190 protein-coding genes, 5 tRNA genes and 3 pseudogenes (2 of these 198 cut by a window edge) are annotated in these 228329 nt (G+C 65.8%); 108 read left to right on the forward strand and 90 right to left on the reverse strand.

Annotated elements, in window-relative coordinates; translation table 11 throughout:
• Window positions 1-864 carry the 5' portion of an IS1182-like element ISCfr1 family transposase gene (locus ACM0M4_RS16690; protein ID WP_065285146.1) on the reverse strand. It extends 507 nt beyond the left edge of the window, so 864 of the gene's 1371 nt are visible here — the first part of the coding sequence; its start codon is at window positions 862-864; the stop codon falls past the left edge of the window.
• A 452-nt stretch (window positions 865-1316) separates the two neighbouring features.
• Between ACM0M4_RS16690 and ACM0M4_RS16695 the strand changes: the two genes are divergently transcribed.
• The 7 genes from ACM0M4_RS16695 (at window position 1317) to ACM0M4_RS16725 (ending at window position 8970) form a co-directional block, all read left to right on the forward strand.
• On the forward strand, window positions 1317-2369 hold the full coding sequence (locus ACM0M4_RS16695; RefSeq protein WP_025921246.1) for a nucleoid-associated protein: 1053 nt from the start codon (window positions 1317-1319) through the stop codon (window positions 2367-2369).
• A complete protein-coding gene (locus tag ACM0M4_RS16700) occupies window positions 2353-3816 on the forward strand; it encodes a hypothetical protein (protein ID WP_123794464.1) in 1464 nt (487 codons plus the stop codon). The genes ACM0M4_RS16695 and ACM0M4_RS16700 overlap by 17 nt, the downstream gene beginning before the upstream one ends.
• A gap of 254 nt (window positions 3817-4070) precedes the next feature.
• On the forward strand, window positions 4071-4475 hold the full coding sequence (locus ACM0M4_RS16705) for a hypothetical protein (RefSeq protein WP_124138684.1): 405 nt from the start codon (window positions 4071-4073) through the stop codon (window positions 4473-4475).
• A 128-nt stretch (window positions 4476-4603) separates the two neighbouring features.
• Window positions 4604-4918, forward strand: coding sequence for a hypothetical protein (locus ACM0M4_RS16710; protein ID WP_123794466.1), 315 nt, complete (start codon window positions 4604-4606; stop codon window positions 4916-4918).
• Between the two features lie 279 nt (window positions 4919-5197).
• Window positions 5198-6139, forward strand: a complete 942-nt coding sequence (locus tag ACM0M4_RS16715; RefSeq protein WP_115288811.1) for an RES domain-containing protein — start codon at window positions 5198-5200, stop codon at window positions 6137-6139.
• A 323-nt stretch (window positions 6140-6462) separates the two neighbouring features.
• Window positions 6463-7422 carry a hypothetical protein gene (locus ACM0M4_RS16720; protein ID WP_124164449.1) on the forward strand — a complete coding sequence of 320 codons (960 nt, stop codon included), beginning with the start codon at window positions 6463-6465 and terminating at the stop codon, window positions 7420-7422.
• Between the two features lie 177 nt (window positions 7423-7599).
• The gene (locus ACM0M4_RS16725; RefSeq protein WP_065285146.1) at window positions 7600-8970 is read left to right on the forward strand and encodes an IS1182-like element ISCfr1 family transposase; all 1371 of its coding nucleotides are present in this window, start codon (window positions 7600-7602) and stop codon (window positions 8968-8970) included.
• Window positions 8971-9575: 605 nt separating this feature from the next.
• Here ACM0M4_RS16725 and ACM0M4_RS16730 read toward each other — a convergent pair.
• From ACM0M4_RS16730 to ACM0M4_RS16755, 6 genes and pseudogenes are all read right to left on the reverse strand, one after another.
• Window positions 9576-9956 carry a DUF4354 family protein gene (locus tag ACM0M4_RS16730; protein ID WP_003111130.1) on the reverse strand — a complete coding sequence of 127 codons (381 nt, stop codon included), beginning with the start codon at window positions 9954-9956 and terminating at the stop codon, window positions 9576-9578.
• Between the two features lie 494 nt (window positions 9957-10450).
• Window positions 10451-12641 (reverse strand): annotated as a pseudogene (locus ACM0M4_RS16735) (xanthine dehydrogenase family protein molybdopterin-binding subunit).
• Entirely contained in the window at window positions 12638-13627 is a 990-nt protein-coding gene (locus tag ACM0M4_RS16740; protein WP_003102358.1) for an FAD binding domain-containing protein, read from the reverse strand. The pseudogene ACM0M4_RS16735 and the gene ACM0M4_RS16740 overlap by 4 nt, the downstream one beginning before the upstream one ends.
• A complete protein-coding gene (locus ACM0M4_RS16745) occupies window positions 13624-14136 on the reverse strand; it encodes a (2Fe-2S)-binding protein (protein ID WP_003088271.1) in 513 nt (170 codons plus the stop codon). Before ACM0M4_RS16745 ends, ACM0M4_RS16740 begins: the two co-directional genes overlap by 4 nt.
• Before the next feature lie 169 nt (window positions 14137-14305).
• Window positions 14306-14683, reverse strand: a pseudogene (locus ACM0M4_RS16750) (methyl-accepting chemotaxis protein); the annotation flags it as partial.
• A gap of 198 nt (window positions 14684-14881) precedes the next feature.
• Window positions 14882-15601 (reverse strand): annotated as a pseudogene (locus tag ACM0M4_RS16755) (PAS domain-containing protein); the annotation flags it as partial.
• Window positions 15602-15972: 371 nt separating this feature from the next.
• On the opposite strand from ACM0M4_RS16755, the gene ACM0M4_RS16760 reads away from it, so the two are divergent.
• Window positions 15973-16269, forward strand: coding sequence for a DUF7660 family protein (locus ACM0M4_RS16760; RefSeq protein ID WP_003088248.1), 297 nt, complete (start codon window positions 15973-15975; stop codon window positions 16267-16269).
• 46 nt (window positions 16270-16315) lie between these two features.
• Entirely contained in the window at window positions 16316-16885 is a 570-nt protein-coding gene (locus tag ACM0M4_RS16765; protein WP_004343221.1) for a GNAT family N-acetyltransferase, read from the forward strand.
• A gap of 61 nt (window positions 16886-16946) precedes the next feature.
• Here ACM0M4_RS16765 and metE read toward each other — a convergent pair whose 3' ends face one another.
• From metE to ACM0M4_RS16795, 6 genes are all read right to left on the reverse strand, one after another.
• Window positions 16947-19247 (reverse strand): 5-methyltetrahydropteroyltriglutamate--homocysteine S-methyltransferase, encoded by a 2301-nt coding sequence (metE, locus tag ACM0M4_RS16770; RefSeq protein WP_023109186.1) that lies wholly within the window; start codon window positions 19245-19247, stop codon window positions 16947-16949.
• A 132-nt stretch (window positions 19248-19379) separates the two neighbouring features.
• Window positions 19380-21650 (reverse strand): OsmC domain/YcaO domain-containing protein, encoded by a 2271-nt coding sequence (locus tag ACM0M4_RS16775; RefSeq protein ID WP_031638148.1) that lies wholly within the window; start codon window positions 21648-21650, stop codon window positions 19380-19382.
• 80 nt (window positions 21651-21730) lie between these two features.
• Window positions 21731-22057 carry a DUF2149 domain-containing protein gene (locus ACM0M4_RS16780; RefSeq protein WP_003088238.1) on the reverse strand — a complete coding sequence of 109 codons (327 nt, stop codon included), beginning with the start codon at window positions 22055-22057 and terminating at the stop codon, window positions 21731-21733.
• Window positions 22057-22533 (reverse strand): MotA/TolQ/ExbB proton channel family protein, encoded by a 477-nt coding sequence (locus ACM0M4_RS16785; protein WP_003088234.1) that lies wholly within the window; start codon window positions 22531-22533, stop codon window positions 22057-22059. The genes ACM0M4_RS16780 and ACM0M4_RS16785 overlap by 1 nt, the downstream gene beginning before the upstream one ends.
• The gene (gene cobN, locus ACM0M4_RS16790; RefSeq protein ID WP_033988635.1) at window positions 22530-26375 is read right to left on the reverse strand and encodes a cobaltochelatase subunit CobN; all 3846 of its coding nucleotides are present in this window, start codon (window positions 26373-26375) and stop codon (window positions 22530-22532) included. The genes ACM0M4_RS16785 and cobN overlap by 4 nt, the downstream gene beginning before the upstream one ends.
• Complete coding sequence (locus ACM0M4_RS16795) at window positions 26375-28336, reverse strand: TonB-dependent receptor domain-containing protein (protein ID WP_003144445.1); 1962 nt, start codon at window positions 28334-28336, stop codon at window positions 26375-26377. Before ACM0M4_RS16795 ends, cobN begins: the two co-directional genes overlap by 1 nt.
• A 167-nt stretch (window positions 28337-28503) precedes the next feature.
• On the opposite strand from ACM0M4_RS16795, the gene ACM0M4_RS16800 reads away from it, so the two are divergent.
• The 18 genes from ACM0M4_RS16800 (at window position 28504) to ACM0M4_RS16885 (ending at window position 48779) form a co-directional block, all read left to right on the forward strand.
• Window positions 28504-29313 (forward strand): class I SAM-dependent methyltransferase, encoded by an 810-nt coding sequence (locus ACM0M4_RS16800; protein WP_003088221.1) that lies wholly within the window; start codon window positions 28504-28506, stop codon window positions 29311-29313.
• Between the two features lie 157 nt (window positions 29314-29470).
• Complete coding sequence (locus tag ACM0M4_RS16805; RefSeq protein ID WP_003111559.1) at window positions 29471-31498, forward strand: ribonucleoside triphosphate reductase; 2028 nt, start codon at window positions 29471-29473, stop codon at window positions 31496-31498.
• Between the two features lie 43 nt (window positions 31499-31541).
• Window positions 31542-31688: an anaerobic ribonucleoside-triphosphate reductase gene (gene nrdD, locus ACM0M4_RS16810; RefSeq protein WP_003088212.1), complete on the forward strand. Its 147-nt coding sequence runs from the start codon at window positions 31542-31544 to the stop codon at window positions 31686-31688.
• Window positions 31685-32383, forward strand: coding sequence for an anaerobic ribonucleoside-triphosphate reductase activating protein (locus ACM0M4_RS16815; RefSeq protein WP_016253532.1), 699 nt, complete (start codon window positions 31685-31687; stop codon window positions 32381-32383). Before nrdD ends, ACM0M4_RS16815 begins: the two co-directional genes overlap by 4 nt.
• A 193-nt stretch (window positions 32384-32576) precedes the next feature.
• The gene (locus tag ACM0M4_RS16820) at window positions 32577-33977 is read left to right on the forward strand and encodes an NAD(P)/FAD-dependent oxidoreductase (RefSeq protein ID WP_023116177.1); all 1401 of its coding nucleotides are present in this window, start codon (window positions 32577-32579) and stop codon (window positions 33975-33977) included.
• A 12-nt stretch (window positions 33978-33989) separates the two neighbouring features.
• Complete coding sequence (locus tag ACM0M4_RS16825; RefSeq protein WP_003088200.1) at window positions 33990-34337, forward strand: cupin domain-containing protein; 348 nt, start codon at window positions 33990-33992, stop codon at window positions 34335-34337.
• Window positions 34338-34381: 44 nt separating this feature from the next.
• Window positions 34382-35614 (forward strand): aromatic amino acid transport family protein, encoded by a 1233-nt coding sequence (locus tag ACM0M4_RS16830; protein ID WP_003088197.1) that lies wholly within the window; start codon window positions 34382-34384, stop codon window positions 35612-35614.
• A 63-nt stretch (window positions 35615-35677) separates the two neighbouring features.
• Window positions 35678-37225 carry a PucR family transcriptional regulator gene (locus tag ACM0M4_RS16835; RefSeq protein WP_003122004.1) on the forward strand — a complete coding sequence of 516 codons (1548 nt, stop codon included), beginning with the start codon at window positions 35678-35680 and terminating at the stop codon, window positions 37223-37225.
• Between the two features lie 567 nt (window positions 37226-37792).
• Window positions 37793-39019: a DUF2599 domain-containing protein gene (locus ACM0M4_RS16840; RefSeq protein WP_003112111.1), complete on the forward strand. Its 1227-nt coding sequence runs from the start codon at window positions 37793-37795 to the stop codon at window positions 39017-39019.
• 106 nt (window positions 39020-39125) lie between these two features.
• The gene (locus ACM0M4_RS16845) at window positions 39126-39806 is read left to right on the forward strand and encodes a hypothetical protein (RefSeq protein ID WP_009315577.1); all 681 of its coding nucleotides are present in this window, start codon (window positions 39126-39128) and stop codon (window positions 39804-39806) included.
• 91 nt (window positions 39807-39897) lie between these two features.
• The gene (locus tag ACM0M4_RS16850) at window positions 39898-40404 is read left to right on the forward strand and encodes a sigma-70 family RNA polymerase sigma factor (protein ID WP_003088185.1); all 507 of its coding nucleotides are present in this window, start codon (window positions 39898-39900) and stop codon (window positions 40402-40404) included.
• Complete coding sequence (locus ACM0M4_RS16855; protein WP_003114934.1) at window positions 40401-41351, forward strand: FecR domain-containing protein; 951 nt, start codon at window positions 40401-40403, stop codon at window positions 41349-41351. The genes ACM0M4_RS16850 and ACM0M4_RS16855 overlap by 4 nt, the downstream gene beginning before the upstream one ends.
• A gap of 208 nt (window positions 41352-41559) precedes the next feature.
• Window positions 41560-43974 (forward strand): TonB-dependent receptor, encoded by a 2415-nt coding sequence (locus tag ACM0M4_RS16860; protein ID WP_003144451.1) that lies wholly within the window; start codon window positions 41560-41562, stop codon window positions 43972-43974.
• 40 nt (window positions 43975-44014) lie between these two features.
• Window positions 44015-45166, forward strand: coding sequence for a PepSY-associated TM helix domain-containing protein (locus ACM0M4_RS16865; protein ID WP_031805114.1), 1152 nt, complete (start codon window positions 44015-44017; stop codon window positions 45164-45166).
• The gene (locus ACM0M4_RS16870; protein ID WP_003088166.1) at window positions 45163-45351 is read left to right on the forward strand and encodes a hypothetical protein; all 189 of its coding nucleotides are present in this window, start codon (window positions 45163-45165) and stop codon (window positions 45349-45351) included. The genes ACM0M4_RS16865 and ACM0M4_RS16870 overlap by 4 nt, the downstream gene beginning before the upstream one ends.
• A gap of 1 nt (window position 45352) precedes the next feature.
• Window positions 45353-46564 carry an MFS transporter gene (locus ACM0M4_RS16875; protein ID WP_023128953.1) on the forward strand — a complete coding sequence of 404 codons (1212 nt, stop codon included), beginning with the start codon at window positions 45353-45355 and terminating at the stop codon, window positions 46562-46564.
• Window positions 46561-48201, forward strand: a complete 1641-nt coding sequence (locus tag ACM0M4_RS16880) for a hypothetical protein (protein ID WP_010794068.1) — start codon at window positions 46561-46563, stop codon at window positions 48199-48201. The genes ACM0M4_RS16875 and ACM0M4_RS16880 overlap by 4 nt, the downstream gene beginning before the upstream one ends.
• Before the next feature lie 41 nt (window positions 48202-48242).
• Window positions 48243-48779, forward strand: a complete 537-nt coding sequence (locus ACM0M4_RS16885) for an HIT family protein (RefSeq protein ID WP_003117651.1) — start codon at window positions 48243-48245, stop codon at window positions 48777-48779.
• 232 nt (window positions 48780-49011) lie between these two features.
• On the opposite strand, the gene phzG is transcribed toward ACM0M4_RS16885, so the two are convergent.
• The 8 genes from phzG to qscR all read right to left on the reverse strand — a co-directional run bounded on the left by phzG (window position 49012) and on the right by qscR (window position 56480).
• The gene (gene phzG, locus ACM0M4_RS16890) at window positions 49012-49656 is read right to left on the reverse strand and encodes a phenazine biosynthesis FMN-dependent oxidase PhzG (protein WP_003112073.1); all 645 of its coding nucleotides are present in this window, start codon (window positions 49654-49656) and stop codon (window positions 49012-49014) included.
• Between the two features lie 25 nt (window positions 49657-49681).
• Window positions 49682-50518, reverse strand: a complete 837-nt coding sequence (gene phzF, locus ACM0M4_RS16895) for a phenazine biosynthesis protein PhzF (RefSeq protein WP_003093628.1) — start codon at window positions 50516-50518, stop codon at window positions 49682-49684.
• Window positions 50519-50531: 13 nt separating this feature from the next.
• Window positions 50532-52415 carry a phenazine biosynthesis protein PhzE gene (gene phzE, locus ACM0M4_RS16900; RefSeq protein WP_003118954.1) on the reverse strand — a complete coding sequence of 628 codons (1884 nt, stop codon included), beginning with the start codon at window positions 52413-52415 and terminating at the stop codon, window positions 50532-50534.
• Window positions 52412-53035 (reverse strand): phenazine biosynthesis protein PhzD, encoded by a 624-nt coding sequence (phzD, locus tag ACM0M4_RS16905; RefSeq protein ID WP_031670797.1) that lies wholly within the window; start codon window positions 53033-53035, stop codon window positions 52412-52414. The genes phzE and phzD overlap by 4 nt, the downstream gene beginning before the upstream one ends.
• Window positions 53032-54249 (reverse strand): phenazine biosynthesis protein PhzC, encoded by a 1218-nt coding sequence (phzC, locus tag ACM0M4_RS16910; RefSeq protein ID WP_003093621.1) that lies wholly within the window; start codon window positions 54247-54249, stop codon window positions 53032-53034. Before phzC ends, phzD begins: the two co-directional genes overlap by 4 nt.
• 23 nt (window positions 54250-54272) lie before the next feature.
• Window positions 54273-54761, reverse strand: coding sequence for a phenazine biosynthesis protein PhzB (phzB, locus tag ACM0M4_RS16915; RefSeq protein WP_023086354.1), 489 nt, complete (start codon window positions 54759-54761; stop codon window positions 54273-54275).
• 35 nt (window positions 54762-54796) lie between these two features.
• Window positions 54797-55285 carry a phenazine biosynthesis protein PhzA gene (gene phzA / locus ACM0M4_RS16920; protein ID WP_003450170.1) on the reverse strand — a complete coding sequence of 163 codons (489 nt, stop codon included), beginning with the start codon at window positions 55283-55285 and terminating at the stop codon, window positions 54797-54799.
• 481 nt (window positions 55286-55766) lie between these two features.
• Window positions 55767-56480, reverse strand: a complete 714-nt coding sequence (gene qscR, locus ACM0M4_RS16925; protein WP_003118960.1) for a quorum-sensing transcriptional repressor QscR — start codon at window positions 56478-56480, stop codon at window positions 55767-55769.
• A gap of 761 nt (window positions 56481-57241) precedes the next feature.
• On the opposite strand from qscR, the gene ACM0M4_RS16930 reads away from it, so the two are divergent.
• The 8 genes from ACM0M4_RS16930 to ACM0M4_RS16965 all read left to right on the forward strand — a co-directional run bounded on the left by ACM0M4_RS16930 (window position 57242) and on the right by ACM0M4_RS16965 (window position 65404).
• Window positions 57242-58009 (forward strand): sterol desaturase family protein, encoded by a 768-nt coding sequence (locus ACM0M4_RS16930; protein WP_003102692.1) that lies wholly within the window; start codon window positions 57242-57244, stop codon window positions 58007-58009.
• Between the two features lie 5 nt (window positions 58010-58014).
• Window positions 58015-59184: a hypothetical protein gene (locus tag ACM0M4_RS16935; protein WP_003088150.1), complete on the forward strand. Its 1170-nt coding sequence runs from the start codon at window positions 58015-58017 to the stop codon at window positions 59182-59184.
• Window positions 59185-59202: 18 nt separating this feature from the next.
• Window positions 59203-60477: a fatty acid desaturase gene (locus ACM0M4_RS16940; protein ID WP_003102695.1), complete on the forward strand. Its 1275-nt coding sequence runs from the start codon at window positions 59203-59205 to the stop codon at window positions 60475-60477.
• A gap of 16 nt (window positions 60478-60493) precedes the next feature.
• Window positions 60494-61117: a 2OG-Fe(II) oxygenase gene (locus tag ACM0M4_RS16945; protein ID WP_003102697.1), complete on the forward strand. Its 624-nt coding sequence runs from the start codon at window positions 60494-60496 to the stop codon at window positions 61115-61117.
• 25 nt (window positions 61118-61142) lie between these two features.
• A complete protein-coding gene (locus ACM0M4_RS16950) occupies window positions 61143-63572 on the forward strand; it encodes a penicillin acylase family protein (protein ID WP_023096804.1) in 2430 nt (809 codons plus the stop codon).
• Complete coding sequence (locus tag ACM0M4_RS16955; protein ID WP_033952769.1) at window positions 63569-64306, forward strand: hypothetical protein; 738 nt, start codon at window positions 63569-63571, stop codon at window positions 64304-64306. The genes ACM0M4_RS16950 and ACM0M4_RS16955 overlap by 4 nt, the downstream gene beginning before the upstream one ends.
• Window positions 64303-64692: a hypothetical protein gene (locus tag ACM0M4_RS16960; protein ID WP_003118963.1), complete on the forward strand. Its 390-nt coding sequence runs from the start codon at window positions 64303-64305 to the stop codon at window positions 64690-64692. The genes ACM0M4_RS16955 and ACM0M4_RS16960 overlap by 4 nt, the downstream gene beginning before the upstream one ends.
• An 88-nt stretch (window positions 64693-64780) precedes the next feature.
• Window positions 64781-65404: a glutathione S-transferase family protein gene (locus ACM0M4_RS16965; RefSeq protein ID WP_003088140.1), complete on the forward strand. Its 624-nt coding sequence runs from the start codon at window positions 64781-64783 to the stop codon at window positions 65402-65404.
• Window positions 65405-65417: 13 nt separating this feature from the next.
• Here the strand turns inward: ACM0M4_RS16965 and ACM0M4_RS16970 are convergent, their stop codons facing one another.
• Window positions 65418-65804, reverse strand: coding sequence for a hypothetical protein (locus ACM0M4_RS16970; RefSeq protein ID WP_003115740.1), 387 nt, complete (start codon window positions 65802-65804; stop codon window positions 65418-65420).
• 165 nt (window positions 65805-65969) lie between these two features.
• On the opposite strand from ACM0M4_RS16970, the gene ACM0M4_RS16975 reads away from it, so the two are divergent.
• The 3 genes from ACM0M4_RS16975 (at window position 65970) to ACM0M4_RS16985 (ending at window position 68692) form a co-directional block, all read left to right on the forward strand.
• A complete protein-coding gene (locus ACM0M4_RS16975; RefSeq protein WP_003088136.1) occupies window positions 65970-66257 on the forward strand; it encodes a hypothetical protein in 288 nt (95 codons plus the stop codon).
• Between the two features lie 373 nt (window positions 66258-66630).
• Window positions 66631-68040 (forward strand): alpha/beta fold hydrolase, encoded by a 1410-nt coding sequence (locus ACM0M4_RS16980; RefSeq protein ID WP_003102709.1) that lies wholly within the window; start codon window positions 66631-66633, stop codon window positions 68038-68040.
• Complete coding sequence (locus ACM0M4_RS16985; protein WP_003102715.1) at window positions 68024-68692, forward strand: hypothetical protein; 669 nt, start codon at window positions 68024-68026, stop codon at window positions 68690-68692. Before ACM0M4_RS16980 ends, ACM0M4_RS16985 begins: the two co-directional genes overlap by 17 nt.
• 3 nt (window positions 68693-68695) lie before the next feature.
• Here ACM0M4_RS16985 and ACM0M4_RS16990 read toward each other — a convergent pair whose 3' ends face one another.
• Window positions 68696-71059, reverse strand: a complete 2364-nt coding sequence (locus tag ACM0M4_RS16990; RefSeq protein WP_221345569.1) for a DNA polymerase II — start codon at window positions 71057-71059, stop codon at window positions 68696-68698.
• A 68-nt stretch (window positions 71060-71127) separates the two neighbouring features.
• Complete coding sequence (locus ACM0M4_RS16995) at window positions 71128-71661, reverse strand: GNAT family N-acetyltransferase (protein ID WP_003160093.1); 534 nt, start codon at window positions 71659-71661, stop codon at window positions 71128-71130.
• Between the two features lie 85 nt (window positions 71662-71746).
• Between ACM0M4_RS16995 and ACM0M4_RS17000 the strand changes: the two genes are divergently transcribed.
• On the forward strand, window positions 71747-72298 hold the full coding sequence (locus ACM0M4_RS17000; RefSeq protein WP_003102727.1) for a helix-turn-helix domain-containing protein: 552 nt from the start codon (window positions 71747-71749) through the stop codon (window positions 72296-72298).
• Here ACM0M4_RS17000 and ndhC read toward each other — a convergent pair.
• The gene (ndhC, locus tag ACM0M4_RS17005; RefSeq protein ID WP_003088123.1) at window positions 72295-72693 is read right to left on the reverse strand and encodes an NADH-quinone oxidoreductase subunit A; all 399 of its coding nucleotides are present in this window, start codon (window positions 72691-72693) and stop codon (window positions 72295-72297) included. The two genes, ACM0M4_RS17000 and ndhC, sit on opposite strands and share 4 nt — an antisense overlap.
• A gap of 12 nt (window positions 72694-72705) precedes the next feature.
• Entirely contained in the window at window positions 72706-73029 is a 324-nt protein-coding gene (locus tag ACM0M4_RS17010; protein ID WP_003102734.1) for a DMT family transporter, read from the reverse strand.
• Between the two features lie 330 nt (window positions 73030-73359).
• On the opposite strand from ACM0M4_RS17010, the gene ACM0M4_RS17015 reads away from it, so the two are divergent.
• The 4 genes from ACM0M4_RS17015 to ACM0M4_RS17030 all read left to right on the forward strand — a co-directional run bounded on the left by ACM0M4_RS17015 (window position 73360) and on the right by ACM0M4_RS17030 (window position 77400).
• Window positions 73360-73821, forward strand: coding sequence for a (2Fe-2S)-binding protein (locus ACM0M4_RS17015; RefSeq protein WP_003102736.1), 462 nt, complete (start codon window positions 73360-73362; stop codon window positions 73819-73821).
• A gap of 4 nt (window positions 73822-73825) precedes the next feature.
• On the forward strand, window positions 73826-76021 hold the full coding sequence (locus tag ACM0M4_RS17020; protein ID WP_004349295.1) for a xanthine dehydrogenase family protein molybdopterin-binding subunit: 2196 nt from the start codon (window positions 73826-73828) through the stop codon (window positions 76019-76021).
• Between the two features lie 157 nt (window positions 76022-76178).
• Window positions 76179-76733: a helix-turn-helix domain-containing protein gene (locus tag ACM0M4_RS17025; RefSeq protein WP_003088112.1), complete on the forward strand. Its 555-nt coding sequence runs from the start codon at window positions 76179-76181 to the stop codon at window positions 76731-76733.
• Between the two features lie 88 nt (window positions 76734-76821).
• Window positions 76822-77400, forward strand: a complete 579-nt coding sequence (locus ACM0M4_RS17030) for an HD domain-containing protein (protein WP_003102740.1) — start codon at window positions 76822-76824, stop codon at window positions 77398-77400.
• Window positions 77401-77508: 108 nt separating this feature from the next.
• Here ACM0M4_RS17030 and ACM0M4_RS17035 read toward each other — a convergent pair whose 3' ends face one another.
• Genes ACM0M4_RS17035 through ACM0M4_RS17050 form a run of 4 tightly spaced genes read right to left on the reverse strand, consistent with a single transcriptional unit; the run spans window position 77509 to window position 88792 of the window.
• On the reverse strand, window positions 77509-78696 hold the full coding sequence (locus tag ACM0M4_RS17035) for an HlyD family efflux transporter periplasmic adaptor subunit (protein ID WP_003102741.1): 1188 nt from the start codon (window positions 78694-78696) through the stop codon (window positions 77509-77511).
• Window positions 78686-80857, reverse strand: a complete 2172-nt coding sequence (locus ACM0M4_RS17040) for a type I secretion system permease/ATPase (protein WP_009876279.1) — start codon at window positions 80855-80857, stop codon at window positions 78686-78688. The genes ACM0M4_RS17035 and ACM0M4_RS17040 overlap by 11 nt, the downstream gene beginning before the upstream one ends.
• Window positions 80847-82124 (reverse strand): TolC family protein, encoded by a 1278-nt coding sequence (locus ACM0M4_RS17045; protein WP_003102743.1) that lies wholly within the window; start codon window positions 82122-82124, stop codon window positions 80847-80849. The genes ACM0M4_RS17040 and ACM0M4_RS17045 overlap by 11 nt, the downstream gene beginning before the upstream one ends.
• Window positions 82124-88792, reverse strand: a complete 6669-nt coding sequence (locus ACM0M4_RS17050) for an Ig-like domain-containing protein (protein ID WP_115288814.1) — start codon at window positions 88790-88792, stop codon at window positions 82124-82126. The genes ACM0M4_RS17045 and ACM0M4_RS17050 overlap by 1 nt, the downstream gene beginning before the upstream one ends.
• A gap of 500 nt (window positions 88793-89292) precedes the next feature.
• Here ACM0M4_RS17050 and ACM0M4_RS17055 point away from each other — a divergent pair, with 500 nt between their 5' ends.
• The gene (locus tag ACM0M4_RS17055; RefSeq protein WP_031684718.1) at window positions 89293-90315 is read left to right on the forward strand and encodes a transporter; all 1023 of its coding nucleotides are present in this window, start codon (window positions 89293-89295) and stop codon (window positions 90313-90315) included.
• A gap of 60 nt (window positions 90316-90375) precedes the next feature.
• A complete protein-coding gene (locus ACM0M4_RS17060; protein WP_044265163.1) occupies window positions 90376-91167 on the forward strand; it encodes an EcsC family protein in 792 nt (263 codons plus the stop codon).
• Between the two features lie 114 nt (window positions 91168-91281).
• On the opposite strand, the gene lasA is transcribed toward ACM0M4_RS17060, so the two are convergent.
• From lasA to fan1, 8 genes are all read right to left on the reverse strand, one after another.
• Window positions 91282-92538, reverse strand: a complete 1257-nt coding sequence (gene lasA / locus ACM0M4_RS17065; protein ID WP_003120216.1) for an elastinolytic metalloprotease LasA — start codon at window positions 92536-92538, stop codon at window positions 91282-91284.
• Between the two features lie 281 nt (window positions 92539-92819).
• On the reverse strand, window positions 92820-93254 hold the full coding sequence (locus tag ACM0M4_RS17070; protein ID WP_031762583.1) for a hypothetical protein: 435 nt from the start codon (window positions 93252-93254) through the stop codon (window positions 92820-92822).
• Window positions 93255-93536: 282 nt separating this feature from the next.
• On the reverse strand, window positions 93537-93776 hold the full coding sequence (acpP, locus tag ACM0M4_RS17075) for an acyl carrier protein (protein ID WP_003106681.1): 240 nt from the start codon (window positions 93774-93776) through the stop codon (window positions 93537-93539).
• Window positions 93777-93943: 167 nt separating this feature from the next.
• Window positions 93944-96274 carry a type II secretion system secretin GspD gene (gene gspD / locus ACM0M4_RS17080; RefSeq protein WP_044265168.1) on the reverse strand — a complete coding sequence of 777 codons (2331 nt, stop codon included), beginning with the start codon at window positions 96272-96274 and terminating at the stop codon, window positions 93944-93946.
• Window positions 96261-96788 carry a type II secretion system protein N gene (locus ACM0M4_RS17085; RefSeq protein WP_054375951.1) on the reverse strand — a complete coding sequence of 176 codons (528 nt, stop codon included), beginning with the start codon at window positions 96786-96788 and terminating at the stop codon, window positions 96261-96263. The genes gspD and ACM0M4_RS17085 overlap by 14 nt, the downstream gene beginning before the upstream one ends.
• A 141-nt stretch (window positions 96789-96929) precedes the next feature.
• Window positions 96930-97139: a hypothetical protein gene (locus tag ACM0M4_RS17090; protein WP_003088087.1), complete on the reverse strand. Its 210-nt coding sequence runs from the start codon at window positions 97137-97139 to the stop codon at window positions 96930-96932.
• A gap of 89 nt (window positions 97140-97228) precedes the next feature.
• A complete protein-coding gene (locus tag ACM0M4_RS17095; RefSeq protein ID WP_033981623.1) occupies window positions 97229-99505 on the reverse strand; it encodes an ATP-dependent DNA helicase in 2277 nt (758 codons plus the stop codon).
• A complete protein-coding gene (gene fan1 / locus ACM0M4_RS17100; RefSeq protein WP_003144681.1) occupies window positions 99498-101177 on the reverse strand; it encodes a nuclease Fan1 in 1680 nt (559 codons plus the stop codon). Before fan1 ends, ACM0M4_RS17095 begins: the two co-directional genes overlap by 8 nt.
• A gap of 133 nt (window positions 101178-101310) precedes the next feature.
• On the opposite strand from fan1, the gene ACM0M4_RS17105 reads away from it, so the two are divergent.
• The 4 genes from ACM0M4_RS17105 to modC all read left to right on the forward strand — a co-directional run bounded on the left by ACM0M4_RS17105 (window position 101311) and on the right by modC (window position 104617).
• The gene (locus ACM0M4_RS17105; protein WP_003117673.1) at window positions 101311-101961 is read left to right on the forward strand and encodes a TetR/AcrR family transcriptional regulator; all 651 of its coding nucleotides are present in this window, start codon (window positions 101311-101313) and stop codon (window positions 101959-101961) included.
• A gap of 114 nt (window positions 101962-102075) precedes the next feature.
• Window positions 102076-102831, forward strand: coding sequence for a molybdate ABC transporter substrate-binding protein (gene modA / locus ACM0M4_RS17110; protein WP_003117674.1), 756 nt, complete (start codon window positions 102076-102078; stop codon window positions 102829-102831).
• A gap of 12 nt (window positions 102832-102843) precedes the next feature.
• On the forward strand, window positions 102844-103530 hold the full coding sequence (gene modB / locus ACM0M4_RS17115; protein ID WP_003088068.1) for a molybdate ABC transporter permease subunit: 687 nt from the start codon (window positions 102844-102846) through the stop codon (window positions 103528-103530).
• Window position 103531: 1 nt separating this feature from the next.
• Window positions 103532-104617 (forward strand): molybdenum ABC transporter ATP-binding protein, encoded by a 1086-nt coding sequence (gene modC / locus ACM0M4_RS17120; protein ID WP_054375950.1) that lies wholly within the window; start codon window positions 103532-103534, stop codon window positions 104615-104617.
• A gap of 21 nt (window positions 104618-104638) precedes the next feature.
• Here the strand turns inward: modC and ACM0M4_RS17125 are convergent, their stop codons facing one another.
• Window positions 104639-105466, reverse strand: coding sequence for a class I SAM-dependent methyltransferase (locus tag ACM0M4_RS17125; RefSeq protein ID WP_034020301.1), 828 nt, complete (start codon window positions 105464-105466; stop codon window positions 104639-104641).
• A gap of 85 nt (window positions 105467-105551) precedes the next feature.
• On the opposite strand from ACM0M4_RS17125, the gene ACM0M4_RS17130 reads away from it, so the two are divergent.
• The 6 genes from ACM0M4_RS17130 to ACM0M4_RS17155 all read left to right on the forward strand — a co-directional run bounded on the left by ACM0M4_RS17130 (window position 105552) and on the right by ACM0M4_RS17155 (window position 111564).
• Window positions 105552-106439 (forward strand): LysR family transcriptional regulator, encoded by an 888-nt coding sequence (locus ACM0M4_RS17130; RefSeq protein ID WP_003098210.1) that lies wholly within the window; start codon window positions 105552-105554, stop codon window positions 106437-106439.
• An 8-nt stretch (window positions 106440-106447) separates the two neighbouring features.
• Window positions 106448-107275, forward strand: coding sequence for an aminoglycoside phosphotransferase family protein (locus ACM0M4_RS17135; protein ID WP_003098209.1), 828 nt, complete (start codon window positions 106448-106450; stop codon window positions 107273-107275).
• A 115-nt stretch (window positions 107276-107390) separates the two neighbouring features.
• Window positions 107391-108314, forward strand: a complete 924-nt coding sequence (locus ACM0M4_RS17140; protein ID WP_003098208.1) for a DUF808 domain-containing protein — start codon at window positions 107391-107393, stop codon at window positions 108312-108314.
• A gap of 346 nt (window positions 108315-108660) precedes the next feature.
• Window positions 108661-110103, forward strand: coding sequence for a cytochrome-c oxidase, cbb3-type subunit I (gene ccoN, locus ACM0M4_RS17145; RefSeq protein WP_023084377.1), 1443 nt, complete (start codon window positions 108661-108663; stop codon window positions 110101-110103).
• 2 nt (window positions 110104-110105) lie between these two features.
• Window positions 110106-110315 carry a hypothetical protein gene (locus ACM0M4_RS17150; protein WP_054375949.1) on the forward strand — a complete coding sequence of 70 codons (210 nt, stop codon included), beginning with the start codon at window positions 110106-110108 and terminating at the stop codon, window positions 110313-110315.
• A gap of 91 nt (window positions 110316-110406) precedes the next feature.
• On the forward strand, window positions 110407-111564 hold the full coding sequence (locus ACM0M4_RS17155) for a CBS domain-containing protein (protein ID WP_054375948.1): 1158 nt from the start codon (window positions 110407-110409) through the stop codon (window positions 111562-111564).
• Here ACM0M4_RS17155 and ACM0M4_RS17160 read toward each other — a convergent pair.
• Window positions 111552-112415 carry a LysR family transcriptional regulator gene (locus ACM0M4_RS17160; RefSeq protein ID WP_023131152.1) on the reverse strand — a complete coding sequence of 288 codons (864 nt, stop codon included), beginning with the start codon at window positions 112413-112415 and terminating at the stop codon, window positions 111552-111554. The two genes, ACM0M4_RS17155 and ACM0M4_RS17160, sit on opposite strands and share 13 nt — an antisense overlap.
• A 284-nt stretch (window positions 112416-112699) precedes the next feature.
• Here ACM0M4_RS17160 and ACM0M4_RS17165 point away from each other — a divergent pair, with 284 nt between their 5' ends.
• The gene (locus ACM0M4_RS17165) at window positions 112700-112975 is read left to right on the forward strand and encodes a hypothetical protein (RefSeq protein WP_003098204.1); all 276 of its coding nucleotides are present in this window, start codon (window positions 112700-112702) and stop codon (window positions 112973-112975) included.
• Window positions 112976-113023: 48 nt separating this feature from the next.
• Here the strand turns inward: ACM0M4_RS17165 and ACM0M4_RS17170 are convergent, their stop codons facing one another.
• A complete protein-coding gene (locus ACM0M4_RS17170; RefSeq protein WP_003098203.1) occupies window positions 113024-114229 on the reverse strand; it encodes a GGDEF domain-containing protein in 1206 nt (401 codons plus the stop codon).
• Window positions 114230-114477: 248 nt separating this feature from the next.
• Between ACM0M4_RS17170 and ACM0M4_RS17175 the strand changes: the two genes are divergently transcribed.
• The 3 genes from ACM0M4_RS17175 to ACM0M4_RS17185 are packed head-to-tail and all read left to right on the forward strand — an operon-like array spanning window position 114478 to window position 116921.
• On the forward strand, window positions 114478-115482 hold the full coding sequence (locus ACM0M4_RS17175) for a GlxA family transcriptional regulator (protein ID WP_003113607.1): 1005 nt from the start codon (window positions 114478-114480) through the stop codon (window positions 115480-115482).
• 22 nt (window positions 115483-115504) lie between these two features.
• Window positions 115505-115747, forward strand: coding sequence for a DUF1272 domain-containing protein (locus ACM0M4_RS17180; protein ID WP_003088038.1), 243 nt, complete (start codon window positions 115505-115507; stop codon window positions 115745-115747).
• A 4-nt stretch (window positions 115748-115751) separates the two neighbouring features.
• Complete coding sequence (locus ACM0M4_RS17185; RefSeq protein ID WP_054375947.1) at window positions 115752-116921, forward strand: MFS transporter; 1170 nt, start codon at window positions 115752-115754, stop codon at window positions 116919-116921.
• Between the two features lie 58 nt (window positions 116922-116979).
• Here the strand turns inward: ACM0M4_RS17185 and nfuA are convergent, their stop codons facing one another.
• Window positions 116980-117564, reverse strand: a complete 585-nt coding sequence (gene nfuA / locus ACM0M4_RS17190) for a Fe-S biogenesis protein NfuA (RefSeq protein ID WP_003088034.1) — start codon at window positions 117562-117564, stop codon at window positions 116980-116982.
• Between the two features lie 122 nt (window positions 117565-117686).
• Entirely contained in the window at window positions 117687-119975 is a 2289-nt protein-coding gene (locus ACM0M4_RS17195) for a fatty acid cis/trans isomerase (RefSeq protein ID WP_003120231.1), read from the reverse strand.
• A 361-nt stretch (window positions 119976-120336) separates the two neighbouring features.
• Between ACM0M4_RS17195 and tsi1 the strand changes: the two genes are divergently transcribed.
• The 4 genes from tsi1 (at window position 120337) to ACM0M4_RS17215 (ending at window position 125717) form a co-directional block, all read left to right on the forward strand.
• Complete coding sequence (gene tsi1, locus ACM0M4_RS17200) at window positions 120337-120855, forward strand: type IV secretion system immunity protein Tsi1 (RefSeq protein ID WP_003161609.1); 519 nt, start codon at window positions 120337-120339, stop codon at window positions 120853-120855.
• A gap of 41 nt (window positions 120856-120896) precedes the next feature.
• Entirely contained in the window at window positions 120897-121361 is a 465-nt protein-coding gene (gene tse1 / locus ACM0M4_RS17205) for a type VI secretion system effector peptidoglycanhydrolase Tse1 (RefSeq protein ID WP_003088027.1), read from the forward strand.
• Between the two features lie 274 nt (window positions 121362-121635).
• Window positions 121636-125340 carry a methionine synthase gene (gene metH, locus ACM0M4_RS17210; RefSeq protein ID WP_003113602.1) on the forward strand — a complete coding sequence of 1235 codons (3705 nt, stop codon included), beginning with the start codon at window positions 121636-121638 and terminating at the stop codon, window positions 125338-125340.
• 14 nt (window positions 125341-125354) lie between these two features.
• Window positions 125355-125717 (forward strand): YggL family protein, encoded by a 363-nt coding sequence (locus ACM0M4_RS17215; RefSeq protein ID WP_003098191.1) that lies wholly within the window; start codon window positions 125355-125357, stop codon window positions 125715-125717.
• A 51-nt stretch (window positions 125718-125768) separates the two neighbouring features.
• Here ACM0M4_RS17215 and ACM0M4_RS17220 read toward each other — a convergent pair whose 3' ends face one another.
• Together ACM0M4_RS17220 and ACM0M4_RS17225 are read right to left on the reverse strand one after the other, a co-directional pair.
• Window positions 125769-126266: a prolyl-tRNA synthetase associated domain-containing protein gene (locus tag ACM0M4_RS17220; RefSeq protein ID WP_003122823.1), complete on the reverse strand. Its 498-nt coding sequence runs from the start codon at window positions 126264-126266 to the stop codon at window positions 125769-125771.
• Between the two features lie 13 nt (window positions 126267-126279).
• Window positions 126280-126642, reverse strand: coding sequence for a DUF1883 domain-containing protein (locus ACM0M4_RS17225; RefSeq protein ID WP_003122824.1), 363 nt, complete (start codon window positions 126640-126642; stop codon window positions 126280-126282).
• 37 nt (window positions 126643-126679) lie between these two features.
• On the opposite strand from ACM0M4_RS17225, the gene ACM0M4_RS17230 reads away from it, so the two are divergent.
• From ACM0M4_RS17230 to ACM0M4_RS17245, 4 genes are all read left to right on the forward strand, one after another.
• On the forward strand, window positions 126680-127720 hold the full coding sequence (locus tag ACM0M4_RS17230; protein ID WP_003122825.1) for an RNA methyltransferase: 1041 nt from the start codon (window positions 126680-126682) through the stop codon (window positions 127718-127720).
• 64 nt (window positions 127721-127784) lie between these two features.
• The gene (locus ACM0M4_RS17235; protein ID WP_003098182.1) at window positions 127785-128012 is read left to right on the forward strand and encodes a DUF2970 domain-containing protein; all 228 of its coding nucleotides are present in this window, start codon (window positions 127785-127787) and stop codon (window positions 128010-128012) included.
• A gap of 410 nt (window positions 128013-128422) precedes the next feature.
• Complete coding sequence (locus tag ACM0M4_RS17240) at window positions 128423-130081, forward strand: nitrite/sulfite reductase (RefSeq protein WP_003098180.1); 1659 nt, start codon at window positions 128423-128425, stop codon at window positions 130079-130081.
• Entirely contained in the window at window positions 130065-130562 is a 498-nt protein-coding gene (locus ACM0M4_RS17245) for a DUF934 domain-containing protein (protein WP_003088003.1), read from the forward strand. Before ACM0M4_RS17240 ends, ACM0M4_RS17245 begins: the two co-directional genes overlap by 17 nt.
• A gap of 64 nt (window positions 130563-130626) precedes the next feature.
• Here ACM0M4_RS17245 and ACM0M4_RS17250 read toward each other — a convergent pair whose 3' ends face one another.
• The gene (locus tag ACM0M4_RS17250) at window positions 130627-131208 is read right to left on the reverse strand and encodes a TetR/AcrR family transcriptional regulator (RefSeq protein ID WP_003098179.1); all 582 of its coding nucleotides are present in this window, start codon (window positions 131206-131208) and stop codon (window positions 130627-130629) included.
• Window positions 131209-131330: 122 nt separating this feature from the next.
• On the opposite strand from ACM0M4_RS17250, the gene ACM0M4_RS17255 reads away from it, so the two are divergent.
• Window positions 131331-131768 (forward strand): hotdog fold domain-containing protein, encoded by a 438-nt coding sequence (locus tag ACM0M4_RS17255; RefSeq protein ID WP_054375945.1) that lies wholly within the window; start codon window positions 131331-131333, stop codon window positions 131766-131768.
• Window positions 131769-131862: 94 nt separating this feature from the next.
• Window positions 131863-132738, forward strand: coding sequence for an alpha/beta hydrolase family protein (locus ACM0M4_RS17260; RefSeq protein ID WP_003087999.1), 876 nt, complete (start codon window positions 131863-131865; stop codon window positions 132736-132738).
• Here the strand turns inward: ACM0M4_RS17260 and ACM0M4_RS17265 are convergent.
• A complete protein-coding gene (locus ACM0M4_RS17265; RefSeq protein ID WP_003087998.1) occupies window positions 132725-133717 on the reverse strand; it encodes a YhdH/YhfP family quinone oxidoreductase in 993 nt (330 codons plus the stop codon). The genes ACM0M4_RS17260 and ACM0M4_RS17265 overlap by 14 nt on opposite strands.
• 58 nt (window positions 133718-133775) lie before the next feature.
• On the reverse strand, window positions 133776-134801 hold the full coding sequence (sohB, locus tag ACM0M4_RS17270) for a protease SohB (RefSeq protein WP_003087997.1): 1026 nt from the start codon (window positions 134799-134801) through the stop codon (window positions 133776-133778).
• Between the two features lie 233 nt (window positions 134802-135034).
• On the opposite strand from sohB, the gene ACM0M4_RS17275 reads away from it, so the two are divergent.
• The 4 genes from ACM0M4_RS17275 (at window position 135035) to ACM0M4_RS17290 (ending at window position 138240) form a co-directional block, all read left to right on the forward strand.
• The gene (locus tag ACM0M4_RS17275; RefSeq protein ID WP_003087996.1) at window positions 135035-135745 is read left to right on the forward strand and encodes a histidine phosphatase family protein; all 711 of its coding nucleotides are present in this window, start codon (window positions 135035-135037) and stop codon (window positions 135743-135745) included.
• 60 nt (window positions 135746-135805) lie between these two features.
• Complete coding sequence (locus tag ACM0M4_RS17280; RefSeq protein WP_003087993.1) at window positions 135806-136120, forward strand: SCP2 sterol-binding domain-containing protein; 315 nt, start codon at window positions 135806-135808, stop codon at window positions 136118-136120.
• A 257-nt stretch (window positions 136121-136377) separates the two neighbouring features.
• Window positions 136378-137448: a phosphotransferase family protein gene (locus ACM0M4_RS17285; protein ID WP_003098170.1), complete on the forward strand. Its 1071-nt coding sequence runs from the start codon at window positions 136378-136380 to the stop codon at window positions 137446-137448.
• A gap of 24 nt (window positions 137449-137472) precedes the next feature.
• Complete coding sequence (locus ACM0M4_RS17290) at window positions 137473-138240, forward strand: SDR family oxidoreductase (RefSeq protein ID WP_003087987.1); 768 nt, start codon at window positions 137473-137475, stop codon at window positions 138238-138240.
• 160 nt (window positions 138241-138400) lie between these two features.
• Here the strand turns inward: ACM0M4_RS17290 and ACM0M4_RS17295 are convergent, their stop codons facing one another.
• Window positions 138401-139162, reverse strand: coding sequence for an SDR family NAD(P)-dependent oxidoreductase (locus ACM0M4_RS17295; protein ID WP_023081788.1), 762 nt, complete (start codon window positions 139160-139162; stop codon window positions 138401-138403).
• A 131-nt stretch (window positions 139163-139293) separates the two neighbouring features.
• Here ACM0M4_RS17295 and ACM0M4_RS17300 point away from each other — a divergent pair, with 131 nt between their 5' ends.
• Window positions 139294-140199 carry a LysR family transcriptional regulator gene (locus tag ACM0M4_RS17300; RefSeq protein ID WP_003117685.1) on the forward strand — a complete coding sequence of 302 codons (906 nt, stop codon included), beginning with the start codon at window positions 139294-139296 and terminating at the stop codon, window positions 140197-140199.
• Here ACM0M4_RS17300 and ACM0M4_RS17305 read toward each other — a convergent pair.
• On the reverse strand, window positions 140196-140840 hold the full coding sequence (locus tag ACM0M4_RS17305; RefSeq protein ID WP_003087981.1) for a hypothetical protein: 645 nt from the start codon (window positions 140838-140840) through the stop codon (window positions 140196-140198). The two genes, ACM0M4_RS17300 and ACM0M4_RS17305, sit on opposite strands and share 4 nt — an antisense overlap.
• 100 nt (window positions 140841-140940) lie before the next feature.
• Here ACM0M4_RS17305 and ACM0M4_RS17310 point away from each other — a divergent pair, with 100 nt between their 5' ends.
• Window positions 140941-141720 carry a TSUP family transporter gene (locus ACM0M4_RS17310; protein ID WP_003113596.1) on the forward strand — a complete coding sequence of 260 codons (780 nt, stop codon included), beginning with the start codon at window positions 140941-140943 and terminating at the stop codon, window positions 141718-141720.
• On the opposite strand, the gene nudC is transcribed toward ACM0M4_RS17310, so the two are convergent.
• The 3 genes from nudC to ACM0M4_RS17325 are packed head-to-tail and all read right to left on the reverse strand — an operon-like array spanning window position 141688 to window position 145064.
• On the reverse strand, window positions 141688-142524 hold the full coding sequence (gene nudC, locus ACM0M4_RS17315) for an NAD(+) diphosphatase (protein WP_003113595.1): 837 nt from the start codon (window positions 142522-142524) through the stop codon (window positions 141688-141690). The genes ACM0M4_RS17310 and nudC overlap by 33 nt on opposite strands.
• Window positions 142524-144212, reverse strand: a complete 1689-nt coding sequence (gene fimL, locus ACM0M4_RS17320; protein ID WP_003098159.1) for a type IV pilus/biofilm regulator FimL — start codon at window positions 144210-144212, stop codon at window positions 142524-142526. Before fimL ends, nudC begins: the two co-directional genes overlap by 1 nt.
• A 39-nt stretch (window positions 144213-144251) precedes the next feature.
• Window positions 144252-145064 (reverse strand): crotonase/enoyl-CoA hydratase family protein, encoded by an 813-nt coding sequence (locus ACM0M4_RS17325; protein WP_221345404.1) that lies wholly within the window; start codon window positions 145062-145064, stop codon window positions 144252-144254.
• Between the two features lie 223 nt (window positions 145065-145287).
• Between ACM0M4_RS17325 and nhaB the strand changes: the two genes are divergently transcribed.
• On the forward strand, window positions 145288-146790 hold the full coding sequence (gene nhaB, locus ACM0M4_RS17330) for a sodium/proton antiporter NhaB (RefSeq protein WP_054375957.1): 1503 nt from the start codon (window positions 145288-145290) through the stop codon (window positions 146788-146790).
• On the opposite strand, the gene ACM0M4_RS17335 is transcribed toward nhaB, so the two are convergent.
• Both ACM0M4_RS17335 and ldcA read right to left on the reverse strand, forming a co-directional pair.
• On the reverse strand, window positions 146774-148129 hold the full coding sequence (locus tag ACM0M4_RS17335; RefSeq protein ID WP_003117687.1) for an amino acid permease: 1356 nt from the start codon (window positions 148127-148129) through the stop codon (window positions 146774-146776). The genes nhaB and ACM0M4_RS17335 overlap by 17 nt on opposite strands.
• Window positions 148130-148152: 23 nt before the next feature.
• A complete protein-coding gene (gene ldcA, locus ACM0M4_RS17340; protein ID WP_003087961.1) occupies window positions 148153-150408 on the reverse strand; it encodes a lysine-specific pyridoxal 5'-phosphate-dependent carboxylase LdcA in 2256 nt (751 codons plus the stop codon).
• Window positions 150409-150601: 193 nt separating this feature from the next.
• On the opposite strand from ldcA, the gene ACM0M4_RS17345 reads away from it, so the two are divergent.
• Entirely contained in the window at window positions 150602-150991 is a 390-nt protein-coding gene (locus tag ACM0M4_RS17345; RefSeq protein WP_003098144.1) for a nuclear transport factor 2 family protein, read from the forward strand.
• 27 nt (window positions 150992-151018) lie between these two features.
• Here the strand turns inward: ACM0M4_RS17345 and dnaQ are convergent, their stop codons facing one another.
• The 3 genes from dnaQ to ACM0M4_RS17360 form a co-directional block, all read right to left on the reverse strand.
• A complete protein-coding gene (gene dnaQ / locus ACM0M4_RS17350; protein ID WP_003087958.1) occupies window positions 151019-151759 on the reverse strand; it encodes a DNA polymerase III subunit epsilon in 741 nt (246 codons plus the stop codon).
• Window positions 151760-151823: 64 nt separating this feature from the next.
• A complete protein-coding gene (gene rnhA / locus ACM0M4_RS17355) occupies window positions 151824-152270 on the reverse strand; it encodes a ribonuclease HI (protein ID WP_003087954.1) in 447 nt (148 codons plus the stop codon).
• A 2-nt stretch (window positions 152271-152272) separates the two neighbouring features.
• Window positions 152273-153034: a methyltransferase domain-containing protein gene (locus ACM0M4_RS17360; protein WP_003087952.1), complete on the reverse strand. Its 762-nt coding sequence runs from the start codon at window positions 153032-153034 to the stop codon at window positions 152273-152275.
• A gap of 101 nt (window positions 153035-153135) precedes the next feature.
• Here ACM0M4_RS17360 and gloB point away from each other — a divergent pair, with 101 nt between their 5' ends.
• From gloB to fabI, 8 genes are all read left to right on the forward strand, one after another.
• Entirely contained in the window at window positions 153136-153912 is a 777-nt protein-coding gene (gloB, locus tag ACM0M4_RS17365) for a hydroxyacylglutathione hydrolase (RefSeq protein ID WP_004343011.1), read from the forward strand.
• A gap of 77 nt (window positions 153913-153989) precedes the next feature.
• Window positions 153990-155594 carry a lytic transglycosylase domain-containing protein gene (locus ACM0M4_RS17370; RefSeq protein WP_003122831.1) on the forward strand — a complete coding sequence of 535 codons (1605 nt, stop codon included), beginning with the start codon at window positions 153990-153992 and terminating at the stop codon, window positions 155592-155594.
• A gap of 190 nt (window positions 155595-155784) precedes the next feature.
• Entirely contained in the window at window positions 155785-157614 is a 1830-nt protein-coding gene (locus ACM0M4_RS17375; protein WP_054375942.1) for an extracellular solute-binding protein, read from the forward strand.
• Entirely contained in the window at window positions 157611-159458 is a 1848-nt protein-coding gene (locus ACM0M4_RS17380; protein ID WP_023115405.1) for an extracellular solute-binding protein, read from the forward strand. Before ACM0M4_RS17375 ends, ACM0M4_RS17380 begins: the two co-directional genes overlap by 4 nt.
• Window positions 159459-159464: 6 nt before the next feature.
• Window positions 159465-160547, forward strand: coding sequence for a microcin C ABC transporter permease YejB (locus ACM0M4_RS17385; RefSeq protein WP_003098134.1), 1083 nt, complete (start codon window positions 159465-159467; stop codon window positions 160545-160547).
• A 4-nt stretch (window positions 160548-160551) separates the two neighbouring features.
• Window positions 160552-161571 carry an ABC transporter permease gene (locus ACM0M4_RS17390; RefSeq protein ID WP_003087942.1) on the forward strand — a complete coding sequence of 340 codons (1020 nt, stop codon included), beginning with the start codon at window positions 160552-160554 and terminating at the stop codon, window positions 161569-161571.
• Between the two features lies 1 nt (window position 161572).
• Window positions 161573-163183, forward strand: coding sequence for an ABC transporter ATP-binding protein (locus ACM0M4_RS17395; protein ID WP_003087940.1), 1611 nt, complete (start codon window positions 161573-161575; stop codon window positions 163181-163183).
• A 21-nt stretch (window positions 163184-163204) separates the two neighbouring features.
• Window positions 163205-164002, forward strand: coding sequence for an enoyl-ACP reductase FabI (gene fabI, locus ACM0M4_RS17400; protein WP_054379881.1), 798 nt, complete (start codon window positions 163205-163207; stop codon window positions 164000-164002).
• A 98-nt stretch (window positions 164003-164100) separates the two neighbouring features.
• Here fabI and ACM0M4_RS17405 read toward each other — a convergent pair whose 3' ends face one another.
• The 7 genes from ACM0M4_RS17405 to tig all read right to left on the reverse strand — a co-directional run bounded on the left by ACM0M4_RS17405 (window position 164101) and on the right by tig (window position 172564).
• On the reverse strand, window positions 164101-165966 hold the full coding sequence (locus tag ACM0M4_RS17405) for a SurA N-terminal domain-containing protein (RefSeq protein WP_003117690.1): 1866 nt from the start codon (window positions 165964-165966) through the stop codon (window positions 164101-164103).
• Between the two features lie 103 nt (window positions 165967-166069).
• Window positions 166070-166146: transfer RNA gene (locus ACM0M4_RS17410), tRNA-Asp, on the reverse strand.
• 51 nt (window positions 166147-166197) lie between these two features.
• The gene (hupB, locus tag ACM0M4_RS17415) at window positions 166198-166470 is read right to left on the reverse strand and encodes a nucleoid-associated protein HU-beta (RefSeq protein ID WP_003087931.1); all 273 of its coding nucleotides are present in this window, start codon (window positions 166468-166470) and stop codon (window positions 166198-166200) included.
• 135 nt (window positions 166471-166605) lie between these two features.
• Window positions 166606-169002 (reverse strand): endopeptidase La, encoded by a 2397-nt coding sequence (lon, locus tag ACM0M4_RS17420; RefSeq protein ID WP_003087926.1) that lies wholly within the window; start codon window positions 169000-169002, stop codon window positions 166606-166608.
• Window positions 169003-169133: 131 nt separating this feature from the next.
• Entirely contained in the window at window positions 169134-170414 is a 1281-nt protein-coding gene (clpX, locus tag ACM0M4_RS17425) for an ATP-dependent Clp protease ATP-binding subunit ClpX (RefSeq protein ID WP_003087924.1), read from the reverse strand.
• A gap of 104 nt (window positions 170415-170518) precedes the next feature.
• Window positions 170519-171160 (reverse strand): ATP-dependent Clp endopeptidase proteolytic subunit ClpP, encoded by a 642-nt coding sequence (clpP, locus tag ACM0M4_RS17430; protein ID WP_003098129.1) that lies wholly within the window; start codon window positions 171158-171160, stop codon window positions 170519-170521.
• A gap of 93 nt (window positions 171161-171253) precedes the next feature.
• Window positions 171254-172564, reverse strand: coding sequence for a trigger factor (tig, locus tag ACM0M4_RS17435; protein ID WP_003087920.1), 1311 nt, complete (start codon window positions 172562-172564; stop codon window positions 171254-171256).
• Window positions 172565-172795: 231 nt separating this feature from the next.
• On the opposite strand from tig, the gene parR reads away from it, so the two are divergent.
• The 3 genes from parR (at window position 172796) to ACM0M4_RS17450 (ending at window position 176727) form a co-directional block, all read left to right on the forward strand.
• The gene (gene parR / locus ACM0M4_RS17440; protein WP_003098126.1) at window positions 172796-173503 is read left to right on the forward strand and encodes a response regulator transcription factor ParR; all 708 of its coding nucleotides are present in this window, start codon (window positions 172796-172798) and stop codon (window positions 173501-173503) included.
• On the forward strand, window positions 173504-174790 hold the full coding sequence (gene parS, locus ACM0M4_RS17445; RefSeq protein WP_034069288.1) for a sensor histidine kinase ParS: 1287 nt from the start codon (window positions 173504-173506) through the stop codon (window positions 174788-174790). It abuts the gene before it with no gap.
• Between the two features lie 104 nt (window positions 174791-174894).
• Window positions 174895-176727 (forward strand): serine hydrolase domain-containing protein, encoded by a 1833-nt coding sequence (locus tag ACM0M4_RS17450; protein ID WP_115288815.1) that lies wholly within the window; start codon window positions 174895-174897, stop codon window positions 176725-176727.
• Window positions 176728-177013: 286 nt separating this feature from the next.
• On the opposite strand, the gene ACM0M4_RS17455 is transcribed toward ACM0M4_RS17450, so the two are convergent.
• The 5 genes from ACM0M4_RS17455 to ACM0M4_RS17475 form a co-directional block, all read right to left on the reverse strand.
• Window positions 177014-177235 carry a hypothetical protein gene (locus tag ACM0M4_RS17455; protein ID WP_003087901.1) on the reverse strand — a complete coding sequence of 74 codons (222 nt, stop codon included), beginning with the start codon at window positions 177233-177235 and terminating at the stop codon, window positions 177014-177016.
• 189 nt (window positions 177236-177424) lie between these two features.
• A tRNA-His gene (locus ACM0M4_RS17460) sits at window positions 177425-177500 on the reverse strand.
• A 66-nt stretch (window positions 177501-177566) separates the two neighbouring features.
• Window positions 177567-177651, reverse strand: a tRNA-Leu gene (locus tag ACM0M4_RS17465).
• Window positions 177652-177705: 54 nt separating this feature from the next.
• Window positions 177706-177781: transfer RNA gene (locus ACM0M4_RS17470), tRNA-His, on the reverse strand.
• Between the two features lie 51 nt (window positions 177782-177832).
• Window positions 177833-177909, reverse strand: a tRNA-Arg gene (locus ACM0M4_RS17475).
• 278 nt (window positions 177910-178187) lie between these two features.
• Here ACM0M4_RS17475 and folD point away from each other — a divergent pair.
• Window positions 178188-179042 carry a bifunctional methylenetetrahydrofolate dehydrogenase/methenyltetrahydrofolate cyclohydrolase FolD gene (gene folD / locus ACM0M4_RS17480; RefSeq protein ID WP_221345405.1) on the forward strand — a complete coding sequence of 285 codons (855 nt, stop codon included), beginning with the start codon at window positions 178188-178190 and terminating at the stop codon, window positions 179040-179042.
• Window positions 179043-179099: 57 nt separating this feature from the next.
• Here the strand turns inward: folD and cysS are convergent, their stop codons facing one another.
• The gene (gene cysS, locus ACM0M4_RS17485; protein WP_003120296.1) at window positions 179100-180482 is read right to left on the reverse strand and encodes a cysteine--tRNA ligase; all 1383 of its coding nucleotides are present in this window, start codon (window positions 180480-180482) and stop codon (window positions 179100-179102) included.
• A 9-nt stretch (window positions 180483-180491) separates the two neighbouring features.
• Window positions 180492-182162: a glutamine--tRNA ligase/YqeY domain fusion protein gene (locus ACM0M4_RS17490; RefSeq protein WP_003098032.1), complete on the reverse strand. Its 1671-nt coding sequence runs from the start codon at window positions 182160-182162 to the stop codon at window positions 180492-180494.
• A 122-nt stretch (window positions 182163-182284) separates the two neighbouring features.
• Between ACM0M4_RS17490 and ACM0M4_RS17495 the strand changes: the two genes are divergently transcribed.
• From ACM0M4_RS17495 to ACM0M4_RS17505, 3 genes are all read left to right on the forward strand, one after another.
• Window positions 182285-182782 carry a peptidylprolyl isomerase gene (locus tag ACM0M4_RS17495; RefSeq protein ID WP_003087890.1) on the forward strand — a complete coding sequence of 166 codons (498 nt, stop codon included), beginning with the start codon at window positions 182285-182287 and terminating at the stop codon, window positions 182780-182782.
• A 4-nt stretch (window positions 182783-182786) separates the two neighbouring features.
• Window positions 182787-183509: a UDP-2,3-diacylglucosamine diphosphatase gene (gene lpxH / locus ACM0M4_RS17500; RefSeq protein WP_003113585.1), complete on the forward strand. Its 723-nt coding sequence runs from the start codon at window positions 182787-182789 to the stop codon at window positions 183507-183509.
• A 133-nt stretch (window positions 183510-183642) separates the two neighbouring features.
• Window positions 183643-184974, forward strand: a complete 1332-nt coding sequence (locus tag ACM0M4_RS17505) for an SPFH domain-containing protein (RefSeq protein WP_003087885.1) — start codon at window positions 183643-183645, stop codon at window positions 184972-184974.
• 48 nt (window positions 184975-185022) lie between these two features.
• Here ACM0M4_RS17505 and ACM0M4_RS17510 read toward each other — a convergent pair whose 3' ends face one another.
• Complete coding sequence (locus ACM0M4_RS17510) at window positions 185023-185646, reverse strand: tRNA isopentenyl-2-thiomethyl-A-37 hydroxylase MiaE (protein WP_004342965.1); 624 nt, start codon at window positions 185644-185646, stop codon at window positions 185023-185025.
• A 170-nt stretch (window positions 185647-185816) separates the two neighbouring features.
• Between ACM0M4_RS17510 and ACM0M4_RS17515 the strand changes: the two genes are divergently transcribed.
• Window positions 185817-186680: a universal stress protein gene (locus ACM0M4_RS17515; RefSeq protein ID WP_003087881.1), complete on the forward strand. Its 864-nt coding sequence runs from the start codon at window positions 185817-185819 to the stop codon at window positions 186678-186680.
• Between the two features lie 55 nt (window positions 186681-186735).
• On the opposite strand, the gene ACM0M4_RS17520 is transcribed toward ACM0M4_RS17515, so the two are convergent.
• Window positions 186736-187203: a DUF1289 domain-containing protein gene (locus tag ACM0M4_RS17520; RefSeq protein WP_003098041.1), complete on the reverse strand. Its 468-nt coding sequence runs from the start codon at window positions 187201-187203 to the stop codon at window positions 186736-186738.
• A 381-nt stretch (window positions 187204-187584) separates the two neighbouring features.
• Between ACM0M4_RS17520 and acnB the strand changes: the two genes are divergently transcribed.
• The 10 genes from acnB (at window position 187585) to cobA (ending at window position 202933) form a co-directional block, all read left to right on the forward strand.
• Window positions 187585-190194, forward strand: a complete 2610-nt coding sequence (gene acnB, locus ACM0M4_RS17525) for a bifunctional aconitate hydratase 2/2-methylisocitrate dehydratase (RefSeq protein ID WP_003087875.1) — start codon at window positions 187585-187587, stop codon at window positions 190192-190194.
• Window positions 190195-190371: 177 nt separating this feature from the next.
• Window positions 190372-191580: a CmpA/NrtA family ABC transporter substrate-binding protein gene (locus ACM0M4_RS17530; RefSeq protein WP_023087579.1), complete on the forward strand. Its 1209-nt coding sequence runs from the start codon at window positions 190372-190374 to the stop codon at window positions 191578-191580.
• Between the two features lie 16 nt (window positions 191581-191596).
• The gene (locus ACM0M4_RS17535) at window positions 191597-192175 is read left to right on the forward strand and encodes an ANTAR domain-containing response regulator (protein WP_003087868.1); all 579 of its coding nucleotides are present in this window, start codon (window positions 191597-191599) and stop codon (window positions 192173-192175) included.
• Between the two features lie 229 nt (window positions 192176-192404).
• The gene (locus tag ACM0M4_RS17540) at window positions 192405-193100 is read left to right on the forward strand and encodes a polysaccharide lyase family 7 protein (RefSeq protein WP_003087865.1); all 696 of its coding nucleotides are present in this window, start codon (window positions 192405-192407) and stop codon (window positions 193098-193100) included.
• Window positions 193101-193452: 352 nt separating this feature from the next.
• On the forward strand, window positions 193453-194664 hold the full coding sequence (locus ACM0M4_RS17545) for an MFS transporter (protein ID WP_003450070.1): 1212 nt from the start codon (window positions 193453-193455) through the stop codon (window positions 194662-194664).
• Between the two features lie 74 nt (window positions 194665-194738).
• Window positions 194739-196334: a bifunctional protein-serine/threonine kinase/phosphatase gene (locus ACM0M4_RS17550; RefSeq protein ID WP_012614286.1), complete on the forward strand. Its 1596-nt coding sequence runs from the start codon at window positions 194739-194741 to the stop codon at window positions 196332-196334.
• 267 nt (window positions 196335-196601) lie between these two features.
• Window positions 196602-199052 carry a nitrite reductase large subunit NirB gene (gene nirB / locus ACM0M4_RS17555; RefSeq protein ID WP_003098052.1) on the forward strand — a complete coding sequence of 817 codons (2451 nt, stop codon included), beginning with the start codon at window positions 196602-196604 and terminating at the stop codon, window positions 199050-199052.
• Between the two features lie 52 nt (window positions 199053-199104).
• A complete protein-coding gene (gene nirD / locus ACM0M4_RS17560) occupies window positions 199105-199431 on the forward strand; it encodes a nitrite reductase small subunit NirD (RefSeq protein ID WP_003098054.1) in 327 nt (108 codons plus the stop codon).
• A 26-nt stretch (window positions 199432-199457) separates the two neighbouring features.
• Window positions 199458-202184, forward strand: coding sequence for a nitrate reductase (locus ACM0M4_RS17565; protein ID WP_004349141.1), 2727 nt, complete (start codon window positions 199458-199460; stop codon window positions 202182-202184).
• 11 nt (window positions 202185-202195) lie between these two features.
• Window positions 202196-202933 carry a uroporphyrinogen-III C-methyltransferase gene (cobA, locus tag ACM0M4_RS17570; protein WP_003087845.1) on the forward strand — a complete coding sequence of 246 codons (738 nt, stop codon included), beginning with the start codon at window positions 202196-202198 and terminating at the stop codon, window positions 202931-202933.
• Window positions 202934-203001: 68 nt separating this feature from the next.
• Here cobA and oprF read toward each other — a convergent pair whose 3' ends face one another.
• The 8 genes from oprF to ppsA all read right to left on the reverse strand — a co-directional run bounded on the left by oprF (window position 203002) and on the right by ppsA (window position 211191).
• Entirely contained in the window at window positions 203002-204054 is a 1053-nt protein-coding gene (gene oprF / locus ACM0M4_RS17575) for an outer membrane porin OprF (RefSeq protein WP_003087843.1), read from the reverse strand.
• 108 nt (window positions 204055-204162) lie between these two features.
• On the reverse strand, window positions 204163-204753 hold the full coding sequence (sigX, locus tag ACM0M4_RS17580; protein ID WP_003098059.1) for an RNA polymerase sigma factor SigX: 591 nt from the start codon (window positions 204751-204753) through the stop codon (window positions 204163-204165).
• A 71-nt stretch (window positions 204754-204824) separates the two neighbouring features.
• On the reverse strand, window positions 204825-205649 hold the full coding sequence (locus ACM0M4_RS17585) for a mechanosensitive ion channel family protein (RefSeq protein ID WP_003087830.1): 825 nt from the start codon (window positions 205647-205649) through the stop codon (window positions 204825-204827).
• A 2-nt stretch (window positions 205650-205651) separates the two neighbouring features.
• A complete protein-coding gene (locus ACM0M4_RS17590) occupies window positions 205652-205906 on the reverse strand; it encodes a hypothetical protein (RefSeq protein WP_003122844.1) in 255 nt (84 codons plus the stop codon).
• A gap of 48 nt (window positions 205907-205954) precedes the next feature.
• Window positions 205955-206953, reverse strand: a complete 999-nt coding sequence (locus ACM0M4_RS17595; RefSeq protein WP_003098062.1) for a zinc transporter ZntB — start codon at window positions 206951-206953, stop codon at window positions 205955-205957.
• A gap of 187 nt (window positions 206954-207140) precedes the next feature.
• On the reverse strand, window positions 207141-207629 hold the full coding sequence (rraA, locus tag ACM0M4_RS17600) for a ribonuclease E activity regulator RraA (protein WP_009876241.1): 489 nt from the start codon (window positions 207627-207629) through the stop codon (window positions 207141-207143).
• Window positions 207630-207735: 106 nt separating this feature from the next.
• Complete coding sequence (locus ACM0M4_RS17605) at window positions 207736-208746, reverse strand: alpha/beta fold hydrolase (protein WP_003087820.1); 1011 nt, start codon at window positions 208744-208746, stop codon at window positions 207736-207738.
• 69 nt (window positions 208747-208815) lie between these two features.
• Entirely contained in the window at window positions 208816-211191 is a 2376-nt protein-coding gene (gene ppsA / locus ACM0M4_RS17610) for a phosphoenolpyruvate synthase (protein ID WP_003098065.1), read from the reverse strand.
• A gap of 171 nt (window positions 211192-211362) precedes the next feature.
• Here ppsA and ppsR point away from each other — a divergent pair, with 171 nt between their 5' ends.
• The 4 genes from ppsR to ACM0M4_RS17630 all read left to right on the forward strand — a co-directional run bounded on the left by ppsR (window position 211363) and on the right by ACM0M4_RS17630 (window position 215530).
• Window positions 211363-212181 carry a posphoenolpyruvate synthetase regulatory kinase/phosphorylase PpsR gene (gene ppsR / locus ACM0M4_RS17615; RefSeq protein ID WP_003087813.1) on the forward strand — a complete coding sequence of 273 codons (819 nt, stop codon included), beginning with the start codon at window positions 211363-211365 and terminating at the stop codon, window positions 212179-212181.
• Window positions 212182-212471: 290 nt separating this feature from the next.
• The gene (locus ACM0M4_RS17620; protein WP_003087811.1) at window positions 212472-213011 is read left to right on the forward strand and encodes an ATP-dependent zinc protease; all 540 of its coding nucleotides are present in this window, start codon (window positions 212472-212474) and stop codon (window positions 213009-213011) included.
• Between the two features lie 5 nt (window positions 213012-213016).
• Window positions 213017-214543, forward strand: coding sequence for an inactive transglutaminase family protein (locus tag ACM0M4_RS17625; RefSeq protein WP_003087809.1), 1527 nt, complete (start codon window positions 213017-213019; stop codon window positions 214541-214543).
• 3 nt (window positions 214544-214546) lie between these two features.
• Window positions 214547-215530 (forward strand): alpha-L-glutamate ligase-like protein, encoded by a 984-nt coding sequence (locus tag ACM0M4_RS17630; RefSeq protein ID WP_003120311.1) that lies wholly within the window; start codon window positions 214547-214549, stop codon window positions 215528-215530.
• Between the two features lie 56 nt (window positions 215531-215586).
• Here the strand turns inward: ACM0M4_RS17630 and ACM0M4_RS17635 are convergent, their stop codons facing one another.
• From ACM0M4_RS17635 to ACM0M4_RS17665, 7 genes are all read right to left on the reverse strand, one after another.
• Window positions 215587-216774 carry a MalM family protein gene (locus tag ACM0M4_RS17635; RefSeq protein ID WP_003122846.1) on the reverse strand — a complete coding sequence of 396 codons (1188 nt, stop codon included), beginning with the start codon at window positions 216772-216774 and terminating at the stop codon, window positions 215587-215589.
• A 13-nt stretch (window positions 216775-216787) separates the two neighbouring features.
• Window positions 216788-218386, reverse strand: coding sequence for an outer membrane protein transport protein (locus ACM0M4_RS17640; protein ID WP_003117704.1), 1599 nt, complete (start codon window positions 218384-218386; stop codon window positions 216788-216790).
• Between the two features lie 19 nt (window positions 218387-218405).
• On the reverse strand, window positions 218406-219431 hold the full coding sequence (locus ACM0M4_RS17645) for a transporter (RefSeq protein ID WP_003120313.1): 1026 nt from the start codon (window positions 219429-219431) through the stop codon (window positions 218406-218408).
• Window positions 219432-219471: 40 nt separating this feature from the next.
• On the reverse strand, window positions 219472-220233 hold the full coding sequence (locus ACM0M4_RS17650; protein ID WP_003098072.1) for a C39 family peptidase: 762 nt from the start codon (window positions 220231-220233) through the stop codon (window positions 219472-219474).
• Between the two features lie 78 nt (window positions 220234-220311).
• The gene (locus ACM0M4_RS17655) at window positions 220312-220749 is read right to left on the reverse strand and encodes a DUF6160 family protein (protein WP_003098074.1); all 438 of its coding nucleotides are present in this window, start codon (window positions 220747-220749) and stop codon (window positions 220312-220314) included.
• A 231-nt stretch (window positions 220750-220980) separates the two neighbouring features.
• Window positions 220981-223704, reverse strand: coding sequence for a LuxR C-terminal-related transcriptional regulator (locus ACM0M4_RS17660; RefSeq protein ID WP_003087788.1), 2724 nt, complete (start codon window positions 223702-223704; stop codon window positions 220981-220983).
• A gap of 2 nt (window positions 223705-223706) precedes the next feature.
• Complete coding sequence (locus tag ACM0M4_RS17665) at window positions 223707-226412, reverse strand: LuxR C-terminal-related transcriptional regulator (protein WP_003120314.1); 2706 nt, start codon at window positions 226410-226412, stop codon at window positions 223707-223709.
• Window positions 226413-226576: 164 nt separating this feature from the next.
• Between ACM0M4_RS17665 and pabB the strand changes: the two genes are divergently transcribed.
• Window positions 226577-227938: an aminodeoxychorismate synthase component I gene (gene pabB / locus ACM0M4_RS17670; RefSeq protein ID WP_115288817.1), complete on the forward strand. Its 1362-nt coding sequence runs from the start codon at window positions 226577-226579 to the stop codon at window positions 227936-227938.
• A gap of 42 nt (window positions 227939-227980) precedes the next feature.
• On the opposite strand, the gene thrH is transcribed toward pabB, so the two are convergent.
• Window positions 227981-228329 carry the 3' portion of a bifunctional phosphoserine phosphatase/homoserine phosphotransferase ThrH gene (thrH, locus tag ACM0M4_RS17675; protein WP_003098078.1) on the reverse strand. 269 nt of this gene lie beyond the right edge of the window, so 349 of the gene's 618 nt are visible here — the last part of the coding sequence; its start codon lies beyond the right edge, outside the window; the stop codon is at window positions 227981-227983.

Below are 228329 nucleotides of genomic sequence, written 5' to 3' on the forward strand. Positions count from 1 at the left end.
CTCGATGTCCTTTTCTTCGACCATCCAGGCCAGCATCGGGGCGGTGCCATAAGCGGTATCGCCGATAAGGCGTTCCGGTGTGAGATCGAACTGAGCTTTGACACGCTCAACCATCGTCCTAGTCGAATCGACTTCGGCGGTACGGTGCGCCGGGGTAGCTTCCACGTCCATGATCACACCGTGCTCAGTGTCGATCAGGTAATTCGTGGAGTAGGCAAAAAAGGCCGGCCCACCTGGCGCTGCTGTCCAACGGGACTGAGGATCTGTGAGCGAAATTTTCTTGGGAAGAGCCTCAGCCAGCGCCTCTTCATCAAGGGCTTCGAGGTACTCGCGCACTGCGCGGCTGCTGAGCTTTGGATCGTTCCAATCGACCTCATCTCCCGCTACCCCACGTTGCCGGCTGGCATCCGCCTTGATGATGCTAGCGTCGACGGCAAAACCTTCGCCCTTGACTAGGCCGGCTGCCATGCAACGCCGCAGCACCTCATTGAACAACCAGCGGAACAGATCGCTGTCACGAAAACGCCCATGGCGATTCTTCGAGAAGGTCGAGTGATTGGGGACTTCGTCTTCCAGACCCAGCCGGCAGAACCAGCGATAGGCCAGGTTCAGGTGCACCTCTTCGCACAATCGCCGCTCGGAACGAATGCCATAGCAGTAGCCGACGACCAGCATGCGCACCATCAATTCCGGGTCAATCGAGGGGCGTCCGATGGGACTATAGAAGTCCGCCAGGTAGGCGCGCAGATCACTAAGATCCAGGCACTGGTCGATGCTGCGCAGGAGGTGTTGAGCCGGGACGTGATCTTCTAGGTTGAACGAGTAGAACAGGCGCTGCTGTCCTCCCGGTAACTGCCCCATCATGCTGTTCGCCCCCACGCTCGCTGACAGAGCAATTTTGCCAACGGTATGGAGAGGCCGCTACTTTTTCAACAGAATCGGCCAGAAGCAGACACTCCTAATCTTGAGCAGGCCAGCATTGGCAGGCTACCCTCCCTAAAATACGAGCGGAACGCATTGGCTGTGCCAGTACTAGCGATCCACTGCGTGGAAAAGTGGAGGAGATATCCCTTCTTGCCTCCTGAGAGCGTCCCAGCTATGACTGGAGTGTCGATCGTTTGGCGGCGTGATGGCCCCTTGCTGCATTCTCTGCTGGCGCCTTATTTTCCACTTTGTGAAATACACAGTGAGATCTTGCCATTGTGTCGGCAATGGGTCTTAGTCCAAGCAATGTCAATGAACCATGGTGGCGGCGTACTGCTTGCTATCGAATGTCGTGCTGGCGAACAGCATAGCCAGAGATCTTTGGAGATCTAATGAGCTTTTTTACGGATGAAGAGCAGGCCTCGCTGACCATTAAACGAATGATCCTTCACGTGGTTGGCAACAAGGATTTCCTGGCCATGCCCGAGCGAGCGCTGGAGGAGGAGAGCTTCTTCAAAGAGAAAATCCTCGATACGGCTGCCGCGCCAGTATTCATGTTTAAGAATCATTCAAGCACTAAGCAGCAGCTGGAAACCATAGCTAACGGCGAGGCAACGTTTGAGCGAGGAGCCCAGGCTCTAGCATTGAACTTCAACAACAAACATGTTGGGGGGAGTGCTGATGGGGTATTGTGCATGTTCGAACTCGCTGTCGACGATCCCGATGTCACCATCTTCAGCTTGATCAAGTATGACTATAAGCTAGCGCTTGAGCAGGATGATGCTCAGCCAGCGAATGCATTGCGACGTATCCTGACTGCCCTCGTCGACGACAAGAAGGCTATTCAGAAGACAGCCTTGATTCGCATAGTGAATGGTATTGCCAGCCAGGACGTATCCGCCACTGACAGGACAAAGCAGGGCCCGGATATTGCCGATTACTTCGCTGACTTTCTTGCTGTCACGCGAAGCATTTCGGACACCGAGCTCAGCGAAATAACTAGGAAGCTGCTGAGGAGTACCCTGCAAGCCTGTAAGAAAGACCTGCCGAGCGAGGACGTACCTAAGGCTATCAAAGTGGCCCAGGGTGTTTTAGGCAGACGAATGAAGATCGATGAAGATGCAATCGTCGAAGCTGTGCTCGTTGCTGCTAACTCTCCTGTGGATGAGAAGGTAGCAACCCGTTTGGAGAGGGAAACACGCAGGCGGGTTAAGAGCAGCAAGCTTCATGAACTCAGCTTCAAACCCGACCGAAAGATTCTTCGACAACCCTACATGCGCAAAATCATGACGGTTGAAGGTGTGACAATTCTCTTCCCTGACAAGGAGGACAATCCCAATGTGACGGTGATTGACCTTGAGGGTGATAAGAAGACGATCATTGTCGAGACCAACAAGGTCACGGAGAATAGCGTTGTCGCACCTAAACTTGGCAACCCTGCTTAACGCGCTAGCACGCAACCGGCAGACTCTGGTCTCTGAGGGGGAGTTGACGCTCTCTGCTTCGAGCCTATCAGCGAACGTTGCGATTGAACTGGCAGAAGCTACAGTGGCTGCTGGTTGGCCGCTCAGCATTTTTGACCAGCAGGGAAATGAGTACGAGCTCAACGAAGTCGAAGATGACTTCGCCCCATTTCGATTGGAGCTTCAAAAGTCTGTGTCGTCAGCTAATGGTGATCTGTTCCTAGTCACTGAGGCTGGCTTCAAGAAATATCTCGAGAAAGGGCACGCCTCAACGACATGGCGCCTGCTAGGCCTGAGCCATCCGTTCTGCTGTCGATCGAGAGCGTTCTTGAGATGGGAGGATGAACTGAGTTTTGAGGTTGGACTTCCGTCAAAGCCTCCCAGACTGCTGGTAAAGGAGTCTTCTTCAGTCCGAACCGTTCCTGAAGATGTACTGCCTTGGCTTCTGCTAGACGGTCAGATGCTTGATGCCGCCAATCCTTTCCATGCGTTATGGATGGTGCACGCTTTCGATGCGCTTAGTCGTTGTATTGCGAACGAGATCGATCCATCGGGCTCGACCTTGCTTTTCAAGGGGCCACCAAAGCTGAAGCTTGCGTTTGATCCTAGTCTCAAAATAGATGCTTCACCTATAACACTGGAGCGCCTCTTGATTCTCCAAGAGGCTGCCGGATGGGTGTATGACAATCCTAGAGAGGCAGAAACCAAGCACATCCTACTCTCAGCTGAAATTGCTCGCTCAGGGCGTGCTGATGGGGAGGTGGTTTCATACTTTGGCGAGCATCTGGAGGCCGCCCTAGAATCTGCGAAGATTGCCTATCAGATGGCAATTTCCGATATCGCAAAGGACACCCTGAAGTCCTTGGGAGACCTTCGTAAGGCCGTAACTGACGAGACCTCGAAAGCTACCGACGCAACGCGGCAGGCGGTCACTGCTATTGCGACTGCCCTTACTGTGGGTTTGGGTATTGTAGCTGCACGCTTAAGCGTGCAGATCAACCCGTATCTCATTACTGCCGCTGTGCTCGTGGCGTTCACCTATACGCTGATCAGTGTGTTCTCTGGATGGAAATTCATTCGTATTCAACATGCACTACGGGAGGAATGGCAGCCAAAGCTTTACAGATTTCTGGCAGCTGCAGAGTTCGACAAGATGGTCAGGCGGCCCATTGCTCGTGCAGAGCGCGTCTTCAATGGGGTTGCAGTTGTGGGTCTGGCGGTGTTGCTCTCAATGGTAATTGCAGTGAGCCATTTCGCCTTCACCCGAGTGGATCCGCCGCTTAGCGGAAAGGACGATGGTGCCACGCCGTTGCAGAGTCCTTCTTCCTCTCCAGCATCGTCCGCCCCAAAGCAACAAGAATCTGAGGGCAATCGCTCTCGAGAAGAGCAACCAGACGGTTGGCCATCTCTGATTACAGCTTCCCTATGATTATGTGATCGTGCAGCGCAGGATACGGAATGAATCGTCCCTAGTTTCATAGATATCTTCCAGCTTCAAGGATGGTCTGCTTAGCCTCTGTGAGACCGGCCGCTTTTGGCCGAAAGCGGGGGCTACGGCTGCAACATCTGGCGGAGGAGTGGGCGTTCAGATAGGAGCTTTGAATGGATCGCCGTCGCCATTGCGCATTTGAATGCGAGGGCTAACCTCAGCTAAAAGCTTGGTGGCTGAATATGGGGGTTGAAATGGACCTATTCCTCGCGGGGCTGAAGGAGATCGCCGCCGCTTCGTCGCAGCTCACCACATGGGCGCTGGCCATGCTCGGTGGCTCGGTAGCTGTCGTTATTGGATCGTCACATTACAGCCCTGTCGGCCGGGGATGGCGTAGCTTCTACTTTCTCCTAACCCTAACCTGGATCTTCTTGCTGGTATCCGTGCAGGCGGGCAATGAACTCTCGCGTAGTTACCTGGCTGCGCTGTTTACCAAGGGCGCGGTCCAAGATAAGGCGTTCAATCAGATTAACGCCGACTTCCAGGCTCAACTGGATTACCTATTCTACGGGGTCATCGCGTTTGCACTTTGGCTCACAGCTTATCTTTTTTGGTGGGTGCTGTTTCGCGACGTTGACCGCGGTGAGGGTGATGCATGAAATCGAGTTGGGTTGTCGGAATGCTTTTCTGGATGGTTGCGATGAGCGCTTTTGCGGACGTCACATGCAAGTGTGAGTCCTTCCCATTTTTGCCTTCGCCTCCCTGTCCAAAGGTATGCAGGACCCTTTTGTTCGAGAAAGCAGACATTGGTACGCTGACGACAAACTTGGAATTATCTAACGACGAAGTCCAAGCAGTTGAGCGATATCGCCTACGCTTTGGGTTCACCGATACACCGGTTGATTGGGATGTGGAGCTTACACCTGAAGAAATTGCCGATGTCACGAAGGTAAAGCAGAAGGTTGTCAACCTCGATAGACAGCAGATCAAGCCTTTGATCAAGACAATCAAACCAGCCGATCGGATAGTCCCCTACTCTGAGTGGATAGAGCATAGACAAGAACTTAAGGTCCCGATTGAGATTAAGGATGGCGTGAAATAGCCCTGTATTCTTGACTGGCCGCCTCTGGCCGGATTGCAGCCAGTGACGACAGACAGCTATTGGCTGTGGATTCAACCGGTCGTTATAGGCTGGGGTCGACTCAAACCGGCCAGGCGCCAATGCCCTCAATCGAGATGTATTTTGCCTAGCCGAAGGCTATTTAAAGTGCTAAGTTCGTCATACTACAACCTTGTGCCTAGAAGGAAAGAGGCCAGTTTTTGGCCTAACAAGATTTTTGGGGGACTACAATGCAGGCTGTAAGAAAAGTAGAGGCTTTAAATGTCGACTTTGGATATATATAGCAAGCGCGCACCGAATGAAGGCTTAGCTCGCATCGACTTATTGCTGCGTAATATCAGCAGCAAAGAGCTCAAGAAAAGAGTCAAAGAGTTTAACGATGACTATAGAAATTTAGCCATCAAAGACATCTATGAGAGAATTAAAGATGTCGTCATGATCTCGATAGGGCCTATGCGAGCGGGTGCATTCTCCGCGCAAGAAAAAGAATATTTTCCCGGTGGAATTTTTTACCGTGCGCGAATTTGGAGTTCGGAATTCAAAGACCTTTCGGAATCAGAGTTCTGGGCGCCCCCCGACGATCGCGTAAAATACTACGGTCGTGTCAATCGGCCATCTCAAGGGTTACTATATACCTCTGAGGGTCAAATACCTACAACATTTGCCGAGGTTCGAGTCAAGCCCGAATCCAATGTGCTTCTGATGGCTTATCAATCTAAAGAAGCGCTCACTGTGGCAACGGTGGGCAATAAATTTTATACCGGCCTGGCGTCAGATACTAAGAAAAAACTCTCCATCATTCGGAAGTTTATCAACCAAAACTTATTAGCTGCTGGCGAAGGCGCCTACCTTTTCAGCAGCGAATTTACCAACTCAATGTTAAATTTCAGTCCTGATGGTTGGGCATACCCATCTACGGTTTACCAAGGCGGTGAGAATGTGTGTTTCCGCCCCGAATCTCAACACAAGCTTGAGTTACTCGAGATTTTTGCATTCAAGGCTAAAGAGAGTGGGCTAAGGGTGCCTGTAGGGTATTTCCTACGGCAGGAAGATGGATCCTATAAATATCACGCAGAGGCCCAAGCGGCAGCTGCACGTTTCACTAAATTTATGATAAGGCACCGGAGAGTTTGCGCATCGAATGACCGTTCTACCTTGGAGCAGAGGACTACTATAAACACGCCGATCAGGTTAATCCCCTAGCCAGTGCTTCGCGCGCCCCTACGAACAAGTTCCGCCTGCGGACAGCAGATCATTCAACTACCCCGCAGTCGTTACCTGTAGGCCAGAGCGGGCCGGGTTGTCGTCTCTGGCGCGATTTAGTCCAGGTTGCTGGTTTTCGCAGGCACATAGACCGGGGATGTCTACCGGGTCAGAGAGAATCTGGCCGTCACCAGCTGCAGTCGGCCGATTCTAACTCTTGACGCAATGGGCTCAAGAGGCTCCGGAAAGTAAAATTACGCGACACAAATGGCTGATAACATTACGCCTTTTTCACTCGCAGATTGTTAGAGCGTTTTTGGTTAATGGATATTATTGCGACCCTTCGAGGAAAGATCGATCAAGCTGGTGCTGGTGATCACACGCCTGGACTGATGGCGATGCTCGCGCACGTAGAAATTGCTTATAAACATTTAAGGAGGGGACAAAGGGACGCCGATGATTCGGCATTCACTGATGCAGTGTATAGAACAAATCAAGCATTCGAAGGTGGCCTCAAAGAGGCTTACGGTGTTCTAGCCAAGAAAAGCCTTGATAAAACGCGAGTATTTGATATTGAGCAGTTCTTTAGCAAATCTAATGTCTTCAGGAAGAGAGTGCTGGATCAATTTACGAACTACAGACAGGAGTGGAGAAACCCATCTACTCATGATCACAAATTGGACTTCAGCGAGAGTGAAGCTTTCCTCGCTATCGTGTCAGTAACAGCGTTCTCTTGCCTTCTTGTTGACGAGATGGCCTTACAGCTTGCACGCGACCGTGAACAGGAGTCCGCAAAACTATTGGCGCGGACGATAAAAAGCAAGTTAAATTTTGTGGAGGGGGATCTTTGGGGGCGTGTTACTGAGGCCCTTAAATCGTATTTTACTCTCCGTCCCGTGGATGAGTTGGAAAGTAACTCGTATCCTCAGTGGCTAGGGTCAGTAGCGGGTTTTTTGTCCGCTATCTTTCCTAATGCAGAAGTGCTGTCTGAAGCTCCAATTGGCGGGGGAAAACGGAAGATTTTTGCAGACGTCCTAGTGAAGAGTGGTGGTCAGTCAGTAGTTGTGGAGATCAAGAATAGATTAAATATACGCACATACGAATCGATGCTAATTCAGCTTGAGAGCGTGATCGCCAGTTCCGGACATCGAGACGGTATCGTTTTCTATCTCCCAACCATGGTTACTTCTGGGCACGTATTTGAACAAGATAGACTTTTCAACGGCGGAGAAGGCCGTCTCAAAGTGCTCAGCGCGGTACCCCTAAAAACGCGTTTGGAGTGACATGCATTTTGCGTCAGAACGTCGCCGTCACATGCCACCAATCGATAAAATTCATCTAAGCGTACATCGAAAACGGCTTTACGGAGCGGCTGCTATTGGCCGATTCTGTTGAAAAAGTAGCGGCCTCTCCATACCGTTGGCAAAATTGCTCTGTCAGCGAGCGTGGGGGCGAACAGCATGATGGGGCAGTTACCGGGAGGACAGCAGCGCCTGTTCTACTCGTTCAACCTAGAAGATCACGTCCCGGCTCAACACCTCCTGCGCAGCATCGACCAGTGCCTGGATCTTAGTGATCTGCGCGCCTACCTGGCGGACTTCTATAGTCCCATCGGACGCCCCTCGATTGACCCGGAATTGATGGTGCGCATGCTGGTCGTCGGCTACTGCTATGGCATTCGTTCCGAGCGGCGATTGTGCGAAGAGGTGCACCTGAACCTGGCCTATCGCTGGTTCTGCCGGCTGGGTCTGGAAGACGAAGTCCCCAATCACTCGACCTTCTCGAAGAATCGCCATGGGCGTTTTCGTGACAGCGATCTGTTCCGCTGGTTGTTCAATGAGGTGCTGCGGCGTTGCATGGCAGCCGGCCTAGTCAAGGGCGAAGGTTTTGCCGTCGACGCTAGCATCATCAAGGCGGATGCCAGCCGGCAACGTGGGGTAGCGGGAGATGAGGTCGATTGGAACGATCCAAAGCTCAGCAGCCGCGCAGTGCGCGAGTACCTCGAAGCCCTTGATGAAGAGGCGCTGGCTGAGGCTCTTCCCAAGAAAATTTCGCTCACAGATCCTCAGTCCCGTTGGACAGCAGCGCCAGGTGGGCCGGCCTTTTTTGCCTACTCCACGAATTACCTGATCGACACTGAGCACGGTGTGATCATGGACGTGGAAGCTACCCCGGCGCACCGTACCGCCGAAGTCGATTCGACTAGGACGATGGTTGAGCGTGTCAAAGCTCAGTTCGATCTCACACCGGAACGCCTTATCGGCGATACCGCTTATGGCACCGCCCCGATGCTGGCCTGGATGGTCGAAGAAAAGGACATCGAGCCGCATGTGCCGGTGTGGGACAAGACTGAGCGCAAGGACGACAGCCTCTCCAGTAACGACTTCCACTGGAACCAGGAGGCCAATGAATACCGCTGCCCAGCCGGCAAACCACTACGCAGTGAGTGGCGCGCCTTCACCCAGAAAAGATCGCGGGTGACCAAGGCCCACACCATCATTTATCGCTCCAGCCAAACCGACTGCACTACCTGTCCGCTGAAAGCGAAATGCTGCCCCAACACGCCGAATCGGAAGATCGTCCGCAGTATCCATGAGGCTGCCCGCGATGTGGCCAGGCGCATCGCCAAGACACCGGAATACCTCGTCTCTCGCTGCGAACGAAAGAAGGTGGAGATGCTGTTCGCCCACCTCAAACGGATCATGAAACTCGATCGTTTACGACTGCGCGGCCTGACAGGTGCCACTGACGAATTCACTTTGGCGGCGGCGGTGCAGAACCTGCGACGCATGGCCAAGCTTTTGCCTCAAGGGCCACCGCTCACGGGATAGGTACGCCTGCTGAGAGCAGAAACCTTCAAATTAACCCTCAGGCCTGAGCAAGGACGCTCAGCGAAACGCCGAAAGGCAACCTGAAGTGGCTTGCAGTCACTTCGACAGCAGGCACACCTGATCGGCAGGCCGCCGCTAAACCTACTTTTTCAACAGAATCGGCCGTATACAGCCCTTCCCTCCCTAAGCCATAGCCTCTCCCATACCTGGTGGGCACCTCTATTGCCACCCGCAGAACCACAACCTCCCTCACTGCTAACCGCAATAGTCGCGGCTTGAGTGGTGCTGATTTGGTTTTTGAAATGTGGTGTTGGCGGTCCTCACCCCAACCCTCTCCCGCGCACGGGAGAGAGGGCCGGGCGTGCCTTGTGGATCGAGCGCCTCGCTCAGGCGCAGCCTGGAACGATGTCTACCCTCCCCTCGCCCGGGGCATTTGGCATTTGGCATCTGGTATCTGGAATTCGGCCCCAGCCCAGGCAACCAGAAGCACCGGAAACGCGCCCTGAATGATTTCAGATTCGCGCCGAAACCTTCGAAAGCCGTTTCCTCGCACCCGAAAGCCGCCGAGGCTGCCCTGCGGCTTTCGCTGCGCAACGGCTACCCGCCTACTTGCACCGGTCGCTCAGCCTGACCAGCGATGCGCCGTACACCGCGTCGTCCTCAGAGGCGAAGATCGCCTCGCCTTCGACGGTGGCCCCCGGCTTGAGGGTCTCGGCGGTGAGTTCCTCGTCCACGGTATCCAGCCTGAAGGACTGGCCGGCGGCGGACTGCGCCACCAGGCAGCTGTTCTTCAGGCTGATCTCGCTCTTCGCCGCATTCACCAGGCGGACCTTGAAGGCCTGGGTGCGGAAGTGCTTGTCGCCGACGGACACGCTGCCCTTGTCGCCCTGGCGGGCGAAGACCATCACTGCGTCCGGCGCGGCGGCGAAGCCGAGGGAAGGAGCGGCCAGCAGGCCGGCCAGGGTCAGGGCCATTGCGTTCTTCATACTGATTTCCTTTGGCAAAGACTGAACGACCCGGTGATTTTCCGTGGGTCTTTTCGCCGCGATCAAGCGCAGTGCCAAGGAATGCGGGGCGCCTCGTGTTCTGCAAGTCGGAGGGTTTCCAGCGGAACTTTTCCCGCAACCGTGCTTCCAGGCGAAAACCGCTCGCTACGCGGAACGCCGGTCTTCGAACCCGCACGATCCTCGCGCCCGCCAGGCTGCCCTCGAACGCTTGCAACCACAGGCCGGACGCTCGGCCCAGGCGATGGCCCAATGGGCGACGGGCAGGTTCGCTTCGGCGTGGCCGCGATGCAACAAGTGCGCCTGGACCGGCATCGCGGTAGCGCTCGGCGAGGGCGTCACCGAGGCTGTCGGCGGCATGTCGTGTTCGACTCCGTTGCGGGTGGCGAGCGGGGCCTGCGATCTTCCCCTTGGGGGAGAGTCAAGCCCGGCGACCCGGCGGGTGGCCGCCAAGCCGCTTGCGCAGGCTGCCGGGCTCAGCCGAGCAACTTGTCGACGGTCAGCGGGAAGTCGCGCAGGCGGCGGCCGGTGGCGTGGTACACGGCATTCGCCACTGCGGCGGCGACGCCGACGATGCCTATTTCGCCGACGCCCTTGGAGCCCAGTTCGTTAACGATATCGTCGGGTTCGTCGACGAAGATCACCTCGATATCGCCAATATCGGCGTTAACCGGGATGTGGTACTCGGCGAGGTTGTGGTTCATGCAGCGGCCCAGCGCATGGTCGACCTGGGTTTCCTCCTGCAAGGCCATGCCCAGGCCCCAGACCACCCCGCCGAGTATCTGGCTGCGAGCGGTCTTCGGGTTGATCACCCGCCCCGCCGCGACCGCGCTGACCACCCGGCTCACACGCAGGGTACCGAGGGCTTCATCGATCCGCACCTCGACGAATACCGCCGAATGGGTCGCGGTGGCGTACCCTTTGCGCCGCGCCGAGGGTTCAGCTTCCACCTCCACCTGCAACGCGTCTTCCGGCAGCCCTTGCAGCAGGTCGGCCAGGGCGTATCGCGTATCGCCCGCTTCCAGATGGCCACGGCATATGCGGAAGCGTTCTTCGGCGGTGCCGGCCAGCTCCGGATGGCGGGCCCTGGCATGGGCGACCAGGGCCTGGCGCAGGCGCAGGCAGGCCAGGCGGACGGCGGAACCGACCGACGAGACGGTGAACGAGCCGCCCTGCAATGGAGCCTTGGGCAACGCACTGTCGCCAAGCTGGAAGCGCACCTCTTCCGGCGCCATGCCAGCGGCGTCGGCGGCGATCTGGGTCATCACCGTGTAGGTGCCGGTGCCGATATCCGTGGTCGCGCTGGCCACCCGCAGCAGGCCGTCCGCCTCCAGCCGCGCCCTCGCGCTGGCCTTGCTCTGCATGGCCTCCCAGACGCCGCCGGCCATGCCCCAGCCGAGCAACTGGCGCCCTTCGCTCATGCTCCGTGGCCGTGGGTCGCGGGCCTGCCAACCGAAGCGCCGGGCGCCCTCCTCGTAGCAGGCCAGCAGCGCCTTGCTGGAGTACGGCTTGTCCTCGTTGCCGTTGCGCTCGGCGAAGTTGAACCGGCGCAGCGCGATGGGGTCCATGCCGAGCCGCACCGCCAGTTCGTCCATCGCGCATTCCAGCCCGATCAGCCCCAGCGCCGCGCCGGGGGCGCGCATGTCCAGCGGGGTATAGACGTCCAGCGGCACCAGACGGTAGGCCAGGGAAAGGTTCTCGCAGCGATAGAGCATGCCGCTCCACTCCACCACGTGCTCGGTGAAGTCTTCGAAGCGCGAGGTCTGCGCTGTCGCCTGGTGGCCCAGCGCAAGGAGGCGCCCCTCGGCATCGGCGCCCAGTTGCAGGCGCTGCAGGGTGCGCGGCGAACATCTGCTGGCGGGTCAGCACTACGCGCACCGACCGCCGCAGTTGCAGCGCCGCCATCACCGCCAGGGCCAACTGGTATTGCGGACGCAGGCCGGAGCCGAAGGCGCCGCCGACGTAGGCGGCACAGACCCTTACCTTGTCGGCGGGCAGGCCGAAGACCTTTTGCAGGTAGGCCTGGCTGTTCTGCGTCCCCTGGGTCTTGTCGTGCACCAGCAGGCTGCCGTCGGGCTGGACGATGACCGTGGACGCGTGCGGTTCCATGGGATTGTGGTGCTCGATCGGCGTGCTGTAGCTGGCCTCGACCCGAATCGGCGCGGCGCCGTAGGCGGTGTAGAAATCGCCGCGCTCGGCGGGCAGTTGGGCGGGAGCCTCATGGGCCTGGTCGAGGGCGGCCAGCAGGTCGGTCTGGTGCGGCTCGGGCTCGATATCGATGCGCAGCAGCGAGCCCGCGTAGCGGGCCAGTTCCAGGCTCCGTGCCAGGACCAGGGCAAGGGGCTGGCCGCTGTACAGGACGCGGTCGTCGAACAGTGGGCGGAAGGGTTCGCCTTCGGCGGCATCGGCGTCCTTGTAGGGCTCGTCGTCGCCCGCCATCGGCGGCCGGTTCAGGTGATGCAGTACCGCGACCACCCCGGGTACCGCCAGGGCCGCCGCACAGTCGATGCCGCGCACCCGGCCGCGGGCGACGTCGCTGCTGACCACGCTGCCGTGGAGCAGGTCGGCGGCAGGATATTCGGCGGCGTAGCGAGCCTGGCCGGTGACCTTGGCTGGCCCGTCGACGCGATCCAGGGCTTGCCCGGTGCTGTGTGGCAGGCTGCTCATTGGCCGATCCCTCCCGAGTGGGCTTCTTCCAGTGCGCGAACGATGGCGTTGCGCGCCAATCCGATCTTGAAGGCGTTGTGGGCCAGCGGCCTGGCGTCACGCAGCAGCGCTTCGGCGAAGCGGACATAGCTGTCCCGGTTCGCCGGGTGGCCCCTGAAACGTTCCTCCAGCTCTGCGACGCGCCATGGCTTGTGGGCCACGCCGCCGAGCGCCAGGCGCAGTTCGCCAATGCGCTCGCCGTCCGGTTCCAGGGCCGCCGCCACCGAGACCAGGGCGAAGGCGTAGGAGGCCCGGTCGCGCACCTTCAGGTAGTGGCAATGCCGGGCGAAGCGCGGCGCTGGCAGCTCGATGGCGGTGACCAGTTCGTCGACGGCCAGGCAGTTGTCGCGCTCGGGCGTGTCCGCCGGCAGGCGATGGAAGTCGGCGAAAGCGACCCGCCGCTCGCCAGCGCGGCCGCGCACCAGTACCTGAGCCTCCAGCGCCGCCAGCGCCACGCACAGGTCGGATGGATGTACCGCCACGCAGTGTTCGCTGGCGCCGAGGATCGCATGGTTGCGGTTCAGCCCGCTGCGCGCGGGGCATCCACTGCCCGGCTCGCGCTTGTTGCATGGCGTGCCGGTGTCGTAGAAATACTGGCAGCGGGTACGCTGCAACAGGTTGCCGCCGGTGCTGGCCATGTTGCGCAACTGCGGCGAGGCGCCGGCGAGGATCGCCTGGGCTAGCAAGGGATAGTCCGCCTCCACGGCGGGATTCCAGGCCAGTTCGGCGTTGCTGACCAGGGCTCCGACCAGCAGGCCGCCGGTGGGCGTCCGGCGGATGTCGCGCAGCGGGAGGCCGGTGATGTCGATGAGTCGCCGGGGCCTGGCAACGTTTTCCTTCATCAGGTCGAGCAGGTTGGTGCCACCGGCGATGTAGCGCGACTCCGGGCCGGCGAGGCCCAGCGCCTGCTCGATGTCGGCCGGCTTGGCATAGGCGAAGGGCGTCATGCGCGCTGCCCTCCCTGTCCGTCGCGATCGAGCAGCGGCAAGGCGTCTTCCACGGCGTCGAGGATATTGCCGTAGGCGCCGCAGCGGCACAGGTTGCCGCTCATGCCCTCGCGGATCTCCGCCCGCGAGCGCGCCCGCCCCTCGCTCGCCAGGCCAAGGGCCGAACAGATCTGTCCGGGCGTGCAGTAGCCGCACTGGAAGGCATCATGGCGGATGAACGCCTGTTGCAGGGGATGCAGGCGATCACCCTCGGCCAGACCTTCGATGGTAGTCAGTGCATCGCCGTCGCACATCACCGCCAGCGTCAGGCAGGCGTTGATCCGGCGACCGTTGCGCAACACCGTGCAAGCGCCGCATTGGCCGTGGTCGCAGCCCTTCTTGCTGCCCACCAGGTCGAGCCGCTCGCGCAGCAGGTCGAGCAGCGTCAGCCACGGGGGTACTCTCAACTCTCGGCGCTGGCCATTGATCAGCAGGCTGATCGGCAGGTCCGCCGGCTCCGGATTGGTCATGGTACAAGCCTCACGGTCGGTGCATCGGCGCGGCGGATGCCGCTTTTTCAGGTCCGACCGAACGGCTCGAAGATACGTTCAAAGTAAATGACGGCCATGGCCATGCCACAAAGGCGGGCGGATGCTCGACGCCTGCGCCGCTATCGGCCGCCGGAGCCCTGCGCCGAGGTCACTTGAACAGGCTCGACACCACCCGCGCCACGTGCTCGGCGCCCTTGCTGATCTCCTGCATGATGCCGGCCACGGTGGTGATCTGGTTGTTGTTCTCCTGGGCGCTGGACTCGATGGTCTGCATGTTGTGGTTGATCTGCTGGGTCAGCTTGACGTTCTCGGTGACCACGTTCTTGATCTCCACCGTGGCGCCGCTGGTGCGCGCCGCCAGTTGCCGCACCTCGTCGGCGACCACCGCGAAGCCGCGCCCCATGTCGCCGGCGCGAGCCGCCTCGATGGCGGCGTTGAGGGCCAGCAGGTTGGTCTGTTCGGCGACGCTCTGGATGGTGGTGACGATGTTCTCGATGTCCTTGGTCTGGTGGGTGAGCTGGGAAATCAGGCCGACGGCGGTGTTGACCATCGACAGGGTCTTGGCCGACAGGGCGACGGACTGGTCGAGGGAGTCGATGCCGCGGGTGGAAATCTGCGCGGTCTCTTCCGCGGTGGAGAACGACAGCTCGGCGGCGCGCCGTACCTCCTCGTTGCGATTGACCTGCTCGGTAACGTCGATGGCGAACTTGATGACCTTGATTATCCGCCCCGAACTGTCCTTGACCGGGTTGTAGGTGGCTTCGATATGTACCCGCTCGCCGGCGGCGCTGCGGCGCTCGAAATGCCCGCGGGAGAATTCGCCGTGCCGCAGCCGAGCCCAGAAATCCGGGTTCTCCCGATAGAACTCGTCGAAGCAGAGCATGCGGTGGTGCTGGCCCTTGAGCGACTTGAGGCTGTAGCCGAAGAGACGCAGGAAGTTCTCGTTGGCATCGAGTATCTCGCCGTCCGGGGTGAACTCGATGACCGCCATGGACTGGCGTATGGCGTCGTTGATCGCGTTGAGCAGGAGCAGTTCGGAATGGTTGCGGGTCACGTCGGCGGCGATCTTCAGCACCTCGACGACCGCCCCTTCGGCATTCTTCACCGGGAAATAGGTGGCCTCCAGCCAGACCGGCGTACCATCGCGCCGCAGGCGCTTGAACACGCCGCGCTGGGGCGTGCCGCTGGCCAGCTCCTTCCAGAAGCGCACGTAGGCGGCGGAGGCCTGGAAGTCCTCTTCGCAGAAGATCCGATGGTGCTTGCCGACCAGCTCGTCCGCCGAGTAGCCGACCACCGCGAGAAACAGCGGGTTGGCGGACAGTATCTGGCCATCGGGAGTGAAACGGATGGTGGCGACGTTCTGCCCGATGGCATCGAGTCGCCACGCCAGGTCTTCATCCTTGGCGGCGCTTTCCACCGCCCTGCTTTTTCTGCCGAAGAGCATCGCGCACGACTCCTTGATGGCGCCTGTCCATCGCGAGGGAGTGGAGAACCGGAGATAGCCGTCCTACCGCTAAACGCCAGTGTAGATCGGGCTCCGGCAACTTTCCTCGGCGCCCGCATCGCCGTCCGTCCCCTAGCGGGCGGGACCCAGCGGGGCGCGCGATGCCAGGATCGCCAGGCCGGCCAGCCCGACTACCGAGACGCTCTGGTTGAGGCAGGCATTGGTACGCCCAGACAATCGCCCCGCGCCCGCGCATCAGCCAGGCTGCGAGCCATGCCAGCGCCGGTCCGCGCTATGATCGCTGCGCCCGGACTGACCGAGCTCCGACCTCGCGCCGTCGTATCCCGAAACCCACTTCCAGGAGGAAGCACATGGCAACCGATCTCTACGCGCTGGCCGAACAGGTCGAGGACGAAGCGGGCTACCTGCGCTTCCTCGCCGCGCTAGCGGCGGACTGGGAGGAAGACCGCCGCCTTGCCGCCGCTAACCCGCCGAAGCCGTTCGGCCCCAGCCCGCTGGGTTGGGAGAACGGCAGCATCGGTGGCTTCCTCGATGCCGCCGCGACCTGGGGCGAGGACTCCCGCGACGGCCTGCCGGGCTATTCCAGGCCGGAGAATGCCTGGCGGCGCGCGGCGCAGCTGATGCTGGCGGGCAAGTTCTATGAATGACTTCAAGTCCGCCCTGGCGCCCTTCCCGCCCGACTACCCGAGGGGCTTGCCGGGCAACCGACGGCAGGTGCCGATACTGCATCGCGACGCGGACTTCCTCCTGCGCGCGCTGCAACCCGACGATTTCGTCCGGACCAGCCGCTACGAGAACGCCAACCGCGAGCACCTGGCGCCATGGGAGCCGCTGCGCGACCCGGGGTATTTTTCCGTGGACAACGCCCGCGCCCGCACCCTGCTACAGGTGGCGAGCATGGACGACGGCGAGGCGCTTCTCCTGCTGTTGCTCGATCCCGACGACGGCGAGGTGCTGGGGCGCTGCAGCTACACCAATATCGTCCGCGGGGTATTCCAGGCCTGCCACCTGGGCTTTTCCCTGGCCGCTGCGGCGCAGGGCCGCGGCCTGATGGCACGAGCCCTGCGGGTAGCCAACCGGTATTGCTTCGAGCAGCTCGGCCTGCACCGGATCATGGCCAGCCACCTGCCGCGCAACGCACGCAGCGAGCGCCTGCTGGAAAGCCTCGGCTTCGAGAAGGAAGGCTACGCCCGCGCCTACCTGAAGATCGCCGGGGTCTGGGAAGACCATGTGCTACGGGCGCTGGTGGACGCTCCGCGCTGAACCGACGTGCAAATGCAGAACGGGACGCCTGGCGTCCCGTTCTGCTCACCAGGCCTGCCGGTCAGCCGCGGGCGAGATCGCCACGCAGTTCGCGGGCGGCGGCGACCATGTTCACCAGCGCTGCCTCGGTTTCCGGCCAGGCGCGGGTCTTCAGGCCGCAGTCCGGGTTGACCCAGAGCCGCTCGGCGGGTATCCGCCGGGCTGCCTTGCGCAGCAGCGCGACGATCTCTTCCCGGCTCGGCACGCGTGGCGAGTGGATGTCGTAGACGCCCGGACCGATCTCGTTCGGGTAGTCGAACTGCTCGAAAGCCTCCAGCAGCTCCATGTCCGAACGCGAGGTCTCGATGGTGATCACGTCGGCGTCCATGGCGGCGATGGACTCGATCACATCGTTGAACTCGCTGTAGCACATGTGCGTATGGATCTGGGTTTCGTCGCGGACTCCGGAGGCGCACAGGCGGAAGGCCTCGGTGGCCCACTCCAGATAGTGCGGCCAGGCGTTGCGGCGCAGCGGCAGGCCTTCGCGGAAAGCCGCCTCGTCGATCTGCACGATCCTGATGCCGGCGGCCTCCAGGTCGACCACTTCGTCGCGGATCGCCAGGGCCAACTGGCGCGCCTGCACCTCGCGAGACACGTCCTCGCGCGGGAAGGACCACATCAGCATGGTCACCGGGCCGGTCAGCATGCCCTTCATCACCTTGTCGGTAAGGCTCTGGGCGTACCTGATCCACTCCACGGTCATGGCCCGCGGACGGCTCAGGTCGCCATAGATCACCGCCGGCTTCACGCAGCGCGAGCCGTAGCTCTGCACCCAGCCGAAGCGGGTGAAGACGTAGCCGTCCAGTTGCTCGGCGAAGTACTCGACCATGTCGTTGCGCTCGGCTTCGCCGTGCACCAGCACATCCAGCCCCAGTTGTTCCTGGATCTGCACCGCATGGCGGATCTCGCTGTGCATCGCCTCGATGTACTCGGCCTCGCTCAGCTTGCCCTGCTTGAACGACTGGCGGGCCAGGCGGATCGACGAGGTCTGCGGGAAGGAGCCGATGGTGGTGGTCGGGAACGCCGGCAGGTCGAGTCCGGCGCGCTGCCTGGCGATGCGTTCGGCGAACGGCGAGCGGCGCTGGGCGTCGCAGGCCTTGATCGCGGCCAGGCGCGCCTGCACGGCCGGCTTGTGGATTCGCGGCGAAGAAGCGCGGCTGGCCTGGACCGCACGGCTCTCTTCCAGGGCGGCAAGCACCTCGGCGGCTTCCGGCTCAATGGCGGCACGGGCCAGCACCGCGACTTCGCGGCACTTCTGCACGGCGAAGGCCAGCCAGCTCTTCAGCTCGGCGTCCAGCCCGTCTTCGCGCTCCAGGTCCACCGGGCTGTGCAGCAGCGAGCAGGACGGCGCGACCCACAGCCGCTCGCCCAGGCGCTCCCGGGCATGGCGCACCACCTCCAGGGCTTTCTCCAGGTCGCAGCGCCAGACGTTGCGCCCGTTGACCAGGCCCAGCGAGACGACCTTGTAGGCCGGCAGGCGGTCGAGGATGCTCGGATACTGTTCCGGCGCTCGCACCAGGTCGATGTGCAGGCCGTCCACCGGGAGGTTGGCGGCCAGGCCCAGGTTGTCTTCCAGGCCGCCGAAGTAGGTGGCGACCAGCTTCTTCAGCGGCTCGCCCTGTAGCAGGTTGTAGGCGCGCTCGAAGGCGTTCTTCCATGCCTGCGGCAGGTCGAGGACCAGGATCGGCTCGTCGATCTGCACCCACTCCACGCCCTGGCCGGCGAGACGGCGCAAGATCTGGCCGTAGAGCGGCAGCAGGCGGTCCAGCAGGTCGAGCCTGTCGAACTCGGCGCCCTTGGCCTTGCCCAGCCACAGGTAGGTCAGCGGACCGATCAGCACCGGCTTCACCTGGTGGCCGAGGGCCCTGGCCTCGTCGACCTCCTCGAACAGTTGTTCCCAGCTCAGCTGGAACTGCTGATCGGCGCTGAACTCGGGGACCAGGTAGTGATAGTTGGTGTCGAACCACTTGGTCATTTCCTGGGCATGGGCACCGCCGCAACAACTGTCGTCGCTGACGCCACGGGCCATGCCGAACAGGGTATGCAGGGTCGGCCCGGCCTCGCCGTGCGCCCGGAAGCGCTCGGGGATCACGCCGAAGGTCAGCGAATGGGTCAGCACCTGGTCATACCAGGCGAAATCGCCGACCGGCAGCAACTGGATGCCGGCATCCTTCTGTACCTGCCAGTGGGCAGCGCGCAGCTGCCGACCGACGGCCCGCAGGCCGGCCTCGTCCAGCTCGCCCTTCCAGAACGCTTCCTGGGCTTTTTTCAGTTCGCGATCGCGTCCGATGCGTGGGAAGCCGAGAGTGTGGGCCAGGGCCATGGGTGTTCCTCCAGTCGAAAGGTCGATGGAGGGATTCTCGTGAGGCTCATGCCATGAGACAAACTCAATTTCTTCGTGATGAAATCAAGTTTCCCTCATGATCATCCTCGCGCCCTGACCTCGGCGCCCTCCTCACTTGCGCTTGCGGATCGCCATGCGCCGAGGCTTGAGACCGCCAGCCGCGGCAGCGCCGGCCTCGCCGTCGACCACGGGCTGCATCCTGGCTCGCGCCGCGTGCAGCTTCTTGTAGCTGTCGATCAGCCGCAGGTGCCGGTCGAGCCCTTCCAGCTTCATGCTGGTCGGCGTCAGGCCGAAGAAGCGCACGCTGCCGTCCACCGAGCCCAGCGCGGCGTCCATCCGCGCGTCGCCGAACATGCGGCGGAAATTGGCCTCGTAGTCGGCGATCTCCAGCTCGTCGTCGAGGACGACCTCCAGCACCACGTTCAGCGCCTGGTAGAACAGGCCGCGCTCGACGCTGTTGTCGTTGTACTGGAGGAACGCCTCCACGCCTTCCTTGGCGTCTTCGAAGCGCTTCAGGGCGAGGCCGATGAGCACTTTCAGCTCGAGGATGGTCAGTTGGCCCCAGACCGTGTTGTCGTCGAACTCGACGCCGATCAGCGTGGTGATGTCGGTGTAGTCGTCCACCTCGCAGTCTTCCAGGCGCTCCAGCAACGCCCCGAGCGCGGCGTCGTCGAGGCGGTGCAGGTTGAGGATGTCCTCGCGGAACGCCAGGGCCTTGTTGGTGTTGTCCCAGATCAGGTCTTCCACCGGATAGATTTCCGAGTAGCCCGGCACCAGGATCCGGCAGGCCGTAGCGCCGAGGTGCTCGTACACCGCCATGTAGACCTGCTTGCCCATGGCTTCGAGGATGCCGAACAGGGTCGCGGCTTCCTCGGCGTTGGCAGCCTCGCCCTGCCGGGTGAAGTCCCACTCGACGAACGGGAAATCGGCCTTGGCGCTGAAGAAGCGCCAGGACACCACGCCGCTGGAATCGATGAAATGCTCGACGAAGTTGTACGGCTCGGTCAGCGCATGGCTTTCGAAGGTCGGCTGGGGCAGGTCGTTCAGGCCTTCGAAGCTGCGCCCCTGGAGCAGTTCGGTCAGGCTGCGCTCCAGGGCCACCTCGAAGCTCGGGTGGGCGCCGAAGGAAGCGAACACGCCGCCGGTGCGCGGATTCATCAGGGTCACGCACATCACCGGGAATTCGCCGCCCAGCGAGGCGTCCTTGACCAGTACCGGGAAGCCCTGCTCTTCCAGGCCGCGGATCCCGGCGAGGATGCCCGGGTACTTGGCCAGCACCTCCGGCGGCACGTCCGGCAGCGCCAGCTCGCCTTCGAGGATTTGCCGCTTGACCGCGCGCTCGAAGATCTCCGACAGGCACTGCACCTGCGCCTCGGCCAGGGTATTGCCGGCGCTCATGCCGTTGCTGAGGTAGAGGTTCTCGATCAGGTTGGAGGGGAAATACACCACCTGGCCGTCGGACTGGCGCACGAAGGGCAAGGCGCAGATACCGCGCTGCACGTTGCCCGAGTTGGTGTCGTACAGGTGCGAGCCGCGCAGCTCGCCGTCGGGGTCGTAGATCGCCAGGCAATGGCCGTCGAGCAGTCCCAGCGGCAGCGCATCGTCGCGGCCGGGCTTGAACCAGCGTTCGTCCGGGTAATGGACGAACGCCGCATTGGCGATCTCTTCTCCCCAGTACTGGTCGTTGTAGAAGAAGTTGCAGTTCAGCCGCTCGATGAATTCGCCCAGCGCCGAGGCCAGCGCGCTTTCCTTGCTCGCGCCCTTGCCGTTGGTGAAGCACATCGGCGACTGCGCATCGCGGATGTGCAGCGACCAGACGTTGGGCACGATGTTGCGCCAGGAGGCGATCTCGATCTTCATGCCGAGGCCGGCGAGGATGGCCGACAGGTTGGCGATGGTCTGCTCCAGCGGCAGGTCCTTGCCCGGGATGCGCGTGCAGCCGGCGGCATCGGTGCCGGGCATCAGCAGCGCCTGGGCGTCGGCATCGAGGTTGTCGACCTCCTCGATGACGAACTCGGGTCCGGTCTGCACCACCTTCTTCACCGTGCAACGGTCGATGGAGCGGAGGATGCCCTGGCGGTCCTTCTCCGAGATGTCGGCCGGCAGTTCCACCTGGATCTTGAAGATCTGCCGGTAGCGGTTCTCCGGGTCGACGATGTTGTTCTGCGACAGGCGTATGTTGTCGGTGGGGATGTTGCGCGTCTGGCAGTACAGCTTGACGAAGTAGGCGGCACACAGCGCCGACGACGCCAGGAAGTAGTCGAACGGCCCCGGCGCGGAGCCGTCGCCCTTGTAGCGGATCGGCTGGTCGGCGATCACCGTGAAATCATCGAACCTGGCTTCCAGTCGAAGGTTATCGAGAAAATTGACCTTTACTTCCACGGCGAGCACCAAGAGAAACGGAAACCGGCCATTATCCGGGAACTCCGGGCAAAAGTCCCAGCTCTCCGCCGTACGCGTCGCTACTTGCCGGCCTCCCCGCCGCTCTCCGGCACGTAGATCATCCGTCCGTCGGCCAGGCGGTAGGTCACTCCGGCGCGGCTGCCCTGCCCTTCGCCGATCTCGCCGCTGGCCTGGTAGCGCTTCAGCTCCTTGCCGTCCTTGACCAGCATGCGCATGTCCGCCTCGCCGGGATTCTCGACCACCACCACCTTGTCCTGGCTGAACGGGTTGAGCGGGTTCTGCACGATGACGATCAGGAGGATGCCGATCACCACCAGGAACAGGTCGATCAGGTTGACCATCGAGAGGATCGGGTCGTCCGCCTCGTCGTGTTCGAGGAAGCGCATCAGCCGGCCTCCCGCGCACGTTCGACGGCGCGCAGTTCCTGGAGCAGCCAGCGGCGACGCACGGTGAGTATGAAGAAGGTGATGCTGGCGGCGACCAGGGCCAGGATCACCGCGGAAAACGCCACCACCAGGTTCTCGCCGATCCCCTGGGCGTCGTTGCGGGTCAGCGCCAGCAGCGCCGGCCCCATGGGGATCATGGTCGCCACCAGGCCGAGCATCGGCGCGCTGCGCGAGGTGATCCGCAGCCATTCCAGGCGCTGCATGATCCACAGTTCGAGGTCGTCGCTGTTGCCGCCATGCAGCGCCTGCCAGGCCGCCAGGCGCGAGCGGTAGCGCCCGCGACGGCGCTGCCAGGCTTCCATGGCGAAGCCGCCGAGGGCGACGAAGGCGTAGGCCAGCGCGGCGAGGATCAACAGCAGCACCGGCAGCAGGAACAGGCGGGTGAGTTCGTAGAGGCTGGTTTCCAGACCATTCATGAGCGATTTTCCATCGGACGACGATTGACTACGGATTGCCGGACGGCGCCGGCGGCGAACAGCGCGAGCAGCACGGCGGCGGCCAGCCGGAGCCAGGGCTGCGGCTCGCCGGACGGCGGCGGCGCGACTTCTTCGAGGACGCGGCCGCTGACCGTTTCGCCGGCACCGGACGCGGCCGCGCCCTCTGCCTGCGCCGCGGCCTCGCCGAAACCGCCGGCCATCCGTTCGATGAATTCACGGGTGGTCGCCGCGCCGACCTCGCCGGCGCCGGCGGCCGCCAGTTGCCGCCAGCGCTCGGCCAGTTCGCGGCGGGTCTGCTCGCTGGCGTCCCAGTAGCCCTTGCGGATGGCCTCGGCCATGCGCGCGATGATCTGCGCCTGGGCGGTCGGATTGTGCGTTTCGAACCACTCGGCGAGACCCAGCTCGCGGCGGTCCATGACGAAGGTGTCGTGCAACGCCTGCCACTGGTCGGCGCGGACCATGGTGCGATCCGCCGCCTGCCAGCCCCACAGGTTGTTGGCCAGGTCGAGCATTTCCAGGCTGCCGGCGTAGCCCTCGCGCTGCATCGCGGCGATCCACTGCGGGCTGAGGTAGCGCCCGCGCAGCTCGCTGGCGAGGAACTGCGCGGCGGCCGTGGTGCGCGGCTGGCGCTGGCGCAGGTCGGCGATGTACAGCGCCGGGCTGGCGCCGTCGAGGTGGCGTACCGCCAGCGACAGGCCGCCGAGGTACTCGAACGGGTGGTCGGTGGAGAGCACGCCGTTGAGCGTCGAGGAGCGCGAGAGGATCGCCGCCTGTACACCCTTCAACTGTTCGGCGAACAGGTTGCCGCCATCCAGCTTCACGCCCCAGTCGCGACTGCCGTAGGCGTACTGCAAGCGCCCGAGGAACTGCTCGGCGAGCGCCGAGTCGTCGTCCCAGCGGGTGGAATCGAGGGTCAGTTGCGTTACCCCGGTGCCGTAGTCGCCCGGCGCATTGCCGAACAGCCGCAGGCGCGACAGGCGCTGCGCCAGTGGCGCTTCGACGCCGCGTTCGCGCAGGCGCCGCTCCAGCGCCTGGCTGTTGCGCGCCAGCGGGTTGCCCGGCTCGTCCAGCGCGGCGAGGCGCTCGATGGCCTCGGCGAGCAGGCGCATGAAGCCGTCGAACTGGTCGCGGTAGACACTGGTCACCTGTAGCACCACGTCCACCCGTGGACGCCCCAGTTCCGCCGCCGGCACGATGTCCAGCGCCAGCAGGCGGCCACCGGCGTCCCAGCGCGGGCGCAGGCCGAGGGCGTGCAGCGCCTGGCTTTCGACGATGCCCAGGTGGCGCATGGTTTCCGACGACCAGAGGCTGAAGGCGAGCTTTTCCGGCGCCCTGCCCTGGTGCTCGGCGCGGTAGCTTTCCAGCAGTTGGCCGAAGGCCTCGGCGCCGGCTTCGTAGGCGGCGCGGGTCGGTACCTTGTCGGCCTCGAAGGCGAACAGGTTGCGCCCGCTGGGTACCTGCGGATTGCGGATCGGATCGCCGCCCGGCCCGGGCGCGACGAAGCGCCCGGCGAGGCCGGCGAGCAGCGCCTCCAGTTCGCCGGTGTCGGCGAGCTGGCGGTCCAGTTCGCGGGCGCGCAGCAACTGCTCGCGCAGGCGCGGATCGGCCACCTTGGCGATCTCGCCACCGTCGCGCAGGTAGCGTTGCAGCGTGCGGTAGGCACGACCTTCCCGCAGCGCCCTGAAATCGGCGGCGAACAGTTCGTCGGGGTCGAGACCGAGCGCGCGGTAGTAGGGCTCGCCGAGCTGCTGCATGACGGTGCCCAGGCGCAGCTCCGGCGAGGCGGCGACACCGAAGGTGTGCAGCCCCAGCGGCATCGCCGAGCCGGCCAGTCGGTGCAGGTGGTCGTGGAGCACGCCGAGGAACGCCGGGAAATCCTCGCGCATCGCTGCCTCGCTCCAGCCCAGGTCGTCGTTCATGTGCGCCGCCCGCACCGCCGCGCGGATCTGCTCGGCGCTGCGTTCGCGCACCGCGCCCTCGTCCAGTTGCTGGTATTCGTGGATCAACTGGTGCAGGTCGCGCAGTTCGTCGTACAGCCCGGCCGGGGCGAACGACGGCGTCTGGTGGCTGACGGTGACCGCGCGCCCGCGCCGGCGCGCCTGGATCGCCTCGCCAACGTTGTCCTGGATGTACGGGTAGAACACCGGCAGGTCGCCGAGCGCCCGCAGCGGGTAGTCGCCCACCGCCAGCCCGCGGTCCTTGCCGGGTAGCCATTCCTGGGTGCCATGGGTGCCGAAATGGATCAGCGCGTCGGCGCCGAAACCCTCGCGGACGAACTGGTAGACCGCCAGGTAGAGATGGTCCGGCGGCACCGCGCTGTCGTGGTAGGCCTCGCCCGGACGGCCGGCACGCGGCGGCTGCGGCAACAGCAGCAGATTACCCAGGCGCGCCGCCGGGAACACGAAGCGTCGCTGGCCGTCGATATCGCGCAAGGCCCAATGTCGACGCGGGTCGCCCCAGCGCGCGCGCATCTCCTCGCGCAGATCCGCCGGCAGCGCCTCGAACCAGTGCAGGTAGGCGTCCAGCGGCAGGCTCGCGGCGAGGCCGTCGCGATGCAGCGCGTCCAGGGTCTGCGGCCGGTAGTAGCCGCCGAGCAGGCGCTGGGCGGTATCGATCAGCGCGCTTTCGTCGCTCGTCGCAACCCGGTAGCCGGCCGCCCGCAGCGCTTCGCCGAGACGGGCCAGGCTGGCCGGTACATTGAGATGCGAGGCGGCGACGTTCTTCTCGCCCTCCGGGTGGTTCCAGAACATCAGCGCCAGGTGCTTGTCCGCCGCCGGCAGGCGACGCAGGCGCAGCAGCCGGTCGAGCTTGTCCAGCAGGGCCTCGGCCTGCCCGGCCATCAGCTTCGGCTCGCCGTTCTCCAGGGCGCTGATCACCAGCGGATCGCTCATTCCCCAGGTTTCCGGCATGCCGAGGAAGGCCGCCACGGTACGCGGCGCCACCCCGCTGGCGGCGGCCAGCCAGTCGGCCTCGTTGCCGTCGCGGTAGCCGAGGGTCTGCAATACCGGCACGTCCAGCGCGAGGAACTCGGCACGGCGCGCCGGGCCGTTCTGCAGGTGCTGCAGGTTGACCAGCGCCTGGACATCGGCGCCAGCGAAGGACTTCCTCAACGCCTCCGGATCGCTGTCGTCGAACCACACCGCCAGCGGCGCCTGGCCGTGCCGCTCGCTACGCCGCAACAGTTCGTCGATGGCGCCGGTCTGGGCGTCGGCGATGGCGCCGCGCGGGATCAGGAAGGCGATGCGCGGGGCATCGCTGGCCCAGCGCGAGGCGCCCCAGGCCAGGTAGTCGGCGAGGCCGGCGAACGGCGCCGGTGCGTCGGGATGATAGAAGCCAGCCTGCGCCAGGGGCTGCGGCGCCGGCAACGCGTCGACGGGCAGGCCGGCATGCCAGCGTCGGACCGCCTCGAACAGCCGGCGCAGGTTGGCTTCGCCGCCGTTCGCGTAGTAGCCGACCAGGCGCCCGCCCAGCGCCGCCGGCAGGTTGCCGAAGCCCGGAGGACCGCCGCCGACGCGGATCCAGGGTTGCGTCCCGCCTTGCAAGCGCTCGCCCAGCGCCTCCTCGACCTGGGCGCGATCGGTCGGCCGCGGCGTGTCGAGGATCAGCAGGTTGCCGCCGTCCAGCCACTCGCCGGGCGGCGCCTCGCCGATGCCGAGGCGCAGGCCGCGCAACTCGACACCGGCCTCGCGCGCCCAACCGGCTAGGCGCTGGTGCTTGCCCGGGAGGACGAAATCGCTGCTGAGCAGACGCACCTGGGCCGACTCCGCCCAGGCACAGAGACTGGCCAGCAGCGAGCCGCAGAAGAGTAGCGAACGGCGCATCAGAAGCTCGCCACCAGGCCGAGATGGAAGGTCCGCCCAGGTTCGGCATAGGTGAAGTGCGTGTCGTCGTCGGCCAGGCGCTGGTCGCCGAGGTTCTCGATGCCGCCGCGCAGCGTCAGGTTCTCGCTGAGTTTCTGGCTCAGCTCCAGGTGCCACAGGCTGTAGGCCGGCAAGGCGTAGCCGACGTTGCTGCTGTAGGCCACCTGGCTGCCGACGTATTCGGTGCGCAACTGGGCGCTGAAGCGGGCATTGGGGCTCCAGCGCAATTGGCTGTTGGCGAGGTGCCGGGAGCGATCGCCGAGGCGCTGGCCGGCGGTGCGGTTGCGCGCGTCGAGGTAGGTGTAGTTGAGTTCCCAGCGCAGGTCCGCCGGCAGGTCCACGCCGCCGCCCAGCTCGAGGCCGCGGATCCGTGCCCTGTCGACGTTCTCGTAGTTGCGTATCTCGCCGCCGCGCACCCCGCAGCGCGCTACGCAGACGGTCTGGATCAGGTCGCGGACATCGTTCTCGAACACCGTGCCCTTCAGCGACCAGCCATCGCCCTGGTAGTCGGCGCCCAGTTCGTAGGACGTATTGGTCTCCGGCTTCAGGTCGGGATTGCCGTAGATGGTGAAGCGCCCGCCGCCACCGACCGCCGCATACTCCGGCGATAGCTGCTTCAGGCTCGGCGCCTTGTAGCCGCGGCCGACGCCGGCGCGCAGGGTCAGCGCATCGGAAAGGTGGTGCAGCAGGTACAGGCGCGGACTGCTTTCCCAGCCGAACGCCTCGTGCTTGTCGAAGCGGCTGCCGAGGGTCAGCGACCAGTCCGGGCCGAAGGCGATCTCGTCCTGCAGGAACAGCGCCTTGTGTCGCGCGCTGGCGTCGCCGGCGGTATTCACCGAGCGATCCTCCAGTTCTTCCTTGCGCCATTCGCCGCCGAGGGTGAAGAGATGTCGCTCGAAGGCCGGCACGCTGAGGTGGCCGTCGACCACGCTGTCGGTAAGGCGCTGCGGGTTGCTCGGCGGTTGTCCGTCGGAACGCGCGTTGTGCCGCTCCAGGCGGTTGCGGTAGGTGCGCAGCTGGCTGCTGCCCCAGTCCCACTGGCCATTGTGGGCGAGCGACCAGCGCTCGCGTTCGATCACGTCGCGCGACTCGTAGTAGCGCGAGCGCGGCCCTCCGGTCTCGCTGTTGCGCCAGCGTCGTTCGCGCCCGCGCTGGTGGCCGAGGTCGATGCGCTGGGCGTCGTCCGGGGTCCAGCTGAGGTTCAGCCCACCGCTGTCGGCGTTGCCGCCTTCCAGCTCGGAGAGCCGGCGCTCGTCGGCGTCCGGGGTTTCCTGCTGGCGGCGGCTCTCGCCGTTCAGGGCGAGGCCCAGCTTGCCGGGCACCAGCGGCCCGGCGAGATAGGCGCCGAGCTGGTGGCTCTGCCCGCCGAGGCCGTCCTCGCGCACGCCGCCATCGAGCAGACCGCTGCCCGTCCAGGTATCGGTGGCGCGCCGGGTGATCACGTTCACCACCCCGCCGAGGGCTTCCGAACCGTAGAGCGAGGACATCGGTCCGCGTACCACCTCGATACGCTCGATGCTCTCCACTGGCACCCAGCCGAGGTCGAAGTCGGAATGGGCGATGGCCCCGGACGAGGTGGAGATCCGCTGGCCGTCCACCAGCACCAGGGTGTGCTCGCTGGACATGCCGCGAACGCTGATGCCCCGCCGGGACATGCCGACGCCGTTGAACTGCAGGCTTTCCGAACCGCGCAGGGCTTCCTGCAGGTCGCGCACCGGGCGCCGCCGCAGGTCCTCGGCGGCGATCAGCGAAACGCTGGCCGGGGCGTCGCGCAGCTTGCGCTCGGTAGTGGTGGCGCTGACCACGGTCGGCTCCAGGTCGACCGGCGCGGCCAGCGCCAGGCAGGGAAGCAGGTAGAGGAACGGCACGGCGCGGGCCAGCCGCAGCGGAGGAAGACGGTGCGGGGAGGAATGGGGGGTCATGGTCGGCAGGTATGAATTATGAATACTTATAAGTTATAACATAACATTTCTTCGAATGAAGAATGCCCGCCGTTTCTTCTTCATCGAGGCGAGGGAACGTCTCGCTCGCCGTATCCCTCGAAGCACAGGACCCCACTCTCAACCGGGCATGCCCCCCAGGAGGAAAGATGACCGCAACCGAGCAGATCATGGCGCTCCTCGAACGCTGGGACCGCCAGCAGGAGGGCTACATCCGCCAGCGCGAGGAGCGCTACGAGGCGATGTTCCAGTTGCTCGAAGACCTCTTCGGCCGCGACGGGCGCTTCACCGCCATCGACGCCGCCTGCGGCCCGGGCTCCCTCGGCCGGCGCCTGCTCGAACGCTTCCCGGCGGCGCGGGTGGTGGCGCTGGACGCCGACGTCATGCTGCTGGAGATCGCGCGTACGGCGCTGGCCGGTTTCGCCGAACGGGTCCGCGTGGTGGAGTGCGACCTCACCGATCCAGGCTGGACCGAACGGGTCGCCGAAGCGCGCGAGTCCCTCGCCGGCGAACGGCCCGCGGCGCTGCTCTCTTCCACCGCGTTGCACTGGCTGTCGCCCGCCGAACTCGCCGGGTTCTACGCCCAGGCCGGCGAGCTGCTCGCCCCCGGCGGCGTGCTGCTGAACGCCGACCACATGCGCTACGACCGACGCTGGCCGGGACTCGCGGAATTGTCCCGGAAGCACCGCGAGCGGGTCCTCCAGGCGTCCGTGGCCAGCGGCGCGGACAGTTGGGAAGACTGGTGGCAACGCGCCGCGCAGATCCCCCGGCTGGCCCCGCTGAAGGCGCAGCGCGACGCCCATTTCGCGCGGCGCCCGCTCAGGCGCGCCAGCGAAGACGAAGACTGCTCGCTCGATTTCCATCTCGCCGCCCTGCGCCAGGCGGGTTTCGCCGAGGCCGCCACGGTCTGGCAGCAGTTGGACAACTACGTCGTCTTCGCCCGCCTCGCCCAGGCCTGATACGCCGTCACCCGAGCACGGGGAATACCTCCAATGGAACCCGGCCAATCCGCCGGACGTTGACGCAGATCAACGCCGGCTCGGCATCGCTCGCCAGAATCCACAACATATTGTTGTTTTGCAAAATCAAAACACATCATGTTGTGGAGAAGTTGAAATGACCCAGCCCCGGAAGGCTACCTGGCCGGCCACCCTGCTCAAGCGCAACGGACGTGAAGTCCCTTTCGATCCCGGCAAGATCGAACGCGCCATCGCCGCCGCCGGCCAAGCCACCGGCGAGTTCGACCCGCAGCAGGCGCAGGCGCTCGCCGAACGCGTGGTGGAACGCCTGCCGGAACGCGCCTGCCTGGATATCGAACGGGTCCAGGACCTGGTCGAACGGGTGCTGATGGAGGCCGGCCACTACCCTACGGCGCGCGCCTACGTGGTCTACCGCGAACGCCACGGCCGGCTGCGCCGCGAGCGCAAGACCCTGGTGGACGTCGCCGCGTCGATGAACGAATACCTGTCCCGCGAGGATTGGCGGGTGCGCGCCAACGCCAACCAGGGCTATTCCCTCGGCGGGCTGATCCTCAACGTATCCGGCAAGGTCACCGCGAACTACTGGCTGGATGAGGTCTACGATGCCGACATCGCCGCCGCCCACCGCGACGCCGACCTGCATATCCACGACCTCGACATGCTCGCCGGCTATTGCGCCGGCTGGTCGCTGCGCACCTTGCTGAACGAAGGCCTGAACGGCGTGCCGGGGCGGGTCGAGGCCGGTCCGCCGAAGCACCTGGGCAGCGCCCTGGGGCAGATGGTCAACTTCCTCGGCACCCTGCAGAACGAGTGGGCCGGGGCCCAGGCCTTCAGCTCCTTCGATACCTACCTGGCGCCCTACGTGCGCAAGGACCGCCTCGACTACGCCAGCGTGCGCCAGGCCCTCCAGGAGTTCATCTACAACCTCAACGTGCCGTCGCGCTGGGGCACCCAGACGCCCTTCACCAACCTGACCTTCGACTGGGTCTGCCCGGACGACCTGCGCGACCAGGTGCCGCGCATCGGCGGCGAGGAGATGCCCTTCGCCTACGGCGAGCTGCAGGCCGAGATGGACCTGATCAACCGCGCCTACATCGAGGTGATGCAGGCCGGCGATGCCCACGGCCGGGTATTCACCTTCCCGATCCCGACCTACAACATCACCCACGACTTCCCCTGGGACAGCGACAACGCCACGCGCCTGTTCGAGATGACCGCGCGCTACGGCCTGCCCTACTTCCAGAACTTCCTCAACTCGGACATGCAGCCCAACCAGGTGCGCTCGATGTGCTGCCGCCTGCAACTGGACGTGCGCGAACTGCTCAAGCGTGGCAACGGCCTGTTCGGCTCGGCGGAGCAGACCGGCTCGCTGGGCGTGGTGACGATCAACTGCGCGCGCCTGGGCTATCGCCACCGTGGCGACGCCGCCGGCCTCTACCGCCAGCTCGACCACCTGCTCGAACTCGCCTTCGCCAGCCTGGAGCTGAAGCGCAAGGTGATCCAGCAGCACATGGATGCCGGCCTCTATCCCTACACCCGACGCTACCTGGGCACCCTGCGCAACCATTTCTCCACCATCGGCGTGAACGGCCTGCACGAGATGGTGCGCAACTTCAGCGACGACCGCGAGGGACTGCACAGCGAAGCCGGGCGCGAGATGGCCCTGGCCCTGCTCGATCACGTGCGCGCGCGGCTGGTGGGTTTCCAGGAGGACAGCGGGCACCTCTACAACCTGGAAGCCACGCCCGCCGAGGGCACCACCTATCGCTTCGCCCGCGAGGACCGCAAGCGCTATCCGCGCATCCTCCAGGCCGGCACGCCGGAGGCGCCCTACTACACCAACTCCTCGCAACTGCCGGTGGGCTTCACCGACGACCCGTTCGAGGCGCTGGAGCTGCAGGACGCCCTGCAATGCAAGTACACCGGCGGCACCGTGCTGCATCTCTACATGGCCGAGCGGATTTCCTCCGCCGAAGCCTGCAAGACCCTGGTGCGCACCGCCCTCGGTCGCTTCCGCCTGCCGTACCTGACCGTCACCCCCACCTTCTCGATCTGCCCGCGGCACGGCTACCTGGCCGGCGAGCACGAGTTCTGCCCGAAGTGCGACGAGGAGCTGCTGCAACGCTCCACGCCCAAGAGCTGTTGCGGCGGCTGCGGCGGTTGAGTCGCCTGTCGTTCCTTTCATCCACCAGCAAGGAGTACCACCGATGAACCCCAACCAGTTGCCCGAAGGCCAGCGCCAGCGCTGCGAAGTCTGGACCCGCGTGATGGGCTACCACCGTCCCGTGGCAGCGTTCAATGCCGGCAAGCAGTCCGAGCATCGCGAACGCCGCCATTTCCGCGAGACGCGATGAGCGCCACGCTCAGGGTCGGGGGCCTGGTGCCCCTGACCACCCTCGACTACCCCGGCCTGCTCGCCTGCGTGCTGTTCTGCCAGGGCTGCGCCTGGCGCTGCCGCTACTGCCACAACCCGGAACTGATCGCGCCGCGCGGCGCGGAGGAAATCCCCTGGTCACGCCTGCTCGACTTCCTCCGCCGACGCCAGGGCCTGTTGCAGGCGGTGGTCTTCAGCGGCGGCGAGGCGACCCTGCAGGCGGCCCTCGGCGACGCCATGCGCACGGTCCGCGAACTGGGCTTCCGCGTCGGCCTGCACAGCGCCGGCATCAACCCCCGCGCCTTCGCCCGGGTGCTGGCGCAGAGCGACTGGGTGGGCTTCGACGTCAAGGCGCCGGCCGAGGACGTCGCCGCCATTACCGGCGTGGACGGCAGCGGCGCGGCCAACTGGCGCAGCCTGGAATGCCTGCTGGACAGCGGCGTGGCCTACGAATGCCGGACCACGGTGCACTGGCGCTTGTTCGATAGCGAACGCCTCTGGCGCCTGGCGACGCGCCTGCGCGAGATGGGCGTGGAGCGCTTCGCCGTACAACTGGCGCGCCCGGCCCGCCAGCTCGATCCGCAGCTTCTCGCGAAGCCCGCGCCGCAGGGCGCTGCGCAGCTATGGCGAGAACTGGAAGAGCTGTTTCCCGCCTTCGAACTGCGCGACGCCTGAGCCTCCGGTTCAGCGGCGCCGCTCGGGCCTGCCAGCTCGCTCGGACAGGGCGGGCAGTCCCGACCAGGCCTGCCCTTCACAAGACTCATACGATCGTACGAGAGCACCTTCTCGATTCCTAGTTGCGTCCAATTGTCGCGGCCGGCGCCGCTCGCCACCCTTGCTCCAGATTCAGCGACCCCGGACCCGCGCCATGAAACTCACGCTCACCCCTCCCCTGACCCCCAGCCACTGGATGCGCTCGACCGACCTGGCCGACGCCGCCAGCGCCCCCCTCGTCGGCACCCACTCGGCGGACGTGGCGATAGTCGGCGGCGGTTTCGTCGGGCTCTGGACCGCCATCACCCTCAAGCAACTGGAGCCGGACGCACGGGTCCTGCTGCTGGAGCAGGACGTCTGCGGCGGCGGCGCTTCCGGCAGGAACGGTGGTTTCGTGATGTCCTGGTGGCCGAAGATCGGCACCTTGCTGGGCTTCTGCAGCGAGGCGCAGGCGCGCTTCCTTGGCGAAAGCGCGGAGCGGGCGATCCAGGAACTCGGGGAGTTCTGCGCGCGGCATGACATCGATGCGCACTTCCAGCAGAAGGGCTGGCTGTGGACCGCCACCACGGCGCACCACCTCGACGCCTGGAACGATACCCTCGCCGCCTGCGAACGGCTCGGCGTCAGTCCCTTCGAACGCCTCGACGCCAGCGAAGTGGCACGCCGGACCGGTTCGCCGGTGCATCTCGCCGGGGTCTTCGAGCGCAGCAATGCCACCGTGCAACCAGCCTTGCTGGTGCAAGGCATGCGCCGCGTGGCGCTGGCCCTCGGCGTGGAAATCCACGAGCGTTGTGGCGTCAGCCAGATCGTTCCCGGCCAGCCGGCACAGCTGCTGAGCGCCGGGGCCCGGGTTCAGGCCAAGGCGGTGGTTCTCGCGACCAACGCCTGGTCGGCCGCCCTGCCCAGGCTCTCCAGGCTAATCGTGCCGGTGAACAGTTCCATCGCGGTTACCGAGGCGATACCGCAACGGCTAGAGCGAATCGGCTGGACCGGCGGGGAAGCCATCACCGATTCCCAACTGATGGTGGACTACTACCGCACCACCCGCGACGGGCGCATCGCCTTCGGCAAGGGCACCGGCGCCATCAGCTACGGTTCGCGCATCGACCGGGTATTCGACGTCGACCGGGAGAGCCTGGCCCTGACCGAGGCCGACTTCCGCCGCACCTATCCCTCGCTAGGCGACATCCCGCTGGTCGACGGCTGGTCCGGCCCCATCGACCGTACCTACGACAGCCTGCCGGTCTTCGGCCGCCTGCACGAGAACATCCACTACGGCATCGGCTGGAGCGGCAACGGCGTGGGACCGAGCCGCCTGGGCGGGCGGATCCTCGCCAGCCTCGCCCTCGGCCGCGACGACCCGTGGAGCCGTTGTCCGCTGGTAGAACGCCGCTGCCGGAGCTTCCCCCCCGAGCCGCTGCGCTACCTGGGTGGCTCCCTGGTGCGCAACGCCGTCCTGCGCAAGGAACGCGCGGAACTCGCCGGTACCGCGCCCTCGGCCACCGACCGCTTTCTCGCACGCTTCGCCCCCGCCGGCCTTGAAGACAAATCCTGAGGAGCCCATGGCATGAACCCTTCGCTCATCCGTCTCGACGACGAAAGTCCTTTCACCTCGCCCACGCCCGTCGGCCAGCCGCTGGGCGAACCGGTAGCCCTGACCCGTACCGCGGCCCACCGCCCGCTCGCCGACGGCAACGGCGTGACCGGCATCTGGGAATGCACCCCGGGGCGCTTCCGCCGACAGGTCGAGCAGGCCGAGTACAGCTACATCGTCAGCGGTGAAGGTCGCTTCACCCCCGACGAAGGCCAGGCCGTGGAGTTTCGCGCCGGCGACGCGCTCTATTTCGCCGCTGCCACCCAGGGCACCTGGGACATCCGCCAGACCGTGCGCAAGACCTACCTGATCTTCGACTGACCCCGAAGAACCGAACTCCACCGCCCTGACAGAGGAAACAAGAAATGGGTATGCGAGAAGCGAACGACAACGCATCGGGCCTCAAGGCCCATCCCCTGGGCTCGCTCGAGACGATCGCGATCATCATCGGCACCAACATCGGCGCCGGCGTGCTGAGCATGGCCTACGCCGCCCGCAAGGTCGGCTACGTGCCGTTGCTGGTATGCCTGGCCCTGACCTGCCTCTTCTGCATCGTCACCATGCTCTACGTGACCGAAGCCTGCCTGAGAACCCGCGGCAACAACCAGCTCAGCGGCCTCTCCCGGCGTTACCTGGGCCCGCTCGGCGGCTGGCTGATCTTCATCGCGGTGGCGGCCAACAGCTACGGGGCCCTGGTCGCCTACATGACCGGCAGCGGCAACATCATGCTCGAGTTCTTCGGCCAGTACGGCCTCACGCGCGAGGTCGGCAGCCTGATCTTCTTCGTCCCCTCGGCGCTGGTGCTCTACCTGGGCCTGAAGGCGCTCGGCGTGGGCGAGAAGCTGATCAGCGCCGGCATGGTGGCCATCGTCTGCATCCTCATCGGCGCTACCCTGATGCACGACGACGCCCGTCTCGCCCACCTTTGGCAGAGCCAGTGGCAATACGTGGTTCCAGTGTTCAACCTGGCGGTCTTCGTGTTCGGCGCGCAGTTCCTGGTTCCGGAGCTGGTGCGCGGCAACCTGGCAACCCCCGGGCGCGTGCCGCGCCTGATCGTGGTCGGCATGCTGCTGACCTTCCTGCTGGTGGCGGCCATTCCTGCCTCGGTCATCGCCCTGGTCGGCCCCGACAACCTCAGCGAGGTGGCGACCTTGAGCTGGGGACGCTCCCTCGGCCAATGGGCCTACTACGTGGCGAACACCTTCGCCTTGCTGGCGATGCTGACCTCCTACTGGGGACTCGGCGGGTGCCTGTTCACCAATATCTTCGACCACTTCCGCCTGGGCAGCGAAACCAACCGGCGCAAACGCCTGGCGGTGCTCGCCGCGGTCTCGGTCCCGCCGTTCCTGCTGGCCTATGCGGGGCTCGGCGGCTTCGTGAACGCGCTGTACTTCGCCGGTACCTTCGGCGGCGTACTGATGGGCATCATCCCCATCCTCCTGCTCAACGCGGCGCGGCGCCACGGCGACCAACTGCCGGCATTCAGCTGCGGCTGGTATGCCCATCCGCTGATACAGGGGCTGATCGTCCTGGTGTTCGCCTCCAGCGGGGTCTACGCGATCGCCTCGGCACTGGGGATGCTGCCCGCCAGTTGGTGACAGGGCGCGCTGCCTGCGCCCGGGGCGATTACACTGAAGGCCCATGCCTGGAGTTTCCTGGACATGCCGCAGAGCATCCGCCACCTGATCGCCCTCCCCGAACTCCGTTCGCGCCTGCTGAGCGGAGCCGGCGGCCTCGACCGCCCGGTTCGCTGGGCGCATGTCTGCGAACTCGACGACCCCACCGAATGGCTCGGCGAGGGTGACCTGCTGATGACCACCGGGCTGGGCATACCGAGCGACGCCGAGCGGCAACGGCGTTACGTCCGAAGACTGGCCGAGGCCGGCCTGGCAGGCATGATGATCGGCGAGAACATGGAAGCCCCGAGCGACCTCGATGCCCTGCGCGAGACGGCCGAGGCCCTGGGCTTTCCGTTGATTCTCACCCACTACGGCGTCCCTTTCGCCGCCGTGACCCGGGCCATCGTCGATGCGGGACAGAAAGACGAATACGAGCGCCGCAACGCCCTGGCCCGGATATACGAAAGCGCCCGGTTGAGCATGCAGGGACTGGGCCTGCCGGCGCTGCTGCAACGCCTCGGCAAGGACGTGCGGAGCAGCCTCTACCTCATCGTTCCCGACACCCTGGCGGCCTGGCAGCCAGGCCTGCCAGGGCTGCCCGCGGAGTTGGCCGACGCGCTGCGCAACCGCCGTCGCGAGCAGGCGGAGCCGCAGCCGATGGTCCTTCGCCATCCGCTCGCGGAAGGCGAAGCGCTCAGCATCGGCATTCCTTCCGACCGGAACTGCCTGCTGATAGCCCTGGGCGAGCGGCTGCCGGACTACAGTCTCCTGCACCACCTGACGGCAGTGCTCGGCATAGAGATCGAACGGCTGCGCGTCGAAAGCGAACGCCACCTGCGCCTGGGTTCGGAATTGCTCGACGACCTGCTGCAACGACGGCTATACCGGGAACAAGCCGAGGAGCGGCTGGAGGAACTGCTGCCCGGGCTCGATCTCGACGATGCAGTCGTTTCCGTGGCAAGTTCCGAGGGGCTCGCGACCGACCCTATCGGTCTTTTCCGGGGCCACGACTCACGCCTGCTGGTTCGCGCGCAGGGCCAGGAAATCATTCTGCTGCACCAGGCCGGCCTCGCCTCGACACTGCAGGAAGCCCTGGACAGCTCGCTGGGCGTGAGCGCCCCGCTCCGTCGTGCCGAACGTTGCGCCGAGGCCTTGCGCGAAGCGCGCCTGGCCCTGGCCCACAGCCATTCCCGGCGGCCATTGTGTCGCTACGCGGAACTGGACGACGAGGCGCCCTGGCTACCCAGAAGCCTCGCCGAGGCCGAGCGGGCGTTCCGCCTGGTCCTCGGCGCCCTCCACGACTATGACGCGGCCAATGGCTCCGCACTGCTACACACGCTGCAGGTCTTTCTCGAGGAAAACAGGTCCTGGTTGAACGCCGCGCAGCGGCTACACATACACAAGCAGAGCCTGGTCTACCGGATACGCCGCATCGAGGAAATCAGCGGTCGCTCGCTGGACAGCACCGCCGATGTGGCGACCCTCTGGTTCGCCTTGCAGGCAACCCGGCTGTCGCCGGAAGCGAGGGGCAGGACGGCGAAGAGCAGCCTCCTGGAGCAGTCCGCGCACCATGGCGGCGACATGGACTGACGGCGGAGCCCGATACCTGGCGCTTGCAGGGCGACGCCGCCGCCAACAGGCGCGGCCAGGAACGGTTGCCCGGCAGCGGCGTGGCCTGTGGATGCCGGACCACGGTGCATCGCAGCGAGCGCCGTTGCGAATGCATTAATCCCCCTTGCTAGCTAGCCACCCCGCCGCTGGAGCGGCGCGGCCCGCGCTTCTAGGCTCGAACGGTAAGACGGAAGCCCATCGGCGCGGCGCAAAGGAGGCCTGCGATGCGTAACGGAATCGACGCTGTATCCGCCCCGCTACCCACCCTGTTCGTATCTCCGCCGGCGGTCTTCACCGCCTCCCTCGAGCGACTTCCCCCACGCGCTCGGCAGGCCCCCGCCGCCCAGCGCCCGCCGGGGTCGCCCGGCATTCCCGGCAGCGCCCGGTTGCAGACTGGGGCCACCACGTCCCACTGACGTCCCAACGCCGACGGCCATGCCGTCGCAAGCGCTTCATCCCCCGCGATCCGCCCGTCGCGCTCGTCCCCATCGGGACCAACCGGGCCGCCCCCGGCCCGCTCCTTCGAACCTGCGTGGAGTCCATCCCATGAACGGAAGCAGATCCACCTTTCTCTACCTTCTCGCCGCCGCCGGCCTGGCGCTGACACCCGCGGCCCAGGCCGACCGGGGCAACGACGTGGTCGCCCGGCTCAACCAGTTGTACAACGACACCCGCCAGGATTGCGGCGGACCGTCGAAGCCGGCATTCCTCTGTTCCGGCGTGCTGTTCCGCGCCACCTGGCCTTCGACCGACTACATGTTCTACAGCATCAGTCCGAAGAGCCAGAAAAGCGGCGGCGTCTCCGCCTCCTACCTGCGCAAGGACGCCAAGTACCGCAAGCTCGCCTATGGCCTGAAGAGTGGCTTCATCTTCGACACCATCTTCGGTAATCCGAAGGACCACCAGGACTATGCGGTGCTCTGTTCCTTCCCCATCGACGCCGCCACCGACGACCGCGCCCAGCAGGGTTGCACCGATTCGCGGCGCACGCCGAACAGCGTCGAGAAGTCCTGCCAGGACATCAACGTCAGCACCGCCGAGCAGTGGGCGGCGAACTACCGGCAGAACCGCGGCGACCATTCGCGGCAGTGCTCCTTCGACGTCCGCGACGAGCGCAATACCGCCGCCGGCCCGGCCTTCTACCAGAGCATCCGGGCGATGGCGCAGATCGCCGACGAATCCTTCACCACCCAGAACGAACTGCGCCTGGCCAAGTGGGAGGAAAACCCGCCGAAGTCGCCGTCGATCCTCGCCGCGTTCTACACCGAGGACGCCGGCCTGGAGGGCGCTCGGCTCAACCAGATCCAGTGGTATCAGTCGGTCCAGGCATTCCTCCCGATCATCAACATGCGACTGCCGCAGACCCGCCAGCAGGACGCGCAGTTCGCCTACGACGGGCGTAAGCAGGCGATCTACCCGACCAGCGAGAAGAATGCCTGCGAGCGCTATGTGGAAAGCGCCACCTGGGTGGAGCGCGACGATCCGGGCTTCAGGAAGAAGATCATGACCCTGGAAGTGGTACCGACTGATTGCGGGCGCAAGATCCAGGACAACCAGACCAACAATTTCTTCAACGAGCTGGTGGTCGACCACTACCTGGACAGCGAATGGAAGGACAACCCGGACAACCGCGACAGCAATATCGGCAGCATGCGCCGACAACTGGTCTGCCACTTCAACGTCGCCCGCAACAAGCCCGAGTGGAACCTGGAACCCTCGCGGCCGTACACCTCCAACGAGGACTCCATCGCCAAGGGCTGCAATAACACCTGAGGCCGCTCCGCGGGGGCGCTAAGGCGTCCCCTGCGAACAGCGATATGGCCTTTTGATATCACACGCTCTACCATGCCGTCTTTCCAAGCCGCCAGGGAACGAACGCATGGCTTTCGATGCCGCCCGCTATGTCCACCGCTACTACGCCAGCCTGGCGCCCGCCCCGGGCAACGAATACCCGCGCCTGAGGGCCTGGGAGTACCTCTGGGAGTATGTCTGGGACCCCAGTCGCAGCTGGGACGACCTGACCGCCCCCGAACAGCTCGACACCACCGCCCTGCACCTGGGTTTCTACCTGGCCAACTGGGGCATGTTCCGTGGCTCCTCGGGACTGCTGCAGAACAGCAACCTGGACCTGATGAAAGCGCTGGCCCGGCAGCTCTTCAGCGGTGCCGGAGCGGAACTCTTCGAGCTGTCCCTGGTGGATTTCGCCGGCAACGGCGCGCGCCTGGCGCACAACCGCAAGCTGCTGGAAACGGTACTCGGGTCGATGGACGCCCTCAGCAGCCGGGTGAGCTGGACCGACACCCTGAAGAGCAAGATCCTGCTCGGCGTCTGGGGCGAGTTTCCCGCCCTCGACCGCCACTACGTGGCCGCCTGTCGCGCGCTGTATCCACGCCGGGGCCTGACGAGCGTCAACGGCGGGACCCTCACCGCGCTGCACCGCCTGATCGGCGAAGAAAGGCTGTCGTTCCCGCGCCTGGAGACCGCCCGCAAGGGGCTCCTCTACCCCACCGGGCGCCTGGCCGACATGGCTTTCTTCCAGTACGGCCTGGAAAACGCCTGAGGCGCTGCGCCGCCGATCCGGGGGACTTGTAGGCATGCCCTCGCTGTAAGTAGTATGAGACTCATTCTCAATTACAACAGCGATCCCCTCCATGCCGCCGGCCGACGCCTCCCTGCACGACGCTGTGAGCCATCTCTACCAGGACCACCATGGCTGGCTGCAAGGCTGGTTGCGGCGACGCCTGGGCTGCGCGGAAAACGCCGCCGACCTGGCCCAGGACACCTTCGCCCGCCTGCTCGCCTCGCGCCGGGTACTGGATGCGCGCGAACCGCGCGCCTACCTGACCACCGTCGCCAAGGGGCTGATGATCAACTGGTTCCAGCGCCAGTCGCTGGAGCGCGCCTACCTCGATGCCCTGGCCAACCTCCCGGAAGACCTCGCGCCGCCGCCGGAACAGCGGTTGATGGTGCTGGAAACCCTGCATGAAGTAGACGCCCTGCTCGGCAGCCTGCCGGACAGGGTCCGCCAGGCGTTTCTCCTGGCGCAGATCGAAGGCCTGAAGTACGAAGCCATCGCCGAGCGCCTGGGCGTGTCCCTGGGTTCGGTCAAGCGCTACATGCAGCAGGCCTTCCGCCAGTGCCTGGAGCTGATGGAATGAACGCCGCGGACGAAGGCCGGATTCCCTCGCCGATCCTCGACGAGGCCGCCGAGTGGCTGGTGCGCCTGCAGGACAGCGGCTGCACCGACGACACGCGCCAGGCCTGCGCCCAGTGGCGGCAGCGCAGCCCGCAGCACGCCCATGCCTGGGAGCGCGCCGAGCGCCTGCTGCAATGCCTCGGCCGACTGCCGCCGGCGCTGGCCCTGCCGACCCTCGGCCGCGAGCGCGGGCTGGACCGGCGGCGCGCGATCAAGCACCTCGCCCTGGTCCTCGGCGGCGCCTCGCTGGGGCTCGCCACCTGGCAGGCCGAACCGTTGCGCGACTGGCTGGCCGACCAGCGCACCGGCGTCGGCGAACAGCGCCGCCTGACCCTGCCCGACGGCAGCCTGCTGACCCTGAACACCGACAGCGCCGTGGACCTGGCCTTCGACGCCAGCCAGCGGCTGGTACGCCTGCTGCGCGGCGAGATCTTCGTCGATAGCCGCGCCGACCCGCGTCCGTTCCGCGTCGCCACCGCCGAAGCGCGGCTGCATGCCGGTGCCGCCCGCTTCAACGTACGCCAGGAGATGGCCGCGACCCGGGTCGCGGTACTCGCCGGGCGGGTCGAACTGAGCCCGCTCCACGGACGCGGGCGCTGGCTGGAAAGCGGCGAATCGGTGCGCCTGGGCGCCGACGGCGAAGCGCGCCGGCTGGCCTTCGACGGCCTGCCGGACGCCTGGACCCGCGGCATGCTGATGGCCGACCGGATGCCGCTGGCCGAGGTGCTCGCCGAACTCGCCCGCTACCGTCGCGGCGTACTGCGCTGCGACCCGCAACTGGCCAGGCTGGCGGTGTCGGGCGCCTATCCGCTGCTGGACCTGCGGCGCACGCTGGGCATGCTGCAGGCCACCTATCCGCTGAAGGTGCGCGGGGTGACCGACTACTGGATCAGCCTGGTGCCGGCGTGACGGCGCGGCCGCCATCCCCGTGGCAACCGCCCCCTCGCGTCCACCCCGGCAGGCCGTCCGCGGTTGCGCCGGAACAGACGTTGCCATCGACATACCGTGCTCCGCAGAAAAATAACCGCCTCGACCTGAGACCTTTTTCCTTCTCGGCTGGCAAGTAGAGGAATCCGCCCCGACCCAAGGTCCGCAGAGACCACGAGGAACCCTGTACATGCCCGTACGCACGCTTCGCCCCCGTTCGCTGTCCCTGGCCATCCACGCCGCCGCCATGACCCTCGCCCTCGCCGGCGCGGCCCCCGCCCTGCTTGCCGCCGAGGCGCCCGCCGCCAGCTCGGCGCGCAGCTATGACATCGCCCCCGGCCCGCTCGGCCGTACCCTGTCGGCCTTCGCCAGCGACAACGGGGTATCCCTGGCGTTCGACCCGGCGCTCACCGAGGGTCGCCGCAGCGCCGCCCTGCGCGGCCGCTACGCGCCGGTCGAGGCGCTGCACCGCCTGCTGCTGGGCAGCGGCCTGGAGTTGCAGCAGCGCAGCGATGGCAGCTACACCCTGGTGCCGGCAGCCACCGATGGCGCGCTGGAACTGCAATCCTCGCTGATCACCGCCCAGGCCGCCGGTGCCGAGACCCTGCCCGCCGAGTACGCCGGCGGCCAGGTGGCCCGTGGCGCGCGCCTGGGCATGCTGGGCAACGCCGACGTGATGGATGCGCCATTCAGCATCACCAGCTACACCGCCAGGACCATCGAGCAGCAGCAGGCGCGCAGCGTCGCCGACCTGCTACAGGCCAACGATCCGTCGGTGCGGGTCGTCGGCGGGCGCGGCGACCTGGTGGACAGCTACACGATTCGCGGCTTCAGCGTGCAGAACGCCGACGTCGCCTTCAACGGCCTCTATGGCCTGCTGCCGTTCTGGCGGGTACCGATCGAATTCGCCGAGCGCGTGGAAGTGCTCAAGGGACCGAACGCCCTGCTCGGCGGGATTTCCCCCGGCGGCAGCGTCGGCGGCACCATCAACCTGGTGCCCAAGCGCGCCGACGACCAGCCGCTGACCCGCGTCAGCGTCGACTGGACCCAGCGCGGCCAGCTCGGCACTCACCTCGACATCGGCCGGCGCTTCGGCGAGAACAACGCCTTCGGCGTGCGCTTCAACGGCGTCTACCGCAACGGCGATACCGCCGTCGACCATCAGAGCCGCGAGTTTCCCATGCTCTCCCTGGGCCTGGACTTCCGTGGCGAGCGCCTGCGCCTGTCCAGCGACCTGCTGTACCAGAAGGAAAGCCTGGAAGGCGTGGTGCGCCCGCTGCTGACCGGCCCGGGAACCACCCACATCCCCCACGCCCCGGACTCGAAGACACGCTTCGGCCTGCGCGATTCCTACCTGGACCAGGAGGATTACTCCATGGTCAACCGCGGCGAGTACGACCTCGCCGACAACCTGACGGCGTTCGCCAGCATCGGCGGCCGCCAGAGCAACTACGAAACCATCGCCGCCAACAGCATCCTCGTCGGCAACCAGGGCGATATCGTCAACAGCCTGGCACGCCAGCGCGGCGACCGCCGCACCTATTCCGCCGAGGTCGGCCTGCGCGGCAACTTCGACACCGGCCCGCTCCGCCACGACTGGACGCTCAGCGCCAACCGCCTGCACGAACGGCTGGGCATGGTCTATGCCTTCACCGGGATGCAGCCGGGCAACCTCTACCAGACCTCGCCGCATACGCCGCTGCCGGACTTCTCCAGCCTCGACGGGAGCATTCCGAAGACCAATGAAACCGACCTCGGCGGCGTGGCGCTGGCCGACAGGCTGTCGTTCCTCGAGGATCGCGTGCAGGTCACCCTGGGCGTGCGCCGCCAGCAGATCGAGTCGCGCAACTACGACCAGACCAGCGGCGCGCGCACCAGCCACGACAAGCGGCACGTGTGGACGCCGATGGCCAGCGTGCTGGTCAAGCCGCTGCAGGACCTGTCGCTGTACGCCAACTACATCCAGGGCCTCAGCCAGGGCGAGGCGGCGCCGATGACCGCGGCCAACGCCGGCCAGGTGCTGGCACCGTACAAGGCCGAGCAATACGAGATCGGCGCCAAGTACGACCTGGGCGGCTTCACCACCACCCTGGCGCTGTTCGAGATCAGGAAACCGAACGCCTATACCGACGCCAGCAACGTCTTCCGCGCCGACGGCGAGCAACGCAACCGCGGCGTGGAGCTGAGCCTCTATGGCGAACCGCTGGACGGCGTGCGGGTGATGGCCGGCGCCACCTACATCAAGCCCGAGCAGAACAAGACCGGCGACCCTGCCAGCGAAGGCAAGGACGCGCCCGGCGTGGCCCGCCGCCAGGCCAACCTGGGGGTCAGCTGGGACACCCCGTTCGTCGACGGACTGACCCTCGACAGCCGCTGGATCTACACCGGCTCGGCCTATGTGGACAGCGCCAACGCCCTCGCCGTGCCGCACTGGAACCGCGTCGACCTCGGCGCCGCCTACGCCTTCCAGGTCGCCGGCAAGCCGCTGGTGGCGCGCGCCAACCTGGAGAACGCACTGGGCAAGGACTACTGGACCGCAGCCAACGGCTACCTGTCGATCAGCTCGCCGCGCACCCTTTCCCTTTCCCTCACGGCGGACTTCTGAGTCCGCCCCACCATAACCAGAAACCGCCGATGACCAGCCAATGACCGCGAAAACCCTGCGCACCTGGTACCTGGTGCACAAATGGACCAGCCTGATCTCCACGATCTTCCTGCTGATGCTTTGCCTCACCGGGTTGCCGCTGATCTTCCACGAGGAGATCGAGCACTACTTCGAGCCGCATCCGCAGCTCGAGCCGCTCACCGCCGAGTCGCCGCGCATCGACTACGACGACGTGATCGTCCGCGCCCTGGCCGCCCGGCCGGGCGAAGTGGTGCGCTTCCTGGTATTAGAAAAGGACGACCCGCTGGGCCTGGTGATCAGCGCGCCGAGCCTGGTACCGCCGCCGGAGAACGGCCACATGCAGCCGTTCGACGCGCGCACCGGGGAATTCTTCGACGCACTGCCGCCGCCGGGCGGCTTCATGTACCTGATGCTGAAGCTGCACACCGACCTGTTCCTCGGCCTGCCCGGCTACCTGTTCCTCGGCCTGATGGGCCTGCTGCTGGTGGCCTCGCTGGTGTCCGGGGTGGTGGTATACACGCCGTTCATGCGCAAGCTGGACTTCGCCACGGTACGCGCCGAACGCAGCCGTCGCCTGAAGTGGCTGGACCTGCACAACCTGCTGGGCATCGTCACCCTGTCCTGGGTACTGGTGGTCGGCGTGACCGGAGTGATCAACACCCTGGCCCTGCCGATCCTGATGCTCTGGCAAGGCGGGCAGTTGGCGGAAATGACCGCGCCCTACAAGGACGCGCCGCCGCTACAGCGCCTCGGCTCGCTCGACGCGGCCCTGGCCACGGCACGCCGGGCGGCGCCGGACATGGAGGTCAGCTTCGTCGGCTTCCCCGGCACCCAGTTCAGCAGCCAGCATCACTATGCGGTGTTCATGCGCGGCAACACGCCGCTCACCGAGCGCCTGCTGAAGCCGGCACTGATCGACGCGCAGAGCGGCGAACTCACCGACATGCGCGAGATGCCGCTGTACGTGAAGACGCTCCTGCTGTCGCAGCCGCTGCACTTCGGCGACTACGGCGGCATGCCGCTGAAGATCGTCTGGGCGCTGCTCGACCTCGTCAGCATCGTCATCCTCGCCAGCGGTCTCTACCTCTGGCTCGGCCGACGCAAGACGCCATTGGAGAAGCGCCTGGCGGAACTGCCGGACGGCAGCCTGGCGACGGAGGGCAAGGCATGAGGCGCGGTCTCTGGATGATCTTCCGCTGGCCCCTGCTACTGGCCCTGCTCGGCCTCTTCGGGCTGCTCTCGGCGCTGCTCGGCGACGGCCTCTACGACCTGCTCTCCTGGCTCGCCCTGGGCACTCCGCTGGTGCTGGTCGGCTGGGTCTGGCTGCGCCTGCCGCGAACCCGAAGGAACCCCTGAGATGACCACCCCGCCGCCCTCCGCCAACACCCTGGACCTGCGTCCGCTGATGTTCGAGACCTTCGTCTGCACCCTCGCGGTGATGTCCTTCGTCGCCCTGGTCGGCCCGCTCGCCCGCAAGCTCGGCCTGGCGCCCTGGCAGGCCGGCGCCGCGGTGACCGTCGGCGGCATCGCCTGGATGCTCGCGGCGCGGCCCTGGGGCATCGCCAGCGACCGGCATGGGCGACGGCGGATACTGCTCGGCGGGCTGGCCGGCTTCGCCCTCTCCTACGGCTCGCTCTGCCTGTTCATCGTGCTCGCCCTGCACTGGACGTTGCCGACCCTGCTCGCCTTCGCCGGTATCGTTCTCCTGCGCGGCCTCGCCGGCGGTTTCTACGCCGCGGTGCCGGCCTGCACGGCGGCACTGGTGGCCGATCACGTCGAGGCGCAACGACGCGCCGCGGCGCTGGCCGGACTCGGCGCGGCCAGCGCGATAGGCATGGTGATCGGGCCGGGGCTGGCCGGACTCCTGGCGACTCACGGGCTGGTCCTGCCGTTGCTGGTCACCGGCGCGCTGCCCCTGGTCGCCCTGCTGGCGCTCTGGCGCTGGCTGCCGCGCGAGGAGCGTCGCCAGCCGAACCGCGGCGCCGCCCTGGCGATCGGCGACCGCCGCCTGCGGCGGCCGCTGGCGGTGGGCTTCGTGGCGATGTTCAGCGTCACCGTGGCGCAGATCACCGTGGGCTTCTTCGCCCTCGACCGGCTGCGCCTGGATTCCGCCGACGCCGCGCGGGTGGCCGGCATCGCCCTGACCGCAGTGGGCGTCGCGCTGATCCTGGCCCAGCTCCTGGTGCGCCGCCTGGACTGGCCACCGCCGCGACTGATCCGGGTCGGCGGGCTGGTCGCCGCCATCGGCTTCGCCGCCGTGTGCTTCGCCGACTCGCCGCCGCTGCTCTGGCTGGCCTTCTTCGTCGCCGCGGCGGGCATGGGTTGGGTGTTCCCGGCAGTCTCGGCGCTCAACGCCAATGCCGTGCGCGCCGAGGAACAGGGTGCCGCCGCCGGCACCCTGGTGGCCGTACATGGCTTCGGCCTGATCAGCGGGCCGCTGCTCGGCACGCTGCTCCACCAATTGGACAGCCGCGCCCCCTACGCGCTGGTCGGTCTGCTGCTGGCGCTGGCGGCGTTCTGGCCGAGCCAACCGACGCGCCCCGTGGAAACGAGGAGCGAAGCACCATGACCGCTGTCGACCTGCTGCTGGTCGCGACCCTGCTGGCGGCCCTGCTCGCCTGGTGGATACCCGCCCTGCCCGGCCGCCGTGGCCTGCTGGCGCTCGCCTCGACGCTGGCGCTCGGCGCCGGCCTGTACGCTGCATGGGACGACCGCTGGCAAGCCGGCGTCGGCGCCTTCGCCGGTTTCTCCCTGCTGCTCGGCGCCTGCCTGCGCCGGAAGCCCGTGCGCGGCCTGCCGTTCCGGACCGGTTCGCTATACGGCCTGCTGGTGCTGCTGGCAATCGCCGCGCTGTACCTGTTCCCGGTCGCGCCGCTGCCGGCGCCGAGCGGCCCCTATGCGGTCGGCGTGCGCGATTTCGAACTGGATGACCCCAGCCGGCCCGGCCTGCTCGGCGCCCCGGCCGGGCAGCCGCGGCGCCTGCTGGTACGTGCCTGGTACCCGGCGCGCCCGATCGCCGGCGCCGCACCACGCCACTACTTCGACCCGGACGAGGCACGCAGCACCGCGCGGGGCTTCGGTGAAATACTCGGCTTTCCGCCGTTGCTCGCCTACCTCAAGCACCTGCGCACCAATTCCTATCCGGACGCCCCGCTACGCGACGACTCCGCTCGCCTGCCGGTGGTGTTCTACAGCCACGGCTACAGCGCCTTCGCCGGCGGCAACTGGACCCTGATGGAAGAACTGGCCAGCCACGGCTACGCGGTCTACGCCATCCAGCACAGCGGCGACGCGTCGCCGACCCGCCTGCCCGACGGCACGCTGCTGCCCATGGACCCCGGGCTGGTCGAACACCTGCGCCGGGCCGCCCACGACGGCTTGCCGCAGGCCATGCGCCAGGGCTATGTCAGCGACGATCTCGACCAGCGCCTCGACGGCCAGTTGCACACCGCCCTCGACCTGCCCGCCCCGGCCAACCGCGCCGTCAACCTCAGCGCGCCGGTATGGCTGGCCGACCGCCTGTTCGTCCATGACCGCCTGCAGGCCGGCGAGGTCCCGGACAGGGTCGCCGACCTGGTGGCCGCCAGCGACTTCGCGCACACCGGCGAGATGGGCATGTCCTTCGGCGGCTCGACCACCGGCGCGGTCTGCATGGTCGACCGACGCTGCGCGGCGGCCGTCAACCTCGACGGCGGCGACTTCGACTTCGCGCCCTTCGACAGCGATTTCCCGGCACCGCTGCTGATGCTGCACGCCGACCTTGGCAACTTCTACCGGCTGTTCGGCATCGAACCGCCGGCCCGCCCGAGAAGCTTCAACGACTTTTCCTACGAACGCTTCGAGCACGCCGGCCAGCGCCAGGACATTCATCGCCTGGTACTGCGCGATTCGGCCCATGCCGGGCTTACCGACAATCCGCTGTTCATCCGCCGGCCGCTGCGCGACGGGCTGCTCGGCTCGGCACCGACGGAAGTCCTCATCCAGGCTCCCAACGCCCTGGTGCTGGGTTTCTTCGATCACTACCTGCGCGGCCGCGCCAACGACTTTCCGCAAGCGCAGATGGCGCGCTTCCCCGCCTGGCTGACGCGCTACGACAACTCGGCGGTGCGCGACTGGTGGCTGGCCAAGCCGGAAGCCCAGCGCCTGGCGCTGCGACAACGCATCGACGAAATGAAACGGCGCAAGACCGGGCTGGATCTTCCCTGACGACGGGTTACAGTGGGCGTCCCATCTGCGGAGCGCCGTCCATGCATATCCCGCCCGAGCTGATCATCCACCAGACCCGCCACTGGACGCTGAACCAGCGGATCGACTCGGCCCTGCCCGGCTACTGCATGCTCGGCTCGCGGCAACCGGCGACGGCCTTCCACCAACTGCCGGAACAGGCCCTCGCCGAATTCGGGCCGCTGCTGGCCAGGGTCGAACGCGAAATGGACGCGCTGCTGCGGCCGCGACGCATCTATGTCGGCCGCTACGGCCACATGCCCGGTCTGCCGGTGCATTTCCACCTGATTCCACTGTACGACTGGGTCGAGGAACTGTTCTGGGAGGACACGCGCTACCGGACGCTCCAGCAGTTCGGCGTGCCGACCGCCGACCCCCTTACCGATGGCGCCGAGCTGACCCTGTTCGTCTGGCGCGAATTCTGCGAACGCGCCGATCCGCCGGCCGTGCGCGGCATGGATCGGCAACAGGCGATCGCCGGATTGCGCCGGGCATTCGGCTACGGCGTCCAACCCCGAACATCGTCTGGGCCGGACTCCGAGTCCGCGCAGGACGCATGACCGCGTGCGGTTGGGTGGGCTTCGAGGCCGCGTAGGGCGGATAACCGCTTGCGGTTATCCGCCATGAAACCTCGGCGCAGCGGCGGATAACGCCGGTGGCGTCATTCGCCCTACGACCCGGCTCCGAGGCCGCGGTACGCATGACCGCGTGCGGTTGGATGGGCTCCAAGGCCGCGTAGGGCGAATAACCGCTTGCGGTTATTCGCCATGAAACGCCGGCGCAGCGGTGTCGTCACGGTTGCAGGTAGCGGTGCTTCCAGCCTCCTTCGTCGCGGTCGTAGCGCAGGCGCTCGTGCAGCCGCTCGGTGCCGTTGCCCCAGAACTCCACCGACTCCAGGCACAGTTCGAACAGGCAGTAGCCCGGCGGGCGCGGCAGCGGGCCGTCGGTTTCCGCCAGGCGCCGGGCTTCGGCGCGCAGGGCGTGGATGTCGGCGAGGGTTTCGCTCTGCCGCGAGGCGATCGACATCGGGTGGGTCTGGTACGGGCGGCTCAGCCACTGGGCGTCGGCGCGCTCGTCGGGCAGGCGTTCGGCGCGGCCGTTGAGGATGATCTGCTGGCTGCTCTCGCGCCAGTACAGCACCCCCGAGGCCCAGGGGTTCTGCGCCAGTTCGCGGCCCTTCTGGCTATCGGCGTGGGTGGCGAACACCACCCCGCGCTCGCCCAACTCGGCGATCACCACGATCCGCGTCGACGGCCGGCCCTGCCCGTCGACCGTGGCCAGGGCCAGTGCCCGCGGCTCGCGCACGCCATAGCGGCGGGCGCGTTCCAGCCAGTTGCGCAGCACCTCCATGGGGTTCGCCGGCGGCGCCTCGAACTCCGGGAAAGGGGCTTCGATGGTCCCGGTGAGGGACTCGGAAATGTTCGCGTTGACGCCCATCACGGCGTTCCTCCGTTCTGCCCGTTCACAGGTAGGCGCGGCCTTCGGCGAAGGCCGCGCCGTTGCCCGACACTTCCACCGCCGAGACCCGCTCGCCGGCGCCCTCGGCGCGGGCGTACATGCGCGACGGCCGGCCGATCTCGACGCCCTGGAGGATCTCGATCTGCTGCCCGTAGGGAATCTGCCGGTGGCGCGCCAGGTGGATCGCCAGCGGCCCGGCGGCGGAACCGGTGGCGGCGTCCTCGACCACGCCGTAGGCCGGCGAGAACATGCGGCTGCGCCAGTGCCGCCCGGCGCCGGCGAAGCAGTTCACCGCCAGGTCCGGGAAGTCGCACAGCGCGCGGTGGTCGGGGTGCAGCGCGGACAGCGCGGCGACGCTCTCCAGGCCGACGAACACGTGGCGCGGGCCGTTGCGGTAGACCTCGATGGGAAAGGTCGAGCCCTTCAGGCCGAGGGCGGCGAGAAGCTCGGCCGGGCGGCTGAAGTGCTCCCAGGTGGGGATCGGCTGCTGCATGCTGCAGGCCACCACCTTGCCGTCCTGGCGCTCCAGGGCGAAGGGCACGGTGCCCATCCTGGTCTCCAGGAACAGCCTGTCCTTGTCGGTCTCGGCGCCCAGGGCGATGGCGGTGCCCAGCAGCGGGTGGCCGGCGAACGGCAGTTCGTTGACCGGGGTGAAGATGCGGATGCGCGCGTCGCCGTCCTGTTGCGGGCGGAGCACGAAGGTGCTCTCCGACAGGTTCATCTCCCGCGCCATGCGCTGCATGCGCTCGCCGCTGAGGTCGTCGCAGTCGAAGAACACCGCCACCGGGTTGCCTTGCAGCGGTTCGCTGGCGAAGGCGTCTATCACGACATATCTGTGCATGGGTTCTCCTGGCTCAGGGCCGCCGCTCGACCAGCGCGTGGCGCAGCAGGTCGGCGATGATGCGCGGACCCTCGCGGGTCAGCACCGATTCGGGGTGGAATTGCATGGAGGCGAAGCGCGGCCCGCGCAGGGCATGGACCTCGCCGGTCTCGCGGTCGCGGCTGATCTCGATCGGGCCGACCTCGGGAATCTCGATGCGGTCCTGCAGGGCGCGCGCGGCGAAGGTGTTGTAGAAGCCGACGCGCTCGGCGGCGCCGAACAGGTCGATCTGTTTCTGCACGCCCTGGTTGGGCTCCTGCCGGCGTTGCAGGTCCAGGCCCAGGCACAGGCTCAGCACCTGGTGGCTCAGGCACACGGCGAGGAACGGCCGGCGCTCGCTGAGCAGCGAACGGATGGCCAGGTGCAGGTGGCCGATCTTCGGCTGGCCGATCTCGGTGGGGTTGCCCGGGCCGGGGCCCATGATCACCAGGTCGTAGCCGTCGAACGAGTACGGCTCCTGGAAGCCGCGCACGGTCACCGTCAGGCCCAGCGACTTGAGCTGCTTGGCGATCATCGAGGTGAAGGTGTCCTCGGCATCGACGATCAGCACCTCGCGTCCGGACAGGTCGGCCTGCAACTGCTGGCGCTCGCTGGCGCCGCGCAGCCAGAAGTCGGCGATCGGCGCGTTGCGGCTGGCCAGCGCCGCCACCACGTGCGGGTGCGAGCCCAGGCGCTGCGGCGCCTGGCTCTTCAGCGCGGCGATCAGCCCGGAAGCCTTGGCCCGGCTTTCCGCCGCCTCGCCCAGGGGATCGGAGTGACGCACGATGGTCGAGCCGACGCCGATGCGCAGGCGGCCGTCGCCCTCGATCTCGGCGGTGCGGATCAGGATCGCCGAGTCCAGCGTGCGCCCGCCCTGGCCGTCACCGCCGATCAGCGCCGCCACCCCGCTGTAGTAGCCGCGACCCTGCGGCTCGTAGCGGCGGATCACCCGGCAGGCGCTTTCCAGCGGGCTGCCGGTGACGGTCGGGGCGAACAGCGTCTCGCGCAGCACCTCGCGCACGTCGCGGCTGGTCTGGCCCTCGATGAAGTACTCGGTGTGCGCCAGGTGCGCCATCTCCTTGAGGTAGGGACCGAGCACCCGGCCGCCGTCCTCGCAGATCCGCGCCATCATCTTCAGCTCCTCGTCCACCACCATGTACAGCTCGTCGGCTTCCTTGCGGTTGTCGAGGAATTCCATGACCTCGGCCAGGTTCGGCCCGGCCGGCGGGTAGCGGTAGGTGCCGCTGATCGGGTTCATCACCGCCAGGCCGTCGCGCACGCTGATGTGTCGCTCGGGCGAGGCGCCGACCAGGGTGCGTTCGCCGGTGTGGACGATGAAGGTCCAGTAGGCGCCCTTCTCGCGCAGCAGCAACTGGCGGAAGAAGCTCAGCGCGCTGGCCGTGGCGTAGCCGTCGATGCGCGCCTGGAAGCGCCGCTTGATCACGAAGTTGGCGCCTTCGCCGCGACCGATCTCGTCGGCGATGACCCGCCCGACCACTTCGGCGTAGGCCTCGTCGTCGAGGTCGAAACCTTCCTCGCTCAGTTCCAGCGCCTGGTTCGGCAGCAGCGCCAGGGCCTGCTCCAGCGGCAGCAGCTCCTGCTCCAGGACCTTCAGCGCCAGCAGCGGCGTGCCGTCGTCGAGCGCCTCGAAGCCGCGCTCGGCGATCTGCCGGTAGGGAATCAGCGCCAGCAGGTCATGGCGCGGCAGGCCCGGGCCGGGCTCGTCCAGCGGCAGGTCGGCCAGGCCGTGCAGTTCGAGCGCCTCGCCGCGGATCACGTCGAGCAGGCCCGGGCCATTGCTTTCCGGGCGGTAGAGCAAGGCGAACGGCGCCGGCCGTTCGAGCAGGCGCTGCAACAGCGATGTGGGCAGGGCGTTCATTCCAGCACCTCGTCGGTGGTGACCACCATCGCGCAGCGGCTGGCGGCGTATTCCAGGGCCATGCGGTGGTGCGCCTCGCTGAAGTCGGCGATGGCGTCGGCCACCAGGAACGGCTGGATGTCGTTGGAGTAGGCGTCGACCGTGGAGATCAGCACCCCGACGTGGGCGTATACGCCGCACAGCACCAACTGGTCGCGGCCGGCGGCGCGCATCCGCTGGAGCAGGTCGGAGTGGAAGAAGGCGCTGTAGCGCCACTTGGTCAGCAGCCAGTCGTCCGGCCCCGGCGCCAGCTCCTCGACCACCTCGCGGTCGGCCGGACTGGCGCGCATGCCCGGCCCCCAGAAGTCCTTGAGCAGGCCGCGCTGCTCCTCGGTCATGCTGCCCGGCTGGGCGGTGTAGGCGATCTGCACGCCCTGCTCGAGGCACCAGCGGCGCAGCCGCGCGGCGTTGGCCACCAGTCCGGCGCGCAGGCTCTCGGGCAGCGGGCGCAGGAAGTAGCGCTGCATGTCGTGCACCAGCAGCACCGCGCGCCGCGGCTCCAGGCTCCAGCGCGCCAGGTTGGCCGGCAACTGCTGAGCAGTCGGCAAGGGATAGGCGGTGATTTCGGGAATGCCGCTCATGCCACGGTCTCCAGGGGGAAGGTTGCGCTCGGGATCGCTTCTGCGCCGGACCAGGCCATCACCGCGCTGAGCGCCTGCCAGGGGTTCAGCCGCGGATCGCAGAGGCTGGTGTAGTGCCGGCTGACCTGGTGCAGGCCGCTGGAATCGGCGACGCACTCGGTGACGTCGTCCGGGGTGGTTTCCAGGTGCAGCCCGGCGGCCACGCCGCCGGAGCCGGACACCGCCAGGCGGAACGCCGCCACCTCCTCGGCGATGCTGCGCACCAGGCGGGTCTTGTTGCCGCAGGGCGCGACGATGGTGTTGCCGTGCATCGGGTCGCTCAGCCAGATCACCGGGTGCCCGGCCGCGCGCACCGCCTCCACCAGCGGCGGCAGGCGCTCGCCGACCTTCTGCGCGCCCATCCGCGCGATCAGCGTCAGGCGCCCCGGCTCGCGGCGCGGGTCGAGGCGCTCGCAGAGCGCCAGCAACTGGTCGCGGCCGATCTCCGGGCCGACCTTGCAGGCCACCGGGTTGAGCACCTCGGCCAGCAGCGCCACATGGGCGCCGTCGACCTGGCGGGTGCGCTCGCCGATCCACGGCCAGTGGGTCGAACCGAGGTAGACCCGGCGCTGCTCGTCCTCGCGCAGCATCGACAGCTCGTAGTCGAGCAGCAGCATCTCGTGGCTGGTCCAGACCGGCGAGGCATTCGCCTCCTGCCCGGACGCGGCGTCCCAGCCCAGGTGGCGCATGATGTTGCGCGCCGCCGCATAGCCCTTGAGGATCCGCTGCGGATCGGCCCGGCGCTGCTCGGCATGGGCCTCGCGGCCGTTGACCATGTCGCCGCGATAGACCGGCAGGGTCTGCTCGCCGACCTGCTCGTGCGGCTTGGAACGCGGCTTGGCGTACTGCCCGGCGATGCGCCCGACGCGGATCACCGGCCGCCGGCCGGCCAGGCGCAGGGCGCCGGCCAGCAGTTCCAGCACGGCGGCCTTGCGCGCCACGTTCTCGGCATGGTGGTCGTCCATGTCCTCGGCGCAGTCGCCGCACTGCACCACCAGCGCCTCGCCGCGGGCGACCCGCGCCAGGGTCGCGCGCAGGGCCAGGATGTCGCCGGCGCGGATCAGCGCCGGACTGCCGCGCAGGTACGCCTGCACGTCGCGCAGGCGCGACGGATCGCCCCATTCGGGTTGCTGCAGCGCTTCGCAGCGCCGTACGCGTTGCAATAGATCGTCCATAGTTCACCCCTTCCAGGATGGCCTCAGGTGGGAATGCCTTCGCGTTTGATCTGCGGGACCGGAATGCTCAGGGCGCGCAATTGCTGGAAGACGTTCATGAATTCGCGGTTGCGCTTGATCTTGCCGTCTTCAAGTTCGAAGGAATGCAGGAAGTGGTTCTCGTAGTAACCCTCGGGATACCCGGGGAAGAGGATCTTGCCGTGGCCGTCGCACTCGACCCAGAAGTGGTTGGGATCGTCGGTCTCGAAGACCTTGATGTTGTACCACTCCCAATCCGGGAAGCATTTCAGCGACCACACCGCGTGCTCGGCCAGCTTGTCCTTGCCACGAATGACGATGGGCGAACCGGTATCGGTGGTCCATAAACCGCCACAGCCGTCCTCGACGAAAAGTTCATGGCGGCGCAGGCGATCCTGGCCTTTGGTGTTCATATACTTGACCACCGTCTCGCGATTCTTCCTGCGCAACTCCACGGCGTCTTCGAAACCTTGGGGAATGGCATTATCGAGCATCGTCATATCTCCTCTTGAATTGGAATAAACATTAATCAGGTGGGAATACCGTCACGTTTTATTTGTGGAACGGCTATTCCCAATGCACGCAGTTTCTGCATCGGGTTCATGAACTCGCGATTGCGTTTTATCCGGCCGTTCTCGAGTTCGAAGGAATGGATGTAGTGGTTCTCGCAATAGCCCTCCGGATACCCCGGGACCAGCGCCTTGCCGCGCCCGTCGCACTCGACCCAGAAGTGGTTCGGATCCTCGGTCTCGAAGATCCGCACGTTGTGCCACTCCCAGTCGGGGAAGCAGCGCTCGAGCCACTCGGCGAGCCGCCTGAGGCTCTCATGGCCCCGGAAAACCAGGGGTTCGCCGCTTTCCGTGGTCCAGTTGCCGGCGCAGCCGTCCTCGACGAACAGGCTGTGCCGCTGCAACCGTTCGGCCCCCTTCATGCGCATGTAGTGCTCGACCGTGGCACGGTTGCGCCGACGCAATTCCAGGTTGTCGGTAAACCCTTTCAACCGTTGGTACTCTCGCATGGTGCGAATCTCCGCCAGTTCGAATCGACTGGCATCCATACCGGAAAGAAGACATCGGGATGACAGGCCGGAGAAATTGCCGTGAAGCTTTTTCCGGGCAAAAGTTGCCCGCTTCGGAGCGTCTCCAAAGTTTCAACTAATGCCGAATTGCCATGACCGAATGTTTCGCCTGAAACCCAGTTGTAACCAGATTTGACAGGGGACAAACTTATAAACGCTTTTTTGCAATAGCCATAACCCCTTAAAAATTACAGGTGTGGGGCATCGATTCCGTTCTATTCTTTGGCCGGTTTGCCAAGCGCCCGGAAAGTTGCACTAGCGTGCCGGACAACAGGAGGACGGGCGCAATGGCGAAGGGGGCAGCGGGGAAACGCTGCCGGTGGGAAGGCTGCGCTCAGGCGACCGGCGCAAACGCTATCCGGCCATTCGGTGAATGGCCGGACGCTTGCGCGGCGGCCTCGCTAGGCGACGAGGCGTCGATTCAGTTGAGCAGGCCGATGGCGTAAGCCTTCATGGTGGCCTCCGCCTTGTTGCTGGAGTTGAGCTTGCGCATCGCATTGACGATATGGAACTTCACCGTGCGCTGGTCGATCGACAGGATCAGGCCGATCTCGCCGTAGGTCTTGCCCACCGCGGTCCACTTGAGCATCTCGGTTTCCCTGGCGGTCAGGCGCACATTGCTTTCCGGGACGATGCGCGGCGCCAGCAGGTCGCCGAAGGTAGCCTGCAGCATGCTGGTGATCCAGAGCAGGAAGGATTCCTTCTCCAGGATTTCCGTGGCGGCGATGCTCTCGCTGGAACGCACCAGGGACAGCATGCTGATCAGCCCGTACTTGCCGCGGACCGGGATCGACCAGCCGTGACGGATGCCGTGATGCAGCGCTTCCTCCCAGAAGAAACGGTTCTCCTGGAAGTCTTCGCCATTCCAGATCAGCGGGGTGTATTCCAGGAGACCATGGCGCACGATCGGGTCGATGGATGTGTAGTCTTCGGAGATATATCTGCTTTTCCATTCCCCTGGGTAATTGGACAAGAAATGATATTTAGGTGCGGTCAGCGGGAAAGGCGCCCGCGCACCGAATGAAAAGAATTCGAATCCATAATTACCGCATATCTCGAGAACCAGGGAGAAGAACTCTTCCTCGGTTGTTATTCTTGACAAAATCTCGAGATATCCCTCTCTCTCATCATGCATGCCAGCTTCACCAGTCAACAATCGATCCCGGCAGGATTCGGTTCTTCAGCGTTTTTATTCTTTTTTGTTTCCGTCTTATCCACTCATGACAATTCCCTTTATCAAGCCGGACCTGGAAGTACATATCGCCACCAGCCCTGTGCGGGTGTTCCGGACGAGGTCTAGCCCATTCGCCGCCCGCCGGGCGACGACGAAACGAGGCTGAAGAGAACTTCTCGATGAGCACGGACACGAGGCGCCGCGTAGGAACTGCGCTGGGCTGGAGGGGACGGCGCCCCGGATCTTTGCGGAAACCGTAAAACGGCTCTCCGATGGGCCTCACGGCGGTCTTTCTCATTGTTCTTCTCGCACGCTCCATCGTCGTCGGGAGAGCCTCCCGACAACAAACCTTGGCCCATGGCGGGCCTCGTCGACGAGGCTCCCCGGGGACCAGAAATGGCAACTACATACTTCCCCCCCTAACTCTCCGCAGATACCTGCCCGGAAGGGCAGGTTGTCCCTGCCGGGCTGTGACAATTTAATTCGACCAGGCATTTCATTGTCCGTGCCGATTTTCACGAAGCGCATTCTGAGGCAATTAAAAAGAGCGCTCCATTCGACCATGGACAAGCTATCCACGCCTGACCGAGATCGCCTTCCGAATATAGCGAAGCGATAACCGCAGCCTGCCGAGAAGTGCTTCAGACAATAAACAGGACGCTGGCCTTTCGTATCGATGAAAGTTCCGCATGGCGTCCGCCCCTAAGGAAGAGGAGATAAATATGATTTATTACTTGATCGGAGTGGCGCTATTCATCTTCATGCTGGAACAGTTGGTTCCCGGCTGGAAATTGCCCAAGGTGAGCACCTGGGTGGCCCGGGTGATCTTCCTCAACATCGTCCAGGTGTCGATCGCCCTGCTCGCCGGCATCACCTGGAACAAATGGATGATGGGGCACAGCCTGCTGCACACCTCGGATGCCCTGCCACCACTGCTGGCCGGCTTCGCCGCCTACTTCGTCAACACCTTCGTCACCTACTGGTGGCATCGCGCGCGCCACGCCAACGACACGCTCTGGCGGCTGTTCCACCAGTTGCACCACGCGCCGCAACGCATCGAGGTATTCACCTCCTTCTACAAGCATCCGACCGAGATGGTCTTCAACTCGCTGCTGGGCAGCTTCGTCGCCTACGTGGTGATGGGCATCAGCATCGAGGCCGGCGCCTACTACATCATGTTCGCCGCGCTCGGCGAGATGTTCTACCACTCGAACCTGCGCACCCCGCACGTCCTCGGCTACCTGTTCCAGCGCCCGGAGATGCACCGCATCCACCACCAGCGCGACCGCCACGAGTGCAACTACAGCGACTTCCCGATCTGGGACATGTTGTTCGGCACCTACGAGAACCCCCGCCGCATCGACGAGCCGCAGGGCTTCGCCGGCGACAAGGAGCAGCAGTTCGTCGACATGCTGCTGTTCCGCGACGTGCACAGCCTCCCCGGAAAAACCCAGCCCGCTCCCGTCCTGGTCAAGCCCGACGTCAGGTGAACGCCATGATTCCAGACATCGATTCCCGTCTCAGCCGGAACATATTGAAATCCATCTCGTATGGCCTCCCCCTCGCCGAAGTGGTCCCCGACCATACCTATGCGCAACTGGAAACGCGCCTCGGCGAACTGAAACGCAGGTATCTGGAGCTGCGCATCTCCCACGGCGCGCGCGAGCTGCCGTTCAGCAACTACCTGTTCTACCTGATCCTCCAGTCGCGCCACCAGGAATTCGACTTCAAGCTGCGCCAGGGCAACTCGGTGGTCACCAACATCCACCGTTTCAAGAGCAAGGGACGCATCCCGTCCCTGACCACCCTGCTCCTGGCCGATGCGGTCAACGCCAAGAGCGAGCTGGAGCTCAAGCATCCGGACATCCCGCAGCTCGACCGCCACGCTCGCGACATCGAGCGCTGGCTGGCCGCCGGCAACGTCATGCCGCCCAGCGAGCGGGCCCTGCGCGGCCTGGTTGAGGCGCTGGAGCGCGCCGCTGGCGAAGGCCGTCCGTTGCACCTGGTGAGCGCGGTATGCCCGGACTACTCGCACTCCAGCGATGCCGAGGGCAAGCCGCGCTACACCTTCGAGCGAGTCGGCGACCAGCCCGGCCTGGCCGGCGCCAAGCTGGTCAGCGCCGGCCAGGCGGTGGCGGAGCTGGCCAGGGCGCGCCAGGTGGAAATCCGCCACGCGATCCTCGGCGGCGAGTTCGAGTACCTATCGTTCAACCGCAACCCCGCCACCGGCGAGACCCGCGAGGGTTTCCTCGGCAAGGTCGAGCGCCAGCTCGAGCGGATCGCCGGGGCCCTGCCCTGCCCGGCCGCGACCTGCTCGTTCTTCGAGATGTGCGGCGGCGAGGACGGCTGGCACCGGGCCCACGGCGAGATCGTCCAGCGCCTGGAACAGGGCGACTACGGCCAGACCGGGCTGGACTACCCGGCCCTGGAATCGATCTTCCTGTCGCGCCTGCCGCTCTACGAGAAATGGTTCGCCAGCCAGTCGCGCGAGCAGATCTGGGCCAGCTTCGTCTCCCAGGCCGCCGAGTACGCATTGATGGGAAAACTCTTCGGCGAGCGCTTCGACAACTTCGTCGTGCTGGCCGTCGATCACTACCGGATGGAGCCGTTCTACTCGTTCTTCGCGACCGTCCCGACGCTCTACATCCGAACCGACTACCTGTAACGAGGGAGCGCCTGCGCCATGCAAGATGAACTGTTCAAGACCCGATACTCCAAGTACGGATACGGCATCGACGTGCGCCGTACCTACAAGGACCTGCCCTGCCAGCCGTTCTGGACCTGGGTCACCGGCAAGTCGCTGAACGACCGCCCGCCGCGACGGCCGAAAGACACCCTGCTCAAGCCCTGGCAGCTCTACCTGCACATCAGTTGGGGCTACGCGGTGTTCTTCCTCGCGGTGATCTACGGCCAGCAACTGCTCGCCTCGCAGCAGCCACTGTGGCTGAAGTGCCTGTTGGGCGCGCTGATCATGTGCCTGGTGGTCAACCGCCAGCGTGGCTTCCTCCATACCTTCCACTACACCACCCATGGCGCCAGCCTGGAGAACAAGGCGCTGGCCCGCTTCACCTGCAAGTGGATCCTGTCGATCCCGATCCTGCACACCCCGCGCGACGAGTACGTGAAGCTGCACGTGAACGAACACCACAGCGTGCGCACCTTCAATACCGAGCACGACGTCGACCTGGTCTTCATGAAACAGCACGGCTTCTACAAGGGCATGTCCGAGAGCGCCTTCTGGACCCGCCTGGTGCTCGCGCCCTTCCATCCGGCGCGGATCCTCGAGCACCTGAAGTTCCGTTTCGACGTCAGCTTCGTCTCCGCCCCGCGCCACGAGCGCGTCAGCCGGGCGCTCTACTGGGCTGCGCTGCTCGGCCTGGTGTACGCCAGCGGCTACCTGGAGGCGTTCGCGCTGTTCTACCTGTTCCCGATCTTCATCCTCACCCAGTACTCGTCGTGGATCCAGCACGTCTCCGAGCACCTCTGGTTCGCCCGCAACGAGCACGGCCTGCCGCGCTTCCTGCACTACGGCTCGCTGAGCTGGGGACGCTTCCTCGGCCGCCCCTACCCGGCCGACAAGCAGGGCCTGGCCTTCGCCCTGGCGTTCGTTCGCTGGAGCCTGGGCGTGCTGCTGATCGACATCCCGCTGCGGGTGTTCTCCTTCATGCAGGACCTGCCCAGCCACGACTTCCACCATCGCAAGCCGGGAGTGAACTTCTGGCGCATCGCGCCGGAGCGCGCGGCCAACGAGGCGCGCCCCTCGAAGTTCGGCCCGATGACCGAGACCTGGGGCATGTGGGAGAACTTCCTGATCCTGCGCGACCACCTCTGCCGCGGCCAGTCGGACCCGTTCGGAATCGTCGACTGGTACCGCGAGAACCATGCCCGGCTCGCTCCGGAGACCGATGCCGCCAACCAGCCCCACACCAACCAACCCGCATCCCAGGCTACCGCCTGATCACACAGGAAACCCCATGAATACTCAGATTGCCCAGATCACCCAGAGCCTGGCAGCCAACGGCTGCGCCTATATCACCCCCAGCGACGCGCTCTACGACGAGCAGGACTGGGAACTGATGAACCAGGTCCTGGCCAACTCGACCCTGCCGTGGGAGAAGATCCTGATCGGCGACGCCGACGAGGAGAACGACCTCTACGTGGCCCGTTTCATGACCGACCGCGACCGTCCCACGGTGGTCAACCATGCGCTGTCGGAGCTGATCATCCCGCGCGTCTGCAACGACAACGTGATGAGCCTGTTCCGCAAGCTGATGGGCGACGACGCCTTCTACGTCCGGCGCATGCAGGTGAACCGGATGAAGGCCGGCTCGTTCATCGGCCGGCACCTGGATACCGACAGCAACCCGGACTACCAGTACTCCATCGTCCTGCAGCTCGGCACCTACTTCTCCGGCGGCCAGTTCGTGGTCTACGACCGCGACGGCAACCTGCGTAACGACATCAAGCCGGAGCCGCGCTCGGTGATCATCAGCGACTGCAGCTATCCCCACGAGGTCCAGCAGGTGACCGCCGGCGAGCGCGTCTCGCTGGTGTTCTTCGTCAGTCGCCATGCGGACCGGAACCGGCGGGTCTATTGACCCGTCGGCGTGGAGACTCGAAGCGATGTCGAAGAACGCACGTTACGCCTGGCGCCTGTCCCTCGGCGGTCTGCTGCTGGGGCTACTGGCCTGCGCGCTCTACCTGCTGGCCGTCCCGCTGGGCTTCAAGTACGGCGAGATCCAGGTCGGCCATGGCCTGGAACACGAGGGGCGGATCGCCTGGGACGCCGCCGGCGTCCCGCATATCCGCGCGCAGAGCCTGGAGGACGGCTATTTCCTGCTCGGCTACAGCCACGCCAGGGATCGCCTGTGGCAGATGGAGTTCGCCCGCCGCTATGCCGGCGGGACGCTCTCCGAAGTGTTCGGCGCCAAGACCCTGCCGATGGACAGGTTCGCCCGCACTCTGGGCTTCCGACGCACTGCCGAGGGCATCTACGCCAACCTGGACGCGCCCACGCGCGTCCTGCTGCAACGCTACAGCGACGGGATCAACGCCTACCTGGAGCTGGCCCCGGCGGCGCTGCCGCTGGAATTCAGCCTGGTGCGCCACGAACGGCCGGGGCCCTGGGGGCCGGTGGACAGCCTGTCCCTGCACCTGCTCTATTCCTGGACCCTGAGCGCCAACCTGGGCATGCAGTTGCAGCGCCTGGCGCTGGCCGAGCACCTGGACCTGGCGCGGATCAACGAGGTGTTCGCCCCCTATCCGGGCGAGCGGCCGCCGGCCACCCGCGACTACGCCAGCCTGTACCGCTCCCTGCACGGCACGCCGGACGCCGGCAAGCTGCTGGGGCAACTGCCCGGTTCCAACGTCGAAGGCATCGGTTCGAACAACTGGGTGGTCTCCGCCAGCCGCAGCGCCACCGGCAAGCCGCTGCTGGCCAACGATCCGCACCTGCGCCTGACCAACCCGGCGGCCTTCTACCTGGCCAGCCTGAAGATCCCCGGCCTGAGCCTCACCGGCGCCAACTTCGCCGGCGCCCCGCTGTTCGTCATCGGCCATAACCAGCGCATCGCCTGGGGCTACACCAATACCGGCTCGCACATCCAGGACGCCTACCTGGAGCGCGTCGATCCCCAGGACCCGCGGCGCTACCTGACCCCGGACGGCTACCGGCCCTTCGAGACGCGCCTGGAACGCATCGCCGTGCGCGACGGCGAGACGGTCTCGCTGGAGGTCCGCAGCACCCGCCACGGCCCGGTGATCAGCGACATCTACGAACCGGCGCGGCTGCCGCAGGCGCAGCGCGACCGGCTGGTGATCGCCCTCGCCTGGACCGGCCTCGACCGTCACGACAAGACCTTCCCGAGCCTGCTGGCGATCAACCGGGCCGAAGGCTGGGAACAGTTCCTCGACGCCGCCGCCGACTTCGGCGTACCGCCGCAGAACATGGTCTATGCCGACGTCGAGGGCAACATCGGCTACGTCTCCGCCGGTCGCGTACCGCTCCGCGGCGCCGACGACGACCTCCATGGCCTGGCCCCCTCGCCCGGCTGGGAGAGCCGCTACGACTGGGTCGGCTACGTTCCGGAAAGCGCCAAGCCACGCAGCCTCAACCCCCGCGAAGGGTTCATCGCCACGGCGAACCAGCGCATCGTGCCGCCCGACAATGCCTTCGACTTCGGCCACGACTGGGTCCTACCCTACCGCTACGAACGCATCCGCGAGTGGCTCGGCGGCCCCGGCCAGCGCACCCTGGAAGACAGCCTGGAGTTGCAGAACGACGAGTTCTCCAGCGTGATGGCGAGCCTGTTGCCGAAGATGCTGGAGCAGGTCAGCGACCCCGAACTGCGCGCCAGCGAGGCCTTCGCCCTGCTCCAGGGCTGGAACCACCAGGCCGCCGCCGACCTGGCCGCGCCACTGATCGCCGGCTACTGGGTACGCGCCTTCACCCGCGAGCTGCTGCAACCGAGGATCGGCACGCAGTTGCTGGCCAGCGGCTGGAACCAGCGCAACTACGACGGATTCCTCCGGCTGATCCTCGACGGCCAGGCCGACCTGCGCTTCTGGTGCGGCCAGGAACAAGGCTGCGACCTCAAGCTGAACCAGTCGCTGCGCCGCGCCCTCGACGAACTGCGAGCCGCCCACGGAAGCGCGCCGAGCGGCTGGAAGTGGGGCGAGGCGCACGCCGCCCTCGCCGAGCACGTGCCCTTCCACAAGACCCCGTTGCGCGCGCTGTTCGACCTGAAGAACAACAAGGGCGGCGACAACTTCAGCGTCAACGTCGGGCGCTTCGACTACAGCGACCCGGCCAACCCGTTCAACACACGGATCGCCGCGACCCTGCGGATGGTCATCGACCTGGCGGACTTCGACAACTCGCGCTACGCGCTGTCCACCCGCAATTCCGGCCTGCCGTTCGACGGCGCCACCGACCTCAACGAACTCTGGGCCCGCGGCGCGTACATCCGTATCGCCGACGACGCCCCCGACGCGACGGACCGCCAGTTGGTCCTGCGCCCTTCAGCCTCTTCCTCCGGCGAGCCACGACCATGACCAGCGATCCGCATAAAAACGCCTTCGACCTCGACTACTCCAGCCGCGAACGGCAGTTCCCCGAGGGCTTCAAGCGCAAGATAGTCGCCGACCTGCAAGAGGGAATGCCGCAGTTCGACGTGCTGCAATACTTCGGCAACCAGCCGGATATCTTCGAGACCTACGACCACCTGGTACTGGCGACCGATCCGGAGGGCGAACGGATCATCGGCATCCTGGGCGCGAAGGACTTCGTCCGCGGCGCGACGCGTTTCCTCTACCTGTGGACAGCGATGGTGGTCGACCGCTACCACCGCACCAGCCTGTTCAAGCGGATCAACCAGTTCTTCCTGCGCCAAGTCAGCGAGCGCAACGGCGGGCTGCCGCCACTGATCGTGGCGAAGACCTACAACCCTGTGGTCTACAACATGTTCCGCGCCCTCAGCGCGCGGATCCCGGGAGCGACGCTGTACCCGGACCTGGAAGCGCCACGCCAGAACCCGGACATGGTCGACCTGGCCCTCGACGTGGTCGGCACGCTGTCCGCCAACCTGCGTCTGGATGCGGAAACCGGCCTGATACCCGGCGGGCAACGCAGCGTCGCCCCGGATTTCTTCCCGCGCATGGCGATGTCCAGCCACGCCAGGACCAACGACCACTTCGTCGCCCACGTCGGCAGCAGCGACCAGATCCTCTGCATGGTCCGCCTCGCGCCCGGTGCCGAACCCTACGTGCAGCAGAGGATCATCCGGTGAGCGGACTCGCGCAGCGCTCCGACGACCCGTGGCTGGCGGCGCTGCCGGCCGCGGTGCTCTACGGCGCCTGGGCGGCCTATGCCAACCAGGACGGCGGCCTGGCCGGGATGGGCGTCGCCGCCCTGCTCCAGGGCGCCGCGAGTCTCCTGGCGACGCGCTTCGGCCTGTACCTGTTGCAATGTCTCGGCCGCCGCCACGGCCTTGCGCAACGCCAGGCGCCCCTGCTGGTGGTGCTCCTGCTGACCGCGCCGATGGCCGCGCTGCACTGGCTCTCGGGCACGCCGCATCCATTGGCGAGCGTGGCGCCATCGTTCGTCATCGGCTGGCTCTACTTCGCCCTCTGGGCGCGCCACCGCCCGGGCCGCCGGCAAACCAGCCGCGCCTAGCCGGCGCCCCCGCTCGAGCCGCTCCCCGTCGGCGGGATCGGCCCGTATACTCGGAGCCTTCCTATCCGCCCAAGGACGCGCCATCGCCATGCTGGAGATTCTCGGAAAGGCCTCTTCGATCAACGTGCGCAAGGTGCTCTGGACCTGCGCCGAACTGGACCTGCCCTACCGCCGCGAAGACTGGGGCAGCGGCTTCCGCGACACCCACGCGGCGGAATTCCTCGCCCTCAACCCGAACGCCATGGTGCCGGTGCTGCGCGACGGCGAACTGGTGCTCTGGGAATCCAACAGCATCATCCGCTACCTGGCCAACCGCTATGCCGGCGAACGCCTCTATCCGCAGCAGGCGGCGCCGCGCGCGCGGGTCGACCAGTGGCTGGACTGGCAGGCCTCCGACCTCAACCGCTCGTGGAGCTATGCCTTCATGAGCCTGGTCCGGCAGTCGCCGGCGCACCGCGACGCGGCCCAGGTGGAGGCCTCGTTGCGCGGCTGGACGGGCTTCATGGAAATCCTCGAGGGACAACTGCTACGCACCGGCGCCTATGTCGCCGGCGAGACCTTCAGCCTGGCCGACATCGCCATCGGCCTGTCGGTCAACCGCTGGTACGAGACGCCGTTCGAGCATCCGTCGCTGCCAGCGGTGCGCGCCTATTACGAGCGCCTCGGCGCCCGTCCCGGCTTCCTCGCCCACGGCCGCAACGGCGTACCCTGAGCGAGGCGCGCGATTACTGGCCGAGCGCCTTGTTCAGGCGCTGCGCCAGGGCGGTGGTGTTGGCGCCGGCGGTATCCAGCAGCAGGTAGTCGTAGTCGGACTTGGCCACCGGGGCGATGCGGTATTGCAGGACGCCCTCGACCACCTGCTGGCCGGCCGGCACGCTGAGGGTGCCGACGCAGGACAGCACGCCGCTGTCGGGATCCTTCTCGAGGATCGCCACGTCGCGCAACGCGCTGTCCTTGAACTCCGGCGAGCGCTCGGTGATCGCGCCCTGGAGGAAGATCCGCATCAGTTGGTCTTTCACGTCCGGCGAGGCACAGGCCTCGGCCTCCTTCTTCGCGCAGGCGCTCAACAGCAGCGCGGCGCCCAATACAGCGAGCACGGGTAGCTTCATCATCCCCTCGGGGGTCGGTTGGTGATGCGCAGTTGGACTGCGCCGCCGGCGAATGATTCCCAGGCCCCGCGCGGCGCCTACCGCAGCCAGCACTGGCCAGCCGGCGCGTCTGCCAGTAGTCTGTCCGCCGCGCTGGCGACGCCGGCCCCACGCCAACTGGAGCAAGACATGTACCGAGACACCGTGACCCTCACCGTCAGCGCCGAGCAACGCGGCCGCGAAAGCGAGGCCGTGGACAACCCGAACGTCGCCATCGGCCTGGAAAGCGTCGAGCCGGGCGTGCTCAAGCTGCACTTCGAAGGCCAGCTGGACGCCCCGGAGAACGCTACCCACATCTGCTTCAGCCTGACCATCGGCCTCACCTACTACGGCCCGATCCTCGACGGCGCGGCCAGCGAGAACGGCGGCTGGATGACCTTCGAAAGCGACATGCTCGACCCGGCGCAACTGGCCTGATCGACTCTCCTTCGCAGCCATCCACCATGCGGAAGGCTGCGAAGTGGCACTTTGACACCCACCCCCCGGCGGTCTATAGACAGTTGCAGAACAGACACGGAAGTGGTGGTTCAGCATGTCAACGTCTTCGACAGTTCGCCCCACGACGAGCCTTTCTGGGATATCCCAGGCCCGCTTCCAGGGGACCCTGACACACGCCTCCCCAGCCTTTCGCGGGACGACTTCTCCGCCTGCGCTCTCCCATCCCCCATGACAGCACCCGGCCGGCGACACGGGCACCGACAGCGCCAGAGCGTACCGACCGGCCTGCGTAACGGGTAGCGACCGGTCGAGTTCTGGCGCGCCGGAAAAGAATCTCCACGCGGGAATCGTCATGAAAATACTCGCCCTTCTCGCAGCCTGCCTGCTGGCAGGCTGCGCCGCCAACGCCCCGCTGCGCGATGACAGCGAATCGACCTGCGCCGACATGCGGCCTTGCAGCGACAGCTACTACGAACGCCATCCGAACTACGAGATCGGCTTCGTCGAATACAGCGAGCGCGGCAACGACTTCGCGCCTGCCAGAACGCAACGCCTGATCGACCAGCTAAAGCGCTACTCCGCCCGGGGGGACATCGCCATGGTGGTGTTTATTCACGGTTGGAAGCACAACGCGGGACGGGACGACGGCAACGTCGCCAGCTTCAACAAGGCACTCGCCAATCTCGCCTCCTCCGGGGTGCTGGGCAAACGCAGGCTGGTCGGCCTCTATGTTGGCTGGCGGGGCAAGTCGATGCATGGCCTGTATAGCGAGAACCTGACCTACTGGGACAGGAAGGCCGTCGCCGAGGAAGTCGGCCGGGGTGGCGTCGCCGAGTTGCTCGCCCAGTTGGAACGGATCGATCGCAAGGACAGGAACTATCTGGTGATCGTCGGCCACAGCTTCGGCGGCGCAATCACCCTCGGCGCACTTCACGACCCGTTGCTCGAACGCCTGCTGGCTCTCCAGGACGGTCAGCGGATACGCGCCTTCGGCGACGCGGTAATCATGCTGAATCCGGCGATAGAGGCCAATCAGGGCCTGTTGCTCAAGGAGAATAGCCTCAAGGTCGGCGCCCTGGGAGCCCGGCCGCCGCCGCTGCTGTACGTCATCAGTTCCCACGGCGACAGCGCCACCCACTTCGCCTTCCCGCTCGGCCAATGGGTCGGCGTCAACCTCACCTGGAGCCAGGTGGACCTGGACAGGACCTACAACGGAACCCGCTATCGCCTCCGGGAAGAAGACCTGGATACCACCGCCCTCGGCAACTACAGCCTGTATCGGACCGCCCTGCTGATCGACCGCGAGTGCCCGCTGCCGGATGGCAGCGACAACTGCGCGCCAAGACCGCCCGAACCACGGGTGATCGACGACACCGATATCGGCAAATGGCGCTTCAGGAGCTTCTGCAGCGCGGACGGCGGCAACGCCGATCCGGCGCTGCCGCGCATGCCCTGCTACAGCAACGAGCCGGTCAACTTCATCTACACCTCGCAGTCCTTCATCGCCGACCACAACGATATCTTCAACGACCAGGTGATCGCCTTCATGGCCACCGCCGTCAGCAAGGCCATCTACGAACGTACGGCTGGCGCCTCCTACTACCGGGAGTGCCACGACCCGGTGCGGAAGAACTTCTCGTTCGGCAAGTGCTTCGACTTCCACTACCTCAAAGCCACGGCCATGCACCGGCGGCTGCAACGGCAACTCTCGGAACCCGGCACCCGCAGCGAACAGGACGTCCTCTATGAAAACCCTCTCTAGCCTGCTCCTGATCGGCTTCGCCGTCGTTCTGCTCGCCCCGCGGATGGCGCCCGCCGCCAGCGCCGCCGAAGACAAGGCCACCTATTGCGGCTCCGGCTTCACCCAGTATCTGGTTCCGGACGACGTCGCGGGCTGCTCGCTCAGCGAGGCCTGCCGCCTGCACGATATCTGCTACGGCCGCTGCGACAAGGACGGCGACCTCTACGGCAGCGCCTACTGCGCGCAAAGCGAAAAGTCCGAAGCCCGCAACATGAGCAAGCAGCAGTGCGACGCCAGGCTGCAGGCCGACATCGCCGCACAGAACGGCAACAGCCGCCTGTGCCGCGCGGTGGGAGGCGTCTACCGGGTATTCGTGAAGCACCTGGGGCAAGGTCCGTTCAATGGCCGGGAGGCACTGGACATCTACCTGAAGGTCATGCAATCGGCGCCCAGCGCAGCCGACGCCGACGCCCGCCTCGAAGCCATCCATCAGCTACAGAAGCAGGGCCTGACCGACGCCAAGGAAATCCGTTACGACGCCGAGCGTATCGTCATCCCACTCAACAGGCCCGTGGAATCGCCGTTGACCAACGGCTCGGACACTCTCGTCCTGCCGCGCAACCTCGACCGGGAACGGCTGCGCCAGCTGGACCAGCGGCTCATCCGCCAATGAGCCTCAGAATAGTGCCATCTGCCGGTCGACCAAAGTGGCGAAATCGTCGCCGACGAACGGCAGGATGGCGTCGGCCACCGGCTGCAACTGCTTGCCCACGTAGTGCTCGTAGTCGATGGCCGAACGCCGCGCCTCGAGCGGCTCGGGACCGGCGACGCTGATCACGTAGCTGATCCAGCCGCCGCTCTGATACTGCCGCGGGCGCCCGCGCTCGAGGTTGTAGTCGTCGGCGATGCGCGCCGCGCGCACATGCGGCGGCACGTTGCGCTGGTAATCGTCGAGGCGCCGGCGCAGGCGCTTGCGGTAGACCAGCAGGTCGTCTAGCTCGCCGGCCAGGGTCCGTCGTACGTAATCGCGCACGTAGTCCTGGTAGGGCTGGCGATTGAAGATGCGCAGGTAGAGTTCCTGCTGGAAGCGCTGGGCCAGCGGCGACCAGTCGGTGCGCACGGTCTCCAGGCCCTTGAAGACCATCTCCTCGCCACCGTCGGCGCGGCGCACCAGGCCGGCGTAGCGTTTCTTGCTGCCCTCCTCGGCGCCGCGCACGGTGGGCATGAGAAAACGCCGGTAATGGGTCTCGAATTGCAGCTCGAGGGCGCTGTCGAGGCCGAATTCTTCTTTCAGGTGCTCGCGCCACCAGTCGTTGACCCGCGCCACCAGCGCCCGGCCGATGGCCGCGGCCTCCTCCTCGGCGCGGGGGCTGCCGAGCCAGACGAAGGTGGAGTCGGTATCGCCATAGATCACCGTATAGCCCTCGGCCTCGATCAGCTCGCGGGTACGGCGCATGATCCGATGCCCGCGCAGGGTGATGGACGAGGCCAGGCGCGGGTCGAAGAAGCGGCAGCCGCTGGAACCCAGCACCCCGTAGAAGGCGTTCATGATGATCTTCAACGCCTGCGAGAGCGGCTGGTTGCGTTCGCGCTTGGCCGCCTCGCGGCCCTCCCAGACCCGTGCGACGATGGCCGGCAGGCAATGCCGGGTACGCGAGAAGCGGGCGCCGCGAAAGCCTTCCACCGAGTGCTCGTCGTCCGGCTGGCGCAGGCCTTCCACCAGGCCGACCGGATCGATCAGGAAGGTACGGATGATCGACGGATACAGGCTCTTGTAGTCGAGCACCAGCACCGATTCGTAGAGGCCCGGCCGCGAGTCCATGACGAAGCCGCCGGGACTGGCTTCCGGACGCTTCTCGCCGAGGTTCGGGGCGACGAAGCCGGCGCGGTGCATCAACGGCATGTACAGGTGGGTGAAGGCCGCCACCGAGCCGCCGCTGCGGTCCGCCGGCAGGCCGGTGACGGTGGCCCGTTCGAGGAGGAAGTCGAGCAGTTCGGTACGGGCGAAGATCCGCGTCACCAATTCGCAGTCCTTCAGGTTGTAGTGCGCGAGGGCCGGCTTGTCCTCGGCGAACATGCGATCGATCTCGTCCATCCGCTGGTACGGATTGTCGATCGCCTTGCCTTCGCCGAGCAGGGTCCGGGCGACGTTCTCCAGGCTGAACGAGGGAAAACTCCAGGTCGCCGAGCGCAGCGCCTCGATGCCATCGATGATCAGGCGGCCGGCCGCCGCGGCGAAAAAGTGGTTGTTGCGGCTGCCGTGCTCGCGCCAGCCCATTTCGTCGCCGCCACGCCCCAGGCGCAGCGGCACCTTCAGGCGCTGGGCATGCTCATGCAGGACGCGCAGGTCGAACTGCACCAGGTTCCAGCCGATGATGGCGTCGGGATCGTGCTCGGCCAGCCACTGGTTGAGGCGTTCAAGCAGCCCGGCACGGCTGTCGCAATAGTCGAGGCGGAAATCCACGGCCGCGGCATCGCCGTTGGCCGGGCCGAGCATGTATACCTGGCGCTGGCCGCGGCCTTCCAGGGCGATGGAGTAGAGATCGCCGCGGGCGTTGGTCTCGATGTCCAGCGACACCAGGCGCAGGCGCGGGCGATAGTCCGGAGCCGGCTTCAGGCGCCGGGCGAGCAGGCTGCCGTCAGCCTCGACACTCGCCTCCAGGCTGACCGGCGCGGTGATGAAGCGCTCCATCAGGTAGCGCTCCGGCGGCCGGATATCGGCCTCGAACACCTCGACGCCGGCCTGGCGCAAGCGTTTCTCCAGATTCATCAGTTGGCGATGCTGCTGGCAGTACAGGCCGAGCACCGGCCGCTGCTGGAAGTCGCGCAGCGCCAGCGGCCGCAGCTCGGCGCCAGTCTCCCCGGCGAGCAGGGACTCGACGCGCCCGCGCTGCTCGGCGAGGACGAACGCCACCGACGGCTGCGGCGGCAGCCGCACCTGCCGCGGGCCCTGCTCGGTCGCCAGCCAGAACGCGACTTCCGTGCCGGCCGGCGTATCGCGCCAGTGCCGGGTCAGGACGAACCCTTGCAGTAACTCCACCATCGACCCCGAATCTCTCGCATCCGCCGATTCTACCCGGCCTGCCTTGGGAACGCTGGCATCTTCGGTCAGCCGGCAACAGCCAGGCGCTTGTAGAAATAGGTGGTGGGACAGGGCGTGCCGTCCGGCATCAGGGCGTAGTCCGGGATTTCCCCGACCCGTGTCCAGCCGGTCTTCAGGTACAGCCGTTCGGCGGCGCTGCCGCTGACCGTATCCAGCACCAGCAGGGACTTGCCGCAGGCCCGGGCGAGCCGGTCCAGCTCGCCCATCAGCGCCTCGCCGATGCCGCGCCGACGCGCACGCCGGTGCACCAGCATCTTCGCCACGTCGGCGCGGTGCGACTGGTTCGGCGGTTGGTCGAGGAGCAGTTGCACGGTACCGACGATCCGCCCCTCCGCTTCCGCCACCAGCAGCAGGCGTTCGTCGCCCGCCACGCTCTCGCCGACGCCGCGCCAGAAGGCCAGCGCCCGCTCCCGCGGCAACGGCCACATGAAGCTGACCGAAGCCCCGCCTTCCACGCAGTCCAGCAGTACCTCGGCCAGTTCGTCCAGGCGCGCCAGGATCTCCTCGCCAGCCAGGCGGCGAATCGTCGGTTCGGTCATCGCGGGCAAGCTCCAATGCAAGGGCGAATTTCCAATATATTGGACAGTGACTATCATGGACGAGAAAAATCCGCCAGGGCCACTCATGGATATCGACGAACTGATTGCCCGACGCCTAGCCGCCCTGCGCAAGGAGCGCGAGCTGACCCTCGCCCAACTGGCCGAACGCTGCGCGGTGAGCAAGGCGATGATCTCGCGCATCGAGCGCAACCAAAGCAGCCCCACCGCCAGCGTCCTCGGCCGTCTCGCCGGCGGCCTGGGGGTCGCCCTCTCCGAGCTGCTCGGCGACGCGCAGGCACCGGCCGAACCGCTCTGCCGGCGCGCGCAGCAGGAAGTGTGGGAAGACCCGGCCAGCGGCTACCGCCGCCGCCAGGTCGGCGCTCGCGATCCGCGCAGCGGCTGCGAGATGGTGGAAGTGGAGATCCCGGCGAACGCCCGCCTCGACTATCCCCGCTGGGGCGGCCGGCCCTACCGACAGCGCCTGTGGCTGGTCGAGGGTGCGCTGCGGGTGGATTACGGCGAGCAGTCGTTCCACCTGCAACGCGGCGACCGCCTGGACTTCGGCGTCGACCGCGCGGTGACCTTCGCCACCGCCGGGCAAGCCTGCCGCTACCTGCTGGTGATCCTCCACGACTAGTCGTGCGGCTTTTTCCGCCGGCGCTCCGGCGACCAGTCGAGGGCGCCGACCCGGTGCAGGTAGAACAGTCCGACCAGCAGCAGGGAGACGAACAGCGTCGCCTCGACGAAACCCGCCCAGCCATTCTCCCGCAGCGACACCGCCCAGAGGTAGAGGAACGGCATCTCGATGCCGAAGATCACGAACAGCATGGCGACCAACGCGTACTTGACCGAGAAGCGCAAGCGCGACGAGCCGGTGGAATCCACCCCCGACTCGAACGGCAGGTTCTTCGCCCGGCCATGCGATCGGCCGCCCAGCACCCGGCCCAACCCCAGCATGAGCAGGCAAAGGGCGAGCGCGCCGAAGAGGTAGGCGAGCAAGGCCCAGGTCGCGGGAGCGAAGGATGCGTACATGATGGTCGCCCCTCAGCCCTGACGGGTCGCCAGCTTGAGAATGACGATGCCGGCCACGATCAGCCCCACCGCCAGCAGCCGCAACGGGCTCGGGCTTTCGCCGAAGAGCAGGATGCCCAGGGCGAAGGCGCCGACCGCACCGATGCCGACCCAGATGGTGTAGGCCGTGCCGAGGGGCAGGGTTTTCATGGAAACGGCCAGCAGGCCGAAGCTGAGGATCATGAACAGCAGGGTGACCAGGCTTGGCCACAGGCGGGTGAAGCCGGCCGACTCCTTCATGGCCGTGGCCCAGACGATTTCGAAGACACCGGCGAGCAAGAGATAGATCCACGCCATTTTCAGCCTCTCTGCAGGGTCGTCCCCGCGCAATGAAAGAGGGAAAACGGGTCGTCCCGCTTCCGGCTGAAAGTGCGTGCCGCCCGGGCGGGCGTCAGTCACCGACGGCAGCGATCCTAGCGCGTTGCCGATGCCGGGTGAACGCCTGCGCCGACGGAGTTGTTTCGCCGCGTTTCCGCGCCGCGCCCGCCGGGACGCTCGGCAGGATTGATCTAGACTTTCGCAGGATCGTGCAAGGCGTCCGTTTCGTCCTTCGCGCACACTTCGCCCGATGCATCCCTGCCTGATAAGAGATAACGCCCTGCCCGGGCCTTTCCGTGGAGAATCAGCATGCCCACCTCGCTCGTCCTGAACGGCAAGAACGTCACCCTCGACGTCGATCCCAACATGCCCCTGCTCTGGGCCATCCGGGAAAGCGCCGGCCTGCACGGCACCAAGTTCGGCTGCGGCATGGCCCAGTGCGGCGCCTGCACCGTGCAGCTGGACGGCACCGCGGTACGTTCCTGCGTGCTGCCGGTCTCCGCGGTCGCCGGCAAGCGCGTCACCACCATCGAGGGTATCCAGAGCAAGCCCGGCAAGGCCGTGCAGGACGCCTGGGTCAAGCTCCAGGTACCGCAGTGCGGCTACTGCCAGTCCGGCCAGATCATGTCCGCCACCGCGCTGCTGGAGCAGAACGCCAGCCCCAGCGACGCCGACATCGATGCCGCGATGAACGGCAACATCTGCCGCTGCGCCGCCTATGTGCGGATCCGCGCCGCCATCCACGAAGCCGCCGACACCCTGAAGGCCTGACGCCATGAACAGCAAGATCGATCTGAGCAACGCCCTGCCCGGCTCGCGCCGCGGCTTCCTCAAAGGCGCCGCGGTGGTCGGCCTGACCATCGGCTTCCAGTGGAGCGGAGCCCGGCGTGCCCTCGCCGCGGCCCTGCCGGACGCCGGCTTCGCGCCCAACGCCTTCCTGCGGATCGCTCCGGACGACAGTGTCACGGTGATCGCCAAGCACGTGGAGATGGGCCAGGGTGCCTATACCGGTATCGCCACCATCGTCGCCGAGGAACTCGACGCGGACTGGAGCAAGGTCCGCGTGGAAAGCGCGCCCGCCGACGCCAAGCGCTACGCCAACCTGGCCTTCGGCACCATGCAGGGCACCGGCGGCAGTTCGGCGATGGCCAACTCCTGGATGCAATTGCGCGAGGCCGGGGCCAAGGCGCGCGCGATGCTGGTCGAGGCCGCCGCCCGCCAGTGGCGAGTGCCGGCCACCGAACTGCGCACCCGCGACGGCTTCGTCGAACATCCGGCCAGCCAGCGCAAGGCCAGCTACGGTTCGCTGGCCGCTGCGGCGGCGGAACTGCCGGTGCCGGAAAAAGTGCAATTGAAGGATCCCAAGGACTTCCGCCTGATCGGTCACCAGGCGCCGCGCGTCGACGTTCCCGGCAAGACCGACGGCAGTGCGCAATTCACCCTCGACGTCAGCCTGCCCGGCATGCTGGTCGCCCTGCTCCAGCGCCCGCCGCTGTTCGGCGCCACGGTGAAATCGTTCGACGCCACGGCGACCAGGGCGATTCCGGGGGTGGTCGAGGTGGTCCAGGTGCCGCACGGCGTGGCGGTGGTCGCCAAGGGCTTCTGGGCGGCGAAGCAAGGCCGCGACGCGCTCAAGGTCGAGTGGGACGAGAGCAAGGCCGAGAAGCGTGGTTCCGAGGCGCTGATGGCGGAGTACCGCAAGCTCGCCGAGCAACCCGGCAAGCCCGCGCGCAGGGACGGCGACGCCGCCAAGGCGGTGGCCGGGGCGACCCGCAGGATCGCCGCCAGCTACGAGTTCCCGTTCCTCGCCCATGCGCCGATGGAGCCGCTGGACGCGGTGGTCAGGCTGACCGCCGACAGCTGCGAGATCTGGGCCGGCGACCAGTTCCAGACCGTCGACCAGGGCAACGCAGCGCGCACCGCCGGGCTGAAGCCGGAGCAGGTGAAGATCAATACGCTCTACGCCGGCGGCAGCTTCGGCCGGCGCGCCAACGCCTGGTCGGACTATATCGTCGAGGCGGTATCGATCGCCAAGGCGCTGGGCGCCAACGGCGTGCCGGTGAAGCTGCAATGGACCCGCGAGGACGACATCCACGGCGGTTTCTACCGGCCGATGTACTACCACCGGCTCGAAGCCGGGCTCGACGCCGACGGCAAGCTGGTCGGCTGGCAACATCGCATCGTCGGCCAGTCGATCCTGGAAGGCACGCCGTTCGCCGCGGTGATGGTCAAGGACGGCATCGACGCCACCTCGGTGGAAGGCGCCGCCAACCTGCCCTATGCGGTGCCCAATGTCTCGGTCGAGCTGAGCACCACCCAGGTCGGCGTGCCGGTCCTGTGGTGGCGGGTGGTCGGCAGCTCGCACACGGTCTACGCGGTGGAGGCGTTCATCGACGAGGCGGCGCAGGCCGCCGGCAAGGACCCCTACCTGTTCCGCCGCGACCTGCTGGCAGAGCAGCCGCGCCTGCGCGGCGTGCTCGAACTGGCTGCGGAAAAGGCCGGCTGGGACCCGTCCAGGCCGCTGCCCGCCGGGCGCGGGCGCGGGATCGCGGTGACCGAGGCATTCAAGACCTTCGTCGCCCAGGTGGTCGAGGTCTCGGTGGACAAGGACGGCAAGCTGAAGGTCGAGCGGGTGGTCTGTGCGGTGGACTGTGGCATCCCGATCAACCCGGACGTGATCGCCGCGCAGATGGAGGGCGGCATCGGCTTCGGCCTCGGCGCGATCCTGCACAGCGCGATCACCCTGAAGGACGGCAAGGTCGAGCAGAACAACTTCGACGGCTACCAGGTGCTGCGGATCGCCGAGATGCCCAAGGTCGAAGTGCACATCGTGCCCTCCGGCGAAGCGCCCACCGGGGTCGGCGAACCCGGTGTGGCGCCCATCGGCCCGGCGCTGGCCAATGCGATCTTCGCCGCCACCGGGCAACGCCTGTACAACCTGCCCTTCCCCACCTCCTTCGCCAAGGCCTGAGCGAGACGCCCGCCGGCAGCTCCACGGCTGCCGGCGCGGCGCGGGCGGCCCTCCGAGGTTCGCCGCCGACCATACGGGTCCCCCCGGTGTCGCGCCGATTTGCCTCCGCCCGGCGTCGGGCGCAGACTTCAGCGTCCATTCGCCCGCGTAGCCAAGCATGACCGAGCCTCTCCCTTCTTCGTCCCTGGGCCCCGCCCTGCGTCGCTGGCGCCTGCTGCACCGGGTCAAGCAAACGCATGCCGCCGAATTGCTCGGCGTGGCGCAATCGACCATCTCGCGCTGGGAGTCCGGTACCCAGGCGCTGCTGGTGGAGGAACGGGCACGCCTGGAGCGTCTGCTCGGCGCCCGCCTGGAAGCCGCCGCCGACCAGGCACTGGCCCGCCTGGTCGAGGCCAACCCGCAACCCGTGCACCTGATCTGCGACCTCACCCATCGCCTGTTGGCCTGTTCGCCGGCACGCGCCGCGCAATTCGGCGTGCCTCTCGGCGAACTGCTCGACCGTTCGCTGTGGCCCTATTGCAGCGAGGAAATCCTCCGCCAGGAAGCCACCCTCGAGGAACTCGGCTGGCGCGAACTGCTGGCACCGCCGGCGCTGGAGTTCGCCAGCGGAGCGAACGCCTCGGCCATCGTGCCGATCCGGCGCAGCCGTTGCCGCTGGACCCGCATGACCCTCTCGGACGGACGCGCGGTGCGCCTGGTGGAAACCCTCTGAACGTCGCCGCGGATATTTTATCCATGGACCTTCAGCACCGCCGCGCCTAGGCTTGCAGGCTCGTTTCACCGGTAGCGGAGCCCGCGCCATGTCCCTCGAACTGCTGAGCAACCGCCTCGAATTCCTCCGCGAAGCCGAACGCCTGAAAGACGTCCTGCGCTCCGCGCACACCTCCTCCGGCCGCCCGGAAAGCACCGCCGAACATAGCTGGCGGCTGTGCCTGATGGCACTGGCCTTCGAGGACCAACTGGCCGGCCTGGACCTCGGCAAGGTCCTGCGCATGTGCGTGGTCCACGACCTCGGCGAAGCGATCCACGGCGACATCCCCGCCGTCGAGCAGGCCGCGCACCCGGACAAAGGCGAACAGGAACGCGCCGACCTGTTGCAGCTGACCCGTCACCTCGACGCGCCGCTGCGCGACCGCCTGCTCGCCCTGTGGGACGAATACGAGCGCGGCGAGTCCGCCGAAGCCCTGGCAGTGAAGGCCCTGGACAAGCTGGAAACCCTGCTCCAGCACACCCAGGGCGACAATCCGGCGGACTTCGACTATGCCTTCAACCTCGACTACGGCCGTCGCTATACCGACCGCGCACCGCTGTTCAAGACCCTGCGCGAGCTACTCGACGCCAGGACCCGACAGCGCCTCGCAGCTCGGCGCGACGCCTAGCGTGCGCCCGCCCGGGCAGCGTTACCAGCGCCACCGCCTACGTAGCTCGCCATGGCTACAGGGAAGCGGCTGGCACGTTTCCACCGACCGGGGCCTGTCCTGCACGCCTCAGTAAAGGCGCGCCTTGATCAGCGGTCGCAGCAGGTAGTTGAGCACGCTGCGCTTGCCGCTGAGGATGTCCACCTCGGCGACCATCCCCGGAATGATCGGCAATACCTCCTCGCCGCGCTTCAACTGGCTGCCATCGGTCTTGATCAGCACCTGGTAGTAGGACTCCTTGCCATGCGGGGTGTCCTCCTCGATGGTGTCGGCACTGATCTGCTCCAGGGTGCCCTTGAGGTCGCCGTAGATGGTGTAGTCGTAGGCGGTGATCTTCACCTTGGCCGGCATGCCGGGAACCAGGAAGGCCACGTCGCGCGGCTTGATCTTCGCCTCCACCAGCAGACGCTCCTCTACCGGGATCACTTCCATGATCGGCTCGCCGGGCTGGATCACCCCGCCGCGGGTGTTGATCAGCACGGTGTTCACCCGCCCGCGCACTGGCGACAGGATCTCGGTGCGGCGCAACTGGTCCTGGCGCTGCTGGACGATCGGTTCCAGGGCGCTGAGATCGGCCTTGCGCTGTGCGCGCTCGGTATAGGCATCCTGGAAATAGGTGCTTTTCAGCTCGGTCAGCTTGCCGCTGAGGGTGGCGATGTCCTGGCTCAGCTTGAGCGCCTCCATCTGGCTCACCGCACGCTTGGCCACCAGCGGGCGAACCAGGTCGAGCTGGCTCTGCGCCAGGTGGATCTGCCGCTGGATCGCCTGGGTGCCCTCCACCAGTTTGTCGCGGCGCGACTTGAACAGCTCGCGTTCGGAACGCGCCAGCGGCCCCTCGGGATCGACGTCCGGCGGGAACTCGATGCTCTTCTTGCCTAGCACCTCGGCGTCGAGCCGGGCAATGGCCGCGCGCAGCACGCTGGCCTGGTTCGCCGACTCCTGGAAGTTGGTGAGGAAGCGCGTCTCGTCGAGGCGCACCAGCGGCTGGCCGACTTCCACCAGGTCGCCCTCCTTCACCAGCAGGCGGTCGAGGATGCCGCCCTCCAGGCTTTGGATCTTCTGGATGCGGCTGAACGGCACGACCCGACCGTCGCCGCGGGTCACCTCGTCCAGTTGCGCCCAGGCCGCCCAGCCGATGAACAGCAGCACGCAACCGAGCAGGGTCCAGAGCAGCGGCCGGTAGACCGGGTGGGTAGCCGCCAGCAACGGGTCGGCCAGTTGCCGGCGCAGGGCGGCGGCGTCGCGGTCAGAGTCCATGGTTGCCTCCTTCGGCGGCCTGCGGTGCCTGTACCTGGTTGCCCTGCACCACCTGCTCCAGCGGGCCGTCCATGATCACCCTGCCCTGGCGCAGGACCACCGCACGCTCGACCAGGGCGAGCATGCTTTTCTTGTGGGTGGTGATGACCAGGGTGCGCTTGCCCAACCATTGCTGCAGGTAGTCGATGACCTGTTTCTCGCTGCCCTGGTCGAAGGCCGCGGTCGGCTCGTCGAGCAGCAGGATCGGAGGGTCCTGTAGCAGCACCCGGGCCAGCCCGACGGCCTGGCGCTGGCCGCCGGACAGGCTGGCGTTGCCCTGGATCGGCATGTCCAGCCCCAGCGGGTGGCCGCGGACGAAAGCGCCCAGGCCGACCCCGTCGAGGGTCTCCAGCAGTTCCTCGTCGCCCAGCGCGGCGTTCTCCAGGTTGAGGTTGTCGCGCAGGCTGCCATGGAACAGCGCCACGTCCTGCGGCAGGTAGCCGATACCGCGCTGGCGGTCGGCCGGATCGATCTGGGTCAGGCTGACGTCGTCCAGCAGCAGGCGTCCCGCCTGCGCGTCGAGCAGGCCGCTGAGCAGGCGCAGCAGGGTCGACTTGCCGGCGCCGTTGCCGCCGAGCAGCGCCACCCGCTCGCCGGCGCGGATGTTCAGGGCCTGCACGTCGACCACCGGCGGGCTGTCGCCGTGGGCCAGGCGCACGCCCTCCAGGCGGTAATGTCCCTGCAGGCGCTCCTTGTGCACGAAGCGCTTGCCCTGGGGTCGCTCCTGCTCGGCGCTCATCAGTTGGTCGAGGCCTTCCATCGCCACCTTGGTGTGCTGCCAGCGACCGAGGATGCCGGCCGCCTGCGACAGCGGTGCGATGGCCCGCGAGGCGAGGATCGAGCAGGCCACCAGGCCGCCGACGGTCATCGCGCCCTCGCTGATCCGATAGACGCCGAAGACCACCACGCCGACGTAGCAGAGCTGCTGGACGATGCTCGCCGAGTAGCTCAGGGTCGAGGCCAGGGTATGGGTCTTCATCGCCGTACCGGCCAGTTCGCCGGTCAGGGTTTCCCACTGGTGCAGGCAGCGGCCTTCGGCGCGGGTCGCCTTGACCGTCTCCAGGTGCTCGAAGGCTTCCAGCAGCACGCCGTTCTTCATCGCCCCTTCGCGCAGGTTCTGCCGCGACAGGTGGCCGAGCAGGCGCTGGGTCAGCAGCCCCGGCAGGATCATCAGCACGCAGGCCACCAGCGGCACCCAGACCACATGGCCGCCGATCACGGCGATGATCAGCAGGAAGATCGCCACGAACGGCAGGTCGCTGATCAGCGCCGCGCTGGACGAGGTAAAGAACTCGCGCACCGACTCGAACTCCCGCACCTGGGTACTGAAGGCGCCCATCGACGCCGGCTTGGCGGCGACCCGGGTGCTCAGCACGCGGGAGAACAGCAGGGTCGAGAGTTGCAGGTCGAGGCGCTTGCCGAGCACGTTGAGCAGGTGGCCGCGCATGATCCGCAGGACACCGTCGAGGACGATCGCCAGGGCCACGCCGCTGGCGAGGATCCACAGGGTGTCGAAGGCCGCGTTGGGCACCACGCGGTCGTAGACCTGCATGGCGAACAGTGCCGAGGCGACCGCCAGGACGTTGGCCACCAACGCTGCGGCGGCGACCTCGGCGTAGGAACGCCAGAGCCGCTTGAGCGGGCCGAAGAACCAGTGTTCGGGCAAGGCGCTGGCGTAGTCGCCGACCCGCCCGTCCGGGCGGTAGCGGCACTTGGCGAAGATCGCCGTGCCGCTGTACAGCGCTTCCAGCTCGGCCAGCGGCATCCTCTGGCTTCCGCCGTCGCTCTGCGGTACCAGCACCTCGGCATGCTCGCCGTCGTTGCCCACCAGCACCAGGGCGCGGCCGTCGTCGAGCAGCAGCAGGGCCGGCAGCAGGTAGCGATCGATCCGGCGCAACGGCTGGCGGGTGACCTGGGCAGTGATGTCGGCGCGGCGCAACGCGCGGGCCACCAGGTGCAACGGCAGGCGACCGTGCTCCAGCGGCATGCCGTCCACCAGTTCAGCGTCGCCGAGCGGTCGGCCAAGCTGCCGGCAGAGCAGCAACAAGCCCTGGCGCAACGGGTCGACGATGGGGTCGTGGTTGAGGATCACGACGTTATCCGGGGTTTTCTCAGCTTCCATGATTCAGCCGGTTCTCCAATAGCGGACCCAACAGGCCGACTTGCGCGGCCGCCCGATACTCGATGCGCTTGCGTTCGATCCGCAGGTTGATCAGTTGCCGCTCTGCCTCGAACCGCTCGCGCTGCACGTTGAGCAGGTCGATCACGTCGCGCCGGCCAACCTCGAACTGTTCGCGATACAACTCGCCGACCTGCTCCGACTCGGTCACCTGCTGGGTCAGCGACTGTTCTCGCCAGCGCAGCGTGTCGCCGTTGTCGAAGAGGTTCTGCAGTTGCCGGCGGATGTCGCGCTGCATCGCGTCGGCGCTCCATTTCGCCGACTCCAGGCGCTGCTGCGCGGCGGTCGGCCGGCGGAAGTTGGAAAGCCCCTGGAAGGTGTCCATGCGGAAGCGCAGGGATACCACCGAGTCGCTTTCCGGATGCCCGCCGATCTCCCGGCGCAGCGCGCTGGCCTCCAGGTTCAGTTGCGGCAGCAGCGACGCCTTGGCCTCGCGGACCTCGGCCTCGGCGACATTGGCGTCCTCCAGGGCCTTGCGCTGCAAAGGCGATTCGCGGATCACCCGCGCCATATCGCTGGCCGCCAGGTAGCGTTGCAGCGACATCGGCTCGGGCTCCACCAGGTCGGCGGGCTCCTGGCCGACCAGGATCGCGTACTGGTTGCGCGCGTCCTGCAGGTTGCCCTTCTCCAGCGACAACTGCTCCTGGGCCCGCGACAGTTCCAGATTGGCGCGATCCAGCTCGCTGCGGTCGGCGTAGCCGTCGCCGCCGCGCGCCTGGGTCATCTCGCGGATGCCGTCGAGGCGCTGGATGTGTTCGCGCACCGCCTCCACCCGGCGCTCCGAGGCAAGCACGTCGAGGTAGGTCTCGACGATATCCAGCGCCGCATCGTCGCGCGCCACCAGCACCGCCTCGGACAGCTTGCGCTGGGTCGCGCTGGCGCTGTCGACCTTGCTCGTCACCCGACCCCAGTCGTACAGCATCTGCGACGCGGTGAGATCGTAGACGATCTCGCCGAAGTCGAACTCCTGCGGCCCCCCGGACATCGTCACGGAGGGGTAGTACCCCCCTTTGGCCATCTCCACCTCGGTGCCTGCACGGTCCGCTTCGGCCATCGCGGATCGTACTTCCGGGTGGATCGCCAGCCCTGCCCTGACCGCCTGGTCGAGGGGCATGGCCGACGCGAACATCGGCAGCCCCAGGGAAAGGAGCCAGATGGCTCCCTTCCCATGCCGCCGTCCCTTGCGCGCGTACTGCCTGCGCCCGCGCATCAGACCACGACCTGTACCGTGTTGTCCTCGATCAGCAGGGTGGTACTGCCGAAGGTGTAGACGTCGTAGGTAATGCCGTTGATCAGTTGCGTGGTACCGGTATTCACCGCGCCCACCACGTTCAGGGTGTCGTTGTTCTCGCCGGTGATCTGCAACGTGTTGTTGGCATCGGTGATGGCATCCACCTCCGCCGCGGTCAGGGTCAGCACGCTACCCGAATCGCCCTTGCCGAGGTCGATGCGCTCGAGGTTGCTGAGCGTGCCGACGCCGACGGCGTTGTAGTCGAGGTCGATGCCGTTGGCCAGGACCAGGGTGTCGAACCCGGCGCCGCCATCGATGCTGACGAAATCGGTCGCGGTGATCTGGATGGTGTCGTTGCCGTTGCCGGCCACCACGTGATCGCCGGTGCCCACGTTGAAGATCAGGTCGCTGCCGTCGCCACCGTTGATGTGCTCCGAACTGCCGTTGGCGCCGGACAGCACGTCGTCGCCGGAAGTACCGTTGACATCGATCTGGCCGATATTGAGCGACAGTCCGTTGGGGGTCAGGGTGATCCCGTAGGCGGCGCTGTCGTTGCCATTGGAGTCGGTGGACACCAGGTTGAACGAGATCTGCGAGCCGAGGTTGAGGATGTCGGTGATGTTCAGCCCCAACTGGGTGAGGATGGTCGGGCTCAGCAGGTTCAGCGAGAAGTTTCCGGACGAATCCGCCTGGATCGGCAGCAATTCGACGTTCAACGCCGGGGTGATGACCCGGATCACCACGCTGGAGTCAGGCTCGGTGGTTCCGCTGAAACCGAAACGCGGGTTCAGCGGGTTGAGGCTGACGTCGAGGCCGAAGTTGCCGATGGTCACCGGTTGCTCGATGCTGGTGCCGACGCCGATGCTCGCCGTGTTGCTCGGGTTGCCGGCCGGGTCGCGTCCGACCACCGACACCTGGGCATTGAGCAACTGGTCCCAACTGAAGTCGATGTCCAGGTCGGTGAGCAGGTTCAGCGACGCCAGCCCGCTGTTGTCGGCGGTCACCGTGGCGGTGGCGGTCACCCCGCCGACGTCGACGGTCACCGTCAACTCGGTCCCTGGCTCCGCCGAGATGGTCAGGATGTTGCCGACCAGGGACAGCACCGGGGTCGCCGGCGGAATGGTGTCGATGGTGAACGGCACCGGGGTCGACGCGGTGCCGCCGTTGATGTCGGCGGTGACGGTCGAGGCGCCCTCCGGGAACGGGCCCATGCCGCCGGGAGGCGTCAGGGTCAGGGTCAGGTTGCCGGCGGCGATGTCGCCGGCGGTGAGGGTATGGCTGACCTCGGCCTCGTAGCCGTTCTGCCCGGCGAACTTGACCGTGACCACCTGGCCGACCTGCATGGTCGGACGGACCGTCACATCGACCTGGATGCCGTCGCCGATCTCCGCGGCGTTGATCCAGGTATCGGCGGCTTCCGGCACGCTGATGGTCGGCGGCGCCAGGTCCGGCGCGTTGATGGTGGCCGGCCCGCTGACGTTGCCGGCGGCGTCCACGGCAACCCCGGCGATCAGTTCGCCGGTGATCAGCGGCGGCGCGAACGGCAGGCTGAAGTTGCCGGCGCCGTCGACGGTGACCGTGATCGGGTTGGCGGTGTCGCCGTTGACCACGATACGCACCTGACTGTTCGGCTCGGCGGTGCCGGTCAGCAGCGCGCCGTCGGCGCTGATGCTCAGCAGCGGAGCGGACGGCGCCACCGAGTCCACCGTGGTGCTGGCCGGACCGCTGGCGTTGCCCGCGGCGTCTTCGGCGACGGCGTTGATCACCGTACCGTTGGCCAGCGGCGTGCCGGGGGTGAAGGTCCAGTTGCCACTGCCGTCGGCGGTGGTCTCGCCGATCGGGTTGCCGTTGCCGTCGGTGAGGATCACTTTGGCGCCGACCTCCGCGGTGCCGGTGATCACGCTGCCGTTGCTGGCATTGATCACCGGCGTGGCCGGCGCCACCGTATCCACCGTGGTGCTGGCCGGACCGCTGGTATTGCCGGCCGGGTCCTGGGCCACGGCGTTGACCACCGTGCCGTTGGCCAGCGGCGTGCCCGGTGTGAAGCTCCAGTTGCCGCTACCGTCGGCGAGGGTCTGGCCGATCGGGTTGCCATTGCCATCGGTGAGGATCACCCGGACGCCGGGTTCGGCGGTGCCGCTGAGTTCGACACCATTGCTCGGGTCGATCACCGGGGTGGCCGGGGCCACCGCGTCCACCGTGGTGCTGACCGGACCGCTGGTGTTGCCGGCGGCGTCCTGGGCCACCGCATTGATCACCGTGCCGTTGGTCAGCGGTGTGCCCGGAGTGAAGCTCCAGTTGCCGCTGCCATCGGCGGTGGCCTGCCCTATCGGGTTGCCGCCGCCGTCGGTGAGGATCACCGTGGCCCCGGCTTCGGCGGTACCGCTGATCACCGTACCGTTGCTCGGATCGAGCACCGGGGTGGCCGGGGCTACCGAGTCCACCGTGGTGCTGGCCGGGCCGCTGGTGTTGCCGGCGGCGTCCTGGGCCAGCGCATTGATCACCGAGCCGTTGGCCAGCGGCGTGCCCGGCGTGAAGCTCCAGTTGCCGCTGCCGTCGGCGGTGACCTGGCCGATCGGGTTGCCGTTGCCGTCGGTGAGGATCACCGTGGCCCCGGCTTCCGCCGTACCGCTGATGACGACTCCATTGCTCGGATTGATCACCGGCGCCGGCGGGGCGATGGCATCGACGGTGACGCTGGCCGGACCGCTGGTATTGCCGGCCGGGTCCTGGGCCACGGCGTTGATCACGGTGCCGTTGGCCAGCGGGGTGCTCGGGGTGAACGTCCAGTTGCCGCTGCCGTCGGCGGTGGCCTGGCCGATCGGGTTGCCGCCGCCATCGGTGAGGATCACCGTCGCACCGGCTTCCGCGGTACCGGCGATCACGCTGCCGTTGCTCGGGTCGATCACCGGCGCCGCCGGGGCCACGCCATCCACCGTGATCACCGCCGGCGCACTGTCGACATTGCTTGGGCTGCGCGCCACCACGTTGACCACCGTGCCATCCGGCAGCGGGATGCCTGGAGTGAAGGACCAGTTGCCGCTGCCGTCGGCGGTGACCTGCCCTATCGGGTTGCCGTTGCCATCGGTGATGATGATGGTGTTGCCGGCGTCGGCGGTGCCGCTGATCACCGAGCCGTTGCTCGGATCCACCTGCGGGATCGACGGCAGCGAGGAATCCACCGTCGTGGTAGCGGGAGGGCTGGTATTGCCGGCGGCGTCGCTCGCGGTCACGTTGACCACGGTGCCGTTGGGCAGTTGCGAGCCGGGCGTGAAGCTCCAGTTGCCGCTGCCATCGGCGGTGGTCTGGCCGATCGGGTTGCCGTTGCCGTCGGTCAAGGTCACGGTGCTGCCCGGCTCGGCGGTACCGTTGAGCAGGTTGCCGTTGCTCGGATTGACCACAGGCGTGTTCGGCGCCACCGCGTCCACGGTAGTGCTGCCCTGCGGGCCGGTATTGCCCGCAGGGTCCTGGGCCACGGCGTTGACCACCGTGCCGTTGGCCAGCGGCGTGGCGGGCGTGAAGGTCCAGTTGCCGCTGCCGTCGGCGGTGGTTTCGCCGATCGGGTTGCCGCTGCCATCGGTGAGAATCACCTTGGCCCCGGCCTCTGCGGTGCCGCTGATCTCCGCGCCGTTGCTCGGATCGATCACCGGCGCCGGCGGCGCCACCGCGTCCACCGTGGTGGCGGCCTGCGGGCTGGGATTGCCGGTCGGGTCGGTGGCCGTGGCGACGATCACCGTGCCGTTGGCCAGCGGCGTGCCCGGCGTGAAGCTCCAGTTGCCGCTGCCGTCGGCGGTGACCTGCCCTATCGGGTTGCCGCTGGCATCGGTGAGGGTCACGGTGGCACCGGCCTCGGCGGTGCCGCTGATGACGACGCCGTTGCTCGGGTTGATCACCGGCGCCGGCGGCGCGCTGGAATCGACGGTCACCGTCGCCGGCGGGCTGCTGTTACCGGCGGCGTCCTCGGCCACCACGTTGACCACAGTACCGTTGGCGATCGGCGTGGACGGGGTGTAGGTCCAGTTGCCGCTGCCGTCGGCGGTGACCTCGGCGATCGGATTGCCGTTGCCGTCGGTGAGAATCACCGTGCTGCCCGGTTCCGCAGTGCCGCTGAGGCTGCTGCCATTGCTCAGGTTGACGGTCGGCGTGGCCGGCGCGATGGCGTCCACGGTGGTGCTGCCCTGGCCGCCGGTATTGCCGGCCGGGTCGGTAGCGGTGGCGTTGACCACGGTTCCATCCGCCAGCGGCGTGGACGGGGTGAAGCTCCAGTTGCCGCTGCCGTCGGCGGTGACCTGCCCGATCGGGTTGCCGTTGCCATCGGTCAGAGTCACGCTGCTGCCCGGCTCGGCGGTGCCGCTGAGCGTGGTGCCGTTGCTGGGGTTGACCACTGGCGTGGCCGGGGCTACCGAGTCCACGGTGACACTGCTGCCCGCACTGGTATTGCCGGAGGCGTCGGTGGCCGTGGCGTTGACCACGGTGCCGTTGGGCAACGGCGTGGTCGGAGTGAAGCTCCAGTTGCCGCTGCCGTCGGCGGTGACCTGGCCTATCGGGTTGCCGTTGCCGTCGGTCAGGGTCACGGTAGCGCCTGGCTCGGCGGTACCGCTGAGCGTGCTGCCGTTGCTCGGGTTGACCACTGGCGTGGCTGGCGCCACGGCATCCACGGTGACGCTGGCCGGCGAGCTGGCGTTGCCGGACGGGTCGGTAGCCGTGGCGTTGACCACCGTACCGTTGGGCAACGGCGTGCTCGGGGTGAAGGTCCAGTTGCCGCTGCCGTCGGCGGTGACCTGCCCTATCGGGTTACCGTTGCCGTCGGTCAGGGTCACGCTACTGCCCGGCTCGGCGGTGCCGCTGAGGGTCGTACCGTTGCTCGGATCGACGGTGGGCGTGGCCGGCGCGACGGCATCCACGGTAACGCTGGCCGGCGGACTGCTGTTGCCGGCGGCATCCCTGGCCACCACGTTGACCACGGTACCGTCCGGCAGCGGGGTGGACGGCGTGAAAGACCAGTTGCCGTTGGCATCGGCGGTGGTCTGGCCGATCGGATTGCCATTGCCGTCGGTCAGGGTCACGCTGCTGCCCGGTTCGGCAGTCCCGCTGAGTTCGCTGCCGTTGCTCGGCTCGACCACCGGCGCGCTCGGCGCCACGCCGTCGACGGTGATGGAGGTCGCCGGGCTGCTGTTGCCGGCGGCGTCCCTGGCCACCACATTGACCACGGTGCCATCCGGCAGTTGGCTACCGGGGGTGAAGCTCCAGTTGCCGTTGGCATCGGCGCTGGTCTGGCCGATCGGATTGCCGTTGCCGTCGGTGATCACGATGGTCACGCCCGCTTCCGCCGTACCACTGAGGACGCTGCCGTTGCTGGCATTGACCTGGGGCGCGTCGGGGAAGTCGGGGGCTTCGGCGGTGACCGGGGTGCTGCTGTTGCCGGCCGGGTCGGTAACGATCACCGTCACCGTCTCGCCATTGGTCAGCGGCGGGTTCAGCGGAACCTCGAAGCTGCCGCCGGGACCGACCACCACGGTGGTGTCCGGCTGGCCGTCGCCGTCAGTGTCGACACCGACGGTGGCGCCCGGCTCTGCGTTGCCGGTGACGCTGCTGCCGTCCGGCGCCACCTGCACGTCGGTGGCCGGCGCCGGGGCGGTGGTGTCCGGCGCCTCGACGGTCACCGGGGTGCTGTTGTTGCCGGCCGGGTCGGTAACGATCACCGTCACCGTCTCGCCATTGGTCAGCGGCGGGTTCAGCGGAACCTCGAAGCTGCCGCCGGGGCCGACCACCACGGTGGTGTCCGGCTGGCCGTCGCCGTCGGTATCGACGCCCACCGTCGAGCCGGGTTCGGCCTTGCCGGTGACGCTGCTGCCGTCCGGCGCCACCTGCACGTCGGTAGCCGGCGCCGGGGCGGTAGTGTCCGGAGCGGTGACCTGGGCCGGCGGGCTGGCGTTGCCAGCCGGGTCGGTGACCACCACGGTGACCGTCTGGCCATTGGTCAGCGGCGGGTTCAGCGGAGCGGTGAAATTGCCGTTGGCATCGGCGATCACGGTGAGGTCCGGCTTGCCGTCGCCATTGGTATCGATGCCGACGCTCGCGCCGGCCTCGGCCTGGCCGCTGATGCTGCTGCCGTCAGGCGCTATCTTCAGGCCGCTGGCCGCCTTCGGCGGAGTGGTGTCCGGGGGCACCGAAGAACCGCCGCCGCCACCGCCGCCGCTGCTGTTGGAAATCGCCACCCCGGCGCCGATGGCCGCCGCACCGACCAGCAGCGCAGTCCCTGCGCTCATGCCACCGAGCACACCGGCGCCGGTCAGCGACTCGAAACCGGCCAGGCTTTCCTGCGGGATGTAGCCGGCCATCAGCGGCCCGTCGGCAGCGACCGGCGGCAGATCTACCGCCACCAGCTTGTCCTTGTCGGCCAGGAACAGTTGGCTGGAAGGCTGGCCTTCCGCATAGAAGTTGGCGATCCGGACGCTTTCCCCGGTCTTCAGCTGGACGATCAGGTCCGAACCGCTCTTCGAGTATCCCGCCACCGACTCCGGTGCGACATCGAGCGCGACATTACTGCTCTGGGAGAGTTTGAGTATCCCGTTTTCCGGAACCTCGACGGCAGCCGCAGAAGAAATACTCTGATCGATAGGGGTAACTTTCGCCTGGATCGACATTTCCGACATTCCTCTTGTCAAGCAGCGACCGAACGGCCGCACCATGTAATCCAGAAATAGCAGCTTTTAAATAAAAGGCGAGTCTGACTTTATATATAACGACTAAGAAAACCCCCATGAAAAATTCAATTTAGATAACCCCTGGAAAACATGCAGCCATTTAGCCATCACACGCCTATCTAATTGATAAACAATATATAATCAAAAAGTTATAATACTTTATAAACAACCCCCATCACCTGGCACGGCAAATCGACTAAATAACCCAGCGGGCAAATATCAGAACTCTACGATGCGTATTTCATAAAAAACCGGGAGAAATGAAATAGCACTTCCCGGCACCTCGTAGTTCGTCGGCGCGAGGCGACGGCAAGACGACCCCGACAGTTCCAACGGAAAGCATCGCCGGGCATCCCGCGAAGCGGCCTTCATCGTCCTGCAATCAAAGCGTCATCGTCACGATGCCAAGTTATCCAACCGATCCTCTCCCGCGAGCGACCATGCATCACGGTATCTCCCCGCCCCAGGACGCCGACCTGTTCGGCCTGATCTACGGTTTCCGTTTCCGCCCCGGCGAAGCGGGGCGGGAAATCGACTCGGTTACCGCCCTCGCCTGCCTGCGGCAGGCTCGCGAGGAGGCGCCGGACGAGTTCCTCTGGCTGCACCTGAACCTCGCCCATGCCGCCTGCGAGCGCTGGATGAAGAAGCATCTGGAACTGCCGGAGTATTTCTTCGAAAGCCTGCGCGAGGGGTCGCGCTCGACGCGCATCGAACACGTCGACTCGGCGCTGCTGGCAGTGGTCAACGACGTGGTCTTCAACTTCGGCCTGGTCTCTTCGGACGTCGCCACCCTGTGGGTCTGCGCCCGTGGCCGGCTGCTGGTCAGTGCACGAGCGCAACCGCTGCGCTCGGTGGACAAGCTGCGCTCTTCGGTGAAGCACGGCGAACCTTTCCGTTCGCCCCTGCAGTTGCTGATCCACCTGTTGCGCGACCAGGGCGACGTGCTGACCCAGATCGTCCGCGAAACCAGCGTCGCAGTGGACCGCATCGAGGACCAGCTACTGGCCCTGCGCCTCTCCGCCAACCGCGCCGACCTCGGCGCCATGCGGCGCGTGCTGGTACGCCTGCAACGCCTGCTGGCGCTGGAGCCCGGTTCGCTGCTGCGCCTGCTCAACCGACCGCCGGAATGGCTACAGGATGCCGACCTGCGTGAGTTGCGCGAAGCCACCGAGGAGTTCTCCCTGGTGATCAGCGACCTGACCGCCCTGGGCGAACGGATCAAGCTGCTGCAGGAAGAGATCGCGGCCAAGCTCAACGAACAGAACAACCGCATCCTCTTCACCCTGACCATGGTCACGGTGCTGGCCCTGCCGATCAACATCGTCGCCGGCTTCTTCGGCATGAACGTCGGCGGGATTCCCTTCGCCGACGATCCTGAAGGCTTCTGGATCATGCTCGTGCTGGTCGCCAGCTTCACCTTCCTCGCCGGCCGCTGGGCCTTCCGCAAGCGCGGCGACTATTGAGCGTGGACAACGCCGGCGGACAGTGGTTAGGTTGACCGACCACCGTCAGCCGGACCTTCCATGAGCCTTTCCCCCGCCGATCTCAAGCAACTCCAGGCCGCCAAGAACCTGCTGGAGAACCCTGGACTCACCGCGCAACTCACCAGCCTGCTGGGCACGCCGATCGAATACGGCCTGAAGAAGCTGCCACGGAAGGTCAACGAGAAGCTCGGTTCGGTGATCGAGGGAGCGCTGCTGAAAGTCGCCCGCTCGGCCACCGCCACCCTCCAGGAAAACGCCAGCGGTCAGCCGGCGAACCGCCTGCATACCCTCGGCGCCGCCGTTTCCGGTGGCGTCGGCGGCTTCTTCGGGCCGCTGGCGATGCTGGTCGAGGTGCCGGTCACCACCGGCATCATCTTCCGTTCCATCGCCGACATCGCGCGCAGCGAGGGCGAGTCGATCAGGGACATGGACACCCTGATGGCCTGTATCGAAGTCTTCGCCCTCGGCGGCAAATCCGCCTCGGACGACGCGTCGGAGTCCGGCTACTACGCGGTGCGTACGGCGCTGGCCCAGCAGGTCAAGGCGGCCGCCGACTTCCTCGGCAAGGACGCCGGCAGCAAGAAGGCCGCGCCGATGCTCCTGGCCCTGGTGCGCAAGGTCGCCGAGCGCCTGGGCGTGCAGTATTCGGAAAAGCTTGCGGCGCAGATCGTGCCCATCGTCGGTGCCCTCGGCGGCGCGGCGATCAACACGGTGTTCATGAACCATTTCCAGGCCATGGCGCGCGGTCACTTCGTCGTCCGCCGCCTGGAACGCCACTACGGCAAGGATGTGGTTCGCGACGCCTACTCCCTGCTGCCCCGGCGCGGCTGAGCATGCCGGCCCACGCGGTCAGCCTGGCGCCGGGCGCGGCGGCAGCGACGCGCCAGCTGTTCAGCGCCGTTTCGCTCGCGGCGGGGCCCGGCTGGAGCCGGGCCCCGCGCCGACTCAGAGCGCCAGGCCGGGGTTGTACAACGGACGGAAAGCGCAATGGGTGGTGCCGGCGCTCTGGTTGTAGAAATAGTAGCGGCGACAGTCGTTGTCGTAGTTGCTGGTGCCGACGTTGATCCGGTACGGACCGAAGCTGGCGCCCTGCAGGGAAACGAAGGCGCCGTTGTAGAGCAGCGAGAAATGCAGGTGCGGTCCGGTGGAGCTGCCACCCTCGCAGAGCGCGGTGTTGATGTTGCCGGCATAGACGCCGAGCTTGGTGTCGGCGCTGACCTGCTGGCCGTTGCTCACCTGGATCTGGTCCATATGGTAGTAGTTGGTGGCCCAGCCGCTGGGGTGGGTCACCCGTACCTGGCAGCGCGACAGCACCCGTACCGTACCGGCGTGGGCGGCGACCACGCTGTAGGTCGCACTGCCCCAGCGCGGCCAGTCGTAGGACGCATCGAAGGACGAGTACGGATAGCCCGAGCCGGTGTTCGAATGCGCTCCGTTGGGCTGCCAGGAATAGCCCTGGCGCCAGGGCAATTGCATCAGGTTGGATGGCGGCGCCAGCGCGGCCTTCGCCTGGAGTTGCCGGGCCACGCGGTTGCGCGGCTGCAGGAGTTCCGCGGCCGGGGTGCCGAACAGGCGCTGGAAGGTCTGCGCGTAGGCGCCGAGCGGATTGCCGCCTTGCACGGCGGAGGCCTTCGCCCCCTCTCGCAACAGACCGAGCAGCGCGGCCGATGCCGCGTTCAGGCCGTCCTCGCCGACGGCCTTGCGCGCAGCCGCCTGGCGCAACTGGTATTCCTCGAAACCGTAGTAGCGCCGCGACAACTGCTGCAACACGTCGCGGACCTGGGCATCGAAGCCGCGTTTCGCCGACAGCCGTCCCAGCGGCGCCGCCAAGGCGCGCTCGTCCGGCGCCCCCAACGGCCCGGATTGCATGACCATCAGGGTCAGCAACACTTTCGGGTTGATGCTGTAGTAGCCGCTCCAGTGCTCCAGGTATTCGCTCTTGTCGCGCAGCGCCGGCGCATTCACCGCCAGGTAGGCCTCGAGGTCGAACGCCTCGGCGTCGCGACCGTAGAGGAACAGGTCGTCATTCAGCGGCAGGGCCACGCTGGGCAGTTGCAACTGGCCGAGTAACTCCGCCGAATAGCGGAAGGCCGGCAGGCCATCGTCATGGGCATTGGCCGTACCGCCCACGGCGAGCGCCAGCAAGACGAAGAGGAACGGCGAGCGCGGACTCGCCATCGCGCGGGATCTTTTGTGCTGCATGGGTAGCTCCTGGTCATCGAAGGGAAACCTTGAAAGCCAGCAGCCCGGCGACATCGCCTCCGACGGGATAGCCTGGTCCGCTCCGCCGGTATTTCGCCCAGGCCGGGTTGCACGCCGCAGGACCGTGCAACGCCGTCACCCGGGAAGACAACTATCAGCTTTTGCAGTAGATCCGGTGCCCCGCTCCGTCCGGCTGTAAAGCGTGCGGCAGCGCACTCCAACCGAGCCGAATCGATCACAGAACGCCAGGCGTCGGAAATACTTCGATACAGTCTGCGCGCTCAGCGTTCCTCGTCGGAGGAACCGTCGAGCGGATCACGACGCGCCAGCTCGGCCTCGTCGAGGCCGTGGCCGGCTCCGATCTCGTTGCCATGCACGACCCTCAGGCGCTTGTCCGCAGGCGATTCGCCGCCGCGCTCGGCCGGCGAGCGGGCGCCGCTTTCGTCGATCAGGGTTTCCGGCGCCAGATCGTCCATGCCGACGTTATCCTGGTAACCATCGTCCTCGTCCGGCTGCCCGCCAGCGTGGCCCGCCTCGCGTACCCGCCGCGAGGAAAACTCGGCCTCCACCTCGGCCTCGGGCCGCTCGTCGCCGATCCGCGCCTTGCGCGCCTTGCGCGCCTGGCGGCGCTCGTCGAAATCGAGCTCGCGCATCGAACCCATGCGGTCCTGGATATCATCGATTTCCTGGGGTGTTGTTTTCCGTCGTGTAGCCATGACGACCTCCGTTACGAATGGCGGGCACGCGCCGGGAATGGCACGCTGCCCTTGTTCGGTCGACCGGCGAGGCGCGGGAAGATTCAGGAAATCCAACCGACGGCGGCCGCCTCGCAATCTCGGCGGCGGGCAAAAAAAAGCCGGATCGGCCCGGGGCGGGCTGGACGATCCGGCGTAATCGAAGCGCGGGACGTCGCGCACCTTGCCGCCGGCAAGGGCGGGAGGTGGCGCACAGCGTTTCGCAGGGAATGACCACGGCATCGGCCGGTGGTCCAGGGGGAGTCAGGTCGGCACGGCTTCCTCGAGATAGTCGATGGCCTGGCGCACGGTCTCGATCCGTTCCGCATCGTCATCGGCGATCTCGACGCCGAACTCCGCTTCCAGGGCCATGACCAGCTCGACCACCTCGAGCGACTCGGCACCGAAGTCGTTACGGAAGTCGCTGTCCAGCCGGATGTCGCATTCCTCCACGCCGAACCGGGCGGCTACCAGTTTCCTCACTCTGGTCTCGATGTCGTCCATGCATTGCGGTCCCACTGCCCGGCCCTGGAAAAAAGTGCGGCTACTAAAGCCTCCGTCCCCGCCAGCGACAACTGCCAGATCTGGCAGTGGCGCTGCGCTGGAGCGCGGCCGCCGCAGCGCGCCGGACAATCCGGTGGACGGAGCGCGATGCGAGGATTCGAAGTCCGTCACAGGGCGCTTCCCGGCGTATGCGCAATCACCCGCGCCTTCCCTCGCGGCAGGCTTTCGGGCAGTTCCGCCAGGGCCCGGCGAGCCTGCTCCGGGTCGAGGTAGTCGCCCCGCTCCACCGCGAACAGCTCCTGGCCATCGCGCAGTTCGCGGCGCAAACGCAACGACAGGCCCGGATGCCGCTCGATCAGCGCGCGCATGAAGGCTTCGCTGCTGCCCTCGACCAATCGCACGGCGTAGCGCTGGGGTGACGGCGGCTGCGGCGCGTGCGTGCCCTGGCGAACCTCCAGCACCTCGCCGCCGCGACCGTCGCCCAGGGACGCCGGGTCCGCCAGGCGCGGCTTCTCCATCAGCACCGGGGCTGGAGCCGGATAGCTGCGCGGCGAGCCAATAGGTGCCGGTGCGCCCTGGGCGGCGGGACGCAGGTCGATGGCGCCGGCATCCTCGAACAGCGGGCGCGCCGGTTCGCCGGCGGCACCGCGCAGCAACTGGATGGAACGGTAACGGCCATGGCTGATGCGCTCCAGGCCGGCGGCATCGCGGACGATGCTCGGGCGCAGGAAGACCATCAGGTTGCGCTTCACCCGGGTCTCGCGGGACGAGCGGAACAGCCGGCCGACGCCGGGGATGTCGCCCAGCAGCGGTACCCGCGAATCGCTGCGCAGCAGGTCGTCCTGGATCAGTCCGCCGAGGACGATGACCTGGCCGTCGTCGGCCAGTACGGTGCTCTTGATCGAGCGCTTGTTGGTCACCAGGTCCACCGCCTTCGCCGCCAGGGTGGCGGTTGGCGCGATGGAGGATATTTCCTGCTCGATCTCCAGGCGCAGCATGCGGTCCTCGCCGATGTGCGGCGTGACCTTGAGGGTCACCCCGATATCCTTGCGCTCGACAGTGGTGAACGGATTGCTCGAACCGCTGGCGCTGGTGGTGTAGCTGCCGGTCTGGAACGGCACGTTCTGGCCGACCAGGATTTCCGCCTTCTGGTTGTCCAGGGTCAGCAGGCTCGGCGTCGACAGCAGGTTGCTGCGGCTATTGCGGCTCAGCGCGGTGACCAGTGCGCCGAAATCGCGACTGCCGAGGCCGACTATCGCACCGTCGGGCAGCTCTGCCGGCGGCTTGCCGGCCTGCAACGCGCCTAGCAGGGTGCCGATGGACAACCCGCTGTCGGCGAAGCCAGCGCCGCCGGCGACATGCCCGCTACGCAGCGCCCATTGCACCCCGAGGGCGTCGCCGATCTCGCCGGACAGCTCGACGATCGCCGCCTCCACCAACAGTTGCGCACGCGGCACGTCGAGCTGGCGGACGATGTCCTCGAGCAGACCGACATCCTCCGGGTCGGCGAGGATCACCAGGGCATTCAGCGATTCGTCGGCGCGCACCAGCAGGCCGCGCTTGCCGCTTCCCCGGCCATCCTGGCCCCGCTCGCCGCGCAGCGATTCGCCGATCTCCCCGAGGGTGGCGGCGAGGGTCTTGGCGTCGCCATGGCGCAGGCGGATCACCCGGCTGTTCGCCGACCGCGACGAGGGGACGTCGAGCGACTGCGCCAGCCGCAGCAAGCGCGCTCGCGCCTGCGGCGGCCCGAGCAGGACCAGGCGGTTGCTGCGGCTGTCGGCGAGGACCTGGACGGTGGCGGCGCTCTTCCCGGCGGCCGGGGTGACGCTGCGATCGAGCACCTCGGCGATTTCCGCGACCCAGGCATGGCGCATGTCGTAGATGCTGTAGTCATGTTCGCCGGCCCGGTCGAGGCTGCGCACGATCGCCTCGATGCGCTCGATGTTGGCGCGGCGGTCGCTGACGATCAGCGCGTTGGCCGACGGCACGGCGGCCAGATGGCCATGGGCCGGGACCAGCGGCCGGATCATCGGGATCAGTTCCGCCACCGAGGTCTGCTGCGCCTGGACCACCCGCGTCTCCAGGCTGCCCGGCCCATCGCGGACGGTCTTCTGCGCGGCGTCCTGGCGTGCCTCCATGTTCGGCACGATACGCGCCTGGTCGCCCTGCGGCAGCACCGCGTAGCCATGGGTGGCGAGCACCGAAAGGAACAGTTGGTAGACCTCCGCCAGGCTGAGCCGCGCCTGGGATACCACCGTGACCCGCCCCTTCACCCGCGGATCGACGACGAAGGTCTGGCCGCTGATGCTCGATACCTGCTCGATGAAGTCGCCGATCTCGGCATCCTTCATGTTGATCGTCCACTGCTCTTCCTCTTGCGCGGCGGCAGTCTCGGCAGGTGCCGGATGGACCGGCGGCGCCAGGCCGAGGACGGCCAGCGACAGGACCAGGAACAGCGGAGACAGGCGCTGGGCGGAACGGGTACTACAACGTGGCATGGGTGGTTTCTGCCCCTTCGGCTTTGGGGAAATACAGACGTTCTTCATAACCCTGGTCGCGCAGCACCACATGGTCGCGATGAACCGCCAGCAGCACGGTGCCGGGGCGCACTTCGGCGCCCGGCAGGAAGCGCTGCGAGCGCCCGGCCACCGCGATCAGCGCCGCCGAGCGGTCCTCGCGACGCGCCAGGAAGCAGGCCAGCAGGCGCAATTGCAGACGCTCGCCCGCCGTCGCGCCGCACGGCGACGGAGCGCCACCGAACAAGCCGGCTAACGCCGCGCGCGGGGCCGCTGAAGGGTTGGCTGGCGGCGCCGGGGCCGCTGCGGCGGGCAATTCCGCCAGCTCGCGGCGCAGCGAGCGCGTCTGGCTGGCCAGGCTGGCGCTGAGCAACGCCAGCAGCAGCACGCAAAGCACAGCGGGCGCATGCCCGGCCAGGCTGCGCAGGGAAACGAAAGACGATGGAAGGTGACGCGACATGCAGCAGGCGGATTCCGGCAAACGGGCGCGCTGCATCGACGCGGCTCGCCCAGGGGCGGCGAGCATAAGGGATGGGGCTGCGGCCTACGGCCGCGAAAGGGCAAAACTGTTAAGGCTGCCCGCTTTGATCCTTCGTGGCGGGAACTGGCCCACAAAACGCCAGGCGCGGGAAAGGCCTCAGCGCTTGCCCATCGAACGACGGGTACCGCGCGGCGCCATGCCGGGACGCTGGCCCTTGTCGTGGATCTTCCGCTGCGGATAGAGCTGGGCCTGGTTCTTCTTCGCCAGGGCGGCCTTCAGCAACGCGCTGGCGTCGCTCGGCGCGGCCTGGGCCGGAGCGTCGTCGGAGGAAAGGGCCTGGGGAAGAGCGTCGGGAGCGGAAGCCATGGCGTATCCGGATCGGGGGAAATCGTGGGGACGCGATTATACATGGCTGTCCGGCTGTCCGGCAGCACCTGCCGGCGTATCGCCACGGGTCAACGCAGTTGCCACCAGCCCGGCAGCAACCGGCGCACCTTGGCCTGGGCGAAACGGTCGTCGATCAGGTGCACCACGCCGCGATCGCTGCGGCTGCGGATCACCCTCCCGGCGGCCTGGACCACCTTCTGCAGTCCCGGATACAGGTAGGTGTAGTCGTAGCCGTCACCGAACAGGCGCTGCATGCGCAGGCGGATCTGCTCGTTCACCGGATTCACCTGGGGCAACCCGAGGGTGGCGATGAAGGCGCCGATCAGGCGCTCTCCAGGCAGGTCGATGCCTTCGCCGAAGGCACCGCCGAGCACGGCGAAGCCGATGCCCTCGCCGCCCGCGACGAAGCGTTCGAGGAAGGCCCGGCGCTCCGCCTCGTCCATCCGTCGCGTCTGGCTCCAGCACGGCACCCACGGGTATGCCTGGCGGAAGACGTCCAGCGCCTGCTGCAAGTAATCGAAGCTGCTGAAGAAGGCCAGGTAGTTGCCCGGCCGCTGGCGAAACTGCTCGCCGAGAATCGCCGCGATGGGCGCCAGGGAGGCCTGACGCTGCGCATAGCGCGTGGAAACCCGACGCTGTATGTGCACCTCCAGTTGCTCGGAGCTGAATGGCGAGTCCACTTCCAGCCAGGGCGTGCCCGCCGGCAGGCCAAGCAGGTCGGCGTAATAGTCGCGCGGCCCGAGGGTAGCGGAGAACAGCACGGTGGAGCGGCTGGCGGCGAAGCGCTCGGCGAGAAACGCCGCCGGCACCACGTTGCGCAGGCACAGCCGGGCCAGGCTGCGGCCGTTGCGGCCTGGGCGCTTCTCGATGTCGAACAGCGAATGCTCGCCGAACAGTTCGGCGAGACGGCCGAACTGCAGGATCGCGAAGTAGAACTCCTGCAACGCCGGCTCCAGCGCCTGCGGTTGCTCGGCGAGCAGGTCGTTGATCGCCGCCACCGCGTTCTGCAAGGCCAGGAGCAGCTTCTGCGGAGGCTCGTCGTAGGCCTGGTAGTCGTCCGCCTGGGTCTTGGCCAGTTCGTTCCAGGCACGCTGGATGCGCTCCAGCGGTTTCCTCAGGGCCTCCGGGGCGGTTTTGCGCACACCGAGGAAATCGCCCTGGTCGAGTTCGGCGGAATACATCCGCCGGCCGCGCTCCACCAGGTTGTGCGCCTCGTCCACCAGTACCGCCACCCGCCACTGGTTGACCTGGGCCAGGCCATGGAGCATGGCGCCAAGATCGAAGTAGTAGTTGTAGTCGCCCACCGCCAGGTCGCACCAGCGCGCCAGTTCCTGGCCCAGGTAGTAGGGACAGACCCGGTGCGCCAGCGCCACCTCGCGCAACCGCGCCTGGTCCAGCCAGCGCGCCTCCACGGCGGCGGCGCGGGCCGCCGGCAGGCGTTCGTAGAAGCCCTGGGCCAGGGGACAGGACTCGCCGTGGCAGGCCTTGTCCGGGTGCTCGCAGGCCTTGTCCCGCGCCACCAGTTCCAGCACCCGCACCGGCAGTCCGCCGGTCTCCCCTTCCAGGCTGCGCAGGGCATGCAGCGCGAGGGCCCGGCCCGGGGTCTTGGCGGCCAGGAAGAACAGCCGGTCCAGGCGCTGCCCGGGCATCGCCTTGAGTTGCGGGAACAGCGTGCCGATGGTCTTGCCGATCCCGGTCGGCGCCTGGGCCATCAGGCAACAACCGGCGGAGGCGGCCTTGTACACCGCCTCCGCCAGTTGCCGCTGGCCGTGGCGGAATTCGGCGTGGGGAAAGCGTAACGCGGCCAGTTCGCGGTCGCGCCGCTGGCGGTGCGCCAGTTCCTGCTCGGCCCAGGCGAGAAACGCCTGGCACTGGCTCTCGAAGAACAGCCGCAGCTCGTCGGCCCGCACCCGCTCGACGAAGCGGGTCTCCTTCTGGCTGCCGACCTCCAGGTAGACCAGCGCCAGTTCGACTTCCTCCAGCTTCCGTTCGGCGCAGAGCAGCCAGCCGTAGACCCTGGCCTGGGCCCAGTGCAGGTGCCGGTGGTTGGCCGGTTGCAGGGCGAGGTCGCCGCGGTGGGTCTTGATTTCCTCCAGGCAGTTCGCCTGCGGATCGTAGCCATCCGCCCGGCCGCGCACCTGCAAGTGACGGTAGCGTCCGTCCAGCGCCACTTCGCGCTGGTAGTGAGCGGGGCGCCGGGAGGTCACCAGGGTATGTCCGGCGATGCCTTCCAGGGCGCTGGGCGACGGGGTGAAGCGCAGGTCGAGGTCGCCGCGCTTGGCGCTGAACTCGCAAAGCGCGCGCACCGCCACCTGGTACAGCGCCTCGCCGCCCTGCTCAGTCATCGAAATGCCAGCGCACGTAGCAGACCGCCACCGGCATCTCCCGCTCGCGGCAGAATTGCAGCCAGCGCAACTGGTTGTCCTGCAGGCGGTCGCCCGGTCCCTTGACCTCGACCATCCGGTAGCGCCGCTGCGCCGGCCAGAACTGGATCAGGTCCGGCAGGCCGGCGCGGTTGCCCGGGATATCCTCCAGCAGGCGTTCGAACCAGGCGCGCAGGTGGGCCGCCGGTAGGCAATCGAGCGCCTGTTCGAGCAGTTCCTCGCCAAGCAGTTCCCAGTAGACGAAGGGCGACTGCAGGCCGAACTTGTCGCGGTAGCGACAGCGGATCGCGTCGCGGTAGCTGCCGTCCTCCAGCCGTCCCAGGCAGGCCTCGAACAGGGCGGCGCGGCGCTGGCGGAAGTCGGCGCTGTGCAGGTCCGCCGGCGCGCTGTGGAAGGGATGGAAGAACGCCCCGGGAATGGCGGCGAAGATCGCCTCCCAGCAGAGCAGTCCGAACAGCGAATTGATCAGGCCGTTCTCGACGTAGTGCACCGCGCAATCGGGCTCTTCCAGGTGCTCGCGGACCGCCCACTCGACGCTACAGGGTTCGCTCGGGTACGCCAGGCACAGGTCCAGGCGGTCGATTTCCGGAGCCGCCGCCCGCGCCTGTCGCGGCAGGCCGAGCTTGCCTTGCAGGCGCGGCAGCAATCGGGCCAGGCCCTGGCGTTCGGCGTCGCTTTCCGGCGCACAGCTGGCCTCCCGCGCCAATGCATGGGCTTCGGCGAAGCGCTCGCCGCGTTCCAGGCTGCGAATCGCCCGCAGGCGCGCGCCGGGGTGGCTGGATTGGCGATAGAGCCGCTGGGCCAGGTCGAAATCCCGCTGCTTTTCGCAGTGCTGGGCGAACTGGAACAGCAGCTTGACCCGCCGCCCTTCCAGCCAGGGATTGGCGTAGGGTTCGCCCGGCAGGCCGGCGAGCAGTTCCTCCAGCGGCTCGCCGAGGTCGAAGCGCTGTCGGCAGTCGAACAGGTGGAGATAGGCGTCGACGTCGGCGCGCAGGCGAAAGCCGCGGGAATCGGCGGAAAACTCGACGCTTTCGTAACGATAGATACCCAGGTCGGCAAGGACGAACTCCGACCAGTCCTGCCACAGGTTGCCGAAATACATCAACCGCAAGCGGTCGCAGAGCGCCATGCAGCGCAACTCGTAGACCGGTTCGGCGAAGTCGGCCTGCCACTCGGCGAGCCGCCGCGCCTCGGGGAACAACGGCTGGAGCCGTTCCAGCAGCGCATCCTTGCGCAGGTTCGCGCGCCCGAGATGGTCCCTGAACAGCTGCGACAATTCGTCCTTCTTCAGCAAGCCGAACAGTTGCGCCAGTTCCAGGGTCGGCTGCGCGTCCACCCAGCCCAATGCCAACAGCGGTTGCACGGCGGCGCGCGTGTCGCCGATCTCGGCATAGGCCAGCTTGCCTTCGCGGAACAGCGTGCCCTTGCGCATCACCATGCGCACCAGCAGGGCCTGGCTGGCCTCGGGCAGCTCGGCGAACGCGGCGATGAAGGCACGTTCCTGATCGTCGAGCAGATCGGCATAGCGTTCGCCGATCCAGGCGAGCACCGCGCGGAAGTTGTGCAGGTAGTAGAAGGGTTCGGGAAGCGCTGGGGAATTCACGGGAAGCGGAGCCTGGTACTGTTCATGCATACAGATACCAGCGCCCCCACGGCTTGGCAATGCGCATCCGATCAAGCGTCGCCGGCCTGACGACGACTATCCAGGCACAAGGCGTTCGTTATATAAAAATATTAACAACGAAACCTGCCCCGTATCGGTCCCGATGAAGAAGATCCGCCAACGCAACCTGCAACTGATCCTCGACGCCGCCTGCGAAGTCTTCGCCGACTGCGGCTTCAGCGCCGCCCGGCTCAGCGACGTCGCCGAGCGCGCCGGCGTGGCGAAGGCCAACGTGCTCTATTACTACCGCTCCAAGGCGCAACTCTACGAGGCGGTGCTGGACAGCATCGTCGAGCCCCTGCTGGAAGCCTCCCGGCCATTCGCCGGCGACCAGCCGCCCGCCGAGGCGCTACGCGCCTACGTCGACAACAAGATGCGCATCGGCGCCGAGCGGCCGCACGCGGCCAGGGTCTTCTCCTGCGAGATCATGCGCGGCGCGCCGCGCATGCCGGCGGCGCTGCTGGAACGCCTCGACGCCCAGGCGGAACGCAACGCCGAGCGCATCCGCCAGTGGATCGACGAAGGCCTGCTGGCGCCGCTGGATCCGTACCACCTGCTGCTCAACCTGTGGGCGATGACCGAGTCCTATGCCCTTGGCGGCTGGCAACTGGCGCGCCTCACCGGCCAGGCCGGGCTGGACGCGAGCGACTACCGGCAGGCGGCGGAAAACATCGTCCGCCTGGTCTGCGCCGGCTGCCTGGCACTCCCCGACGAGGCCGCGCCGCGTCGGCGTTTCCGCGCGCTGGCCGGCTGAGCGACTTGCGCCGGATCAATTTCCGCGTAGCGCTATATTCCAAAAGCCATAGCGAACCCCTAAGCTTGCGCCAGCCCCGTCCGCCAACTTCGTTCGCCCCCACAGGAGCACTCCATGACCACCCGCCTGCCCCAGCTATTGCTCGCCCTCCTCGCCAGCGCCGTATCCCTGGCCGCCAGCGCCGACGAGGTGCAGGTCGCCGTCGCGGCCAACTTCACCGCGCCGATCCAGGCCATCGCCAAGGAATTCGAGAAAGACACCGGGCACAGGCTGGTCGCCGCCTACGGCGCCACCGGCCAGTTCTATACGCAGATCAAGAACGGCGCGCCGTTCCAGGTTTTCCTCTCCGCCGACGACAGCACTCCGGCGAAACTGGAGCAGGAAGGCGAGATCGTGCCCGGCTCGCGCTTCACCTATGCCATCGGCACCCTGGCACTCTGGTCGCCCAAGGCCGGCTACGTCGACGCCAAGGGTGAGGTGCTGAAGAGTGGCAGCTTCAGGCACCTGTCCATCGCCAACCCGAAGACCGCGCCCTACGGCCTCGCCGCCACCCAGGCGATGGACAAGCTCGGCCTCGCCGCCACGCTCGGGCCGAAGCTGGTGGAAGGCCAGAACATCAGCCAGGCCTACCAGTTCGTTTCCAGCGGCAACGCCGAACTGGGCTTCGTCGCCCTGTCGCAGATCTACAAGGATGGTAAAGTCGCAACCGGCTCGGCCTGGATCGTTCCCGCCGAGCTGCACGACCCGATCCGCCAGGACGCGGTCATCCTCAACAAGGGCAAGGACAACGCCGCCGCCAAGGCCCTGGTCGACTACCTGAAGGGCGCCAAGGCCGCCGCGCTGATCAAGTCCTACGGCTACGAACTCTAAGGCGGGACCTGCATGGCGTTGCCACTCGACAGTACGGACCTGGCGGCCATCTGGCTGACCATCGAGCTGGCTTCGCTCACCACCCTCCTCCTGCTGCTGATCGGCACGCCCATCGCCTGGTGGCTAGCGCGCACCCGCTCCTGGCTGAAGGGGCCGATCGGCGCGGTGGTGGCCCTGCCGCTGGTGCTGCCGCCGACGGTGATCGGCTTCTACCTGCTGGTCAGCATGGGTCCCAACGGTTTCATCGGCCAGCTCACCCAGAGCCTCGGTCTCGGCACCCTGCCCTTCACCTTCGCCGGTCTGGTGGTCGGCTCGGTGTTCTACTCGCTGCCCTTCGTCGTGCAACCGTTGCAGAACGCCTTCGAGGCGATCGGCGAGAAACCGCTGGAGGCTGCCGCGACCCTGCGCGCGAGCCCCGTCGACCGTTTCTTCAGCGTGGTTCTGCCGCTGGCCCGGCCGGGTTTCGTCACCGCCGCGATCCTCGGCTTCGCCCATACCGTCGGCGAGTTCGGCGTGGTGCTGATGATCGGCGGCAACATCCCGGAGAAAACCCGCGTGGTCTCGGTGCAGATATTCGATCACGTCGAAGCCATGGAATACGCCCAGGCCCACTGGCTGGCCGGCGGCATGGTGGCGTTCTCCTTCGTCGTCCTCCTCGCCCTCTATTCGGGCCGGCGCCGCCGGCCGGGCTGGGCCTGAGATGGATGGCCTGCGCCTGCGCTTCCGCCGCGCCTACCCCGGCTTCGAACTGGACATCGACCTGGCTCTTCCCGGTCGTGGCGTGACCGCTCTGTTCGGCCATTCAGGCTCCGGCAAGAGCACTTGCCTGCGCTGTATCGCCGGCCTGGAAAAGGCCGCCGAGGGCAAGGTGACGATCAACGGCGAGACCTGGCAGGACAGCCGCCGCAACCTCTTCGTCGCGCCCCACCGACGTGCCCTCGGCTACGTGTTCCAGGATGCCAACCTGTTCCGCCACCTGACGGTGCGGCGCAACCTGGCCTTCGGTCTCAAGCGCATCGCCGCCGCCGAACGCCGCGTCGAGCTGGAACAGGCCTGCGCCCTGCTGGGCATCGAGCACTTGCTGGAACGCATGCCGGAACGCCTCTCCGGCGGCGAGCAGCAACGCGTCGGCATCGCCCGGGCCCTGCTCACCAGCCCGCGCCTGCTGCTGATGGACGAGCCTCTGGCATCCCTCGACCTGAAGCGCAAGGGCGAGATCCTGCCCTATCTCGAGCGCCTGCATGAGGAACTGGACATCCCGGTGCTCTATGTCAGCCACTCGCCAGACGAAGTGGCGCGCCTGGCCGATCACCTGGTGCTGCTGGAGAACGGCAAGGTCCGCGCCAGCGGGCCGATCGGCGAAACCCTGGCGCGAGTCGACCTGCCGCTGGCGCTGGACGACGACGCCGGGGTGGTGATCGAGGGCACGGTCAGCGACCACGACCCGGCCTACGGCCTGCTGACCCTGGTCCTGCCCGGCAGTGCGCTGCAAATGCGCGTCGCCCACGCCCCGCTGGCCCCCGGCAAGCGCCTGCGCTTCAAGGTACAGGCGCGCGACGTCAGCCTGAACCTGCGCGACGACGCCCAGAGCAGCATCCTCAACCGCCTGCCGGTACGGGTCCTGGAATTGGTCGATACCGACACCGCGGCCCACGTCCTGGTGCGCCTGGATGCCGGCGGCAATCCGCTGCTGGCGCGGATCACCCGTTACTCGCGGGACCAGTTGCAACTACGACCCGGCCAGCTGTTGTGGGCGCAGATCAAGTCGGTGGCGGTGCTCGCCTGACCCCGGCCTCGCCTGCGGCGCCTAGACCCTGGGCCAACGGTAGCGGATCAGCCGGCCCATCCGCCGCAGGAAGGCGAAGCCGTTGTAGATCGGCAGCATCAGCCGCGACGACTGCGGCAGCTTGGCGACGTCCTGCGGGTCATAGTCGGTGACCTCCTCGATGAAGCGCAGGGCCGGATGCCACCGCTCGAGTTCGCGCGGGTCGTCGATGCTCCAATGCACCTGCGCCCCGGTCTCGCGCAGCGGCGGATACAGGCGCAGCAGCATGATGCCGAGGCGGCCGTAGCCGTCGAACAGCAGCTCGCCGCTACCCAGGTGGTCGACCAGGCGTTCCACCAGGCGTCGCACCTGGGACTCCCGCAGATAAGGCATCAGCCCCTCGGCCAGGACCAGGGCGGGCCGCTCGCGCGACACCCCTTGCAGCCAGCCGTCGTCGTCCACCGAGTGGCGCAGCGCCCGATAGGCGCCGGCGCGCGGCGGGTAGAGTCGCTCGCGCAGGTCCATGACCTCCGGGTAGTCGAGGTCGAACCAGGGCAGCTCGGCCGGCGGGTCGACCCGGTAGATACGGCTGTCCAGGCCGCAACCGAGGTTGAGCACCTGCCCCTCGGGATGGTGGTCGAGGAACTCGCGGCAGGCCTGGTCGAAGTAATGCGAGCGCATGGCCAGGGCCCGTTCGTTGCCCTTGCCGAGGGCGACCCTGGAGAAGTCGAAGTCGATCTGCCGCACCGCCGCCTCGGCGAAACGGTCATGGAGGATGGAATCGTCCAGGCGGCTATCCAGCGCCTTGGCGTAGAGGGTGATCAGGAGCGTCTGCTTTTCTCCGGTGAGGGTAATGCGGTGGCCGGGCATGAAAACCTCCTGCGGGCACGCGTGCCTCTTCAGTCCTTGCCGAAAACATCGCTATGCTTCGGCAATGATTGCCCTGGAGTCACGAATGAAAGCCAACTCCGATGAACTGCAAAGCTTCGTCAGTGTAGTCGACAGCGGTTCCATCAGCGCCGCCGCGGAACAGATGGGACTGACCGCCTCGGCCGTCAGCCGGACCCTTTCGCGCCTCGAGCACAAGCTCGGCACCACCCTGCTCAACCGCACCACCCGGCGCATGGAGCTGACCGAGGAAGGCCGCTACTTCCTCGACCAGGCACGGCAGATCCTGCAGCAGATGGAGGCGCTCGAGGAACGCCTGGCCCTGCGCCGGCAGAGCCCCGCCGGGCGCCTGCGGATCAACGCCGCCTCGCCCTTCATGCTGCACGCGGTGGTGCCGCACATCGGCGAGTTCCGCCGGCTGTACCCGGACATCCAGCTCGAACTCAACACCAACGACCTGATCATCGACCTGTTGGAGCAACGCACCGACGTGGCGATCCGCATCGGTGCGCTCAGCGACTCCACCCTGCACGCGCGGCCGCTGGGCGCCAGCCGCCTGCACATCCTCGCCAGCCCGGAGTACCTGGCCCGCCACGGCACGCCGGCGAGCATCGAGGGGCTGCGAGGGCACACCCTGCTCGGCTTCACCCAGCCCGAGCATCTCAACCGCTGGCCGGTGGTGCACGCCGACGGCGATCGCCTGGAGATCCAGCCGGATATCTCTGCCTCCAGCGGCGAGACGCTCCGCCAACTGGCCCTGAGCCACCAGGGCATCGCCTGCCTGGCCAGCTTCATGACCGACCGCGATATCCAGGATGGGCGCCTGGTGCCGCTGTTCGCCGAACAGATGAGCGAATACCGGCAACCGATCCACGCCGTCTACTATCGCAACTCGCAACTGGCGCTGCGCATCCAGTGCTTCCTCGACTTCATCCAGCAGCGCCTGGGCGCCTGAGACCGACCGTGAACGAATCCCTCGATTTCTCGCCCTACCTCGAGCGCTGGGCGTTGCAACCCGACGGCGAGCCCTTCGCCACCCACAGCAGCCGCCTGCTGCCGGTGCGCCATCGCGGCGCAGCGGCGATGCTGAAGATATCCAGTGCCGAAGAAGAGCGTTTCGGCCACGTACTGCTCAACTGGTGGGACGGCCAGGGCGCGGCCAGGGTGCTGGCCTACGACCACCAGGCGCTGCTGATGGAGCGTGCCACCGGCGGGCGCTCGCTGCTGGAAATGGTCAGGCGCGGCGACGACGACGAGGCTACGCGTATCCTCTGCCAGGCCATCGAACGCATCCATGCCCCGCGCCCGGGTCCGTTGCCGGAGCTGACCCCGCTGGAGCGCTGGTTCGACTCGCTGTATGCCGCCGAGCGCCGCTACGGCGGGCTCTACGTCGACTGCGCGAATGCCGCCCGCTACCTGCTGGAGACCGCTCGCGAACAGCGCCCGCTGCATGGCGACATCCACCACGGCAATGTGCTCGACTTCGGCGAGCGCGGCTGGCAAGTCATCGACCCCAAGCGGCTCTACGGCGAGCGCGGCTACGACTACGCCAACCTGTTCACCAATCCCGACGCGAAGACCGCCCAGGCGCCCGGCCGTTTCGAGCGCCAGCTGGAGATCGTAATCGCCGCCAGCGGCCTGCAGCGCCGCCGCCTGCTGCAATGGATCCTGGCCTGGACCGGACTCTCGGCGGCCTGGTTCGACGAGGACGGCAGCCGCGAGGAGACCGAAGCCGAGCTGGCCATCGCCCGCCTGGCCCTGGCAAACCTCGCTCGAACGCCTGCGCAATGAACTGTGCGGCGGCTCCCGCGCTCCAACGCGAGGCACTGTTCCGCCGCCGCGATCCGGTGTCAAATACACACCCCGCCAAGATGGCGGTGCCCACCACCCAGTAAGGAAACCCAAGATGGCCGGAGCCAGCCTCCTCACCCTCCTCGACGATATTGCCGCGGTGCTCGACGACGTCTCGCTGATGACCAAGGTCGCCGCGAAGAAGACCGCCGGTGTCCTCGGCGACGACCTGGCCCTCAACGCCCAGCAGGTCACCGGGGTCAACGCCGACCGCGAACTGCCGGTGGTCTGGGCGGTAGCCAAGGGCTCGCTGCGGAACAAGGCGATCCTCGTCCCCGCCGCGCTGTTGATCAGCGCCTTCGCGCCCTGGGCGGTGATCCCGCTGCTGATGCTCGGTGGCGCCTACCTGTGCTTCGAAGGCTTCGAGAAGATCGCCCACAAATACCTGCCCCATGACGACGAGCACGCCGACGAGGCAGCGCTGGCGGCCAATGTCGACGTGGCCGCCCTGGAAAAGCAGAAGATCGGCGGCGCGATCCGTACCGACTTCATCCTCTCCGCGGAAATCATCGCCATCACCCTGGGTACCGTCGCCGAGTCCAGCTTCACCACCCAGGTACTGGTGCTGGTCGGCATCGCCCTGGTGATGACCATCGGCGTCTACGGCCTGGTCGCCGGCATCGTCAAGCTGGACGACGCCGGCCTCTACCTGTCCAGGCGCGACAGCGGCTTTGCCCAAGGGCTCGGCGGCGCCATCCTGCGCACCGCGCCATACCTGATGAAAGGCCTGTCGGTGGTCGGCATGGCGGCGATGTTCATGGTCGGCGGCGGCATCCTCACCCACGGTATCCCGGTGGTCCACCACGCCATCGAACAGGCCGCGCAGAGCGTCGCCGGCATCGCCACGCTGGGCCCGCTGCTGGCGGCGATCACCCCGACCCTGCTGAACTTCCTGTTCGGCATCGTCGCCGGCGCGGTGGTCCTGGCGGGGGTGCTGCTGGTCAAGCGCCTGCTGCCGAAGAAGAAAAAGACTGGCTGAGCCTGCCATCGCCGGCAGCGCCATCGCGGAGGGGGGATAGCCGCCCTGGCGCACATCCCACGAAGCGGTTGTGCGCCCTGCCCCGGAAGTCCTCCTCCGTTTCAATTCAATAATTTTGCACTGTAATAGCAACATTATTCGTTGGAGACGAATAAAGCTCCCCTCCTAGAATTGCCACCAGTGCCATGAGCCGTCTGTTCCGAGCCTTCCAGACGAAGATCCGACCTCCGCACTCCATCGACCCGGCAACGGGATACCCAGAAAAATACCGATAACCCAACGAGGACCCGAGGGTCGCGCCTGCTCGCCAGCCGGCCGGACCCCGGGGCCCGGCGTGCCAGCGACCATGAACGATACGGATAGCAGAAAAGATCCGGACGGCTACAACTACGACGTCGTCCGCCAGTTCACCCTGATGACCCTGGTCTGGGGCATCCTCGGCATGGGCCTCGGGGTGTTCATCGCCGCCCAACTGGTCTGGCCGGCGCTCAACCTCGACCTGCCCTGGACCAGCTTCGGCCGCATCCGCCCGATCCACACCAGCCTGGTGATCTTCGCCTTCGGCGGCAGCGCGTTGTTCGCCACCTCCTTCTACGTGGTGCAGCGCACCAGCGGCGTGCGGCTGATCTCCGATGCCCTGGCGCGCTTCGTGTTCTGGGGCTGGCAGGCGGCGATCGTGGGGATGATCGTCAGCTACCCGCTGGGCTATACCACCTCCAAGGAATACGCCGAGATGGAATGGCCGCTGGCGCTGTGGATGGCGATCGTCTGGGTGGTCTATGCCTACCTGTTCTTCGGCACCATCGCCCGTCGCAAGGTGAAGCACATCTACGTCGGCAACTGGTTCTACGGCGCCTTCATCATCGTCACCGCGATGGTCCATATGGTGAACCACGCATTGCTGCCGGTGAGCCTGGGCAAGTCCTACTCGGCCTATTCCGGCGCCACCGACGCGATGATCCAGTGGTGGTACGGGCACAGCGTGGTCGGCTTCATCCTCTCGGTCGGCTTCCTCGGCATGATGTACTACTTCGTGCCCAAGCAGGCCGGGCGACCGATCTACTCCTATCGCCTGTCCATCGTGCATTTCTGGGCGATCATCTCGATCTACATCTGGGCCGGTCCGCACCACCTGCACTACACCGCGCTGCCGGACTGGGCGCAGTCGCTGGGCATGGTGATGTCGCTGATCCTCCTGGCACCGAGCTGGGGCGGCATGATCAACGGCATGATGACCCTCTCCGGGGCCTGGCATAAGTTGCGCGACGACCCGATCCTGCGCTTCCTGGTGGTGTCCCTGGCGTTCTACGGCATGTCCACCTTCGAAGGCCCGATGATGGCGATCAAGACGGTCAACTCGCTGTCCCACTACACCGACTGGACCATCGGCCATGTCCACGCCGGCGCCCTCGGCTGGGTGGCGATGATCTCCATCGGCACGCTCTACCACATGATCCCGAAACTCTGGGGCCGCGAGCGGATGCACAGCGTCGGCCTGATCAACGCGCACTTCTGGCTGGCCACCATCGGCACCGTGCTGTACATCGCCTCGATGTGGGTCAACGGCATCACCCAGGGCCTGATGTGGCGGGCGATCAACGAGGACGGCACGCTCACCTACTCGTTCGTCGAGGCACTGGTGGCCAGCCATCCGGGCTACGTGGTGCGCCTGCTCGGCGGCGCCACCTTCGCCAGCGGCATGCTGCTGATGGCCTACAACACCTGGCGGACCCTGCGCAGCGCGCAGGACCAGCGGCAGCCGGTCCTGGCGGCCGGCCAGGGGGCCTGAACATGCTGTTGTCCCTGCTGTGCCTCTCCACCCTGGCGCTCGGCCTCGCCGGCGGTACCCGCGAGGAACGCGAGCAGGCCGCCCTGCTGCCGTTCGCCGACGATCCCGAGGCCGCCCGCCGGGTCGCCCGGGATACCGGCAAGATCTGCCGGCAGGTGGTCCGCCCCCTCGAGGAATCCCACGAGGCCGCCGGCCCGCCGTTCCTCGCCTGAACCGACTCCATCATCCAGGGATGGATGCCTCCAGCACGAAAGTGCCTTACGGGGCCGGCAACGGCCCCTTTCTTTCGCTTCGAAGAGTTCCATGAACGACTCCCCCAGCACCGCCGTACGCACCTGGCTGAAAGGCTTCCGCCCCCTGACCCTGAACGCTCGACCGCGCGACTGCCTGCGCGCCGGACTCGGTGCCTGCATCGGCGCGCTCGCCGCGGTATTCGCCTGCCAGGCGTTGTTCGGCAGCGAACTGGCGCTGCGCCTGGCAGCGCCGCTCGGCGCATCCGCCGTACTACTGTTCGCCCTCGCCTCCAGCCCCCTGGCGCAACCCTGGTCGATGCTCGGCGGCAACCTGGTCGCCGCCCTGGCCGGCGGCCTCAGCGCCTATTGGTTCGGACACGATCTGGCCCCGGCCCTGGTCGGCATGGCCCTCGGCATGCTGCTGATGTTCGCCCTGCGCTGCCTGCATCCGCCGAGCTGCGCGCTGGCCCTGAGCGTGGCCCTCAACCCGCCCCTGAGCGAACTCGGCATCGACGTGGTCTGGCCGATCCTGCTCTCCACCCTGGTGCTGATCGGCTGCGCGCTGCTCTACAACAACCTGATGCGCTCTCCCTACCCGCGCCCCTACCAGTCGCCGCGGGCCAATCTCCATGGCACCCGCGACCTGGCGCCGAGCGCGCGTACGGACTTCTCCGCCCGGGACCTGGACCAGGCGCTGCAGGACTTCGGCGAATACGTCGACATCACCCGCGACGATCTCGAGCGACTGATCCACCATACCGAGCGCTACGCCTTGCGCCGGCGCATGGGCGAGCTGACCGCGGCACGGATCATGTCCCGCGACGTGCAGACCGCCAGCACCGAGACCTTCATCGACGACGCCTGGAAGCAGTTGCAGGAACACCGTCTGAAGGCCCTGCCGGTGCTCGACGAGCATCGGCGGCTGGCCGGCATCGTCACCCAGAGCGACCTGCTCAAGCACTTCCGCCCCGACGGCAGCCCGTTCAAGCGCCTGCGCTTCCTGCGCGGGACCAAGCTGAAGACGATCATGACCATCCCGGTGGTCTGCGTACAGGCCGACACCCACGCCGTCGAACTGGTCTCGCTGCTATCCGACGAAGGCCTGCACTGCCTGCCGGTGCTCAACGAGGCCGGCTACCTGGTCGGCATCGTCAGCCAGACCGACCTGATCGCCGCGCTCTACCGCAACTGGCTGCAGCACCTGGGCCAGGCCGATCAGATCACGTAGTCCCAGCGCTGCGACCAGTCGCTGTCCTCGCGGACCACTTCGCGCAGCAACTGGAACGCATGGCGCAGGGTCGGCGACAGGCGCTCGCGGGAGTACACCAGGTAGGTCGGGTAGGCGAACTCCGGCGCCTGCTCGACCCGTTGCAGGGTGCCGCCATCCAGGTAGCTGCTCACCACCCGGGTACGGAAATAACCGCTGCCGCCGTTCTGCATGATGTACTGCAGGGCCAGCGGACCGAGGTTGCAGGCCAGCGCGGCCTTGGCCCGGTCCGGCAGCGCGACATCGTGCTGGCTGCGGAAATCCGGGCCCCAGTCGACATACAGATAAGGCTCCGCGGATAGCACGGAACGCACCATCACCAGCTTTTCCTCCAGCAACTGCTCGACCTGCAGCCCCGGCCAGTATTCCGGCTGGTAGACCAGCGCGGCGTCCAGCGCGCCCTGCTCCAGTTGCTTGAGCAGGTCGGCACCCTGGCCGATCTCGACCCGCACGGCGTGGCCGGGAATCGCCTCGCGCAGGCGCCGCATCCAGTTCAGCAGCAGCGGATTGCACAGGCTGACCTCGCCGCCGAGGTTGAGCAGGTTGCGGAAGCCGTCCGGCAGCGGCAGGTCGCGTCGCGCCGCATCCCAGGTCTGCACCAGTTGGCTGGCGTAGCCGAGGAAGTGCTCGCCGTCGGCGGTCAGGCGCGCGCCCGCGCGGTTGCGCACGAACAGCCGGCAGCCGAGTTGCCCTTCGAGGTTCTGGATGCGCGCGGTGACGGCGGTCTGGGTCAGGTGCAGGCGTTCCGCGGCAGCGACGAAGCTACCGCTGCGGGCGATCTCCAGGAAGGTACGGGCGAGGTCGATATCCATGCGAAGCGGTCCGCTGCCACAGGTGGGCCGCCATTCTAGGCTGTGCAGGCGCGGGCGGCGAGCGCAAGGCGGCCTGGCCGCCCTCCTGGAAATCTGCGACAAAACACCGCGCCTAACCGCTTCGGCACGCCTAAACCCTTCGAAAAAGCGACAACCTGTTGCATAAACGCGCCACGCCGTGACTTTTTCGCTTTCGAAAGCATCAGTTAGCGTGACCGAACACGGTGGAGCCGGGAAGCGCCACCCATGTTCCACACAGACATGAACGAGAGAGACCGACTCCCATGAACGCTACGCTCCGTTTCAACGAGGCTTTGCTGATCACCGGGCGCGCCTTCCAGCCATACCAGTGCGTTGCCTGGTCCGAGCTAGGCAGTGACGGCGGCCTGAGCCTGTCCGTAGTCGATCGCACCGGCACCCGCCTGCTGGGCCGTGCGCGCATTCCGAGCTCCGCCTACTCCGATCCGGAGCAGCTTGCCGGCCTGCTGCAACAGGCACGCGAAGAACTCAGCCACAACGGCTACAACCTGCAGGACTGGAGTATGCCCAGCCAAGGCTGAGCCGCTCCATACGACGAAAGGCGCCCATGGGCGCCTTTTTCGTTTCCTCTATTCGAGGCGGTCGTGCTGCCGGAACGCCACGCGCACCGCGTTGCGCCCTGCATCCTTGGCCTCGTAGAGCGCGCGGTCGGCCTCGCGATAGAGCGCGTCCAGGCCCATGCCGGAGGTCGAATAGGCCACCCCCAGGCTGATGGTCAGGCAGGGGCCGGCGCTGGAGCCCAGGTGCTCGATGCCCAGCGCCTCCACCGCCTGCCGCAGGCGCTCGGCAATGGCCAGGGTGTTGCCCTCCTCGCTGTCGTAGAGCAACACGGCGAACTCCTCCCCGCCCAGGCGCGCGGCGATATCCAGCGGCCGCCGCGCGCCCTGCCGGAGCACGACGCCAAGCTGGCGCAGGGCGGCATCGCCGGCCGGATGCCCGTAGTGGTCGTTGTAGGCCTTGAAGTCGTCGACATCCACCAGGATCAGCGCCACCCCCTTTTCTTCGCGGGCGCCCTGCTCCAGGGCCCGCTGGGCGAGCAGCTCGTAGTAGCGCCGGTTGACCAGGCCGGTGAGGCTGTCCTGTTCGGCCATCATGCCCAGCAGCCGCCGGCCGAGGAACTGCTCGCGCTGGGCGTAGTCCTGCAGGTACAGGGCGAACGAACAGATCAGGACCACCAGGCCGTTGTAGAGCGTATTCAGCAGGTTGGTACGCAGGTTCTCTTCGCCGCCGAAAAGCAGGAATACCGCCAGGTTCAGGGCCAGGCACAGCAACGCCAGGCGCACGCAGGCCCAGAACGCCAGGCCGAGCGGGAAGAACACCGCGAGGATGCCCAGGGTCGCGCCCAGTTGGGTGAAGCGCGGCACCCCATGCCACTCGAACAGCACGTCGCAGGCCAGCACCGCCAGGTTGATCAGCAGCAGGCAGTAGGGCGCGATGGCATCGCCGACCTTGCGCAGGCTGGGCAGGAAGGCCGCCGGCCAGACCACCAGCAGCAGGCCGATCATTCCCAGGCGCACGCCCAGCAGTTGCTCGAACAGGCTGGGGTGCAGGCGGATGTCCACCATCATCCAGTCGGCCACGATGAACAGCGCCCAGATCAGGAACGCCACCCCGATGGCAGCGCGCCGCTGCATCAGCGAGTTCCAGCTGAGAAACTCGCGAAACTCGTTTTCCAGCTCCTTTTCGAACCGCAACCAACGAAAGCCGTTGCGCAACTGGCGCGCATACGGATTATCCGGCAGACCAGCCTGTACCAGGCTGTCGCGTGCAAGCATGCTGACTCCCCTACCTCGGACCGAACGCTGAAACAGGCCTGGACGACAATACCCTGGCGCCTCTGCAGCGATGAGTCAAAAAGCCATCACCCGTTACCAGACAATAGGGCATGCGGCGTGCCGAGGCGATACCAACCATCGGCGCAGCGGGACGCCCCGGCGAGCGAATGGCAAGATCCGTGGGCCGACTGGCATTGCGGCCAGGCCCGAAGGACGCCAGACTGCCGCCATCGCCATGAGGTTGTGCCATGCCCGAACCGCGCCTGATTGCCTGCCTGATCTATCCCGACGTGATGAGCCTGGACGTGACCGGACCGCTGCAGGTATTCGCCTCGGCCAACGTCGAACGCCAGCGCCAGGGCCTGCCGCCTTTCTACCGGATACAGGTGCTCGGCGAGCGTAGCGAAGCGGTGCCCAGTTCCGCGGGCATCCGCATCTGCGCCGACCTCGCCTGGCGCGACTGTCCGCCGGAAAGCCTGGACACCCTGTTGGTGCCCGGCGGCCTCGGTGTCGAGGCGCAGACCCGCAACGCCGACCTGCTCGCCTGGCTGAAAGCCGCCGAACCGTGCATACGGCGGCTCGGCTCGGTGTGTTCGGGAGCGCTGATCCTGGCCGCCGCCGGGGTTCTCGACGGGCGCCCGGCGACCACCCACTGGGCCGACGTGGCGACGCTGCGCCAGGGGTTTCCCGGCGTCCATGTGCAAGGCGACCGCCTGCACACCTACGACCCGCGGTGCCGCGACGGCGACGCCCACATCTTCACCTCGGCCGGCGTCACGGCGGGAATCGACCTGGCCCTGGCGCTGGTCGAGGCCGACCTCGGCCGCAGCCTGGCGCTCAGCGTCGCGCGACGCCTGGTGATGTTCCTCAAGCGTCCTGGCGGCCAGGCCCAGTTCAGCGCCTGGCTGACCCCGGAACCGAGCCGCACCCCGCGCCTGGCCGCGCTGCTGGAGTGGATTCCCGCCAACCTCGCCGGCGACCTGTCCCTGGAAGCCCTCGCCGACCAGGCCTGCATGAGCCCGCGTACGCTGTCCCGGGTATTTCTCCAGGAACTGGGCGTGGCGCCCGGTCGCTACGTCGAGCGGGTTCGCCTGGAGGCCGCGCGCGCCCTGCTGCAGGACGCCCAGGCGTCGATCGCCACGGTGTCCCGGCTGTGCGGCTTCGGCCATCCGGAAAACCTCCGGCGGACGTTCCACAAGCATCTTTCGGTCAGCCCCCAGGAATACGCCGAACGCTTCGGCATGCTGGCCTGACGCTCCCACCGAGGACCTTCCCATGCTGGAACTGCGCCCCAACTGCGAGTGCTGCGACCGCGACCTGCCCGGCGACAGCGGCGACGCGCTGATCTGCACCTTCGAGTGCACCTTCTGCCGCGATTGCGCGACGACCCGCCTGGGCGGCCAGTGCCCGAACTGCGGCGGCGAACTGCTGGCCCGGCCAAGGCGTCCGCGGGATGCGCTGGTCCGTCAGCCTGCCTCCAGCCGACGCGTCGTCAGGCCCGGCGGTTGTCCGGAGTGACGCCATGCTGCTACGCAACCCGACCCTGCTCCTGCTGTTCTGCGGCCAGGCCCTGTACTGGTCCTGCTCGCTGATCGGCATAACCCTGACCGCCCTGGTCGGCGTCCAGCTGGCGCCGTTGAACAGCCTGGCCACCCTGCCCCTGGCCCTGCTGGTGCTGGGCAACCTGCTGGCGGTGCAGCCGTTGTCGCACTTCATGCAGCGCCACGGCCGACGTCCCGGGCTGATGCTCGGCGCCGGCGGCGGCGTGCTCGGCGGCCTGGTCTGCGCCGCCGGTGTCTGGACTGGCGATTTCCTCTGGTTCTGTCTCGGCGCGCTGGGCATCGGGGTCTACCAGGCCTCGGCCATGTACTACCGGTTCGCCGCGCTGGAGGCGGTGGATGCCGGGCGGAAAGGCCGCGCCAGCGCCTACGTGCTCGCCGGCGGAGTACTCGCCGCGCTGCTGGCGCCGAGCCTGGCGCTGTGGTCGCGCAACGCGCTGGCCCAGCCCTTCGTCGGCGCCTATCTGCTGATCGCCGTGCTGGCCCTCGCCGGCCTGCTGCTGATGGCCCTGCTCCGCGAAGGCCAGGCGCCACGCCCGGCACGACTCGCCTGGCGCGACATAGGCGGCCTGTTGCGGCGGCCGGTGGTCCGCGCGGCCATCGCCTGCACCGCGACCGGACACGGATTGATGATCCTGATCATGAACGCCACGCCGCTGGCCATGAGCTTCTGCGGCCTGCCGCTGGAACAGTCGAGTCGGGTCATCCAGTGGCACGTGCTGGGAATGTTCCTTCCGGCGTTCTTCGCCGGACCGCTGGTCGACCGCATCGGCAACCGTCGCGTCGCCCTGCTCGGCGCGTTCCTGCTCGCCGCAAGTGCCGGCATCGCCCTGGACGGGCAGTCGGTCACGCATTTCCTGCTCAGTTCGCTGGCCCTGGGCAGCGGCTGGAACCTGATGCTCATCGCCGGCACTACCCTACTCGGCGAGGGCCACGCCGAAAGCGAGCGCGGCGCCGCGCAAGGATTGATGGAGCAAGGCAACAGCCTGGTGGCGGCGCTGATGTCGTTCGGCTCCGGCGCCCTGATCACCAGCCTTGGCTGGAACGCGATGAACCTGCTGGTCTGGCCGGCGCTGCTGGTGGCGCTGGCACTGCTCTGGCCGGTACGACGAACGCGGACGCTGTCGCGCTGAAACGCCGGCAACGAAAAAGGCGACCTTGCGGTCGCCTCTTCTGCCTTACGGAAACGCCTCAGTAGTAGGCGTTCTCCTTGTTGCTGTGGTCGGTCACGTCACGCACGCCCTTCAGTTCGGGAATACGCTCGATCAGGGTCTTCTCGACGCCATCCTTGAGGGTCATGTCGACCATCCCGCAGCCCTGACAACCGCCGCCGAAACGCAACACGGCGATGTTGTCCTCGACCACGTCGACCAGGCTCACCTGTCCGCCGTGGCTGGCCAGCCCGGGATTGATCTCGGTCTGCAGGTAGTAGTTGATGCGTTCGGTGATCGGGCTGTCCTCGTTGACCATCGGCACCTTGGCGTTCGGCGCCTTGATGGTCAGTTGGCCGCCCATGCGGTCGGTGGCGTAGTCCACCACCGCATCTTCGAGGAAGGGCTCGCTGACCGCATCGATCCAGGCAGTGAAGTCCTTCAGGGCGATGGCGGTGTCCTCGACCTTTTCCTCGCCCGGCTTGCAGTAGGCGATGCAGGTTTCCGCGTACTGGGTACCCGGCTGGGTGATGAAGATACGAATGCCGATACCCGGGGTGCTCTGCTTCTCCAGCAACTCGGCCAGATACGCTTGGGCAGCTTCGGTAATGGTGATGGCGCTCATGGCAACTCCTCGCAAATATGCCGACAGTTTACGCCAATCGGTACTTGCGGATAAAGCCCTAGTAAATTAGTAGGAATAATTCGCGATAACCGACCCGCCCCTTGTGGAGCGGGTCGCGAGACTCAGAGGTTCTCGTATCGGTTCATGTCCAGTGCGCCCGCCTCGACCGGCTCGGTTTCGCGGATGTACGCCTCGAGATCGTGGAAGTAGCTCCAGAACTGCGGATTGCTGCGGCGCACGCCCCAGCGTTCGACCACCTTGTCGAAGTCCTCGCCGCTCTTCGCCGCCTCCAGGGCGCCGACGAAGGCCTCGGCATCCGTCGCCGGCAGATCGAACATGAAGTTCGGGTAGCTGGACAGCACGCCCGGGTAGATCGTCAGGGTGTCCAGGCCCGGCTGGTAGCGCAGCGACTCGCCGAGCATGAAGGCGACATTGCTGTGCGCGCGGTTGCGCAGCACGGTATAGACCTCGCGCTTGCCGCTGGACGTACGTATCCGCAGCATGGTCGCCTCGGGGAAGCGCTCGATGACCTTGAGGCCGGCCGCCGGCCGGCTCACCAGGCGACTGAAGGCCTGCTCGGCGTCCTGCAGTTCGCGGTCGATGCCCGGTCGATAGCAGTTGCCGTCCAGGCAGCGGTTGATCGGGTCGGGACGCGCATTGAGGTCGCCGTAGCGACGCAGCAGTTCTTCGGCGAAGGCCTTCTTCGGCTGCTTCTCCGGCAATCCCAGCGCGCTCGGCGTGTCGTCGTCGAAGGCCTGGTAGTCCATCCACATCTTCAGCTTGCCGCTGTTCTGGTACCAGTCGTCGAGCAACGGCTGGCGCGCGTCGACCGGCATCAGGCGGAGGAAGTTCTGCTCGGCGCCGTTGCGGATCAGGTCGAAGTACAGCCGCGTCTGCGCCTGGTGCGAGACGTTGCCGAAGACATCGAAGTTCACCACCAGCCCGTAGTAGGTTCGCTCGAACAGCGGATAGTCCATCAGCCACAGGGTCTGCGGTACCTCGCCAAGCAGGCCCTTGCGCACCGAGGCGCTGTCGAACTGGCGGAAGATGCTCAGCAGGGCGTTGTCGTTGCCGTGCCAGAGCGTGTTCCAGGTCGGCGGCGGCGCGTCGGCGTAGACGTCCTGGCGCAGGTCTTCGTACTCGTTGCGCTTGTCCCGGTAGGCGCTCCACAGGCCGAGCAGGTTCTTCAGCTCGTCGATCTGCCCCGGCAAGGCCAGCAGCGGCTCGCTCTGCGCGCGGAAGTTGGCGTCGGTGACGAACAGGTCCTGCTCGGGGTCCTGGAATACCACCCAGAAGTTGTCGCGGATCACGTCGGTAGCGATCTGTCCACGGCACACCGGCCCGCGGATGAAGGTACGGGTGAAGTATTCGGCGTTGTCCAGCATGAACTGGTAGCGCGCCCGTGGCGGGATCGCGGCAAAGGTGGCGAACGGGTTGGCGCGGCTCTGCACGCCGTAGCCGGGAACCTTGTCGGTGTTCCACTGGGTGCCGAAGAACAGCTCCTGGACGCGTTCCAGCTTCTTCGCCGTCAGCGGATAGGTGATGTGCGTCTTGTGTACGATCACGCCCTGGATCGGCCAGAGGCGGTAATAGAAGCTGTTGCCCGGATCGTCGTTGGGACGCCGGGTCGGGATCGGGTCGATCGGCTGGCCGCTGGGCGTGCGCGAACGCACCAGCTGGAAGAAGTGGCCGGGCGCGCCCTGCTCCGGGAAATACAGGTGCGCCAGGAACAGGTGCTCGTAGAGCCAGCGCGAGACCAGGCTCTGCTTGGCCCCAGGCTGGTTGAGGAAACGCTCCCAGCTGGCCACCTGGCGCGCCTCGGCGGCGGTCGGCCGCAACGGCTGCTGGTCGACCGGGGCGCCCGCGGCCAGCCACTTCTGCAAGGTGGCGTATTCGTCGTCGCTCAGCCCGGCCACCGCGAAAGGCATGCCGGAACCTGGGTTCTTGCGGATGAACGCATCGATGCTGGCCGGCGTCGGGCACTGGTTGGCGCGGTTGATCGAAATGTCCAGGCCTTCGGGGATCTTCGCATTCGGCTGCAACGGCTGGCTGTGGCCAAGCTCGAGCATCCGCGCCATCAGTGCGGCCTGGCCGTCCTGCGATTCGAGCACCGACCAGAAGTCCTTGCGCCGCCAGGCGTCGGCACCGTGCGCATCGAGGTACAGGCGGGTGGTTTCCTGCGCCTTGGTCCGAGTGCCGTCGTAGACCGGCAGTTGGTTGGCGCCGCGCTGCGCGCCCTCGGCGCTGCTCAGGTTGAGCTGGCAGGGCGAATCGTAGCAGGCGTGGCAGGCGACGCATTTGGCGGTAAAGATCGGCTGGACGTCACGGCTATAGGAAATTTCAGCAGCGGAAACAGACTGGATAAAAGACGACAAAACGAAGGCCAACCCAACCAACGGTCTTGGCAACATGAACCACTCCTCACTCGGCGACGGGCGATTCTAGCAAACCCGCCTCTCTACGCCGCACTTTCACAACGGCGGGCGAACGCGCCCCGGATATGAGCCGCCATTTCGCCAGCATTCCACCGGCTTCGGCCGCCACGTATGCTAGCCGGGCTCCCAGGCCCGCCCTGGCGATCAAGGACGATGACTTCGAGGAAACAGGGATATGTTTCGACTCGCCGCGCCCCATCCGCGCCGGTTCGCGTGCGCCCCACGTCCCCTCTTCGCCGCTTTCCGCCTGCTGTCGTCAGGCGGCGCTTCCGTTCGCGCCCGGCGCGGCCTGGTCCATCCTTTCGCCGCCCTGGCGGCCCAACGGAGAACCCGCCCCATGAAACTGCTCGCCGGCAGCTTCGCCGCTCTCTTCCTGAGCCTTTCGGCCCAGGCGGCGGACTGTACTTTCACCCAGCTGGAAATCGTGCCCCAGTTCGGCTCGCCGAACATGTTCGGCGGCGAGGACGAGCACGTCCGCGTGATGTTCAGCAACGAGGATCCCAACGACGACAACCCCGATGCCTTTCCCGAACCGCCGGTCTACCTGGCCGACCGCGTCAGCGGCAACGATTGCCGCATAGAGGACGGCGGCATCTGGTCGCGCGGCGGCGTGTTCCTGAGCCAGGACGGTCGGCGCGTGCTGATGCATGAATTCAGCGGCTCCAGCGCCGAGCTGGTGTCCTACGACAGCGCTACCTGCAAGGTGGTGCACCGCGAGGACATCTCCGGCCAGCGCTGGGCGGTGGACAAGGACGGGCTGCGCCTGGGTCAGAAATGCTCGGGCGAATCCGTCGACAGCTGCGCGAAGGTCGTGAAGCGTTCGCTCGCGCCGTTCTGCCAGACCGCAAAGAAATGATCCGGGCCGGAGCGCCCCTTATCGACACGCATAGGTGATACATGGACAGTCTCGATCAATGCATCGTCAACGCCTGCAAGAACAGCTGGGACAAGAGCTACCTGGCCGGCACCCCGAACAAGGACAACTGTTCCGGCTTCGTCCAGTCGGTGGCCGCCGAGCTGGGCGTACCGATGCCCCGCGGCAACGCCAACGCCATGGTCGACGGCCTGGAGCAGAGCTGGACCAAGCTCGCCTCCGGCGCCGAGGCCGCGCAGAAGGCGGCCCAGGGCTTCCTGGTGATCGCCGGCCTGAAGGGCCGCACCTACGGGCACGTCGCGGTGGTCATCAGCGGTCCGCTGTATCGGCAGAAGTACCCGATGTGCTGGTGCGGCAGCATCGCCGGCGCGGTCGGCCAGAGCCAGGGCCTGAAGTCGGTCGGCCAGGTGTGGAATCGCACCGACCGCGACCGCCTCAACTACTACGTCTACTCCCTGGCCAGTTGCAGCCTGCCCAGGGCCAGTTGATTCAGGCCGTGCTGCGAATGAGCCAGACTCATTCGCAGCACGATTCCCCACGAGCATCCCGACTCCACTCGCCCGTCCCTTCGCCGCCCGCCTGCGCACTCCGACCTCCGCATTCCGCCCGTATGCTGCGACAAAACGGCGCCAGGGATTTTTCCGGCCCGCGAATGAACATCCTTCAACTTGAATGAAATTCATGGTCCGACCACCCCCGGCCGGAAAGCCCCTGCCTTTGTTATGCTTTTCACCTTTCCGCCCACTGACGCCAGGTCCATCCATGTCCAGCCCGCTCACCGATCGCAGCGCCCGCCTGCAAGCCCTCCAGCACGCCCTCAGGGAACGTATCCTGATCCTCGATGGCGGCATGGGCACCATGATCCAGAGCTACAAGCTGGAAGAGGCCGACTACCGCGGCGAGCGCTTCGCCGACTGGCCGAGCGACGTGAAAGGCAACAACGACCTCTTGCTGCTGAGCCGCCCGGACGTGATCCAGGCCATCGAGAAGGCCTACCTCGACGCCGGCGCCGACATCCTCGAGACCAACACCTTCAACGCCACCCAGGTGTCCCAGGCCGACTACGGCATGCAGTCGCTGGCCTACGAACTCAACGTCGAAGGGGCGCGCCTGGCCCGCCAGGTGGCGGACGCGAAGACCGCCGAGACCCCGGACAAGCCGCGCTTCGTCGCCGGCGTGCTCGGCCCGACCAGCCGCACCTGCTCGATTTCCCCGGACGTGAACAACCCCGGCTACCGCAACGTCACCTTCGACGAACTGGTGGAGAACTACGTCGAGGCGACCCGCGGCCTGATCGAAGGCGGCGCCGACCTGATCCTGATCGAGACCATCTTCGACACCCTCAACGCCAAGGCGGCGATCTTCGCCGTCCAGGGCGTGTTCGAGGAACTCGGCGTGGAGCTGCCGATCATGATCTCCGGAACCATCACCGACGCCTCCGGCCGCACCCTGTCGGGCCAGACCACCGAGGCCTTCTGGAACTCGGTGCGGCATGCCCGGCCGATCTCGGTAGGCCTGAACTGCGCCCTCGGCGCCAAGGAATTGCGGCCGTACATCGAGGAACTGTCGACCAAGGCCGACACTCATGTCTCGGCCCACCCCAACGCCGGCCTGCCGAACGCCTTCGGCGAATACGACGAATCGCCGGCGGAAATGGCCGTGGTGGTCGAGGAATTCGCCGCCGCCGGCTTCCTCAATATCGTCGGCGGCTGCTGCGGCACCACCCCGGCGCACATCGAGGCGATCGCCAAGGCAGTGGCCAAGTACCCGCCGCGGGCCATCCCGGAGATTCCCCGGGCCTGTCGCCTGTCCGGCCTGGAGCCGTTCACCATCGACCGCAGCTCGCTGTTCGTCAACGTCGGCGAGCGCACCAACATCACCGGTTCGGCCAAGTTCGCCCGGCTGATCCGCGAGGAAAACTACGCGGAAGCTCTCGAGGTCGCCCAGCAGCAGGTGGAAGCCGGCGCCCAGGTGATCGACATCAACATGGACGAAGGCATGCTGGACTCGAAGGCGGCCATGGTCACCTTCCTCAACCTGATCGCCTCCGAGCCCGACATCTCGCGCGTGCCGATCATGATCGACTCCTCCAAGTGGGAAGTGATCGAGGCCGGCCTGAAGTGCATCCAGGGCAAGGGCATCGTCAACTCGATCTCGATGAAGGAAGGCGTCGAGGCCTTCAAGCACCATGCCCGCCTGTGCAAGCGCTACGGCGCCGCGGTGGTGGTGATGGCCTTCGACGAGGACGGCCAGGCCGACACCCAGGCGCGCAAGGAAGAAATCTGCAAGCGCTCCTACGACATCCTGGTCGACGAAGTCGGCTTCCCACCGGAAGACATCATCTTCGATGCGAACATCTTCGCCATCGCCACCGGCATCGAGGAACACAACAACTACGCGGTCGATTTCATCAACGCCTGCGCCTACATCCGCGACAACCTCCCCTACGCCCTGAGCTCGGGCGGGGTGTCCAACGTGTCCTTCTCGTTCCGCGGCAACAACCCGGTACGCGAGGCGATCCACTCGGTGTTCCTCTACTACGCGATCCGCAACGGCCTGACCATGGGCATCGTCAACGCCGGCCAGCTGGAAATCTACGACGAGATTCCGAAAGCGCTGCGCGACCGGGTCGAGGACGTGGTGCTCAACCGCACGCCCGAGGCCACCGAGGCCCTGCTGGCGATCGCCGACGACTACAAGGGCGGCGGCGCGGTCAAGGAGGCCGAGGACGAGGAATGGCGCAGCTACAGCGTCGAGAAGCGCCTCGAGCATGCGCTGGTCAAGGGCATCACCACCTGGATCGTCGAGGACACCGAGGAATGCCGCCAGCAGTGTGCGCGTCCCATCGAGGTCATCGAAGGTCCGCTGATGTCCGGGATGAACGTGGTCGGCGACCTGTTCGGCGCCGGCAAGATGTTCCTCCCGCAGGTGGTCAAGTCCGCGCGAGTGATGAAGCAGGCGGTGGCCCACCTGATTCCCTTCATCGAGGCGGAGAAAGGCGACAAGCCGGAAGCCAAGGGCAAGATCCTGATGGCCACGGTGAAGGGCGACGTGCACGACATCGGCAAGAACATCGTCGGCGTGGTGCTCGGCTGCAACGGCTATGACGTGGTCGACCTCGGCGTGATGGTGCCGGCGGAGAAGATCCTGCAGACCGCCATCGCCGAGAAATGCGACATCATCGGCCTGTCTGGCCTGATCACGCCGTCGCTGGACGAGATGGTCCACGTCGCCAAGGAAATGCAGCGGCAGAATTTCCAGTTGCCGCTGATGATCGGCGGCGCCACTACCTCGAAGGCGCATACCGCGGTGAAGATCGATCCGCAGTACAGCAACGACGCGGTGGTCTACGTCACCGACGCCTCGCGCGCGGTAGGCGTGGCCACCAGCCTGCTGTCCAAGGAGCTGAAGGCCGACTACGTGGCCCGCACCCGCGCCGACTACGCGGTGGTCCGCGAACGCACGGCCAACCGCAGCGCCCGCACCGAGCGGCTGAGCTACGAACAGGCGATCGCCAACAAGCCGGCGTTCGACTGGGCCGGCTACCAGGCGCCGACGCCTTCCTTCACCGGCGTCAGGGTGCTCGACGAGATCGACCTCGCGGTGCTCGCCGAGTACATCGACTGGACGCCGTTCTTCATTTCCTGGGACCTGGCCGGCAAGTACCCGCGCATCCTCACCGACGAGGTGGTCGGCGAGGCCGCCACCTCGTTGTTCAACGACGCCCAGGCGATGCTGAAGAAGCTGATCGACGAGAAGCTGATCAAGGCCCGCGCGGTGTTCGGCTTCTGGCCGGCCAACCAGGTCGAGCACGACGACCTGGAGGTCTACGGCGCCGATGGCGAGACCCTCGCCACCCTGCACCACCTGCGGCAGCAGACGATCAAGCCGGACGGCAAGCCGAACCTGTCGCTGGCCGATTTCGTCGCGCCGAAAGAAAGCGGCGTGCGCGACTACATCGGCGGCTTCATCACCACCGCCGGGATCGGCGCCGAGGAAGTGGCCAAGGCGTACGAAGCCAAGGGCGACGACTACAACAGCATCATGGTCAAGGCGCTCGCCGACCGCCTCGCCGAAGCCTGCGCCGAGTGGCTGCACGAGCGGGTGCGCAAGGAGTACTGGGGCTACGCCCGCGACGAACACCTCGACAACGAGGCCTTGATCAAGGAGCAATACGTCGGCATCCGCCCGGCACCGGGCTACCCGGCCTGCCCCGACCATACCGAGAAAGGCACTCTGTTCGAACTGCTCGATCCGCAGGGCCTGTCCGGCGTCAGCCTGACCGAGCACTACGCGATGTTCCCGGCCGCGGCGGTCAGCGGTTGGTATTTCGCCCACCCGCAGGCGCAGTACTTCGCGGTCGGCAAGATCGACAAGGACCAGGTGGAACGCTACAGCCAGCGCAAGGGCCAGGAAGCCAGCGTCAGCGAGCGCTGGCTGGCGCCGAACCTTGGCTACGATGACTGACCAGGAAGGCGACGATGAAATTCCTCACTCCCGAGCAGATGGAAAAGCCGCGCAAGCGCCGCCTGCGCAAGAAACTGCGCCTGGGCGAGTTCCAGGAGTTCGGCTTCAGCTTCGAACTGACCTACGACCGCAACGCCCTCTCCCACGACGATGCGCTGGACCATCTGATCGACTTCGTCGAGGCCCAGGGCTGGGTGTTCGGCGGTGGCGGCTCGCCGGAACAGGCGGAGATCAGCGGCTACCTGTGCCTGGCGCGGGTCGGCAGCCTGGACGAGGCGGACCGGGAAAGCGCCCGCCTGTGGCTGGAAGCCCAACCCTGGTGCAAGACCTTCGAGGTCGGCCCGTTGAGCGACTGCTGGCACAACTTCTTCGAGTGAAACCGGCGCCGGCACGACCTGGCCTGGCGCCGGCAGGCGCGAAGCTGCGACCTACACCCGGATCAGGCGCGGTTCATGCCCCGTGTGGGCGAGGAAAGCCAGCAGGTCTGCGTAGCGGATGCACTCGGTGGCGGTATTCACCAACGGGTGGAAACCGAGCAACTGGTCCTGGCGGATGGCATCGTCGAGCAACACCTCGACCCTGTGCTGCGGATCGTTGACCAGCGCGAAAGGCGTCACGCAGCCCAGTTCGACGCCGAGGTATTCGCGCAGGCGCTCGACCGAGGCGAACGACAGGCGGCTTTCGCCGATCTGTTCGGCGATGCCCGGCAGGTCGGCCTCCTTGCGCTCGTCGAGCAGCACCAGGTAGTGGCGAGTACCCTTGCGGTTGCGCAGGAACAGGTTCTTGATGCCCTGGTCGGGCAATTCGATGCCCTGCGCGTAATATTCCTCGATGGAGGCGATCGCGGGATGCTCGACCCGCTGGCTGTCGATGGCCAGCTCGCGGAGCAACGCCAGAAGCGCCTGCTCGTCCATTTTCGCACTCATGGGACGCGCGCCCTCAGGTGAACTGCGAACCGGAACGGCGCACGAACTTGATCGACCACTTGAAGTTCGGCTTGCGCGTCACGCTGATCGGGCGCCGGGTCACGGTATCGATGGTGATGTTCCAGAACCCGGTGCTGGGCACCTTGATCTTCGCCGGGAAGCGGTCGAAGGCGCCGCCATGGTAGCTATGCCGCCCGCCATTCTTGAAACTGCGGAAATTGGCGTCGTTCATCAGGCGGATATTGCATTGCTGCGAGCACTCGATGACCACGATGTCGTCTTCGTTGAGGTGTTCGCGCTGGTGGACGAATTTCATGGAACGGTTCCGTTGCTGCGGTGGAGCGGAGCGCAACGATAGCACGTCGGCGCCGGCCATACCGCCTCATGACGGGCAATGGTAGGATGCGCGCCCCATGCGTAGCCAAGACCTCCACCAGCGCCTCGCCGATCTCGGCGCCAAGCCCCTGCATTGCGGGAGGATCGTCCGCGCCTGGCTGCAGGGCCGCGCCCTCGATGCCTGCACCGCCCGCCAGCGGGCCGAGGACTTCCTGCCGCTGGGCGTACGCCATGGTCTGCCCCAGGTAGCAGCGGAACTGGAAGGCATCGCCCGCCTGCACAGCGAGCATCCGGCGAGCGACGGCTCGTCGCGCCTGCTGGTGGAACTGGCCGACCGGCAGATGGTGGAAAGCGTGCTGCTGCCGCGCGGTGGGCTGTGCGTCTCGACCCAGGTCGGCTGCGCGGTCGGCTGCGTGTTCTGCATGACCGGCCGCAGCGGCCTGCTGCGCCAGGTCGGCAGCCTGGAGATGGTCGCCCAGGTGGTCCTGGCGCGCCGTCGGCGAGCGGTGAAGAAAGTGGTGTTCATGGGCATGGGCGAGCCGGCGCACAACCTCGACAACGTCCTCGAAGCCATCGACCTGCTCGGCACCGATGGCGGCATCGGCCACAAGAACCTGGTGTTCTCCACCGTCGGCGACCCCCGCGTGTTCGAGCGCCTGCCCCGGCAACGGGTGAAGCCCGCCCTCGCCCTGTCCCTGCACAGCACCCGCGCCGAACTGCGCCGGCAACTGTTGCCCAAGGCGCCGCCGCTGAGCCCGGAAGAACTGGTGGAAGCCGGCGAGGCCTACGCCCGCCGGGTCGACTATCCGATCCAGTACCAATGGACCCTGCTCGAAGGGATCAACGACAGCCTGGAGGAAATGGACGGCATCCTGCGCCTGCTCAAGGGCCGCTTCGCGGTGATGAACCTGATCCCCTACAACAGCATGGACGGCGACGCCTACCGGCGCCCGAGCGGGGAGCGGATCGTCGAGCTGGTGCGCTACCTGCACAGCCGCGGCGTGCTGACCAAGGTGCGCAACTCGGCCGGCCAGGACATCGACGGCGGCTGCGGGCAACTGCGCGCCAGGGCCACGCAGGGCACGGTGGAACGGCGCATCCCCGCCCGCCAGGCCTGAAGCCACCCTCCTCCCGCCAAGGGTCTAGACTCTCAGGGCAGGTATGGAAAAGGGAGGACCACCGATGGGTATCGAGACGGAAGAACCGAACCAGAAGCCGCCGACCTTCTGGCAGATGCTGCATAGCGTGATGGCTGCCGCCTTCGGCGTACAGAGCGGGCGAAACCGCGCCCGCGACTTCACCCACGGCAAGCCCGTGCACTTCATCATGCTGGGCCTGCTCTTCACCCTGGTGTTCGTGCTGTTGCTGGCCGGGATCGTGAAACTGGTGCTGAGCCTCAGCGGCCTGTGACCTCTGCGCCGCCGAGGCGGGCTTTCACTGGTGGCTGACCCAGAACACCGCGGTAGCCACCACCAGCAGGATCAGGACGAAGGCCGCGCGGGCGTCGACCACGCTGTCGCGGTTTTCCTGGGTTTTGCTCGGCTCGCTCATGACTCCCCCTGTTTCTTGTGGGTATCGGGACGAAGACATCGAAAGGCACTCTCCAGTTAAGACCAGCGCCGCCCATCGCTCAAGAAAGGCGCCGTTGCGAAGCGGTTATGCTTGCCTGGCGACTTAGTCTTTTTGGTTCTTACCATATACTCAAACATCACTTTTACGCATAAATATGAACTGGTATCGTGCGCCCACTCCGCGTGGAGCGCGTAGCCGTGCGCGCTGGTTAACGCAGTAAGCCGCATAGCCTGACAGCAGGAATATTCATGTACGTATACGACGAGTACGACCAACGGATCGTCGAGGACCGCGTCAAGCAGTTCCGCGACCAGACCCGCCGTTACCTGGCGGGTGAATTGACCGGTGAGGAGTTCCGCCCGCTGCGCCTGCAGAACGGTCTCTATATCCAGCGCTATGCCCCGATGCTGCGCATCGCCGTTCCCTATGGCCTGCTCTCCTCGCGCCAACTGCGCAAGCTGGCGCAGATCGCCCGCGACTACGACAAGGGCTACGCCCACATCAGCACCCGGCAGAACGTGCAGTTCAACTGGCCGGAGCTGGAAGACGTGCCGGAAATCCTCGCCGAGCTGGCCACCGTGCAGATGCACGCGATTCAGACCAGCGGCAACTGCATCCGCAACACCACCACCGACCAGTTCGCCGGCGTCGCCCGCGACGAGCTGGTGGACCCGCGCCCCTGGTGCGAGATCATCCGCCAATGGTCGACCTTCCACCCCGAGTTCGCCCACCTGCCGCGCAAGTTCAAGATCGCGGTGAACGGCGCGGTGAGCGACCGTGCCGCCATCGAAGTGCACGACATCGGCCTGGAGGCGGTGAAGAACGAGGCCGGCGAGCTCGGCTTCCGCGTCTCGGTCGGCGGCGGCCTGGGCCGAACCCCCATCGTCGGCAGCTTCATCAATGAATTCCTGCCCTGGCAGCACCTGCTCGGCTACCTGGATGCCATCCTGCGCGTCTACAACCGCTATGGCCGGCGCGACAACAAGTACAAGGCGCGGATCAAGATCCTGGTCAAGGCGCTGACCCCGGAAGTCTTCGCCGAGCGCGTCGAGGCCGAATGGGCCAACCTCAAGGACGGACCGAGCACCCTCACCGAGGCGGAAGTCCAGCGCGTCGCCGCGCATTTCGTCGATCCGGCCTACAAGGCCCTCGACGACCTCGACGAGTCCCTCGCCCGGCTCGACGCGGAGCACCCCGGCTTCGCCCGCTGGCGCGCACGCAACACCTTCGCCCACAAGAAGCCCGGCTACGTCGCCGTGACGCTCTCGCTGAAGCCCACCGGCACCGCGCCGGGAGACGTCACCGACAAACAGCTGGAGGCCATCGCCGATCTCGCCGACCGCTACAGCTTCGGCGAGGTGCGCAACAGCCATAACCAGAACATCATTCTCGCCGACGTCGAGCAGGGCGAACTCTTCGCCCTCTGGGGCGAACTGCGCGAACTGGGCTTCGCCACCCCCAACGTCGGCCTGCTGACCGACATCATCTGCTGCCCCGGCGGCGACTTCTGCTCCCTGGCCAACGCCAAGTCGATCCCGATCGCCGAAGCCATCCAGCGCCGCTTCGACAATCTCGACTATCTATTCGACATCGGCGACATCGACCTGAACATCTCCGGTTGCATGAACGCCTGCGGCCATCACCATGTCGGCCACATCGGCATCCTCGGGGTCGACAAGAAAGGCGCGGAGTTCTACCAGGTCTCCCTCGGCGGCAGCTCGGCGCGCGACGCCAGCCTCGGGCAGATCCTCGGCCCGTCCTTCGCCCAGGAGCAGATGGCCGACGTGATCGACAAGATCATCCAGGTCTACGTGGAACGCCGGACCGAGGAAGAACCCTTCATCGACACCTTCCGCCGTATCGGTATCGACCCGTTCAAGGAGCGCGTATATGCAGCGAATCATTAAGGACCGCCAGGTGGTCGACGACCGCTGGCACTTGCTGCCCAAGGACGCGACCCTGGAAAGCGTACCCAACAGCGACGACGTGATCATCCCGCTGGCCCTGTGGCTCGAGCACGGCCCGGCCCTGCGCGGCCGCGACGGCGGCCTGGGGGTCTGGCTGGACGCGGACGAGGAGCCGGAAAGCATCGCCGGCGACCTCGACAGGTTCCAGGTGATCGCGGTGAACTTCCCCGCCTTTACCGATGGCCGCGGCTTCAGCAGCGCGCGCCTGCTGCGCGAGCGCTACGGCTACAAGGGCGAGATCCGCGCGATCGGCGACGTGCTGCGCGACCAGTTGTTCTTCATGCGCCGCTGCGGCTTCGACGCCTATGCCATCCGTGCCGACCGCAGCCCGGAAGACGCCCTGGCCAGCCTGGACGACTTCAGCGAGGTCTACCAGACCTCGGTGGAGCAGCCGCTACCGCTGTTCCGCCGCCGCGGCTGACCCCCGCCCTGACGGAAAAGCCCCGCAGCCGCGGGGCTTTTTCACTCCCGAGGTCACGGACGCCTCAGGCCGCCCGCACGCTGTCCCAGGCCACCTGCGCCAGCAGTTCGCGACAGTCGGCCAGCGCCACCCGGGTTCGCCCGGCCAGCCACTGGCGGGCAAGGTCGTGGGCCGGGCCGATCACCACCGAAGCAAAGCAGTCGTCCGGCATCTCGCGGAACAGGCCCTCGGCCCGATATCCCGCCAGCGCCGCATGGATCCGCGCGAAGTGGGCCTGGTTGTCGGCCCGCAGGCGCTCGCCCAACTCCCCCGCCTCTACCCGCCCGCGGCTGTGCAGGATGAAGCGTGCCCAGTCGGGATTCGCCACGACCCAGTCTATGTAGCTGGTGACCAGCAACCTGACCGTTTCCTCGGCGCTGCGCGCCCTGGCGAAGCCGGCTTCGAGCAACGCCGCGTACTGGCCGATCCCGGCCAGGTAGAGTTCGCCATGGATGCGTTCCTTGTTGCCGAAATGGTGGTAGAGACTACCGATGCTCGCTCCGGAACGGTCGCGGATCATCTCGATGGTGGTGGCGTCTACGCCATGCTCGCTGAAGCAGGCCAGGGCGGCCTGGAGAATCTCGTCTTTGCGGGAAGAACGGCCCATGTCGGTCCTTGTCGATAATCGTCGAAACGCTGACTAGAATATTTTTCTAGAATAAATTTCTAACCTTCGTATACTGCCCCGGTGCGCACACATCTTCAATCCTGAAACGCCCGGAGTTTTCCATGAGTCAGATGATGCAGATGTACCAGCAGGTCGGCCCGGCTCAGTTCAGCGCCATGATCGGCCAGTTCGCACCCTATTTCGCCAGCATCGCCCCGCAGTTCGTCGAACTGCGTCCCGGCTATGCCGAAGTCACCTTCCCCAAGCGCCGCGAGGTGCTGAACCATATCGGCACGGTGCATGCCATCGCCCTGTGCAATGCCGCCGAACTGCCCGCCGGGACCATGACCGACGCCTCGATTCCCGCCGGCCATCGCTGGATTCCGCGCGGCATGACCGTCGAGTACCTGGCCAAGGCCACTGGCGACGTGCGCGCAGTGGCCGACGGCAGCCAGATCGACTGGCAAGCCACCGGCAACCTGGTGGTGCCGGTGGTCGCCTATGTTGACGACAAGCCGGTATTCCGCGCCGAGATCACCATGTACGTCAGCCAGGCCTGACCGCCAGGGCGCCCCGGCCGTGCTTTCGGCCGGCTGGAGGCGCCCTGGCGGCCAGCCCTATTCTCGAAGCCGCGAACAGACCACGGAGACCGGCATGAACCCTCCGCAACCACGCCTCATCGATAACGGCAACGGCCATCCGCTGGCCAGCCATTGGTACCGGCCTGCCGGGGAGCCGCGCGGCTATCTCCTGATCGTCCCGGCGATGGGCGTGGAACAGCGGTTCTACGCGCCCTTCGCCGCCTGGCTGGCAGAGCGCGGCTACCTGGCCATCACCTTCGACTACCTGGGCATGGGGCAATCGCGCAACGGCTCGCTGCGCGGTCTCGAGGTCGATGTGCTGGGCTGGGCCCGTCATGACTGCAGCGCCATGCTCGCCGCCGCGCTCGCCGAGAGCGGGAGCAAGCCCCTGTACTGGATCGGCCATAGCCTGGGCGGCCAGATCCTGCCCTTCGTCGAAGGGCGCGAGCGTATCGAGAGGGTCTTCAGCATCGCCAGCGGCAGTGGCTACTGGAAGGAAAACAGCCCGCGGTTGCGCAACAAGGTCTGGTTGTTCTGGTACCTCGTCGCGCCCCTGCTGACGCCGCTGCTCGGCTATTTTCCCGGGCGCCGCCTGGGCATGGTCGGCGACCTGCCGCGCGGGGTGATCGAACAATGGCGACGCTGGTGCCTGCATCCGCAGTACGCCCTCGCGGATGGCGAGGCCATCCGCCGCGCCTTCTCCGCCGTACGCACGCCCATCGTGTCGCTGTCGTTCACCGACGATGAAATGATGTCCCGACGCAGCATCGAGTCGCTGCTGGGCTTCTACCGCGAAGCGCCGAAAACCGCCTGGCGCATCGCTCCCGAGGAAATCGGCGCCCGCCATATCGGCCATTTCGGCTTCTTCCGGCCGCAGTTCGCCGAATCGCTATGGGCGGGCTACCTGTTGCCGGAGCTGGGCTCCGGCAACGCCCTCAGCCGAGGTTGACCAGCACCCGGCCGACCAGCTTGCCGGCGAGGATCTGGTTGATCGCCCCCGGCAGCTCTTCGAGGGCGATCTCGCGCGCCACCTCTTCGAGGTTGTCGAGCTTCCATTGCAGCGACAGCTTGTCCCACATGGATGCCTTGACCACCAGCGGCAGTTCCACCGAGTCCACCCCGAGCAGGTTGACCCCGCGCAGGATGAACGGCAGCACCGAGGCCTTGAAGCCGGCGCCGGCGGTCAGGCCGCAGCAGGCGACGCTGCCGCCGTACTGCAACGACTTGACCACGTTGAAGAGGATGTCGCCGCCGACGGTGTCCACCGCGCCGGCCCACTGTTCCTTGAGCAACGGCTTGTCGACGCCATCGGCCACGGTGGCGCGATCGAGGATCTGCTTGGCCCCCAGGCGGTTGAGGAACTCGGCCTGCTCCAGCTTGCCGGTGGCGGCCGCCACGGTGTAGCCGAGCTTGGCCAGCAGTTCCACGGCGATACTGCCGACCCCGCCGCTGGCGCCGGTGACCAGCACCGAGCCATGGTCGGGGCGCAGGCCGCTGCGCTCCAGCTTTTCGACGCAGAGCGCCGCGGTCAGGCCGGCGGTGCCGAGGATCATCGCCTCGCGCAGGCTCAGGCCTTGCGGGCGCTTGATCACCCAGGCCGCGGGCACGCGGATGTACTGGCCGAAACCGCCGGCGGTGTTCATGCCCAGGTCGTAGCCGGTGACGATCACCTCGTCGCCGGCCGCGAACTCGGCCACCGAGGACTCGGCGACCACACCGGCGGCATCGATGCCGGGGGTATGCGGGTACTTGCGGGTCACCCCGCGGTTGCCGCTGGCGGACAGCGCATCCTTGTAGTTCAGCGAGGAATACTGCACGCGGATCAGTACGTCGCCCGCCGGCAGGTCGCCGGTATCGCGCTCGACCACCTGCGTTTCGTAAACGCCGTGGGGCGCTTCCGTCACCCACAACGCCTTGAATACAGCCATTTCGACCTCCTCTCGTGAAAACCCTGAAGACAGCGTGTTCGTCCCTGTCGGCGCCGGCCTATTGCCAGAACTTCTGCTGGTTGAGCCGCCCCCACCAGGTCACCAGCACGCGGTCGATAACCACGCTGGCGGCCAGGCCGACGCGTTCCTGCAGGCTCTTGCGCTCGACGAATTGCACCTGGTAGACATCGCGCTCCCTGGCCTGCTCGGCCAGGTACTCGTCGCTGGTCTTGAGTTCGTCCACCAGCAGCTTGCCCAGTGCGGCCTGGCCCAGCCAGACCTCGCCGGTGGCGATCTCGTCCATGTTCAGTTGCGGCCGGTAGTGGGCCACGAAGTTCTTGAACAGTTCGTGGGTCACCTCCAGGTCCTCCTGGAACTTTTCCCGGCCCTTCTCGGTGTTCTCGCCGAATACCGTCAGCGTACGCTTGTATTCGCCGGCGGTAAGCACCTCGAAGTCAATATCGTGCTTCTTCAACAGCCGGTGGACGTTGGGCAACTGCGCCACCACGCCGATCGAGCCGAGGATGGCGAAGGGCGCGGAAAGGATCCGATCGCCGATGCAGGCCATCATGTAGCCGCCGCTGGCCGCCACCTTGTCGACGCACACGGTCAGCGGCACGCCGGCCTGGCGGATGCGCGCCAGTTGCGAGGCCGCCAGGCCGTAGCCATGGACCATGCCACCGCCGCTTTCCAGGCGCAGCACCACCTCGTCGTCCTTGCCCGCCATGCTCAGCACCGCAGTCACTTCGTGGCGCAGTTGCTCGGTAGCCGAGGCCTTGATGTCGCCGTCGAAATCGAGCACGTAGACCCGCGACTTCTGTTCAGGATGTTTCTTCGCCTGCTTCGCCGCCTTGCTCTCCTCCTTGCGCAAGGCCTTGAGGCTGGCCTTGTCGAGGACGCTGTGGCGGACCCGCTCGCGCAGGTCCTTGTAGAAATCGTTGAGCTTCTGCACGTCGAGGTGCCCGCCTGCGCCGCGCCGGCCGCGGCCGCGCAGGGCGACGATCACCACCAGCACCACGATGATCGCCGCCAGCACGGTCACGGTCCTGGCCAGAAAGCCCGCATATTCGGCAATGAACTCCACACAACCCCCTCTCTACTGTTGACGCACCCGTCTACGGGCGACACGATTGCGCAAGCATACCCAGGCCACCGACGGGCGGCCAGCGATGCCACTGCCTGGAGAGCCTTTGCAGGGCGCGCCCGGAGCAGCCGATAAAGGCAGCGAATGACATTCAAACAAGCGTATGTTTTTTCGTTGACAGCCCTGGGTGATCCTCATACCCTCGCGGAACTTTCACCCGCCGAGGTCCGCCCGTGGGCAGCATCTACCTGATTCGACATGGCCAGGCGTCGTTCGGTGCCGACGACTACGACGTGCTGTCGCCGACCGGCATCCGCCAGGCGGAAATCCTCGGCGACCACCTGCTGAACCTCGGCGTCCGTTTCGACCGCGTCCTCAGCGGCGGCTTGCGCCGCCAGCAGCACACCGCCCGCGCCGCCCTCGAACGCCTGGAGTCCTCCGGGCTGGCCACGCCGGAGCTGGAAGTCGATCCGGCGTTCAACGAATTCGAAGCCGACGCGGTGATCCGCGCGCACCTGCCGGACCTGCTCGAGGAGCAGCCGGAAGCCCTGCACATCCTTCGCCATGCGGCCGAGCATCGGGCCGAGTTCCAGCGCCTGTTCTCCACCATCATCGCGCGCTGGGTTTCCGGCAACCATGAGAAAGATGGGCTGGAAAGCTGGCAGGAATTCCTCGATAAGGTCCATGACGGTCTTCGTCGTCTGCTGGCGCAGGCCAGCGGCAAGGACAGGGTCGCCGTGTTCACCTCCGGCGGTACCATCACCGCCCTGCTCCAACTGATCGTCGGCGTTCCGCCGCTCAAGGCCTTCGAGCTGAACTGGCAGATCGTCAATACCTCGCTGACTCGCCTGAAATTCCGCGGCGAGGAAGTGTCCCTGGCTTCCTTCAACAGTCACGTGCACCTGGAACTGTTGAAGGCGCCGGAACTCATCACCTATCGATGAGCCGGCCTACCGCGACCGTTCCGGTCGCCGAAAAAACCCTAGAAGAAAGGAATAGAACCCATGACCACCGTTGCTGACATCGTCTCCACCATGAAAAGCAAGTTCAACGCCAGCGCGGCCGCCGGCCTGGATCTGGTGTTCCAGTTCAACATCGAAGACGGCGACAACCACTACCTGGTCGTCAAGGACGGTACCTGCGAAGTGGTACAGGGCGACGCCGAGAACCCCAACGTCACCCTGATCATGGACAGCGAAACCCTGAAGGGCATCACCAGCGGCGAGACCGACGGCATGCAGGCCTTCATGGCCGGCAAGCTGCGCGCCGAAGGCGACATGATGCTGGCGATGAAGCTGGGCGAACTGTTCCCGGTCTGACCGTTTCCGGCGCCATGCCAGAAGGAAAACCGGAGTCCCTCGCGGCTCCGGTTTTTTTTCGTCCGGCATTCCTCCAGGCCGACGATCAGGGACCGTGATGGAGCGGCAACACGCTTGCCCATAACGCCCGGCGGCGGCTTGTGAGGGCCGGGACAGGGCATTAGATTAGCCAATTATCGCCGGTCACCATCATTGCGCAGCCTGATGCGCGCACCGGCTCCCGCGGCTCCGCCGTGGCACCACGAGAAGGGAACCCCATGTCGCTGACCGACCAATCCACTCGCATCCGCGCCGGCGAAGAACTCGACGCCGCCGTCATCGACCCGTACCTGAAAGCCCATATCCCCGGCCTCGAAGGCACCCCGAAGATCAGCCAGTTCCCCGGTGGCGCGTCCAACCTGACCTACCTGATCGAGTATCCGCGCCAGGAGTTCGTCCTGCGTCGCCCGCCATTCGGCCACAAGGCCAAGTCGGCCCACGACATGGGCCGCGAATACCGCATCCTGAACCAGTTGAACGCAGGCTTCCCCTACTGCCCGAAAGCCTACCTCTACTGCACCGACGAGTCGGTGATCGGCGCCGAGTTCTACGTCATGGAACGGGTCAAGGGCATCATCCTGCGCGCCGAACTGCCGCCTGAGCTGAATCTCGACGAACAACAGACCCGCAGCCTGTGCAAGAGCTTCATCGACAAGTTCGTCGAACTGCACAACGTCGACTACGCCGCCTGCGGACTGGCCGACCTGGGCCGCCCGGACGGCTACGTGCAGCGCCAGATCGCCGGCTGGACCGACCGCTACGAGAAGGCCCTGACCCCCGACGCGCCGCTCTGGGAACCGGTCAAGGCCTGGCTCAAGGACAAGCAGCCGGCCGATCACCACAAGCCGGGCATCGTGCACAACGACTACCGCTTCGACAACGTGATCCTCGACCCGGAAAACCCGATGCAGATCATCGGCGTGCTGGACTGGGAACTGGCCACCCTCGGCGATCCGCTGATGGACCTCGGCAATACCCTCGCCTACTGGGTGGAAGCCGGCGACCCGGCTCCGGTGCAGCTGACCCGCCGCCAGCCCAGCCACCTGCCGGGCATGCTGACCCGCCGGGAGTTCGCCGACTACTACGCCGAGCGGGCCGGGATCCCACCGATCGACAACCTGGACTTCTACTACACCTATGGCCTGTTCCGTCTTGCCGGCATCGTCCAGCAGATCTACTACCGCTACTACCACGGGCAGACCCAGGACAAGCGTTTCGCCCAGTTCGTGCAGATGAACAAGCTGCTGGAGCAGATGAGCCTGCAGGCCATCGAGCGCTCCCGCCTGTAACCGACCACTACAAGGGGATAGCCCATGTCCAAGACCCACCTGTTCGACCTCGACGGCAAGATCGCCTTCGTTTCCGGCGCCAGCCGCGGCATCGGCGAGGCGATAGCCAAGCTGCTGGCCCAGCAAGGCGCCCACGTGATCGTCTCGAGCCGCAAGATCGATGGCTGCCAGGCGGTCGCCGACGCGATCACCGCGGAGGGCGGCAAGGCCACCGCGATCGCCTGCCACATCGGCGAGATGGAGCAGATCCAGAACGTCTTCGCACAGATCCGCGAGCAGTTCGGCCGCCTCGACATCCTGGTCAACAACGCCGCCACCAACCCGCAGTTCTGCAACGTACTGGAAACCGACCTCGGCGCCTTCCAGAAGACCGTCGACGTCAACATCCGCGGCTACTACTTCATGTCCATCGAGGGCGGCAAGCTGATGAAGGAACACGGCGGCGGCAGCATCATCAACGTGGCCTCGATCAACGGCGTATCGCCCGGCGAGTTCCAGGGCATCTACTCGGTGACCAAGGCCGCCGTGATCAGCATGACCAAGGTCTTCGCCAAGGAATGCGCGCAGTTCGGCATCCGCTGCAACGCCCTCCTGCCAGGGTTGACCGACACCAAGTTCGCTTCGGCGCTGGTGAAGAACGACGCGATCCGCAACCTCGCCCTGCAGCGCATCCCGCTCAAGCGCGTGGCCGAGCCGAGCGAAATGGCAGGCGCCGTGCTCTACCTGGCTAGCGAAGCGTCCAGCTACACCACCGGCGTGGCGCTGAACGTCGACGGCGGCTTCCTTTCCTGACGGAACGGCGAACGCGCGAAGAGGGAGCCAGGGCTCCCTCTTTTCATTTCAGGATTGCCAATGCCTCGCACCAGCGCGGGACAGGCGCCCCACGGCTATTCACCTGCGTTCTCGGGTAGCCGGACGAGTACCCCCATAGGCGTTACCCGCCGCTTCCACTTCAGTTGCCGACCCGCCAGCCACCGTTCACCGACACCACCGTTCCGGTGACGAACCCCGCCTCGGGCGAGGCCAGCCAGGCCACCGCCGCGGCGATGTCCTCGACCCGGCCGGTCCTGCCCAGCGGGGTCTCGCCGACGATGGCGGCGACCCGTTGCGGATCGAGGCCGCCGGGAAAGAACCGGGTGTCGGCGATGTAACCCGGCGCCACGCTGTTCACCGTGATCCCGCGCGAACCGAGTTCCCGCGCCAGGGCCACGCCGAAGCCATGCAGGCCGGCCTTGGCTGCCGCATAGCCCAGCGCACCAGGACTGCCGCTACCGGTCTGCGCAGCGATCGATCCGATATGGATGATCCGCCCGCCCTCTTCCGTGAAATGCGGCAACACCGCCAGCGACATGAGGAACGCGCTTTTCAGGTTGCCGTCCAGCAGCGCATCCCATTCCCGCTCGGCCTCAGCCAGCGGAGTGGTGGCGGCGATCTTTCGGGTGAACCCGGCGTTGTTCACCAGCACGTCGAGCCCCTGGAAGGTGTCGCCAACCCAGGCGGCCACCGCCTCGACAGCTTCGCGGCGGGAAAGATCGGCGGCCATCCAGGGCACACCGCCCAACTCGGCGGCAGCGCGTTGCAGGCGCTGGGAATCACGGGCCACCAGGGCGATCCGATAACCCTGTTGCCGAAGGCGCCGGGCGATGGCCAGGCCGATGCCCGACGAGCCGCCGGTGACCAGGGCGGTACGGGGGATTGGAGAATGAGTGTGCATGACGGGCTTCCTCTGTAATGGATGGAACGCCTCGTCTGGCCAGAGCGAGCGTACGGATGGATTTTCGACGGATCCGCCGCGATATATCCAATACTGTCTTTCTTAACTCACCATATCCGGGAGATATCGCAATGGCCGACTTACGCCAGTTCCGCCAGTTCGTCGCGGTTGCCGAGGAGCTGAGCTTCCGCCGCGCCGCTGAGCGCCTGCACATGGCCCAGCCACCGCTGACCACTGCGATCCGGCGGCTGGAAGAAGAAGTCGGCGCCAGCCTGCTGGAGCGTGACAACCGTATCCACCGCCTGACGCCGGCGGGCCGCGCGTTCCTCGACGAAGCCCGGCGCACCCTGGCCCAGGCCGAACGCACCCTGGCGGCCGCGCGCAGCGCCGCCAGCGGACGCAGAACGTTGCGCCTGGCGTTCGTCGACAGCACCATCAATATTCTGCTACCGCGCATACTCCAGGCGTTCCGCCACCAGCATGGCGCGCTGGACTTCCAGCTCCAGGAAGACACCACCGCGGGGCAACTGGAGGCGTTGCGCGAAGACCGCATCGATGCCGGCCTGATCGTTCTGCCGGTCGACCGCCAGCCCGGCCTGTACACACATCTACTGGTGGACGGCGACATGCGCGTGGCATTGCCCGAAGGGCATCGGCTGGCACGCCATGCGCGCCTGCGCCTGGAACAACTGGCCGGAGAACCCTGGCTGCTGTTTCCACGGCACTATGGGCCGGGCATGCACGACCTGATCGTCGCCGCCTGCGCGGCAGCCGGCTTCGTCCCGGAGGTGGTGCAGGAGGCGCGGCAGATGCAGACCATCGCCGGGCTGGTGGCCGGCGGCATCGGCGTCGCGCTAGTGCCTTCGCTGCTACAACCGTTGCGCCCGCCGGGGGTCACCTTTCGTCCCCTGCAAGGGCGGCGGGCGCGAATTCCCTATCGGCTGGCGCTGGCCTACCGCACGCCGTCGGAACTCATCGAACGCTTTCGCGAAACCGCCCAGGCGATCGCCGCCGCCCCGGCTTTTCGCATGGCCTAGCGCCAGTCCCTGAGCGCCTCCTCGGCCGCCAGGTTCATCGGCTCGGCAAGCAGCCCGGCGACGCCGTAGTTCACCGCGAACACCGCCTTGTCCGCCATCGGCAGGAAAGTCACCCGCCCCGCCAGCGGCTCGAACAGGAACAGGTCGTGCTCGCCGGCCCGCAGCCAGCGCCAGAGATCGACCCCCAGCGGACTCTGCGACAAGCCCAGGCGGCGGCCCCGGGACTGCTGCTCGAGGGCCAGGAAGCGGCCGCTGAGCGCGTCGAGGCGATAGCCCGGCGCCAGACCGATCAACGCGGCCAGCCCCTTCCAGCGGAAAATCCGCGCGTCCAGTTGCCAGAGTTCGCCGTCCAGCACCACGCTGCGCTCGTTGGCGCCCTCCTGGATCAGCACCCGGTAGCGCTGCGGCCCTTCGGCCTGGAAGCTCAGGGTGGCCATCGGCTGCTCGGGCTTGAGCAGCGAATAGCTGCGCAGGTCCCAGGCGAGCACCAGCAGCAGCGCCGCCACGGCGACGAAGGCCAAGCCGCAGGTGCCGCGCAGCCAGCCGAGGAACCAGGTGCGTTCGAAGAGGATGCGCACCGCGACCAGGGCGGCCAGCAAGGCCAGTAACGCGAATGCCCAGGCCAGACCGTCGTACTGCATGCAAGCGATTCCTTCTGCGTGAAATTGCGGGCATTATGCGCACCCCTCCTCCCGACGGCCAGCGAGGCCGTTTCCCGATTGGAAGCAGGTCCGGTTTTTCATGCCCTTCGAACTCGCGATAGACCCCAGCACCCTGATCATCCTGGCCGTGGTGGCCTTTCTCGCCGGCTTCATCGACGCCATCGCCGGCGGCGGCGGCCTGTTGACCATCCCTGCGCTGCTCACCGCCGGGGTCCCGCCGCACCTGGCGCTGGGTACCAACAAGCTGAGCTCGACCTTCGGTGCGGCGACCGCCAGCTACACCTTCTACCGGCGCAAGCTGTTCCATCCCGGGAAGTGGCGCAACGGTCTGCTCGCCACCGCGATCGGCGCCGCCATAGGCGCCTGGGCGGCTCACCTGCTGCCCGCCGAGTGGCTGAACCGGATGCTCCCGGTGGTGGTATTCACCTGCGGCCTCTACATGCTCTTCGGCGGCACGCCGAAGGCGCCGCTGGACGCCGATGCGCCGCTCGGACGCAAGCGCCAGTGGCCGCAGGGCCTCGCCCTGGGCTTCTACGACGGCGTGGCGGGACCGGGCACCGGAGCGTTCTGGACCGTCAGCTCGCTGCTCATGTACCCGCTGGACCTGGTCCGCGCCAGCGGTGTGGCGCGGAGCATGAACTTCGTCAGCAACATAGTGGCGCTGGCGGTGTTCATCGCCTCCGGCCAGGTGATCTGGTTGCTCGGCCTGTGCATGGGTGCGTCGCTGATGGTCGGCGCCTATTTCGGCGCGCGCACCGCCATCGGCGGCGGGGCGAAGTTCATTCGCCCGGTGTTCATCCTGGTGGTCCTGGCGCTGACCGCGCGGCTAGCCTGGCAGCACTGGTTCAGCGGCGCCTGAGCGGCGCGCCAGGTACAGGTCGATCAGGTGCCGGGCGATCGAGCGCTGCGCCGGTAGCGGCGGCAAGGCATCGAGGGAGAACCACTGGGCGTCCTCGATCTCGTCTTCCTGCGGGACGATCTCGCCGGACACGTACTCGGCGTGGAAACCGAGCATCAGCGAATGCGGGAACGGCCAGTTCTGGCTGCCGATGTATTCGAGATTGGCGACCTCCACCCCGACCTCTTCGCGCACCTCGCGGACCACGCACTGCTCCACCGACTCGCCGGCCTCGACGAAGCCGGCCAGGGTACTGTAGACCCCCGGCACGAAGCGCGGCGAACGCGCCAGCAACACCTCGTCGCCCCGGGTCACCAGGACGATCATGCTCGGCGACAGGCGCGGGTACTGGTGCAGCCCGCACTGCGGACACTGCATCACCCGCTCGTGGTCCTGCGCCTGCATGCGTGTGCCGCAATTGCCGCAGAACCGGTTGTGACGTGCCCAGATGCCGATCTGGCTGGCATAGCCGAGCATGCAGAACTGATCGAAATCGCCGTGCAGCATGAACTGCCGCAACGGCGCCCAGGCCATGCCCGGCAGCTCGATCGGCTCGTCCAGTTCCAGCACGTAGACCGGCTCGCCCTGCCAATGGCCGACCCCATGTTCGGCGAGCAGCGGGAGTTCCTGGCGCTTCAGCCATTCGCGGGGGAACAGCAGGCCGTTGTCGTCCTGGAGGAAGCGCTGCTGACAGTGCGCGAGCACCCAGCCGCCGACCTGGGCGGTAGCCGGCCGACCTGCCTGCCAGCGGAACTCGCCGGCCATCAGGCGGCCACCGGCAGTCCGAGCGCCTTGACGCTGGCGCTGGCCAGGTCGAGGACGTCCGGCTGGCCCTGCGGACGCAGCACGGCACCGCCCTCGAGATAGTATTCGAGACTGGTCAGGGCGTCGGCGAGGGTTTCCAGCATCTGTTCCGAAGGCATCTGCGCGGTCTCGATCATGCGCTGCTGGATGTAGTCGGCGCAGCCGCCGACCAGCAGCGCGGCGCGCTCCTGACCGAGGAACCAGAGACCGCCCCGGACCGCCTGCAGGCTGGCCGGGACGTTGGCCAGGTTGAGCTTGTCGCCATTGGATTCCAGGTACGCGGTGATCGCACGCTTGGCCAGGGCCAGGCCGGCCTTGGCCTCCTCGATCACCACGATGCGCGCCTCGGCCAACTGGTGCACGGCGAACGCATCGGCTTCCTGCCCGGGCTCCGCCGGAGTCGGCCGGATGATGCGGCGCTCGCCGCGCTCGAGGTTGCCGACCATGCTTTCCACGTAGAGCACCGCATCGGCCAGGCGCAGCAACGCCGGCGGCGAATCGGCGACGCCGCTGGCAGCCCAGGCGGCCACGGTGGGTAGCTGGGTCTGCAGGGCGGTGCCGGCCGAGTTCAGGCCGACCATGCCGAGGGTCTTGCTCAGCTTGCCCAGTTGCGCATGCAGGTTGGTCAGGCTATCCGGCTGGGCCACGCCGCGCTCGATCAGGTCGAGCATGTCCTTGACCCCGGCGAGTTCCTCGCGGATCGCCGTGGACAGCGAACGCATCACCGACTGGCCGGGGCCGGACAGGCGCTGCGATTCCTCTTCCAGCAGGTGGTCGGTGAACGGCAGCGGCGCCAGCCCATGCAGTTCGCGGACCTCGCGCGAACGCGGGCCCTGGCCGTCGGACAGCGCCACCAGGTAAAGCAGTTCCTTGAGCAGATGGCGCGGCGCCTCGTAGGCCGGGCCGATCAGCAATTGCTTGAGCTCGCGGTCGATGCGCGAGAACAGTTGCTTGCGCGACTTGCGCGGCAACAGTTGGCCATCGACGATCGACTCGATCGCCGCGGCGCCGATCCAGCACAGCCGCGAACGGGCCACCCCGCCGTGCAGGCTGTCGAGGCGCGCCAGCGCGCGGCCCATCAGCTTGAGGCTGGGATAGAGGTTCTGTTCGCGGATCAGGCCGAGCAGGCCGATCTGGTACATGTGGCGCATCCGCCGGCTTTCCTCGCCCAGTTCGGCTTCGGAAGGCAGGTGGTCGATGGCAGTGCTCGGCGGCCGCGGGATATCCAGGCGGGCGCTGAAGAAGAAGCTTTCCGGCAGCGCCGGCTGCCCTGCGGCACAGCGCACTTCGTTGATCGCCGGCAAGAGCAGCTCGGGGATCTCCTGGCGATTGGCCTCGACGTTCTCCAGGTAGCGGCGCAGCACGTACAGGGCGTTGCCCAGGGCTGCCAGCTGGCCGTCGCGCTCCTCGCTGACGCCGGTGGGAATGTCGGTCGCCAGCTGCAGGGCTTCCTGGGCCAGCAGCTCGGCGCCGGCCAGCTCGATCAGGTTGAGGGTGCCGCGGATCTGTTGCAGGCATTCGACGGCGTGCTGCAGCAGGCTGCCGTTCTGCCGCTCGGCAATGAACTGCTCAAGACCCTGTTCGGCCTGTTCCATGGTGGCGAACAACTCGTCGCGCACCAGACTGAGGGACGTGGCTCCTGTGACCATCGGTCTAGTGCGCCTCCCGCGCAAGAATATACAACGGCATCAATCAGCGAATTCCGGCTTCTGCTTGGCCATATGCGCGGCCATCGCCACCCGCAGGTCGGCGGACTGGAGCATGGCGGCGTTCCAGGTAGCGACGTACTCGAGGCCGTCGTCGACCCGGTGGTCGCGCATATAGCGGATCATTTCCTTGGTACCACGGATGGCGATCGGCGACTTCGCGGCGATCTGCCGCGCCAGTTCGAAGACCCCATCCATCAATGCGGCCTGGTCCGCGTAGGTACGATTGACCAGGCCGATGCTCCGTGCCTCTTCGCCGTCGACCATGCGCCCGGTGTAGGCCAGCTCGCGCATCATGCCATCGCCGATGATCCGCGGCAGGCGCTGCAGGGTGCCGACGTCGGCGGCCATGCCGATGTCGATCTCCTTGATCGAGAACTGCGCGTCGGCGGTCGAGTAGCGCATGTCGCAGGCCGAGACCAGGTCGATGGCGCCGCCCAGGCAGTAGCCCTGGATCGCCGCGAGCACCGGCTTGCGGCAGTTGTCGACCGCGTTGAACGAGGCCTGCAGCTCGAGAATCTTGCGACGCAGGGCGTCGGCGTTGCGGCCGACGTCCTTGCCCAGTTGGCTGCGGACCTGGGCCAGCAGCATCAGGTCGATCCCCGAGGAAAAATGCTTGCCCGCCCCGGACAGCACGACCACCCGCACTTCGTCGGTATCGTCGACCCAGCGGAAGATCTCGATGATCTCGCGCCAGAAGTCCTGGTTCATGGCATTGATCTTGTCCGGACGGTTGATCTGGACGTGGGCGATCTTGTCTGCCAGCTCCACACAGAATGCGTTGTACTCGGTCACGGCGATAGTCCTCGGCAGAGCAACTGCGCTGTCAGAACGCAGAGATTTTTGTTGTGCGGAAAATCCCGCAACTATAACAAGGGCGAGCCAAATGTCGATGCTGCACTATGTGATGCACGGCACGCCCATTGATACCGCAATCTCTTCGATGATTGCGCTAAACGCTTGATCCAACGAAAGTCCTGCTGGCATTTTCAGTCTTTTCCTTGCCGTGGAGTCCATCGTGAGCAGTCCCCTGAGCCAGGCTTTCGCACAGAACTTCCTCGGGCATTCGCCGCGCTGGTACAAGCTGACGGTGCTCGCCTTCCTCTTGCTCAACCCCCTGCTGCTATGGCTGGCCGGGCCGGTGACAAGCGCCTGGGTGCTGGTCGGCGAGTTCATCTTCACCCTGGCCATGGCGTTGAAATGCTATCCGCTACAGCCGGGTGGCCTGTTGGTGCTGGAGGCGCTGCTGCTTGGCCTGGCTACCCCCGAGGCGCTCTATGCGGAATTGCAGCACAACTTCCCGGTGCTCCTGCTGCTGATGTTCATGGTCGCCGGCATCTACTTCATGAAGGACCTGCTGCTCCTGCTGTTTTCCCGCCTGCTGCTCGGCGTGCGCTCGAAGACCCTGCTATCGCTCCTGTTCTGCCTGCTGGCCGCCCTCCTCTCGGCCTTACTCGACGCCCTCACCGTGACCGCCGTGGTGATCAGCGTGGCGGTGGCATTCTTCGCCGTGTATCACCGGGTCGCTTCGGGGCAGCGCGCCAGCGAGGACTACGATCCCGCCACCGACCGCCAGGTCCCCGAGCTGCACCGGGCCCATCTCGAGGAATTCCGCGCCTTCCTCCGCAGCCTGCTCATGCACGCGGCGGTCGGCACCGCGCTGGGCGGCGTCTGCACCCTGGTGGGAGAGCCGCAGAACCTGCTGATCGGCCACGAGGCCGGCTGGCATTTCGTCGAGTTCTTCCGCCAGGTCGCGCCGGTATCCATGCCGGTACTGGCGGCCGGCCTGCTGACCTGCGTGCTGCTGGAGAAGAGCCGCCGCTTCGGCTATGGCGCCCAGTTGCCGGCGGCGGTGCGCCAGGTGCTTGCCGAGTACGCCGCCAGCGAAAGCCGCAAACGCGGAGCGCAGCAGAAGGCCGCGCTGCTGGTGCAGGCCCTGGCGGCGCTGGTACTGATCGTCGGGCTGGCCCTGCATGTCGCCGAGGTCGGCCTGATCGGCCTGTTGGTGATCGTGCTGATCACTGCCTTCACCGGCGTCACCGACGAACACCAGATCGGCCGCGCCTTCCAGGAGGCCCTGCCGTTCACTGCGCTGCTGGTGGTGTTCTTCGCGGTGGTCGCGGTGATCCACCAGCAGCACCTGTTCACCCCGATCATCCAGGCGGTGCTGGCGCTGCCGGCGGAACGCCAGCCGGGCATGCTGTTCATCGCCAACGGCCTGCTCTCGGCGATCAGCGACAACGTATTCGTCGCCACCATCTACATCACCGAGGTGAAACAGGCGCTGGATGCCGGCCACATGAGCCGCGAGCATTTCGATACCCTGGCGGTGGCGATCAATACCGGCACCAACCTGCCCAGCGTAGCGACGCCCAACGGCCAGGCGGCGTTCCTCTTCCTGCTGACCTCCTCCATCGCCCCGCTGGTGCGCCTGTCGTACGGCCGCATGGTCTGGATGGCGCTACCCTACACCCTGGTGATGGGCGGCCTGGGCTGGTGGGCGGTCAGTCATTGGCTTTGAGCGTCGGCACTCCGTTGACCTGGTTGCGCCATTGCCGCCAGGTGTACATTGGGATACCGGCCATCAGCACCAGGAAGCCCCAGAAGATCGCCTGCTGGCCGGTGCCATACAGCGCCCATAGCGAGTAGGCGAAGCCCAGCGAGCCGATCACCAGCAATTGCCGGCGTGAACGCGGCGAGAACTCGTCCGGTCGCACCGCCAGCAGTTGCAACAGCGCGGCGGTGCAGAACGCGTAGGGGACCACCCCGGTCATGGTGCCGAGCAGGATGATCACGTTGAACACATCGACCAGGTCGCCATGCCCGTCGACCATCACCAGCGCCGTCACCAGCAGCCCCGAGGCCAGCAGGCCGTGGGCCGGCGCGCCGTTCTTGTTGAGCTGGCCGAGCGACTCCGGGAACAGCCCGTCGCGCGCCGGAGCCACCGGGATCTGGCCCTGCAACAGGACCCAGCCATTGAGCGCGCCCAGGCAGGCGATGACCGCCCCGGCAGCCACCAGGTAGTAGCCCCAGTCGCCCATCAGGATCCGCGCCGCGTCGGCGAACGGCGAGGTGGAGCGGGCCAGCACCTCCGGCGGCATCAGGCCCTGCACCGCAGTGATCGAGAGGATGTAGAGGGCCGCCGCGGCCAGCGTGCCGAACAGGGTCGCACGGGGAATGGTACGGCGCGGATCCTCGACGTCGTCGGCCGGCACGGTGGCCGACTCCAGGCCGATGAACGACCACAGGGTCAGCGCCGCGGTGGTGGCGATCGCCTGGGCATAGCCCATGTTCGGCAGCTCGCTGCGCGCCGGGATCGCCAGGTGCTCGGGATTGAAGTGGAACCAGCCGAGGATACCGACCAGCAACAACGGCAGCAGCTTGAGGATGGTCAGCAGGTTCTGCACCACGCTGAAGGTGCCGATGCCTCGCAGGTTGATCAGGGTGCACAGCCAGATCGCGGCGATGGCCACGCTGACCATCAGCAGCGGATCCGCCAGCGCCGGGATGAATACCCGCAGGTAGCCGACCAGGGTCACGGCGATCGCCGCGTTGCCGATCCAGGCGGCTTTCCAGTAGGTCCAGGCGCACAGGTAGCCGGCGAAGCTGCCGAAACCGTCGCGGGTATAGGCGTAGGGGCCGCCGGCGCCGGGGTTGACCCGCGCCAGGCGGGCGAAGGTCAGCGCCAGCAGCACCGCGCCGGTGCTCGACACCAGCCAGCCGAACAGGCTGAGCCCGCCGAACGCCGCCAGGCTGGAGGGAAGCAGGAAGACTCCCGAACCGACCATGTTGCCGATCACCAGCGCGCTGCAGGTCCAGAACCCCATGCCGCGCTTGCCGGCCTTCTCTCCCCCCGCCATCGACACCCCTTAGCCTGTCGGCTTCATTCCTTTATGCATTCAACGGTATAGCAGCGCCCGGACGGTCCGTCCTGATGCTGCAGGCCATGCACATCGGAGTCGAAACCAGGGAAGGCGCGCTCGAAGGTCCGCGCGAACTCGAGATAGTCGAGGATCGAGCGGGTCGCCTCGGTGAAGCGCTCACCCGGCATGATCAGCGGGATACCCGGCGGATAGGGTACCAGCATGACGGCCGCGATGCGCCCTTCCAACCGAGCGATCGGTACCGCCTCGACCTCGCCGCGCACCAGCTTGTCGTAGGCCTCGGACGGCCGCATCGCGACCTCCGGCAGCACCGTGTACATGCGCTTCATGGCCTTCGCCGTGGCGTTGTCGCGGTAGCTGGCGTGCATGGCGTCGCTGAGGTCGCGCAGGCCCACTCCGTTGTAGCGCTTGCCGCCGGCCTGGGCCACGGAGGGCAAGACGTCGAGCAGCGGCAGGTTGGCGTCGTAACAGCGCTTGAATTCGAGCAGTTCGGTGACCAGGGTGCTCCACTTGCCCTTGGTGATGCCCATCGAGAACAGCACCAGGAAGGAGTAGAGACCGGTTTTCTCCACCACCAGCCCGCGCTCCCAGAGGAAGCGGCTGACGATGGCAGCCGGAATCCCCTGCTCGCTGAGCTTGCCGCCGGCGCTCAAGCCCGGGGTGGTCAGGGTGACCTTGATCGGATCGAGCAGCACGTAGTCTTCGGCGATATCGCCGAAGCCGTGCCAGTCGGCGCTCGGCTCCAGTACCCAGTCATGGGTGCCGACCTGATCGGTGCCCTCCACCTGCTCCGGCTGCCAGACGCCGAACCACCAGTCGTTCCGGTCCAGGTTCTGCCGTACGTTGGCCAGGGCCCGGCGGAAGCTGAGGGCCTCGTCGAAGGTCTCCTGGATCAGCGAACGCCCGGCGGGCCCTTCCATCATCGCCGAAGCCACGTCCAGCGAAGCGATGATGCCGTACTGCGGCGAGGTCGAGATGTGCATCATGAAGGCTTCGTTGAAGCGCGCCACGTCCAGCTTCCGGGTCCCGCCATCCTGCACGTGGATCATCGAGGCCTGGCTGAAGGCGGCGAGCATCTTGTGCGTGGAGTGGGTGGCGAACACCAGGGGTCCCTCCTCGCTGCGCGAGGTGCCCATGCCATAGCGTCCGTCGTAGAACTCGTGGAACGCGGCATAGGCGTACCAGGCCTCGTCGAAGTGCAACACTTCGACGCTGTCGCCGAGGGTCTGCTTGATCAGCTCGGCGTTGTAGCACAGGCCGTCGTAGGTGGAGTTGGTCACCACCGCCAGCTTCACCTTCGGCTCGCGACCGCGCGCCAGCGGACTGGCGGCGATCTTCGCGGCAATCGACTCCTTGCTGAATTCGCTCAGCGGGATCGGCCCGATGATTCCCAGTTCGTTGCGTTCCGGAGTCAGGTAGAGCGGTATCGCCCCGGTCATGATGATCGAGTGTAGGATCGACTTGTGGCAGTTGCGGTCCACCAGCACCAGGTCTTCCCGACCGACCATGGAATGCCAGACGATCTTGTTCGCGGTGGAAGTGCCATTGATCACGAAGAAGGTATGGTCGGCGCCGAAATTGCGCGCGGCACGGTCCTCGGCCTCGGCCAGGGGGCCGGTATGGTCGAGCAGCGAGCCCAGCTCGGGGACCGAGACCGACAGGTCGGAACGCAGCGTGTTCTCCCCGAAGAACTGGTGGAACGCCTGTCCCACCGGACTCTTGCGATAGGCGACACCGCCGCCGTGGCCCGGCGTATGCCAGGAATAGTTGGACTGCGCGGTGTGCTCGACCAGCGCACGGAAGAATGGCGGCAGCAGCCCGGCCAGGTAGTTGCGCGCCGCCCGGGCGACCTGGCGGGCGAGGAACGGCACGGTGTCTTCGAACAGGTAGAGGATGCCGCGCAACTGGTGCAGGTCGGCCATGGACTCGGCCGGCGCGTTCTCGATGGTCACCTGCTCGCCGAGGGCGAAGATCGGCAATTGCGGCGCCCGCACGCGGGCCACGCGGATCAGTTCGACCACATCCTGCAGCAGGCGCTGGTTTTCCCCGGCACCTTCGGCGGCGACCAGGATGCAGGCCAGGCCGTGGTGGGTGGAAGCGACGATGCGCCCCTCGGCGGAGCTGGCGGTGGAGAGAATGCTGAAGCCGTCCTGCTCCAGTTCGTGGGCGATGCCCCGCACGCGTTCGCCGGCAACGGTGTCGGCCTTGATGTCGCGATGGACGATGAGGACGGGAAATTTGAGGTCTTTATACATTGTTGATCCCGAGCAGCAGGCGGGCGAACCCCGCCGGTCGGCTCAGGGTAGAGACTTGCCGGCACGCGCGTAACCCCCGGCGGCTTGCCCTTGTAAGAAAAGGTCGCGGCAACACAAGTCGGCGCGCCGCGCTTGCCTCCGCTCCCGCCAGCGAGGAGCATGGACCTCTCTGCCCTGCTACGGAGCGACAACGATGCGCAGCGCTTATCGGATCGTCAGCGATCACTATGCGGCCTCTAGCCGTGGGGACCTCGCCGGAATGCTGGCGGACATGGACGAACGCACCGAATGGACGGAAATGGCCGGTTTCCCGCTGGCCGGCACCTATGTCGGCGCGGCCGCCATCGGCGCCGGTGTGTTCCAGGCCTTGCAACGGGACTGGGAGGGCTTCAGGGTCGAGATCGAGCGCCTGATCGACGGCGGCGACAGCGTGGTCGCCGTCGGTCGATATGCAGCGACCCACCGTCGCAGCGGCAAGTCGTTCGAAGCGCGTGTGGCACACGTATGGACGGTAGAGGACGGCAGGATCCGCCGTTTCGAGCAGTTCTGCGACACCTTGCTGGTGGACCGGGCGACACGCTGAACGCGGCGCCCGTGGTGCATGGGCAGGCTATTCGCCGACCGGCGCCTCCAGTTGCGCCCAGAGTGACGGACCACCTGCCGACTTCTCGATCACCGCCAGCCGCGCCGCATGCGCAGCCAGCTCTTCGGCGTTGGCGCGCAGCACCGGGGTGGCTACCCGCGCCGGATCGAGCCGACGGATCGGGCTGACCATCGGCCGGCCGCTGCCGTCGCCTTCCGCGCCGCTGCCGGCCAGCGACAGGCTGGTCTGGCCGCCGGTCATCGCCAGGTAGACGTCGGCGAGGATCTCGGCGTCGAGCAACGCGCCGTGCAGGTCGCGACCGGAGTTGTCCACGCCGTAGCGCTTGCACAACGCATCGAGGTTGTTGCGCTGGCCCGGATGGCGCTCGCGGGCCATCAGCAGGGTATCCAGCACCGAGCAGTACTCGGTCACGTCCGAGCGGTCCTGCTGGCCCAGCAGGGCGAACTCGTTGTTGATGAAGCCGATATCGAACGCCGCGTTGTGGATGATCAGCTGGGCGCCGCGGATGAATTCGAAGAAATCGTTGGCGACCTCGCGGAAGCGCGGCTTGTCCTTCAGGTATTCGTTGGTGATGCCGTGGACGGCGATCGCCCCTTCGTCGACCTCGCGATCGGGTTGCAGGTAGACGTGGAAGTGGCGACCGGTCAGGCGGCGCCCCTCCAGCTCGACACAGCCGATCTCGATGATCCGGTGACCATCGGTCACCGGCATGCCGGTGGTTTCGGTATCCAGTACGACGCTACGCATCTATAGAGCCTTTCTCTGTTTCGCTGCAGCCGCGGCTGCTGAACGCTTGTTTCGGTGTGGCCGCTCAGCGCGGCAATTCGGCGACGCCACGGTTGGCCAACTGGTCGGCCCGCTCGTTGCCGGGATCGCCGGTATGCCCGCGGACCCACTGCCACTCCACCTGGTGCCGGGCGACCTGCTCATCCAGGGCCTGCCAGAGGTCGGCATTCTTGACCGGCTGCTTGCTGGCGGTCTTCCAGCCGCGCTTCTTCCAGTTCGGCAACCATTCGGTGATGCCGCGCATCACGTATTCCGAGTCGGTGATCAGACGGATCGGACAGGAACGCTTGAGTGCCGCCAGCGCCTGGATCGCCGCCATCAGCTCCATGCGGTTGTTGGTGGTGTCCGGCTCGCCGCCCCAAAGCTCTCGCTCGGCGCCCTTGTAGAGGAGCAACGCCCCCCAGCCGCCGCGCCCAGGGTTGCCCTTGCAGGCGCCGTCGGTATAGATCACTACCTGTTCTTTATCTGTCATGCCTAAATTTCGGAATCTCGCCGGCTGACTTTCGCCACCGGCATGGGCACCAGCTGACCGCGCGGTTCGCGCTTGCTCTGGCGCAACGGGCGCAACCCCACGACCAGCTTGCGTGCCACCAATAGATAGAAGCCGGCGCCCGAAGACTGCCAGGCGTCGCCCCAGCGCTCCAGGCGAGCCAGGCGCGATTGCCAGGCTGCCGACGCAAGCGGCGGACGATAGCACCCGAAGCGCCGTTTCTCCAGCGCGAAGCCCAGCAGGTTGAGCCAGTCGCAGGCCCGCGACGGAGGAATGCAGCGGGCCTGGCGCAAGGCATCCCCGGCGAAATAATGACGGATGCCCCACAGGCTCCATGGGTTGATGCCGATCAGCAGCAGGTGGCCGCCCGGACGAACGGTACGCGCGGCTTCGCGCAGGAGACGGTGAGGCGACAGGCAGAAATCCAGGCCGTGTTGCAGCAGGACCACGTCCGCGGCATGTTCGCTGAGCGGCCAGGCGCCCTCTTCGCAGGCGATGTCCACGCCCGGCAGCGGCGGCCCCAGGCGCACGCCGCGCTGAATCTGTCCGGTGCTCGGCGGCAGTTCGGCATGCGGCCCGTAGTGCACCAGGTAGCCACCGAAGTAACGGGTCAGCTCGTCGCACAACAGGCGTCGCTCCTCGGCCAGCATCAGGCTGCCCAGCGGCCCCTGGAACCAGTCGCGCGCCCGGTTGATCGATGCCAGCCACTCGGCATCGGTCTGGGCGAAGGCTTGCGGTTCGTTCATGCGTACCTCCAGCGTCTTCCCCTTCGCGGCGACGGACGCCGGCACGACGGGAAAATAAGCAATACTATGCGCCAATGACTTCTGCTTAGCGACATCGACCCATGATACAGATCGACGCCCTGCCCGCCTTCAACGACAACTACATCTGGCTGTTGCAAGATGCGACAAGCCGTCGCTGCGCGGTGGTCGACCCCGGCGACGCCAAGCCGGTGGAAGCCTGGCTGGCCACCCATCCCGACTGGCGGTTGAGCGATATCCTGGTGACCCACCACCATCACGACCACGTCGGCGGCGTCGCGGCCCTGAAGGAACTGACCGGCGCGCGGGTTCTCGGCCCGGCCAACGAGAAGATCCCGGCCCGCGACCTGGCGCTGGAAGACGGCGAACGGGTCGAGGTGCTCGGCCTGGTCTTCGAGATCTTCCACGTGCCCGGCCATACCCTCGGCCATATCGCCTACTACCACCCGGCGGAGACGCCGCTGCTGTTCTGCGGCGACACCCTGTTCGCCGCCGGCTGCGGCCGTCTCTTCGAAGGCACCCCGGCGCAGATGCACCATTCCCTGGCGCGACTGGCCGCGCTGCCGGCCAACACCCGGGTCTACTGCACCCACGAGTACACGCTGAGCAACCTGCGCTTCGCGCTGGCGGTGGAGCCCGACAACGCGGCGCTGCGGGAACGCTTCGAGGAAGCGACCCGGCTGCGCGAACGGGACCGCATCACCCTGCCGTCGGAAATCTCGCTGGAATTGTCGACCAATCCATTTCTTCGCGTTTCGGAAAAATCTGTTAAGAAAAAAGCCGACCAGCGGAGCGGCCAGCAAAACCGCACCCCGGAGGAGGTTTTCGCCGTCCTGAGGGCCTGGAAGGACCAGTTCTGAAGGTTGGCGAAATCTTGACCACTCTTGAGGTCATTTCTAGAATCGGCTGAATTTTTGCCCGGAACAGCACTCAGCCGATGCCGCCACAGACACGTAAAACCCCCGATCTAGACGCCCTGGCTCGCGCCGTTCGGGTGTCCATCCTGCTCATCGCCGGTGCGCTCGCCGGCTGCCAGGGCAGCGGCCAGATCAAGGGGGAGGCCCAGGCCAAAGCAGCACGTCCCGGCGCCCGAGCCGTCGACGTCCAGTTCAACCCCTCCTGGCTGCATACCCAGCCCGGCCAGAACGCCGCCTACAACGACATCTGGGACCGCATGCGCGACGGTTTCCAGCTCCAGGATGCGATCAGCACCAACCCGCGCATCGAACGCCAGCGCCTCTGGTTCCTCAGCAACCAGTCGTTCCTCGAACAATCGAGCGCGCGCGGCAGCCTCTACATGCACTACGTGGTCGAGCGCCTGGAAGAACGCAACATGCCGCTCGAACTGGCGCTGCTGCCGGTCATCGAAAGCGCCTATAACCCCTTCGCCCTGTCGCGCAGCAACGCCGCCGGCCTCTGGCAGTTCATTCCCGCCACCGGCCAGCATTTCAACCTGCGCCAGACCAATTTCTACGACGGTCGCCGCGACATCACCGCCTCGACCAATGCCGCCCTGACCTATCTCGAGCGCCTGCACGACATGTTCAACGGCGACTGGATGCTCGCCCTGGCGGCCTACAACGCCGGCGAAGGCACTGTCAGCCGCGCCATCGAACGCAACGAGAAACTGGGCCTGCCGACCGACTACTGGAACCTGCCGCTGCCGCAGGAAACCCAGGACTACGTACCCAAGCTGCTCGCCCTCTCACAGATCGTCATGGCGCCGGATTCCTACGGCATCAGCCTGAACCCGATCAACAACGAGCCCTACTTCCAGGCCGTCCGGGTCAAGCGCGGGATCGACCTGTCCAGCGTCGCCGCGCTGGCGAACCTGGACGAGGACGAGCTGTACCAGCTGAACCCGGCCTACAAGCGCCGCGTGACCATGGACGGCCCCCAGCAACTGTTGGTGCCGATGGAGAAAGCGGCGTTCCTGACCGCCTCGCTGGACACCCTCAAGCCGAAGGAAGTCACCGCCTGGCAGCAATACCGGGTGCGTAGCGGCGACAGCCTGCACAGCATCGCCAACCGCTATCGGATCACCGTAGCGGAGCTCAAGAGCGCCAACCGCCTGTCCAGCAACCACCTGCGCAAGGGCCAGCAACTGAGCATCCCCGGGCAGATCGCCGGCGGCGCCGTCAAGCCGGTCTACCAGCAACTCGCCCGACAGGCTTCCACCCCGGCCAGGACCCGCTCCTATAAGGTCAAGAACGGCGACAGCCTGTGGCAGATCGCCCGCAACAACGGCGTCGACGTCAACGACCTGAAGCGCTGGAACGGCCTGGACAAGCACGCCCTGAAGGTCGGCCAGACCCTCAAGCTGCAAGGCGGCCCCCAGGCCCTGGCGGCCCGCAAGGGAAACGCCGCCGGCAAGCGCGACAGCGCCACCTACTACAAGGTCAAGCAAGGCGACTCGATGTACCTGATCGCCAAGCGCTTCAATGTCGAAATGAAGCACCTGCAGCGCTGGAACCCGCGCAGCAAGCAGGCGCTCAAGCCCGGCCAGACCCTGACCCTGTACCTGGACACCGCGAGCCGCTGACAGCCCATTGCAGGCCGTCCCGAAACGCCACGCCCGCTCCTGCCGGCGTGGCGTTTTCGCAAGCGCGGCCAGAACCCCGGACCCTAGGCCGGACAGGCCCGCGCTCCCTCTTTTTTCCTGTGCGGGCAAGGTGTTACTGTTGCCTGACGATTCGTTGTCAAAAATAGCCAAGGACCCGGACACACGCCTGATGCGTCGCCTCTCCTTCCTGATCCTCGGCCTGGCCGTGAGCCTGCCCAGCTTCGCCGCGATTACCCAGAGCCATGGTTATGCCCAATTCGGCACGCTCAAGTATCCGGCCAATTTCCAGCACTTCGACTGGACCAATCCCGACGCCCCCAAAGGCGGCACTTTGCGCCTGATGGCCTCGGGCAGCTTCGACACGCTCAACCCCTACACCCTGAAAGGCACCAGCCCGATCGGCACCGGCGATTTCCTCCAGTACGGCGTCAACGAGCTGAACGAACCATTGATGGTGGGCACCGGCCTGTACGACCCGTCCGGCGACGAACCAGCCTCCAGCTATGGCCTGATCGCGAAGAGCGTGGAATACGCGGAAAACCGCAGCTGGGTGGTATTCAACCTGCGGCCGGAAGCGCGCTTCCACGACGGCAGGCCGATCACCGCCAGCGACGTGGCCTTTTCCTATCGCACCCTGGTCAAGCAGGGGCACCCGATGTACCGCACCTACCTGCAGGAGGTGAAGCGGGTCGATATCCTCACCCCCCACCGGGTGCGCTTCGTCCTGCGGCGCTCCGGCAACCCGCTGCTGATCCTGCGCCTGGGCGAGCTTCCGGTGCTGCCGCAGCATTACTGGAAGGATCGCGACTTCCGCGCCACCACCTTCACCGCGCCGCTGGGCAGCGGTCCCTATCGCATCGTCGAGGTCGATCCCGGGCGCCGCCTGGTGTTCGAACGCGTGAAGGGCTGGTGGGGCGAAAAACTGCCGGTGAACCGCGGCAAATACAATTTCGACCGGGTCGTGGTGGACTTCTACCGGGACAACGGCGTCGCCTTCGAAGCCTTCAAGGCCGGCGAGTTCGACTTCTACATCGAGCACCAGGCGAAGAACTGGCTGAACAACTATCGCTTCCCCGCGGTTCTGCGCGGCGATGTGATCCGCACGGAAATCCCGCACCAGATCCCCAGCCAGACCCAGGCGTTGTTCATGAACACCCGTCGCGCCGTGTTCAAGGAGCGCGCGCTACGCCAGGCGCTGGGCGAGATGTTCGACTTCGAATGGACCAATCGCGCCCTCTTCAGCAATTCCTACCTGCGCTCGTGCAGCTACTACCCGAACAGCGAATTCGCCGCCAGCGGCGTCCCGGAGGGCCAGGAATGGCTGTACCTGTCGCCGTACCGCAAGCAATTGCCGGCGCAGTTGTTCAAACAGCCGTTCAGCCTGCCGACCACCGAGGGGCGCGGCATTCCCCGTGAAACCCTCAGGCATGCACTCGGTCTACTGGCCGATGCCGGCTGGAAGCTGTCCGGCGACCGACTGCTGAATAAAAAGGGCGAACCGCTGCGCTTCGAAATCCTGCTGGTCAATCCGAGCCTGGAGCGTATTCTCCAGCCCTATCGCGAAAACCTCGCCAGCATCGGCATCGACGCGCGCCTGCGCACCGTCGACCGCGCCCAATACAAGCAGCGCCTGGACCAGTTCGACTACGACATGATCCTCATGACCCTGCCGCAGACCCTCAGTCCCGGCCTGGAACAGTGGCAGTACTTCCACTCCAGCCAGGTGAAGGTCAAGGGCAGCAAGAATTACGCGGGAATCGCCAACCCGGTGGTCGACGCCATGCTCAACCGCCTGCTCGGCGCCCACAGCCGCGACGAACAGGTCGCCGCCGCGCGCGCCCTGGACCGGACCTTGCTCTGGCAGTACTACAGCATTCCCAACTGGTACCTCAATTCGCACCGTCTGGCGTACCGCAACCGCTTCGCCTTCGTCGCCACCCCGCCCTACACCCTGGGCCTGCGCGCGTGGTGGCAGAAAAACCTGGAGACGTCCCGATGATCCGTCCCCGCTTCACCCCTCTGCTGGCAGCCCTGCTGCTCGGCTGCTGCGGCCCGCTCCTCGCCGCCCCGAAACATGCACTGACGCTCTACGATGAGCCTCCGAAGTATCCCGCCGATTTCAAGCATTTCGACTACGTGAATCCGGATGCGCCAAAAGGCGGCATCCTCCGCCAGGCCGACTTCGGCGGCTTCGACAGCCTCAACCCGTTCATCGGCAAGGGCGTCTCGGCCCCTTCGCTGGGCCTGATCTACGACACCCTGGCCTTCCAGTCGCAGGACGAGCCGTTCACCGAATACGGCCTGCTCGCGGAGAAGATCGAGAAGGCACCGGACAACAGCTACGTGCGCTTCTACCTGCGTCCCCAGGCCCGTTTCAGCGATGGCACGCCGGTCACCGCCGAAGACGTGGTGTTCACCTTCGAGACGCTGGTGAGCAAGGGCGACCCGATGTACCGCAACTACTATGCGGACGTCGACAAGGTGGTCGCCGAGGACAAGCTTCGCGTGCGCTTCGACTTCAAGCACGCCGGCAACCGCGAACTGCCGCTGATCCTCGGGCAGATCGCGATCCTGCCGAAACACTGGTGGGCCGACCGCGACTTTTCCAAGACCGGCATGGAAATCCCGGTAGGCAGCGGTCCCTACCGCATCGCCAAGGTCGATCCGGGACGCTCCATCAGCTACGAGCGAGTCAAGGACTGGTGGGCCAAGGACCTTCCGGTCTCCCGCGGACTCTATAACTTCGACACCATCACCATCGACTCCTATCGCGACATGTCGGTCGCCCTGGAAGCCTTCAAGGCCGGCCAGTACGACGTCAACCTCGAATATTCGGCGAAGGACTGGGCCACCGGCTACGAGTCGCCGGCATTGCGCGACGGGCGCTTCATCAAGGCCAGCATCCACAACCACAACCCGGTGGGGATGCAGGGCTTCGCCTTCAATATCCGCCGCCCGGTGTTCCAGGACCGCCGGGTACGCCAGGCGATCAGCCTGCTGTTCGACTTCGAATGGTCGAACAAGCAGCTGTTCTTCAGCTCCTACAAGCGCACCAACAGCTATTTCGAGAACTCGGAGATGGCCGCCCACCAGTTGCCCAGCGAAGCCGAGCTGAAGATCCTCGAACCGCTGCGCGGCAAGATTCCCGACGAGGCCTTCGACCACGTCTTCCAGAATCCGGTCAATGACGGCAGCGGGGTGATCCGCGAGCAGCGACGCAAGGCCTACCAGTTGCTCACCGAGGCCGGCTACAGGATCGAGAACAACCGCATGGTAGGTCCCGACGGCCAGCCACTGAGCTTCGAATTCATGCTGTTCCAGGCCAACATGGAACGGGTCATCCTGCCGTTCAAGCGCAACCTGGCCGAACTTGGCATCGACATGCAGATCCGTCGCGTCGACGTCTCGCAGTTCGTCAACCGCCTGCGCTCGCGGGATTTCGACATGACCTCGGCGACCTGGCCGCAATCCAACTCGCCAGGCAACGAACAGCGAGAGTTCTGGCATTCCAGCAGCGCCGACAAGGCCGGCAGCCGCAACTTCATCGGCCTCAAGGACCCGGCCATCGACAGCCTGGTGGAAAGCCTGATCCAATCCGACTCGCGGCAAAGCCTGATCGACCATACCCGCGCCCTCGACCGCGTACTGTCGTGGGGCTACTACGTGGTTCCCAACTACTACGTCGATACCTGGCGGGTCGCCTACTGGAACCGTTTCGGCCGGCCGAAGGTGACGCCACTCTACGACTGGGGCCTGATGACCTGGTGGCAGACCAGCGACAAGGCGCTGCCGAGCAAGGCGCAAGCCGAAGCCACGCAAGACGCCGAGCCGGAACGGGAGTAACGCCGCATGCTCTCCTATATCCTGCGGCGCCTGCTGCTGATCGTCCCTACCCTGTTCGGCATCCTGCTGATCAACTTCATCATCATCCAGGCCGCTCCCGGCGGTCCGGTGGAGCAGATGATCGCCAAGCTGGAAGGCTTCGACGCCGCTTCCGGCGGCGCCACCGGGCGCATCTCCGGCGGCGGCGGCGAAGTCGCCGTGGCCGGCTCGCAATACCGCGGCGCGCAAGGCCTGGACCCGGAGCTGGTGAAAGAGATCGAGCGCATGTACGGCTTCGACAAGTCGGCCCCCGAGCGCTTCATGATCATGCTGAAGAACTACCTGCACCTGGACTTCGGGCAGAGCTTCTTCCGCGACGCCAAGGTCACCGACCTGATCATCGAGAAATTGCCGGTGTCGATCTCGCTCGGGCTCTGGAGCACGCTGATCATGTACCTGGTGTCGATCCCGCTGGGGATCGCCAAGGCGGTCCGCCATGGCAGCGTCTTCGACATCTGGACCAGCTCGGCGATCATCGTCGGCTACGCCATTCCCGCCTTCCTCTTCGCCATCCTGCTGGTGGTGCTGTTCGCCGGCGGCAGCTACTGGGACTGGTTCCCCCTGCGCGGCCTGACCTCGAACAACTTCGACCAGCTCAGCCTCGGCGGCAAGGTGCTCGACTATTTCTGGCACCTGGCCTTGCCGGTAACCGCCCTGGTGATCGGCAACTTCGCCACCATCACGCTGCTGACCAAGAACAGCTTCCTCGACGAGATCGGCAAGCAATACGTGGTCACCGCCCGCGCCAAGGGCCTGACCGAACGCCGCGTGCTCTACGGGCACGTATTCCGCAACGCCATGCTGCTGGTGATTGCCGGCCTGCCGGCTGCGCTGCTGGGGATCTTCTTCACCGGTTCGCTGTTGATCGAGGTGATCTTCTCCCTCGACGGCCTCGGCCTGCTCAGCTTCGAAGCGGCGATGAACCGCGACTACCCGGTGGTCTTCGGCACGCTGTTCATCTTCACCCTGTTCGGGCTGGTCATGAAGCTGATCAGCGATATCGTCTACACCCTGGTCGATCCGCGCATCGACTTCGAGAACCGGGAGTAATCCGATGCGCCTGTCTCCCATCAACCAGCGCCGCTGGGCCCGCTTCAAGAGCAACAAGCGTGGCTGGTGGTCGCTCTGGCTGTTCCTCATCCTGTTCGTCGGCAGCCTCGGCGCCGAACTGATCGCCAACGACAAACCGCTGGTCGTGCATTACGACGGCGGCTGGTATTTCCCGGTCTTCAAACGCTACCCGGAAACCACCTTCGGCGGCGAATTCCCCCTGGAAGCCAACTACAAGAGCCCCTACATCAGCCAACTGATCGCCGAGAAGGACGGCTGGGTGCTTTGGCCGCCGATCCCCTACAGCTATGACACCATCAACTACGAGCTGAAGGTTCCCGCCCCCGCCCCGCCGTCGGCGGAAAACTGGCTGGGCACCGACGACCAGGCCCGCGACGTGCTCGCCCGGGTGATCTACGGCTTCCGCGTGTCGATCCTCTTCGCTCTGACCCTGACCGTGCTCAGTTCTCTGATCGGCGTCACCGTCGGCGCCCTGCAAGGCTACTACGGCGGCTGGGTCGACCTGCTCGGCCAGCGTTTCCTGGAAGTCTGGTCGGGGCTGCCGGTGCTCTACCTGCTGATCATCCTGGCCAGCTTCGTCCAGCCGAACTTCTGGTGGCTGCTGGGCATCATGCTGCTGTTTTCCTGGATGAGCCTGGTGGACGTGGTCCGCGCCGAGTTCCTCCGCGGGCGCAACCTGGAATACGTCCGCGCCGCCCGGGCCCTCGGCATGCGCAACAGCGCCATCATGTTCCGTCACATCCTGCCGAACGCGATGATCTCGACCCTGACCTTCATGCCGTTCATCCTCACCGGCGCCATCGGCACCCTCACCTCCCTGGACTTCCTCGGCTTCGGCCTGCCGCCTGGCGCGCCGTCGCTGGGCGAGTTGGTCGCCCAGGGCAAGTCCAACCTCCAGGCACCCTGGCTGGGCATTTCCGCCTTCGTGGTGCTGGCGGTCATGCTGAGCCTGCTGGTGTTCATCGGCGAAGCCGCCCGCGACGCTTTCGACCCGAGGAAATGAGATGAGCGAGAACATTCTGGAAATCCGCGACCTCGCCGTCGAATTCCTCTCCGGCGAGCAACGCCAGCGGGTGGTCGAAGGCGTCAGCTTCGACATCCGCCAGGGCGAGACCCTGGCCCTGGTCGGCGAAAGCGGCTCGGGCAAGTCGGTGACCGCCCACTCCATCCTGCGCCTGCTGCCCTACTCCGTCGCCAGCCACCCAGCAGGCAGCATCCACTACCAGGGCGAGGATCTGCTCAAGCTCCCGGAACGGCGCCTGCGCGGGATCCGCGGCAACCGCATCGCCATGGTCTTCCAGGAACCCATGACCTCGCTCAATCCGCTGCATACCATCGAGAAGCAGCTCGCCGAGGTCCTCGCCCTGCACAAGGGCCTGGGTGGCGCCAAGGCCAGCGCGAGAATTCTCGAACTGCTCGAGCTGGTCGGCATCCCCGAGCCGGCCAAGCGCCTGAAAGCCTATCCACACGAACTCTCCGGCGGCCAGCGGCAGCGCGTGATGATCGCCATGGCCCTGGCCTGCGAGCCGCAACTGCTGATCGCCGACGAACCGACCACCGCGCTCGACGTCACCGTCCAGTTGAAGATCCTCGATCTGCTCAAGGACCTGCAGGCACGCCTGGGCATGTCCCTGCTGCTGATCACCCACGACCTCAACCTGGTCCGGCGCATCGCCCACCGCGTCTGCGTCATGCAACAAGGGCGGATCGTCGAGCAGGCTTCCTGCCAGGAACTCTTCGCAGCCCCGCGACACCCCTATACCCGCGAGCTGCTCAACGCCGAGCCCAGCGGTGCGCCGGCAAGCAACCCGCCGGGTGAAACCCTGTTGGCGGTGGACGACCTGCGGGTCTGGTTCCCGATCCGCAAAGGCGTGTTCCGCCGCACCGTGGACCACGTCAAGGCGGTCGACGGGGTCAATTTCGAACTACCCCGCGGGCAGACGCTGGGCATCGTTGGCGAAAGCGGCTCGGGCAAGTCGACCCTTGGCCTGGCGATCCTGCGGCTGCTGGAAAGCCAGGGCGGCATCCGCTTCGAAGGCACCCGGCTGGACGGTCTCGCGCAACATGACGTGCGCCCGCTGCGCCGCGAGATGCAGGTGGTGTTCCAGGACCCGTATGGCAGCCTCAGCCCACGCATGTGTGTCGGCGAGATCGTCGGCGAAGGCCTGCGCATCCATAGGATCGGCAGCGAGGCCGAACAGGAGCAGGCGATCATCGACGCGCTGGTGGAGGTCGGGCTCGATCCGCAGACCCGCTACCGTTACCCCCACGAATTCTCCGGCGGCCAGCGCCAGCGCATCGCCATCGCCCGGGCACTGGTGCTGAAACCGGCACTGATCCTGCTCGACGAACCGACCTCGGCGCTCGACCGCACCGTGCAGCGCCAGGTCGTGGAATTGCTGCGGCAACTGCAGGGCAAGTACAACCTCACCTACCTGTTCATCAGCCACGACCTGGCGGTGGTCAAGGCGCTCAGCCACCAGCTGATGGTGGTTCGACATGGCAAGGTAGTGGAACAGGGCAGCGCCGAAGCGGTTTTCGCCTCGCCGCAACATCCCTATACGCAGCAATTGCTGGAGGCTGCCTTCATGGCCCCGGCAAGCGCGGAAAACTGAGTAGCAGACAAGGAACGGACAATGGGATTTCTCACAGGAAAACGCGCCCTGATCGTCAGAGTCGCCAGCAAGCTCTCCATCGCTTCCGGCATCGCCGCCGCCATGCACCGGGAAGGCGCCGAACTGGCCTTCACCTACCAGAACGACAAGCTCAGGGGCCGGGTGGAGGAGTTCGCCAGTGGCTGGGGCTCGCGGCCGGAGCTGTGCTTCCCCTGTGACGTGGCCGACGAGAGCCAGATCGAAGCGGTGTTCGCCGCCCTGGGCAAGCACTGGGACGGCCTGGACATCATCGTCCACTCCGTCGGATTCGCTCCAGGCGATCAGCTCGACGGCGACTTCACCGCGGTGACCACCCGCGAGGGCTTCCGCATCGCCCACGACATCAGCGCCTACAGCTTCATCGCCCTGGCCAAGGCCGGACGGGAAATGATGAAGGGCCGCAACGGCAGCCTGCTGACCCTCTCCTACCTGGGCGCCGAACGGACCATGCCGAACTACAACGTAATGGGCATGGCCAAGGCCAGCCTGGAGGCCGGGGTCCGCTACCTGGCCGGCAGCCTGGGCGCGGAAGGCACCCGGGTCAATGCGGTTTCCGCCGGGCCGATCCGAACGCTCGCCGCCTCCGGGGTCAAGAGTTTCCGCAAGATGCTGGCCGCCAACGAGCGGCAGACGCCGCTGCGGCGCAACGTCACCATCGAGGAAGTCGGCAATGCCGGCGCCTTCCTCTGTTCAGACCTGGCCAGCGGTATCAGTGGCGAGATCCTCTACGTCGATGGCGGCTTCAACACTACCGCCATGGGCCCGCTGGACGACGACTGATCACCCCGCCCATGAAAAATGGCCGCTTCGAGCGGCCATTTTTCATGGGAGGAATAAAGAAAAGGCCGCGTAAGCGGCCTTTTCTCTGCATCTCGGTCTCAGTATTTCTCGACTTCCGCCTTGTCCTGCAACTGACGGCGGAAGGCGGCGAAGTCTGCCTGTCCGCTGCGCGAAGCCAGGAAGCGGCGGTACATGGCCTTCTCGTCGTCGGAGATAGCCTCCTCCGGCTCGCTGACGCCATTCAGGCGGATCACCACGTAATCGCCATTGGCCAGGGTCACGCCAGAGAGCGAAGGCTTGTCCTTGGCCTCCGGACGCTGCATGCGGAACACCGCCTGGAGCAGTTTCGGATCGACGCCTTCCTGGCCGCGGGAGGCCGCCTCGACCACTTTCCACGACTCACCCGCTGCGGAAGAGGTACGGCCTTCACGCAGCTCTGCGATCAGGGCCTCGCCACGCTTCTGCGCCTCCTCGGCGGCCTTTTCGGCAGCCAGGCGCTCGCGGATGTTCGCCGCGACCTGCTCCAGCGGTTGCTCCTTCGGCTTGTTGTGCTCCTTGACCCGCAGTACCACCACGGTGTCCGGATCCAGCTCGATGGCGCCACTGTTGGCCGCTTCTTCCAGCACCTCGGGGCTGAACGCGGTCTGCACGATCTGGCGGTTGGCAGCGATGCCGTCGCCCCCCGAACGTCCGAACGGCTGGCTGGTCTGGACCTTCAGGCCCATTTCCTGCGCCGGCTGGCTCAGGTCGGCGGCTTCGTAGGCGGAGCTTTCCAAGTCCTTGGTAGCCTCGACGAAGCGCTGCTCGACCATCTGTTTCTTCAGTTCGTCCTCGAGCTTCGGCTTGAGGCTTTCCAGGCTCGGTACTTCCGGCGCCTGCACGCCCAGCAGCTTGATCAGGTGGTAGCCGTACGGAGTCTTCACCGGGGCGGATACCTCACCTTGCTTCAGCGCATACAGCGCCTCCTCGAACGCGGGGTCGTACACGCCGCGACCGGCGTAGCCCAGGTCGCCGCCGGTGGCGGCCGAGCCGATATCCTGGGAGAACTCCTTGGCCAGCGCGGCGAAATCCTCGCCCTTGGCCAGGCGAGCCTTGATCTCGTCGATCTTCGCCTTGGCCTGCTCGTCGCCGACCTTGTCGTTCACCTCGATCAGGATGTGGGCGGCATCGCGCTGCTCGGAAAGGTTGGCGATTTCCTTCTGGTACAGCGCCTCGAGGTCTTCCTGCTTCACCTTGACCTGGTCGAAGAAGGAGGACTTCTTCAGCTCCACGTATTCGACGACCACCTGCTCGGGAGTCATGAACTCGCTCTTGTGGCCTTCGTAGAAGGCCTTCACCTCGTCGTCGCTCACGCTGCTCTTGGAGGCGTCGGCCTTGATCGCCAGGGTGGCGAAGTCGCGGGTCTGCTTCTCGAGGCGAGCGAAGGACTGCAATTCGTTGTCGGTGACGAAACCGGTGCCCGCCAGGCCGGCGCGAAGCTGGCCGATGAGCATTTCCTGGCCGAGCATCTGGCGGAACTGCATGCGGCTGTAGTTCATCTGGCGGATGACCTGGTCGAAGCGATCCGCGTTGAACTTGCCGTCGACCTGGAACTCGGGAGTTTGCAGGATCAACTGGTCCAGCGCCTGGTCGGAGAAGGCGAACTTGTCGTCCTTGGCGGCCTGGAGCAGCAGGGTACGCTCGATCAGCCCCTTCAGGGCCGCTTCCTTGAGCAGCTTGTCATCCAGCATGGATGGATCGAAATCCTTGCCCAGGCGTTGCAGCAGCTGGCGACGCTGCATGTCCACGGCCTGTTGGACTTCATTGAGACTGATATCGTCGCCGTTGACCTTGGCGGCCACGTTGGAGTGGTCGGTGGCCCGGATGATCGCGTCGAAGCCGGTCAGCGACAGGAGAACGATGATCACGCCAATGATGGTCTTGGCGATCCAGCCCTGGGAATTATCCCTGATGTTCTGCAGCATGCAGCCCCCAAAAACTGCCACGACCAGCCGTCTTGGGCGGCGCGGCGTGGGTAAGAGATGCGGATATAAGAAAGGCGCATCCGAGGATGCGCCTTCTCGTAACTGGCGGAGCGGACGGGACTCGAACCCGCGACCCCCGGCGTGACAGGCCGGTATTCTAACCGACTGAACTACCGCTCCGCAGCCAGGCCAGCCTTGGCCGACCTGGGTAGATCGAGTCCAAAAAGACGCTTAGTTGACAGCATCCTTCAGGGCTTTACCGGCTTTGAAGCCCGGGATCTTGGCAGCGGCGATCTTGATCGGCTTGCCAGTTTGCGGGTTGCGACCGGTGCGAGCAGCGCGCTCTTTGACAGCGAAGGTGCCGAAACCAACCAGCACGACGGAGTCACCAGCCTTCAGGGCGCCAGTGACGGACTCGATCACTGCGTCCAGTGCGCGACCGGCAACAGCTTTCGGGATATCAGCAGATGCGGCAATTGCATCGATCAGTTCCGACTTGTTCACTCTAAGTCCCCTTATTTCTGTTGAGTATGTTTCTATGTGTTAGGTGTAAGGAAATTCTGCGCTGGTAGGCCAACTGACTCAGCAAGTGCCGCTTTATAACAAGGGCCCAAAAACAGTGTCAAGAATACCTACCGACTAATGCGTGCTAATTCGCTCCTTGGAATCAGGCTCGCGTTTTTCATCCTTTGCAACCATCTCCGGAGCCGCATCGGGCAAGGGCTCCGGGGCGTATTGCAGCGCAATTTGCAGGACTTCGTCAATCCATTTAACCGGTTTAATAACCAGATCACTCTTAATATTGTCCGGAATTTCCTTCAGGTCGCGAACATTTTCCTCGGGAATGATCACCGTCTTGATCCCGCCGCGGTGCGCCGCCAAAAGTTTTTCTTTCAGCCCGCCGATCGCCAGCACCTGCCCACGCAGGGTGATCTCCCCGGTCATTGCCACGTCGGCGCGCACCGGGATCTGCGTGATCGCCGAAACCAGCGCCGTGCACATGCCGATGCCTGCGCTCGGGCCATCCTTCGGCGTAGCGCCTTCCGGAACGTGGATATGGATGTCACGCTTCTCGTGGAAGTCCGCCGCGATTCCTAGGCTCTGGGCGCGGCTGCGCACCACGGTCAACGCCGCGGTGATCGATTCCGCCATCACGTCGCCCAGCGATCCGGTCTTGGTCAACTGGCCCTTGCCGGGTACCACGGCCGCCTCGATGGTAAGCAGCTCGCCGCCGACCTGGGTCCAGGCCAGCCCGGTCACCTGGCCGATCTGGTCCTGCTGTTCGGCGAGGCCATAACGGAACTTGCGCACGCCGAGGTAGTTCTCCAGCGTCTCGCTGGACACCACCGCCTGGATACGCTTGAGCTTGGCATGCTCCTTCACCGCCTTGCGGCAGACCTTGGCGATCTGCCGCTCGAGGCTGCGCACCCCGGCTTCGCGGGTGTAGTAGCGAATGATGTCGCGCAGGGCGCCTTCCTCGAAGGTCAGCTCGCCCTTCTTCAGGCCGTTGGCCTGGACCTGCTTCGGAATCAGGTACTTGGCGGCGATATTGACCTTCTCGTCCTCGGTGTAGCCCGGCAGGCGGATGACTTCCATCCGATCCAGCAGGGGCGCCGGGATGTTCATCGAGTTCGCGGTGCAGAGGAACATCACGTCGGACAGGTCGTAGTCGACTTCCAGGTAGTGATCGTTGAAGTTGTGGTTCTGCTCCGGGTCGAGCACCTCGAGCAGCGCCGAGGCGGGATCCCCGCGCATGTCGCTGCCCATCTTGTCGATTTCGTCGAGGAGGAACAGCGGGTTGCGCACGCCGACCTTGGTCATCTTCTGGATCAGGCGGCCCGGCATGGAGCCGATATAGGTACGACGGTGACCGCGGATCTCGGCCTCGTCACGCACGCCGCCGAGCGCCATGCGCACGAACTTGCGATTGGTGGCGCGGGCGATGGATTCGGCCAGGGAGGTCTTGCCCACGCCGGGCGGTCCCACCAGGCAAAGGACCGGGCCCTTGAGCTTCTTCACCCGCTTTTGCACGGCGAGATACTCGAGAATGCGCTCCTTGACCTCTTCCAGGCCATAATGGTCGGCATCGAGGATGTCTTCCGCCTTGGCGAGATCATGGCGCACCTTGCTCTCGGCCTTCCACGGCACGTTCAGCAGCCAGTCTATGTAGGAACGCACCACGGTGGCTTCCGCCGACATCGGCGACATCTGCTTAAGCTTGTTCAGCTCGGCAGTGGCCTTGGTGTGCGCCTCCTTGGTCAGGCCGGCAGCGTCGATGCGCTTCTTCAGCTCCTCGACTTCGTTGTGCCCTTCGTCGATATCGCCGAGTTCCTTCTGAATGGCCTTCATCTGCTCATTCAGGTAGTACTCGCGCTGGCTGCGCTCCATCTGCTTCTTGACCCGGCCGCGGATACGCTTTTCCACCTGCAGCAGGTCGATCTCGGCATCCAGCAGCGCCAGGACATGCTCGACCCGCGACGACAGGTCGGTGATCTCCAGGATGTCCTGCTTCTGCTCGATCTTCAGCGCCATGTGCGCGGCCATGGTATCGACCAGCCTGCTCGGCTCGTCGATGCTGTTCAGCGAGGAAAGCACCTCGGCGGGGACTTTCTTGCCCAACTGGACGTATTGCTCGAACTGGCTCAGCAGGCTGCGAGTGAAGACCTCGGCCTCGCGCTCGCCGACATTGGCGTCGTCGATGGCCTGGACCGCGGCACGAATGTGCCCTTCCTCCTCGATGAAGCGCTCGACCTGGCCGCGCTGCTCGCCTTCGACCAGCACCTTGACGGTGCCATCCGGCAGCTTGAGCAACTGCAGCACGGTAGCGACCGTACCCATGCGGTACAGGCCATCTTCGCCCGGATCATCGTCCGCGGGGTTTTTCTGCGCCAGCAGGAGGATTTGCTTGTCGCCGGTCATCGCTGCCTCCAGGGCCTCGATGGACTTTTCCCGACCGACGAACAACGGGATGACCATGTGCGGGTACACCACCACGTCACGTAGCGGCAGCAAGGGCAATTCGACGAGTGTTTTCATAATGTCGGCTCTACAGCGGCACTTGGCCACGAAACAGATAGGAAGACCTTTCAGCCTAAGATGGGGTTAGGCCCGGGAAAAAACAAGCGTGCCAGTCGGAAAAGAAAAGGGGCCCGAAGGCCCCTGGTCTTTCATGCCTCAGGCGCAGCCTTGGCTGGCTTTTCGCTGTTCTCGTAGATCATCAGGGGTTGCGACGAGCCATCGATGACACTCTCATCGATGACCACCTTGCTGACATCCTGCTGGGAGGGAATCTCGTACATGGTATCGAGAAGGATACCTTCGAGAATTGAACGCAAGCCACGTGCACCGGTCTTGCGTTCGAGCGCCTTGCGGGCAACCGCCTTGAGTGCGTCCGGACGGAATTCGAGATCGACGCCTTCCATTTCGAACAGCTTGGCGTACTGCTTGGTGAGAGCGTTCTTCGGCTCGGTCAGGATCTGCATGAGCGCAGCCTCGTCGAGCTCATCAAGAGTCGCGATCACCGGCAAACGCCCTACAAACTCGGGAATAAGACCGAACTTGACGAGATCTTCCGGTTCGACTTCCTTGAACGCCTCGCCGACCTTCTTGCCCATCTCCTGACTGCGCACTTCGGCATTGAAACCGATGCCGCCGCGCGCGGAACGGTTCTGGATGACCCGCTCCAGACCGGCGAAAGCGCCGCCGCAGATGAACAGGATGTTGCGCGTATCGACCTGCAGGAACTCCTGCTGCGGATGCTTGCGACCGCCCTGCGGCGGTACCGAGGCAACGGTGCCCTCGATGAGCTTCAGCAGGGCCTGCTGCACACCCTCGCCGGAAACGTCGCGAGTGATGGAGGGGTTGTCCGATTTCCGGGAAATCTTGTCGATCTCGTCGATGTAGACGATGCCCATCTGGGCCTTCTCCACATCGTAATCGCACTTCTGCAAGAGTTTCTGGATGATGTTCTCGACATCCTCGCCCACGTAGCCCGCTTCCGTCAGCGTGGTCGCATCGGCGATGGTGAACGGCACGTTCAGCAGACGTGCGAGGGTCTCGGCCAGCAGGGTCTTGCCCGAGCCGGTTGGGCCGATCATCAGAATGTTGCTCTTGCCGAGCTCGATATCGTCCTTCTTGTCACGCTGGTTGAGGCGCTTGTAGTGGTTGTATACCGCTACCGCCAGAACCTTCTTGGCCCGCTCCTGCCCGATCACGTACTGATCGAGGATGGTGCGGATCTCTTTCGGCGCCGGAAGTTTGTGCCCACTACTTTCCGCCTGCGCTTCCTGCACCTCCTCGCGGATGATGTCATTGCACAGGTCGACACACTCGTCGCAGATAAAGACCGAGGGGCCGGCAATCAACTTGCGCACTTCGTGCTGGCTCTTGCCGCAGAAGGAGCAATACAGCAGCTTGCCGTTGTCCTCGCCGTTGCGGGTATCAGTCATTCGATCGATCCAATGGGTAGCTTCAAACACAAGATGAAGGCAATTGTGGGCATTTTCAAGCCCACGAGGCGGCCGAATGTCTCGACCGCCAGTATTGCGGAGCCTTAGACGGCCAGGTCGCGCTGGGTCATGACCTTGTCGATCAGGCCATACTTGACAGCTTCGTCACCGCTCATGAAGCGGTCACGATCGGTATCGCGGGCAATGACGTCCAGGGGCTGGCCGGTGTGGTGCGCCAGGATCTGGTTCAGACGCTCCTTGATGAAGAGAATTTCCTTGGCATGGATCTCGATATCCGAGGCCTGGCCCTGGAAACCGCCCAGCGGCTGGTGGATCATCATCCGCGAATGCGGCAGGCAGTAGCGCTTGCCGGCGGCACCGCCCGCAAGCAGCAGGGCACCCATGCTGCACGCCTGACCGATACAGGTGGTCGAGACGTTGGGCTTGATGAACTGCATGGTGTCGTAGATGGACATCCCGGCAGTCACCGAGCCACCCGGCGAGTTGATGTAGAGATGAATGTCCTTCTCGGGATTTTCAGCCTCCAGGAACAGCAACTGGGCAACCACCAGGTTGGCCATGTAGTCCTCGACCTGGCCGACCAGGAAGATGATCCGCTCCTTCAGCAGGCGCGAATAGATGTCGTAGGCGCGCTCGCCGCGGGCGGACTGCTCCACCACCATGGGCACCAGGCCACCGGCGGCCTGGATATCGGGAACGTGCGGAATAAAAGAGTTGCGAGACATGTCTTGCGATCACTCCCTAACAGATAGTGAAGCCTCAAAGACGCACAAGCCAGCACTAAGGCTGGCTTGTGGGATTCGAACGAGAGGAACGAATCAGGCCGCTTGCGGAGCTTCGGCCGGCTTGACCGCTTCTTCGTAGGATACCTGCTTATCGGTCACAGTGGCCTTTTGCAGGACAGTATCTACGACTTGTTCTTCCAGTACAACAGAACGGACTTCGTTCAGCTGGGGCTCGTTCTTGAAGTACCAGGCGACGACCTGCTCGGGCTCCTGGTAGGCCGAGGCCATTTCCTCGATCATTTCGCGAACGCGACCTTCGTCGGCCTTCAGCTCGTGCTGCTTGACCACTTCGGCGACGATCAGGCCCAGCACCACACGGCGCTTGGCCTGCTCTTCGAACAGCTCGGCCGGCAGTTGGTCAGGCTTGATGTTGCCACCGAACTGCTGGACGGCCTGCACGCGCAGACGGTTCACTTCGTTGCCGATCAGGGCCTTGGGCACTTCGATCGGGTTGGCCTGCAGCAGACCTTCCATAACCTGGTTCTTGACCTTGGACTTGATCGCCTGGCGCAGCTCGCGCTCCATGTTCTTCTGCACTTCGGCGCGGAAGCCATCGAGACCGGTTTCCTTCACGCCGAACAGAGCGAAGAACTCTTCGTTCAGTTCCGGCAGCTTGGGCTCGGCTACGCTATTGACGGTAACGGTGAACTCGGCAGCCTTGTTGGCCAGGTCCAGGTTCTGGTAGTCCTCGGGGAAGGTCAGGTTGAGCACACGCTCTTCACCGGCCTTCGCCCCCACCAGCCCTTCTTCGAAGCCGGCGATCATGCGACCGGAGCCCAGTACCAGCAGGGTGCCTTTGGCGGAACCGCCGGCGAAGGCTTCGCCGTCGATCTTGCCGACGAAGTCGATGTTCAACTGGTCATCGTTCTGGGCGGCACGCTCGACTACTTCGAAACGGGTGTTCTGCTTGCGCAGGACGTCGAGCATATTGTCGACATCAGCATCGGAAACTTCGGCCTGCAGGCGCTCGACCTTGATGTCTTCCAGGCCGGAAACGGTAAATTCCGGGAAGACTTCGAAGGTTGCGATGTATTCCAGGTCCTTGCCTTTCTCGAAGGACTTGGGCTCTACCGACGGCGAACCGGCCGGATTCAGCTTCTGCTCGACCACGGCTTCGTAGAAGGTTTCCTGAATCAGATCGCCCATGGCTTCCTGGCGCGCGGAAGCTTCGTAGCGCTGACGAATGACACTCATCGGCACCTTGCCGGGGCGGAAACCTGGAATCTTGGCACGACGGGCGGTCTGCTGCAGACGCTTGTTGACTTCGGTCTCGATACGCTCGGCAGGCACACCAACGGTCATGCGGCGCTCAAGAGCGGAAGTGCTTTCAACAGAAACTTGCATGGATATTCCTCGTTGCACAGACGTAAGCCGGTCCTTCCGGCTCCCAGAATCAAGGGCATGCATTCTAGTAGAGGGAAAAGCAGAAGTCACCCCGCCAGGGTGCAGGCGGATCCCCGGGGTGTTTCCGGCCGCTTCCGCCGATCGCAGCCCGATCTCGAACGAGTCGCTGGAGCTTCGCCGGAAGCGGGCGCATATAATGCCAGCCGATTCCGCTCCGACCGATGAAACCCTATGGACTGCCCTACCCTCAGCAAGGTATTGCTCGTCGAAGACGACCAGAAGCTCGCCCGCCTGATCGCCAGTTTCCTTTCCCAGCATGGTTTCGAAGTGCGCCAGGTGCATCGCGGTGATGCCGCGTTCGCCGCCTTCCTCGACTTCAAACCGCAAGTGGTGGTTCTCGACCTCATGCTCCCCGGACAGAATGGTCTGCAGGTGTGCCGGGAGATCCGCCGGGTCGCGAACCTGCCGATCCTCATACTCACCGCCCAGGAGGACGATCTCGATCACATCCTCGGCCTGGAGTCCGGCGCCGACGACTACGTGATCAAGCCGATCGAGCCACCGGTGCTGCTCGCCCGCCTGCGCGCCCTGATGCGCCGGCACGCGCCCCTTCCCGCGTCCCCGGAAAGCCTGACATTCGGCAAGCTGAACATCGACCGACGGCGGCGCGAAGCGGAACTCGAAGGCCTCGGCATCGAACTGACCACGATGGAGTTCGAGCTGCTCTGGCTGCTGGCCAGCCAGGCAGGGGAAATACTTTCCCGCGACGAGATCCTCAACCAGATCCGCGGCATCGGTTTCGACGGACTGAACCGCAGCGTCGACGTCTGCATCAGCAAGCTGCGCAATAAACTGAAGGACAATCCGCGCGAACCGGTCCGGATCAAGACCGTCTGGGGCAAGGGCTACCTGTTCAACCCGCTGGGCTGGGAGCTCTGAATGCTGCGCCTGTTCCTGCGCCTCTACCTGCTGCTGGCCCTGGGGTTCGCCGCCGCGATCTTCGTGGTCGACCATGTCATCGACGCGTTCTACGACAGCATCGTCGAGAACTATCACCGCGACGCCGTTCGCGGCCAGGCCTATTCGCTGGTGGAAAAGCTGGCCCCGCTGGACCAGGCCGGACACCAGCGACAGCTCGAAGACTGGCGTCCCCACTACGGGCTCGAGCTGAGCCTGACGGATGCCAGGCAGGCGAAGCTGACGCAGGAAGAGCAGGCCCTCCTCGACAAGAACCTGCTGGTGGTACGCGAGGACTTCACGGAATTCATCAGCCGCATCGACGCGGGCCCGCAACTGCTCGACATCAAGCTGCCGCCGGAACCCTCGCTGACCCCACTATTCACCGTGCTGGCCTACATCCTGCTCGGCGTGCTGGTCGGCATCGCCCTGCTGGTATGGGTCCGCCCGCACTGGCGCGACCTCGAGACCCTGCGCCTGGCCGCGCAACGCTTCGGCGACGGCGACCTGTCATCGCGCACGCGCATTTTCCGACGCTCCGACATCCGCACCCTGGCCCAGCACTTCAACCAGATGGCCGACCGCATCGAAAGCCTGATCAGCAACCAGCGTGAACTGACCAACGCGGTATCCCACGAATTGCGCACGCCGATCTCCCGCCTATCCTTCGAACTCGAGCAATTGAACAAGCAGGTCGACGCCGAAGTACGCCACGACCTGATAGAGGACATGCGCGCCGATCTCGGCGAACTGGAGGAAATGGTCTCCGAACTGCTGACCTACGCCCGCCTGGAGCACGGCAACGTCGGGAGCCACCGGGAAATCGTCGACGCCGCGAGCTGGCTGGATAGCGTCGTCGCCGACGTCGCCCTGGAAGCCGAAGCCGCCGGAGTCACCTGCGAGATCAGCGCCTGCCAGGTCGAACAGATCCGCATCGAGCCTCGCTTCATGGCGCGCGCAGTGATCAACCTGCTGCGCAACGCCATTCGCCACGCACACTCGCGCGTCGAAATCGCCCTCCTCGATCAAGGCGACAGCTGTCAGATACGGGTCAACGACGACGGCCCCGGGATACCGGCGGACGCCCGGCAGAAGATCTTCGAACCCTTTTCGCGCCTGGACGACAGCCGCGATCGCAGCACCGGCGGCTTCGGCCTGGGCCTGGCGATCGTCCGCCGGGTCGCGCAATGGCACGGCGGCTATGCGGAAGCGCTGGAAACTCCGCAGGGAGGCGCCTCCTTCCGCCTGACCTGGGAGCGACCCCGTTGACAGCGGAGGCTTAACAATCTTTCACAGATTGCTGACAAAGCCGTAAGGACTGCCAGCCAGGCCCGCCCTAGCATGGGACACCTCGCCTTTCCGCCAGGTGTTCCATGTTTCGTGCAATGCATCTTTCCCTTCTCGGCTGCCTGCTCGGCACCAGCGGCTGCCACGGACTGCCGCCCGCCCCGCCAGCGCCGAGCGCCGCCGTGGGCAACTACGGCGAGGTCATCGACTATCTGCAACGCCACATCCGCCGGGAAATGGAAAGGCAGGACGTGCCCGGCCTGGCCCTGGCATTGGTCGACGACCAGCAACTGGTCTGGGCCCGCGGTTTCGGCTATGCCGACCGACAGCACAGGATCAACGCCAGCGAGCACACCGCATTCCACGCCGGCGACCTGTCCAAGCTACTGATCGCCAGCGCGACCCTGCAACTGGCCGAACGCGGCCAACTCTCTCTCGACGCTCCGCTCCAGGACACCTTGCGCGAGTTCTACGTACGCTCACGCTTCCATGCCGACCAGAGCGAGGCGGATCGCGCGATCACTTTCCGCCGGCTGCTCAGCCATCAGTCCGGCCTTCCTGGCGAACAACTGCCGCCCCTGTTCGGCGAACGCCCGAACTCACTCGGCCAACTGCCGGCGAAAGTATCCGGTGTCTGGCTGAGCAATCCGCCGGGAACCCAGGTCGCCCATTCCAACCTTGGCTACGAACTGGTCGGCGCGACCATCGAGCGCAACACCGGAAAGCACTTCGAGCAGCACATGCGCGAGCACCTGCTGGACCCTTTGCAGATGACTCGCTCCAGCTTCGCCAGGAACGCCCTGCCCCAGGCGCAACGCGCCCACGGCTACAGCGGCGGCGGTCGCCCCGGCTCCGCCAGCGACCTCCCGGTCAACGATCTGTGGAGCAGCCCGGTCGACCTCAGCCGCTTCGTCCGCATGCTGTTCGCCAAGGGGCGCCACAAGGAGCGCCAGCTTCTCAGGAAACACTCCGTCGAGGAGATGTTCCGCCAGCAGAACGCCGGCAATGCCCTGGACTTCGACTGCCAGGTGGGCCTGGCCTGGTTCCTCAGCCCGTGCGGCTCCGCGCCGCTGGAAGGAGGCATCCGTCACTATGAGTACGCCAGCGCCACCCCAGGATTCAGCGCCCATCTGATTCTGCTGCCGGAACAGCGCCTCGCCGCCATTGTCATGAGCAACGCCGATGACAGCGGGTCGCTCACTGCCTCCCTGGCCCGGCAAGCGGCGTCGCTCATGCTGCAGGTCAAACAGGGCGCTCGTCGCCCCGCCGTACAGCCCACCCCCGCGCGCGCCCCCGCACTGGAGGTGCCGAGCCCGGAGGACCGGCGACAGCTATACGGTCGCTACGCAACCCGCCAAGGCCAGATTCGCCTGTACGAGCGCAGGGGTCGCCTGTACGCGGATTTCGGCGAACAACGCGTGGAACTGTTGCGCGACACCTCGGGCTGGCTGCAGATGAGAAAAAGACTGCTGGGGTTCTGGCCTGTCGGCGTGGACAGCGCCGGACAGTTGCAACTGGACGTGGTCAGCTACGGCCAACGCCGAATCCTGGTGTCCCGCCGCCACGACCAGACCGCCTACCTCGGCGAGCGCATCGAGCCGACATCCCTGCCCCAGGCCTGGACCGAAGCCGTCGGCACCTACCGCGTCGCCAGCACGGGCCGGCACAGCTACCTGAACGGCCTGAGCATCAGGATCGAAGACGGCTTCCTGCTGGTGCGCGGGCAAGCCGGAGGAACCCGCTCCGGCGAGTTCATCCTGCAACCCATCGACAGCGCACACGCCGTCCTGGCCGGCAGCGGCCAGGGCCTGGGAGACACCTTCAGTCGCGACTTCGACGGTCTGAACGCGCTCGGCTACCGCTTCGCCCAGCAAGGCACCAAGGCACGTCCCTGGCTGCAACGGAAGGAGTCCCCATGAGAAGCCCCTCCCTGTGCCTCGCCGGCACGCTCGCCAGCCTCTGCTCCGCCGCTGTCGCCGAAGAGTGGCATGACAGCATCGGCCCGAGCGCCCTGGTGGAATACCGTTTCTGAAACGCACCGAGAGAGAATACGAACATGTTCACCGCCTTCGCCTTCCGCGGCCGCCAACCTTATACCGTTCGCCGGAACACAGCCCAGGGCGCGACCTTGCGCCCGAAACTGGCGAACCGGCCGGATGCGCCGGTTTCAGCCGGGAAGTCCTGAACTGCGGAGCGTCTACGGCCTCATTGGCAACGGATCACGCCGCTGGCGATTTCGTCGTCGATGGAGCGCAGCGCATCGGCATCCTGGTGCATCTGCTCGATCACCTCGAGCAGGCGCTGCGCCAGCTTCGGATCGTTCGCCCGCTCGACGGCGCGCATGACCTCGACCGCAGCCGATTCATGATTGTTCGCCATCTGCTTGAGAGCCTTGCGCAAGCGCTGCTCGGTCCATTTCATCGACATGTCGCTTCACCCAGACTGCATATACGGACCCGCCAGGAACGACAGGCTCGCTTAAGAGCGCCGGACCCGGAACAAGTTCAACCTGCCGTCGCGCCCATGAGGGCAGATTGGGTACCGGAAAGGCACGCGGAGAAGAGATCGTGAAGCGCAAACGAAAACGCCAGGCACAAGGCCTGGCGCTTCGAAATATGGGGTGGACGATGGGAATCGAACCCACGACACCAGGAGCCACAATCCTGTGCTCTACCAACTGAGCTACGCCCACCATATCGTGAATCGTGCCGGACGTTCCGGCTTCAACCGCAGCGGCCGGACAAGCCGAGCCTGAAGGTGGTGCGGACGGAGAGACTCGAACTCTCACGCCTTGCGGCGCTGGAACCTAAATCCAGTGTGTCTACCAATTCCACCACGTCCGCGGGACACTGCTTGGAAATGAAAACGCCAGGCCCCGGGCCTGGCGCTTCGGAATATGGGGTGGACGATGGGAATCGAACCCACGACACCAGGAGCCACAATCCTGTGCTCTACCAACTGAGCTACGCCCACCATATTACGACTTGCGGTAAAACATCGCCTGCTTCTTGCCGATTCGCCGAATGGCGCACCCGGCAGGACTCGAACCTGCGACCATCCGCTTAGAAGGCGGATGCTCTATCCAGCTGAGCTACGGGCGCTTTATTCATCTGCATTCAATGCTGAGCGCAAACTTTAAGCTCTGGCAATCACAAAGTCAGCAACCGACTTGCTTTACCTCTTACCCTGCGTCCGGCTGTGCTCGGCAAGCGGGGCGCATGTTATACAGGGGGCGAAAGGCCGTCAACGGGTTTTTTAAAAAAATTCAGCTATATAAAGGAGTTACGGCAAATCCACGGGTCGCCTCCTTTGCCCCGGGCGGCGTCCATGCGAAAATGCGCGTCCTTTTTCCACCCGATTCGATGGTTACCCTTCCGACATGACCGCACAACTGATCGACGGCAAAGCGATCGCCGCCAACCTTCGCCAGCAGATAGCCCAACGCGTGACCGAGCGCCGCCAGCAAGGCCTGCGCGTTCCCGGCCTGGCGGTGATCCTGGTCGGCACCGATCCGGCCTCTCAGGTCTATGTGGCGCACAAGCGCAAGGACTGCAAGGAAGTCGGCTTTCTCTCCCAGGCCTACGATCTTCCCGCCGAAACCAGCCAGGACGACCTGCTGGCCCTGATCGACCGCCTGAACGACGACCCCGCCATCGACGGCATCCTGGTCCAGCTACCCCTGCCCGCCCACCTGGACGCCTCCCTGCTGCTGGAGCGCATCCACCCGGACAAGGACGTGGACGGTTTCCATCCCTACAACATCGGCCGCCTGGCCCAGCGCATGCCCCTGCTGCGCCCCTGCACCCCGAAAGGCATCATGACCCTGCTCGCCAGCACCGGCGCCGACCTGTACGGCATGGATGCGGTCGTGGTCGGCGCCTCGAACATCGTCGGCCGGCCCATGGCTCTGGAGTTGCTGCTGGGTGGCTGCACCGTCACCGTGACCCACCGCTTCACCCGCGACCTGGCCGACCATGTGTCGCGCGCCGACCTGGTGGTGGTCGCTGCCGGCAAGCCGGGACTGGTCAAGGGCGAGTGGATCAAGGAAGGCGCCATCGTCATCGACGTCGGCATCAACCGCCAGGCCGACGGCCGCCTGGTCGGCGACGTGGAATACGAAGTGGCAGCGCAACGCGCCAGCTGGATCACCCCGGTGCCGGGCGGCGTCGGGCCGATGACCCGCGCCTGCCTACTGGAAAATACCCTGCACGCCGCCGAACACCTGCACGACTGAGGTCGCCGGTAATGAAAAGCCCCGCGTTCGCGGGGCTTTTCATTTATCGCTGCGGGTTCAGTCGGCCAGGCGCCAGGTAGTGCCGCCCTTGCCATCCTCCAGCACTACGCCCATGGCGGTGAGCCGATCGCGAATCCGGTCGGACTCCGCCCAGTTCTTCGCCGCCCGCGCCTCCAGGCGCGCCTGGATCAGCGCCTCGACCTCGGCCGCATCGACCTTGCCCTCGGCGCCCGCCTGCAGGAAGGCTTCCGGCTCCAGTTGCAGCACCCCCAGCAGGCCAGCCAACTGCTTCAGGCGCGCGGCCAGCGCGGCCGCCGCCGACAGGTCGCTTTCGCGCAGACGATTGACCTCCCGCGCCAGCTCGAACAGCACCGAGCAGGCACCCGCGGTATTGAAGTCGTCGTCCATCGCCGCGGCGAAGCGCTCGACATACTCCGCCGCTTCCGCCGGCGCCGCCTCGGGCAGCCCCTTGAGCGCGTTGTAGAAACGGTCCAGGGCCGCCTTGGCCTCGCGCAGGTTCTCCTCCGAGTAGTTGATCGGACTGCGGTAATGGCTGGCGATCAGCAGGTAACGCACCACTTCGGGGTGATATTTCTCCAGCACTTCGCGGATGGTGAAGAAATTGCCCAGCGACTTGGACATCTTCTCGCCGTTGATGGTGATCATCCCGCAGTGCAGCCAGGACTTGGCGTAGGGCTTGCCGGTCGCGGCCTCGCTCTGGGCGATCTCGTTCTCGTGATGAGGGAACTCCAGGTCGTTGCCACCGCCATGGATGTCGAAGGAATCGCCCAGGCAGCAGGTGGACATCACCGAGCATTCGATGTGCCAGCCCGGGCGCCCCTCGCCCCAGGGCGACGACCAGCTCGGTTCGCCAGGCTTGGCGCCCTTCCAGAGCACGAAATCGAGCGGATCCTCCTTCGCTTCGCCCGGCTCGATCCGCGCACCGATGCGCAGGTCCTCGACCCGCCGCCGCGACAACTTGCCGTAGCCAGCGAACTTGCCGACCCGGTAGTACACGTCACCGTTGCCCGGCGCGTAGGCATAGCCCTTGTCGATCAGGGTCTGGATCATCGCGTGCATGCCGGCGATGTGATCGGTGGCGCGCGGCTCCTGGTCCGGCTTGAGGATGTTCAGCCGGGCCTCGTCCTCGTGCATCGCCGCGATCATGCGCTCGGTCAGCACATCGAACGGCTCGCCGTTCTCGTTGGCGCGATTGATGATCTTGTCATCGATATCGGTGATGTTGCGCACGTACGTCAGGTCGTAGCCGCGGTGGCGCAACCAGCGGGTGATCACGTCGAACGCCACCATGCTGCGGCCGTGGCCCAGATGGCAGTAGTCGTACACGGTCATGCCACACACGTACATGCGCACCTGGTTGCCGACCAGCGGCGTGAAGACTTCTTTGGTCTTGCTCAGCGTGTTGTAGATCTGCAGCACGGTTTTTCCTCAGCCCTGTCCCCAGGAGTCACGCAGGGTGACGGTACGGTTGAACACCGGCTTGCCCGGCCTGGAGTCCTTCAGGTCGGCGACGAAATAGCCTTCGCGCTCGAACTGGAAGCGATCCTCCGGGTTCGCCTGGCCCAGCGACGGCTCGGCGCGACAGCCGGCCAGTACCTGCAGGGAGTCGGCGTTGATGTTGTCGAGGAAGCTGCCGCCCTCTTCCGCCTTCTCCGGATTGGCCGAGCGGAACAGCCGATCGTACAGGCGCACTTCGCACTCGACGCTGCCCTCGGCCGGCACCCAGTGGATCACGCCCTTGACCTTGCGGCCTTCCGGGTTCTTGCCCAGGGTGTCCGGATCGTAGCTGCAGCGCAGTTCGACGATATTGCCGTCGGCATCCTTGATCGCTTCGTCGGCACGGATCACGTAGCTGCCGCGCAGACGCACCTCGCCACCGGGGATCAGGCGCTTGTAGCCGGCCGGCGGGACTTCCTCGAAGTCACCGGCATCGATGAACAGCTCGCGACCGAACGGCAGTACGCGCACTCCCATGTCTTCCTTCGGATGACGCGGCAACTCGAGGTTCTCCACCTGCCCTTCGGGGTAGTTGGTGATCACCACCTTGAGCGGTTTCAGCACGCACATGGCACGCGGCGCGGTGGCGTCCAGGTGGTCGCGGATGCTGAACTCGAGCATGCCGATGTCGACCACGCCGCTGGCACGGTTCACCCCGATCATCTCGCAGAAGTTGCGGATCGACTCCGGGGTGTAGCCACGGCGGCGATAGCCGGACAGGGTCGACATGCGCGGATCGTCCCAGCCGCTGACATGGCCTTCGTCGACCAATTGCTTGAGCTTGCGCTTGCTGGTCACGGTGTAGTTCAGGTTGAGCCGGGAGAATTCGTACTGGCGCGGTTGCGCAGGTACCGGCAGGTTGGCCAGGAACCACTCGTAGAGCGGACGATGGTCTTCGAATTCCAGGGTGCAGATCGAATGGGTGATGCCCTCGATGGCGTCCGACTGACCGTGGGTGAAGTCGTAGCTCGGGTAGATGCACCACTTGTCGCCGGTCTGGTGGTGATGCGCATGGCGGATGCGGTACAGGATCGGATCGCGCAGGTTCATGTTCGGCGAACCCATGTCGATCTTCGCCCGCAGCGAACGGGCGCCGTCGGGGAACTCACCGGCCTTCATGCGGGCGAACAGGTCGAGGTTCTCCTCCACCGAACGGTCACGGTAAGGGCTGTTGCGGCCCGGCTCGGTGAGGGTGCCGCGGTATTCGCGCATTTCCTCGGGACCGAGGTCGCAGACGAACGCCTTGCCGGCCTTGATCAGCTCGATGGCCCAGGCATGCAACTGGTCGAAATAGTTGGAGGCATAGCAGACCTCGCCGGACCACTGGAAGCCCAGCCACTTGATGTCGGCCTCGATGGCATCGATGTACTCCTGGTCTTCCTTGGCCGGGTTGGTGTCATCGAAGCGCAGATGGCAATCGCCAGCGAATTCCTGGGCCAGGCCGAAGTTCAGGCAGATCGACTTGGCGTGGCCGATGTGCAGGTAACCGTTGGGCTCCGGGGGGAAACGGGTGACGATCTTCGCGTGCTTGCCGGCATCCAGGTCGGCTTGAACGATCTGGCGCAGGAAGTTCGGGGCGGCGGTGGTCTCTGGCTTGCTCATGGGATCCTTGGTCATGCTCTCGCCCGACCAGGGTAGGCCGGGCAAATCAAAGCGCTTATCATAGCCGAAGCTGTCAACCCCCTGACAGGCCTTCGATTTTCACGACAAAGCGGATTACCCACATGATCAAGCTGCATACCAACCATGGCGTCATCACCCTGAAGCTCGATGAAGAGAAAGCCCCGGAAACCGCGGCGAACTTCAAGGAGTACGTGAAAAGCGGCCACTACGACAACACCGTCTTCCACCGCGTGATCAACAACTTCATGATCCAGGGCGGCGGTTTCGAGCCGGGCATGAAGCAGAAGCCCACTCGCGCACCGATCAAGAACGAAGCCAACAACGGCCTGACCAACAAGGTCGGCAGCATCGCCATGGCTCGTACCATGGACCCGCATTCGGCCAGCGCGCAGTTCTTCATCAACGTCGCCGACAACGATTTCCTCAACCATACCGCCCCCACCACCCAGGGCTGGGGCTATGCCGTCTTCGGCGAAGTGGTCGAGGGCATGGACGTGGTCAACAAGATCAAGGGCGTGGCCACCACCATGCGCAGCGGCCACCAGGACGTGCCGGCCGAGGACGTGATCATCGAGAAGGCCGAAATCGTCGAAGAATGAAGCGATGAGCGTCCTGTTCATCTCGGACCTGCATCTCGAAGCGGAACGCCCGGACATCACCCGGGCGTTTCTGTCTTTCCTCGATGAGCGCGCCCGTCGGGCCGAGGCCCTGTACATCCTCGGCGACTTCTTCGAAGCCTGGATCGGCGACGACGGCATGGACGCCTTCCAGCGCTCCATCGCCCAGTCCCTGCGCCAGGTGGCCGACGGCGGTACGCGCATCTACCTGATGCACGGCAATCGCGACTTCCTCATTGGCAAGGCGTTCTGCCGCGAGGCCGGATGCACGCTGCTGCCCGACCCGAGCGTGATCGACCTGTACGGCGAGCCGGTATTGCTGATGCACGGGGACAGCCTGTGCACCCGAGACGAGGCCTACATGCGCCTGCGCCGCTGGCTGCGCAACCCGCTCACGCTCTGGGTACTGCGCCACCTGCCGCTGGCCACCCGGCACAAGCTGGCACGCAAGCTGCGCAAGGAAAGCCGCGCGCAGACCCGCATGAAAGCCGTCGACATCATCGATGTCACGCCCGAAGAAGTGCCCCGGGTCATGCGCGGGCATGGCGTGCGTACCCTGATCCACGGCCACACTCATCGGCCGGCCGAACACCCGCTGGACATCGACGGCCAGCCCGCCCGGCGCATCGTGCTCGGCGACTGGGACCGCCAGGGCTGGGCCCTGGAGATCGACGCCAACGGCCATCGCCAGGCGCCCTTCCCGCTCTGACCCACCCCAGGCCCGCCATGCGGGCCTTTCAGCGAAGCATTATGCGATTCGCATTTTTTCCGCCGTCCATCTTGACGTCGCGGGCCACCTTTCAGCAGGATCGCGCTCCCCCACCCCGCATCAAGGAATGATCGTGATCATCTCGAAGGGAAACCTGATCAAGTTCGTCGCCGCCCCCCTCGGCGTGCTCGCCCTCGGCTTCGGCCTGTTCAACGGCGTGTTCTTCTATAACGAAGCCGGCTTCATGACCCACGTAAGGACCATCTTCGGCGACGAGAAGATCGTCGATGACGTCGGCTACGCGACCAAGTGGTTCGGTCGCGCCACCACCTGGAAGAAGGCCATCAGCGTGCAGTCCGTGCTGGTCATGGACGATAACGACACCAATCCGGACAACGACGGCCTCGGCGCCACCATCGAGGCTTTCCCGATCGTGTTCCTCGGCAACGTCGACGCCAAGGTCGAATCTTCCGCGCGCTTTCGCCTGCCCGGCGGCGAGCCGTTCCTGAAGATGGCCCAGGAATACCGCAACCCGGACAATTTCATCCGCACCGCACTGGTGCCGGCGATCAAGGAAACCCTCCAGGCCACCGCTTCGCTGATGAGCGCCGACGACTACTACGCCGGAGCCCGCAGCGAATTCGCCGCCGAGTTCGAGAACCAGCTCAACGACGGCCTGTACCTGATCAAGCGCAAGGAAGTCCGCGGGCCGCGCGGCGCCATTCCGCACCAGACCGCGATCCTCCAGGCCGGCACCGAGCAGGGAGCGTTCGGCGACAACAACGCCAGCCAGTTCGTCACCGAGAAGGTCACCGATGCCAAGGGCATCCCGGTACGCAAGCAACAGCAGTTCCGCAAGTTCGGCGTCGAGGTGGTGGAAGCGCGGATCACCAACGTCGATCCCAACCCGCAGTACAAGCAGCGCATGGTCAAGGTCCAGCAGGCGCTCGCCGAGCTGGCGGTGGCGCGGCAGAACCGCCTGAAGGAAGAAGAGGAAAAGCTGCTGGTCACCGCCCGCGGCGAGAAGGAAGTCGAGGCCAAGCGCCAGGAAACCCTGCGCGACCAGATCGAACGCACCACCCAGGCGGAAACCGACAAGCAATTGGCGGTGATCAACGCCGAGCGCGAGAAGCAGCGCGCCGAGATCGAGAAGCAGACCGCCGAACTGCTGCGCGACAAGGCCACGGTGACCGCCCAGGCCACCAAGATCACCGCCGACGCCGAGGCTTACGCCCGCGAAGCGGTGATCAAGGCGGACGGCGCGTTGCAGCCGAAGCTCGACGCGCTGATCGCGATCAACAAGGTCTGGGCCGAAGCCGCCGCCCAGGCCCCCGTCCCCAGCGTAATGATGGGTGCCGGCGCCAACGGCGCGGCGAGCCGCCAGGACGAGATCGGCCAGCTGATGGGCGTTCTGGCGACCAAGGCCGCCCGCGACCTGGCCCTCGACCTCAAGGTCAAGGACTGATCCAGGCAGCAAAAAAAGCGCCCCGCGGGGCGCTTTCTTGTTTCCGGCTCAGGCCACCAGGTCCACCGGGAGGCCGCTGTGGAAGCGGAATTCGTTGTCCGGACTGCTGATCAGCTCGGCCTCCTTGGCCCGCACCACCTCGATCGTCCGCTCCACGTCGGCCTCGTCGCCGTACTGGTAGGCCAGCTTCAGGTAGTCCTGGAAATGCCGCGACTCGGACTTCAGCAAACCGCCGTAGAATTTCGCCAGCTCCGCGTCCAGGTGCGGCACCAGGGCGGCGAAGCGCTCGCAGGAACGCGCCTCGATGAAGGCGCCGACCACCAGCGTATCGGTCAGCCGCTGCGGCTCCTGCTTGCGCACCAGGTCGCGCAGCGCCGAGGCGTAGCGGGAGGCGCTGACATTGACCACCGGGATACCGCGTTTCTTCAGGATCGCCAGCACCTGCTCGAAGTGGCGCAGCTCCTCGCGCGCCAGGCGGCTCATCTTGTTCACCAGGTCCAGGCGGCCGGAGTACTTGCCGATCAGTTGCATCGCCGTCGCCGCGGCCTTCATCTCGCAGGCCTTGTGGTCCAGCAGCATGACGTCCTGGCGCTCCAGGGCCGCCTCGACCCAGGCGGCGGGAGTGGAACAGGCAAGGAATTGGTCGATCTCGGGCAACATGGTGCAGGTCACTCATTCTGGAAAGAGCCTGCCATGACGCTGGTCGGGGCAGGAAAGGCGGAGCATTATACGGAAGCTGCGGCGGTCGGGCAGGCCGACCCGTTTGATATGCATCAAGAGCAGCGGCTGGATTGCGTCTAGAGTTGTTTCAGCGATAACCACAAGCACTCAGGGAGACGATCATGCAAGCCATTCGCAGCATCCTCGTGGTGATTGAACCGGACCAGCTGGAAGGTCTCGCCCTGAAACGGGCACAACTGATCGCCGGCGTGACCCAGTCGCACCTGCACCTGCTGGTCTGCGAGAAGCGCCGCGACCACAGCGCCGCTCTCAACGACCTGGCCCAGGAGCTGCGCGAGGAAGGCTACAGCGTCTCGACCAACCAGGCCTGGAAGGACTCCCTGCACCAGACCATCATCGCCGAGCAACAGGCCGAAGGCTGCGGGCTGATCATCAAGCAGCACTTTCCCGACAACCCGCTGAAAAAGGCCATCCTCACCCCGGACGACTGGAAGCTGCTGCGCTTCGCGCCCTGTCCGGTACTGATGACCAAGACCGCCCGGCCCTGGACGGGCGGAAAGATCCTCGCCGCGGTCGACGTCGGCAACAACGACGGCGAGCACCGCTCCCTGCACGCCGGGATCATCAGCCATGCCTACGACATCGCCGGCCTGGCCAAGGCCACGCTGCACGTGATCAGCGCCCACCCCTCGCCGATGCTCTCCTCTGCCGACCCGACCTTCCAGCTCAGCGAAACCATCGAGGCCCGCTATCGCGAGGCCTGCCGCACCTTCCAGGCCGAGTACGGTTTCAGCGACGAACAATTGCACATCGAGGAAGGTCCGGCCGACGTGCTGATCCCGCGCACCGCGCAGAAGCTCGACGCGGTGGTCACCGTGATCGGCACCGTGGCGCGCACCGGGTTGTCCGGCGCGCTGATCGGCAATACCGCGGAAGTGGTGCTGGATACCCTGGAAAGCGACGTGCTGGTGTTGAAGCCGGACGACATCATCGCCCACCTGGAGGAGCTGGCCAGCAAGGAGTGACCGCTGGTCGGACGAAAAAGCCGCCCAAGGGCGGCTTTTTCGCTGGAGACACCGCCTATCTGTCGATCGCCTGCAGGAACGAGGGCGCGATGTAGCGCTGGTAATGCGCTTCCGACAGCAGGAAGAATTCCCGGTCGATGGCATCGCGCAGGTCCGGCAGGCTCCAGTCGCGGAATTCCGGCAGCAGTGCCACGCCGTAGGCTTCGATCTGGTTGATCAGCCGGGAACCGCGGGCGATCAACTGGTAGGCCCAGCAATAGGGGGACTGCTCGGGGACGAAACGGATCTGCCGCTGCTCCAGTTGCAGGCGCAGGCGCGCGGCGTCGAAGACTTCCAGCTTGGCGGCCATCACCTGGGCCAGCAACTGCTCAAGGCGACTCCAGACAGCCCGCTTTTCCTCGGCGTCGTAGAGGTTCCAGTTGACCACCTCATGGTGGAAACGCTTGCAGCCACGGCATACCAGGTCGCCGTATACCGTGGAGCAAAGCCCTACGCAGGGGGTTTTGATTCTTTGCGAAGACATGGCCGGGACAACGAAAACAAAGCGGCATCTTAGCCCTTTGTCTAATCAAGTTCACCCCGTGGTTCCTAGGGTTTCCGACTTAACTTTGCGTCGAGTTTCCAGTAACATTGGCCCGCCTTTTTAGGCGCCAATGTCCGTTAGAAGCTGTTTTCAAAGCGTCACGAGCACAGTTTCCGGCAGGTACGCTGGCGACGGCGCCTCCCTCAAGCGTCTCGCCAGCCCCACCGCAGCCCGCCGGCGTAAAACTTTGAAAACAGCTTCTGTCTGGAACCTGCCGATGCCCTCGTAGGTTGGTGGATTACCGTCCACCTGGGCCTGACGAGCGGATCTGCGTCGGTTCCTGGATACGTGTCCCCCGGGACCACTGATGAGGGAAATACTGTGCTTGAAGCCTACCGCAAACACGTAGAAGAGCGTGCCGCCCAGGGTGTCGTGCCCCAACCGCTGAACGCCGAACAGACCGCAGGCCTGGTCGAGCTGCTGAAGAACCCGCCGGCCGGCGAAGAAGAATTCCTCCTTGACCTGATCACCAACCGCGTACCGCCGGGCGTCGACGAAGCCGCCTACGTCAAGGCCGGTTTCCTTTCCGCCATCGTCAAGGGCGAAGCCACCTCCCCCCTTATCGACAAGCAACGTGCCGCCGAGCTGCTGGGCACCATGCAGGGCGGCTACAACATCGCCACCCTGGTCGAGCTGCTGGACGACGCCGAACTGGCCAACACCGCCGCCGAACAGCTGAAGCACACCCTGCTGATGTTCGACGCCTTCCACGACGTCGCCGAGCGCGCCAAGAAGGGCAATGCCGCGGCCAAGTCCGTGCTGCAATCCTGGGCCGATGGCGAGTGGTTCAAGGCCAAGCCGGAAGTCCCGGAAAAGCTGACTCTCACCGTATTCAAGGTCCCCGGCGAAACCAACACCGACGACCTCTCCCCGGCCCCCGACGCCTGGTCGCGCCCGGACATCCCGCTGCACGCCCTGGCCATGCTGAAGATGGCCCGCGACGGCATCGAGCCGGTCCAGCCGGGTTCGGTCGGTCCGCTGAAGCAGATCGAAGCGGTCAAGGCCAAGGGCTTCCCGGTCGCCTACGTCGGCGACGTGGTCGGCACCGGTTCCTCGCGCAAATCCGCCACCAACTCGGTGCTGTGGTTCTTCGGCGACGACATTCCGTTCGTGCCGAACAAGCGTGCCGGCGGCTTCTGCTTCGGCACCAAGATCGCACCGATCTTCTACAACACCATGGAAGATGCCGGCGCCCTGCCGATCGAGTTCGACTGCACCAACCTGGCCATGGGCGACGTCATCGACGTATACCCCTATGAAGGCAAGGTCGTTCGCCACGACAGCGGCGAAGTGGTCACCACCTTCGAGCTGAAGACCCCGGTCCTGCTCGACGAAGTCCGCGCCGGCGGCCGTATCCCGCTGATCGTCGGCCGTGGCCTGACCGAGAAGGCCCGCGCCGAGCTGGGCCTGGGCGCCTCCGACCTGTTCCGCAAGCCGGAAGCACCGGCCGATAGCGGCAAGGGCTTCACCCTGGCGCAGAAAATGGTCGGCCGCGCCTGCGGTCTGCCGGAAGGCCAGGGCGTGCGCCCGGGCACCTACTGCGAACCGAAGATGACCACCGTCGGTTCCCAGGACACCACCGGCCCGATGACCCGCGACGAACTGAAGGACCTCGCCTGCCTCGGCTTCTCCGCCGACCTGGTGATGCAGTCCTTCTGCCACACCGCGGCCTATCCGAAGCCGATCGACGTCAAGACCCACCACACCCTGCCCGACTTCATCATGACCCGTGGCGGCGTGTCGCTGCGTCCGGGCGACGGCATCATCCACAGCTGGCTGAACCGCATGCTGCTGCCCGATACCGTTGGTACCGGCGGCGACTCGCACACCCGCTTCCCGATCGGCATCTCGTTCCCGGCCGGCTCCGGCCTGGTGGCCTTCGCCGCCGCCACCGGCGTGATGCCGCTGGACATGCCGGAGTCGGTGCTGGTGCGCTTCAAGGGCAAGCTGCAACCGGGCATCACCCTGCGTGACCTGGTCCATGCGATCCCTTACTACGCGATCCAGCAGGGCCTGCTGACCGTCGAGAAGAAAGGCAAGAAGAACATCTTCTCCGGCCGCATCCTCGAGATCGAAGGCCTCAACGACCTGACCGTGGAGCAGGCCTTCGAGCTGTCCGACGCCTCGGCCGAGCGTTCCGCCGCCGGCTGCACCATCAAGCTGCCGGAACAGGCGATCGCCGAGTACCTGAAGTCCAACATCACCCTGCTGCGCTGGATGATCGGCGAAGGCTACGGCGACCCGCGCACCCTGGAGCGTCGCGCCCAGGCGATGGAAGCCTGGCTGGCCAAGCCGGAGCTGCTGGAAGCCGACAAGGACGCCGAGTACGCCGCGGTGATCGAGATCGACCTGGCCGACGTCAAGGAGCCGGTGCTCTGCGCGCCGAACGATCCGGACGACGCGCGTCTGCTGTCGAGCGTACAGGGCCGCAAGATCGATGAAGTGTTCATCGGCTCCTGCATGACCAACATCGGTCACTTCCGCGCCGCCGGCAAGCTGCTGGACAAGGTCAAGGGCGGCATCCCGACCCGTCTGTGGCTGGCTCCGCCGACCAAGATGGACGCCCACCAGCTGACCGAGGAAGGCTACTACGGCATCTACGGCAAGGCTGGCGCGCGCATGGAAATGCCGGGCTGCTCGCTGTGCATGGGCAACCAGGCTCGCGTCCAGACCGGTTCCACCGTGGTCTCCACTTCGACCCGTAACTTCCCGAACCGTCTGGGCGATGCCACCGATGTGTTCCTGGCATCGGCCGAGCTGGCGGCGGTCTCCTCGATCCTCGGCAAACTGCCGACCGTGGAGGAGTACATGGCCTACGCGAAGGACATCGACAGCATGGCTGCCGACGTCTACCGCTACCTGAGCTTCGACCAGATCGCCGAGTTCCGCGAAGCGGCTGCGAACGCCAAGATCCCGGTCGTCCAGGCCTGATCCAGCGACGCGTCGAACAAGCCCCGCCCCGTGCGGGGCTTTTTCTTGCCCGGCGAAAACCCCCGCGCCGCCTGGCATAGCGCTTGCTGTGGCAGCTATGGAAAAGCGCACCGACGACGGCGCCTGCGCACTGGAAAACGGGACGGCCCGCGCCGCCCTCCCGCACTCGAGGTGGTGATGACAGACAGAGCGATACGCAGCCAGGCCTGGGCCGGCGGTTCCGACGCACCGGAAAAGAGCGCCCTGGACATCGGTTTCATGGCGCTGACCGATTCGGCCTCGCTGATCGTGGCCGCCACCCAGGGCTTCGCCCAGCCCTACGGCCTCACGCTCAATCTCAGGCGCCAACCGTCCTGGGCCACCTTGCGCGACAAACTGCTCAGCGGCGAGCTGGATGCCGCGCAGTGCCTGTACGGGCTGGTCTACGGCGTCCAGCTCGGCCTCGGCGGCAGCGCGGCAAGCGAGATGGCGGTGCTCATGGGACTGTGCCAGAACGGCCAGGCGATCAATCTTTCCGAACCGCTGAAGCAGGCTGGCGTGACCAGTGCGGAGGCACTGCTCCGGCATCGGCGCCAGAATGGTGCACGCCTGACCCTGGCGCAGACCTTTCCCACCGGTACCCACGCGCTCTGGCTGAACTACTGGCTGGCGAGCATCGGTCTGCATCCGCTGCACGACGTGCACAGCGTGGTGGTTCCACCGGCGCAGATGGTCGGCCATCTCCAGGCCGGGCGCATCGACGGGTTCTGCGCCGGCGGACCCTGGGGCGCCCTGGCCGTGGACCAGGGCCAGGGCTTCACCATCGCCACCAGCCAGGCGATCTGGCCGGACCACCCGGAAAAGGTCCTCGGCACTACCCGCGCCTTCGTCGACGCCTACCCGAACACCGCCCGCGCGCTGGTCATGGCGGTCCTCGACGCCAGCCGCTTCATCGAACAGAACGCCGAGAACCGCCTGGGCACCGCGCAACTGATCAGCGGCCGCGACTATGTCGACGCTCCGCTCGGCGCGATCCAGCCGCGCTTCTTCGGCCGCTACCAGGACGGCCTCGGCAACGCCTGGCAGGACCCGCATCCGCTGCGTTTCTATGCCGACGGCGAAGTCAACCGGCCCTGGCTCTCGGATGGCATGTGGTTCATGACCCAATTCCGCCGCTGGGGCCTGCTGCGCGAAGACCCGGACTACCTGGGCATCGCCCGCAGGGTCCAGCAGACCGCGCTGTACCGCGATGCCGCGACGGCCCTTGGCCTGTGCCTGGACGGCGCCGACATGCGCCGCTCGACACTGATCGACGGGCGCACCTGGGACGGCAGCGACCCCGCCGGCTACGCCCGCAGCTTCCCGATCCACGCCCTGGCCGAAACCGGCCAGGGCATCGACTTCTGACCCTGGTGCGCCCGCCATGCTGCGTATCCTGCTGATCGACGACACGCCGAAGAAAGTCGGACGCCTCAGGGCCGCCCTGCTCGAGAGTGGTTTCGAAGTGGTGGACGAGTCGGGGCTGACCATCGACCTGCCGGCGCGCGTCGAAGCGCTGCGTCCCGACGTGATCCTGATCGACACGGAGTCTCCCGGCCGCGACGTGATGGAGCAGGTCTGCCTGGTCAGCCGCGACCAGCCGCGCCCGATCGTGATGTTCACCGACGAGCACGATCCGGGAGTGATGCGCCGCGCTATCCAGTCCGGGGTCAGCGCCTACATCGTCGAAGGCATCCAGGCCAGCCGCCTGCAACCGATCCTCGACGTCGCCATGGCGCGCTTCGAGAGCGACCAGGCGCTGCGCGCTCAACTGCAGGCGCGCGAGGCGCAGCTGGCCGAGCGCAAGCGCATCGAGCTGGCCAAGGGCCTGCTGATGAAGATGAAGCATTGCGGCGAGGAGGAGGCCTACACGCTGATGCGACGCCAGGCCATGAGCCGCCAGCAGAAGCTGATCCAGGTCGCCGAGCAGATCATCGCCATGCACGACATGCTCGGCGGCTGAATCCGGCTGGGCAGCTGGCGATCATATCGCCAGCCACCCTGCTGGCCCCCGGCGCAGAGCGGCGCGGCTATGCTCGTGCGCCCGGAACGGCCCTATCCGTTCTGGGAGCTACCCCCTCGCCACCCTCGACTAGCATGACCAGGGAGGCCCGCAGTGGACGCCCAGGGCTAGGAGCCGCAGGCGTCCGCCCGAACCGCACCGCCGACTCAGCGGTCAGGAGATGCTCAGCATGATCGATCTCAGCACCTGGAACCTTACCATTCCCACCGAACCCACCCCGCAGGTGATCACCACCCAGCAACTCAACAACGGCTACCAGAGCCGGTACTTCCAGCAAGGCAACGATGGCGGCCTGGTCTTCTGGGTGCCCATCGACGGCTCGCACACCGAGGACAGCACCTATCCTCGCACCGAACTGCGCGAAACCCAGGCCGACGGCAGCCTCGACAACTGGTACTACTGGCAGGCCGACAACGAACTGCGGGTGACCATGAGCGTCGAGAAGGTCCCCTCGAAGAACAAGGTGATCATCGGCCAGATCCACAGCAAGTCGCCACAGACCGACGACGGCGAACCTCTGGTGAAGCTGCAGTACTACTACAAGCCCGAGGAAGGCCTCGGCCGGGTCGAGGCGCTGGTACGCAACCACCCGGACGATTCCTATAGCCGCAACGTGTCGATCCTCGAGCAGGTACGCCTGGGCGAGCGTTTCAACTACAGCCTGCGCGTCACCTCCAGCGGCGAGTTGGCGGTGCGCGCACGCAGCCAGGACGGCGAAGAGGACGCTTACTACCAGACCCTCGGCAGCGCCTGGAACGACCAGTTGCTCTATTTCAAGGCCGGCGCCTACGTGAACGACAACGCCGGCGACAGCGGCGAAGGCAGCCGCGTGACCATCTACCACCTGAACACCGCCCATCGCTGAACCGCCGACGGCGCACGGACGCGCCGCCCCAGCCCTGTGCAAGCCCCCGACGCCTGCCACCGCGGCGTGCACGCCGACGCCATGGTTGTCCCTGCAACCGCTCTACGCCGCGCTTTCGACAACTTGGCAAAGAGCTTGCTACGTCCTGCCTGACGGTAGCCAACGGCGGTTACCCATCCCCGACAAAGACGTCGCGCGGCCTCTCCTTCCCGGCAGAGGCCCGTGGCGTCTTCGTCGTTTCGCCCCAGCGTCGGGGCGGGTGGGTGGTCCGCTGTCGGACGCTCACCTTGTAGCGATGCAACTTCCGCCGGGCGGCCGTTCCGCCCCGATTCCGCTGGATACGAGGTGTTCGATGAACAACAGCTTCTGGAAGGCCGGCCATGCGCCGACCCTGTTCGCGGCGTTTCTCTATTTCGACCTGAGCTTCATGGTCTGGTACGTGCTCGGCCCGCTGGGGGTGCAGATTGCCGGCGACCTGCAACTGAGCACCCAGCAGCGCGCGATGATGGTCGCCACGCCGATCCTCGCCGGCGCCGTACTGCGCTTCCTGCTCGGCCTGCTGGCCGATCGCTGGTCGCCGAAGAGCGCCGGCATCCTCGCCCAGGTCATCGTCATCGCCGCCCTCGCGGCCGCCTGGCTGCTGGGCGTGAACAGCTATGCGCAGGCACTGCTGCTGGGGTTGTTCCTCGGCTTCGCCGGGGCATCCTTCGCCGTGGCCCTGCCGCTCGCATCGCAATGGTACCCGCCGCAACACCAGGGCAAGGCCATGGGCATCGCCGGCGCGGGCAACTCCGGCACCGTGCTCGCCGCCCTCTTCGCCCCCGGCCTGGCCGCCGCGTTCGGCTGGAACAACGTGTTCGGCTTCGCCCTGCTGCCGCTCGTCCTGACCCTCCTGGTGTTCGCCATGGTCGCGCGCAACGCCCCGCAGCGGCCGGCGCCCAAGGCCATGGGCGATTACCTGAAAGCCCTCGGCGACCGCGACAGCTGGTGGTTCATGTTCTTCTACAGCGTCACCTTCGGCGGCTTCCTCGGCCTGGCCAGCACCCTGCCCGGCTATTTCCACGACCAGTACGGCCTGAACCCGGTGACCGCCGGCTACTACACCGCCGCCTGCGTCTTCGCCGGCAGCCTGATGCGCCCGCTCGGTGGCGCCCTCGCCGATCGCATCGGCGGCATCCGCAGCCTGCTGATGGTGTACACCCTGGCCGCCATCTGCATCGCCGCGGTCGGTTTCCACTTGTCCAGCGCGATGGCCGCCCTCGGCCTGTTCGTGGTCGCCATGCTCAGTCTCGGTGCCGGCAATGGCGCGGTGTTCCAGTTGGTACCGCAGCGCTTCCACAAGGAAATCGGCGTGATGACCGGGCTGATCGGCATGGCCGGCGGCATCGGCGGCTTCTGCCTGACTGCCGGCCTCGGCGCGATCAAGCAAAGCACCGGCGACTACCAGCTCGGCCTGTGGCTGTTCGCCAGTCTCGGCGTGCTGGCCTGGTTCGGCCTCCACGGGGTGAAGCGGCGCTGGCGCACCACCTGGGGCTCGGCCGCGGTCACCGCCGCGCGGGTCTGAGCGTGGGGCTGCGACTGAGCATTGGCGAGGCCAGCGCCTGCGGGCCTCGCACGGAAAACCAGGATGCGCTGCGGGTGGTCACCCCGGCGCCGGCCCTGGCCGCCAGCAAGGGACACCTGCTGGCCATCGCCGACGGTGTCAGCCAGTGCGCCGATGGCGGCCTGGCGGCGCGCAGCAGCCTGCAAGCGCTGGCCCTGGATTACTATGCGACTCCGGAAACCTGGGCCATCGTGCAGTCCCTGGACCGCCTGCTGCTGGCGCAGAACCGCTGGCTACAGGCCAACGGCGGCGGCCAGCCGCTGCTCACCACCCTCACCGCCCTGGTGCTGCGCGGCACCCGCTACACCCTGGCCCACGTCGGCGATTGCCGGGCCTACCTGTGGCGCGACGGCGAGTTGCTCCGGCAGACCAGCGACCACGTCTGGGAACAGCCGCACATGCAACACGTGCTGACCCGCGCCCTGGGACTGGACCAGCATCTGGTGGTCGACTATCTGGAAGGCGATCTGGAGCCCGGCAGCCAGTGGCTACTGGTCAGCGACGGCGTCTGGGCGACGCTGGGCGACAGCGGCATCCGCAGCATCCTGCGCAACGCCGAAGAGCCGCAGCGCAGCGCCGAGGCTCTGGTTCGCGCCGCCCACCTGGCAGGCAGCCAGGACAACGCCAGCGCCCTGCTGGTGCGCGTGGAAGCCGTGCCCGCAGGCAGCCTCGGCGACGCCCTCGCGCAACTGGGCCACTGGCCACTGCCGCCACCGCTGAAGCCCGACCAGCTCTTCGAAGGCTGGCGGGTCCGGCAGTTGCTCGGCGAATCCCGCCAGTCCCTGCTCTACCGGGTCGAGGATGGCCAGGGCCAACCCTGGCTGCTGAAGACCCTTCCCGCCGCACGTGCCGACGATCCGCTGGCAACCCAGGCCCTGCTGCTCGAGGAATGGTTCCTGCGCCGCGTCCAGGGCCGGCATTTCCCCGAGCTGCACGGATTGGCGCAACGCCAGCATCTGTATTACCTGATGCGCGAGCACCCCGGAGAGACTCTCGCCGAGCGCTTGCGCAACCATGGCCCGCTGTCGCTGCCGGAGTGGCTGGGGCTGGCCAACCAGCTGCTGCGCGGGCTTGGCCAGTTGCATCGACGCAACCTGCTGCACCGCGACCTCAAGCCGGAAAATCTCCACCTCGGCCGCGACGGCGAGCTGCGCCTGCTGGATTTCGGCCTGGCCTGGTGTCCGGGATTGTCGCGCGAAGACCCCCATCTGCTACCGGGTACGCCCAGCTACCTGGCGCCGGAGTGCTTCTCCGGCACCTCGCCCTCGGTGCGCCAGGATCTCTACGCCACCGGCGTCTGCCTCTACCAGGCGCTGACCGGGCGCTATCCCTATGGCGAGATCGAAGCCTTCCAGCACCCGCGCTTCGGTCGCCCCGTCCCGCCCAGCCGCTATCGCCCCGACCTGCCGGCCTGGATCGACGACCTGCTGCTGCGCGCCGTCGCCTGCGACCCCGCACAGCGCTTCGAGACCGCCGAGGAATGGCTGCTCTCGCTGCAACAGGGAGAAGCGTTGCCGGTCGCGGCGCCCCGCCCATTGCTGGAGCGCGAACCGCTGCAGACCTGGCGCGCCATCGCCCTGCTGTCCCTGGCCGCCAACCTGGCGCTACTCCTGGTCTGGCTGAAGGGCTGAGAGGCACCAGCCCGGTGCGATACGCCCCGGCACGGAGCAGAAAGACCGCGGTGAGGCCCCGCGTTATCCCTGCAAGGCCATGGAGATAGGCAATAGCGCAAGTTGGCACGGCGCCTGCTTGGGTTCTCCCGACAATCGACAACAAAGCGCCTGCCTCAACGACGAGGCGGCGTTTCCCGACCGAACGGGACCTGGACAAAGGCGTCCTGCTGGCAACAGCGGGACGCCTTTTTTGTTTGCGCCAACCTTATGCAGGAGCTACTCCGCATGAAGAAGATCAAGCTGGTGATGGTCGGCAACGGCATGGCCGGGGTCCGTACCCTGGAAGAACTGCTCAAGCTCAACTCGGACTTCTACGACATCACGGTGTTCGGCGCCGAGCCCCATCCCAACTACAACCGCATCCTGCTGTCCCCGGTGCTGGCCGGCGAGCAGACCTTCGAGGAAATCGTCCTCAACGACCTCAACTGGTATGCGGAAAACGGCATCAAGCTCCTCCTCGACCGCAAGGTGGTGCAGATCGACCGGGTCCGCCGCAGGGTGGTCGCCGCGGACGGCAGCGAGGCCGAGTACGACCGCCTGCTGCTGGCCACCGGCTCGGTCCCCTTTATCCTGCCGATACCCGGCAATCGCCTGCAGGGCGTGATCGGCTACCGCGACATCGCCGACACCCAGGCCATGATCGACTGCGCCCGGACCCACAGCCACGCGGTGGTGATCGGCGGCGGCCTGCTCGGCCTGGAGGCGGCCAACGGCCTCAAGCAACGCGGCATGGACGTGACCGTCGTGCACCTCTCCGACTGGCTGCTGGAACGCCAACTGGACCGCACCGCCGGCAAACTCCTGCAAGGCGCGCTGGAAGCCCGCGGCATCCGCTTCCGCCTGAACACCCAGACCCAGGAACTGATGGACAACGGCAGCGGCCGGGTCTGTGCCGTGCAGTTCAACGACGGCGACGTGATTCCCGCCGACCTGGTGGTAATGGCCGCCGGCATCCGCCCCAATACCGAGCTGGCCGAAAGCGCGGGCATCCCCTGCAACCGCGGCATCCTGGTCAACGACACCCTGCAGACCTACGACCCACGCATCTATGCGGTCGGCGAATGCGCCAACCACCGTGGCATCGCCTACGGCCTGGTTGCGCCGCTGTTCGAGCAGGCCAAGGTCTGCGCCAACCACCTGGCTCATCTCGGCTACGCCCGCTACCAGGGCTCGGTGACCTCGACCAAGCTCAAGGTGACCGGTATCGACCTGTTCTCCGCCGGCGACTTCATCGGCGGCGAAGGCAGCGAGACCATCACCCTTTCCGACCCCATCGGCGGCGTCTACAAGAAGCTGGTGATCAAGGACGATGTACTGGTCGGCGCCTGTCTCTACGGCGACACCGCCGACGGCGGCTGGTACTTCCGGCAGATCCGCGAGAACCACAACGTCGCGCAGATCCGCGACCACCTGATGTTCGGCGAGAACGCCCTCGGCGATGTCGGCCACCAGGGCCAGAACAGCGCCGCGAGCATGCCCGACACGGCCGAAGTATGCGGCTGCAACGGCGTCTGCAAGGGCACCATCGTCAAGGCGATACAAGAACACGGCCTGTTCAGCGTCGACGAAGTCAAGAAACACACCAAGGCCGCCAGCTCCTGCGGTTCCTGCGCGGGATTGGTGGAACAGATCCTGATCAGCACCGTCGGCGGCGCCGCCGACGTCAAGCCGAAGAGCGAGAAGGCCATCTGCGGCTGCAGCGACCTCAACCACGGGCAGATCCGCAAGGCCATTCGCGAACACCGGCTGACCAGTCTCGACGCCGCCATGCGCTTCATGGACTGGAAGACCCCGAACGGCTGTGCCACCTGCCGCCCGGCCCTGAACTACTACCTGATCTCGACCTGGCCGGGAGAAGCCAAGGACGATCCGCAGTCGCGCCTGATCAACGAACGCGCCCACGCCAACATCCAGAAGGACGGCACCTACTCGGTGGTACCGCGGATGTGGGGCGGCGTGACCAACGCCGCCGAGTTGCGGCGCATCGCCGACGTCGCCGACAAGTACCAGGTGCCGATGGTCAAGGTCACCGGTGGCCAGCGCATCGACCTGCTGGGGGTGAAGAAGGACGACCTGCCGGCCATCTGGAAAGACCTCGACATGCCCTCCGGACATGCCTACGGCAAATCCATCCGCACCGTGAAGACCTGCGTCGGCAGCGAATTCTGCCGCTTCGGTACGCAGAACTCGACGCAGCTGGGCATCGATCTGGAACACGACCTGTTCAACATGTGGTCGCCGCACAAGGTCAAGCTGGCGGTCTCCGGCTGCCCGCGCAACTGCGCCGAGGCCGGGATCAAGGACGTCGGCATCATCGGCGTGGACTCCGGCTGGGAGATGTACATCGGCGGCAACGGCGGGATCAAGACCGAGGTCGCGGAGTTCTTCGTCAAGCTCAAGACCGCCGAAGAAGTGCGCGAATACAACGGCGCCTTCCTCCAGCTCTACCGCGAGGAAGCCTTCTACCTGGAGCGCACGGTGCATTATCTGCAGCGGGTCGGCATGGAGCACATCCGCAAGGCGGTGGTCGAGGACGCGGAAAACCGCAAGGCGCTCAACGACCGCCTGCAATTCGCCCTGTCCTTCGAGCAGGACCCATGGAAGCAGCGCATCGAACAGCCGCAATTGAAGAAGGAGTTCGAACGGATTCCGCTCAAGCAACTGGAAAACGTCTGAATCCCTTGTCCGGGCCGTCCCACGGCGGCCCTCCCCCTACCGGAGTGAACCGATGAACTGGCTGGATATCTGCGCCCTCGATGAAATCAACCCGCTGGGCTCGCGCGTGGTCGCCGGCCCGAAAGGCGACATCGCCATCTTCCGCGCCGCCGACGACCAGGTCTTCGCCCTCGATGACCGCTGCCCGCACAAGGGCGGCCCGCTGTCCCAGGGCCTGATCTACGGCAAGCGAGTGGCCTGTCCGTTGCACAACTGGCAGATCGAACTGGAGAGCGGCGAAGCCGTGGCCCCGGACCAGGGCTGCGCCCATCGCCACCCGGTGCGGGTGGAGAACGGGCGGGTGCTGCTCGGCCTGGACAGCGTGGCGCTGTGCGCCTGATCTCTCGCCGATAACAGGAGCCGAGCATGTCGACAGATTCCCCGCTGCGCACCACCGCTTCGACCTGCTGCTACTGCGGCGTGGGTTGTGGCGTCCTGATCGAACACGACGGCGAACGCATCCTCGGCGTGCAAGGCGATCCTCGGCACCCGGCCAACTTCGGCAGACTCTGCAGCAAAGGCGCCAGCCTGCACCTGACCGGCGACCTCCAGGCCCGCGCGCTGTACCCCCAACTGCGCCTCGGCAAGCAACTGGCGCGGGCTCGCAGCGACTGGGAGAGTGCCCTGGAACATGCCGCCGGGCGTTTCGCCGAGACCATTCGCGAACACGGGCCGGACAGCGTGGCCTTCTATATCTCCGGCCAGTTGCTGACCGAGGACTACTACGCCTTCAACAAGCTGGCGCGGGCCCTGGTCGGCACCAACAACATCGACAGCAATTCGCGCCTGTGCATGTCTTCGGCAGTGGTCGGCTACAAGCGCAGCCTGGGCGCCGACGCACCGCCCTGCAGCTACGAAGACCTCGACTGCGCCGATTGCGTGCTGATCGCCGGCAGCAACATGGCCTTCGCCCACCCGGTCCTGTTCCGTCGCCTGGAAGCCGCCAAGGCCGCTCGGCCGGAGATGCGCATCGTGGTGATCGACCCGCGGCGCACCGACACCTGCGAGCTGGCCGACCTGCACCTGGCGCTGCTGCCCGGCACCGACGTCGCACTGTTCCACGGCATCCTGCATATCCTGCTCTGGGAGGACTGGATCGACCGTTCGTTCATCGCCGAGCATACCGAAGGTTTCGCCGACCTGAAGGAACTGGTGCGCGACTACACCCCGGCCGCCGTCGCCGACATCTGCGGCATCGACCGCGCCGACCTGCAGCGCTGCGCCGAATGGATCGGCCGTTCGCCGCGCTTCCTTTCGCTCTGGTGCATGGGGCTCAACCAGTCCAGCGCCGGCAGCGCCAAGAACAGCGCACTGATCAACCTGCACCTGGCCACCGGCAAGATCGGCCGCGCCGGATGCGGGCCGTTTTCCCTCACCGGCCAGCCGAACGCCATGGGCGGTCGCGAGACCGGCAGCCTGGCCAATCTGCTGCCCGGCCACCGCGAAGCCGCCGATCCCGGCCATCGCGCCGAAGTGGCGCACTACTGGGGTGTGGAACAGTTGCCCACGTCCCCCGGTCTCAGCGCCATCGAGCTGTTCGATGCGGTCCACGACGGCCGGATCAAGGCGCTCTGGATCGCCTGTACCAACCCCGCGCAATCGCTGCCGGACCAGCGCAAGATCCACGAGGCCCTTGCCCGCTGTCCCTTCGTGGTGGTCCAGGAAGCCTTCGCCGGCACGGAAACCTGCCAATACGCCGACCTTTTGCTTCCAGCCGCATCCTGGGGAGAAAAGGAAGGCTCCGTGACCAATTCGGAACGGCGGATCAGTCATGTCCGTCGGGCCGTTCCGCCCCCCGGTGAAGCGCGCCAGGACTGGAACATCGTCTGCGACTTCGCGCGCCGCCTGGAAGGGCACCTGCGTCCCGCTAAACCCGGCCTGTTCGCCTTTGCCGACAGCCGCAGCCTGTTCGACGAATACAAGCTGCTTACCGCCGGCCGCGACCTTGATCTTTCCGGCCTCAGCTACGCACTGCTCGACCGCCTGGGGCCGCAGCAATGGCCATTTCCCACTGGCGCGGAGCAAGGCACCGCACGGCTCTATGCAGACGGCCGCTTCCCTACCGCCTCGGGACGCGCGCAACTGGTCGCCGAACCCTACCGCGCCGCCCAGGAAAAACGTGACGCGCGCTACCCGCTGACCCTCAATACCGGACGCTTGCGCGACCAGTGGCACGGCATGAGCCGGACCGGCACCTGCGCACGCCTGTTCGGCCATGAAGAGGAGGCCCTGGTGCACCTGCATCCCGAGGAACTGCGCCGCCGCCAACTGCGGGACGGGCAGCTCGTGCGCCTGAAGAGCCGGCGTGGCGCCCTGATCCTGCCAGTGAGTGCAGACGACTCGGTGCGCCCCGGCCAGGCCTTCCTGCCGATGCACTGGGGCGATCGCTTCCTCAAGGGCCTGGGCTGCAATGTCCTGACCCTGCCGGCGTTCGACCCCCTGTCGAAACAACCCGAACTCAAGCACGCCGGGGTTCAGGTCGAATCCGTCGAACTGCCCTGGCGCCTGTTCGCGCTGGTGGAAACCGATATCCAGGCGCGTTTCGAGGCCCTCCGTGCGCTGTGCGAAGTCTTCGACCACGCCAGCTTCAGTCTCGCCGGACGCGAGCGCCCCGCCCTGCTGGTCAGCGCCGCACACCATGAGGCACCTGGCGCAGACCTGCTGGAGCGGATAGATCGCCAACTCGAATTGCTCGACGGACCGATCCTCGCCTACGACGACCCACGGCGCGCCATCGGCAAGCGCGTGCGCCTCGAAGACGGGCGCATCGTCGCCGTCCGGCTCGCCGGCGAAACCCTCGCCCGCGACTGGTTGAAAGAACTCTGGCTTACCGGCCGGGCCGATAGCGAGCTACGCCGCTGGCTGCTCGCGCCACTCGGCGCGGCACCGGGACGCCCCAGCCAGGGTGCGGGCGGCAAGACCCTGTGCAGTTGCCAGAACGTCAGCCAGCACACGGTGCTCGGCGGCATCGCCCGCGGATTGGACCTGGACGGATTGAAGCGCGAGTTCGGCTGCGGCACCGGCTGCGGCTCCTGCGTACCGGAAATCAAGAGACTGCTGGCGGCCCCCCGGCCCATGGCGGCGAATGCCTGAGGAGAACGACGATGAGCGGTAAGGTCTGGCTGGTGGGTGCGGGTCCCGGCGATCCGGAACTGTTGACCCTGAAGGCAGTTCGCGCCCTGCAGGACGCGGATGTGGTGATGGTCGACGATCTGGTCAACCCGAGCATACTGGAGCACTGTCCGTCCGCCCGGCTGGTCCGGGTCGGCAAACGCGGCGGCTGCCGCTCCACACCGCAGGACTTCATCCAGCGCCTGATGCTGCGGCATGCCCGCCAGGGACGCAGCGTGGTGCGCCTGAAAGGCGGCGATCCATGCATCTTCGGCCGCGCCGGCGAAGAAGCCGAATGGCTGGCCCGGCACGGGATAGACAGCGAGATAGTGAACGGCATCACCGCCGGGCTGGCTGGCGCCACTGCCTGCGGCATACCGCTGACCTACCGCGGCATCAGCCGCGGCGTGACCCTGGTGACCGCGCATACCCAGGACGACAGCCCGCTGGCCTGGGAAGCCCTGGCACGCAGCGGTACCACGCTGGTGGTCTACATGGGCGTCGCCCGACTCGCGGAGATCCAGGCCGGGCTGCTGGCTGGAGGCATGGCCGAGGATACGCCGCTGGCGATGATCGAGAACGCCACCCTGGGCAACCAGCGCGAATGCCGCAGCAACCTCGGCGAGCTACTGCGGGACGCCGGACGTTTCGCCTTGAAAAGCCCGGCGATCCTGGTGATCGGCGAAGTAACCCGCGACATCGTGTCGCAACCGATTTCCCTGAGCGCCTGACGAGCGGTCTTTTTCCAGGCAAAGAAAAACCCGGCCTGAGCCGGGTTCTTCCTTAGAGGCTCAGCCGATTACTTGGCTTCAGCTTCTACTTCGGCTTCAACGCGACGGTTGATAGCGCGGCCTTCAGCGGTGGCGTTGTCGGCAACCGGGCGGGACTCGCCGTAACCAACAGCGTTCACGCGACCACCTTCTACACCGTACTCGTTGACCAGTACGTCACGAACGGCGTTGGCACGACGCTCGGACAGCTTCTGGTTGTAAGCGTCGGTGCCGACGGAGTCGGTGTGACCTTCAACGGTGGTGGAAGTGGACGGGTACTGCTTCATGAAGTCAGCCAGGTTCTTGATGTCAGCGTAGCTGTTCTCTTTGACCTTGGACTTGTCGAAGTCGAACTTCACGTCCAGCTGTACGCGTACGACTTCGGCGACAGCCGGGCAGCCGTTGGCGTCAACGGTGACGTTGGCCGGGGTATCCGGGCACTTGTCGACGTTGTCGCAAACGCCGTCGTTGTCGGAGTCGGAGCAAACGTCGGCAACCGGTTCCGGAGCCGGAGCGGCTTTCGAACCACCGAAGTTGAAGCCGACGCCCAGGCCAGCCATCCACTCGCCCTGGTGACCGTTGTCACGCTTCTCCAGACCATACTGGCCGTCGAGGCTGGCCTTGGCGAAGAAGTTCTCGGTGAAGTAGTACTTCAGACCAGCGCCGATGTTGGCCATGGTCATCTGCTGACGGCCTTGGCTGTCGCTGTTGATGTTGGTGATGTTCTGGTGAGCCAGACCAGCCGACACGTACGGACGCAGACCTACGCCCGGGGTACCGAAGTGGTAGATGGCGTCCAGAGAGGTCAGGTTGCCATGGACCTTCTTGTTGCCGGTTTCGTAGGTGCCACGAACGTCATGGTACTCACCGTAGGACAGCGCCAGCTCGACGTCGTCGGTCAGGAAGTAACCGATCGAGCCGCCGTACAGGTCCGCGTTCTTCATGTTGCGAACGCTGTCGGTGAAGTAGCGCTTGCCGAAGGCTTCGATCTCTACCGAGTTCTGGCCCTGGGCAAAGGCGTTCATTGCCGAAGCGGCAACCAGCGAGCCGATGACAACGCCTAAGGTGTTCTTCAGTTTCATCCGTTAAATCCCCATCTTGATGGTCAGTTAGTTGTCCAACAATCAGCCGCACAACTTGGGTGGCAAGTTTATCAGAACTTCCCGCATAGAGAGACAATATTTACCCAACTATGTTTCGGTCGCATCTGAAAACTTTTCGCGCAGGCGGTCCAGTGCCCGCTTGTAGCGCATTTTCGTCGCACTCAGACCCATGTGCATGATATCCGCTATCTCCTGAAACTCCAGTTCCGCGACGAAGCGAAGAACCAGAATCTCCCGATCTATCGGATTGACATGGACGAGCCAACGATCCAATCCGCCCCGCTCCTCAACCTTCGGCGACTTCTCCTCGGAAGCCTCCTCCAGCGGGTCGAGGCTGAGCGCATCCATCAATCGGCGCTTGCGGCGCTCCTTGCGGTACTGCGTGATGCACTCGTTGTACGTGATGCTATATAGCCACGTTTTGAACTTCGACTTGCCCTCAAAGTTCTTCAACCCGTACAAAACTTTCAGCATCACCTCCTGGCACACGTCGTCCGCGTCGCGGTCGTTGCCCAGGTAGCGGGCACAGACGTTGAACAGCGTGCGCTGGTAACGCCGCATCAGTTCTTCATAGGCGCGCGTCACGTGGAACAGCTCCGAGTGCGCACGCTCGACCAGCTCTTCATCGGAAAGCTGGCGTGGGTCATACCGCTGTGACAGGGGGTGAGGCTTATTCAAGTGAGATCAGGCCAGTCATATCGTAAGCCGGGCCGCCCTGCAGAGCAGCCACGTCCATTATCTCTCCCGGATCAGCGGCTGGTAACTCGCTGATCGAGCAGTAGACGGTTGGCCAGCGACACAAGCTCTCCCTCTTCCGTCAGCAGGATGGTCTTGACCGTACCTATCTCTTCAATAGTGCCTTCAACGTCACCCACTTTCACCTGTTGTCCGACCTGATACAGCTCGCGGACGTAGATTCCTGCAATGATCTGCCCGGCGACCTCGCGGCTGCCCAGGCCCAGGGCCAGCGCAGCGGCCAGGCCGACGGTGATCAGGACGATGGCGATGATGTAGTTGAGCAGGTCGGTCTTGACCTCGAGCTGCCCCACCGCCACCGAGATGCTGATGATGATGACCAGCCACTGGGCGATCCGCCCCAGGCCGTTCGCGTATTCGAGGCCGACGCCGTCCGCCGCGCCGCGCACGACGCTGTTCACCAGTTGCGCCAGGAGCACGCCGACGATCAGCACCAGGGCCGCGCCGAACACCTTGGGCAGGTACAGGGCGAGGACGTCCAGCGTGGCGGATACCCGCTGCAGGCCGAGCGACTCGGCGGCGGATACGAGGAAGACGAGCAGCACGAACCAGTAGACGATCTTGCCGACCAGCGTCGAGACCGGAACCTGGATGCCGACCCGGGCCAGCAGCTTGGTCAGGCCGGTGCCACCCATCAGCCGGTCCAGGCCCAGCTTGGCCAGCAGCTTGGAAAGCAGCGCATCGAGCAGCTTGGCGATGACGAAGCCGAGCAGAACGACCACCAGGGCGCCGAGCAGGTTGGGAATGAAGCCTGCCAGCTTGCCCCACAGGGTGTTCATCGCGGTCAGCAAGCTCTGGGTCCAGATATCGAATTGCATGTTCACTCAGCCTTGTCAGCAGAAGATGCGTTTTTCGCGGAAATACGGGAAACCGGCGCCAGATGCGGCGAACCGTTGTTGATGCCGATCATCAGCGCCTGCAGCCAGTGCCCCATGAGGCTGAACAGGTCACCGGCGCCAACCTGGCGATTGGCGGTCTTCAGCACCCGTCCCAGACGCGCGTCGTCGTCCGGCTGGGGAGCCGAAGCCTTGAGCAGGTCCCGCAGGGACTCTTCGAACGGATCGTGCATGCACACCTCATGTCTGTACGAGGGAGTGACGCCCTCTCCTCACCCCAGGTCACGTCAGAGCCAGCGCAGCCGACGAAATACCCACCACTGGAAGGTGGCGACCCCGCCGATCAGCAGGCAGGCCAGCCAGAACCCATGCGGTGCATCCGCCCCTGGAATGCCGCCGACATTGATTCCCAGCAGGCCGGTGACGAAGCTCATCGGCAGGAAAAAGCCGGTGATTATACCAAGGAGATACATGGTGCGGTTCATCCGTTCGGTGATTCGCCGCGACTCGGCTTCCTGCAGGACGCTGATGCGCTCCCGTATCAACTCGAGTTCTTCGAGATTCCGCGTCAGCCGGTTGTTCAGCTCGTTCCAGTAATCGGCGTCGTCCTCGACGAACCAGGACAGCTTGTAGCGCGCCAGTTGCGAGTAGATGTCCCGCTGCGGCGCCAGGTAGCGCCGCAACCCCGCCGACCGGCGGCGCAGGGTACGCAACTGGTGCTGGTCGGGACTGGCGCGTTCGTCCGCCTCGACCAGCTCCTCGACAGCATCGAGCTGGTCGGCTATCCCGCTGATCAGCGTGTCGACGCGATCGGTCAGGTAGTGCGCGAGGTAGTACACGACCTCGGATGCTGTCTTCGGCCCTTTCCCCGCCTCCAGGTCCTCGAGCAGATCGGCCACCGCCTTCAGCGGCCGCAGGCGCAGCGAGATCACCCGGCGCGCGTCGGCGAATACCCGCAGCGAAACCATGTCTTCCGGCTCCGCGCCCGGATTCAGGTTCACTCCACGGAGGAACACCAGCAGGCTTTCGGCCCCGAGATCGAGCAAACGGGGGCGGGTCGCCTCCTCCAGCAGCAGATCGCAGGCGAACTCGCTGAGCCCCGCGGAATCCCGCAGCCAGGCCTGTGCCTCCGGTACGCCGCGGTCCCAGTGCAGCCAAAGACTTTCCTCCGGCAGCAGGTCGAGCACCGCTATCTGGTTACGTCCGACACGGCGTCCGCCGCCGCGCCCGTTGAGGACGTAGCCATAGATCAGGCCGCGCTCGTCACCCGACTCGTACGCTTGCATTGCGCTTCCCTTGGTAAAACGACCATTTCGACAGTAAAAACACAAGTCCGGTACCAGTCAATTCATGGACTTGCGGCACAACCTTAAAGCCAGTCCTGAGACCCGTATGCGCACCCCGGGTTCATTCCAGCAAAAAGCCCCGGGACGCTGCCTGCGTCACCGGGGCCGGAACGGCTGTTAAAAAGCCCTATTCGGGCATCTTCAAGGCCTGCGGAGAAACGATGATGCCGTTGTTGTCGGCATACACGAACTCGCCGGGGCGGAAGGTGACGCCGCCGAAGGTCACGGCGACGTTCAGATCGCCGATGCCGCGCTTGTCGGTCTTCAGCGGATGACTGGCCAGGGCCTGGACGCCGAGGTCGGTCTGGGCGATCACGTCGACGTCACGGATGCAGCCATACACGACGATCCCTTCCCAGCCGCTCTTCGCCGCTTTCTCGGCCAGCATGTCGCCCAGCAGGGCGCGGCGCAGCGAACCACCGCCATCGACGACCAGGACCTTGCCCTTGCCGTCCTTGTCGACCTGCTCCTTGACCAACGAGTTGTCTTCGAAGCACTTGATGGTGACGATCTCGCCGCCAAAGGAGTCGCGGCCGCCGAAGTTGCTGAACATGGGTTCGACGACCTGGACCAGCTCAGGATAGGCATCGCACAGATCGGGAGTGACGTAATGCATGGGAAGCTCCTGTGGGTGAAGGGATCGGCTCGGGCAGCTCCGGAGGATCATCGGCCGCCCGCCCCGGCGGCGCCGGCGTGACCGGAGCCGCCATTTGCGCCACATGTTAGCCGCTGATTCCGGCTTCCGATACGTCTAGCGCCTCACTCCACGCGGATTCGTCGCCCGCCGGCGATCGCTGGCGCAGCCAGCGCTCCACCAAGGGCCAGACCTCTAGCTGGGCCGCCTTGCCGATCAGCATCTCGATATGCCCGTAGTCCTCGGCGTAGCCAGCCTCGCGTCCGAGCAACAGGTATTCGCGCTCGGACGAGGCGAACTGCTCGAACAACTTGCGACAGGCCCAGGACGGGTCCTGCCGGTCCCCAGCCCCGGCGACCGCCAATAGCGGCACGTCGACCGCGGCGAGCCCCTTCCACCAGTCGTTGCCCGGCTCGCCGAAGCGGCCGAACAGCCCATGCCAACGCAGGACCTCCAGCGCCACGCCGACCGGCTCGTCTTCCGGGCCCTGCCGCCAACGGCTTCCGGATAGCGCGTCGACGCGGCGCAGCAGCAGGCGCGCGAGGATGCCTGCCATGGGCAACCTGAACAGCCAGTGCGCGGTGCTGACCTGGCTACCGAACAACGCCACGGAAGCGATCCGTGCCTGGTCCAGGTAGCCCCCGCCCAGCCCCGCCGCCAGCACCACCCCACCGAGGGAGTGGCCAATCCAGTGCGCCGGCTGCCCGCACTGCTCGTGGATGAAGGAGGCCAGCGCCGGCAGGTCGTAGCGCGCGTAGTCGGCGACCCGGTTGTCCCGGTAACCATCGTTGCGAATCGACAGGCCATGGCCGCGCATTTCCGGCAGCCAGACATCGAACCCCGCCCGCGCCAGGTAAGGACCTAGTCCGAGCGCACGCGGCGAGTACCAGAAGCGGCGGTTGGAAAAACTCCCGTGCAGGAGGATCACAGGCGGTCCGCGCCGCTCGCCGGCGGCCTGCTGTCCGAGCCGGGTTACGACCAGCTCGACGCTGGCATCGGGGCTGTTGCCGGGCTTCAGGCGGTAGATGTCTTCGGTAAGGTCGGCGCGCAATTCGGCGCTGACCAGGGCGACAGGAAAGAGGCGGCTACTGCTTTGCATGCTTGTCTTGTACAGGAGGCACGAAAAAGGGCGGTGTTACCCGCCCTTTCCGGATACAGCGAGGACCGATCAGGCCTGGTCTTGCCCCTCGGCGAGGAAGAACCAGGTATCCAGCACCGAGTCGGGGTTCAACGAGACGCTCTCGATGCCCTGCTCCATCAGCCAGCGGGCCAGGTCCGGGTGGTCCGACGGACCCTGGCCGCAGATGCCGATGTACTTGCCGGCCTTGTTGCAGGCAGCGATGGCGTTGGCCAGCAGCTTCTTCACCGCCGGATTGCGCTCGTCGAACAGGTGGGCAACGATGCCGGAATCGCGATCCAGGCCCAGGGTCAGTTGGGTCAGGTCGTTGGAACCGATGGAGAAGCCATCGAAGAACTCGAGGAACTCGTCGGCCAGCAGGGCGTTCGACGGCAGTTCGCACATCATGATGACCTTCAGTCCGTTCTCGCCGCGCTTCAGGCCGTTCCCGGCCAGCAGCTCGACCACCTGGCTCGCCTCGCCCAGGGTGCGCACGAAGGGCACCATGATCTCGACGTTGGTCAGGCCCATTTCGTTGCGGACCTTCTTCAGCGCACGACACTCCAGCTCGAAGCAGTCGCGGAACGACTCGCTGATGTAGCGCGAGGCGCCACGGAAGCCGAGCATCGGGTTCTCTTCTTCCGGCTCGTAGAGCTTGCCGCCGATCAGGTTGGCGTACTCATTGGACTTGAAGTCGGACAGGCGCACGATGACCTTCTTCGGCCAGAACGCCGCGGCCAGGGTGCTGATGCCCTCCACCAGCTTCTCGACGTAGAAGCCGACCGGATCGGGATAGCCGGCGATGCGTTTCTCCACGCTTTCCTTGATGTCCGCCGGCAGGCCGGCGAAGTTCAGCAACGCCTTGGGGTGCACGCCGATCATGCGGTTGATGATGAATTCGAGGCGGGCCAGGCCCACGCCTTCGTTCGGCAACTGGGCGAAATCGAAAGCGCGATCGGGATTGCCGACGTTCATCATGATCTTGAACGGAAGGTCGGGCATGGCGTCGACCGAGTTCTTGCGCACATCGAAACCGAGTTCGCCTTCGAAGATGAAGCCGGTATCGCCTTCGGCACAGGAAACGGTCACCCCCTGGCCATCCTGCAGGATCTGGGTGGCATTGCCGCAACCGACCACCGCCGGGATGCCCAGTTCGCGAGCGATGATCGCCGCGTGGCAGGTGCGCCCGCCGCGGTTGGTGACGATGGCGCTGGCGCGCTTCATCACCGGCTCCCAGTCCGGGTCGGTCATGTCGGAGACCAGGACGTCACCCGGTTGGACCTTGTCCATTTCCGACACGTCGTTGATCACCTTGACCGGACCGGCACCGATGCGCTGGCCGATGGCACGCCCTTCCACCAGGACGGTCCCCTTCTCTTTCAGCAGGTAGCGCTCCATGACCGTGGCGCTGGCGCGGCTCTTCACGGTTTCCGGGCGTGCCTGGACGATGTACAGCTTGCCGTCGTCACCGTCCTTGGCCCATTCGATGTCCATCGGGCGGCCATAGTGCTTCTCGATGATCATGGCCTGCTTGGCCAGCTCGGTGACCTCGGCGTCGCTCAGGGCGAAGCGGGCGCGATCGGCGCGATCGACGTCCACTACCTTGACCGAGCGACCGGCCTTGGCTTCGTCGCCGTAGATCATCTTGATCGCCTTGCTACCCAGGTTGCGGCGCAGGATGGCCGGACGCCCGGCTTCCAGGGTCGGCTTGTGGACGTAGAACTCGTCGGGGTTCACCGCGCCCTGGACCACGGTCTCGCCCAGGCCGTAGGCACCGGTGATGAAGACCACGTCGCGGAAGCCGGATTCGGTGTCCAGGGTGAACATCACCCCGGCGGTGCCGGTTTCCGAGCGGACCATGCGCTGCACGCCGGCGGACAAGGCGACCAGCTTGTGATCGAAGCCCTGGTGCACGCGGTAGGCGATGGCGCGGTCGTTGAACAGGGAGGCGAAGACCTCTTTTGCTGCGCGGATCACATTGTCCACGCCGCGGATATTGAGGAAGGTTTCCTGCTGGCCGGCGAACGAGGCGTCCGGAAGGTCTTCGGCGGTAGCGGAGGAACGCACTGCCACGGCGAGGTTGTCGTTGCCGTTGGCCAGGGCGGCGAAGGCCTGGCGGATCTCGCTGTCGAGACGGGCCGGGAACTCGGCTTCCATCACCCACTGGCGGATCTGCGCGCCGGTCTTGGCCAGGGCGTTGACGTCGTCGACGTCCAGGGCGTCCAGGGCCGCGTGGATACGGTCGTTGAGGCCACTCTGCTCGAGGAAGTCACGGTAGGCCTGGGCGGTGGTGGCAAATCCGCCGGGTACGGAAACGCCGGCACCGGCCAGGTTGCTGATCATCTCGCCGAGGGATGCGTTCTTGCCCCCCACATGCTCTACATCATGGACGCCGAGCTTATCGAGGGAAACTACGTACTCTACCAAGGTGATCTCTCCACTATTGAATTGGAAAAGCTCAAGCGGGGCCAGGAGCAGCTCCGCTGGATTCTGGCCTGGCCCTTAGAAATAAGTGACAATGCTGCGACAGAAAGGCCTCTGACAACGCGCGGCCTATCATAGCCAAGAATCGTTCCTACCTTAAGGCTTTCGGTGCAAATGAAACGAACCGCATTCTTCATCTCGGACGGCACCGGTATCACCGCCGAAACCCTGGGCCAAAGCCTTCTGGCACAGTTCGAGAACATCAGCTTCGTCAAACTGACGAGACCGTACATCGATACCGAAGAAAAAGCGCGCGCCATGGTACAGCAAATCAATAATGCTGCCGAGTCGGACGGGGCCCGCCCGATCATCTTCGATACCATCGTGAACCGCGACATCCGGGCGGTCCTGGCGCAATCCAACGGTTTCATGATCGATATCTTCGCCACCTTTCTTTCGCCTCTGGAACAGGAGCTTTCGGCCGACTCGTCCTATTCGGTCGGCAAGTCCCACTCCATCGGCCACAACTCCAACTACATGGATCGCATCGAGGCGGTGAACTTCGCCCTCGACAACGACGACGGCGCCCGCACCCACTACTACGACAAGGCCGACCTGATCCTGGTCGGCGTCTCGCGCTGCGGCAAGACGCCCACCTGCCTGTACATGGCCCTGCAGTATGGCATCCGCGCCGCCAACTACCCGTTGACGGAAGAGGACATGGAGCGCCTGCAACTGCCGAACGCCCTCAAGCAGTACAAGCACAAGCTGTTCGGCCTGACCATCGACCCCGATCGCCTCACCGCGATTCGCAACGAGCGCAAGCCCAACAGTCGCTACGCCAGCTTCGCCCAGTGCGAATTCGAGGTACGCGAGGTCGAAAGCCTGTTCCGCCGCGAAAACATCGCCTACATCAACTCCACGCATTTCTCGGTGGAGGAGATTTCCGCAAAGATCCTCGTCGAAAAAGGCGTGGAACGGCGCTTCAAATAACCGCTCCGGGGCCAGCGGCTCGGCACCGCCAAGGTCCCTTGCCCGCTTCCGGTAACGCTTCGAGCCCCTGGATGGAATTTCGTTTCATCCCAGGGGCAAAACCCCGACCAAGTGGTATAAGCGGCTGTCGCTGCCGAAAAACCGCGTGATAGAATGCGGCCCGCATGCGCCTGGCGGGGCGCCCGGCATGCCCGGCCTGCCGAGCGCAGGTCGATGACGCAGGGTTTTCCGTCACGGACTGGACAGCGATCGCAAGATCGACCCGCCGAACGCGACACCAACCAGGACTTATGAAACTCAAGCCCTTAGCTCCCCTGCTCTGCCTATTCATCGCCGTACCAGGCCTGAGCGTAGCCGCCGAAAAGACGGTCTACGGCCTGAACGAATACGCGCGCATCAACGACCCGGACATCCAGCTGGCCGCCAAGCTCGACACCGGCGCCAAGACCGCCTCCCTCAGCGCCCGCGACATCAAGCGTTTCAAGCGCGACGGCGAAACCTGGGTGCGCTTCTACCTGGCCACCGACAACGCCGACGACACCCCGATCGAGAAGCCCCTGGCGCGGATCAGCAAGATCAAGCGCCGCCACGGCGACTTCAACCCCGACGAGGGCAAGGCCTATACCGCCCGTCCGGTGATCGAGCTGCAGGTCTGCATGGGCAAGGCGATTCGCACCATCGAAGTGAACCTGACCGACCGAAGTGCATTCCAATACCCGCTTTTGATCGGCTCGGAGGCCTTGAAGAAATTCGACGCACTGGTCGATCCGAGCTTGAAATACTCGGCCGGGAAACCCGGCTGCAAACCTGATGCAAAACCTGCTGAGTAAACGACATGCGCTCTCTCAACCTGCATCTGAAAGTCCTGATCGCCATCCTGCTGACCCTGGGTGTGGCGATCACCGCCTATCAGATTTTCGTCCAGGGTATTCCCGTTACCGAAGCCGAAACCGATGACCTCTGGAACATCGATGCCAAGGTCGACTTCGTCGCCACGCCGAAAACCCCGGTCAAGGTGCAGATGTTCGTTCCGCCGTTGAGCCAGGACTACGTCAGCCTCAACGAAAGCTTCGTCTCCAACAATTACGGCGTCAGCATCAATCGCGCCGACGGCAATCGCAAGGTGACCTGGTCCGCCCGCCGCGCCAACGGCAAGCAGACCCTGTACTACCGCCTGGTGCTGACCAAGCGCTACACCGGCGAGAAGACCAAGGAGAAAGGCCCGATCTTCCGCGACAGCCTGCCCCTGGAAGGCCCGGAGAAGATCGCCGCAGAAGCCCTGCTGGCCCCCATTCGCCAGCACTCGGCCGACGTCGAGACCTTCGTCAGCGAAGCCATCAAGCGCGCCAACAACGGCAACGACGACAACGTCAAGCTGCTGATGGCCGGCGACACCAGCCTGGAAAAGAAAGCGCATATCGTCGAAACCCTGCTGTCCATCGCCCACGTGCCGATGGAGCGGGTCCATACCATCCGCCTGGTCGCCGACCTGCAACAGAGCCCGGAACTGTGGCTGCGCAGCTTCAACGGCGAGAACTGGCTGTATTTCAACGTGGTCACCGGCGAACAGGGCCTGCCCTCCGATCGCCTGATCTGGTGGCTTGGCGATGAGCCGCTGATGACCATCGACGGCGGCAAGAAGGCCCAGGTCAGCTTCAGCCTGAACAGCAGCGAGATGAACGCCATCCGCCTGGCCAAGCTGTCCGACGAGAACACCGAGGCGGCCTTCCTCGAGTACTCCCTGTACGGCCTGCCGCTGTCCACCCAGCAGACCTTCCAGATCATGATCATGATCCCGATCGGCGTGCTGGTGATCCTGATTCTGCGCAACCTGATCGGCCTGCAGACCCTTGGCACCTTCACCCCGGTTCTGATCGCCCTGGCCTTCCGCGAGACCGGCCTGCAATGGGGTATCGCCCTGTTCACCGTGATCACCGCCCTGGGCCTGTCGCTGCGCTCCTATCTCGAGCACCTGAAGCTGCAGATGCTGCCGCGCCTCTCGGTGGTGCTGACCTTCGTGGTGGTGATGATCGCGGTGATCAGCCTGTTCAGCCACAAGCTCGGCTTCGAGAGCGGCCTGTCGATCGCCCTGTTCCCGATGGTGATCCTGACCATGACCATCGAACGCCTGTCGATCACCTGGGAAGAGCGCGGCGGCGGCCATGCGATGAAGGTGGCCATCGGCACCCTGTTCGCGGCATCGCTGGCGCACATCCTCATGCGCATCCCGGAACTGGTGTACTTCATCTTCACCTTCCCGGCCGTGCTGCTGATCCTGGTCGCCTTCATGCTCGCCATGGGCCGCTACCGCGGCTACCGCCTGACCGAGCTGTTCCGCTTCAAGGCCCTGCTCAAGGACTGAACCATGTCGATCTGGAAGACCTGGAAAGACCTGACCGCGAAAGGCGTGATGGGCATCAACCGACGCAATGCCGATTACGTCCTGAAGTACAACAAGCGGCACCTGTATCCGGTGGTGGACGACAAGATCATCACCAAGGAACGCGCGCTCGAGGCCGGCATCCACGTGCCGGAGATGTACGGCATCATCGAGACCGAGAAAGGCATCGACAAGCTCAACGAGATCATCGGCGAGCACAACGACTTCGTCATCAAGCCGGCGCAGGGCGCCGGCGGCGACGGCATCATGGTGATCGCCGACCGCTTCGAGGGCCGCTACAAGACCGTGTCGGGGAAGATCGTCAGCCACGAGGAGATCGAGCACCACATCTCGAGCATCCTCTCCGGCCTCTACTCCCTCGGCGGTCATCGCGACCGCGTACTGATCGAGTACCGGGTGACCCCCGACCAGATCTTCAAGAGCATCAGCTACGAAGGTGTGCCGGACATCCGCATCATCGTGCTGATGGGCTACCCGGTGATGGCCATGCTGCGCCTGCCGACCCGGCAGTCGGGCGGCAAGGCCAACCTGCACCAGGGCGCCATCGGCGTGGGCGTCGACCTGGCCACCGGCGTCACCCTGCGCGGCACCTGGCTGAACAACAAGATCGCCAAGCACCCGGACACCACCAACGCGGTGGACGGTGTGCAACTGCCGAACTGGGACGGCTTCATGAAGCTGGCGGCCGGTTGCTACGAGTTGTCGGGCCTCGGCTACATCGGCGTGGACATGGTTCTCGACCAGGAGAAAGGCCCGCTGATCCTAGAACTCAACGCCCGCCCGGGCCTGAACATCCAGATCGCCAACGACAGCGGCCTGGTGCACCGCTGCCACGCCGTCGAGGCACGACTGGAAGAACTCAAGGCGAAAGGCATCGAAGAGTCCGCGGAAGAGCGCGTACGCTTCTCCCAGCAACTGTTCGGCCACGTCCAGCAGCAACAGGGCTGACGTGCTTCCGATATGAAGAAGCCCGGCTCCGGCCGGGCTTTTTCATGTCTCGGATTTCAACGCACCACGGCCAGCTCGAAGCCGCCCTGCCGGGCGTGCTCATGCACCTGCATACCCGCCTCGTTCACCGCCAGGCCCTGTAGCGGACGCTTGAACGGCTTGTTGTCGAGGGTTTGCAGCGAGCGGTCCTCGTCGGTGGTCAGCAGCAGCACGTAGCGCTCGCCGCGATTGGCCCGCACCGGCACCGTACCCTCGATGAAAGCGTAGCGATACCAGGTTTCCGGGTTCAGCTTGTACACCGCGTCGCTGACCAGCCGGGTCGGCCGCTTGTGCTCGTCGAGGAACAGCAGCGACGGGTAGACCACCTGGCGGTTGGCGAAACTGCGGATGCGCAGGCCGTAGACCCCCTGGGAGCGCGGCAGCCGGATCGCCGCGTAGAAGCTCCTGCCCATGGGAAAGTCGAAGCTCGGCGAGAAGCGGTTCAACTCCTCGTAGCGCGGTTCGTCGGCATCCAGTTCGGTGAAGTCGCTCTCGGCGATCTGCTCGCAGCAGCGCCGTTGCAGGTCCTGGTAGAGATCGTCGATGGTCATCTCGGTGCCCTTGAGCAAAGCCTTCAGCGCATCGCTCTGCTGGCCGGCGCCATCCAGGCCGGGCAACGCCGCCGGACGCTGCTTGAACTCGATCTGCCGGCCCTCGGTGAAGGCGATCTGCGACGAAGGCGCCGCCTCCCGCTTGAAGCGCGCCGCGCGCTCCTCGGGCGGGATCTGCGAGTTGTGCATGCGGCCCTTCTCGTCCACCCAGGTGTAGTAGGGACTGCCGTTCTCGCTGCGAACGAAACCCTTGCCCTCGAAGGCCTCGGCGTCGATGTATTCGGCGGAGTGTTCGCCGTTGGGCAGGACGTAGTCGGCGCGCTGGCCGGCGACCTGGGCGCCGGCATAGAAGCTGTTCTGCACGTTGCCGTTAGCATCGATCCAGGTGTAGTAGCGACGCTTGCTCTCCCCTCCGCTGCTGTTCCCCGGCCACTGCGTGGCGTTGTCCGCCTTGTTCAGCACCCGCGCCTGGTCGCTCTGGCCGATGCGCTGTCGCGCCTGGCGCTGCTGGCGGTCGAACTGGCCGTCGACGAAGGTGTTGTGCACCCCGCCATTGTCGTCCACCCAGGTCAGGTAGCGCCCGCCGGAGGCCCAGCCCGGCGAAGATGCCGGCAGCGCCAGGGAGAAGACGCAAAGTACGATGGATGCGCGCATCATGCTCCAGCCCTCAGAAGGTCGTACGGTAGGTCATGGCGAAAATATAGGCTTTCACCGTGGTGTCCACGTCCAGTCCCGCGTAGGGGTTGTACACCAGGTTGTCGAGCCCGGTGCAGTTCAGGTTGCAGCTGGTATCGGCCTTGACGCTCTGCTTGGTGACGAAGTAGTTGAAACCGACATCGATCACCGTGTCCTTGTCCCACTGGTAGCCCAGTCCCAGGCCGTAGAGATTGGCATCGCCGATCGGCACCAGGATGTCCGCCTGGCCCTTGGGGATCGCCGAAGGCCGGTATTCGTAGCCGGCGCGTAGCTGCAAACGGTCGTTGACGTCGTACTGCACGCCCATGGCCCAGCTCCAGGTATCGCGGTAGCCGCGGTCGAGGGTGATGCTGTGGCTGGTGGCGTCCTTCGAGTCGAGGTACTTGGCGATGCGCAGCAGGTCGAGCTCGCGGTCGAACTCGATCTTGAACTCGTTCCAGTCGCTGTAGCCGTTCCATTTCAGGTCGAAGTTGAATTGCCACTTCTTGAACGGGCGCAGCTTCACGCCGGTGGAGAAGGCATCCGGATAGACCATGTTCATCGTGGCGTTGCCATGCTCTTCGTCGACGTTCCCGTAGGGGAACATCTGGCCGAGGATCGCACCGCCGAGCGACTTGTGCACCCCGGTCCAGAAACCCTGCCAGCCCTGGCCGTAGTCGACCCGGTACTTGCCCTTGAGCTTCATCCGCGACTCGCTCTGGTAGGTCGCGCCCCAGGCGAACCAGTCGGTGGGCTCCCAGAGCACGCCGAGGTTGAAGCTGGGCGAAAGCGACTGTTGCATGTCCAGGTCGATATTGGCCAGGTTCTGGAACGGACCGATATTGCCGCCGCAGACGTTGAAGAACACCTCGAGGATCTCCTGCATTCCCGGCAGGCAACCGATCTCCTTGGTCTGCTGCAACAGCCCGAGCAACTGGTTCGGCGCCCGGAAATCCTCGTTCAACGCTACTGCCTGGTGGGAGAAACCCACCGACAGGCCGACCGACAGCTCGTCGTTGACCTGGTAGGCCAGGGTCGGCGAGAAGTAGGTGAGCCGCTGCAACGACACCTCGCGTCCCTGGTAGCGCGCCGGATCGCTATCGGAATCGCGGCTGTAGCCCAGCGCTTGCGGGGTGTAGACGTTGGTGGCGAAGGTGAACTTGGAGCCCGGCGGGTTGATCGAGATCCCGGCCAGCGGCGCCACCAGCAACGGCACGTCGGTCATGCCGCCGAGACCGGGCAGGTACATGGTCGGGGTCAGGGTCCGGCTGTGGCTGTTGGCGACCGGGTCGTCGCGCAGGCCGAAGGTGCCTTCGCCGTAGTTCGGCGGCGCCTTGAAGCCGGCGCGGATGTCCATCACCCCGGTGAGCAGCTTCACGGTCGCCTGGCGGCCCTTCATCCTGGTCAGCGCCGCCGGGTTGTAGTGCACCGAATCGATGCCGGTCTCGTCGGCGGTCACGGCGTTGCCGAGGGCCATGGCTTTCGGGTTGCCGATGGTCAGGTCGTTGGCCATCTGCGCGCCGGCCGGCGGAATCCAGGCCAGGCACACCCCTGCCAGCGCCAGCCAGAGCGGCGCAATGCGCATCTTCATAACAGGCCTCGCTCGCGGGTTACTGGGCCTTCAGCCCTTTGATATCGAGGGGTACGGATAACCCCAGCAGTACATCCGGCGAGTCTTCCGTGAGGCCGAAACCGGCGTTGACGTTGACGATGTAGTCCGGTGACGTCCGCAAGCCGAGCGAGAAGTTCATGATGCTACTGGTCTGTTCGGACGACTCGAACGTACCGGCAGTGGTGTGGTAGCGGTTCTTCAGCGTGTAGGCCATCTGGTACGAAGTCGCCAGCGAGACGTCGTAGGACAGCGCGTAGGCCATGCCCATGTTGAAGTTGATCGTGTTGCCGGGCGAGACCTTCTCCAGCTGGGAGTTGTCGGCCAGGGTCTGGTGCACGTCGTCCACCGGCAGGTTCCAGGTGTAGCCGAGCGAGCCGTAGAGGACCACCGGGTCGATCACATAGGACATGTTCGCGCCGAAGCCCAGGCTGTAGTAGCCGTTGCCGGTGGAGATGTCCTTGTCCAGGTTGGTCTTGTAGGGACTGTCGCCGGTCGGCAGGCCGATGGTGGTATACAGCGTGGTGACCGGCCGCCCGCGCACCGCCGCCCAGGGCTGCCAGCGCAAGGTCGCGGAAACGTCGCCGAGGCTGTAGGCGTGGGTATCCATCTCGGTGTCGTACTTGGCTACCAGCGGCAGGCGGAAACTGAAGGTGAGGTTGTCCCAGATCCCGTAGTCGAAGGTGAAGGAGTTGGTGAAGGTGTGCTGGGACTGGCTCTGCCGGCCGGCGAGGCCGTAGATCTGCGTGCCGCCACTGGTCTTGGTCAGCGGCACCAGGGTCAGCCGCTGGTCGCGCACCAGCGCGTAGTCGAAACCGTAGGTCAGGGTCCGCTCGCCCTTCTTCAGCAAGGTGTAGCTCTTCTCGGCGGCCTGGAAGACCTCCTCCAGCGCCTTGGCGCTGTCGGCATCGTCATTCTTCTTGGCCAGCGCGTCACGGGCCTGGTCGACCGAGGCTTCCTCGGCAACGGACAAACCGCTGATAGACAGCATCAGCGCCGCCGCGCATGTGTACCCCCTGATTCTCATGGCGCTATCCCCAGAGATTGTTCTTGTTTTTGGGTATCTGCTACTTGGTGCGCAGGTGTATGACGTCGCCACCAGTGCCCAGCTCACGGACCTGGTTTTCAGTGATCTTGTTGATCTGCGGAAACTCGCGGAACGCCAGCAGGCTGACGGTGCGGTCGTCCACCAGGCGCATGTCGCGATCGTTCAGCGCCAGCGCGTTGCGGGGCTCCTGCCCACTCGGGAAGATCACGAACAGGACGTTCTGGTCCCAGATTTCCTCGAAGCGCGTCCGGGTGAAGCTGATGTTGCCCAAGGCCGGATCGGCGACGAAGACGTGATCGTTGTAGACATCGCGCACCACCACGAAATGCTTGAAGCCGGCATAGTGGATGGGGACCAGCGCCGGATGCTCGAGAGCGTCCAGGTCGCTGAACTCGGCGCGAAAACCACCGCTCTTGTAGCCCAGCGCAGCGGCGTAGCGCTTCATGTCGAGCAGCGAGAAACCGCGGCGCTGCACGATCTTATCGGCCTCGCCATAGCGCAGCAGCCCTTCCATGACCTGGCGTTCCTCGAGGTTGCGCCCGAGGTAGTAGTCCAGCAGCGTGGTAAGCGCCGCCGAGCCGCAGCTGTAGTCATAGGCCTGGCGGATGACGTTGCGGAACTGCAACTGGCTCATCGGCTCCAGCTGCACCGATTCGCGGTAGGGTCCATTGGGGGTCAGAGGCTGGCTGAGGTTGACCGTGCCCTGCGGTTGCGGCTTGGTATCGACCGTCTGGGTGAACCCGAACAGCCCGATCAGACTTCCCAGCAAAATCTCGAACATCGCCCCGTCGTACCTCTTTCGGAGAAAGACCCCGCCGATGCCTCGGCGAGGTCTTCGCGTCTCGACTCGGTTCCTGGATCAGTGACCCCAGACCTTGATGGTGGAACCGGCCATGTTCAGCCCGGAGACGGTCAGCGAGCCGATGCTGGCGGCGCTGGTGTCGCCCACCTTGATGGCGCCAACGGTCACGTCGCCGGTGATGGCCGGCAGGCCGATGGCCAGTTGCTGGGTCGACTTGCCGCCGATATCGGTGGTGACGACGTCGATGGTCAGCGGCTTGGTATCGTCGATGGTCAGCGCCGGCAGGCTGATGTTCTCCAGCCGCAGGGAGCCGCCGTTGGTGTCGGTATCGGTGTAGGTCACGGCCCCGACGGAGCCCTGGAAAGTACCGGAAATGCTGATGCCTGCCTGGCCGGTCACGTCGGACAGCGCGCCATCGTCCATGGCTTTCAGGTCGGCATGCGCCAGCAAGGGAGCAGCCAGAACAGCAGTTGCAAGGAACAGGTGCTTTTTCATTGTTATTTCTCCAGTGTTCAGGTGTGGTTTGCCCCAGGGCACTGCCGTTTGCATCCTGTCCCCGGCAGATCGACCGGCATCTCGCCGGTCTCCAGGTCCGGTACTGCTTCCCTAGGCGTCCCGGACATGGATTCGGTAGAGCCTCATGCTCTCTCGTCCTGGATTCCAAGCTACTGGGCCACCCCTTCCGCCGCCAGCCCATCCAAGGGATGGAGCGATGGCGGCTGCCGCTCACGCCTCGCTCAGCAGTCCCAGGCTTTTACCCTTTAGTACGGCTTGCGTTCTGCTCTTCACACCCAGCTTGGCGAACAGGTTGTGCAGGTGCCACTTGATGGTGGCTTCCGACAGGTGCACCGCCTGCGCGATATCGCGGTTCGACAAGCCCGCCGCCACCAGTCGCAGGATTTCCCGTTCGCGATGGCTAACATCCTGATTTTCATCGAAACTTTCCGGGTCCACGGAGAGCTTCCGGCACTGTTCGCGGAGCAGGTCGGCCAGCCCCTGCCAGGCCGCGGCACGCTTGGGTTCCGCTTCCCTCCAGCTTTCCCACATCGGCAACAGCCACAACGCGTCGTCCTGGAACAGCCGGCGGTAGCCGAGATTCCAGGCTTCCTCGAGCGTGGCGAGGAACAGGCCGATGGCTTTTTCGCTGTTACCTTTCTGCCAATACGCCACAGAAAGTAACAAGGACAAACGCAGCCGCCGATCCCTCTGGTAAGCGGAAGAGTAGCCGGCCAGACAGCTTTCCAGCTTGCTCTGCGCGCGTTCCGCGTGACGCTCGGACAATGCCAGCCGAGCCTCCGCCAGGACCAGGGCGGTCTGTGCGTCGGCATGCCGCTCGCCGGAGAGCCCGGCAAGATGCCGCTCCAGTTGCAGGCAGACCCGTTCGGCTTCGTTCGGACGGCGCAGCCACAGCAGGAACTGCACCTTGCAGCTCATGGCGTGAGCATAGACACGCTCGTAGCCGGGCGAGAGCAGACCGCTCAGCCATTCGTCGAGTTGCGCCAGCCCCTGCTCGGCGGCGCCGGAGAAGAAGCGCGCCTTGGCCATGACCAACTGGCCGCGACTGAGCAGTTCCACCGGCGTCGCGACATCCCGCCAGACCGTCGCCAGCGGTAGTTCGGCGAGCACGCCGGCATGCCGGTCCTGCTCGTAGAGCAGGTCGGCATAGGCCAGCGACAAGGGCCCGCCGACCCGGCTGCGCCGGCCGAATACCTGCTCGACCCGGTTGCGCGCCGACTCGGCGATCGCCCTGCCCCGCTCCAGGTCGCCACTCTCCTTGCAGATCAGGGATTCGATCAGGCTGGTCACCACCTGCAGGTACTCGCTGTCGGCGACTTTCAGGTCCTCCCGCGCGGAACCGATGGCGCCGGCGGCCTCGGCGTAGTCGCCGAGCAGCGCATGCGCCGAAGCCTGCACGCAGAGCAGGCTGGCGCGGAACACCGGCTGGTTGCTCGGGACCATGGACAGCCAGTGGCGGGCGACCTTCAGGCAGGCTTCGAGCTTGTCCTGGTAGAGCAACACCAGGGCCTTGAGCACCTGGGCGGCGGCGAGCAACTCGCCGAGCCCGAAGTGCATGACCTTGCCGCGCCCCTGCAAGAGGCGGTGGCTGACCTCCTCGATCAACGCCTCGGCCTCGGCGAAGCGTTGCTCGAACGCCAGTTGCCAGGCGTAGAAGATCTGGAACACCGGATGCTCGCGGATCACCTCGGCGGGAATGCCGTTGAGCATGCCGAGGATGCCGTACACCCGGTTACCGGCGATCAGGCGCGCGCCCTGGCGCTCCAGCAACTCGGCGGCGAACAGGTAGTCGCGGGCGCGAAGGGCGTACTTGATCGCCCGGTCGGCCAGGTCGCGCCCCTCGCACCAGCGCGCCGCCGCATGCAGCAACGGGGTCGGATCAGCATGCCGGGACAGCCGCCCCTGGAGGAACTCGGCGAACAGATGGTGGTAGCGGAACCATTCGCGCTGGTCGTCCAGGGCGATGACGAACAACTGCTCGTTCTGCAGGCGCATGAGCATGTCCAGGCCGTCGCGACGCCCGGTCAGCGCATTGCACAGTTCCGCATTGAACTCGTCGAGCACCGAGGTCTGGTCGAGGAACAGCTGCAGGTCGGCGGGCAGGCTGGCCAGCACGTCTTCCGCCAGGTAGTCGGCGATGTTCCGTTCGGTCCCGGAGAGCCCGCGGAGGAAACCTTCCCGGTCGGTATTGCGACTGAGGGCCAGGGCCGCCAGGTGCAACGCCGTGATCCAGCCTTCGGTGCGCTTGAACAGCAGCTTCAGCTCGCGCTCGCCCAGCTCCAGCCCCTTGAGGTCGAGGAGAAACGCATCGCTCTCCTCGCGCGAAAGTCGCAGGTCTTCCGCGCTCAGACAGAAGGTCCAGGGCTTGAGGGTCGGCTCGTCGACCAGGAAGCGCGGGCGGAAGCGGGTCGAGGCCACCACCCGCACGTGATCGGGCAGGTTCTCGATCAGGTAGCGAACCCCATGCGGCAAGGCGGCGTGGCGGATGCGGTGGAAATCGTCGAGGAACAGGTACAAGGGGCCTTCCAGGCGACGCAGGTCGGCGAGGAAGGCATCCAGGATACCCTCCAGCGGCACCGCGACGTCGGTGCCGAGCAGATTGGCGGTATTGCCGCCGAATGCCGGGACCACTCGCTGGATGCTCGCCAGCAGGTACTGGATCAGACGCTGCGGTTCGCTGTCGGTCTCGTCGCAGGACAACCATGCCACCGCCGCGCCCTGCTCCAGCAGGCGCAGGCGCAACTGGCAGAGGATGGTGCTCTTGCCGAAGCCGGCCGGCGCGCTGAGCACCATCGCGCGTCGCCCGCGGGCCTCGTACAGGCGGTCGATCAGCGCCTGGCGGGGCAGCAGCGGCAGCCCTCCGGCGCCTGGCGGGAACAGCTTGGTCTGCAACAGCGGGATGGTGCTGGCGGGAACCCCGTCGCGATGGCCCATGGTCAGAGCAGGCTCAGCTCGCGGGCTCGCCGGATCGCCTGGGTGCGATTGCGCACCTTGAGCTTTTCGTAGATGTTGTGCAGATGCCATTTGACGGTCCCCAGGGCCAGCGACAAGCGCTGGCCGATTTCTTCGTTGGATAGGCCCTGTGCGGCCAGGCAGACCACTTCGCGCTCGCGCTCCGTCAGGCCTTCCTCGAGCGCATCCTGGGGCTTGCGCACGCCCTGCCCGGGCCAGATGCCGAGCAGGCCGCGAATGAAGGTCTGTAGCGCCGGCTGGCGCTCGGTGGATTCGAGTTGCTGGAGCAACTGGCGAATGCCGTCGCCTTCCTCGATGAAGAGGCTGCGCACCCCTTCCCGTTCGGCATTGATCAGGCATTCGCCGAGCAGGCTGTTGGCCCGTTCCTGGTAGCCCAGGCGCTGATAGCTGAGCGCCGCCAGGATATCCAGGCGCAGGCGCTGCAGGCCGTGCCAGCCGGGCTGCAAGGTGCCGCGCAACTGAGTGATCTCGTGCAGCGCCTCGCTGAAATGTCCTCGCCCCTGCAACAGGCGCACGCGGCTCACGCCCAGCGACCAGTTGACCGGGTTGAAGGCCATGTTGCGGTAGTGTGCCGCCATCTTGTTCCAGTCCACGCTCTTCAACCGCTGCTCGGCGCGCTTCAGGCGGTCGGGGCCGCTGTCCTGGAGGATCAGGTTGATCTCTTCGGCCATGGCCTGGGCGAAGAAGCGCCACGACTGATTGCGCGAGGCCAGGGCCTGCATCGCCGCCAGGCTGGCCAGCGCCTCCTTCGGCCGTCCCAGCAGGCGCTGGGTGCGCGCCAGGCAGATCTGCCCCTGGGCATAGAAATCGATCGGATTGATCACATCCACATGCCCGAGCGCCCAGCCCAGGCGCTCTTCCAGCCCGTCCAGCTCGATCCTGTAGTAGGCGGTCAGGGCCTCGGTGATGGTCGGCAGCGCCAGCGCGCTCCTGGACTTCTCGAACAGCGGCCGGGCACGCTGGCGGAGCCGCTCGATGAGCAGTTGCGCCTGTTTCACCTGGCCCTGCTCGAGTGCGAGGATCACCTCGACGTTGGCCAGTTGCATGTCCAGGTAGCGCCCTTCGAGGAAATGATTGCGCTGCTGCGCCAGCCCCAGCAGGCGCCGCGCCTGGTCGCCCTGGCCACGGACCACCTGGGCCAGCGCGGCGGTGATCAACACCGCCACTTCGAGGAAGGCAGCGTTCTGCCCGAGCTGGACTTCGACCCGGCGAGCCAGGGCGATGCACAGTTCCAGATCGTCCTTCTGCAACGCCACCACCGCCTTCACCGCCAGCGCGGAGAGGTACTGGTCGCCCATCGGCCCGTCGCCGCGGCTCTCCCCCCAGCGCGCCAGCAGTTCGTCGATGATCCGGTTGGCCTCGCCCAGGCTGAGGTCGCTGGCCCGCGACCAGACATCGGTAAGGACCAGGATCGGATAGCGCTCGGCGATTTCGTCCGGCACATGCTTGCGCCAACGGTAGATCAGGCTGAGCTGGCCGCGGTTGATCAGCTCCAGTCCGCATCCGTCGACCAGCGCGGCGATCATCTCCGGGTCTTCCGCCGCACAGGCATGCTCGATGGCGAACGTCGGCATGTGGTGGTTGGTGAACCACAGGCTGGCGTTGAAATGCAGTTGCTTGAAACGGTCCGGATCGGAGTCGCGCAGGCGGTTGCGGAGGAAATCGGCGAACAGCAGGTGGAAGCGATACCACTGGCGTTCGCGATCCAGCGGCAGGAGGAACAATTGCATGGACTCCAGGCGCTCCAGCAGTGCCTGGCCGTCCTGGCGCCCGGTCAGGGCGTTGGCCAGGTCGCCGCTCAATTGGCTGGCAACGCCAAGGGCCAGCAGCGCTTCCTGCAGGTCGCCAGGCAAGCGTTCGAAGACCGCCGCCAGCAGATAGGCGCTGACCGCCTGCTTGTCGCCGTCGAGCAGGGCCATTTCCTGCACCTGCGGTTGCTGGCGCAGCCACAGGCTGACGAGATGCACGCCCACCACCCAGCCTTCGGTCTGGCCATAGAGCGCCTTCAGGCAGGGCTCGTCCAGATAGAGACCGCTGCGCTCGAGGTATTCGCGGGTTTCCTCGAAGCCGAGGCGCAGCTCCTCGAGGCCGATTTCCAGCAACAGTCCCTTGGCCCGCCAGGTAGCCAGGCTCAGCGCCGGCTGCGAACGCGTGCCCAGGGCCAGGACCAGCCCGGGCGGTGCGTACTGCACCAGGCGGTTGAGGCCGGTGAAGATGTCCGGGTTGCTAACCAGGTGCAGGTCGTCCAGCACCAGCAGCAACGGCCGCGCATAGCGATCGAGATCGCCGAGCAGGCTTTCGATCACCGCCACCACCGGGACCCGCATGGTGTTCTGCAGGTAGGTCTGGGCGTCGTCGCCAAGCTGCGGCACGGCTTCGCCCAGCGCCTCGATGAGCTGCCGGCAGAAACGGGCGGGGTCGTCGTCTTCTTCGGCCAGCGACAGCCAGGCCACCGCCTGGTCTGCTACAGTGCGCTCCCTGGCCAGGGCGGCGAGCGCGCAGGTCTTGCCGAAGCCGGCAGGTGCGGAAAACATCAGAACGCGTGAATGGGGATTGCGATCCAGCAGGTTGCGGATCGCGGGGCGAAGAGAATATTCGGCTGGCACCTGAGGCGGCACTATTCTGGAGCGCGAAAGGCTGCCGGCTGCTGGATCCTGTACTGCATCCACGGCCTGTATCCCTGTGTCATTATCATTGTGGTACGGAGCCAAATCTCCGTGGGATATTTCCATAATTAGCAGATCACCCTTCTTACGTAAACTGAAGAAATGGCTCTAGGATCGACGATTCCGGCGAACTAGAATTCCTGACTGTCCCACTACCCCCACTTTCCATGCCCAGTTGTCATGTTCACCCCCTGCCCTACCATAGCGACCCAAGCTGTCTCTTTGCCGTCATCCATGAGGCGCCCGGTGCGGTGATGCTCGACTCGGGTCGCCCCATCGCTACCCGTGGACGCTATGACCTTATGAGCGCCTGGCCATTGGCAGAACTGGCGCCGCTGCCCGACGAATCGGCCAACCGCTTCTTCGCCCGCCTACGCGAAGCGGCCGGAAGCCTGGGCCCCGCGCAGCTGCCAGCGCCGTACGAACTGCCCTTCGCCGGCGGTCTGCTGGGCTATTTATCCTACGACCTGGGTCGGCGCATCGAGCGCATCGGCGAACACGCCCGCGATGACCTGGGCCTGCCGCTGGCCTCCGTCGGCCTGTATGCCTGGGCGCTGATCAGCGACCACCAGGCCGGCACCAGCCAACTGGTATTCCACCCGCGATTGGACGAGCGCGAACGCCAGCGCCTGATCGCCCTGTTCAGCGAGGAAGCGCAAGGCACGGCCGGCAACTTCAAGCTTCTGGGAAAATTCCGACGGAGCATCAGCGCATCCGACTATCGGCAGGCGATCCGCCGCATCCAGGACTACATCCAGGCAGGCGACTGCTACCAGGTGAACTATAGCCAGCGCTTCCAGGCCGCTTGCAGCGGCTCGCCGTGGCCGGCCTATCGCGCCCTGCGCGAGGCCTGCCCGACGCCGTTCTCCGGCTACCTGCGACTGGCCGACGGCGCGATCCTCAGCCTGTCGCCGGAGCGCTTCCTCAAGCTCGGCAAGGGCAAGGTGGAAACCCGGCCGATCAAGGGCACCCGCCCGCGCGGCAAGACGCCCGAGGAGGACATGGCGCTGGCGGCGTCGCTGCTGGCCAGCCCCAAGGACCGCGCGGAAAACCTGATGATCGTCGACCTGCTGCGCAACGACATCGGACGCAGTTGCCAACCTGGCAGCGTGCGGGTACCGGAGCTGTTCGCCCTGGAAAGCTATCCCAACGTGCATCACCTGGTGAGCAGCGTCACCGGCGAACTGGCGCCGGGCAAGGACGCCCTCGACCTGCTGGAAGGCAGCTTCCCCGGCGGCTCGATCACCGGCGCGCCGAAGATTCGCGCCATGCAGATCATCGACGAGCTGGAACCGAGCCGACGCGGCATCTACTGCGGCAGCCTGTTCTACCTCGACGTGCGCGGCGAGATGGACAGCTCGATCGCCATCCGCACCCTGCTGGTCAGGGACGGCCAGGTCAGTTGCTGGGGCGGCGGCGGCATCGTCGCCGACTCGCACTGGGAGGACGAGTATCAGGAAACCCTGGACAAGGTCCGGGTGCTGCTGGAAACCCTGGAAGGAATGGCCGGGACAGCGTCCCCGGAATAGAAAAGAGCCCGCGTTCCGCGGGCTCTTTCATGGGCGGCGCAGCTACAGGCTCAGCGAACGGCTGGAAGCCTTGAGGAACTCGCGCTTGAGGTCTTCGTAGGTATGCACCGCGGGGAACTGGGGAAACTCGCGGATCACGTTTTCCGGGGCATGGAACAGGATGCCGGCGTGGGCCTCGGAAAGCATGGTGGTGTCGTTGTAGGAGTCGCCTGCGGCGATCACCCGGTAGTAGAGGCTCTTGAAGGCGATCACCGACTGCCGCTTGGGATCCTTCTGGCGCAATTGATAGCCGACCACGCGGTCGCTGTCGTCGATCTCCAGCTTGTGGCACAACAGGGTCGGGAAGCCCAGCTGGCGCATCAGCGGCTGGGAGAACTCGTAGAAGGTGTCG

The organism is Pseudomonas sp. 18-147, assembly GCF_051048045.1.
Taxonomy (GTDB): domain Bacteria; phylum Pseudomonadota; class Gammaproteobacteria; order Pseudomonadales; family Pseudomonadaceae; genus Pseudomonas; species Pseudomonas aeruginosa.

Excerpts from the sequence above, each read along its gene's own strand:
- phzE (WP_003118954.1), bottom strand. The coding sequence starts at position 52,415 with ATGAACGCCCTGCCCACATCGCTGTTGCAGCGCCTGCTCGAACGGCCG.
- tsi1 (WP_003161609.1), top strand. The coding sequence starts at position 120,337 with ATGAAACTGCTCGCCGGCAGCTTCGCCGCTCTCTTCCTGAGCCTTTCG.
- modC (WP_054375950.1), top strand. The coding sequence starts at position 103,532 with ATGGATGGCCTGCGCCTGCGCTTCCGCCGCGCCTACCCCGGCTTCGAA.
- fimL (WP_003098159.1), bottom strand. The coding sequence starts at position 144,212 with ATGGTCACAGGAGCCACGTCCCTCAGTCTGGTGCGCGACGAGTTGTTC.
- ACM0M4_RS16780 (WP_003088238.1), bottom strand. The coding sequence starts at position 22,057 with ATGCGCTTCCTCGAACACGACGAGGCGGACGACCCGATCCTCTCGATG.
- ACM0M4_RS17015 (WP_003102736.1), top strand. The coding sequence starts at position 73,360 with ATGCCCACCTCGCTCGTCCTGAACGGCAAGAACGTCACCCTCGACGTC.
- ACM0M4_RS17060 (WP_044265163.1), top strand. The coding sequence starts at position 90,376 with ATGAGCCTTTCCCCCGCCGATCTCAAGCAACTCCAGGCCGCCAAGAAC.
- ACM0M4_RS17025 (WP_003088112.1), top strand. The coding sequence starts at position 76,179 with ATGACCGAGCCTCTCCCTTCTTCGTCCCTGGGCCCCGCCCTGCGTCGC.
- ACM0M4_RS17195 (WP_003120231.1), bottom strand. The coding sequence starts at position 119,975 with ATGTTGCCAAGACCGTTGGTTGGGTTGGCCTTCGTTTTGTCGTCTTTT.
- ndhC (WP_003088123.1), bottom strand. The coding sequence starts at position 72,693 with ATGTACGCATCCTTCGCTCCCGCGACCTGGGCCTTGCTCGCCTACCTC.
- ACM0M4_RS17290 (WP_003087987.1), top strand. The coding sequence starts at position 137,473 with ATGTCCAAGACCCACCTGTTCGACCTCGACGGCAAGATCGCCTTCGTT.
- lasA (WP_003120216.1), bottom strand. The coding sequence starts at position 92,538 with ATGCAGCACAAAAGATCCCGCGCGATGGCGAGTCCGCGCTCGCCGTTC.
- rraA (WP_009876241.1), bottom strand. The coding sequence starts at position 207,629 with ATGCATTACGTCACTCCCGATCTGTGCGATGCCTATCCTGAGCTGGTC.
- ACM0M4_RS16950 (WP_023096804.1), top strand. The coding sequence starts at position 61,143 with ATGTCGAAGAACGCACGTTACGCCTGGCGCCTGTCCCTCGGCGGTCTG.
- tig (WP_003087920.1), bottom strand. The coding sequence starts at position 172,564 with ATGCAAGTTTCTGTTGAAAGCACTTCCGCTCTTGAGCGCCGCATGACC.
- ACM0M4_RS16860 (WP_003144451.1), top strand. The coding sequence starts at position 41,560 with ATGCCCGTACGCACGCTTCGCCCCCGTTCGCTGTCCCTGGCCATCCAC.
- metH (WP_003113602.1), top strand. The coding sequence starts at position 121,636 with ATGTCCAGCCCGCTCACCGATCGCAGCGCCCGCCTGCAAGCCCTCCAG.
- ACM0M4_RS17540 (WP_003087865.1), top strand. The coding sequence starts at position 192,405 with ATGATCGATCTCAGCACCTGGAACCTTACCATTCCCACCGAACCCACC.
- ACM0M4_RS17010 (WP_003102734.1), bottom strand. The coding sequence starts at position 73,029 with ATGGCGTGGATCTATCTCTTGCTCGCCGGTGTCTTCGAAATCGTCTGG.
- ACM0M4_RS16695 (WP_025921246.1), top strand. The coding sequence starts at position 1,317 with ATGAGCTTTTTTACGGATGAAGAGCAGGCCTCGCTGACCATTAAACGA.
- ACM0M4_RS17185 (WP_054375947.1), top strand. The coding sequence starts at position 115,752 with ATGCTGCTACGCAACCCGACCCTGCTCCTGCTGTTCTGCGGCCAGGCC.
- ACM0M4_RS17405 (WP_003117690.1), bottom strand. The coding sequence starts at position 165,966 with ATGCTGCAGAACATCAGGGATAATTCCCAGGGCTGGATCGCCAAGACC.
- ACM0M4_RS17565 (WP_004349141.1), top strand. The coding sequence starts at position 199,458 with ATGTCGACAGATTCCCCGCTGCGCACCACCGCTTCGACCTGCTGCTAC.
- ACM0M4_RS17030 (WP_003102740.1), top strand. The coding sequence starts at position 76,822 with ATGTCCCTCGAACTGCTGAGCAACCGCCTCGAATTCCTCCGCGAAGCC.
- ACM0M4_RS16835 (WP_003122004.1), top strand. The coding sequence starts at position 35,678 with ATGCCGCAGAGCATCCGCCACCTGATCGCCCTCCCCGAACTCCGTTCG.
- ACM0M4_RS17090 (WP_003088087.1), bottom strand. The coding sequence starts at position 97,139 with ATGGCTTCCGCTCCCGACGCTCTTCCCCAGGCCCTTTCCTCCGACGAC.
- ACM0M4_RS17230 (WP_003122825.1), top strand. The coding sequence starts at position 126,680 with ATGCGTAGCCAAGACCTCCACCAGCGCCTCGCCGATCTCGGCGCCAAG.
- ACM0M4_RS17285 (WP_003098170.1), top strand. The coding sequence starts at position 136,378 with ATGTCGCTGACCGACCAATCCACTCGCATCCGCGCCGGCGAAGAACTC.
- ACM0M4_RS16730 (WP_003111130.1), bottom strand. The coding sequence starts at position 9,956 with ATGAAGAACGCAATGGCCCTGACCCTGGCCGGCCTGCTGGCCGCTCCT.
- ACM0M4_RS17070 (WP_031762583.1), bottom strand. The coding sequence starts at position 93,254 with ATGGCTACACGACGGAAAACAACACCCCAGGAAATCGATGATATCCAG.
- ACM0M4_RS17180 (WP_003088038.1), top strand. The coding sequence starts at position 115,505 with ATGCTGGAACTGCGCCCCAACTGCGAGTGCTGCGACCGCGACCTGCCC.
- cobA (WP_003087845.1), top strand. The coding sequence starts at position 202,196 with ATGAGCGGTAAGGTCTGGCTGGTGGGTGCGGGTCCCGGCGATCCGGAA.
- ACM0M4_RS16845 (WP_009315577.1), top strand. The coding sequence starts at position 39,126 with ATGGCTTTCGATGCCGCCCGCTATGTCCACCGCTACTACGCCAGCCTG.
- fabI (WP_054379881.1), top strand. The coding sequence starts at position 163,205 with ATGGGATTTCTCACAGGAAAACGCGCCCTGATCGTCAGAGTCGCCAGC.
- ACM0M4_RS17660 (WP_003087788.1), bottom strand. The coding sequence starts at position 223,704 with ATGGGCCATCGCGACGGGGTTCCCGCCAGCACCATCCCGCTGTTGCAG.
- ACM0M4_RS16985 (WP_003102715.1), top strand. The coding sequence starts at position 68,024 with ATGAAAACCCTCTCTAGCCTGCTCCTGATCGGCTTCGCCGTCGTTCTG.
- ACM0M4_RS17310 (WP_003113596.1), top strand. The coding sequence starts at position 140,941 with ATGCCCTTCGAACTCGCGATAGACCCCAGCACCCTGATCATCCTGGCC.
- ACM0M4_RS17640 (WP_003117704.1), bottom strand. The coding sequence starts at position 218,386 with ATGAAGATGCGCATTGCGCCGCTCTGGCTGGCGCTGGCAGGGGTGTGC.
- ACM0M4_RS16975 (WP_003088136.1), top strand. The coding sequence starts at position 65,970 with ATGTACCGAGACACCGTGACCCTCACCGTCAGCGCCGAGCAACGCGGC.
- ACM0M4_RS17140 (WP_003098208.1), top strand. The coding sequence starts at position 107,391 with ATGGCCGGAGCCAGCCTCCTCACCCTCCTCGACGATATTGCCGCGGTG.
- ACM0M4_RS17045 (WP_003102743.1), bottom strand. The coding sequence starts at position 82,124 with ATGCGCGGGCGCAGGCAGTACGCGCGCAAGGGACGGCGGCATGGGAAG.
- tse1 (WP_003088027.1), top strand. The coding sequence starts at position 120,897 with ATGGACAGTCTCGATCAATGCATCGTCAACGCCTGCAAGAACAGCTGG.
- ACM0M4_RS17295 (WP_023081788.1), bottom strand. The coding sequence starts at position 139,162 with ATGCACACTCATTCTCCAATCCCCCGTACCGCCCTGGTCACCGGCGGC.
- ACM0M4_RS17380 (WP_023115405.1), top strand. The coding sequence starts at position 157,611 with ATGATCCGTCCCCGCTTCACCCCTCTGCTGGCAGCCCTGCTGCTCGGC.
- ACM0M4_RS17545 (WP_003450070.1), top strand. The coding sequence starts at position 193,453 with ATGAACAACAGCTTCTGGAAGGCCGGCCATGCGCCGACCCTGTTCGCG.
- gspD (WP_044265168.1), bottom strand. The coding sequence starts at position 96,274 with ATGCCACGTTGTAGTACCCGTTCCGCCCAGCGCCTGTCTCCGCTGTTC.
- ACM0M4_RS16970 (WP_003115740.1), bottom strand. The coding sequence starts at position 65,804 with ATGATGAAGCTACCCGTGCTCGCTGTATTGGGCGCCGCGCTGCTGTTG.
- ACM0M4_RS16820 (WP_023116177.1), top strand. The coding sequence starts at position 32,577 with ATGAAACTCACGCTCACCCCTCCCCTGACCCCCAGCCACTGGATGCGC.
- ACM0M4_RS16945 (WP_003102697.1), top strand. The coding sequence starts at position 60,494 with ATGAATACTCAGATTGCCCAGATCACCCAGAGCCTGGCAGCCAACGGC.
- ACM0M4_RS17455 (WP_003087901.1), bottom strand. The coding sequence starts at position 177,235 with ATGTCGATGAAATGGACCGAGCAGCGCTTGCGCAAGGCTCTCAAGCAG.
- metE (WP_023109186.1), bottom strand. The coding sequence starts at position 19,247 with ATGGCCCTGGCCCACACTCTCGGCTTCCCACGCATCGGACGCGATCGC.
- ACM0M4_RS17020 (WP_004349295.1), top strand. The coding sequence starts at position 73,826 with ATGAACAGCAAGATCGATCTGAGCAACGCCCTGCCCGGCTCGCGCCGC.
- ACM0M4_RS17240 (WP_003098180.1), top strand. The coding sequence starts at position 128,423 with ATGTACGTATACGACGAGTACGACCAACGGATCGTCGAGGACCGCGTC.
- ACM0M4_RS17050 (WP_115288814.1), bottom strand. The coding sequence starts at position 88,792 with ATGTCGATCCAGGCGAAAGTTACCCCTATCGATCAGAGTATTTCTTCT.
- ACM0M4_RS16965 (WP_003088140.1), top strand. The coding sequence starts at position 64,781 with ATGCTGGAGATTCTCGGAAAGGCCTCTTCGATCAACGTGCGCAAGGTG.
- ACM0M4_RS17130 (WP_003098210.1), top strand. The coding sequence starts at position 105,552 with ATGAAAGCCAACTCCGATGAACTGCAAAGCTTCGTCAGTGTAGTCGAC.
- ACM0M4_RS17085 (WP_054375951.1), bottom strand. The coding sequence starts at position 96,788 with ATGCAGCGCGCCCGTTTGCCGGAATCCGCCTGCTGCATGTCGCGTCAC.
- ACM0M4_RS17215 (WP_003098191.1), top strand. The coding sequence starts at position 125,355 with ATGAAATTCCTCACTCCCGAGCAGATGGAAAAGCCGCGCAAGCGCCGC.
- ACM0M4_RS17035 (WP_003102741.1), bottom strand. The coding sequence starts at position 78,696 with ATGGACTCTGACCGCGACGCCGCCGCCCTGCGCCGGCAACTGGCCGAC.
- ACM0M4_RS16935 (WP_003088150.1), top strand. The coding sequence starts at position 58,015 with ATGATTCCAGACATCGATTCCCGTCTCAGCCGGAACATATTGAAATCC.
- ACM0M4_RS16725 (WP_065285146.1), top strand. The coding sequence starts at position 7,600 with ATGATGGGGCAGTTACCGGGAGGACAGCAGCGCCTGTTCTACTCGTTC.
- rnhA (WP_003087954.1), bottom strand. The coding sequence starts at position 152,270 with ATGACAGATAAAGAACAGGTAGTGATCTATACCGACGGCGCCTGCAAG.
- phzB (WP_023086354.1), bottom strand. The coding sequence starts at position 54,761 with ATGCTCGATAATGCCATTCCCCAAGGTTTCGAAGACGCCGTGGAGTTG.
- ACM0M4_RS17535 (WP_003087868.1), top strand. The coding sequence starts at position 191,597 with ATGCTGCGTATCCTGCTGATCGACGACACGCCGAAGAAAGTCGGACGC.
- ACM0M4_RS16875 (WP_023128953.1), top strand. The coding sequence starts at position 45,353 with ATGACCACCCCGCCGCCCTCCGCCAACACCCTGGACCTGCGTCCGCTG.
- ACM0M4_RS17585 (WP_003087830.1), bottom strand. The coding sequence starts at position 205,649 with ATGCAATTCGATATCTGGACCCAGAGCTTGCTGACCGCGATGAACACC.
- ACM0M4_RS17630 (WP_003120311.1), top strand. The coding sequence starts at position 214,547 with ATGTCGATCTGGAAGACCTGGAAAGACCTGACCGCGAAAGGCGTGATG.
- ACM0M4_RS16840 (WP_003112111.1), top strand. The coding sequence starts at position 37,793 with ATGAACGGAAGCAGATCCACCTTTCTCTACCTTCTCGCCGCCGCCGGC.
- ACM0M4_RS16855 (WP_003114934.1), top strand. The coding sequence starts at position 40,401 with ATGAACGCCGCGGACGAAGGCCGGATTCCCTCGCCGATCCTCGACGAG.
- ACM0M4_RS17105 (WP_003117673.1), top strand. The coding sequence starts at position 101,311 with ATGAAGAAGATCCGCCAACGCAACCTGCAACTGATCCTCGACGCCGCC.
- folD (WP_221345405.1), top strand. The coding sequence starts at position 178,188 with ATGACCGCACAACTGATCGACGGCAAAGCGATCGCCGCCAACCTTCGC.
- lon (WP_003087926.1), bottom strand. The coding sequence starts at position 169,002 with ATGAAAACACTCGTCGAATTGCCCTTGCTGCCGCTACGTGACGTGGTG.
- ACM0M4_RS17245 (WP_003088003.1), top strand. The coding sequence starts at position 130,065 with ATGCAGCGAATCATTAAGGACCGCCAGGTGGTCGACGACCGCTGGCAC.
- ACM0M4_RS17305 (WP_003087981.1), bottom strand. The coding sequence starts at position 140,840 with ATGCAGTACGACGGTCTGGCCTGGGCATTCGCGTTACTGGCCTTGCTG.
- ACM0M4_RS16885 (WP_003117651.1), top strand. The coding sequence starts at position 48,243 with ATGCATATCCCGCCCGAGCTGATCATCCACCAGACCCGCCACTGGACG.
- ACM0M4_RS16715 (WP_115288811.1), top strand. The coding sequence starts at position 5,198 with ATGTCGACTTTGGATATATATAGCAAGCGCGCACCGAATGAAGGCTTA.
- ACM0M4_RS17300 (WP_003117685.1), top strand. The coding sequence starts at position 139,294 with ATGGCCGACTTACGCCAGTTCCGCCAGTTCGTCGCGGTTGCCGAGGAG.
- ACM0M4_RS16795 (WP_003144445.1), bottom strand. The coding sequence starts at position 28,336 with ATGACCCCCCATTCCTCCCCGCACCGTCTTCCTCCGCTGCGGCTGGCC.
- ACM0M4_RS17155 (WP_054375948.1), top strand. The coding sequence starts at position 110,407 with ATGAACGACTCCCCCAGCACCGCCGTACGCACCTGGCTGAAAGGCTTC.
- ACM0M4_RS17345 (WP_003098144.1), top strand. The coding sequence starts at position 150,602 with ATGCGCAGCGCTTATCGGATCGTCAGCGATCACTATGCGGCCTCTAGC.
- ACM0M4_RS17650 (WP_003098072.1), bottom strand. The coding sequence starts at position 220,233 with ATGTTCGAGATTTTGCTGGGAAGTCTGATCGGGCTGTTCGGGTTCACC.
- ACM0M4_RS17635 (WP_003122846.1), bottom strand. The coding sequence starts at position 216,774 with ATGCGCGCATCCATCGTACTTTGCGTCTTCTCCCTGGCGCTGCCGGCA.
- ACM0M4_RS17000 (WP_003102727.1), top strand. The coding sequence starts at position 71,747 with ATGGATATCGACGAACTGATTGCCCGACGCCTAGCCGCCCTGCGCAAG.
- ACM0M4_RS17280 (WP_003087993.1), top strand. The coding sequence starts at position 135,806 with ATGACCACCGTTGCTGACATCGTCTCCACCATGAAAAGCAAGTTCAAC.
- nfuA (WP_003088034.1), bottom strand. The coding sequence starts at position 117,564 with ATGAGCGCCATCACCATTACCGAAGCTGCCCAAGCGTATCTGGCCGAG.
- ACM0M4_RS17530 (WP_023087579.1), top strand. The coding sequence starts at position 190,372 with ATGACAGACAGAGCGATACGCAGCCAGGCCTGGGCCGGCGGTTCCGAC.
- ACM0M4_RS16805 (WP_003111559.1), top strand. The coding sequence starts at position 29,471 with ATGACCCAGCCCCGGAAGGCTACCTGGCCGGCCACCCTGCTCAAGCGC.
- ACM0M4_RS16745 (WP_003088271.1), bottom strand. The coding sequence starts at position 14,136 with ATGACCAATCCGGAGCCGGCGGACCTGCCGATCAGCCTGCTGATCAAT.
- nirB (WP_003098052.1), top strand. The coding sequence starts at position 196,602 with ATGAAGAAGATCAAGCTGGTGATGGTCGGCAACGGCATGGCCGGGGTC.
- pabB (WP_115288817.1), top strand. The coding sequence starts at position 226,577 with ATGCCCAGTTGTCATGTTCACCCCCTGCCCTACCATAGCGACCCAAGC.
- ACM0M4_RS17260 (WP_003087999.1), top strand. The coding sequence starts at position 131,863 with ATGAACCCTCCGCAACCACGCCTCATCGATAACGGCAACGGCCATCCG.
- ACM0M4_RS17360 (WP_003087952.1), bottom strand. The coding sequence starts at position 153,034 with ATGAACGAACCGCAAGCCTTCGCCCAGACCGATGCCGAGTGGCTGGCA.
- ldcA (WP_003087961.1), bottom strand. The coding sequence starts at position 150,408 with ATGTATAAAGACCTCAAATTTCCCGTCCTCATCGTCCATCGCGACATC.
- ACM0M4_RS17225 (WP_003122824.1), bottom strand. The coding sequence starts at position 126,642 with ATGGCCGGCGCCGACGTGCTATCGTTGCGCTCCGCTCCACCGCAGCAA.
- ACM0M4_RS16720 (WP_124164449.1), top strand. The coding sequence starts at position 6,463 with ATGGATATTATTGCGACCCTTCGAGGAAAGATCGATCAAGCTGGTGCT.
- ACM0M4_RS16980 (WP_003102709.1), top strand. The coding sequence starts at position 66,631 with ATGAAAATACTCGCCCTTCTCGCAGCCTGCCTGCTGGCAGGCTGCGCC.
- phzG (WP_003112073.1), bottom strand. The coding sequence starts at position 49,656 with ATGGGCGTCAACGCGAACATTTCCGAGTCCCTCACCGGGACCATCGAA.
- cobN (WP_033988635.1), bottom strand. The coding sequence starts at position 26,375 with ATGCGCCGTTCGCTACTCTTCTGCGGCTCGCTGCTGGCCAGTCTCTGT.
- ACM0M4_RS17490 (WP_003098032.1), bottom strand. The coding sequence starts at position 182,162 with ATGAGCAAGCCAGAGACCACCGCCGCCCCGAACTTCCTGCGCCAGATC.
- ACM0M4_RS17375 (WP_054375942.1), top strand. The coding sequence starts at position 155,785 with ATGCGTCGCCTCTCCTTCCTGATCCTCGGCCTGGCCGTGAGCCTGCCC.
- ACM0M4_RS17395 (WP_003087940.1), top strand. The coding sequence starts at position 161,573 with ATGAGCGAGAACATTCTGGAAATCCGCGACCTCGCCGTCGAATTCCTC.
- ACM0M4_RS17605 (WP_003087820.1), bottom strand. The coding sequence starts at position 208,746 with ATGCAAAGCAGTAGCCGCCTCTTTCCTGTCGCCCTGGTCAGCGCCGAA.
- ACM0M4_RS17160 (WP_023131152.1), bottom strand. The coding sequence starts at position 112,415 with ATGGATATCGACCTCGCCCGTACCTTCCTGGAGATCGCCCGCAGCGGT.
- qscR (WP_003118960.1), bottom strand. The coding sequence starts at position 56,480 with ATGCATGATGAGAGAGAGGGATATCTCGAGATTTTGTCAAGAATAACA.
- ACM0M4_RS17170 (WP_003098203.1), bottom strand. The coding sequence starts at position 114,229 with ATGCTTGCACGCGACAGCCTGGTACAGGCTGGTCTGCCGGATAATCCG.
- ACM0M4_RS17620 (WP_003087811.1), top strand. The coding sequence starts at position 212,472 with ATGAAACTCAAGCCCTTAGCTCCCCTGCTCTGCCTATTCATCGCCGTA.
- ACM0M4_RS17150 (WP_054375949.1), top strand. The coding sequence starts at position 110,106 with ATGCTGTTGTCCCTGCTGTGCCTCTCCACCCTGGCGCTCGGCCTCGCC.
- phzD (WP_031670797.1), bottom strand. The coding sequence starts at position 53,035 with ATGAGCGGCATTCCCGAAATCACCGCCTATCCCTTGCCGACTGCTCAG.
- ACM0M4_RS16825 (WP_003088200.1), top strand. The coding sequence starts at position 33,990 with ATGAACCCTTCGCTCATCCGTCTCGACGACGAAAGTCCTTTCACCTCG.
- fan1 (WP_003144681.1), bottom strand. The coding sequence starts at position 101,177 with ATGCATGAACAGTACCAGGCTCCGCTTCCCGTGAATTCCCCAGCGCTT.
- ACM0M4_RS17125 (WP_034020301.1), bottom strand. The coding sequence starts at position 105,466 with ATGCCCGGCCACCGCATTACCCTCACCGGAGAAAAGCAGACGCTCCTG.
- ACM0M4_RS17250 (WP_003098179.1), bottom strand. The coding sequence starts at position 131,208 with ATGGGCCGTTCTTCCCGCAAAGACGAGATTCTCCAGGCCGCCCTGGCC.
- ACM0M4_RS17165 (WP_003098204.1), top strand. The coding sequence starts at position 112,700 with ATGAACGCTACGCTCCGTTTCAACGAGGCTTTGCTGATCACCGGGCGC.
- ACM0M4_RS17520 (WP_003098041.1), bottom strand. The coding sequence starts at position 187,203 with ATGTCTTCGCAAAGAATCAAAACCCCCTGCGTAGGGCTTTGCTCCACG.
- ACM0M4_RS17390 (WP_003087942.1), top strand. The coding sequence starts at position 160,552 with ATGCGCCTGTCTCCCATCAACCAGCGCCGCTGGGCCCGCTTCAAGAGC.
- ACM0M4_RS16870 (WP_003088166.1), top strand. The coding sequence starts at position 45,163 with ATGAGGCGCGGTCTCTGGATGATCTTCCGCTGGCCCCTGCTACTGGCC.
- ACM0M4_RS16940 (WP_003102695.1), top strand. The coding sequence starts at position 59,203 with ATGCAAGATGAACTGTTCAAGACCCGATACTCCAAGTACGGATACGGC.
- ACM0M4_RS17265 (WP_003087998.1), bottom strand. The coding sequence starts at position 133,717 with ATGGCTGTATTCAAGGCGTTGTGGGTGACGGAAGCGCCCCACGGCGTT.
- ACM0M4_RS17335 (WP_003117687.1), bottom strand. The coding sequence starts at position 148,129 with ATGGCGGGGGGAGAGAAGGCCGGCAAGCGCGGCATGGGGTTCTGGACC.
- ACM0M4_RS17595 (WP_003098062.1), bottom strand. The coding sequence starts at position 206,953 with ATGCAAGCGTACGAGTCGGGTGACGAGCGCGGCCTGATCTATGGCTAC.
- phzC (WP_003093621.1), bottom strand. The coding sequence starts at position 54,249 with ATGGACGATCTATTGCAACGCGTACGGCGCTGCGAAGCGCTGCAGCAA.
- ACM0M4_RS17645 (WP_003120313.1), bottom strand. The coding sequence starts at position 219,431 with ATGAGAATCAGGGGGTACACATGCGCGGCGGCGCTGATGCTGTCTATC.
- nrdD (WP_003088212.1), top strand. The coding sequence starts at position 31,542 with ATGAACCCCAACCAGTTGCCCGAAGGCCAGCGCCAGCGCTGCGAAGTC.
- phzA (WP_003450170.1), bottom strand. The coding sequence starts at position 55,285 with ATGCGAGAGTACCAACGGTTGAAAGGGTTTACCGACAACCTGGAATTG.
- ACM0M4_RS16705 (WP_124138684.1), top strand. The coding sequence starts at position 4,071 with ATGGACCTATTCCTCGCGGGGCTGAAGGAGATCGCCGCCGCTTCGTCG.
- parR (WP_003098126.1), top strand. The coding sequence starts at position 172,796 with ATGGACTGCCCTACCCTCAGCAAGGTATTGCTCGTCGAAGACGACCAG.
- ACM0M4_RS16930 (WP_003102692.1), top strand. The coding sequence starts at position 57,242 with ATGATTTATTACTTGATCGGAGTGGCGCTATTCATCTTCATGCTGGAA.
- ACM0M4_RS16830 (WP_003088197.1), top strand. The coding sequence starts at position 34,382 with ATGGGTATGCGAGAAGCGAACGACAACGCATCGGGCCTCAAGGCCCAT.
- ACM0M4_RS17055 (WP_031684718.1), top strand. The coding sequence starts at position 89,293 with ATGCATCACGGTATCTCCCCGCCCCAGGACGCCGACCTGTTCGGCCTG.
- ACM0M4_RS17370 (WP_003122831.1), top strand. The coding sequence starts at position 153,990 with ATGCCGCCACAGACACGTAAAACCCCCGATCTAGACGCCCTGGCTCGC.
- ACM0M4_RS16880 (WP_010794068.1), top strand. The coding sequence starts at position 46,561 with ATGACCGCTGTCGACCTGCTGCTGGTCGCGACCCTGCTGGCGGCCCTG.
- nirD (WP_003098054.1), top strand. The coding sequence starts at position 199,105 with ATGAACTGGCTGGATATCTGCGCCCTCGATGAAATCAACCCGCTGGGC.
- ACM0M4_RS17385 (WP_003098134.1), top strand. The coding sequence starts at position 159,465 with ATGCTCTCCTATATCCTGCGGCGCCTGCTGCTGATCGTCCCTACCCTG.
- ACM0M4_RS16760 (WP_003088248.1), top strand. The coding sequence starts at position 15,973 with ATGGCAACCGATCTCTACGCGCTGGCCGAACAGGTCGAGGACGAAGCG.
- lpxH (WP_003113585.1), top strand. The coding sequence starts at position 182,787 with ATGAGCGTCCTGTTCATCTCGGACCTGCATCTCGAAGCGGAACGCCCG.
- ACM0M4_RS16785 (WP_003088234.1), bottom strand. The coding sequence starts at position 22,533 with ATGAATGGTCTGGAAACCAGCCTCTACGAACTCACCCGCCTGTTCCTG.
- ACM0M4_RS16850 (WP_003088185.1), top strand. The coding sequence starts at position 39,898 with ATGCCGCCGGCCGACGCCTCCCTGCACGACGCTGTGAGCCATCTCTAC.
- ACM0M4_RS17655 (WP_003098074.1), bottom strand. The coding sequence starts at position 220,749 with ATGAAAAAGCACCTGTTCCTTGCAACTGCTGTTCTGGCTGCTCCCTTG.
- ACM0M4_RS17040 (WP_009876279.1), bottom strand. The coding sequence starts at position 80,857 with ATGGAAGCTGAGAAAACCCCGGATAACGTCGTGATCCTCAACCACGAC.
- ACM0M4_RS17220 (WP_003122823.1), bottom strand. The coding sequence starts at position 126,266 with ATGAGTGCGAAAATGGACGAGCAGGCGCTTCTGGCGTTGCTCCGCGAG.
- oprF (WP_003087843.1), bottom strand. The coding sequence starts at position 204,054 with ATGAAACTGAAGAACACCTTAGGCGTTGTCATCGGCTCGCTGGTTGCC.
- ACM0M4_RS17515 (WP_003087881.1), top strand. The coding sequence starts at position 185,817 with ATGCAAGCCATTCGCAGCATCCTCGTGGTGATTGAACCGGACCAGCTG.
- ACM0M4_RS16865 (WP_031805114.1), top strand. The coding sequence starts at position 44,015 with ATGACCGCGAAAACCCTGCGCACCTGGTACCTGGTGCACAAATGGACC.
- nudC (WP_003113595.1), bottom strand. The coding sequence starts at position 142,524 with ATGGCCGGCGAGTTCCGCTGGCAGGCAGGTCGGCCGGCTACCGCCCAG.
- acpP (WP_003106681.1), bottom strand. The coding sequence starts at position 93,776 with ATGGACGACATCGAGACCAGAGTGAGGAAACTGGTAGCCGCCCGGTTC.
- ACM0M4_RS17495 (WP_003087890.1), top strand. The coding sequence starts at position 182,285 with ATGATCAAGCTGCATACCAACCATGGCGTCATCACCCTGAAGCTCGAT.
- ccoN (WP_023084377.1), top strand. The coding sequence starts at position 108,661 with ATGAACGATACGGATAGCAGAAAAGATCCGGACGGCTACAACTACGAC.
- clpP (WP_003098129.1), bottom strand. The coding sequence starts at position 171,160 with ATGTCTCGCAACTCTTTTATTCCGCACGTTCCCGATATCCAGGCCGCC.
- ACM0M4_RS17235 (WP_003098182.1), top strand. The coding sequence starts at position 127,785 with ATGGGTATCGAGACGGAAGAACCGAACCAGAAGCCGCCGACCTTCTGG.
- ACM0M4_RS17450 (WP_115288815.1), top strand. The coding sequence starts at position 174,895 with ATGTTTCGTGCAATGCATCTTTCCCTTCTCGGCTGCCTGCTCGGCACC.
- ACM0M4_RS17175 (WP_003113607.1), top strand. The coding sequence starts at position 114,478 with ATGCCCGAACCGCGCCTGATTGCCTGCCTGATCTATCCCGACGTGATG.
- dnaQ (WP_003087958.1), bottom strand. The coding sequence starts at position 151,759 with ATGCGTAGCGTCGTACTGGATACCGAAACCACCGGCATGCCGGTGACC.
- ACM0M4_RS17625 (WP_003087809.1), top strand. The coding sequence starts at position 213,017 with ATGCGCTCTCTCAACCTGCATCTGAAAGTCCTGATCGCCATCCTGCTG.
- ppsR (WP_003087813.1), top strand. The coding sequence starts at position 211,363 with ATGAAACGAACCGCATTCTTCATCTCGGACGGCACCGGTATCACCGCC.
- ACM0M4_RS16955 (WP_033952769.1), top strand. The coding sequence starts at position 63,569 with ATGACCAGCGATCCGCATAAAAACGCCTTCGACCTCGACTACTCCAGC.
- gloB (WP_004343011.1), top strand. The coding sequence starts at position 153,136 with ATGATACAGATCGACGCCCTGCCCGCCTTCAACGACAACTACATCTGG.
- ACM0M4_RS16800 (WP_003088221.1), top strand. The coding sequence starts at position 28,504 with ATGACCGCAACCGAGCAGATCATGGCGCTCCTCGAACGCTGGGACCGC.
- parS (WP_034069288.1), top strand. The coding sequence starts at position 173,504 with ATGCTGCGCCTGTTCCTGCGCCTCTACCTGCTGCTGGCCCTGGGGTTC.
- ACM0M4_RS17095 (WP_033981623.1), bottom strand. The coding sequence starts at position 99,505 with ATGACTGAGCAGGGCGGCGAGGCGCTGTACCAGGTGGCGGTGCGCGCG.
- phzF (WP_003093628.1), bottom strand. The coding sequence starts at position 50,518 with ATGCACAGATATGTCGTGATAGACGCCTTCGCCAGCGAACCGCTGCAA.
- ACM0M4_RS17255 (WP_054375945.1), top strand. The coding sequence starts at position 131,331 with ATGAGTCAGATGATGCAGATGTACCAGCAGGTCGGCCCGGCTCAGTTC.
- ACM0M4_RS16815 (WP_016253532.1), top strand. The coding sequence starts at position 31,685 with ATGAGCGCCACGCTCAGGGTCGGGGGCCTGGTGCCCCTGACCACCCTC.
- ACM0M4_RS16740 (WP_003102358.1), bottom strand. The coding sequence starts at position 13,627 with ATGACGCCCTTCGCCTATGCCAAGCCGGCCGACATCGAGCAGGCGCTG.
- modA (WP_003117674.1), top strand. The coding sequence starts at position 102,076 with ATGACCACCCGCCTGCCCCAGCTATTGCTCGCCCTCCTCGCCAGCGCC.
- clpX (WP_003087924.1), bottom strand. The coding sequence starts at position 170,414 with ATGACTGATACCCGCAACGGCGAGGACAACGGCAAGCTGCTGTATTGC.
- ACM0M4_RS16995 (WP_003160093.1), bottom strand. The coding sequence starts at position 71,661 with ATGACCGAACCGACGATTCGCCGCCTGGCTGGCGAGGAGATCCTGGCG.
- modB (WP_003088068.1), top strand. The coding sequence starts at position 102,844 with ATGGCGTTGCCACTCGACAGTACGGACCTGGCGGCCATCTGGCTGACC.